215 protein-coding genes, 2 pseudogenes and 2 riboswitches (2 of these 219 running past the window's edge) are annotated in these 221,979 nt (G+C 67.7%); of the genes and pseudogenes, 142 read left to right on the top strand and 75 right to left on the bottom strand.

Annotated elements, in window-relative coordinates:
* The 3 genes from VAPA_RS17495 to VAPA_RS17485 all read left to right on the top strand — a co-directional run.
* Positions 1-232, top strand: the 3' portion of a protein-coding gene (locus VAPA_RS17495; RefSeq protein WP_021008099.1) for a hypothetical protein. 218 nt of this gene lie to the left of the window's left edge; 232 of the gene's 450 nt are visible here — the last part of the coding sequence; its start codon lies off the left edge, out of view; it ends in the stop codon at positions 230-232.
* Between the two features lie 2 nt (positions 233-234).
* Positions 235-681, top strand: a complete 447-nt coding sequence (gene dut, locus VAPA_RS17490; protein ID WP_021008098.1) for a dUTP diphosphatase — start codon at positions 235-237, stop codon at positions 679-681.
* Positions 682-854: 173 nt separating this feature from the next.
* A complete protein-coding gene (locus VAPA_RS17485; RefSeq protein ID WP_021008097.1) occupies positions 855-1,355 on the top strand; it encodes an outer membrane lipoprotein in 501 nt (166 codons plus the stop codon).
* Positions 1,356-1,428: 73 nt separating this feature from the next.
* Here the strand turns inward: VAPA_RS17485 and VAPA_RS17480 are convergent, their stop codons facing one another.
* Positions 1,429-1,953: an FKBP-type peptidyl-prolyl cis-trans isomerase gene (locus VAPA_RS17480; protein ID WP_021008096.1), complete on the bottom strand. Its 525-nt coding sequence runs from the start codon at positions 1,951-1,953 to the stop codon at positions 1,429-1,431.
* Positions 1,954-1,967: 14 nt separating this feature from the next.
* Between VAPA_RS17480 and VAPA_RS17475 the strand changes: the two genes are divergently transcribed.
* The 3 genes from VAPA_RS17475 to VAPA_RS17465 all read left to right on the top strand — a co-directional run bounded on the left by VAPA_RS17475 (position 1,968) and on the right by VAPA_RS17465 (position 3,984).
* On the top strand, positions 1,968-3,113 hold the full coding sequence (locus tag VAPA_RS17475) for a cupin domain-containing protein (RefSeq protein ID WP_021008095.1): 1,146 nt from the start codon (positions 1,968-1,970) through the stop codon (positions 3,111-3,113).
* Positions 3,103-3,618, top strand: a complete 516-nt coding sequence (locus tag VAPA_RS17470; RefSeq protein ID WP_021008094.1) for a hypothetical protein — start codon at positions 3,103-3,105, stop codon at positions 3,616-3,618. The genes VAPA_RS17475 and VAPA_RS17470 overlap by 11 nt, the downstream gene beginning before the upstream one ends.
* Before the next feature lie 93 nt (positions 3,619-3,711).
* Complete coding sequence (locus VAPA_RS17465) at positions 3,712-3,984, top strand: hypothetical protein (RefSeq protein WP_021008093.1); 273 nt, start codon at positions 3,712-3,714, stop codon at positions 3,982-3,984.
* A gap of 95 nt (positions 3,985-4,079) precedes the next feature.
* Here VAPA_RS17465 and VAPA_RS17460 read toward each other — a convergent pair whose 3' ends face one another.
* From VAPA_RS17460 to VAPA_RS17440, 6 genes are all read right to left on the bottom strand, one after another.
* Positions 4,080-4,856 carry an MBL fold metallo-hydrolase gene (locus VAPA_RS17460; RefSeq protein ID WP_021008092.1) on the bottom strand — a complete coding sequence of 259 codons (777 nt, stop codon included), beginning with the start codon at positions 4,854-4,856 and terminating at the stop codon, positions 4,080-4,082.
* A 5-nt stretch (positions 4,857-4,861) separates the two neighbouring features.
* On the bottom strand, positions 4,862-5,956 hold the full coding sequence (bamC, locus tag VAPA_RS17455) for an outer membrane protein assembly factor BamC (RefSeq protein WP_021008091.1): 1,095 nt from the start codon (positions 5,954-5,956) through the stop codon (positions 4,862-4,864).
* Between the two features lie 139 nt (positions 5,957-6,095).
* The gene (dapA, locus tag VAPA_RS17450) at positions 6,096-7,022 is read right to left on the bottom strand and encodes a 4-hydroxy-tetrahydrodipicolinate synthase (RefSeq protein WP_413470484.1); all 927 of its coding nucleotides are present in this window, start codon (positions 7,020-7,022) and stop codon (positions 6,096-6,098) included.
* Between the two features lie 43 nt (positions 7,023-7,065).
* On the bottom strand, positions 7,066-7,635 hold the full coding sequence (locus VAPA_RS17445) for a class I SAM-dependent methyltransferase (protein ID WP_021008089.1): 570 nt from the start codon (positions 7,633-7,635) through the stop codon (positions 7,066-7,068).
* Positions 7,636-7,640: 5 nt separating this feature from the next.
* The gene (locus VAPA_RS34880; protein ID WP_021008088.1) at positions 7,641-7,781 is read right to left on the bottom strand and encodes a hypothetical protein; all 141 of its coding nucleotides are present in this window, start codon (positions 7,779-7,781) and stop codon (positions 7,641-7,643) included.
* A 22-nt stretch (positions 7,782-7,803) separates the two neighbouring features.
* Positions 7,804-9,027, bottom strand: a complete 1,224-nt coding sequence (locus VAPA_RS17440; RefSeq protein ID WP_021008087.1) for an MFS transporter — start codon at positions 9,025-9,027, stop codon at positions 7,804-7,806.
* A 179-nt stretch (positions 9,028-9,206) separates the two neighbouring features.
* On the opposite strand from VAPA_RS17440, the gene VAPA_RS17435 reads away from it, so the two are divergent.
* From VAPA_RS17435 to VAPA_RS17415, 5 genes are read left to right on the top strand one after another with little or no spacing between them, the layout of a single operon-like run.
* Positions 9,207-11,204 carry a DNA topoisomerase IV subunit B gene (locus VAPA_RS17435; protein ID WP_021008086.1) on the top strand — a complete coding sequence of 666 codons (1,998 nt, stop codon included), beginning with the start codon at positions 9,207-9,209 and terminating at the stop codon, positions 11,202-11,204.
* A 26-nt stretch (positions 11,205-11,230) separates the two neighbouring features.
* Entirely contained in the window at positions 11,231-12,121 is an 891-nt protein-coding gene (locus VAPA_RS17430) for a lytic transglycosylase domain-containing protein (RefSeq protein WP_021008085.1), read from the top strand.
* Positions 12,122-12,161: 40 nt separating this feature from the next.
* Positions 12,162-13,283 carry a Kelch repeat-containing protein gene (locus tag VAPA_RS17425; protein ID WP_021008084.1) on the top strand — a complete coding sequence of 374 codons (1,122 nt, stop codon included), beginning with the start codon at positions 12,162-12,164 and terminating at the stop codon, positions 13,281-13,283.
* Positions 13,284-13,329: 46 nt separating this feature from the next.
* Positions 13,330-15,732 carry a DNA topoisomerase IV subunit A gene (parC, locus tag VAPA_RS17420; protein WP_021008083.1) on the top strand — a complete coding sequence of 801 codons (2,403 nt, stop codon included), beginning with the start codon at positions 13,330-13,332 and terminating at the stop codon, positions 15,730-15,732.
* Positions 15,732-15,920 carry a hypothetical protein gene (locus VAPA_RS17415; protein ID WP_021008082.1) on the top strand — a complete coding sequence of 63 codons (189 nt, stop codon included), beginning with the start codon at positions 15,732-15,734 and terminating at the stop codon, positions 15,918-15,920. Before parC ends, VAPA_RS17415 begins: the two co-directional genes overlap by 1 nt.
* Here the strand turns inward: VAPA_RS17415 and VAPA_RS17410 are convergent.
* On the bottom strand, positions 15,917-17,041 hold the full coding sequence (locus VAPA_RS17410; RefSeq protein ID WP_021008081.1) for an MBL fold metallo-hydrolase: 1,125 nt from the start codon (positions 17,039-17,041) through the stop codon (positions 15,917-15,919). The two genes, VAPA_RS17415 and VAPA_RS17410, sit on opposite strands and share 4 nt — an antisense overlap.
* A 200-nt stretch (positions 17,042-17,241) precedes the next feature.
* Between VAPA_RS17410 and VAPA_RS17405 the strand changes: the two genes are divergently transcribed.
* Both VAPA_RS17405 and VAPA_RS17400 read left to right on the top strand, forming a co-directional pair.
* Positions 17,242-18,834: an esterase/lipase family protein gene (locus VAPA_RS17405; RefSeq protein ID WP_021008080.1), complete on the top strand. Its 1,593-nt coding sequence runs from the start codon at positions 17,242-17,244 to the stop codon at positions 18,832-18,834.
* A gap of 69 nt (positions 18,835-18,903) precedes the next feature.
* The gene (locus VAPA_RS17400) at positions 18,904-19,434 is read left to right on the top strand and encodes an isochorismatase family protein (RefSeq protein ID WP_021008079.1); all 531 of its coding nucleotides are present in this window, start codon (positions 18,904-18,906) and stop codon (positions 19,432-19,434) included.
* On the opposite strand, the gene VAPA_RS17395 is transcribed toward VAPA_RS17400, so the two are convergent.
* Entirely contained in the window at positions 19,435-21,135 is a 1,701-nt protein-coding gene (locus tag VAPA_RS17395) for a hypothetical protein (RefSeq protein WP_041946150.1), read from the bottom strand.
* Between the two features lie 136 nt (positions 21,136-21,271).
* On the opposite strand from VAPA_RS17395, the gene VAPA_RS17390 reads away from it, so the two are divergent.
* The 20 genes from VAPA_RS17390 (at position 21,272) to VAPA_RS17295 (ending at position 39,793) form a co-directional block, all read left to right on the top strand.
* Positions 21,272-21,943 (top strand): amino acid ABC transporter permease, encoded by a 672-nt coding sequence (locus VAPA_RS17390; protein ID WP_021008077.1) that lies wholly within the window; start codon positions 21,272-21,274, stop codon positions 21,941-21,943.
* 27 nt (positions 21,944-21,970) lie between these two features.
* Positions 21,971-22,624 carry an amino acid ABC transporter permease gene (locus tag VAPA_RS17385; RefSeq protein ID WP_021008076.1) on the top strand — a complete coding sequence of 218 codons (654 nt, stop codon included), beginning with the start codon at positions 21,971-21,973 and terminating at the stop codon, positions 22,622-22,624.
* A 46-nt stretch (positions 22,625-22,670) separates the two neighbouring features.
* A complete protein-coding gene (locus VAPA_RS17380) occupies positions 22,671-23,468 on the top strand; it encodes a transporter substrate-binding domain-containing protein (RefSeq protein WP_021008075.1) in 798 nt (265 codons plus the stop codon).
* Positions 23,469-23,500: 32 nt separating this feature from the next.
* Positions 23,501-24,256, top strand: coding sequence for an amino acid ABC transporter ATP-binding protein (locus VAPA_RS17375; RefSeq protein ID WP_021008074.1), 756 nt, complete (start codon positions 23,501-23,503; stop codon positions 24,254-24,256).
* The gene (locus tag VAPA_RS17370; RefSeq protein ID WP_021008073.1) at positions 24,256-24,999 is read left to right on the top strand and encodes a sugar phosphate isomerase/epimerase family protein; all 744 of its coding nucleotides are present in this window, start codon (positions 24,256-24,258) and stop codon (positions 24,997-24,999) included. The genes VAPA_RS17375 and VAPA_RS17370 overlap by 1 nt, the downstream gene beginning before the upstream one ends.
* Before the next feature lie 10 nt (positions 25,000-25,009).
* On the top strand, positions 25,010-25,963 hold the full coding sequence (locus VAPA_RS17365; protein ID WP_021008072.1) for a sugar kinase: 954 nt from the start codon (positions 25,010-25,012) through the stop codon (positions 25,961-25,963).
* Positions 25,964-25,965: 2 nt separating this feature from the next.
* On the top strand, positions 25,966-26,949 hold the full coding sequence (locus VAPA_RS17360; RefSeq protein ID WP_021008071.1) for a 2-hydroxyacid dehydrogenase: 984 nt from the start codon (positions 25,966-25,968) through the stop codon (positions 26,947-26,949).
* A 124-nt stretch (positions 26,950-27,073) separates the two neighbouring features.
* The gene (locus tag VAPA_RS17355; protein ID WP_021008070.1) at positions 27,074-28,099 is read left to right on the top strand and encodes a LacI family DNA-binding transcriptional regulator; all 1,026 of its coding nucleotides are present in this window, start codon (positions 27,074-27,076) and stop codon (positions 28,097-28,099) included.
* A 230-nt stretch (positions 28,100-28,329) separates the two neighbouring features.
* Positions 28,330-29,361: an ABC transporter substrate-binding protein gene (locus VAPA_RS17350; RefSeq protein WP_021008069.1), complete on the top strand. Its 1,032-nt coding sequence runs from the start codon at positions 28,330-28,332 to the stop codon at positions 29,359-29,361.
* A 4-nt stretch (positions 29,362-29,365) separates the two neighbouring features.
* Complete coding sequence (locus VAPA_RS17345; protein WP_021008068.1) at positions 29,366-30,148, top strand: ABC transporter ATP-binding protein; 783 nt, start codon at positions 29,366-29,368, stop codon at positions 30,146-30,148.
* Positions 30,149-30,158: 10 nt separating this feature from the next.
* Positions 30,159-31,025 carry an ABC transporter permease gene (locus VAPA_RS17340; RefSeq protein WP_021008067.1) on the top strand — a complete coding sequence of 289 codons (867 nt, stop codon included), beginning with the start codon at positions 30,159-30,161 and terminating at the stop codon, positions 31,023-31,025.
* 54 nt (positions 31,026-31,079) lie between these two features.
* Positions 31,080-32,462, top strand: coding sequence for an FAD-dependent oxidoreductase (locus VAPA_RS17335; protein WP_021008066.1), 1,383 nt, complete (start codon positions 31,080-31,082; stop codon positions 32,460-32,462).
* Positions 32,459-33,622 carry a CaiB/BaiF CoA transferase family protein gene (locus tag VAPA_RS17330; protein WP_021008065.1) on the top strand — a complete coding sequence of 388 codons (1,164 nt, stop codon included), beginning with the start codon at positions 32,459-32,461 and terminating at the stop codon, positions 33,620-33,622. Before VAPA_RS17335 ends, VAPA_RS17330 begins: the two co-directional genes overlap by 4 nt.
* Entirely contained in the window at positions 33,619-34,395 is a 777-nt protein-coding gene (locus tag VAPA_RS17325; RefSeq protein WP_021008064.1) for an enoyl-CoA hydratase-related protein, read from the top strand. The genes VAPA_RS17330 and VAPA_RS17325 overlap by 4 nt, the downstream gene beginning before the upstream one ends.
* An 18-nt stretch (positions 34,396-34,413) precedes the next feature.
* Positions 34,414-34,746 (top strand): ferredoxin, encoded by a 333-nt coding sequence (gene fdxA, locus VAPA_RS17320; protein WP_021008063.1) that lies wholly within the window; start codon positions 34,414-34,416, stop codon positions 34,744-34,746.
* A gap of 27 nt (positions 34,747-34,773) precedes the next feature.
* Positions 34,774-35,688 carry a LysR family transcriptional regulator gene (locus tag VAPA_RS17315; protein WP_021008062.1) on the top strand — a complete coding sequence of 305 codons (915 nt, stop codon included), beginning with the start codon at positions 34,774-34,776 and terminating at the stop codon, positions 35,686-35,688.
* 222 nt (positions 35,689-35,910) lie between these two features.
* The gene (locus tag VAPA_RS17310; RefSeq protein ID WP_021008061.1) at positions 35,911-36,840 is read left to right on the top strand and encodes a hypothetical protein; all 930 of its coding nucleotides are present in this window, start codon (positions 35,911-35,913) and stop codon (positions 36,838-36,840) included.
* A complete protein-coding gene (locus VAPA_RS17305) occupies positions 36,837-37,178 on the top strand; it encodes a hypothetical protein (protein ID WP_021008060.1) in 342 nt (113 codons plus the stop codon). Before VAPA_RS17310 ends, VAPA_RS17305 begins: the two co-directional genes overlap by 4 nt.
* The gene (locus VAPA_RS17300) at positions 37,172-37,849 is read left to right on the top strand and encodes a hypothetical protein (RefSeq protein WP_021008059.1); all 678 of its coding nucleotides are present in this window, start codon (positions 37,172-37,174) and stop codon (positions 37,847-37,849) included. Before VAPA_RS17305 ends, VAPA_RS17300 begins: the two co-directional genes overlap by 7 nt.
* A 192-nt stretch (positions 37,850-38,041) precedes the next feature.
* On the top strand, positions 38,042-39,793 hold the full coding sequence (locus VAPA_RS17295; RefSeq protein ID WP_021008058.1) for a carboxylesterase/lipase family protein: 1,752 nt from the start codon (positions 38,042-38,044) through the stop codon (positions 39,791-39,793).
* A 14-nt stretch (positions 39,794-39,807) separates the two neighbouring features.
* Here the strand turns inward: VAPA_RS17295 and VAPA_RS17290 are convergent, their stop codons facing one another.
* The 6 genes from VAPA_RS17290 to VAPA_RS17265 all read right to left on the bottom strand — a co-directional run bounded on the left by VAPA_RS17290 (position 39,808) and on the right by VAPA_RS17265 (position 49,628).
* Complete coding sequence (locus VAPA_RS17290) at positions 39,808-40,440, bottom strand: response regulator (protein WP_021008057.1); 633 nt, start codon at positions 40,438-40,440, stop codon at positions 39,808-39,810.
* Positions 40,437-41,498, bottom strand: coding sequence for a sensor histidine kinase (locus VAPA_RS17285; RefSeq protein ID WP_047785152.1), 1,062 nt, complete (start codon positions 41,496-41,498; stop codon positions 40,437-40,439). The genes VAPA_RS17290 and VAPA_RS17285 overlap by 4 nt, the downstream gene beginning before the upstream one ends.
* Positions 41,499-41,758: 260 nt before the next feature.
* Positions 41,759-42,217, bottom strand: a complete 459-nt coding sequence (locus VAPA_RS17280) for a RidA family protein (RefSeq protein ID WP_021008055.1) — start codon at positions 42,215-42,217, stop codon at positions 41,759-41,761.
* On the bottom strand, positions 42,214-43,218 hold the full coding sequence (locus VAPA_RS17275; RefSeq protein WP_021008054.1) for a transglutaminase family protein: 1,005 nt from the start codon (positions 43,216-43,218) through the stop codon (positions 42,214-42,216). Before VAPA_RS17275 ends, VAPA_RS17280 begins: the two co-directional genes overlap by 4 nt.
* Positions 43,219-43,266: 48 nt before the next feature.
* The gene (locus VAPA_RS17270; RefSeq protein ID WP_021008053.1) at positions 43,267-46,005 is read right to left on the bottom strand and encodes a circularly permuted type 2 ATP-grasp protein; all 2,739 of its coding nucleotides are present in this window, start codon (positions 46,003-46,005) and stop codon (positions 43,267-43,269) included.
* Positions 46,006-46,088: 83 nt separating this feature from the next.
* Positions 46,089-49,628 carry a transglutaminase family protein gene (locus VAPA_RS17265; RefSeq protein WP_021008052.1) on the bottom strand — a complete coding sequence of 1,180 codons (3,540 nt, stop codon included), beginning with the start codon at positions 49,626-49,628 and terminating at the stop codon, positions 46,089-46,091.
* A 140-nt stretch (positions 49,629-49,768) separates the two neighbouring features.
* On the opposite strand from VAPA_RS17265, the gene VAPA_RS17260 reads away from it, so the two are divergent.
* The 3 genes from VAPA_RS17260 (at position 49,769) to VAPA_RS17250 (ending at position 54,793) form a co-directional block, all read left to right on the top strand.
* Entirely contained in the window at positions 49,769-52,240 is a 2,472-nt protein-coding gene (locus VAPA_RS17260; protein WP_021008051.1) for a DNA internalization-related competence protein ComEC/Rec2, read from the top strand.
* A 91-nt stretch (positions 52,241-52,331) separates the two neighbouring features.
* Positions 52,332-53,825, top strand: coding sequence for a circularly permuted type 2 ATP-grasp protein (locus VAPA_RS17255; protein WP_021008050.1), 1,494 nt, complete (start codon positions 52,332-52,334; stop codon positions 53,823-53,825).
* A gap of 11 nt (positions 53,826-53,836) precedes the next feature.
* On the top strand, positions 53,837-54,793 hold the full coding sequence (locus VAPA_RS17250; protein ID WP_021008049.1) for an alpha-E domain-containing protein: 957 nt from the start codon (positions 53,837-53,839) through the stop codon (positions 54,791-54,793).
* A gap of 73 nt (positions 54,794-54,866) precedes the next feature.
* Here VAPA_RS17250 and VAPA_RS17245 read toward each other — a convergent pair whose 3' ends face one another.
* Entirely contained in the window at positions 54,867-55,319 is a 453-nt protein-coding gene (locus VAPA_RS17245) for a hypothetical protein (protein ID WP_196232512.1), read from the bottom strand.
* A 204-nt stretch (positions 55,320-55,523) separates the two neighbouring features.
* On the opposite strand from VAPA_RS17245, the gene VAPA_RS17240 reads away from it, so the two are divergent.
* Complete coding sequence (locus VAPA_RS17240; RefSeq protein ID WP_021008047.1) at positions 55,524-55,985, top strand: SH3 domain-containing protein; 462 nt, start codon at positions 55,524-55,526, stop codon at positions 55,983-55,985.
* A 20-nt stretch (positions 55,986-56,005) separates the two neighbouring features.
* Here VAPA_RS17240 and glpK read toward each other — a convergent pair whose 3' ends face one another.
* Both glpK and VAPA_RS17225 read right to left on the bottom strand, forming a co-directional pair.
* Positions 56,006-57,499, bottom strand: coding sequence for a glycerol kinase GlpK (glpK, locus tag VAPA_RS17235; protein ID WP_021008046.1), 1,494 nt, complete (start codon positions 57,497-57,499; stop codon positions 56,006-56,008).
* A gap of 351 nt (positions 57,500-57,850) precedes the next feature.
* On the bottom strand, positions 57,851-58,618 hold the full coding sequence (locus VAPA_RS17225) for a DeoR/GlpR family DNA-binding transcription regulator (RefSeq protein WP_021008044.1): 768 nt from the start codon (positions 58,616-58,618) through the stop codon (positions 57,851-57,853).
* 121 nt (positions 58,619-58,739) lie between these two features.
* Here VAPA_RS17225 and glpD point away from each other — a divergent pair, with 121 nt between their 5' ends.
* The 16 genes from glpD (at position 58,740) to VAPA_RS17145 (ending at position 74,724) form a co-directional block, all read left to right on the top strand.
* On the top strand, positions 58,740-60,413 hold the full coding sequence (gene glpD, locus VAPA_RS17220; protein WP_021008043.1) for a glycerol-3-phosphate dehydrogenase: 1,674 nt from the start codon (positions 58,740-58,742) through the stop codon (positions 60,411-60,413).
* The gene (locus tag VAPA_RS17215) at positions 60,413-61,486 is read left to right on the top strand and encodes an ABC transporter ATP-binding protein (RefSeq protein ID WP_021008042.1); all 1,074 of its coding nucleotides are present in this window, start codon (positions 60,413-60,415) and stop codon (positions 61,484-61,486) included. The genes glpD and VAPA_RS17215 overlap by 1 nt, the downstream gene beginning before the upstream one ends.
* A 2-nt stretch (positions 61,487-61,488) precedes the next feature.
* Positions 61,489-62,559 (top strand): ABC transporter ATP-binding protein, encoded by a 1,071-nt coding sequence (locus tag VAPA_RS17210; RefSeq protein ID WP_021008041.1) that lies wholly within the window; start codon positions 61,489-61,491, stop codon positions 62,557-62,559.
* Between the two features lie 61 nt (positions 62,560-62,620).
* Positions 62,621-63,511, top strand: coding sequence for a carbohydrate ABC transporter permease (locus VAPA_RS17205; RefSeq protein WP_021008040.1), 891 nt, complete (start codon positions 62,621-62,623; stop codon positions 63,509-63,511).
* Between the two features lie 319 nt (positions 63,512-63,830).
* Entirely contained in the window at positions 63,831-64,643 is an 813-nt protein-coding gene (locus VAPA_RS17200) for a carbohydrate ABC transporter permease (RefSeq protein WP_018907388.1), read from the top strand.
* Positions 64,644-64,659: 16 nt separating this feature from the next.
* Positions 64,660-64,968, top strand: a complete 309-nt coding sequence (locus VAPA_RS17195; RefSeq protein ID WP_021008039.1) for a DUF2160 domain-containing protein — start codon at positions 64,660-64,662, stop codon at positions 64,966-64,968.
* A gap of 95 nt (positions 64,969-65,063) precedes the next feature.
* A complete protein-coding gene (locus VAPA_RS17190; RefSeq protein WP_021008038.1) occupies positions 65,064-66,794 on the top strand; it encodes an ABC transporter substrate-binding protein in 1,731 nt (576 codons plus the stop codon).
* Between the two features lie 162 nt (positions 66,795-66,956).
* Complete coding sequence (locus VAPA_RS17185; protein ID WP_041946146.1) at positions 66,957-67,937, top strand: hypothetical protein; 981 nt, start codon at positions 66,957-66,959, stop codon at positions 67,935-67,937.
* Positions 67,927-69,060 carry a beta-ketoacyl-ACP synthase III gene (locus VAPA_RS17180; protein WP_021008036.1) on the top strand — a complete coding sequence of 378 codons (1,134 nt, stop codon included), beginning with the start codon at positions 67,927-67,929 and terminating at the stop codon, positions 69,058-69,060. Before VAPA_RS17185 ends, VAPA_RS17180 begins: the two co-directional genes overlap by 11 nt.
* A 1-nt stretch (position 69,061) precedes the next feature.
* On the top strand, positions 69,062-69,457 hold the full coding sequence (locus VAPA_RS17175) for a hypothetical protein (protein WP_021008035.1): 396 nt from the start codon (positions 69,062-69,064) through the stop codon (positions 69,455-69,457).
* Positions 69,454-70,434, top strand: coding sequence for a BtrH N-terminal domain-containing protein (locus VAPA_RS17170; protein WP_021008034.1), 981 nt, complete (start codon positions 69,454-69,456; stop codon positions 70,432-70,434). Before VAPA_RS17175 ends, VAPA_RS17170 begins: the two co-directional genes overlap by 4 nt.
* 332 nt (positions 70,435-70,766) lie before the next feature.
* Positions 70,767-71,675 (top strand): ABC transporter ATP-binding protein, encoded by a 909-nt coding sequence (locus VAPA_RS17165; RefSeq protein ID WP_021008033.1) that lies wholly within the window; start codon positions 70,767-70,769, stop codon positions 71,673-71,675.
* A gap of 8 nt (positions 71,676-71,683) precedes the next feature.
* Entirely contained in the window at positions 71,684-72,841 is a 1,158-nt protein-coding gene (locus tag VAPA_RS17160) for an ABC transporter permease (RefSeq protein ID WP_021008032.1), read from the top strand.
* Entirely contained in the window at positions 72,835-73,113 is a 279-nt protein-coding gene (locus VAPA_RS17155) for an acyl carrier protein (protein WP_041946495.1), read from the top strand. Before VAPA_RS17160 ends, VAPA_RS17155 begins: the two co-directional genes overlap by 7 nt.
* 22 nt (positions 73,114-73,135) lie before the next feature.
* Positions 73,136-74,215, top strand: a complete 1,080-nt coding sequence (locus tag VAPA_RS17150; RefSeq protein WP_021008030.1) for a beta-ketoacyl synthase N-terminal-like domain-containing protein — start codon at positions 73,136-73,138, stop codon at positions 74,213-74,215.
* Complete coding sequence (locus tag VAPA_RS17145; protein ID WP_021008029.1) at positions 74,212-74,724, top strand: hypothetical protein; 513 nt, start codon at positions 74,212-74,214, stop codon at positions 74,722-74,724. Before VAPA_RS17150 ends, VAPA_RS17145 begins: the two co-directional genes overlap by 4 nt.
* 31 nt (positions 74,725-74,755) lie before the next feature.
* Here VAPA_RS17145 and VAPA_RS17140 read toward each other — a convergent pair whose 3' ends face one another.
* From VAPA_RS17140 to VAPA_RS17120, 5 genes are read right to left on the bottom strand one after another with little or no spacing between them, the layout of a single operon-like run.
* Positions 74,756-75,382 carry an HD domain-containing protein gene (locus tag VAPA_RS17140; RefSeq protein ID WP_021008028.1) on the bottom strand — a complete coding sequence of 209 codons (627 nt, stop codon included), beginning with the start codon at positions 75,380-75,382 and terminating at the stop codon, positions 74,756-74,758.
* A 3-nt stretch (positions 75,383-75,385) separates the two neighbouring features.
* Positions 75,386-76,477, bottom strand: a complete 1,092-nt coding sequence (gene mltB / locus VAPA_RS17135; protein ID WP_021008027.1) for a lytic murein transglycosylase B — start codon at positions 76,475-76,477, stop codon at positions 75,386-75,388.
* A 52-nt stretch (positions 76,478-76,529) separates the two neighbouring features.
* The gene (locus VAPA_RS17130) at positions 76,530-78,551 is read right to left on the bottom strand and encodes a transglutaminase TgpA family protein (RefSeq protein WP_021008026.1); all 2,022 of its coding nucleotides are present in this window, start codon (positions 78,549-78,551) and stop codon (positions 76,530-76,532) included.
* Between the two features lie 43 nt (positions 78,552-78,594).
* Positions 78,595-79,566 carry a DUF58 domain-containing protein gene (locus tag VAPA_RS17125; protein ID WP_021008025.1) on the bottom strand — a complete coding sequence of 324 codons (972 nt, stop codon included), beginning with the start codon at positions 79,564-79,566 and terminating at the stop codon, positions 78,595-78,597.
* A 27-nt stretch (positions 79,567-79,593) separates the two neighbouring features.
* On the bottom strand, positions 79,594-80,514 hold the full coding sequence (locus VAPA_RS17120; protein WP_012748474.1) for an AAA family ATPase: 921 nt from the start codon (positions 80,512-80,514) through the stop codon (positions 79,594-79,596).
* An 86-nt stretch (positions 80,515-80,600) separates the two neighbouring features.
* On the opposite strand from VAPA_RS17120, the gene VAPA_RS17115 reads away from it, so the two are divergent.
* The 12 genes from VAPA_RS17115 to cydX all read left to right on the top strand — a co-directional run bounded on the left by VAPA_RS17115 (position 80,601) and on the right by cydX (position 95,309).
* Positions 80,601-81,554 carry a histone deacetylase family protein gene (locus tag VAPA_RS17115; protein ID WP_021008024.1) on the top strand — a complete coding sequence of 318 codons (954 nt, stop codon included), beginning with the start codon at positions 80,601-80,603 and terminating at the stop codon, positions 81,552-81,554.
* 41 nt (positions 81,555-81,595) lie between these two features.
* Positions 81,596-82,876: a mechanosensitive ion channel family protein gene (locus VAPA_RS17110; protein WP_041946145.1), complete on the top strand. Its 1,281-nt coding sequence runs from the start codon at positions 81,596-81,598 to the stop codon at positions 82,874-82,876.
* Between the two features lie 138 nt (positions 82,877-83,014).
* A complete protein-coding gene (locus VAPA_RS17105; RefSeq protein WP_021008022.1) occupies positions 83,015-83,764 on the top strand; it encodes an electron transfer flavoprotein subunit beta/FixA family protein in 750 nt (249 codons plus the stop codon).
* Between the two features lie 13 nt (positions 83,765-83,777).
* On the top strand, positions 83,778-84,710 hold the full coding sequence (locus VAPA_RS17100; protein WP_021008021.1) for an electron transfer flavoprotein subunit alpha/FixB family protein: 933 nt from the start codon (positions 83,778-83,780) through the stop codon (positions 84,708-84,710).
* 74 nt (positions 84,711-84,784) lie between these two features.
* Positions 84,785-86,575: an acyl-CoA dehydrogenase gene (locus VAPA_RS17095; RefSeq protein WP_021008020.1), complete on the top strand. Its 1,791-nt coding sequence runs from the start codon at positions 84,785-84,787 to the stop codon at positions 86,573-86,575.
* Positions 86,576-86,654: 79 nt separating this feature from the next.
* Positions 86,655-87,617 (top strand): NAD(P)H-dependent flavin oxidoreductase, encoded by a 963-nt coding sequence (locus VAPA_RS17090; RefSeq protein WP_021008019.1) that lies wholly within the window; start codon positions 86,655-86,657, stop codon positions 87,615-87,617.
* Between the two features lie 50 nt (positions 87,618-87,667).
* A complete protein-coding gene (locus VAPA_RS17085) occupies positions 87,668-88,780 on the top strand; it encodes an acyltransferase family protein (protein ID WP_021008018.1) in 1,113 nt (370 codons plus the stop codon).
* 144 nt (positions 88,781-88,924) lie between these two features.
* Complete coding sequence (gene cydD, locus VAPA_RS17080; protein WP_021008017.1) at positions 88,925-90,631, top strand: thiol reductant ABC exporter subunit CydD; 1,707 nt, start codon at positions 88,925-88,927, stop codon at positions 90,629-90,631.
* Entirely contained in the window at positions 90,628-92,328 is a 1,701-nt protein-coding gene (locus VAPA_RS17075) for an amino acid ABC transporter ATP-binding/permease protein (RefSeq protein WP_021008016.1), read from the top strand. Before cydD ends, VAPA_RS17075 begins: the two co-directional genes overlap by 4 nt.
* 52 nt (positions 92,329-92,380) lie before the next feature.
* Positions 92,381-93,994, top strand: a complete 1,614-nt coding sequence (locus VAPA_RS17070) for a cytochrome ubiquinol oxidase subunit I (RefSeq protein WP_021008015.1) — start codon at positions 92,381-92,383, stop codon at positions 93,992-93,994.
* Positions 93,991-95,145 carry a cytochrome d ubiquinol oxidase subunit II gene (gene cydB / locus VAPA_RS17065; protein WP_021008014.1) on the top strand — a complete coding sequence of 385 codons (1,155 nt, stop codon included), beginning with the start codon at positions 93,991-93,993 and terminating at the stop codon, positions 95,143-95,145. The genes VAPA_RS17070 and cydB overlap by 4 nt, the downstream gene beginning before the upstream one ends.
* Positions 95,146-95,159: 14 nt before the next feature.
* The gene (cydX, locus tag VAPA_RS17060; RefSeq protein WP_021008013.1) at positions 95,160-95,309 is read left to right on the top strand and encodes a cytochrome bd-I oxidase subunit CydX; all 150 of its coding nucleotides are present in this window, start codon (positions 95,160-95,162) and stop codon (positions 95,307-95,309) included.
* Between the two features lie 9 nt (positions 95,310-95,318).
* Here the strand turns inward: cydX and VAPA_RS17055 are convergent, their stop codons facing one another.
* Positions 95,319-95,900 carry a GbsR/MarR family transcriptional regulator gene (locus tag VAPA_RS17055; RefSeq protein WP_021008012.1) on the bottom strand — a complete coding sequence of 194 codons (582 nt, stop codon included), beginning with the start codon at positions 95,898-95,900 and terminating at the stop codon, positions 95,319-95,321.
* A gap of 74 nt (positions 95,901-95,974) precedes the next feature.
* On the bottom strand, positions 95,975-96,949 hold the full coding sequence (locus tag VAPA_RS17050) for a LysR family transcriptional regulator (protein WP_021008011.1): 975 nt from the start codon (positions 96,947-96,949) through the stop codon (positions 95,975-95,977).
* An 86-nt stretch (positions 96,950-97,035) separates the two neighbouring features.
* Between VAPA_RS17050 and VAPA_RS17045 the strand changes: the two genes are divergently transcribed.
* The 4 genes from VAPA_RS17045 to rhmD are packed head-to-tail and all read left to right on the top strand — an operon-like array spanning position 97,036 to position 101,240.
* A complete protein-coding gene (locus tag VAPA_RS17045; RefSeq protein WP_021008010.1) occupies positions 97,036-97,893 on the top strand; it encodes a fumarylacetoacetate hydrolase family protein in 858 nt (285 codons plus the stop codon).
* A complete protein-coding gene (locus VAPA_RS17040) occupies positions 97,890-98,651 on the top strand; it encodes an SDR family NAD(P)-dependent oxidoreductase (RefSeq protein WP_021008009.1) in 762 nt (253 codons plus the stop codon). Before VAPA_RS17045 ends, VAPA_RS17040 begins: the two co-directional genes overlap by 4 nt.
* A gap of 52 nt (positions 98,652-98,703) precedes the next feature.
* Positions 98,704-100,011 (top strand): MFS transporter, encoded by a 1,308-nt coding sequence (locus VAPA_RS17035; protein ID WP_021008008.1) that lies wholly within the window; start codon positions 98,704-98,706, stop codon positions 100,009-100,011.
* Positions 100,012-100,052: 41 nt separating this feature from the next.
* Positions 100,053-101,240, top strand: a complete 1,188-nt coding sequence (gene rhmD, locus VAPA_RS17030; RefSeq protein ID WP_021008007.1) for an L-rhamnonate dehydratase — start codon at positions 100,053-100,055, stop codon at positions 101,238-101,240.
* Positions 101,241-101,246: 6 nt separating this feature from the next.
* On the opposite strand, the gene VAPA_RS17025 is transcribed toward rhmD, so the two are convergent.
* Complete coding sequence (locus VAPA_RS17025; protein ID WP_021008006.1) at positions 101,247-101,669, bottom strand: cupin domain-containing protein; 423 nt, start codon at positions 101,667-101,669, stop codon at positions 101,247-101,249.
* A 132-nt stretch (positions 101,670-101,801) separates the two neighbouring features.
* Here VAPA_RS17025 and VAPA_RS17020 point away from each other — a divergent pair, with 132 nt between their 5' ends.
* The 12 genes and pseudogenes from VAPA_RS17020 (at position 101,802) to VAPA_RS16970 (ending at position 112,526) form a co-directional block, all read left to right on the top strand.
* Positions 101,802-102,248 (top strand): ArsR/SmtB family transcription factor, encoded by a 447-nt coding sequence (locus tag VAPA_RS17020; RefSeq protein ID WP_021008005.1) that lies wholly within the window; start codon positions 101,802-101,804, stop codon positions 102,246-102,248.
* Positions 102,137-102,604, top strand: a complete 468-nt coding sequence (locus VAPA_RS17015; protein WP_021008004.1) for an SRPBCC family protein — start codon at positions 102,137-102,139, stop codon at positions 102,602-102,604. The genes VAPA_RS17020 and VAPA_RS17015 overlap by 112 nt, the downstream gene beginning before the upstream one ends.
* A gap of 79 nt (positions 102,605-102,683) precedes the next feature.
* On the top strand, positions 102,684-102,869 hold the full coding sequence (locus tag VAPA_RS17010) for a hypothetical protein (protein WP_021008003.1): 186 nt from the start codon (positions 102,684-102,686) through the stop codon (positions 102,867-102,869).
* A gap of 33 nt (positions 102,870-102,902) precedes the next feature.
* Complete coding sequence (gene aroC, locus VAPA_RS17005; protein ID WP_021008002.1) at positions 102,903-104,015, top strand: chorismate synthase; 1,113 nt, start codon at positions 102,903-102,905, stop codon at positions 104,013-104,015.
* Positions 104,015-105,208 (top strand): MFS transporter, encoded by a 1,194-nt coding sequence (locus tag VAPA_RS17000; RefSeq protein WP_021008001.1) that lies wholly within the window; start codon positions 104,015-104,017, stop codon positions 105,206-105,208. The genes aroC and VAPA_RS17000 overlap by 1 nt, the downstream gene beginning before the upstream one ends.
* A gap of 112 nt (positions 105,209-105,320) precedes the next feature.
* Positions 105,321-107,480: a LamG-like jellyroll fold domain-containing protein gene (locus tag VAPA_RS16995; RefSeq protein WP_021008000.1), complete on the top strand. Its 2,160-nt coding sequence runs from the start codon at positions 105,321-105,323 to the stop codon at positions 107,478-107,480.
* Positions 107,481-107,831: 351 nt separating this feature from the next.
* Positions 107,832-108,116: a pentapeptide repeat-containing protein gene (locus tag VAPA_RS35195; protein ID WP_230558886.1), complete on the top strand. Its 285-nt coding sequence runs from the start codon at positions 107,832-107,834 to the stop codon at positions 108,114-108,116.
* 12 nt (positions 108,117-108,128) lie between these two features.
* Positions 108,129-108,335: pseudogene (locus VAPA_RS35190) on the top strand (pentapeptide repeat-containing protein); the annotation flags it as partial.
* A gap of 190 nt (positions 108,336-108,525) precedes the next feature.
* Positions 108,526-109,530 (top strand): sugar ABC transporter substrate-binding protein, encoded by a 1,005-nt coding sequence (locus VAPA_RS16985; protein ID WP_021007999.1) that lies wholly within the window; start codon positions 108,526-108,528, stop codon positions 109,528-109,530.
* Positions 109,531-109,546: 16 nt separating this feature from the next.
* A pseudogene (locus VAPA_RS16980) lies at positions 109,547-110,507 on the top strand (ABC transporter permease).
* Complete coding sequence (locus VAPA_RS16975) at positions 110,507-111,304, top strand: ATP-binding cassette domain-containing protein (protein WP_041946143.1); 798 nt, start codon at positions 110,507-110,509, stop codon at positions 111,302-111,304. Before VAPA_RS16980 ends, VAPA_RS16975 begins: the two are co-directional and overlap by 1 nt.
* Positions 111,297-112,526 (top strand): ROK family transcriptional regulator, encoded by a 1,230-nt coding sequence (locus tag VAPA_RS16970; protein WP_021007998.1) that lies wholly within the window; start codon positions 111,297-111,299, stop codon positions 112,524-112,526. Before VAPA_RS16975 ends, VAPA_RS16970 begins: the two co-directional genes overlap by 8 nt.
* A gap of 52 nt (positions 112,527-112,578) precedes the next feature.
* Here VAPA_RS16970 and VAPA_RS16965 read toward each other — a convergent pair whose 3' ends face one another.
* The 4 genes from VAPA_RS16965 to VAPA_RS16950 form a co-directional block, all read right to left on the bottom strand.
* Complete coding sequence (locus VAPA_RS16965) at positions 112,579-113,031, bottom strand: hypothetical protein (protein ID WP_021007997.1); 453 nt, start codon at positions 113,029-113,031, stop codon at positions 112,579-112,581.
* Between the two features lie 125 nt (positions 113,032-113,156).
* On the bottom strand, positions 113,157-114,143 hold the full coding sequence (locus tag VAPA_RS16960) for a tripartite tricarboxylate transporter substrate binding protein (protein ID WP_021007996.1): 987 nt from the start codon (positions 114,141-114,143) through the stop codon (positions 113,157-113,159).
* A 30-nt stretch (positions 114,144-114,173) separates the two neighbouring features.
* Positions 114,174-114,980 (bottom strand): alpha/beta fold hydrolase, encoded by an 807-nt coding sequence (locus VAPA_RS16955; protein WP_021007995.1) that lies wholly within the window; start codon positions 114,978-114,980, stop codon positions 114,174-114,176.
* Positions 114,977-115,528, bottom strand: a complete 552-nt coding sequence (locus VAPA_RS16950) for a cupin domain-containing protein (protein ID WP_021007994.1) — start codon at positions 115,526-115,528, stop codon at positions 114,977-114,979. The genes VAPA_RS16955 and VAPA_RS16950 overlap by 4 nt, the downstream gene beginning before the upstream one ends.
* Position 115,529: 1 nt before the next feature.
* Between VAPA_RS16950 and VAPA_RS16945 the strand changes: the two genes are divergently transcribed.
* Positions 115,530-116,603 (top strand): LysR family transcriptional regulator, encoded by a 1,074-nt coding sequence (locus VAPA_RS16945; protein ID WP_196232511.1) that lies wholly within the window; start codon positions 115,530-115,532, stop codon positions 116,601-116,603.
* A 25-nt stretch (positions 116,604-116,628) separates the two neighbouring features.
* Here VAPA_RS16945 and VAPA_RS16940 read toward each other — a convergent pair whose 3' ends face one another.
* The 6 genes from VAPA_RS16940 to VAPA_RS16915 all read right to left on the bottom strand — a co-directional run bounded on the left by VAPA_RS16940 (position 116,629) and on the right by VAPA_RS16915 (position 122,080).
* A complete protein-coding gene (locus tag VAPA_RS16940; protein ID WP_021007992.1) occupies positions 116,629-117,033 on the bottom strand; it encodes a DUF6194 family protein in 405 nt (134 codons plus the stop codon).
* Between the two features lie 20 nt (positions 117,034-117,053).
* The gene (locus tag VAPA_RS16935) at positions 117,054-118,073 is read right to left on the bottom strand and encodes a Bug family tripartite tricarboxylate transporter substrate binding protein (protein ID WP_021007991.1); all 1,020 of its coding nucleotides are present in this window, start codon (positions 118,071-118,073) and stop codon (positions 117,054-117,056) included.
* Between the two features lie 17 nt (positions 118,074-118,090).
* Complete coding sequence (locus VAPA_RS16930) at positions 118,091-119,497, bottom strand: sensor histidine kinase (RefSeq protein WP_041946493.1); 1,407 nt, start codon at positions 119,495-119,497, stop codon at positions 118,091-118,093.
* A 13-nt stretch (positions 119,498-119,510) separates the two neighbouring features.
* Entirely contained in the window at positions 119,511-120,176 is a 666-nt protein-coding gene (locus VAPA_RS16925) for a response regulator (RefSeq protein WP_021007989.1), read from the bottom strand.
* Between the two features lie 25 nt (positions 120,177-120,201).
* The gene (locus tag VAPA_RS16920; protein ID WP_021007988.1) at positions 120,202-121,212 is read right to left on the bottom strand and encodes a Bug family tripartite tricarboxylate transporter substrate binding protein; all 1,011 of its coding nucleotides are present in this window, start codon (positions 121,210-121,212) and stop codon (positions 120,202-120,204) included.
* Between the two features lie 73 nt (positions 121,213-121,285).
* The gene (locus VAPA_RS16915; protein WP_021007987.1) at positions 121,286-122,080 is read right to left on the bottom strand and encodes an IclR family transcriptional regulator domain-containing protein; all 795 of its coding nucleotides are present in this window, start codon (positions 122,078-122,080) and stop codon (positions 121,286-121,288) included.
* Positions 122,081-122,280: 200 nt separating this feature from the next.
* Here VAPA_RS16915 and VAPA_RS16910 point away from each other — a divergent pair, with 200 nt between their 5' ends.
* The 17 genes from VAPA_RS16910 to VAPA_RS16830 all read left to right on the top strand — a co-directional run bounded on the left by VAPA_RS16910 (position 122,281) and on the right by VAPA_RS16830 (position 141,324).
* A complete protein-coding gene (locus VAPA_RS16910) occupies positions 122,281-123,204 on the top strand; it encodes a shikimate dehydrogenase family protein (protein ID WP_021007986.1) in 924 nt (307 codons plus the stop codon).
* 42 nt (positions 123,205-123,246) lie between these two features.
* The gene (locus tag VAPA_RS16905) at positions 123,247-123,807 is read left to right on the top strand and encodes a TRAP transporter small permease (RefSeq protein ID WP_021007985.1); all 561 of its coding nucleotides are present in this window, start codon (positions 123,247-123,249) and stop codon (positions 123,805-123,807) included.
* Between the two features lie 15 nt (positions 123,808-123,822).
* Entirely contained in the window at positions 123,823-125,103 is a 1,281-nt protein-coding gene (locus tag VAPA_RS16900; RefSeq protein WP_021007984.1) for a TRAP transporter large permease subunit, read from the top strand.
* 51 nt (positions 125,104-125,154) lie between these two features.
* A complete protein-coding gene (locus VAPA_RS16895) occupies positions 125,155-126,165 on the top strand; it encodes a TRAP transporter substrate-binding protein (RefSeq protein ID WP_021007983.1) in 1,011 nt (336 codons plus the stop codon).
* Positions 126,166-126,193: 28 nt separating this feature from the next.
* The gene (locus tag VAPA_RS16890) at positions 126,194-127,027 is read left to right on the top strand and encodes a shikimate dehydrogenase family protein (protein ID WP_021007982.1); all 834 of its coding nucleotides are present in this window, start codon (positions 126,194-126,196) and stop codon (positions 127,025-127,027) included.
* A gap of 97 nt (positions 127,028-127,124) precedes the next feature.
* A complete protein-coding gene (pcaB, locus tag VAPA_RS16885; protein ID WP_021007981.1) occupies positions 127,125-128,336 on the top strand; it encodes a 3-carboxy-cis,cis-muconate cycloisomerase in 1,212 nt (403 codons plus the stop codon).
* Positions 128,333-128,761, top strand: coding sequence for a carboxymuconolactone decarboxylase family protein (locus tag VAPA_RS16880; RefSeq protein WP_021007980.1), 429 nt, complete (start codon positions 128,333-128,335; stop codon positions 128,759-128,761). The genes pcaB and VAPA_RS16880 overlap by 4 nt, the downstream gene beginning before the upstream one ends.
* Complete coding sequence (locus VAPA_RS16875; protein ID WP_021007979.1) at positions 128,758-129,975, top strand: MFS transporter; 1,218 nt, start codon at positions 128,758-128,760, stop codon at positions 129,973-129,975. The genes VAPA_RS16880 and VAPA_RS16875 overlap by 4 nt, the downstream gene beginning before the upstream one ends.
* Positions 129,972-130,736 (top strand): alpha/beta fold hydrolase, encoded by a 765-nt coding sequence (locus VAPA_RS16870; protein WP_021007978.1) that lies wholly within the window; start codon positions 129,972-129,974, stop codon positions 130,734-130,736. Before VAPA_RS16875 ends, VAPA_RS16870 begins: the two co-directional genes overlap by 4 nt.
* A 141-nt stretch (positions 130,737-130,877) precedes the next feature.
* Positions 130,878-132,770 carry a bifunctional sugar phosphate isomerase/epimerase/4-hydroxyphenylpyruvate dioxygenase family protein gene (locus VAPA_RS16865; protein ID WP_021007977.1) on the top strand — a complete coding sequence of 631 codons (1,893 nt, stop codon included), beginning with the start codon at positions 130,878-130,880 and terminating at the stop codon, positions 132,768-132,770.
* A 31-nt stretch (positions 132,771-132,801) separates the two neighbouring features.
* Entirely contained in the window at positions 132,802-134,211 is a 1,410-nt protein-coding gene (locus VAPA_RS16860) for an MFS transporter (protein WP_021007976.1), read from the top strand.
* Between the two features lie 38 nt (positions 134,212-134,249).
* On the top strand, positions 134,250-134,933 hold the full coding sequence (locus VAPA_RS16855; RefSeq protein ID WP_021007975.1) for a DsbA family oxidoreductase: 684 nt from the start codon (positions 134,250-134,252) through the stop codon (positions 134,931-134,933).
* A 141-nt stretch (positions 134,934-135,074) separates the two neighbouring features.
* Positions 135,075-136,631, top strand: a complete 1,557-nt coding sequence (locus VAPA_RS16850) for a DUF1800 domain-containing protein (RefSeq protein ID WP_041946142.1) — start codon at positions 135,075-135,077, stop codon at positions 136,629-136,631.
* A 24-nt stretch (positions 136,632-136,655) separates the two neighbouring features.
* Positions 136,656-137,867, top strand: a complete 1,212-nt coding sequence (locus tag VAPA_RS16845) for a DUF1501 domain-containing protein (RefSeq protein ID WP_021007973.1) — start codon at positions 136,656-136,658, stop codon at positions 137,865-137,867.
* Positions 137,868-138,013: 146 nt separating this feature from the next.
* Complete coding sequence (gene katG / locus VAPA_RS16840) at positions 138,014-140,194, top strand: catalase/peroxidase HPI (RefSeq protein ID WP_021007972.1); 2,181 nt, start codon at positions 138,014-138,016, stop codon at positions 140,192-140,194.
* Between the two features lie 99 nt (positions 140,195-140,293).
* Entirely contained in the window at positions 140,294-140,524 is a 231-nt protein-coding gene (locus VAPA_RS16835; RefSeq protein WP_047787076.1) for a hypothetical protein, read from the top strand.
* A 53-nt stretch (positions 140,525-140,577) separates the two neighbouring features.
* Positions 140,578-141,324, top strand: a complete 747-nt coding sequence (locus VAPA_RS16830) for a tRNA-uridine aminocarboxypropyltransferase (protein WP_021007971.1) — start codon at positions 140,578-140,580, stop codon at positions 141,322-141,324.
* Here the strand turns inward: VAPA_RS16830 and VAPA_RS16825 are convergent.
* Entirely contained in the window at positions 141,319-142,197 is an 879-nt protein-coding gene (locus tag VAPA_RS16825) for an NAD(P)-dependent oxidoreductase (RefSeq protein ID WP_021007970.1), read from the bottom strand. The genes VAPA_RS16830 and VAPA_RS16825 overlap by 6 nt on opposite strands.
* Here VAPA_RS16825 and VAPA_RS16820 point away from each other — a divergent pair.
* The 4 genes from VAPA_RS16820 (at position 142,196) to VAPA_RS16805 (ending at position 145,380) form a co-directional block, all read left to right on the top strand.
* Positions 142,196-143,254: an NAD(P)H-dependent flavin oxidoreductase gene (locus VAPA_RS16820; RefSeq protein WP_021007969.1), complete on the top strand. Its 1,059-nt coding sequence runs from the start codon at positions 142,196-142,198 to the stop codon at positions 143,252-143,254. The genes VAPA_RS16825 and VAPA_RS16820 overlap by 2 nt on opposite strands.
* A 4-nt stretch (positions 143,255-143,258) precedes the next feature.
* On the top strand, positions 143,259-143,936 hold the full coding sequence (locus tag VAPA_RS16815; RefSeq protein ID WP_021007968.1) for an alpha/beta hydrolase: 678 nt from the start codon (positions 143,259-143,261) through the stop codon (positions 143,934-143,936).
* A gap of 127 nt (positions 143,937-144,063) precedes the next feature.
* On the top strand, positions 144,064-145,002 hold the full coding sequence (locus VAPA_RS16810) for a DUF3014 domain-containing protein (protein ID WP_021007967.1): 939 nt from the start codon (positions 144,064-144,066) through the stop codon (positions 145,000-145,002).
* A 129-nt stretch (positions 145,003-145,131) separates the two neighbouring features.
* Positions 145,132-145,380 carry a hypothetical protein gene (locus VAPA_RS16805; RefSeq protein WP_021007966.1) on the top strand — a complete coding sequence of 83 codons (249 nt, stop codon included), beginning with the start codon at positions 145,132-145,134 and terminating at the stop codon, positions 145,378-145,380.
* A gap of 17 nt (positions 145,381-145,397) precedes the next feature.
* Here the strand turns inward: VAPA_RS16805 and gcvP are convergent, their stop codons facing one another.
* From gcvP to denD, 8 genes are all read right to left on the bottom strand, one after another.
* The gene (gene gcvP / locus VAPA_RS16800; protein ID WP_021007965.1) at positions 145,398-148,304 is read right to left on the bottom strand and encodes an aminomethyl-transferring glycine dehydrogenase; all 2,907 of its coding nucleotides are present in this window, start codon (positions 148,302-148,304) and stop codon (positions 145,398-145,400) included.
* 50 nt (positions 148,305-148,354) lie between these two features.
* Positions 148,355-148,726 (bottom strand): glycine cleavage system protein GcvH, encoded by a 372-nt coding sequence (gene gcvH, locus VAPA_RS16795; protein ID WP_021007964.1) that lies wholly within the window; start codon positions 148,724-148,726, stop codon positions 148,355-148,357.
* A 40-nt stretch (positions 148,727-148,766) separates the two neighbouring features.
* Complete coding sequence (gcvT, locus tag VAPA_RS16790; RefSeq protein WP_021007963.1) at positions 148,767-149,945, bottom strand: glycine cleavage system aminomethyltransferase GcvT; 1,179 nt, start codon at positions 149,943-149,945, stop codon at positions 148,767-148,769.
* A 45-nt stretch (positions 149,946-149,990) separates the two neighbouring features.
* Positions 149,991-150,103, bottom strand: a riboswitch (glycine riboswitch).
* A gap of 12 nt (positions 150,104-150,115) precedes the next feature.
* Positions 150,116-150,206: riboswitch (glycine riboswitch) on the bottom strand.
* Positions 150,207-150,238: 32 nt separating this feature from the next.
* Positions 150,239-150,784, bottom strand: coding sequence for a hypothetical protein (locus VAPA_RS16785; RefSeq protein ID WP_047783042.1), 546 nt, complete (start codon positions 150,782-150,784; stop codon positions 150,239-150,241).
* A 138-nt stretch (positions 150,785-150,922) separates the two neighbouring features.
* Positions 150,923-152,200, bottom strand: coding sequence for a TRAP transporter large permease (locus tag VAPA_RS16780; protein WP_021007961.1), 1,278 nt, complete (start codon positions 152,198-152,200; stop codon positions 150,923-150,925).
* Positions 152,197-152,691: a TRAP transporter small permease gene (locus tag VAPA_RS16775; RefSeq protein WP_021007960.1), complete on the bottom strand. Its 495-nt coding sequence runs from the start codon at positions 152,689-152,691 to the stop codon at positions 152,197-152,199. Before VAPA_RS16775 ends, VAPA_RS16780 begins: the two co-directional genes overlap by 4 nt.
* Before the next feature lie 84 nt (positions 152,692-152,775).
* Positions 152,776-153,747, bottom strand: coding sequence for a TRAP transporter substrate-binding protein (locus VAPA_RS16770; RefSeq protein WP_021007959.1), 972 nt, complete (start codon positions 153,745-153,747; stop codon positions 152,776-152,778).
* 64 nt (positions 153,748-153,811) lie between these two features.
* On the bottom strand, positions 153,812-154,828 hold the full coding sequence (denD, locus tag VAPA_RS16765) for a D-erythronate dehydrogenase (RefSeq protein WP_021007958.1): 1,017 nt from the start codon (positions 154,826-154,828) through the stop codon (positions 153,812-153,814).
* A gap of 68 nt (positions 154,829-154,896) precedes the next feature.
* On the opposite strand from denD, the gene VAPA_RS16760 reads away from it, so the two are divergent.
* From VAPA_RS16760 to VAPA_RS16745, 4 genes are all read left to right on the top strand, one after another.
* Positions 154,897-155,802 (top strand): LysR family transcriptional regulator, encoded by a 906-nt coding sequence (locus VAPA_RS16760; RefSeq protein WP_021007957.1) that lies wholly within the window; start codon positions 154,897-154,899, stop codon positions 155,800-155,802.
* A gap of 91 nt (positions 155,803-155,893) precedes the next feature.
* Entirely contained in the window at positions 155,894-156,709 is an 816-nt protein-coding gene (locus VAPA_RS16755; protein WP_021007956.1) for a putative hydro-lyase, read from the top strand.
* 43 nt (positions 156,710-156,752) lie between these two features.
* The gene (locus VAPA_RS16750; RefSeq protein WP_021007955.1) at positions 156,753-158,045 is read left to right on the top strand and encodes an MFS transporter; all 1,293 of its coding nucleotides are present in this window, start codon (positions 156,753-156,755) and stop codon (positions 158,043-158,045) included.
* A gap of 35 nt (positions 158,046-158,080) precedes the next feature.
* Positions 158,081-161,737, top strand: a complete 3,657-nt coding sequence (locus VAPA_RS16745) for a hydantoinase B/oxoprolinase family protein (protein ID WP_021007954.1) — start codon at positions 158,081-158,083, stop codon at positions 161,735-161,737.
* A gap of 122 nt (positions 161,738-161,859) precedes the next feature.
* On the opposite strand, the gene VAPA_RS16740 is transcribed toward VAPA_RS16745, so the two are convergent.
* On the bottom strand, positions 161,860-163,563 hold the full coding sequence (locus VAPA_RS16740; protein ID WP_021007953.1) for an electron transfer flavoprotein-ubiquinone oxidoreductase: 1,704 nt from the start codon (positions 163,561-163,563) through the stop codon (positions 161,860-161,862).
* A gap of 105 nt (positions 163,564-163,668) precedes the next feature.
* Here VAPA_RS16740 and VAPA_RS16735 point away from each other — a divergent pair, with 105 nt between their 5' ends.
* Together VAPA_RS16735 and VAPA_RS16730 are read left to right on the top strand one after the other, a co-directional pair.
* A complete protein-coding gene (locus tag VAPA_RS16735) occupies positions 163,669-164,451 on the top strand; it encodes an SDR family oxidoreductase (protein ID WP_021007952.1) in 783 nt (260 codons plus the stop codon).
* Positions 164,452-164,473: 22 nt separating this feature from the next.
* Positions 164,474-164,896 (top strand): acyl-CoA thioesterase, encoded by a 423-nt coding sequence (locus tag VAPA_RS16730; RefSeq protein ID WP_021007951.1) that lies wholly within the window; start codon positions 164,474-164,476, stop codon positions 164,894-164,896.
* Positions 164,897-164,929: 33 nt separating this feature from the next.
* On the opposite strand, the gene VAPA_RS16725 is transcribed toward VAPA_RS16730, so the two are convergent.
* Together VAPA_RS16725 and VAPA_RS16720 are read right to left on the bottom strand one after the other, a co-directional pair.
* Positions 164,930-166,282, bottom strand: coding sequence for a sensor histidine kinase (locus tag VAPA_RS16725; RefSeq protein WP_021007950.1), 1,353 nt, complete (start codon positions 166,280-166,282; stop codon positions 164,930-164,932).
* Entirely contained in the window at positions 166,279-166,953 is a 675-nt protein-coding gene (locus VAPA_RS16720) for a response regulator (RefSeq protein WP_021007949.1), read from the bottom strand. Before VAPA_RS16720 ends, VAPA_RS16725 begins: the two co-directional genes overlap by 4 nt.
* A 147-nt stretch (positions 166,954-167,100) precedes the next feature.
* On the opposite strand from VAPA_RS16720, the gene VAPA_RS16715 reads away from it, so the two are divergent.
* Genes VAPA_RS16715 through VAPA_RS16705 form a run of 3 tightly spaced genes read left to right on the top strand, consistent with a single transcriptional unit; the run spans position 167,101 to position 170,191 of the window.
* Entirely contained in the window at positions 167,101-167,826 is a 726-nt protein-coding gene (locus tag VAPA_RS16715; RefSeq protein WP_021007948.1) for a phosphatase PAP2 family protein, read from the top strand.
* On the top strand, positions 167,813-168,382 hold the full coding sequence (locus VAPA_RS16710) for a phosphatase PAP2 family protein (protein WP_021007947.1): 570 nt from the start codon (positions 167,813-167,815) through the stop codon (positions 168,380-168,382). Before VAPA_RS16715 ends, VAPA_RS16710 begins: the two co-directional genes overlap by 14 nt.
* Positions 168,383-168,439: 57 nt before the next feature.
* Positions 168,440-170,191, top strand: a complete 1,752-nt coding sequence (locus VAPA_RS16705) for a phosphoethanolamine transferase (RefSeq protein WP_021007946.1) — start codon at positions 168,440-168,442, stop codon at positions 170,189-170,191.
* Between the two features lie 13 nt (positions 170,192-170,204).
* On the opposite strand, the gene VAPA_RS16700 is transcribed toward VAPA_RS16705, so the two are convergent.
* The 7 genes from VAPA_RS16700 to eat form a co-directional block, all read right to left on the bottom strand.
* Positions 170,205-170,783 carry a peroxidase-related enzyme gene (locus VAPA_RS16700; RefSeq protein ID WP_021007945.1) on the bottom strand — a complete coding sequence of 193 codons (579 nt, stop codon included), beginning with the start codon at positions 170,781-170,783 and terminating at the stop codon, positions 170,205-170,207.
* Positions 170,784-170,845: 62 nt separating this feature from the next.
* Entirely contained in the window at positions 170,846-172,114 is a 1,269-nt protein-coding gene (locus VAPA_RS16695; RefSeq protein ID WP_021007944.1) for an HAD family hydrolase, read from the bottom strand.
* A gap of 105 nt (positions 172,115-172,219) precedes the next feature.
* The gene (locus VAPA_RS16690; RefSeq protein ID WP_021007943.1) at positions 172,220-173,482 is read right to left on the bottom strand and encodes a type II toxin-antitoxin system HipA family toxin; all 1,263 of its coding nucleotides are present in this window, start codon (positions 173,480-173,482) and stop codon (positions 172,220-172,222) included.
* A complete protein-coding gene (locus VAPA_RS16685; protein WP_230558884.1) occupies positions 173,472-173,762 on the bottom strand; it encodes a helix-turn-helix domain-containing protein in 291 nt (96 codons plus the stop codon). Before VAPA_RS16685 ends, VAPA_RS16690 begins: the two co-directional genes overlap by 11 nt.
* A 122-nt stretch (positions 173,763-173,884) precedes the next feature.
* A complete protein-coding gene (gene eutC, locus VAPA_RS16680) occupies positions 173,885-174,673 on the bottom strand; it encodes an ethanolamine ammonia-lyase subunit EutC (RefSeq protein WP_021007941.1) in 789 nt (262 codons plus the stop codon).
* On the bottom strand, positions 174,670-176,064 hold the full coding sequence (locus tag VAPA_RS16675) for an ethanolamine ammonia-lyase subunit EutB (RefSeq protein WP_021007940.1): 1,395 nt from the start codon (positions 176,062-176,064) through the stop codon (positions 174,670-174,672). The genes eutC and VAPA_RS16675 overlap by 4 nt, the downstream gene beginning before the upstream one ends.
* A gap of 10 nt (positions 176,065-176,074) precedes the next feature.
* Positions 176,075-177,496, bottom strand: coding sequence for an ethanolamine permease (eat, locus tag VAPA_RS16670; RefSeq protein ID WP_021007939.1), 1,422 nt, complete (start codon positions 177,494-177,496; stop codon positions 176,075-176,077).
* Positions 177,497-177,599: 103 nt separating this feature from the next.
* On the opposite strand from eat, the gene VAPA_RS16665 reads away from it, so the two are divergent.
* The gene (locus VAPA_RS16665; RefSeq protein WP_021007938.1) at positions 177,600-178,025 is read left to right on the top strand and encodes an FKBP-type peptidyl-prolyl cis-trans isomerase; all 426 of its coding nucleotides are present in this window, start codon (positions 177,600-177,602) and stop codon (positions 178,023-178,025) included.
* Between the two features lie 18 nt (positions 178,026-178,043).
* Here the strand turns inward: VAPA_RS16665 and VAPA_RS16660 are convergent, their stop codons facing one another.
* The 3 genes from VAPA_RS16660 to VAPA_RS16650 all read right to left on the bottom strand — a co-directional run bounded on the left by VAPA_RS16660 (position 178,044) and on the right by VAPA_RS16650 (position 182,317).
* Entirely contained in the window at positions 178,044-179,642 is a 1,599-nt protein-coding gene (locus VAPA_RS16660) for an OpgD/OpgG family glucan biosynthesis protein (RefSeq protein WP_021007937.1), read from the bottom strand.
* Positions 179,643-179,859: 217 nt separating this feature from the next.
* Positions 179,860-180,702 carry a class I SAM-dependent methyltransferase gene (locus VAPA_RS16655; protein ID WP_047783020.1) on the bottom strand — a complete coding sequence of 281 codons (843 nt, stop codon included), beginning with the start codon at positions 180,700-180,702 and terminating at the stop codon, positions 179,860-179,862.
* Positions 180,703-180,808: 106 nt separating this feature from the next.
* The gene (locus VAPA_RS16650; protein ID WP_021007935.1) at positions 180,809-182,317 is read right to left on the bottom strand and encodes a CoA-acylating methylmalonate-semialdehyde dehydrogenase; all 1,509 of its coding nucleotides are present in this window, start codon (positions 182,315-182,317) and stop codon (positions 180,809-180,811) included.
* A gap of 103 nt (positions 182,318-182,420) precedes the next feature.
* Here VAPA_RS16650 and VAPA_RS16645 point away from each other — a divergent pair, with 103 nt between their 5' ends.
* The gene (locus VAPA_RS16645; RefSeq protein WP_021007934.1) at positions 182,421-183,371 is read left to right on the top strand and encodes a LysR family transcriptional regulator; all 951 of its coding nucleotides are present in this window, start codon (positions 182,421-182,423) and stop codon (positions 183,369-183,371) included.
* A gap of 29 nt (positions 183,372-183,400) precedes the next feature.
* On the opposite strand, the gene VAPA_RS16640 is transcribed toward VAPA_RS16645, so the two are convergent.
* Entirely contained in the window at positions 183,401-184,312 is a 912-nt protein-coding gene (locus VAPA_RS16640; protein ID WP_021007933.1) for a LysR family transcriptional regulator, read from the bottom strand.
* Positions 184,313-184,426: 114 nt separating this feature from the next.
* Between VAPA_RS16640 and VAPA_RS16635 the strand changes: the two genes are divergently transcribed.
* The 4 genes from VAPA_RS16635 to VAPA_RS16620 are packed head-to-tail and all read left to right on the top strand — an operon-like array spanning position 184,427 to position 187,976.
* The gene (locus VAPA_RS16635; protein WP_021007932.1) at positions 184,427-185,602 is read left to right on the top strand and encodes a CaiB/BaiF CoA transferase family protein; all 1,176 of its coding nucleotides are present in this window, start codon (positions 184,427-184,429) and stop codon (positions 185,600-185,602) included.
* Complete coding sequence (locus tag VAPA_RS16630; protein WP_021007931.1) at positions 185,599-186,582, top strand: hydroxymethylglutaryl-CoA lyase; 984 nt, start codon at positions 185,599-185,601, stop codon at positions 186,580-186,582. Before VAPA_RS16635 ends, VAPA_RS16630 begins: the two co-directional genes overlap by 4 nt.
* A complete protein-coding gene (locus VAPA_RS16625) occupies positions 186,579-186,959 on the top strand; it encodes a VOC family protein (RefSeq protein ID WP_021007930.1) in 381 nt (126 codons plus the stop codon). The genes VAPA_RS16630 and VAPA_RS16625 overlap by 4 nt, the downstream gene beginning before the upstream one ends.
* Positions 186,960-187,004: 45 nt before the next feature.
* Entirely contained in the window at positions 187,005-187,976 is a 972-nt protein-coding gene (locus VAPA_RS16620; protein ID WP_021007929.1) for a Bug family tripartite tricarboxylate transporter substrate binding protein, read from the top strand.
* Positions 187,977-187,985: 9 nt separating this feature from the next.
* On the opposite strand, the gene VAPA_RS34875 is transcribed toward VAPA_RS16620, so the two are convergent.
* Together VAPA_RS34875 and VAPA_RS16615 are read right to left on the bottom strand one after the other, a co-directional pair.
* Positions 187,986-188,132 carry a hypothetical protein gene (locus VAPA_RS34875; RefSeq protein ID WP_021007928.1) on the bottom strand — a complete coding sequence of 49 codons (147 nt, stop codon included), beginning with the start codon at positions 188,130-188,132 and terminating at the stop codon, positions 187,986-187,988.
* A gap of 111 nt (positions 188,133-188,243) precedes the next feature.
* The gene (locus tag VAPA_RS16615; RefSeq protein ID WP_021007927.1) at positions 188,244-188,810 is read right to left on the bottom strand and encodes a LuxR C-terminal-related transcriptional regulator; all 567 of its coding nucleotides are present in this window, start codon (positions 188,808-188,810) and stop codon (positions 188,244-188,246) included.
* A gap of 101 nt (positions 188,811-188,911) precedes the next feature.
* On the opposite strand from VAPA_RS16615, the gene VAPA_RS16610 reads away from it, so the two are divergent.
* The 4 genes from VAPA_RS16610 (at position 188,912) to VAPA_RS16595 (ending at position 192,189) form a co-directional block, all read left to right on the top strand.
* Positions 188,912-189,715, top strand: coding sequence for a CoA transferase subunit A (locus VAPA_RS16610; protein WP_021007926.1), 804 nt, complete (start codon positions 188,912-188,914; stop codon positions 189,713-189,715).
* 1 nt (position 189,716) lies between these two features.
* Positions 189,717-190,355: a 3-oxoacid CoA-transferase subunit B gene (locus tag VAPA_RS16605; protein WP_021007925.1), complete on the top strand. Its 639-nt coding sequence runs from the start codon at positions 189,717-189,719 to the stop codon at positions 190,353-190,355.
* An 82-nt stretch (positions 190,356-190,437) separates the two neighbouring features.
* On the top strand, positions 190,438-191,844 hold the full coding sequence (locus VAPA_RS16600) for a CoA transferase (protein WP_021007924.1): 1,407 nt from the start codon (positions 190,438-190,440) through the stop codon (positions 191,842-191,844).
* A 12-nt stretch (positions 191,845-191,856) separates the two neighbouring features.
* A complete protein-coding gene (locus VAPA_RS16595; protein ID WP_021007923.1) occupies positions 191,857-192,189 on the top strand; it encodes a hypothetical protein in 333 nt (110 codons plus the stop codon).
* A gap of 13 nt (positions 192,190-192,202) precedes the next feature.
* Here VAPA_RS16595 and VAPA_RS16590 read toward each other — a convergent pair whose 3' ends face one another.
* A complete protein-coding gene (locus VAPA_RS16590; protein WP_021007922.1) occupies positions 192,203-193,096 on the bottom strand; it encodes a LysR family transcriptional regulator in 894 nt (297 codons plus the stop codon).
* A gap of 139 nt (positions 193,097-193,235) precedes the next feature.
* Between VAPA_RS16590 and VAPA_RS16585 the strand changes: the two genes are divergently transcribed.
* Genes VAPA_RS16585 through mmsB form a run of 5 tightly spaced genes read left to right on the top strand, consistent with a single transcriptional unit; the run spans position 193,236 to position 198,375 of the window.
* Positions 193,236-194,759, top strand: a complete 1,524-nt coding sequence (locus VAPA_RS16585; protein WP_021007921.1) for a CoA-acylating methylmalonate-semialdehyde dehydrogenase — start codon at positions 193,236-193,238, stop codon at positions 194,757-194,759.
* On the top strand, positions 194,756-195,145 hold the full coding sequence (locus tag VAPA_RS16580) for a lysozyme inhibitor LprI family protein (RefSeq protein WP_021007920.1): 390 nt from the start codon (positions 194,756-194,758) through the stop codon (positions 195,143-195,145). The genes VAPA_RS16585 and VAPA_RS16580 overlap by 4 nt, the downstream gene beginning before the upstream one ends.
* Positions 195,142-196,296 carry an acyl-CoA dehydrogenase family protein gene (locus tag VAPA_RS16575; RefSeq protein WP_021007919.1) on the top strand — a complete coding sequence of 385 codons (1,155 nt, stop codon included), beginning with the start codon at positions 195,142-195,144 and terminating at the stop codon, positions 196,294-196,296. The genes VAPA_RS16580 and VAPA_RS16575 overlap by 4 nt, the downstream gene beginning before the upstream one ends.
* A gap of 28 nt (positions 196,297-196,324) precedes the next feature.
* Complete coding sequence (locus VAPA_RS16570) at positions 196,325-197,440, top strand: enoyl-CoA hydratase/isomerase family protein (protein ID WP_021007918.1); 1,116 nt, start codon at positions 196,325-196,327, stop codon at positions 197,438-197,440.
* A gap of 32 nt (positions 197,441-197,472) precedes the next feature.
* Positions 197,473-198,375, top strand: coding sequence for a 3-hydroxyisobutyrate dehydrogenase (gene mmsB, locus VAPA_RS16565; RefSeq protein WP_021007917.1), 903 nt, complete (start codon positions 197,473-197,475; stop codon positions 198,373-198,375).
* 12 nt (positions 198,376-198,387) lie between these two features.
* Here the strand turns inward: mmsB and VAPA_RS34870 are convergent, their stop codons facing one another.
* Together VAPA_RS34870 and VAPA_RS16560 are read right to left on the bottom strand one after the other, a co-directional pair.
* The gene (locus tag VAPA_RS34870) at positions 198,388-198,543 is read right to left on the bottom strand and encodes a hypothetical protein (RefSeq protein ID WP_021007916.1); all 156 of its coding nucleotides are present in this window, start codon (positions 198,541-198,543) and stop codon (positions 198,388-198,390) included.
* Positions 198,515-199,807, bottom strand: a complete 1,293-nt coding sequence (locus tag VAPA_RS16560) for an MFS transporter (protein WP_021007915.1) — start codon at positions 199,805-199,807, stop codon at positions 198,515-198,517. The genes VAPA_RS34870 and VAPA_RS16560 overlap by 29 nt, the downstream gene beginning before the upstream one ends.
* A 161-nt stretch (positions 199,808-199,968) precedes the next feature.
* Here VAPA_RS16560 and gcvA point away from each other — a divergent pair, with 161 nt between their 5' ends.
* A complete protein-coding gene (gcvA, locus tag VAPA_RS16555; RefSeq protein WP_021007914.1) occupies positions 199,969-200,913 on the top strand; it encodes a transcriptional regulator GcvA in 945 nt (314 codons plus the stop codon).
* Here gcvA and VAPA_RS16550 read toward each other — a convergent pair.
* A complete protein-coding gene (locus VAPA_RS16550; RefSeq protein WP_021007913.1) occupies positions 200,882-201,808 on the bottom strand; it encodes a LysR family transcriptional regulator in 927 nt (308 codons plus the stop codon). The genes gcvA and VAPA_RS16550 overlap by 32 nt on opposite strands.
* A gap of 101 nt (positions 201,809-201,909) precedes the next feature.
* Between VAPA_RS16550 and metE the strand changes: the two genes are divergently transcribed.
* Together metE and VAPA_RS16540 are read left to right on the top strand one after the other, a co-directional pair.
* Positions 201,910-204,255, top strand: coding sequence for a 5-methyltetrahydropteroyltriglutamate--homocysteine S-methyltransferase (gene metE, locus VAPA_RS16545; protein WP_021007912.1), 2,346 nt, complete (start codon positions 201,910-201,912; stop codon positions 204,253-204,255).
* A gap of 39 nt (positions 204,256-204,294) precedes the next feature.
* The gene (locus VAPA_RS16540; RefSeq protein WP_230558883.1) at positions 204,295-205,161 is read left to right on the top strand and encodes a hypothetical protein; all 867 of its coding nucleotides are present in this window, start codon (positions 204,295-204,297) and stop codon (positions 205,159-205,161) included.
* Here VAPA_RS16540 and VAPA_RS16535 read toward each other — a convergent pair.
* Positions 205,103-206,614: a short-chain fatty acyl-CoA regulator family protein gene (locus tag VAPA_RS16535; RefSeq protein ID WP_021007910.1), complete on the bottom strand. Its 1,512-nt coding sequence runs from the start codon at positions 206,612-206,614 to the stop codon at positions 205,103-205,105. The two genes, VAPA_RS16540 and VAPA_RS16535, sit on opposite strands and share 59 nt — an antisense overlap.
* Positions 206,615-206,720: 106 nt before the next feature.
* Between VAPA_RS16535 and VAPA_RS16530 the strand changes: the two genes are divergently transcribed.
* The 4 genes from VAPA_RS16530 to VAPA_RS16515 all read left to right on the top strand — a co-directional run bounded on the left by VAPA_RS16530 (position 206,721) and on the right by VAPA_RS16515 (position 210,394).
* Positions 206,721-207,134 carry an acyl-CoA thioesterase gene (locus VAPA_RS16530; protein ID WP_041946140.1) on the top strand — a complete coding sequence of 138 codons (414 nt, stop codon included), beginning with the start codon at positions 206,721-206,723 and terminating at the stop codon, positions 207,132-207,134.
* Positions 207,131-208,297 (top strand): bifunctional 2-methylcitrate synthase/citrate synthase, encoded by a 1,167-nt coding sequence (gene prpC, locus VAPA_RS16525; RefSeq protein WP_021007908.1) that lies wholly within the window; start codon positions 207,131-207,133, stop codon positions 208,295-208,297. Before VAPA_RS16530 ends, prpC begins: the two co-directional genes overlap by 4 nt.
* A gap of 46 nt (positions 208,298-208,343) precedes the next feature.
* Positions 208,344-209,798 (top strand): bifunctional 2-methylcitrate dehydratase/aconitate hydratase, encoded by a 1,455-nt coding sequence (locus VAPA_RS16520; protein WP_021007907.1) that lies wholly within the window; start codon positions 208,344-208,346, stop codon positions 209,796-209,798.
* Positions 209,799-210,052: 254 nt separating this feature from the next.
* Positions 210,053-210,394 carry a hypothetical protein gene (locus VAPA_RS16515; protein ID WP_021007906.1) on the top strand — a complete coding sequence of 114 codons (342 nt, stop codon included), beginning with the start codon at positions 210,053-210,055 and terminating at the stop codon, positions 210,392-210,394.
* Positions 210,395-210,498: 104 nt separating this feature from the next.
* Here VAPA_RS16515 and VAPA_RS16510 read toward each other — a convergent pair whose 3' ends face one another.
* Positions 210,499-211,074 (bottom strand): DNA-3-methyladenine glycosylase I, encoded by a 576-nt coding sequence (locus VAPA_RS16510; RefSeq protein ID WP_021007905.1) that lies wholly within the window; start codon positions 211,072-211,074, stop codon positions 210,499-210,501.
* Between the two features lie 101 nt (positions 211,075-211,175).
* On the opposite strand from VAPA_RS16510, the gene VAPA_RS16505 reads away from it, so the two are divergent.
* From VAPA_RS16505 to VAPA_RS16475, 7 genes are all read left to right on the top strand, one after another.
* Positions 211,176-211,616, top strand: coding sequence for an NUDIX hydrolase (locus tag VAPA_RS16505; protein ID WP_230558882.1), 441 nt, complete (start codon positions 211,176-211,178; stop codon positions 211,614-211,616).
* Positions 211,613-211,840 carry a DUF7661 family protein gene (locus VAPA_RS16500; RefSeq protein ID WP_021007903.1) on the top strand — a complete coding sequence of 76 codons (228 nt, stop codon included), beginning with the start codon at positions 211,613-211,615 and terminating at the stop codon, positions 211,838-211,840. The genes VAPA_RS16505 and VAPA_RS16500 overlap by 4 nt, the downstream gene beginning before the upstream one ends.
* The gene (locus VAPA_RS16495; protein ID WP_021007902.1) at positions 211,837-212,370 is read left to right on the top strand and encodes a DUF2867 domain-containing protein; all 534 of its coding nucleotides are present in this window, start codon (positions 211,837-211,839) and stop codon (positions 212,368-212,370) included. The genes VAPA_RS16500 and VAPA_RS16495 overlap by 4 nt, the downstream gene beginning before the upstream one ends.
* Positions 212,371-212,491: 121 nt before the next feature.
* Entirely contained in the window at positions 212,492-213,184 is a 693-nt protein-coding gene (locus VAPA_RS16490; RefSeq protein ID WP_021007901.1) for a DUF3348 domain-containing protein, read from the top strand.
* On the top strand, positions 213,177-215,267 hold the full coding sequence (locus VAPA_RS16485) for a DUF802 domain-containing protein (protein ID WP_021007900.1): 2,091 nt from the start codon (positions 213,177-213,179) through the stop codon (positions 215,265-215,267). The genes VAPA_RS16490 and VAPA_RS16485 overlap by 8 nt, the downstream gene beginning before the upstream one ends.
* Positions 215,267-215,923 carry an OmpA family protein gene (locus VAPA_RS16480; protein ID WP_021007899.1) on the top strand — a complete coding sequence of 219 codons (657 nt, stop codon included), beginning with the start codon at positions 215,267-215,269 and terminating at the stop codon, positions 215,921-215,923. Before VAPA_RS16485 ends, VAPA_RS16480 begins: the two co-directional genes overlap by 1 nt.
* A 10-nt stretch (positions 215,924-215,933) precedes the next feature.
* A complete protein-coding gene (locus VAPA_RS16475; protein WP_021007898.1) occupies positions 215,934-216,575 on the top strand; it encodes a DUF2894 domain-containing protein in 642 nt (213 codons plus the stop codon).
* Positions 216,576-216,608: 33 nt separating this feature from the next.
* Here the strand turns inward: VAPA_RS16475 and VAPA_RS16470 are convergent, their stop codons facing one another.
* The 7 genes from VAPA_RS16470 to VAPA_RS16440 all read right to left on the bottom strand — a co-directional run bounded on the left by VAPA_RS16470 (position 216,609) and on the right by VAPA_RS16440 (position 220,862).
* Positions 216,609-216,920, bottom strand: a complete 312-nt coding sequence (locus VAPA_RS16470) for a chaperone modulator CbpM (RefSeq protein WP_021007897.1) — start codon at positions 216,918-216,920, stop codon at positions 216,609-216,611.
* Positions 216,921-216,922: 2 nt separating this feature from the next.
* Positions 216,923-217,885, bottom strand: a complete 963-nt coding sequence (locus VAPA_RS16465; protein ID WP_021007896.1) for a DnaJ C-terminal domain-containing protein — start codon at positions 217,883-217,885, stop codon at positions 216,923-216,925.
* A gap of 45 nt (positions 217,886-217,930) precedes the next feature.
* On the bottom strand, positions 217,931-218,572 hold the full coding sequence (locus VAPA_RS16460) for a histidine phosphatase family protein (RefSeq protein WP_021007895.1): 642 nt from the start codon (positions 218,570-218,572) through the stop codon (positions 217,931-217,933).
* Positions 218,573-218,582: 10 nt separating this feature from the next.
* Entirely contained in the window at positions 218,583-219,161 is a 579-nt protein-coding gene (locus VAPA_RS16455; RefSeq protein ID WP_021007894.1) for a glutathione S-transferase family protein, read from the bottom strand.
* A gap of 29 nt (positions 219,162-219,190) precedes the next feature.
* Complete coding sequence (locus VAPA_RS16450) at positions 219,191-219,832, bottom strand: CDP-alcohol phosphatidyltransferase family protein (RefSeq protein ID WP_021007893.1); 642 nt, start codon at positions 219,830-219,832, stop codon at positions 219,191-219,193.
* A 122-nt stretch (positions 219,833-219,954) separates the two neighbouring features.
* Entirely contained in the window at positions 219,955-220,491 is a 537-nt protein-coding gene (locus tag VAPA_RS16445) for an SRPBCC family protein (protein ID WP_021007892.1), read from the bottom strand.
* A 29-nt stretch (positions 220,492-220,520) separates the two neighbouring features.
* Positions 220,521-220,862 carry an ArsR/SmtB family transcription factor gene (locus tag VAPA_RS16440; RefSeq protein WP_021007891.1) on the bottom strand — a complete coding sequence of 114 codons (342 nt, stop codon included), beginning with the start codon at positions 220,860-220,862 and terminating at the stop codon, positions 220,521-220,523.
* Positions 220,863-221,028: 166 nt separating this feature from the next.
* On the opposite strand from VAPA_RS16440, the gene bla reads away from it, so the two are divergent.
* Positions 221,029-221,928, top strand: coding sequence for a class A beta-lactamase (bla, locus tag VAPA_RS16435; RefSeq protein WP_021007890.1), 900 nt, complete (start codon positions 221,029-221,031; stop codon positions 221,926-221,928).
* A 21-nt stretch (positions 221,929-221,949) separates the two neighbouring features.
* On the opposite strand, the gene VAPA_RS16430 is transcribed toward bla, so the two are convergent.
* Positions 221,950-221,979, bottom strand: the 3' portion of a protein-coding gene (locus tag VAPA_RS16430; RefSeq protein ID WP_021007889.1) for a UDP-N-acetylglucosamine 1-carboxyvinyltransferase. The gene runs 1,272 nt beyond the window's last position; only the last 30 of its 1,302 coding nucleotides appear in the window; its start codon lies beyond the right edge, outside the window — the gene reads right to left on this strand; it ends in the stop codon at positions 221,950-221,952.

Below are 221,979 nucleotides of genomic sequence, written 5' to 3'. Positions count from 1 at the left end.
GTTCACGCCCACGGCGCTCAAGATCATGGCTGCGGTGGGGGCCGTGGTGCTCCTGGCGCTGTGGTCGGCCGGGGTGTCCCTCGTCGTGCTGGTGTTCCTGGCGGGCGCGGCTTTCTGGCTCGCCAGCAAGTTCAAGGGACTGAGGCTTTCACCCGGTGTCGCCAAGTGGCAGCAGGTGCTCGAGGAAGCCGCCCGCAAGCAAAGAGAACAGCAACACAAGCAAGGCAAGTAGAAGTGAAAGTAGACGTTCGTATCCTCGATCCACGCATGGTGGACCAATTGCCCGCCTATGCCACGCCCGGCAGCGCAGGGCTTGATCTCAGGGCCTGCCTCGATGCGCCGATCACGCTGGAACCCAACGCCTGGCAGCTCGTGGGCACCGGCATCGCGATCCACCTGGCCGACCCGGCCTATGCGGCGCTGATCCTTCCGCGCTCGGGCCTCGGCCACAAGCACGGCATCGTGCTCGGCAATCTCGTGGGCCTGATCGACAGCGACTACCAGGGCGAACTCAAGATCAGCGCCTGGAACCGCAGCGACACACCCTTCGTGCTCCAGCCGATGGAGCGGCTCGCGCAACTCGTGATCGTGCCGGTCGTGCAGGCGCAGTTTCGCGTGGTCACAGAATTTGCAGCTTCGCAACGCGGCGAAGGCGGCTACGGTTCCACCGGCAAGCACTGAGCCTCCAAGCCTGGCATCGGCTTCGTGTCGGGCCAGTAAAGACCGGAACTGACGGTTCGCGGCGCGCTCCTACGTTTCGGTGTGTGTCTTGCGTCATCCCCGTTGCGGGAGAGACGTTGGATACAGGCTTTGGCGCATCGGGATGCGCCGATTTATCCGAGGAGCCTCTCAACATGAAAATTTCAACGCGCTTCATTTCCATTGCCGCCTCCGTGGTGGCGCTTGCCACGCTCACGGCCTGCGTCGCTCCAGCGCCGGTCTATCACACCTCGCGCTATCCCTACCAGGCTCCGCCGCAAGCCGTTCCGTACCAGGAAGCGGCCTATGTCGAATACGGGCACGTGGCCAACATCGAGGTGCTGCGCAGCGAAACCGCGGGCACCGGGACCACCGGTGGTGGTGCGGTGGCGGGGGGGGTCATCGGCGGCGTTGTGGGCAACCAGTTCGGGCACGGCAGCGGCCGCGCCGCGGCAACCGCCCTGGGCATCGTGGGCGGTGCGTTGCTGGGCAACACCATCGAGGGACAGGCCAGCGGGCCGCGCGCCTACGAGAGCTATCGCATCTCGGTGCAGACCGACCGCGGCGGCTACCGTGCTTTCGACGTGCAGCATCCGGGCGACCTGCGCATCGGCGACCGGGTGCGCATCGACAACGGCCATATCTCGCGCATGTAGCCGTGTTCCGCAGCAAGAAGAAAGCCGGGCACTGCCCGGCTTTTTTTCTTGTTGCAGCAGTCTGCTCTGCCGGTCAGTGCAGCAGATTGTTGCCGGGCGCGGTCGGCGGCACCTTGAAAAAGGCCGTGCCCGCCGTTCCACTGCCGACTTCTTCTTCCGTGGCTTCGCGCACCGAGCGAACCGTGATGTCGAGCCGGACCGCGATGCCGGCGAGCGGATGATTGCCGTCGAGCACCAGATGGTCCGGATAGATCTCGGCCACGGTGTAGATCACGTCCTTGGGCATGGCGTCGCTCACGCCTGCGGGCAGGGCTGCGCCGTCGAAGGTCATGCCTTCCTCGGTGCCTTCGGGGAACAGCGAACGCGGCTCGAGAAAAAGCAGCTGGTCGTTGAAGTCGCCGAAGCCCTGCTCGGGTTCGAGCTGCAATTGCACCCGGGCACCGGGCTCGTGGCCCATCAGGGCGGCTTCGATCACGTCGAAGAGGTCATCGCCTCCCACCATGAATTCCACCGGTTCGTCGAGCACGTCCAGCACTTCGCCCAGAGTGTCTTTCATCGTCCAGGTCAGGCCGACCACGCATTGTTCAGAGATTTCCATTGCAGAATTCTCCCATGGAGATTACACAACCGCTGCCGTTGCTCGGCGGCCTGAGCGCCGCGCAGTTCATGCGGCGGTATTGGCAGAAGAAACCGTTGCTGGTGCGCCAGGCCATTCCCGCCATGGTGCCACCGATCGGGCGCAGCGCGCTCTTTGCCCTGGCGGAGCGCGAGGACGTCGAATCGCGCCTCATCCGCCACGGCAAGGCCGGCTGGACGCTCAAGCACGGGCCGCTCGCGCGGCGCGCATTGCCGCCGCGCCAGCAACCGGCATGGACGCTGCTGGTGCAGGGCGTCGACCTGCATCACGACGGCGTGCACGCGCTGCTGCAGCAGTTTCGCTTCCTGCCCGACGCGCGCCTGGACGACCTGATGATCAGCTACGCGAGCGACCAGGGCGGCGTGGGCGCACATTTCGACAGCTACGACGTGTTCCTGCTCCAGGCGCAGGGCACGCGGCGCTGGTCGATCGGCAGGCAGAGCGACCTGCGCCTGCAGCAGGGTGTGCCGCTCAAGATCCTCGAGAACTTCGAGCCCGAGCAGAGCTTTGTGCTCGAGCCGGGCGACATGCTGTATCTGCCACCGCGCTATGCGCACGACGGTGTGGCGGTCGGCGACGATTGCATGACCTGCTCCATCGGCCTGCGGTCCTCCGCGGCGGGCGAGCTTGGCGCCGACCTGCTGGCGCGCGTGGCGCAGGCGTATGCGGAGGCGCTGGAAGATGCAGGGCCCGCCGAACTGGCGCGCTACCGTGATCCGACGCAGCCCGCGGTCGATGCGCCGGCCGCCATGCCGGCCGCGCTGCAGGCCTTTGCGCGCAAGGCGGTCGATGCCGCGCTGCGCGACCCCCACGCCGTCGACCGTGCGCTGGGCGAATCGCTGACCGAACCCAAGGCCAACGTCTGGTTCGACCAGGAAGGTGCCGAAGTGCCGGCCGTGCTGCACGCCGTGGCGCTCGACCGCCGCACGCGCATGCTCTACGACGCGCGGCATCTCTACATCAACGGCGAGAGCTTTCGTGCGGGCGGGGTCGATGCAACGCTGATGCGGCGGCTGGCCGACCGGCGTGCGCTCGGGCCGCGCGAACTGGCGCGCGCGAGCGACGGTGCGCTCGCACTGCTGGCCGAGTGGTGCGAAGCGGGGTGGGCCCATGCAGAGTGAGAGTCCCGCGGCTGCCGCACCGTCCTTGCCCGAAGGACGGTTCGATGGCCGCGAGGCTTTCGCGGGCATCGTGCGGGCCGCGCTGTCGAGTGCAGCCCGCCAGGGCTGGAGAGAACTGGTCTTCAGCGATCCCGACTTTGCCGACTGGCCGCTCGGCGAGAGGGCCAGCATCGAGGCGCTCCAGGCCTGGTCGGCCACGGGGCGCCGCTTCATGCTGCTGGCGCAACGCTTCGATGTAGTCGAACGTTCACATGCGCGCTTCGTTCCGTGGCGGCGCATGTGGGATCACATCATCGAATGCCGCACGGTGCGCACGGAGGCGGGCAGCGCCGCGGTGCCAAGTGCCATCTGGACGCCCGAGTGGTTCGTCCACCGCACCGATCCCGAGCGCAGCCGCGGCCTGTGCGGCTTCGCCCCGCGTGCGCGGCGCGAACTGCGCGAAACCATGGATGAGTCGTGGCGAACGGGGCGGCCCGCCTTTCCGGCCTCGGCATCGGGCTTGTAAGCCAATGCCGCGAATGAGGCCGTGAGACACAAACGGGCAGCGATGCGGGTCTAGAATTTTTTCGTTCTGACATCCATTGCCAAAGGAGTTTCCATGAAGAAGTCATCGTCCGTCCTGCTCGCTTCGTTGATCGCCGCTGCCGCACTCGTGGCCTGCGGAAAGAAAGAGGACGCCGCACCGGCGGTTGTGACGCCCCCGCCCGCTCCGGTGACCGAACCGGCACCTGCGCCGCCCGCGGCTGCGCCGGCCCCGTCGACCACCGATCCGTCGGCCGCAACCACGCCTTCGCCGGGCGCCTCCTCGGCCCTGGACGCCGCCAATGCCGCGACGGAGGCGGCCAAGAAGGACGAAGCGCCGAAGAAATAGGCACACCCTCAACCGAGGCGTTCATTCGCCCAGCAAAAAGCCGCCTCGTGGCGGCTTTTTCTATGGTGCCTGGGACAGGGCCGCGTGCGAGGCAATCACACGTCCAGCCAGGGCGAGCCTTCCGACGCGCTGGCAGTGAGCATCTCGGCCTCGTGCCCGCCGAGGGCTTCGGCCATGAGGCGCCGCACGATGTCGGGACGGTTGTTCTGCTCGCTCAGGTGCGCCGCGACCACATGGCGCAGGCCGTCGTGGCGAACCGCGCGTGCGATTTCCGCGGCCGCTTCATTCGACAGGTGCCCGTGCCTGCCGCCAACGCGCAGCTTCAGGAATGCAGGATAGGCCGAATTGGCCAGCAGTTCGCTGTCGTGGTTGAACTCGAGCAGCAGCGCATGCACGCCGCTCAAACGGGCCAGCACATGCGCGGTGGCATGGCCCAGGTCGGTCAGCACGCCCAGGGTGCGGGCGCCATCGGAGCAGCGAAGCTGCAGCGGCTCGCGCGCATCGTGCGGCACGGTGAAGGGCTGCACAGCAATATCGCCAACCGCAAACTCGGCATCGTCCCGCGCCAGGTTGAGCCGGCCTTCGAAATCGCGGCCCCCGGTGGCAAGCCAGGTGCCTTCGCTCATCCAGACGGGAATGCGGTTGCGCCGCGACAGCGAGTGGGCGCATCCGATGTGGTCGCCGTGCTCGTGGGTGACGAAGACCGCGTCGATGTCGCCGGCCGCGAGCCCGGCCCTGGCGAGCCGCAGATCGAGTTGCCGCAGGCCGAATCCGCAGTCGATCAGGAGCCGAGAGGTGCGGCCGCCGCTGGTGGATTCCACCAGCGCGGCATTGCCCGTGCTGCCGCTGCCGAGGCTTCGGAAGCGGAGCATGCGGCTTACTTCAGGTCGTCTGCAATGACCTGGACGATGCGCTGCGCGTTGGCCGAGGTTTCGGGCGCGCCGCTTGCGTTCAGCACCGAGACCGTGGTGCTCTCACCCTGGCCGCTCTTCACGAGGATGCGGAACTTGATCGGCGCTTCGTTCTTGTCGGAGCTGCCGAACAGCTTGCCGAAGAAGCCGGGCTCCTTCTTGTCGGGGTTCGGGGTCACGTAGCGCACGTAGTAGATGCCGGCGCTGCGGTCGCGGTCTTCCACGGTGAAGCCGGTGCGGTCGAGTGCCAGGCCCACGCGGCGCCATGCGCGGTCGAAGCCTTCGCTGATCTGCACGACCGGCTGGCCGCCCACGTTGGCGACGGCCGCGGTCTTGGACGGTGCGGTGGTGGCGGCCAGGATCTTCGACTGCTCTTGCGTCACGCCGAGCTTGACCATCAGGCGGCGCAGGAATTCGGTCTCGAGTTCAGGGTCGCTCGGGCGGGGCTGCCAGACGGTCTGGTCCTGGCGGCTGTTGTTGTAGACCTCCTGCATGCCGCGGTGGCTGATGAAGATCTCGGTGCCCGTGGGCGTGCGTTCCAGGCGGGTGCGGAAGCGGTCGAGTTCGCCGGTCGAGTAGACCGAATCGACCAGCTTGCCCAGCGTGCCGCGGATGATGTCCTGCGGCAGCTTGGCACGGTTCTCGGCCCAGTCGGTTTCCATGATGCCGAGGTTGCGCTGCTCGGTGGTCAGGAGGAAGCCGCTTTCCTGCCAGAAATCCTTCACCGGGTCCCAGAGCTGGTCGGGCGAGCGGTTGATGACGATCCAGCGCTGCGTGCCCGAACGCTCCATGCGAACGTCGCCGATGTTGGCCACCGCGGTGGGAATGCCCGGGGCGTTGGCGGCACCGGCCTGGTAGGCGTTGGCCGTGACCGCACCGCCCGGCACCGCATAGCGGTTCTCACGCGAGAGCTGCGACAGGTCGGGCGGGACTTCGAGCGTCGGGGCCTTGCCGGCGCTCTTGTAGTCGATCTTGTCGCTCTCGAGAACGGAGCAGGCGGCGAGGCTGACAACGAGGGTGGCCAGCAGTGCAGCTCGCGAAATGTTCGAAAGGTTCTTCAACGTCGTCTTCCTTGTTGGAATGGGTTCGGTCAATCTGTGGGCCGCATTGCCCGCACTCTCTGAGCACGGTTCAGGCAAAAGGTTGCGTGACCTCGATGCGGCAGGGGGAAAGAGATTGGGGGGCGAGATGAAAACGGGGTCAGCCCTTGAGCAGGCCGGTGGCGCGCAGGGCGGTCTCGACCACGGGCCGGTTCGTTTCCGCCAGCTCGGTGAGCGGCAGCCGCAATGCGCCGCCGCACAGGCCAAGCCTGGACATGGCCCACTTCAGCGGGATCGGATTGGGTTCCACGAACAGGTGGCGATGCAGCGGCATCAGTTCGAACTGGATCTGCATGGCGCGCCGCACATCGCCGGCGATGGCCGCAACGCACAGCTCATGCATCTTGCGCGGCGCGATGTTGGCCGTGACGCTGATGTTGCCCTGGCCGCCGCAGAGCATCAGGGCTACCGCGGTCGGGTCGTCGCCGGAATAGACGGCAAAGTGCTTGGGCAGGTCGCGGATGAGCCATTGCGCGCGCTCGATGTTGCCGGTGGCTTCCTTGATGCCGATGATGCCCGGCACCTGCGCCAGGCGCAGCACGGTGTCGTGCGCCATATCGGCCACGGTGCGGCCGGGCACGTTGTACAGCACGGTGGGCAGGTCGCCCACGGCTTCGGCGATGGCCTTGAAGTGCCGGTACTGGCCTTCCTGCGTCGGCTTGTTGTAGTAAGGCACGACCTGCAGCTGCGAATCGGCCCCCACGCCCTTGGCGAACTTGGCGAGCTCGATCGCTTCCTTGGTCGAGTTGGCGCCGCAGCCGGCCATCACGGGCACGCGGCCCTTGGCCTGCTCGACCGCCACGCGGATGATCTCGCAATGCTCTTCCACGTCGACCGTGGGCGATTCGCCGGTGGTGCCGACCACGCCGAGGCAATCGGTGCCTTCGTCGATGTGCCAGTCGATCAGCCGGCGCAGGGCGGGGTAGTCGACACTGCCGTCGTCGTGCATCGGCGTGACGAGAGCGACGATGCTGCCTGTCAGTTGCTCCAAGGGGAATCTCTCTGTCGGGTGGACGAAAGCGCCGATTCTACTTACTCCGGCATCCCGGGAAGCGGCCGCCCCGGGGGGCTCAGTTTCCCTGCAGCAGATGGCGTGGGGGCTGGCCTACGTTGGCATCGCCGGCGCGGATGGCCGCGATGCGCTGCACGAAGCGCGCCGGTTCGGCGAGGAAGCCGTCTTCATAGGCCACCACGCGCAATTCCTTGCAGGCAGCCAGCAGTTCGCCGGGCTGCAGCAGGAAGTCGGGGCGCGAGGGCTTGCCCACCGTCTCGTTGCCGGCTGCGAAGGTTTCGTAAAGCAGCACGCCGCCGGGCGCGACCGCGGCCACGATGTCCGCCATGCGCGGGCGCCACAGGTAGTTGGTGACGACCACTGTGCCGAAGGCCTGGTCCGCGAAGGGCCAGGGGCCGGCCTCGATGTCGGCGGTCAGCACGCGGCCGAAGGCGCCCGCGGCCTCGGCGGCTTCCGCCGAGCGATCCACGCCCGTGACCCCATGCCCGCGCGCCGCGAACCACTGCATGTGCCGTCCGTGGCCGCATGCCACGTCGAGCACGGTGGCTCCAGGGGCGAGCAGGTGCGACCACCGCACGATCCATTCCGACGGCTCCGTTCCGCCATGCGAAGGTGCTACATCTTTCATAGCAATCAGAAACAGGACCAGACCTGGTCGACCAGTGTGACCAGGAAATCCGGGTGAACGTAGAGCGCAAAGACGGCGCCCAGCGCCGCCAGCGCGGCGGCAAGCCAGCCGGCATGCACGAGATGGTGGCGCATCTGCGCAGTCATAGGGCCATTGTCCATCGTGAGGTCAGCCGGGCACGGCGACCGGCCGGCCGCCGCGCGCAATGGCGCTTTCCTTCACCGGCAGGTTGATCAGCGCCGCGAACACGCCCAGGGCAATCGCGATGTACCAGACGATGCCGTAGCTGCCCGTGGTGTCGTACAGGTAGCCGCCAAGCCAGACGCCGATGAACGACCCGACCTGGTGGCTCAGGAACACGAAGCCGCTGAGCATCGACAGGTGCGCCACGCCGAAGATGCCCGCGATGATCGCGTTGGTTGCGGGCACCGTCGACAACCAGAGAAAGCCCATGGCCGCCGAGAAGACATACACGCTGAGCGGCGAAATGGGCGCCAGCAGGAACAGCGCGATCGAGACCGCCCGCGCAAAGTAGATGGCCGCCAGGATCTTGCGCTTGGCCAGCTTCTGGCCCAGCAGCCCGACCGTGTAGGTGCCGAACACGTTGAAGAGCCCGATCAGCGCCAGCGCATAGCCCGCCACGTCGGCCGACAGGCGCTGGTCGCGCAGGTAGGTCGGCATGTGGATGCCGATGAAGGCGAGCTGGAAGCCGCAGACGAAATACCCCGCCATCAGCAGCCCGAAGCTCGGATAGCGGAAGGCCTCGCCCACCGCCTGCAGCACCGACTGGTCGCGGTGCCCGGCCAGCGCGCCGCGCTGCGGTTCGCGCAGGCCGAAGGCCAGCGGCACGATCACCAGCGCCAGCATCGCCACCACCGCGAGCGCGCTCTGCCAGCCCAGGTGCCCGATGAGCAGCCCCTCGATCGGTGCCATCAGGAACTGCCCGAACGAGCCGGCGGCCGCCGCCACACCCATCGCCCATGAGCGCCGTTCGGCCGGGATCTGGCGCCCGATCACGCCGTAGACGACGGCATACGTGGTGCCGGCCTGCGCCGCGCCGATCAGCACGCCGGCACTCAGCGTGAACAGCAGCGGCGTGGGTGAATACGCCATGCCCAGCAGGCCCAGCGCATAGAACGCCGTGCCGGCGACAAGCACCCGGAAAGCGCCGAAGCGATCCGCCACCATGCCCGCGAACACGCCGAAGATGCCCCACGACAGGTTCTGCACGGCCAGCGCGAACGAGAAAGTCTGGCGGCTCCAGTCCTGCGCCTGCGTGATCGGCTGCAGCCAGAGGCCGAAGCCGTGGCGGATGCCCATGGAGAGCGTGACGATCATGGCGCCGCAGATCAGCACCTGCTTGACCGAGAGAGTGGGGGGAGACGCTTGCATGCCGTCGAATGTAGCGACTTGGGTACTTCGGCAGGCGGGCCGGCAGTCAAAGCCATTGATGATTTGTGACGCCGGCTTTGATGCGCGGCGCGCATCAAAGCCGGTGCACTCCCGCGAGCGCACGGGGTTCCTGTATGGGTATCCAGTCATTTCGGTTCGACTGACTACAATCCGCCCCCATGGCGACTCCCCCCAAGACTCCCCCCAGTTCATCGTCCGCGTCCTCCGGGTACTCGGAAGGTTCTATCCGCGTGCTCAAGGGCCTCGAGCCCGTGAAGCAGCGTCCCGGCATGTACACCCGGACCGACAACCCGCTGCACATCATCCAGGAAGTGCTCGACAACGCCGCCGACGAAGCGCTGGCGGGCCATGGCAAGAAGATCAAGGTCACGTTGCACACGGACGGCTCGGTCAGCATCGAGGACGACGGCCGCGGCATCCCCTTCGGCATGCACCCCGAGGAAAAGGCTCCCGTGGTCGAACTGGTGTACACCCGGCTGCACGCCGGCGGCAAGTTCGACAAGGGCTCGGGCGGCGCCTACAGCTTCTCGGGCGGCCTGCACGGCGTGGGCGTGTCGGTGACCAATGCGCTGTCGAAGCGTCTCGAAGTGGTGACCCACCGCGAGGGCTCGGCGGCCAAGCTCGCCTTCAGCGGCGGCGATGTGATCGAGGCGCTCGAAATCCGCAAGCTCGAGGCCGGCGAGCGCAAGCAGGGCACCACCGTGCGTGCCTGGCCCGACGCCAAGTACTTCGAGACCGCCGCCCTGCCGATGAGCGAGCTCACCCACCTGCTGCGCAGCAAGGCCGTGCTGATGCCGGGCGTAAGCGTCACGCTCACGGTCGAGAAAACCAAGGAAACGCAGCAGTGGCTCTACAAGGGCGGCCTGAGCGACTACCTGATGCAGACGCTCAACGGCGACCCGGTGATCCCGCTGTTCGAAGGCAGCGGCCATGCCGACAAGAACGCCGACAACTTCGCCGAAGGCGAGGGCGCCGACTGGTGCGTGGCCTTCACCGAAGACGGCCAGCCGGTGCGTGAGAGCTACGTCAACCTGATTCCCACCAGCGCCGGCGGCACGCACGAGAGCGGCCTGCGCGACGGCCTCTTCACCGCGGTGAAGGGCTTCATCGAGCTGCATTCGCTGCTGCCCAAGGGCGTGAAGCTGCTGCCCGAGGACGTGTTCGCACGCGCTTCGTACGTGCTGAGCGCCAAGGTGCTCGACCCGCAGTTCCAGGGCCAGATCAAGGAGCGCCTCAATTCGCGCGATGCCGTGCGCCTGGTGTCGAGCTTCGTGCGCCCTGCGCTCGAACTCTGGCTCAACCAGCACGTCGACTACGGAAGGAAGCTCGCCGAGCTGGCCATCAAGGCCGCGCAGACGCGCCAGCGCGCCGGCCAGAAGGTCGAGAAGCGCAAGGGCTCCGGCGTGGCCGTGCTGCCCGGCAAGCTGACCGATTGCGAGAGCAAGGACATCAGCCACAACGAAGTCTTCCTGGTCGAGGGCGACTCGGCCGGCGGCAGCGCCAAGATGGGTCGCGACAAGGAAAGCCAGGCCATCCTGCCGCTGCGCGGCAAGGTACTCAATACGTGGGAAGTGGAGCGCGACCGGCTTTTTGCCAACACCGAAATCCACGACATCTCGGTGGCCGTGGGCGTCGACCCGCACGGTCCCGCCGACACGCCCGACATGAGCGGGCTGCGCTACGGCAAGATCTGCATCCTTTCCGATGCCGACGTGGACGGCTCGCACATCCAGGTGCTGCTGCTCACGCTGTTCTTCCGCCACTTTCCGAAACTCATCGAAGCCGGCCATGTGTATGTCGCAAAGCCGCCACTGTTCCGCGTCGATGCGCCCGCGCGCGGCAAGAAGCCGGCCTCGAAGGTTTATGCCCTCGACGAGGGCGAACTCACCGCCACACTCGACAAATTGCGTAAAGATGGCGTGCGCGAAGGCGCCTGGAGCATCAGCCGCTTCAAGGGCCTGGGCGAAATGAGCGCGGAACAATTGTGGGAAACCACGCTCAATCCGGATACCCGGCGCCTGATGAAGGTGCAACTGGGGCGCTTCGACTTCACCTCCACCCAGGGCGAGATCACCAAGCTGATGGGCAAGGGCGAGGCTGCCGCCCGGCGCGAACTGATGGAACTGCGCGCCGACGATGTCGATATCGATGTTTGACGACCCTCGTGAAAACTCCAGATCTCATGCGTCCGTTGCTCCTGGCCCTGCTGCTGTGCGCGCAGCAGGGGCTCGCGCACGCCGCTGACGTCTACGGCTACATCGACAGCAAGGGCGTGGCGCACTTCGCATCGGAAAAGATCGACGAGCGCTACCAGATCTTCTTTCGCCGCGGCCAGAGCTTCGACACCTCGCAGGGCGTTGCGCCGTTCGGGCGCGGCGGGCGCAAGCTCGACGGAAAGGTACCGCACGCGTCGCAGACCCTGCTTGCCCTGTTCGAGGCCTCGCCAAGCTACAAGACCGCGAAGGTCGCGCTGCGCGATGCGGCGAGCAAGCACTCGATCGACTACGAATTGCTGCAGGCGCTGATCGCCACCGAATCGGGCTTCGATGCCCAGGCCGTTTCGCCCAAGGGCGCGATGGGACTCATGCAGCTCATGCCGGCCACCGCGCAACGCTATGGCGTCGCAGCCGACAAGCGCAGCACCATCGAGAAGAAGCTCTTCGATCCGCGCATCAACATTGCCGCGGGCTCGCGCTACCTGCGCGACCTGATTGCCATGTTCCCGGGCCAGATCGAGCTGGCGCTCGCTGCCTACAACGCGGGCGAAGGCGCGGTGCAGCGCGCGGGCAACAAGATCCCGAACTACAAGGAAACGCAGAACTACGTGCAGACCGTGCTGCAGCTCTACGCCTACCTCAAGCCGTCGGCGGCGGGGTCATCGGCCGTGGCGGGCGGCGGCGGGCGCGGCGGCAAGACGCCGGGGCGCATCCGCATGGAACTCACGGTGCCCAAGGGCGGCGCCCTGGGCCGTGGCAACATGCCGCCCGATTCGCCGGGCGGCATGCCGGCCATGTCCGATGCCCCCGAGCCATCGGCGGTGCCGGACGGCGGTTCGGACGCACCGGTGTCCTGATGGCCCGTTCTGCCTTTCCTCGCCGATGAAGGAGTCCTTCATGTACCGCCGAAGCTTCGTTCTGGCGGCCGCCGCCTGCGCGGTGGCCGGCGCCGCGCGCGCGCAGCACGCAGCCACGCACGACACGCTGCCGCCGGCGCCTTCGTCGAAGGAGCCCTACGCGCGGCTGCAGGGCGGCGTTCCGCACCACATGACACCCGAGCAGGAAGCCCAGCGCGTCACCGACAGCCCCGCGCCGGCCGGTCCCGCGGGTCGCTGGGTGCCGCGCGCAGCCCTGCCCATTCCGCGCAGCGAGATGGCCTGGGCCACCGCGGCGCAAGGACGCATGCACGTGGTCGGCGGCTATGGCGAAGGCGCGGTCAACCGCGACTACCACCACATCTACGACCCGAAGGCCGACCGCTGGCTCGACGGCGCACCGCTGCCGCGCGGCGCCAACCACGTGGCGGTGGCGGCCGATGGCGACCGGGTCTACGCCCTGGGGGGGGTCGTCGAGCAGAACCGCCGCTCCGACACCAACGCCTACGTCTACGAGATCGCAGCCAACCGCTGGAGCGCCATCGCGCCGCTGCCGCGACCGCGCGGCGCGGCCGCCGCGGTGATGCTCGGCGGTTCGCTGCACCTGATCGGCGGCGCCTCCGAGCCTGCTGCGGAACGTGCGAGCGTGGGCTGGCACGAGGTCTACGACCCCAAGGCCGACCGCTGGTCCTCCGCCAAGCCGCTGCCCGGCGCGCGCGACCACGTGGGCTGCGTGGCGCACGACGGCCAGGTCCACGTGATCGGCGGGCGCTTCAACACCTTTGAATACAACACCGACCTGCACCACGTCTACTTGCCCGCGCGCGACACCTGGGAGCTGCGTGCACCGCTGCCCACGGCGCGCTCGGGCCACGGCCTCGTGGTGTACCGCGGCCGCTTCTTCGCGATGGGCGGGGAGGGTGGCTTCCTGGTGGGCGGCGTGCCGCGCCGGGCCAAGGTGTTCGGCCAGATGGAAAGCTACGATCCCGTGGCCGACACCTGGCAGCGCCATGCGCCGATGCTCACGCCGCGCCATGCGGTGGGCGCCGCGGTGATCGGCGACTGGATCTATGTCGCGGGCGGCGGCGCGGTGCTCGGCGGCGCCGTGCAGTCCGCGGTGCACGAGGCTTTCACACTGGGCTGAGCGCGAACGCGCACGGCCCGCAACCGTTTCTCTTTCTCTCTTCTACATGGACTCCCAACCTCCGCTCGATCTCCAGGGTCCCACCGACGGCGACACCACCCTCACCCTTGCCGACTACGCACAGACCGCCTACCTCGAATACGCGCTCAGCGTGGTCAAGGGCCGCGCGCTGCCCGACGTGTCCGACGGCCAGAAGCCGGTGCAGCGGCGCATCCTGTATTCGATGTCGCGCATGGGCCTGGGCTTCGGCGGCACCAACGGCACCGTGGGCGCCAAGCCGGTCAAGAGCGCGCGCGTGGTCGGCGATGTGCTCGGCCGCTTCCACCCGCACAGCGACCAGGCCGCCTACGACGCGCTGGTGCGCATGGCGCAAGACTTCTCGCAGCGCTACCCGCTGGTCGATGGCCAGGGCAACTTCGGCAGCCGCGACGGCGACGGTGCCGCGGCCATGCGCTACACCGAGGCGCGCCTGGCCCGCATCACCAGCCTGCTGCTCGACGAGATCGACGAAGGCACGGTCGACTTCATTCCCAACTACGACGGCAGCACCGAGGAGCCGCGCCTCTTGCCCGCGCGGCTGCCTTTCACGCTGCTCAACGGCGCGAGCGGCATCGCGGTCGGCCTGGCCACCGAAATTCCGAGCCACAACCTGCGCGAGATTGCCGATGCCTGCGTGGCGCTGATCAAGTCGAACGGCAAGCTGAGCGACGAGGAACTGCTGCTGATCGTGCCCGGCCCCGACTACCCGGGCGGCGCGCAGATCATCAGCGGCCCGGCCGACATTGCCGACGCCTACCGCACCGGCCGCGGCTCGCTCAAGGTGCGTGCGCGCTGGAAGATCGAGGATCTCGCGCGCGGCCAGTGGCAGCTCGTGGTCAACGAACTGCCGCCGGGTGTCAGCACGCAGAAGGTGCTCGAGGAAATCGAGGAAATCACCAACCCGAAGGTCAAGGCGGGCAAGAAGGCGCTGAGCGCCGACCAGACCCAGCTCAAGGCTGCAATGCTCTCGGTGCTCGACGTGGTGCGCGACGAATCCAGCAAGGATGCCGCGGTGCGCCTGGTGTTCGAGCCCAAGACCTCGCGCATCAGCCAGGAAGAATTCATCACCACGCTGCTCGCGCAGACCTCGCTCGAGACCTCCTCGCCGATCAACCTCACGATGGTGGGCATCGACGGCAAGCCCACGCAGAAATCGCTGCGCCAGATGCTCAACGAGTGGATCGCGTTCCGCGAGGTCACCGTCGAGAAGCGCTCGCGGCACCGGCTCAACAAGGTGCTGGAGCGCATCCACATCCTCGAGGGGCGGCAGCTGGTGCTGCTCAACATCGACGAGGTGATCGCGATCATCCGCGCGGCCGAGGACCCGAAGGCTGCGCTCATCGCGCGCTTCAACCTCAGCGAACGGCAGGCCGAGGACATTCTTGAAATCCGCCTGCGCCAACTCGCGCGGCTCGAAGCCATCAAGATCGAGCAGGAGCTCAAGGGCCTGCGCGACGAGCAGAAGAAGCTCGAGGACATCCTCGGCAGCCCGGCGGCGCTGCGCCGCCTGCTGGTGAAGGAAATCGAGGCCGATGCCAAGACCTTCGAAGACCCGCGCCGCACGCTGATCCAGGCCGAGAAGCGCGCCGTGGCCGAAGTGAAGGTGGTCGACGAGCCGGTGACCGTGATCGTTTCGCAGAAGGGCTGGGTCCGCGCGCAGAAGGGCTGGGCCAGCGAGAAGGCCGCGGCGAATGGCGGCAACGGTACGGCCGCTCCCGAGTACAGCTTCAAGTCCGGCGATGCGCTCTACGGCGCATTCGAATGCCGCAGCGTCGACACGCTGCTGGTGTTCGGCTCGGCCAAGGACAAGACCGTGCGCGTCTACACCGTGCCCGTGGCATCGCTGCCCGGTGCGCGCGGCGACGGCCAGCCCGTGACCACGCTCATCGAGCTCGATGCCGGCACCCACGTCACGCACTTCTTCGCGGGCCCGGTGGGCGCCAGCGTGCTGCTGGCCAACACCGGCGGCTACGGCTTCATTGCCACCGTCGAGAACATGATGTCGCGCCAGCGCGGCGGCAAGGCCTTCATCGACGTGGGCGAGGGCGAACAGCTCTGCCGCCCGTCGCTGGTGGGCGGCGCGAGCGGCGCGGAGCCGATGCCGGCCGCCACGCACGTGGCCTGTGCCTCGACCGGCGGCCGCATCCTGACCTTCGACATTGCCGAGCTCAAGAGCCTGCCCAAGGGCGGCCGCGGGCTCACGCTGATCGACCTCGACGCCAAGGACACGCTGGCGGGGGCCGCGGCCTACACGCGCAGCGTGAAGATCGAAGGCATCGGCCGCGGCGGCAAGGAGCGCGATGAAACGCTGGAAATCCGCACGCTCAACAACGCGCGCGGCAGCCGTGCGCGCAAGGGCAAGGCGGCCGACCTCGGCTTCAAGCCGGCGAGCATCGTGCGGGTGCTGTGATGGGCGGCATCGACATCAGCGTCATCGGCCTCTTCATTGCGGTGGTCACGGGCCTTGCCAGCTTCTGGTTCGGCCGGCGCATGCGCCTGAAGCGCGGGGCCAAGCGGCGCGAGAAGGACCGCATCGCGGCGCAGGCCAGCGAGACCCGGCAGCAGCGCCGTGCGCGCGAGCGCAAGGAACGCGGCTAGCGCAGGCCCTGCCACCAACGCTCGTTGGTGCGCGCCTTTCCGACCGTCAGCACCTCGCCGATCACCGGCGTCGCGAGTTCGATCTTCTTCGCCTGCGACAGATCGGCAATGCGGTCCAGCGGATCGTGCCAGGTGTGGAAGGCGAGGTCGAAGGTGCTGTTGTGCACCGAATAGAGCACCTTGCCGCGCAGGTCCTCGAAGGCCTGCACGCTCTGCTCGGGCGTCATGTGCACGGCGGGCCAGTAGGCGTCGTAGGCGCCGTTTTCCATCAGTGCCAGGTCGAAGCCGCCGAAGCGCTCGCCGATCTGCCTGAAGCCCGAAAAGTAGCCCGAGTCGCCACTGTAGAAGATGCGCTGGTCGCCGCTTTGCACCACCCATGAAGCCCACAGCGTGCGATTGCGGTCGGTCAGCGTTCGGCCCGAGAAGTGCTGTGCCGGCGTGGCGGTGAGCTTGACGCCATCGTGCTCGCCGCCCTGCCACCAGTCGAGCTCCGTCACGCGTTCTGCGGGCACGCCCATGGCCACCAGCCGTGCGCGCACGCCCAGCGGCACGAAGTAGCGCTGCACGCGCTGCGCGAGGTACTCGATGGTGGCCACGTCGAGGTGGTCGTAGTGGTCGTGCGAGAGGATCAGGCCTTCGATGGGCGGCAACTGCTCGAGCGTGAGCGGCGGCTTGTGAAAGCGCTTGGGTCCCACCCAGGTGAACGGCGATGCGCGCTCGCTGAACATGGGATCGATCAGCCAGTACTTGCCGTGCAGTTTCAGCAGGTGCGACGAATGGCCGAGCCGCACCACGTGGTTGGCCTCGGGGTCGAGCGCTTCCAGGTCGGCGGTGGCCAGCATGCGCACCGGAATCGGATCGACCGGCACGGTGCCGACCTTGTCGCCGACGATGAAGCGTGACCAGATCCGCCATCCGTCGGCTGAAGGCAGGACGTCCGGGTTCGGCAGGTTCCGGAAGCTGCAGCCCTTGAACTGCGGCGATGTGTCGTAGCGCGCCTCGCATCCGCTGTTGCTGGCGCAGCCGGCCACCAGTGCGCAGCTGGCCGCGAAGATCGATGTGCCGTAGCGGCGAAGGCGGCGCTTCAGAAGAGGAATCGAGAGGCGGGCGGCGTCGTTCATGGGCTGCGATGTGGTCGGGTTTTTTGCGGCGCGAGCTTAGCCGGCGCGCCGCCGCCAATGGTTTCAGCGGCAGAAACATTCGGCGCGCAGGGACATTTCCGCGCCGCTCGTCGTATGCCATGCGTTCTATGGCCGCCTGCGGCATCGCGCGGCACACTGAAGCGCGCCACGTTCCGCGGGCTTCAAGGAGGCGACCACACATGAGCAGCAACCGCTATCCCATCATCTACGTGCGCGGCTACGCCATGACCGAAGCCGAGCGCGACGACACCGCCGCCGATCCGTTCTGCGGCTTCAACGTGGGTTCCACGGTCTACCGCGCCACCGTGAAGAAGAACGCACCGGCGCAGAAGTTCGTCTTCGAATCCCCGGTGGTGCGGCTTCTGGCCGACTACCAGTACCAGAGCGTCTATCAGAACGGCCTGGACATCCTCGACGACGACTGGAAGCCTTCGCCCGACGAAACCGGCAAGGACGTGAACGGCATTGCGGCCGCATCGATCGTCATCTACCGCTACTACGACAGCGGCTCGGAGCTGCTCGGCGACGGCAAGTCCCGCGACGTGAAGGTCTACGCGCAGGGCCTGGGCAAGCTGATTCTTCGCGTGCGCGACCTGGTGGCGCTGCGCGAGGGGTCCGCTTTCTCGGCGGCCGACTTCCGCTGCTACCTGGTGGCGCATTCGATGGGCGGGCTGGTGGTGCGGGCCTTCCTGCAGAACCCGGCGCTCGGCGATGCGGCGGCGCGTGCCTGCGTCGACAAGGTGTTCACCTACGCCACGCCGCACAACGGCATCGACATGGGCGGCGTCAACGTGCCGGCCTGGCTCACGGCCAACGAGATGAACACTTTCAACCGCGAGAGGATGTCGGAGTTCCTGGACACGGCGCCGGTCGACGGCCGCATGGACTATCTTCCGGCCGCCGCGTTTCCGGCCGACCGCTTCTTCTGCATGGTGGGTTCCAACCGCGGCGACTACGAGGCCGCCAAGGGTCTCTCGCGCATGTTCGCGGGCCACGGCAGCGACGGGCTGGTGCGCATCGAGAACGCCTCGCTCTGGTCCATCGACGATGCGAAGCGCAGCAAGCCGGTGGCCACCGCCTACGCCTTTCGTTCGCACTCGGGCTACTTCGGCATCGTCAATTCCGAGGAGGCCTACCAGAACCTCGTGCGCTTTCTGTTCGGCGACGTGCGCGTCGATCTCTGGTTCGAGGTCGATGGCGTGACCCTGCCGCCGGACCTGCCCAAGGACGCCGACGTCGACGCGCTCTACCAGGTCGAGCTGCTGGCCGCGCCGCGCGGCAAGCGCTGGTACCTGAGCCGGCGCGTGGCCGAGGAAGATTCGCCCGCCTGCCGCACGCACAAGGAACTGACCGACCCGGAAAGGCCCGAGCGCCGCTCGATCTATCTCTCGACCGTGTTCCTCGCCAACAAGGCGCGCGTGAAGCAGGACCGGCCGACGCTGGCCTATGCCATGACGCTCGGCGTGCGCGTGCCCGACTACCAGGTGAACAAGAAGTTCTGGCTCGACGGCCACTACGAAGGCAGTTCGCTGTTCCGCGACACGCTGGTGATCGAGATTGCACCGCCCCGGGCCGACGACCCGGCGCAGAACTGGAACGTGAAGTACGGCTGGCAGACCGACACCGCGGGACAGGCGTCGCTGCCGATGAGCCCGAAGCAGCTGGCCGACGGCAAGCTGCAGTTCATCGTGCCGCTCTCGAGCCTGGGCGCGGCTCCGGCGGCGCCCGGCATCAGCGGCAAGGTGCGGCTGGAGGTGAGCGCCTGGAGTTGAAGGAAGCGGCGCTCGGCACGGCGCCGGCGTCATACTCGGGGTGGTCCAGGGTCCTGCTTTCCACTCCCCATGAAAACTGCCGTTCTCGTCATCGACATGCAGCGTGGCCTCTATGACGACCTGCCGCGTCCCCACGAAGCCGCCGAGGTCGCGCGGCGGGTCAATGCCCTCGCCGGGCGTGCCCGTGCCGCGGGCGTGCCGGTGGCTTTCATCCAGCACGAGAACGACGTCGACCTCGAATTCGATTCCGAGCGATGGCAGCTCTCCAGTGCCCTGGAGGTCGATTCGCGCGACACGAAGATCCGCAAGACCACGCCTGACTCCTTCCTGCGCACGCCGCTCGAAGCATGGCTCGCCGGGCATGCGGTGCAGCGCGTGGTGATCTGCGGCTACTCGTCGGAATTCTGCGTGGACACCACCACGCGGCGCGCTGCGGCACTGGGCTACGAGGTCGTGCTCGCGGCCGATGCGCACACCTCGCACGACAAGCCGCACGCCACGGGTGCCTTCATTCGCGCACACCACAACGCCACGCTGGCGGACATCACGAGCTTTGGCGTGCCGATCCGCGCCGTGGCCTCGGCCGACATCGCGTTCTGATCAGTCCGACCCCGGCCGCCACACCCGCGCCAGCGAGGCCAGCTTGCCCTTGAAGCTCAGCCGGTCGTTCGACAGCGCATCGATGAAGTCCGACAGCCGCTGTGACTTCACCATGGTGTAGATGGTGAGCCAGGTCGTGAAGACGAACACCACGCCGAACCAGAGCGCCTTGCGCCACAGTGGCGCATCGGCCTCGGCCAGCAGGTTCATGCCGAGGAAACCCGTCGTCACGGTGCCGATCAGGCCGAACAGCGTGACCACCGTGAGCCGCACCACGGTGCTGGCCTGCCGGCGCAGGCTGTCGGCGTCCAGGTAGGTGTTCATGTCGGCGATGCGTTCCCGGACCTCGGCATAGAGCGGATCGAGCCCGAGGTGCGTGGTGCACATGCGGGACAGTGCGCGCACCTGCGCCTGCTCCGAGATTTCGTGGAACCAGTAGCGATGCGTGAAGCGAAGGAAGCGCTCGAAGCTCGAACGGATCGCGCGCTTGAACTGCTTCACGCTCGGCGTGCTGCGGATGTCGAGCCGCTTGAGCGCCTCGACCAGCTGGTCCGAGAACATCAGCAGTGCCGCCTTCTGGAAATGCGCGATGAGGAACAGCAGGAAGTGCTGGTGCCGGAACTGCGCGAGCACGCCGCGGTCGCGGCAGCAGAAGAATTCCGAGTGCGCATCGCCCACCACGATCAGCGCGTGGCCGTTGCAGAGATAGCGCGTGTTCGGTGCCGCGCCCGCGTCGACCCAGAAGCGGTCGTAGCAGTAGCGGCGCTCGAAGTCTTCCAGATGCTGCTCCGCGTAGGGCAGGTGGGCGCGCTGCGCTGCATCGGCCTCGGCGGCACCGGTGACGAGCCCGAGCCGGATGAAGTCGTTGCGCGAGAGGCGCTTCGGGTCGTCCAGCGAAAGATACGCCATCACCGGCATGCGGTAGTACTCGATCTGCCGGTAGCGCAGCACGCCGGGTTCGTCGGAATGGTCGCTCACCAGCGGCTGCATCAGGTAGGCCCAGTGAGCCGAAATGCGCGGCGCGCGGTGCTGGGCCACGTGCGAGAGAAAGGCTTCGCGCTGCTGCGCGTCCGATCGCGCGAGCACGCTGCCGTCGGCGGCCAGCCATTCGACGCTGGCCATGCAATGCAGCGCGCCGCCCTCGGCGTTCCAGCCCGCGGGGTAGGCGCGGCCGAAGCGGTAGAGCAGGTCCTGCGCCTGCGCGAGGCTCAGATGGTCGGCGCCGACTTCGAGGTTGAGCAGCACCACGTCGATGTCGAAGAAGAAATACAGGTCGCAATGCACCACGTCGAGCGTGATCGGCGCGTCGCCGGCCTGCGGCACCACGCGCACCGCGGCAACGTCGTGGCGGCGGAAGATGCGCATCGGCGAATCGCCATCGTTGCCGTCTGCCTGGCCGCTCCTGTTCTTCGAGCGGCCCTCGCCGTACAGGAAGCGCTGCACGTACGGCAGGAAGCTCACGAACTCGTTGTAGTGCCGCTCATGAAAACGGCTGCTGTCGCCGGTGTATTCGTCGATCTCTTCGCGCCAGGGCGAGGCATCGCCCATCTCGCGCAGCACGTGCCAGGGACCGTGGTGCGTGGGCTTGGCGTCAGGGGCCGGCACCAGCCGCAAGGGCCAGAGCAGGGCCTGCCTGAAATGCTGCACGGCAGGGGATGCGCTTGCCTCTGCAGACACAGTGGCCTCAGATGTATTCAGCATCGCGCGAGTGTAGGCAGAAGGGCTGCCGAAAGACTGACCTAGGGAAATCCCTGGGTTGGCATGAAACCGGTTTCATATAAGCTGCAAGCATTGCTTTCGAGGCATGCGCACGGCCACGCCGTGTTCGCCCCCACCCATGAATTACCAGTTTCAATTCGACGCCGTCTTCGCTGCCTGGCCGCTGCTGCTCAAGGGCACCTGGATCACGATCCAGCTCTCGCTCGTGGCCACGCTGCTGGGCCTGGTGGTCGCGATCTTCTGCGCCTGGGGCAAGACCTCGGGGCCGGGCTGGCTGCGCTTCATCGTCAATGCCTACATCGAGGTGATCCGCAACACGCCGTTCCTCGTGCAGCTGTTCTTTTTCTTCTTCGCGCTGCCGGCCATCGGGCTGCGCTGGTCGCCGCAGACGGCCGCGCTGGTGGCCATGGTGGTGAACCTCGGCGCCTACGCCACGGAAATCATCCGCGCGGGTATCGAGTCGATTCCAAAGGGACAGATCGAGGCGGGCAGGGCGCTCAATCTCAAGCCCTGGGAAATCTTCCGCTTCGTGATCATCAAGCCTGCGCTCAAGGCCATCTACCCGGCGCTCACGAGCCAGTTCATCCTGCTGATGCTGAGCTCGGCCGTGGTCTCGGTCATCTCGGCCGACGACCTGACCTCGGTGGCCGCCAACCTGCAGTCGCAGACCTTCCGCAGCTTCGAGATCTACATCGTGGTGGCTGCCATCTACCTCGCGCTGGCGCTGGCCTTCTCGGCCCTGTTCAAGCTGATCTACAAGCGCACGCTCAATTACCCGGACCGCCGGTAACAGGCCCAGAGCGGAGCAGGAACAACCATGCGTACCTTCGGCTTTCCCGAATTCCTTTTCATCCTCGAAGCGGCCAAGTGGACACTGGCGCTGTCGGCCATCGCCTTCGTGGGCGGTGCGATCCTGGGGCTGATCATCGCGCTCATGCGCACGTCGGAGTCGGCGTGGGCGCGCGGCGTGTCGACCACCTTCATCCAGATCTTCCAGGGCACGCCGCTGCTGCTGCAGCTGTTCCTGGTGTTCTTCGGCGCGCCGGTGCTGGGGCTGGACATCAACCCCTGGGTGGCGGCCGGCGTCGCGCTCATCCTGAACAGCGCCGCCTTCCTCGGCGAAATCTGGCGCGGCTGCATCGAGGCCATTCCGCGCGGCCAGTGGGAAGCCGCCGAGGCGCTGAGCCTCAAGTACAGCGCCCGCATGCGCGACGTGGTGCTGCCGCAGGCGCTCAAGATCGCGCTGGCGCCCACGGTGGGCTACGTGGTGCAGATCATCAAGGGCACGTCGCTCGCCGCGATCATCGGCTTTGTCGAGGTCACGCGCGCCGGGCAGATCGTCAACAACGCCACCTTCCAGCCGCTGGTCGTGTTCTCGGTGGTGGCCGCCATCTACTTCGCGATCTGCTGGCCGCTGTCGCTGCTTGCCGCCCGCATGGAGCGCAAGCGCGCACGGGCATTGGCCCGCTGATTTTTTTATCTCGTCGCTTCCTTTCTTTCTCAGGAGACACCTTCCCATGACCCGTACCACCACCCGCCGCGCAGCGCTCGCAGCCCTCGGCCTCGGCGCCGCGCTCACCGTGTTCGCACCCTTCGCCTCGGCACAGACCGTGGCCGACATCAAGAAGAAGGGCGAGATCACCATCGGCATGCTGGTCGACTTTCCGCCTTACGGCACCACCGACGCCAAGAACCAGCCCGACGGCTACGACGCCGACGTGGCCAAGCTGCTGGCCAAGGACTGGGGCGTCAAGGCCAACATCGTGCCGGTAACCGGCCCGAACCGCATTCCCTTCCTGCTGACCAACAAGGTCGACGTGCTGGTCGCCTCGCTCGCCATCACGCCAGAGCGCGCCAAGCAGGTGCAGTTCTCGCAGCCCTACGCGGCCGCGACCATCGTGCTGTACGGCGCCACCAAGACCCCCATCAAGGGCGCTGGCGACCTGAAGGGCCTGCGCGTGGGCGTGGCGCGCGCCTCGACGCAGGACGTGGCCGTGACCAAGGCCGCACCCGAAGGCACCGAGATCCGCCGATTCGACGACGACGCCTCGGCCATGCAGGCGCTGATCTCGGGCCAGGTCGATGCCATCGGCTGCTCGGTGACGGTGGCGGCGCAGATCGCCAAGCGCGTGCCTGCCGGCACCTACGAAAACAAGTTCACGCTGGTGCAGCAGTCGATGGGCATCGCGATGCGTCCGGGCCAGGAAGAGCTGACCAAGGCCGTGAACGAGTTCGTCGCCAAGAACACCGCCAATGGCGAGCTCAACAAGCTCTACCAGAAGTGGCTGCAGGCCGACCTGCCCAAGATGCAGTGAGCTTCGAAGGCTGAAGAAGAAGGAATCCTGGCATGACGACGGAATCGATCATCCGCATGGAAGCGGTCAACAAGTGGTACGGTGAATTCCAGGTGTTGACCGGCATCGACCTGTCGGTGCGCCAGGGCGAGCGCATCGTGATCTGCGGGCCGTCGGGCTCGGGCAAGTCCACGCTCATCCGCTGCATCAACCGGCTCGAAACGGTGCAGAAGGGCCGCATCGTGGTCGACGGCATCGAGCTCACCGCGGGCGGCAAGAACGTGGACGCGGTGCGCGCCGAAGTGGGCATGGTGTTCCAGCAGTTCAACCTGTTTCCGCACCTCACCATCCTGGAGAACTGCGCGCTGGCGCCGATGCGCTCGCGCGGCATGACCAAGGCGCAGGCGGAAGAGGTGGCCATGAAGTACCTCACGCGCGTGCGCATTCCCGAGCAGGCCGGCAAGTACCCTAGCCAGCTCTCGGGTGGCCAGCAGCAGCGCGTGGCGATTGCGCGGGCGCTGTGCATGACGCCCAAGATCATGCTGTTCGACGAGCCCACCTCGGCGCTCGACCCCGAGATGGTCAAGGAAGTGCTCGACACCATGATCGGCCTGGCCGAAGACGGCATGACCATGCTGTGCGTGACGCACGAGATGGGCTTTGCCCGCAGCGTGGCCGACCGCGTGATCTTCATGGCCGACGGAAAGATCGTCGAGCAGGCGCCGCCGCAGGAATTCTTCGGCAACCCGAAGGACGAGCGCACGCGCCAGTTCCTCGGCCAGATCCTGAGTTCCCACCAGGCCCACTGATGTCCCTCCAGGTATTTGTTTCTCTGTCGTCCTTCGGTGCGGCCGAGGTGGGCAGGCATGGCCAGCTCTGGTGCGCGCAGATGGCGCTGGAGGCCGGTGCCGATTCGGTCGAGGTGCGCGGCGAGATGCTGCGCAACGCCGACGCGGAGCTGCCTTCGCTGGCCGGCCTGGCCTCGGTGTATTCGAGCCCCGAAGGACTCTGGGCCGAAGGCGGTTGGCTTGACAGCGCCGCGCTGGCACGCGGCATTGCCGCCGCAAACAGGCTGGGCGCCCGGCGGCTCAAGATGTCGATCGGCGACTTCCGCGCTTCTTCGCACGGCTCGCTCTGGGGCCTGAAGGTGCAGCTTTCGGAAACCCGCGTCGAACTGCTGATCGAGAACGACCAGACCGTGCGCGCCGGCACGCTGCCCGCGCTGCAGGCCTTCTTCGATGCGGCCGACCGCGCCGGCGTTGAGCTCGGCATGACCTTCGACATGGGCAACTGGCACTGGCTCGGCGAGTGCCCGCTGCAGGCCGCACAGGCGCTGGGCCGCCGCGTGCGCTACGTGCACTGCAAGGGCGCGCAGCGGCTGCCGCACAAGTGGATGGCGGTGCCGCTGGCCGACTCGGCCGCGCCGTGGCGCGCGGTGCTGCGCGCGCTGCCCGCCGATGTGCCGCACGCCATCGAATATCCTCTGGTGGGCGACGACCTGCCGGCCGTCGTGCGCGCGCAAGTCGAGTTCATCCGCGCCGCGCGGGCGTAGGGAGAAATACATGACAGAACCCACTGCTTTCGACGTTGCCCTGTTCGGCGAAGCCATGCTGCTGCTCGTGGCCGACCGGCCCGGCCCGCTGGAAGACGCGCAGGCGTTCCACAAGCGCACGGCCGGCGCCGAGACCAACGTGGCCATCGGCCTCTCGCGCCTGGGGCTCAAGGTGGGCTGGGCCAGCCGACTGGGAACCGACTCGATGGGGCGCTACCTGATCGCGGCGATGAAGGGCGAGGGCATCGACTGCTCGCACGTCATCTGCGACCCGGCGCAGCGCACCGGCTTCCAGTTCAAGGGCCGCGTCACCGACGGCAGCGATCCGCCGGTCGAATACCACCGCAAGGGCTCGGCCGCGAGCCAGATGGGCCCGGCCGATGTCGATGAAGCGTGGCTGCGCTCGGCGCGCCACCTGCATGCCACGGGCGTGTTCGCGGCCATCTCCGACACCAGCCTGCAGGCTGCGCTCAAGTCCATGGAGGTGATGCGCGCGGCCAGCCGCACGATCTCGTTCGACACCAACCTGCGGCCCACGCTGTGGTCTTCCACTGAAACGATGCGCCACTGGATCAACGAACTGGCCTCGCGCGCCGACTGGGTGCTGCCCGGCATCGAGGAGGGCCTGCTGCTCACCGGCCATGACAAGCCCGAAGACGTGGCGAAGTTCTACCGCGACCGCGGCGCGAAGCTCGTGGTCGTCAAGCTCGGCGCCGCCGGCGCCTACTACGACAGCGACGTGGCCGGCACCGGGCATGTCGACGGCTTCCCGGTGAAGGAGGTGATCGACACCGTGGGCGCGGGCGACGGCTTCGCAGCCGGCGTGGTGAGCGCATTGCTCGAAGGCAGGAGCGTGCCCGAGGCCGTGCGCCGCGGCGCCTGGATCGGTGCGCGCGCGGTGCAGGTGCTGGGCGACACCGAAGGCTTGCCGACGCGCGCGGAACTCGAAGAAGCGGGGCTCTGACCATGACGACGAAAAAGAACGTGCTGGTCTTCCGGCCATTGCCCGAAGACCAGCTGGCGCGCCTGCAGGCCGCGCACTATGTGACCGTCGCCGATCCGCGCAGGGAGCCCGAGGCTTTTGCCGCCGCGCTGCGTACCGCGAACGGCCTGATCGGCTCGACCCACACGGTCGATGCCGTGCTGCTCGACGCGGCGCCTCGGCTCGAGGTGATTTCGAGCGTGTCGGTCGGTGTCGACAACTATCCGCTCGCGGAACTGAACAAGCGCGGCATCGTGCTGTGCCACACGCCCGACGTGCTGACCGAGACGGTGGCCGACACGGTGTTCGCGATTCTCATGGCCACGCAGCGCCGCGTGGTCGAGCTCGCAAGCCTCGTGCGCGAAGGCCGCTGGACGAAGAACATCGGCGAAGAACTCTTCGGCACCGACGTGCACGGCAAGACGCTGGGCATTCTCGGCTTCGGCCGCATCGGCCAGGCCGTGGCGCGGCGTGCGGCGCTGGGCTTCGGCATGCCGGTGCTCTACCACGCGCGCCGCTCGGTCGACCTGGCCGCGCAGGCGCCCGAGCTGCAGGGCCGTGCCACGCACACGCCGCTCGACGAGTTGCTCGCGCGGTCGGACATCGTGCTGGCGATGCTGCCGCTGACCGATGCGACGCGCGGCATGATCGACGCCGCCTTCTTCGCGCGCATGAAGCCCGGAGCATCCTTCATCAACGGCGGCCGCGGCGCCACGGTGAACGAGGAAGCGCTGCTCCACGCCCTGGATCACGGCACGCTGCGCGCGGCCGGCCTCGACGTGTTCGCGAAGGAGCCGCTGCCCGCCGATTCGCCGTTGCGCACGCATCCGCGCGTGACGCCACTGCCGCACATCGGCTCGGCCACGCACGAGACGCGGCATGCCATGGCCGAACTCGCCACGACCAACCTGCTGCAGGTGCTGGCCGGCGAGAAACCGACTGCGCCGTACGACACGGCGGCCGCATGATCTGCGCCAGGTTTCTCTCCCTCCCCCGCTGGGGGAGGGCAGGGGTGAGGGCAAGCGGCGTATCCACTGGACGCTCTGCCTGCCCCCATCCCAACCTTCCCCCAGCGGGGGAAGGAGCAAAACCATGAATCCGAGTGGCCGCGCCACCATCGCCGACGTCGCCGAGGCGGCGGGCGTTTCCAAGGCCACCGTCTCGCGCTTTCTCAACCACCGCGAGCGCCTGCTGAGCCGCGACATCGCGGCGCGCGTGGAGGCGGCCATCGCCAAGCTGGCCTACACTCCCAGCCCGATGGCGCAGGCGCTGAGCCATGGGCGCTCGCGCCTCATCGGCCTGATCGTGGCCGACATCACCAACCCCTATTCGGTGGCCGTGCTGCGCGGTGCCGAGAAGGCCTGCCAGGACGCCGGCTACCTGGTGATGCTGTTCAACCTGGGCAACGAGAGCGAACGCGAGCGCGAGGCCATCGATGCGCTCGCGGGCTACCAGGTCGACGGCTTCATCCTCAACACGCTGGGCCGCGGCAGCAACGTGGTCGACGCGGTCACGCTGCACGGAAAGCCTGCGGTGCTGGTGGATCGCCGCCACACCGGCATGCACACCGACTTCGTCTCGCTCGACAACCATTCGGCCATGCGGGACACCTGCAGCCACCTGGTCGCGGGCGGCTACCGCGAGCTGCTCTACGTGACGGAGCCGCAGAAGGGCGTGAGCTCGCGGCGCGAGCGCACGGCCGCCTTCGGTGCCTGCGTGGCCGCGCACGAGCCGCGCGTGGCGGGCGAGGTGTTCGAAAGCGTGGAGGGCGACAGCGATGCGCTCGACGAGGCATTGCGTGCCCTGCGCCAGCGCGCCAAACGCGGCCGCCGCGCGGCCGTGGTCGCGGGCAATGCCGTGGTCACGCTGCGCATCGCGCAGGCGATGGCGCGGCTGGGCTGGCAGTTTGGTACTGACCTCGGCTTTGTAGGCTTCGACGATCCCGAATGGGCCTCGCTCATCGGCCCCGGCCTGAGCACCGTGGCTCAGCCCACCGACGCCATCGGCCGCACGGCTGCCACCTGCCTGATCGAACGGCTGCGGGGGCTGGATGCAGCGCCGCGCCAGCTTCTTCTGCCCGGAGAGCTTGTGGTGCGGGGCTCGTCGCAGGCGCTCTAGGTTTCCCGCGGTGCGCGCCTTCATGGTGCGCCATGCGCACCAGAAGCGCCATTGGGGACGGCGCACCGTTGACTCTTTTTTAGCTCGCCCGTTGCGAAAAACGGTGCTTGGTGCGCACGCCCCCCGCTTTTAGCATTCGCCTCGCTGGCCCTGGATGTCTTCGCATCGCAAGCCAACGCATACACCGCCGAATGCCTTCACCTCACCGCATCGAAGAAAAGGAATCCGCCATGGCCAAGCTCCGCGACCCCGGTCGCCGAAGTCTCCTCAAGACCTCCCTCATCGCCGGTGGACTCTCCGCCGGCGGCCTGCTCTCGGTCGATGCCTTTGCGCAGGGCAAGGCGCGCATCAACATGCAGCTGGGCTGGATCGCCGGGGGCAACCAGATCGGCGAGGTGGCCGCCAAGCGCATGGGCTTCTACGAGCAGGAGGGCATCGACTTCGCGATCCAGCCGGGCGGACCGAACATCGACGGCGTGGCCATCATCGCCTCGGGCCGCTACGAGGTCGGGCAGGTATCGTCGAGTCCGTCGATCATGCTGGCCGTGTCGCAGGGCCTGCCGATCAAGTGCTTCGCGGTGGGCGCGCAGAAGCATCCCTACACCTACTTCTCCCTCGCGAAGAACCCGGTGCGCAAGCCGGCCGACCTCATCGGCAAGCGCGTGGGCATTCCGTCGACCGCGGCCATCCTGCTGCGCGCGCTGCTGGCGAAGAACAAGATTGCCGAGAAGGACGTGAAGGTCGTCACCATCGGCGCCGACATGTCGCCGCTGCTGACGGGGCAGGTCGACGTGGTGACGGGCTGGCTCACCAACACCACCGCCATCAAGGTGCTGGGCCCCGACATCGCCGAACTGACGCAGTGGGACGCGGGCGTGCGCCTCTACGCGCTGCCTTACTACGCATCGACAAAAACGCTGGAGACGCAGCCCAAGGTCATCGAGGCCTTCCTGCGCGCCACGGCCAAGGGCTGGCACTACGTGCGTGCCAACCGCGACCATGCGGTGGACATGCTGGTCAAGGAATATCCGAACCTCAAGCGGGAAGACGAGCGCGTCGCGGTCGACGTGATGCTCGAATACGCGTTCGGCGGCGCCGCGCAGACGCAGGGCTGGGGCGCGATGGACCCGGCCGTGTGGCAGGAGCAGATCTCCACCTATGCGGAGCTGGGCCAGTTCACCGCGCGCACGCCGAAGGTCGAGGACGTGATCTCGCTCGACGCGCTGAAGGCCACGGCCGCCGCGCGGGCCATGAAGGGCTGACGCCATGGCCGCCGTTCTCAACGCGCCCCCCGCCATCGCGTGCCGCGGCATCGGCGTGCGCTTCTTCACCGAGCGGCGCGACGTCACCGCCATCAAGAGCCTCGACCTCGACGTGGCGCAGGGCGAGTTCCTCACGCTGCTCGGGCCCTCGGGCTGCGGCAAGTCGACCTTCCTGCGCGTGGTGGCCGACCTGCTGCAGCCGAGCAGCGGCGGCATCGAGGTGCTGTCGTCCACGCCGCAGGCCGCGCGCAAGAACCGCGACATCGGCTTCGTGTTCCAGGACGCGGCGCTGCTGCCCTGGCGCACGGCGCTGCAGAACGTCGAACTGCCGCTGCAAGTGGGCGGCGGCGCCGGCCGCAAGGGCCGCCGTTCGCCGCAGGAGCTGCTCGAGCTGGTGGGCCTGAAGGACCGGCTGAACGCCTTTCCGCACGAAATGTCTGGCGGCCAGCGCCAGCGCGTGTCGATTGCCCGCGCGCTGGCCAGCGATCCGAAGATCCTGCTGATGGACGAGCCCTTCGGCGCGCTCGACGAGATCACGCGCGACCGGCTCAACGAGGAGATCCTGCGCGTGTGGCGCGAGACCGGCGTGACGATCCTCTTCGTCACCCACAGCATCCACGAGGCGGCCTTTCTCGGCCAGCGCGTGCTGATGCTCGCGGCCAACCCGGGGCGCGTGCGCGAGATCGTGCCCGTCGAGCTGCCCGCCGAACGCACGCTCGAAATGCGCGAGAGCCCCGAATTCGTCCGCCTCACGAGCCATCTGCGGCGCGTGCTGGAAACCTGCTGAGGCCGATGCCATGAATACCCGTTCCATCGATACCGCGGTGCCCGTCGCATCCGCCGCACTCGGCGCCGCAGCCGCGCCGGCCGATCCCGAATACCTGGCATGGGCCGCCGCGCGGCAGAAGCGAATCTGGCGGCGCCGAATTCTTCCGGCGCTCGGCATCGCCGGGCTCATCGTGCTGTGGTGGGTCGTGATCGTCGCATTCGGCGTCAAGCCCTTCATTGCGCCCACGCCAGGGGCCGTGCTGGAAACGCTCTACGCCAAGCGCGGCGTGCTGCTCGACAACCTGCTGCCCACCGCGTTCGAGGCCGCCGGCGGCTTCGTGCTGGGCAACCTCGCGGCGATCGTCGTCGCGACGATCTTCGTGCACAACAAGACGCTGCAGGACATCTTCTTTCCGGTGGTGCTGATGTTCAACGCCGTGCCGCTGGTTGCGAAGGCGCCGGTGCTGGTGCTGATCATGGGCAACGGCGTGGAGCCGAAGATCACGATCGCCGCCCTGGTGTGCTTCTTTCCGACGCTGGTGAACATGGTGCGCGGGCTGGAGTCGGTCAACCCGCAGGCGATGGAACTGATGCGCGTGCTGTCGGCGAGCAAGACGGAGATCTTCTTCCGCCTGCGCCTGCTCAATGCGCTGCCTTATCTTTTCTCGGCGCTGCGCATCGCTGCGTCGATGTGCGTGATCGGGGCGGTGGTGGGCGAGTGGGTGGGGGCCACGGTGGGCATCGGCGCCATGATTCTGCAGGCCACCTTCAACTTCGATTCGCCGCTGCTCTACGCCGCGATCGTCATGAGCGCCACGCTCTCGGGGCTGTTCTTTCTGCTGGTGACGCTGGCGGAAAAGTGGGTCATCCGCTGGCAGCCCGAAAGCACGCACTGACGCGCCCGGTGCACTTCACACACACATCCCAAGATTTCAACAGGAGATAGTTCTATGAGCCGTATTGGCGACTGGATGCAAGAGCCCGCGCACGACGTGCGCGTGGCGGCCGAATCGGACGTGGTGGTGGTCGGCGGCGGCCCTGCAGGGCAAGCCGCGGCACTGGCCGCCGCGCGCAATGGCGCGAGCGTGACGCTGCTGGAGCGCTACAACCACCTCGGCGGCCTGGCCTCGGGCGGCATGGTGCTGGTGCTGGACGACATGTGGGACAGCCACCAGCAGGAAATTTCGGTGCGCGGCATCTGCCTGGAAATGATCGAGCGCATGTCGGCGTTGGGCCTGGCCGAATATCCGCGCCAGCAGGACTGGGGCACCTTGCCCGATTCGGTGCGCCGCTGGAAGCGCTGGGGCACCTACGACTTCCACAGCAAGGAGAAGCCGCACCCCATCTGCTTCGCTGCCGCCTTCGACCCCGACGCGTGGAAGCGCACCTCGCTGGAGATGGTGCAGCAGGCCGGCATCGAGCTGCGCCTGCACTCGTGGTTCTCGCGCACGCTGGTGGAAGACGGCAAGGTCAAGGGCGTGGTGTGCGAGACCAAGGGCGGGCGCGAGGCCATCCTCGGCAAGGTGGTGATCGATGCCACCGGCGATCTCGACGTGGCGGCCTCGGCCGGTGCGCCGCACATCAGCGGCAGCTACATCGTGACGACCGTGTTCCGCCTCGGCAGCGTCGACACCGAGGAGGCCGAGCGCTTCGAGCGCGAGGAGCCCGCGGCCTGGCAGGCGCTGGACCGGGAGATCAAGCACATGCTCGGCGGCGCCTGGGAAGCCTGGTGGCTCAAGACGCCGCTGCCGGGCGTGGTGTGGTGCAACTGCCCGCACATGCCGGGGCTCGACGGCCTCAAGGTGAGCGACCTGACGCGCGCAGAAGTACAGGGCCGCACCACCATCCACAAGGTGATCGACTTCGTGCGCGCCCGGCTGCCGGGCTTCTCGAAGTGCACGCTGATCGACATGGCGCCGCAGACCGGGATCCGCCAGACGCGGCTGCTCGAAGGCGCCTACGTGATGACCAAGGAAGACGTGGCCCAGCGCACGCGCTTCGACGACAGCGTGGCGCGCGGGCGCGACTACTACTACCCGTACCGCACGCTGCTGCCGCGCAGCGTGGAGAACCTGCTGGTGGCGGGACGGCACTATTCGGCCACCTCCGCCGCGCAGAAGATCTCGCGCGAGATTCCGCCCTGCATGGCGATGGGCGAGGCCACCGGCACGGCGGCGGCACTGGCGTTGAGTGCGGGCGTGTCGGTGCGCGAGGTGGACGTGAGCAAGCTGCAGAAGACGCTGCGCGCCCAGGGTGCCGACCCGGGCGACCAGAAGGGGCCGAATGCCGATGTGCCCGCCATCGCACGTTCCTTCGCCAGGGAGGCCGCATGAGCACCGGTGCATTGCCGCTCGACGGCATCCGCGTGATCGACTTCACGCAGGTGATGATGGGGCCGGTCTGCACGCAGATGCTGGCCGACCACGGCGCCGACGTCATCAAGATCGAGCGCAAGGGCGCGGGCGACCTGAGCCGCTCGACCTTCGCGCCAGTGGCGGGTGAAGACAACCCGATCTTCTGCAGCCTCAACCGCAACAAGCGCAGCGTGGAGATCGACCTGCGCGACGCAGCGCAGATGGAGCTGGTGAAGGCCCTGATCGCAGACGCCGACGTGGTCACCAACAACTTCCGCGCCGGCGTGATGGAGCGGCTCGGGCTGGGGTACGAAGACTGCAGGCGGCTGAACCCGCGCATCGTCTACGCGGTGGGCACGGGCTTCGGCGAGACCGGTCCCTACGCGCACAAGGGCGGGCAGGACGTGCTCGCACAGGCACTCACCGGCGTGATGGCGCGCCGTGCCGATGCCTCGGTGCCGGTGTCGATCTACCCGACCGCGCTGGCCGACTACACCGCCGGCATGCACATGGTGCAGGGCATCCTGCTCGCGCTGCTGCAGCGCGAGCGCACGGGCGAGGGCCAGAAGATTTCGGTGTCGCTCTACAACTCCATGCTTGCGATGCAGATGCAGGAAGCGGCCATGGTCATGATGGAAGACTCCGAAGTGAACTGGGCCGCGATGCCGCTGTCGGGCGTGTTCGACACGCAGACCGGGCCGCTGGTGCTGGTGGGCGCGTTCAAGGCCAATCCGCTGCGCGACATCTGCACCGCGCTGGGGCTCGACGACCTGTCGCTCGACGCGCGCTATGCCACGCTGTCGGCGCAGTTCGAGAACAAGGCAGCGCTGCACGCGATCTTCCACGAACGCTTTGCGAGCGATACGCGCGAGCACTGGCTGGCGAAGCTCGAGGAGCAGGACCTGCTCTCGGCCCCGGTGCGCGACATGCGCGAGGCGCTGGTCGATCCGCAGACGCTGCACAACGCGATGATTCTGGAAGCGGGTTCGTCGTCGGGCCGTCCGCTGAAATTCATTGCCAGCCCGATCCAGATGTCGGGCGCCAAGGCCGGCCTGCGGCGCGAGCCGCCCAAGCTCGGGCAGCACACGGCCGAAGTGCTGGCCGAGGCGCGAGCGCTGATCGAGGAGGCCGACGTATGAGCGTGCGCTTCGAGGTTGCCGACCATGTCGCCACCGTCACCATCGACCGCCCGGATGTGCTCAACGCGGTGGACCTGCCGACCGAGGCCGAGCTGCAGCGCATCTGGAGCGAGATCGAGTCGCGCGACGACATCCGCGTGGTGGTGCTTACCGGTGCGGGCGAGCGCTCGTTCTGCGCCGGCGCCGACCTGAAGAACACGTCGAACCTCAAGGGCGTCGAGTATTGGGCGGCGGCACGCCCCGGCGGCTTCGGCGGCATTGCGCTGCGCGAGACGCTCGACGTGCCGGTGATCGCCCGCGTCAACGGCTTTGCGCTCGGTGGCGGCTTCGAGATGGTGCTGGGCTGCGACATCGTCGTGGCCTGCGAGGAGGCGAGCTTCGGCCTGCCCGAGCCGCTGGTGGGCCGCCTGCCGCTGGACGGCGGCATGCTGTTGCTGCAGCGGCAGATTCCCTACCGTCAGGCGATGGGCATGATGCTCACCGGCCAGCGCGTGAAGGCGCAGCGCGCGCTGGAGATGGGCCTGGTCAACGAGGTGGTGCCGCGCGCCGAGCTCGACACGGCCGTCAATCGCTGGGTGCAGCAGATGCTGGCCTGCGCGCCGCTGTCGCTCAAGGCCATCAAGCAGGTGGTGCGCCGCACCGGCACGCTCGCGCCGGCCGAGGCGCACCGCATGCGGCTGCCGGCGCTGGTGGCGGCGCTGCAGTCCGAAGATGCGAACGAAGGCGTGCTGGCGTTCCAGCAGAAGCGCAAGCCGCAATGGCTGGGCCGCTAGGCGCCCGCCCTTCATGCCATGGCCTACGTCATCACCGGCGCCTGCGTCGACATCAAGGACGGCGCCTGCGTCAAGTGCTGTCCGGTGGACTGCATCTACGAAGGCGAGCGCACTCTGTACATTCACCCGGATGAATGCATCGATTGCGGCGTTTGCGTATCCGCCTGCCCCACGCAGGCCATCTATGAAGACCTTCGGCTGCCGTCCGAAATGGCGCACTTCATTGCCATCAACCGCGAGTTCTTCGCGGCGGACATCAGCGGGCTCGGGTCGCCCGGCGGCGCCGATGCGAAGCGCGTGGCCTGCGACCATCCCGCGATTGCAGCGTTCCCACGGCAGCCGGCCGGGTGAACGGGTGCCAGAGGGGAGGGCCGGCTGATGCACGCCAGCATCCTCAAATACTTCATCGAGGTCGCGAGCTGCGGCTCGGTGCGCAAGGCCTCCGAGCGGCTCTACGTGGCCGCGAGCGCCGTCAACCGGCAGATCCACAAGCTCGAAGACGAGCTGGGCGTGGAGCTGTTCGACCGCATGCCCAACGGCCTGCGGCTCAATGCGGCCGGCGAACGCCTGCTCAAGCACGCGCAGGAGACGCTGCACCAGTACCAGGTGATGCGCACCGAGCTCGACGCACTCAAGGGCGAACGCACCGGCCACGTGAAGGTGGCGGCGATGGATTCGTTCTTCGAGGAGCTGTTGCCTTCGGCGGTGGAAGACTTTCTGCAGGTGTTTCCGGCCGTCACGTACACCATCACCGCCGTGCAGCCGATGGAGGTGGCGCAGATGGTGATGTCGGGGCAGGTCGACGTGGGCATGACCTTCGTGAGCCGGCTGCCCGGTGGCGTGGCGGCGGTGGCGCTGGCGAAGCTGCCGATCGGCCTCGTGATGCCGCCCGGCCATCCGCTCGCGAACCACGCCAGCGTCTCGCTGAAGGAGTGCGCGCGCTACCCCTTTCTGCGGTCGAGTTCGCACCCGGTCATCAGCGCCGCGCTGTCGCCGGAGTTCGCCGCGTTCTGGGACGACATGGAGCCGGCCGCCACCTGCAATTCGACGCCCATGCTCAAGCGGCTGATCAGGGCCGGCAAGGGCATCTCGTGCTTCTCGAAGATCGCTTTCATCGAGGACCTCAAGCGCGGCGACCTGATCTGGCGGCCCTTCGAGCTGCCCGCGCTCGACCAGTTGCAGGTCGGCATCGTGGTGCCGTCGCAGCGCGTGCTGCCGCACGTCACGCAGAACTTCGTCGGCCGCATGGCGCGGCGGCTGACGCAGCTCGAACTCGCCGCCGCCGCCGTCTGAGCGGTGGCGCGATCACCACCTGTGGAAGCGGCCCCAGGGCTGCGGCGTGGGCGCAGTCGGCGCACTCCTGCGCGGCCATGGCCTCGAGCGCTTCTGGCGTGTCGAGCTCATAACTGGAGCCGGCGTGCGTCGTCGCCCGCGTCGCGAGGGCCTTCTAGAATCCAGTCCCGCGTTTGCCCGACACAGCTCAGGCAAGGCGCATCGTCCATCTCGTCTTTCCGCATGCCTCTTTTCCGACTTCGCTCCGCGCCTCCTGCTTTCCTGGCTGTTCTTCTTCTTCTTCTTCTTCTCTCCACTTTCGGCACAGCGGCCCCGGCTTCGGCCGCCAATGCCGTCCTGACACTGGACACCGACCGCGCGCAGGAAGATACCCAGACTCCCGCCCTCGACCTTGCGCTGACCCGCTTTGCCGGCATGGCATCCGGCTCCTACTACTGGCCCGAAGGCTTGCTGGCCGAGCAACTGATCTCGGGGCTGTCGTCGCGCCGTGACCGCAAGCAGCAAGCCTTGCCCGGCGGCCAGCGGCTGCTGTCGTCCTACCGTCGGCCCTATGGCGGCAGCGAGCGCGCGGCCGTGCTGCTCGACGACCGCAGCGGTGATGTGCTGGCTGCGGCGCTGGTGCATCGCCAGTGCGGCAAGGGTTCGGCTTCCACCGGCTGCCTGGACGACCAGCACGCGGTGCTGTCGATCTTCCTGCGCCCGGGCGTCGACCGCGCCAAGGCGCAGCCGTTGTTCGCATGGAGCCGCCAGGTGCCCGAAGACCTGCAGTCCGGCGACGGCGAGAAGATCGCGAAGACCGAGTACGCCACGATGGATGCGGCGCACACCGCCGCACGCCCCGTCGAACGGCCGAAGGGTTTCTCGGCAGCGGTGCCGCTGTACCCGAAGTCGCAGATCCATCGCACCGCGCAGGATGCGCTGAGCGACGCCAAGGCCAGGCGCGTGCTGCGCCTGCAGACCACGGACAGCATGGCGCAGGTGCTGGCCTTCTACAAGCAGCTGACGCCGCCGCTCGAAGACATGGAGTCGGGGCTGGACGAGCGCAACGGCTATGTCGCGGGCAGCCGCAAGGGCTTGGCTTTTTCCGTCAACGTGAAGCACGACCGGGACATGCCGGCGATCACCAACATCGAAGTGGAGATGTCCGAATGAATGCGCTGATTCCCAAGACCGTCGCCTCGCTGTTGCTCGCCTGCGCCGTCGGTGCCCATGCACAGGGCGCGCAACCTGCGGCATCGGGCGCCGTCACGACGGAGCTGCCCGCGCCGGCGCTGCGGCTCAGCGAGCAGCCGCGCATCCGCAGTGCCGTGATCGGCATGGTCGGCTACGCGCGCGGCAGCTACACCGAGGCCGATGCGTTGATTGCGCAGCAGGTGCTCGAGGGCATGCGTTCCAGGCACGACATCACGCGACCGTCTGGCCCGATGGCCGCCGGGTCATCGCGTCCGTCAACGGCGGCGACCACGGCGAAGAGCGCGCCGCGATGCTGATCGACGCCGAAGGCCGCCTGGTGGCGCTGGGGCTGGTCAATGGCCATTGCAATGTGCCGCCGACCGACGACAAGCCGAAGGTGTGCAAGCCCGCGCCGCAGACGGTGCTGTCGATCTTCCAGCCCGCCGGTGCGAAGCAGGCGGATGCAGAGCCGCTGGTCGTGTGGGGCAGGACGCTGCCTGCGTTCCTGGCGGCCATGGCCGACAGCGACGACCCGGCAAGGGCGGCGGATGCGCAGAAGATCGCGAGTGTCGAATACATCACCGGTCAGCCGGATGTCCCGGGCTGGCGTGTCGAACAGGTGCCGCCGGGCTTCCCGGCATCGCTGCACCCACTGCTGGTGCAGACGGCCGAGGTGAACAGCACGGCGAGCGCCGGCAAGATCGTGCTCCCCAAGGGCCTCGCCGGCCAGCCGATGCGTACGGCCTACCAGCGCTCCCAGCGCAACGAGCCCCGGCTGCCCGATGCCGAGGTCACGCTGCGCAGCTATGCAGGGCTCGGCGCGCTGGTCGACACCTACCGCGAACTCGCGAAGGGCGCGAGCCCGGAGGAGGAGGGCCGCGAGGTCGCCTTCAACGGCACCGACGGCGCGGGCCGCTACAGCATCCGCCTGCGCGATGCGCAGGAAACCGGCGTGTTCATCACGGTGGCGAGCTGGAAGCGCAAGTAGCCGCCCTGCGTGCCGCAGTGCGGGCCGGTGATGCCATCGCCTGCATGGCCCTTTGCCGTCCGGATGTCAATCGGAGAATTCTTGCCGCTCCCCTGCGATGACACCGAGGCGCGCGGTGAGGGGGCTCACGAGAATCGATGCATGAGCAGGGCCGTCAGAGCTCGCCGCATCCACCTCGAGGAGACATCCACCATGCATCGCTCCCTCCCTGGCCTCTTTCGCCTGCTGCTCCGCACCGCGGTCCTGTGGGCGCTCGCGGTGCTCGTGGCGCCGGCGGCGCTGGCGGCCTACAACCAGAGCCTGACGCGCACGCTCGATGCCGGCCAGATCTACGGCAAGGTCGCCGCCAACAACACGCATGCCTTCCTGGGCCTTCCCTTCGCGCAGCCGCCGGTCGGCACCCTGCGCTGGCGCGCGCCGCAGCCGCCGGTGCCGTGGAGCGGCTCGCGTGCCGCCACCACGCTGGCGGGCATGTGCGCGCAGGTCGGCAACCCCTTCGGCGAACCCGACCCGGCCACCTTCGGCCAGCCCGTGGGCAGCGAGGACTGCCTGTACCTGAACGTCTGGCGCCCCAATTCGAGCGCTGACAACCTGCCGGTGTTCTTCTGGATCCACGGCGGCAGCAACACCAAGGGCTCGGCGCGCGAGCCCCTGTACGACGGCGCCTACCTTGCGCAGCGGGCCAACATGGTGGTGGTGACGGTGCAGTACCGCATGGGCATGCTGGGCTGGCTCAACCACCCGGCGATGAAGACCGGCAATGCGCTGGACGACTCGGGCAACTTCACCACGCTCGACCTCGTGCGCGCACTCGACTGGGTGAGGGCCAACGCCGGCGCCTTCGGCGGCAACTCGGGGCAGGTGACGGTGGCGGGCCAGTCGGCCGGCTGCATCAACACCTGGGGCCTGCTGCAGTCGCCGCTGGCCGAAGGCAAGTTCCATCGCGCGGTATGCATGTCGGGCGTGCCGAACGCCTACCCGCCGCTGGTGGGCACGCTGGCGGCCGAGTCGCTGATCGACAGCCTGCTGGTCGACACCGGCCGCGCCTCGACCACGGCGCAGGCCGCCGCGCAGCGCGTGACGATGAGCAAGGGCGACATCGCCTCGCTGCTGCGCAATGCCACGGCGGCGCAGATCATGAAGTTCACGCCGAGCCCGGTGGTGCCGGGGCATTTCACCGACGGCACGGTGATCCGCGCGAGCGGGCTGCCCGGCCTCCTCGCGGGCAGCTACAACAAGATGCCGCTGATGATCGGCTCGACGCACGACGAAGGCTCGTACTTCGCGTTCCTGTTCGGCATGGGCCAGCCGACACAGGCCGAGCTCTGGAACCTGGCCAACTTCGCGCCGCCCGGCAGCGTGACCTTCAACCAGCTCGTCAAGCCGGAGTTCCAGCCGATCTACACGCAGACCCACGAGGTGCTGACGTACGCGATCGACAACGTGCTCGACAACGTCATCCGCGTGCTGCGCCTGCAGAACGGCGACATCTATCGCTACAACTACAACTGGGACGATACGCCCCAGCCCTGGAAAGACACTTTCGGCGCCTTCCACGGCATCGACGTGGCCGCGCTGTTCGGCAACTTCGTGACCGACGAGCCGAACTTCATGCGCTTTGCCTGGAGCGCGTCGAACGCGAGCAGCCGCAAGGCCCTGTCGGACAAGTTCATCGACTACACCGCCACCTTCGCCCGCTACGGCGCGCCGAGCCGGCTGTTCGACGGCAAGACGCCCTGGAACAACTGGACCAACTTCGTCTGCCTGCTGTGCAGCAAGCGGATGATCTTCGACAACCAGCCGCGCATGTCGGCCGACGACTACCTGTTTTTCTGGCCGCGCTACACGCTGCTGTCGCCGCAGCAGCGCGAACTCCTGTTCCGCTATGTCGACTTCAACGCGCTGCCCGAGTCGGTGGACCCGCTGCGCGACGGCACGCGCTGAACCGCGGCAACGGCTTATTGGATGATCCCGTGGCGCACGGCATAGAGCACCAGCTCGGCCGTGCTGGCCACGCCGAGCTTGTCGAGGATGTTGCCGCGGTGCGTGCTCACGGTCTTCACGCTGATGAGCATCTCGTTGCCGATTGCCGTGAGCGACAGGCCCTTGAGCATCATCAGCATGATCTGGTGCTCGCGCACCGTGAGCCGCTGGTGGGCCGGGCGGTCGTCCCGGCCTCCGAGCTGGCCGCTGACCTGCGAGGCGGCACGCGCGCTCAGGTACTGGCCACCGGCCGCCACGCAGCGGATCGCGCACACCAGCTCGGCCGGTTCCGCATCTTTCGCGATGTAGCCGCGCGCGCCGGCCTGGATGGCGACCAGCGCGTACTGCTCCTCGGCGTACATCGACAGCATCAGCACCGGCAGCGCGGGCTGCGCCGCGCGGATCGAGGCCAGCACCTCCAGGCCGTTGCGGCCCTCCATGTTGATGTCGAGCAGCACCACGTCGAAGCGGCGCCGGCGCACCAGCTCGAGCGCCTCGGCGCCGTTGCCGGCCTCGGCGGTGGTGCGCAGGTCGGTCTCGTCGAGCAGCAGGCGTTGCAGCCCGGAGCGGAAGATCGTGTGGTCGTCGACCATCAGGATGTCGATCATGCGGGGCGGGGCTCTTGGTGCAGCGGGACGCTCAGCACGAGCCGCGTGCCTGCGCCGGGCGCCGAACGGATCTGCAGTTCGCCGCCGATCTCGCGCGCGCGTTCGCGCATGCTCAGCAGGCCGAGCGCGCTGCCCTCGGGGGCATCGGGGTCGAAGCCGCAGCCGTCGTCGTGCAGCGCGAGCCGCAGCCGGCCGTCTTCCACGCGCAGCCGCACGTTCACGCGTTGTGCCTTCGAGTGGCGCGAGACGTTCGTCAGGCCTTCCTGGAAGATGCGGTAGACCGCCGTCGCGTGCCGGGGCGCGAGCCGCAACGCCGGGACGTCGGCGTCCAGCGCGTGCGGCACGCCCGATCGGCGCGTGAAGGCCTGCAGCTCGTTCGCCAGCGCAACGGACAGGTCGAGATGGTCTAGCGCGCTCGGGCGCAGCGCTTCGGAGATCTGCTTCACCGTGTCGATGGTCTGCTGCGTCAGCGCGATCAGGCCCTGCGTCAGCGCCTGCACCTCGGGGTTGTCGGCGCGGCGCTGGATGCGCGTGGCGTCCATCTTGATCGAGGTCAGCATGCCGCCGAGCACGTCGTGCACGTCGCGCGCAAGCGCCAGCCGCTGCTCCTCGAGCTTGTTCGCGGTGTAGGCGGCCAGGGCCTGCAATTGCTCGCGCGAGCGCTGGCGTTCTTCCTCGCCGCGCACGCGGTCGGTCACGTCGACGCCCACGCCCATCACGGCCGGCCGTCCCCGGTAGGTGATGCGCGAGCCGTGCACTTCCACGAAGCGCACGCGGCCGTCGCGGTGCAGGCCGCGCGTGATGAAGTGCATGCTCGGCGGATGCCCCGCCAGCCGGGCTCGGATGCGCGAGCGCACCACCTCGAGGAAGTCGGGCGGCACGATCTGCGCGAGCGACATGCCGGTCGCTTCTTCCGCCGTGTAGCCTGCGATGCCGGCCCAGGTCGCGTTGCAATAGACGAAGCGGTCGTCCTGGATCACGTAGATGCCCGCGACCATCTGTTCGACGATGGTGTCGAAGGGAATGTCCGGCAGGCGCTCTGGTGCGGGATCGGTCATGGGGTGGGCGGTGGCGCGCTGCATGATAGGTCGCGGGCGGCGCCGCGCGGCCCGGGGCCGAGGGTTTGCGAGCAGCAGGGTTCCCCGTAGCGTCGCCCGGAAATGTCCGATGGCCGGCACGCGCGGCAAGGACGAGTTCAGCTACTTCTCGCTCGAAGGCTGCGTGGCGGCGATGATCAGGGTGGAGGCGGCGCGCGGCGGACCGCTCATCCACTGAGCCGCCCGGCGGAGGCGGGCGGGGGAGGGAAGGAGAAAAAGGATCAGCCGACTTCGGCGATCAGCTCGATCTCGACGCAGGCGCCCATCGGAATCTGCGCCACGCCGAAGGCGCTGCGCGCATGCGCGCCCTTCTCGGGGCCGAACACTTCGGCGAAGAACTCGCTCGCGCCGTTGGTCACCAGGTGCTGCTCGGTGAAGGTGCCGACCGAGTTGACCAGGCTCATCACCTTGACGATGCGCGTGACCTTGTTCAGGTCGCCCACGGCCGCATGGAGCGTGCCGAGCAGGTCGATGGCAATGGCGCGCGCCGCCTGCTTGCCTTCTTCGGTGCCGATGTTCGCGCCCAGCTGGCCGGCCCAGACCTTGCCGTCTTTCCTGGCGATGTGGCCCGAGAGGAACACGAGGTTGCCGGTGCGCACGAAGGGCACGTAGGCCGCGGCCGGGGCGGCGACGGGGGGCAGGGTGATGCCGAGGCTGGAAAGCTTGTCGTAAACGCTCATTGAAGATCCTTGTCAGGGGGTTGCGATTGAATCTGCGATTGTGTCCGTGATTGTGACTGCGCTGCCTCCGCCGCCTGCGTGCGCAGCTCTTCGATGGGCCGCACCGTCACGCCTACCTTGAGCGTGTGGCGCGCGCCGCCGTGCAGCACGCCGCGCATCGGCGAGACGTCGGAGTAGTCGCGGCCGATCGCGAGTGCAACGTAGTCTTCGCCAGGCTGGCGGCCGTTGGTGGGATCGAACTCGGCCCAGCCGCCGGCGCTTTCATGGCCGTCGCCGTCGCCGTCGCCTTCGCCTGGCAGGTAGACCGAGACCCAGGCGTGCGAGGCGTCGGCACCCACCAGCCGCGGCTGGCCCGGCGGCGGCTGCGTGAGCAGGTAGCCGCTCACGTAGCGCGCCGGCAGGCCCATGACGCGGAAGCAGGCGATCATGATGTGGGCGAAGTCCTGGCACACGCCCTTGCGCTGCGCGAGCGCCTCGGCGGCGGGCGTGCTGATCTCGGTGCTGTCGGCGTCGTAGGCGAAGTCGCGGTACATGCGCTCGGTGAGGTCCATCGCCACATCGAAGGTCGGCCGCCCTGGCGCGAAGCTCGCGCGCGCATAGGCCGCGAAGTCGTCGTGGCGGGGCACGTAGGGCGACGGAAACACGAACTCCGAGGCGGGGTCGAAGGTGGCATCCTTGCGGTAGCGGAAGCGTTCGCGCACGGCTTCCCAGGGCAGCTCGCGCGCAATGCCCGGCGCGAGCTGCGGCGTTGAAGTCTCGACCACGCTTTCGGCGGTGACGACGAGGCTGTCGTGCGTGGCCTCGAGCGCAAAGAAGGCGCGCGTGTTGCCGTAGACATCGGGCACTTCGCTGCGCTGCGCGGGCTGCGGCTCGATCGCGAGCTTGTGGCTCACGAGCCGCTGCGAGCCGGTGGCCAGCGGCTTCAGGTGGGCCAGGTGCTGCGCTGTTTCGACCGCGGGCGAATACTCGTAGCGGGTTTCGTGCGTGACGTGAAGGAGCATGGGTGTCCTGTGGAGCTGCGGTGCGAAGCGGCGCCGGGCCGTCCTGCCTCAGGCGCCGACCGATCGCAGCGATTCGGAGGTAAGGGTGAAGTAGCGCGTGCCGATGGCGTCGGACACATGGTAGGCCGCGGTCTCGCAATTGGCGAGCAGCTCGACCAGCGCGGGGTGGCTCCCGTCGGGCCCGGTGGCGCACAGGTGCTCCAGCGTCCATGCGGCGGGATCGGACAGTTCGTACGACAGCGCGGTGAGCTTGCCGGGGGCGCTGCCGGCCAGGCGCGCAATGCGCCCGCGCAGCGTCTGCGTGACCCATGCCAGCGAGCGCGGGTTCTCGGCATCGAGCACCAGCAGGTCGACCAGCGTGGCCACGTCGCGCCGCTGCTGGTAGCGGGCGTGGAAGGTGATGGTGCTGTCGAACAGCGCCACCATGGCTTCGAAGCCGCTCACTTCGTGCACGGCGCCGTTCTCGAAGCCGGCCTCCAGCGCGCTCGCGAGAAAGCCCAGCCGTTCGATGTGGCGGCCGATCGACAGCAGGCGCCAGGCGTCGTCGCGCGTCATGCGGTCGGTCTGCGCGCCGGTCATGGCGGCGAGCGCGGTGCTTGCGGATTCGAGCGCGCGCAGCGCGGCGCCGGTGGCAAAGCTGCCTTCGCCGGCCTGCTCGGCCGCGCGCCGCAAAAAGTCGGCCTCGGCGCGCACGATCTGGTTCCAGGTGTCCTGCGAGAGCCGTTCGCGCACGGCGGCGGCGGCCTGCCGGATGCAGCGCAGGCTGAAGCCCACGCTGCCGCCGCGCTCCACGTCGCCGAGCTCGGCGATCAGTGCGCGTTCGAACACGCGGCGCGATTGCGGCGCGCTCGGCGCTTCGGCCGGCACCAGCGCATTGCGCAGCGCCATGCGGTGCAGCCAGTCGAGCAGCGGGCGCGACGACTGGTCTTCGCTGCCCAGCAGGTTGAGCGTGAGGCGCGCGAGGCGCACCGCGTTCTCGGCGCGCTCGGTGTAGCGGCCGAGCCAGAACATGTTCTCGGCCGCGCGGCTGGTCACGGGCGCGCGGTGCCGCGCGAGCGAGGCCGGCGTGGCATGCGGCTGCAGCAGCGTGGTGCGGTCGACTTCGCCGTGCGTCTGCACCCACACGTCGGCGCTGCTGCCGCCGCGCTGCATGGAGGCGATCTGCGCATCGCGGCCCGCCAGCCGGGCCAGCCCGCCCGGCAGCACGCGCCAGGACTGCGGCCCGTCGCTCACCGCGAAGACGCGCAGCAGCATCGCGCGCGGCGCGATGTGGCCGGGGCCCATGTCATTGGCCCAGGTGGGCATCTGCGACAGCGGCAGGTAGCTCTGGACCGTGTGGGCTTCGCCCTCGCGAACGATGCGGCCGGCCCATTCGTCGAGCTGGCGCCGGCTCAGCTGGCTGCCGAGCACCGCGTCGAAGCTGGTCTGTCCGTCGGACCCGGGATAGGTGGGCTTGATGGCGCAGTCGCCCAGCTGCGGCAGCACCGCCTCGAGCGCGGCGCGCTCCCCGCACCACCAGGTCGGCAGCGCCGGCAGCTTGAGCTTTTCGCCGATGAGGCGGCGCGCGAGCCCGGGCAGGAAGCCCAGCAGCGCGGGCGATTCGAGGAACGCCGAGCCCGGCATGTTGGCCACCAGCACATTGCCGGCCCGAATGGCCTGCAGCAGGCCCGGCACGCCCAGCGTGGAATCGGGGCGCAGCTCGAGCGGGTCGAGGAACTGGTCGTCCAGGCGCTTGATGAGCCCGTGTACCGGCCGCAGCCCCTGCAGGGTCTTGAGGTAGAGGCGCTGGTCGCGCACCGTGAGGTCGCTGCCCTCGACCAGCGTCAAGCCCAGATAGCGCGCGAGGTACGCATGCTCGAAGTAGGTTTCGTTGTAGGGGCCGGGCGTCAGGAGCGCGATGTGCGGCGGCGCGCCGGCCGGGCACATGCGCTGCAGGCCGTCCATCATGGCGCTGTAGGTGGCGGCCAGGCGCTGCACCTGCAGGGCCTCGAAGGCCTGGGGAAACTGGCGCGTGATGGCCAGGCGGTTCTCGAGCAGGTAGCCCAGCCCCGAGGGCGCCTGGGTGCGTTGTGACACCACCCACCAGTTGCCGTCGGGCCCGCGGGCGAGGTCGAAGGCCGCGATGTGCAGCCATGTGTCGCCCGACGGCTTCACGCCGTGCAGGGCGCGCAGGTAGCCGGGATGGCCGTGCACCAGCGCCGCGGGCAGCAGGCCTTCGGCCAGCAGCTGCTGCGGGCCGTAGACATCGGCCATGACGCGATCGAGCACGCGCATGCGCTGCAGCACGCCGGTTTCGATCTGGCTCCAGCTCTCGGGCGAGACGATCAGCGGGAACAGGTCGAGCGACCAGGGGCGCTGCGGGCCGTCGGCGTCGGCATAGACGTTGTAGGTGACGCCGTTGTCCCGGATCTGCCGCTCGAGGCTGACCGCGCGCCTCGGCAGGTCATTGAATCCGCCCGGGCCGAGCTGCTCGAAGAAGGCGTTCCAGGCGGGCGTGAGGGGCGGGTTGTCGCTGGAGGAGGGCTGGAGGACCTGGGTCTGCGTTTGCGTCTGGGATTGGGCCTGCGACGGACCCGGCGGCACCCCCGGCCGCTCCGCCGCAGCGTCGTAGAGCATGGGCGGTAACGGCGCCATGGGCGCTGCGCCCGCAACCGGCCGTGCCGGCGTGGCCTGGCCGCGCAGTTCGTCGAAATGGCCGGGCAGGGCGGCCGGCGCGAGCGCCGACGCCAGGGCGGCTGGAAATTCCAGCGCCTGGGCGTCGAACAGGGATTCGTTCAGAGGTTCCACAGGAGGTGGATTGTCACATTGCCGTCACCGGTCGGATGATGGGCGACGTGCTGAATGTCCTCTTGCGGGTTTTTCAGACCCTGTTACCGCCGCAAATCGAGCGTGAACGGGAATTCGCGGCTGCCCGCGAGCTCGATGGTGGCCGGCGGCGTGCGCATTAGCCCCGGCGTGTGGCCCATCTGCGTGAAGCGCGACATGCGCCGGCTTTCGGCCTCGTAGGCATTGACCGGGAAGGTGTCGTAGTTGCGCCCGCCCGGGTGGGCGACGAAATACTGGCAGCCGCCCAGCGAGCGCTTCATCCAGGTGTCGACGATGTCGAAGGTGAGCGGCGCATGGGCGCCGATGCTCGGATGCAGCGCCGAAGGCGGGTTCCAGGCCTTGTAGCGCACGCCCGCCACGAACTCGCCGACGGTGCCCGTGGGCTGCAGCGGCAGCACCTTGCCGTTGACGGTGATCACGTGGCGGCTCTCGTTCAGGCCGGTCACGCGCACCTCGATGCGTTCGAGCGACGAATCGACGTAGCGCACCGTGCCGCCGGCCGAGCCTTCCTCGCCCATCACGTGCCAGGGCTCGAGCGCATTGCGCAGCGACAGCTCCACGCCCATGGCCTGCACCTGGCCCACCAGCGGAAAGCGGAACTCGAAGTGCGGCGCGAACCAGTCGGCATCGAAGGCGAAGCCGGCCTGGCGCATCTCGCTGATCACGTCGTCGAAATCCATCTTGATGAAGGTCGGCAGCAGGAAGCGGTCGTGCAGCTCGGTACCCCAGCGGGTGACGGGCGCCTTGTACGGTTCGTCCCAGAAGCGCGCCACCAGCGCGCGAATGAGCAGCTGCTGCGCAATGCTCATGCGCGCATGCGGCGGCATCTCGAAGGCGCGCAGTTCCAGCAGGCCGAGGCGGCCGGTGCTCGAGTCGGGGGAGTAGAGCTTGTCGATGCAGAACTCGCTGCGGTGGGTGTTGCCCGACACGTCGATCAGGATGTTGCGCAGCGTGCGGTCGACCAGCCAGGCCGGCATGTTCTGGCCGTGGATCTCGCGGTTCCTGGCGATTTCCTTCAGGGCGATTTCGAGCTCGTAGACCTGGTCGTTGCGCGCCTCGTCCACGCGCGGCGCCTGGCTGGTCGGGCCGATGAACATGCCCGAGAACAGGTAGCTCAGCGAGGGGTGGTTGTGCCAGTAGAGCAGCAGGCTCGCCAGCAGTTCGGGCCGGCGCAGGAAGGGGCTGTCCGCGGGCGTGGCGCCGCCCATCACGAAGTGGTTGCCGCCGCCGGTGCCGGTGTGGCGCCCGTCGGTCATGAACTTCTCGGCCGAGAGGCGGGTTTCGAACGCGGCGTTGTAGAGGAACTCGGTGTGGGCGACCAGTTCCTTCCAGTTGTGGGCCGGATGGATGTTGACTTCGATCACACCCGGGTCGGGGGTGACGGCCAGCATCTTCAGGCGCGGATCGCGCGGCGGCGGATAGCCTTCCATCACGATGCGCATGCCGAGCTGCCGGGCCGTGGCTTCGACGGCTGCGACCAGGTCGAGGTAGTCCTCCAGGCGCGCGAGCGGCGGCATGAAGACGTAGAGCACGCCCGAGGCGCTGCCTTTTTTCTCGGCCGACGGACCGTTGGCGCGGCGCGGGTCGCGCACTTCGACGCACAGCGCGGTGCGCGTGACCCAGTGGGCCGACTCGCCGCGCACGGGCTGGCGCGTGGCCGGCGTGGCGGCGGAACGGGTGGCTGCTGCGTCGTCGGCTGTGGAGGCATCGCCGCTCGCGGCTGCGCCTGTGGCTGCCGCCTCGCCCGGCGCCTGCATGCGCAGGGCCGCAGGCACCACCGGCGGCGCACCGAAGGCATAGGGCACCGCGCCCAGGTCGGCGCCCGTTGCGCCGCCCGTCGGCACGGCATAGCGCGCCCGGTAGTCGGCCGAACTCGGCAGCGCGGCGCGTGGCGCGGTCGGGTCGCGCTCGACCAAGTAAGGGTAGTCGCCCTTGCTGGCCCAGGGCTGCGAATCGAGCGGCAGGCGATAGCCCATCGGCGAATCGCCCGGGATCAGGTAGAGCCGGTCGTCGCGCAGGAACCAGGGGCCGGTCTTCCAGCCCGGGCCTTCGAGCGCCGGCGCGTCGGCATCGGCGTTGGCGGGTTCGAGCGGCAGCATGTAGCCGATGACCGCGTCGAGCTTCTGCGTGAACACGCGGCGCAGGCGAACGCGCTCGAGCTCGTCGTCGAGCTTCGATTCGAAGGGGTCGACGTTGACCGGCAGGCGGCGCTCGCGCCAGAGGTAGTAGTAGACGTCTTCGTAGCCGGGCTGGATGTAGCGCTCGGTGATGCCGAGCTTGTGCGCCAGCACGGTGGTGAAGCGGCGCGCGTCTTCGCTCGTGTAGTGCGTGGGCACGCGTTCGTCGGCAAAGAGTTCGGGGTCGTGCCAGAGCGTCTGGCCGTCGGCGCGCCAGAAGATCGACAGCGCCCAGCGCGGCAATTGCTCGCCCGGATACCACTTGCCCTGGCCGAAGTGCAGGAAGCCGCCCTGGCCGTATTCGGCGCGCAGCTTGTGGACGAGCTCGGTGGCATAGCCGCGCTTCGTGGGGCCGAGCGCATCGGTGTTCCATTCGGGCGCATCGCGGTCGCTGGTGGCCACGTAGGTGGGCTCGCCGCCCATCGTGAGCCGCACATCGCCGGCTTTCAGGCGCGCATCGACCGCATCGCCGAGCGCGAGCACCTCGGCCCACTGTTCCTCGGTATAGGGCTTGGTCACGCGCGGCGATTCGTAGATGCGCGTGACCTTCATCTCATGGCCGAAGTCGACCTCGGCTTCGTCCACCCCGCCCTCGATGGGCGCGGCGCTCGAAGGCGTGGGCGTGCAGGCGAGCGGGATGTGCCCCTCGCCGGCAAGCAGCCCCGAGGTGGCGTCGAGCCCGATCCAGCCCGCGCCCGGCAGGAAGACCTCGCACCAGGCGTGCAGGTCGGTGAAGTCGACCGTGGTGCCGCTCGGGCCGTCGAGCGCCTTCACGTCGGGCGTGAGCTGGATCAGGTAGCCCGAGACGAAACGCGCCGCCAGCCCGCAATGGCGCAGCAGTTGCACCAGCAGCCAGCCCGAGTCCCGGCAGGAGCCGCTGCCATTGGTCAGCGTTTCTTCCGGCGTCTGCACGCCGGGCTCCATGCGGATCAGGTAGTTGACGTCCTTCTGGACCTGCTGGTTGAGGCCGACCAGGAAGTCGATGGTGCGCTGCTCCTTGCGCTCGATCTTGTCGAGGTAGGCCGACAGCAGCGGCGTGGGTTCTTCGGTGACGAGGTAGGGCGCGAGTTCCTCGGCCTGCGAGGCGGTGTACTTGAACGGGAAGTTCTCGGCCTGCGGCTCGAGAAAGAAGTCGAAGGGGTTGTAGACCGCCATCTCGACGACGAGGTCGACCGTGACCTTGAACTCGCGCGTCTTCTCGGGAAACACGAGCCGCGCCTGGTAGTTGGCGAACGGATCCTGCATCCAGTTGACGAAGTGCTCGGCCGGCTCGACCTGCAGCGAATACGAGATGACGTTGCTGCGGCAATGCGGCGCGGGGCGCAAGCGCACGACTTGCGGGCCCAACTGCACCAGGCGGTCGTACTTGTAGTGGGTGACGTGGTGGAGTGCGGCGTGAATGGACATGCGTTTTGTGTGCAGTACTGCGAGATTGCATCGAAAAGATGTCTCTTGTGAGACGCATACTAGCCCAGAAGCAAAGCAATTAACGCGCCACTGAGCGTGAGTACAGGGAGGGTTTGCATCATGTGTTCTGGAGTTTGCCGGTGACGCCGGCGCGCGCGTCCGGCGGCGCCGTGGCGGCATCGTGGGCCTTTGCTGCGCTGGGCGGATCGCTGCTCGGCGCGGCCTTGCAATTGCATCAGCCCAGGCTGTGGAGCGCGGGTGCCTATGCGGTGTTGCTCTTCGCAGGCCTGGCCGGCCTGGGCGGGCTGACGCGGCGATGGCGGCCGCCGCCTCGCGCCTGGCGCATGCCGGCAGGGCTCGCGATGGCCGTTGCCCTGGCCTGCGGAGCGCTCGCCGGCGGCGGGCTCGCGGGCTGGCGAGCGGTGGCTTATGCGCAGGGCGCACTGGATCCGGCCCTCGAGGGCCGCGACCTGCAGGTGGTTGGCGTGGTCGCGCAGATGCCCCAGCGCAACGAGGGCGGCACGCGCTTTCGGCTCGATGTCGAATCGGCCCGCTGGGCCGATGAACGCCTTGGGTCCGCGCCACGCGTTCCGGCGCGCATCGCGCTCGGCTGGTACCGCGACGACACCTCTCTCTGGGGACGCGCTCCGGAAAACCGTGCTGCGGCGACGGGCGGCGATGCGGCCGCGTTGCATGCGGGCGAGCGCTGGCGCCTCACGGTGCGGCTCAAGGCGCCGCACGGCAATCTCAATCCGCATGGTTTCGACAACGAACTGTGGCTCTGGGAGCAGGGCGTGCATGCCAGCGGCTATGTGCGAACCGGTGCCCGCGACGCCGCGCCGGCGCATCTGCAATCCACGTGGCTGCATCCCGTCGAGCGTGCGCGGGAAGCGGTGCGCGACGCGGTGTTCGAACGCGTGGCCGACGCGCGGCAGGCGGGCGTCATCGCCGCACTCGTCACCGGCGACCAAAGCGCCATCGACCGCAGCGACTGGGATGTCTTTCGCGCCACCGGCGTGGCTCACCTGATGTCGATCTCGGGGCTGCACATCACCATGTTCGCCTGGCTCGCCGCGCATGCGGTGGGCGCGCTGTGGCGGCGCAGCGCTTGGCTGATGCTTCGCGTTCCCGCGCCGCAGGCCGCGCTGGCCGGCGGCGTGCTGCTGGCCGGGCTCTATGCGCTTTTCAGCGGCTGGGGCGTGCCTTCGCAGCGCACGGTCTGGATGCTCGCGACCGCGGCGCTGCTGCGGCTCACGGGGCGGCGCTGGCCATGGCCCCATGTCTGGCTGCTGATCGCGGCGGTGGTGGTGGCCGTCGACCCGTGGGCGCTGATGCAGGCCGGCTTCTGGCTCAGCTTCGTTGCGGTCGGCATCCTGTTCGCGACGGGCTTCATGCGGCCGTCCGAGGAGGCGGCGGGAAAATCGGCTCGGCTGCTGGCGTTCTTCCGCGAGCAGTGGGTGATCACGCTGGCGCTGACGCCCCTCAGCCTGCTGCTCTTCCAGCAGGTGTCGGTGGTGGGACTGCTGGCCAATGCCATGGCGATCCCCTGGGTCACGCTGGTCGTCACGCCGCTGGCGATGCTGGGTGCCATGGCGCCGCCGCTCTGGGAGCTTGCGGCCTGGGCCGTGCAGCTGCTGGCCCTGCTGCTGCGCTGGCTGGCCGCACTGCCCTATGCCACGCTCTCGATGGCGGCGCCGCCCGTGTGGATGGCGGCCTGCGGCGTGGCGGGTGGCGTCCTGCTTGCGATGCGGCTGCCGGGGTCGCTGCGCACGCTGGGCCTGCCGCTCCTCTTGCCGATGCTGCTCTGGCATGCGCCCCGGCCGGCCGCGGGGCAGTTCGAGCTGCTGGCCGCGGACATCGGGCAGGGGAACGCGGTTCTGGTGCGCACGGCAACGCACAGCCTGCTGTACGACGCGGGCCCGCGCTACAGCCTCGAGAGCGATGCCGGCCATCGCGTGCTCGTGCCGCTGCTGCGCGCCTTCGACGAGCGGCTGGACATGCTGGTGCTGAGCCACCGCGACAGCGACCACGCCGGCGGCGCACCCGCGGTGCTCGCGATGCAGCCGCAGGCGGCGCTGTTGAGCTCGATCGAGGCCACGCACCCGCTGCAGTCGGTGCGCCCGGCCAGGCGCTGCGAGGCGGGCCAGCGCTGGACCTGGGACGGCGTGGATTTCGAGATCCTCCGTCCGGCGGCGGGCGACTATCTGTCTTTCACCAAGCCCAATGCCGTGTCGTGCGTGCTGCGCATCGCCAACGGCCGCGCCACGGTGCTGCTGGCCGGCGACATCGAGCGTCTGCAGGAGGCGGCGCTGGTGTCGCGAACCCCCGATCTGCGCGCCGACGTGCTGCTCGCGCCGCACCATGGCAGCAAGACTTCGTCGAGCGCGCTGTTCCTCGAAGCGGTGCGCCCGCGCATCGCGCTGGTCCAGGCGGGCTACCGCAACCGTTTCGGCCACCCGGCCCCGGAGGTGGTCGAGCGCTATGCCGCGCAGGGCGTGCAGCTGGTCGAGAGCGTGCCCTGCGGCGCCGCGCTGTGGCGCAGCCAGGAACCGGCCGAAGTCGGCTGCGAACGGGAGCGCAATGCCCGCTATTGGCACCACCGCCTGCCGTGAAGGCGGGCGGCGGCACGGCGTTTCGCCTCAACATAGGGCTTTCACTGGCCTCGAACTTGCTAAGCTATGGCTCAAGGAGATTGGTCGTTCCATGCACAAATTCGACGAGATGTATGAGCAGTTGCCCTATGCGGGGGCTGCAATCCGACAGCACTACAAGCGCTACGACCAATGGCTCGCGAAGCAACCCGGCGAGGTGATGCGATCGCGGCGCGAAGAGGCGGAGATGATCTTCCGCCGGGTCGGCATCACCTTTGCGGTGTACGGCGCGAAGGACGAGGACGGTTCCGGCACCGAGCGGCTCATACCGTTCGACCTGCTGCCGCGCATCATTCCCGCCCACGAGTGGGAGAGCATGGAAAAGGGGCTGGTGCAGCGCGTCACGGCGCTCAACCGGTTCCTGCATGACGTCTACCACGACCAGGAAATCATCAAGGCCGGCATCATTCCGGCCGAGCAGATCCTGAACAACGCGCAGTTCCGCCCCGAGATGATGGGCGTCAACGTACCGCACAACGTCTACTCCAACATCTCGGGCATCGACATCGTGCGCGCCCCCGATGCCCAGGGCAACGGCGAGTACTACGTGCTCGAAGACAACCTGCGCGTGCCCAGCGGCGTGAGCTACATGCTCGAGAACCGCAAGATGATGATGCGGCTCTTTCCCGAGCTGTTCAACCAGAACCGCATCGCGCCCGTGGCGCACTACCCCGATCTGCTGCTCGAAACGCTGCGCGCCAGCGCGCCGGCCGCCACGGCCGAGCCCACGGTGGTGGTGCTCACGCCCGGCATGTACAACAGCGCCTACTTCGAGCATGCCTTCCTTGCCCAGCAGATGGGCGTGGAACTGGTCGAGGGGCAGGACCTGTTCGTGAAGGACAACTTCGTCTACATGCGCACCACGCGCGGGCCGCGGCGCGTCGACGTGATCTATCGCCGCGTCGACGACGACTTCCTCGACCCCGAGGTGTTCCGCCCCACGTCCACGCTCGGTTGCGCGGGCCTGATGCGCGCCTACCGCGAGGGCAACGTCGTCATCTGCAATGCGGTGGGCACCGGCGTGGCCGACGACAAGTCGATCTACCCCTATGTGCCCAAGATGGTGGAGTTCTACCTCGGCGAGCAGCCGATCCTGAAGAACGTGCCCACCTACATGTGCCGCAACAAGGACGAGCTGCAGTACACGCTCGACAACATGAAGGACCTGGTCGTCAAGGAGGTGCATGGCGCCGGCGGCTACGGCATGCTGATCGGCCCGGCCGCCACGCAGGCCGAGATCGAGGACTTCAAGAAGGCCGTGATCGCCAAGCCCGACGGCTACATCGCGCAGCCCACGCTGAGCCTGTCCACCTCGCCGACTTTCGTCGATGCCGGCATTGCGCCGCGCCACATCGACCTGCGCCCCTTCGTGCTTTCGGGCAGCGAGGTGCAGATGGTGCCCGGCGGCCTCACGCGCGTGGCGCTCAAGGAGGGCTCGCTGGTGGTCAATTCGTCGCAGGGCGGGGGCACCAAGGACACCTGGATTCTCGAAGCCGACCGCACGCCCAAGCCCAAGGCGGCCACGCAGTCGCAAAGCCAATCGTAGGAGCACAAACGATGCTGTCACGCACCGCCGACCATCTCTACTGGATGTCCCGCTACACGGAGCGCGCGGAGAACACCGCCCGCATGCTCGACGTCAACTACCAGACCTCGCTGCTGCCCCAATCGGCCGAAGTGGCCAAGTACGGCTGGCAGGGCGTGCTTTCCATCAGCGAGCTGCTGCCCTCGTACAACAAGAAGTACGAGCAGATCACGCCTCACGACGTGATGGAGTTCATGGTCAAGGACGAGAGCAATCCGTCGTCGATCCTTTCCTGCCTCAAGGCCGCGCGCGAGAACGCGCGTGCGGTGCGCGGTGCGCTCACCACCGAGGCCTGGGAAACCCAGAACACCACCTGGCTCGAAGTCAACCGCATGCTGCGCGCCGGCGATTTCGAGCGCGACCCGGCCCAGTTCTTCGAATGGGTCAAGTTCCGCTCGCACCTGTCGCGCGGCGTCACGCTCGGCACCATGCTGCAGGACGAGGCGTTCTACTTCTCGCGCCTTGGCACCTTTCTGGAGCGCGCCGACAACACCGCGCGGCTGGTGGACGTGAAGTTCCACGCGCTCAACAGCGAGTTCTTCGGCACCGCCACGGAAGAAGACCAGGAGTACGACTTCTATCACTGGAGCGCCATCCTGCGCAGCGTCTCGGCCTTCGAGGTGTACCGCAAGGTGTACCGCGACGTGATCAAGCCCGAGCGCGTGGCCGAACTGCTCATTCTTCGCGCCGACATGCCGCGCTCGCTGCATGCGAGCCTGGTGGAAGTGGTGAGCAACCTCGCCAAGGTGCAGAACGAGCAGAGCGCCGAAACCCAGCGTCGCGCCGGCAAGCTGCTGGCCGACCTGCAGTACGCACGCGTCGACGAGATTCTTGCGACCGGGCTGCACGCCTACCTCACGCAGTTCCTCGACCGGGTGAACGAACTCGGTGGGCGGATCAGCCAGGACTTTCTGGTTCCGGCGCACTGAGCCTACGCCTCGAGCCAGGGGCGTCGCCGGTGCTGGGGCGAGGCCCCCCGGCTCCGATCTCCGGATGGCTGTTTCAGGCAGGTGGTGGTGCGGCAGCCCGCTCCCTGGTGTCTCTGCATTTGAGCTGCAGTTGCTGGAAATGCGAACGCCATGCCACCGCATCGAACCAGCTCTCCACATCGAGCCTGAGCGATACGCGGCGCACGCCATCGTGATACTGCGTCACCTTGACCCGCAGGCCGTCATTCGCCGGGACGGAATCGATATCGACCTGCGAGTTCGTCAGCGCGATGACCAGGCGCTCGCCCGGGCCCGCATTGCGGGATTTCTTCAGCACGAGATGGCAGCTGTCCTGTTTCGCGAGCTGTCTGTTCCCCGCGCCTGCTGCCAGATAGCGATTGAGCGCTTTCAGGTGGGCGGATGCGGTCATGCGCCTGTCGTCCAGCGCGTCTTCGATGGGATAGCGATCGCCGCATCCTGACGTCACGATGCAGGCAAGCAGCAACAGGCACAGAGCCCGTCTCATGAGCGGGGACGCGGATGGGGCGCCATGGCGCGCTGCGTTGGGCAACATCCTGCAAGTATCGGCCATGGCGTGTTTGTCGATGGACAGCGGGCGCGGCGACTCAGGGATATCCCCCACGGAACTTATTGCGCCTCGCAGGCCCAGACGGGCTCGCCCGGCATCGCCGGACATTCGTGAAGCCCGATAGAAAGGAACCGTCCCTCCATGTTCAGATCCAGCCGACTGCCCGCGCTGCTCCTCGCATTCGTTCTCTCGTGGATGGCATTGCCGTCCGCGTTCGCCGCCGAGCGGCAGATGGTCAGTTCCGCGGCCAAGACCCTGAACATGCGCACCGGTCCGGGCCAGCGCTACGAAGCGCACTGGACCGTGGGCAAGGGCTACCCGTTCCGCGTCATCGGCAGGAAGGGCGACTGGCTGCGGGTCAGCGACTTCGAGAACGACAAGGCATGGGTCTACCGCCCGATGACCAGCAAGACGCCGCACCACGTGGTGAAGGCGAAGGTGGCCGTGCTGCGCAGGTCACCGAGCACACGCAGCCCGGTGGTGAAGCGGGCGGTCTACGGCGACGTGCTGCGCACGCTCGAGCGCCGGGGCGACTGGGTCAAGGTCCGGCACGAAGGCGGCGGCACCGGCTGGGTGGCGCGGCGCCTGGTCTGGGGCTGGTAGCCTGACGCTGTTAGTGGGCCTCAGGTCGCCGTGGCTTGCCGCACCGCGCGCTCCCAGCGCGCCATCGACTCTTCGGCCTGCGCACGGCCCATGGTCGGCATGAAGCGCCGCTCCACCTTCCACAGTTTCGACAGCTGCCGCGCGTCGCTGTAGACGCCGGTCGACAGGCCCGCAAGGTAGGCGGCGCCGAGCGCTGTGGTCTCGATCACCTCGGGCCGCACCACGGGAATGCCCAGCAGGTCGGCCTGGAACTGCATCAGCAGGTCGTTCACGCTCGCACCGCCGTCCACGCGCAGTTCGGCCACGGGCGTGCCGCCGGCCGCCACCGCATCGCGGCTCATGGCCTGCAGCAGCGCGGCGCTCTGGTAGGCGATGCTTTCCAGTGCGGCGCGCGCGATGTGCGCCACCGTGGTCCCCCGCGTGAGGCCGGTGATGGTGCCGCGCGCATCGGCATCCCAGTAGGGTGCGCCGAGGCCGGTGAAGGCGGGCACCATCATCACGCCGCCCGCGTCGGGCACGCTTTCGGCGAGCGACTGCACTTCGGCGCTGCCCTTGATGGCCTTCAGGCCGTCGCGCAGCCACTGCACCACAGCGCCACCGACGAAGACGCTGCCTTCCATCGCGTATTGGGGCGTGGCGTCTGTCTGCGCGGCGCTGGTCACGAGCAGGCCGTTGTGCGAGGGCTGGAATTCGCCGCCCGTGTGCATCAGCAGGAAGCAGCCGGTGCCGTAGGTATTCTTGGCCATGCCGGCCGCAAAGCAGGCCTGGCCGAAGAGGGCGCTCTGCTGGTCGCCGGCCACGCCGCCGATGGGCAGCGCGCGGCCGAGCAGGGCCGCATCGGTGTCGGCAAAGTGCGAGCTCGACGGCTGCACGCTGGGCATGAGCGCGGCAGGAATGTCGAGCGCCTTGAGCAGGTCGGCATCCCATTCGTTGCGGTGCACGTTGAAGAGCATGGTGCGCGAGGCGTTGCTCACGTCGGTCACGTGCACCTTGCCGCCGGTGAGCTGCCACATGAGCCAGCTGTCGACGGTGCCGAAGGCGAGTTCGCCGCGTTCGGCCTGTGCGCGCGCGCCGGGCACGTTGTCGAGCAGCCAGCGCAGCTTGGTGCCGGAAAAATAGGCATCGATGACGAGCCCGGTCTTTTCCTGGATGGTGGCGGTCATGCCCTGGTCGCGCAGTTGCGCGCACATCGGTTCGGCGCGCCGGTCCTGCCAGACGATGGCGTGGTGCACCGGCTGGCCGGTCTTGCGGTTCCACAGAAGGGTGGTCTCGCGCTGGTTGGTGATGCCGATGGCATGGATGTCCGCGGGCTGGAGCTTGGCCTTGGCGAGCACGTCGCGCGCGGTGGCAAGCTGGCTGTGCCAGATCTCCATCGGGTCGTGCTCGACCCAGCCGGGCCGCGGATAGATTTGCGTGAGCTCCTTCTGCGCGATGGCGACGATGCGGCCTTCGCGGTCGAACACGATGCTGCGGGAGCTCGAAGTGCCCTGGTCGAGAGCGAGCAGGTAGGTCATGGCTTGAGTGGTCCTCGGGGTCTGGTCATGTCATCTGTTCTTGGTGCTGTTGTTCAGGGCGTGTGCGCAGATCACCGGGTACTCCCCTCCGTGAATGTCCCCCGGCCTGCGGCCTCCTCCTTGATTTCGCTGCGGGGAGCACCCGATGCTCTGTACACGGGGCACGCTGTGGGGTACCGCCGATCAACAACCGCTCTTTCCAACGATCACGTCGATGGGGTGCCTTGCGTAGCGAAATAAAGGAGGAGCCCGAAGGACGGGGGACATTCGCGGAGCAAGGTACCCCGTCGGCGGGATCGCGCCCTGAACAATGCCCCACGCGACGAACAAAAGAGCGAGCTCTCATTTGAATCAATCGCGCGCGATCTCGAGCCGAACCTGCGCCGCATGCAGCAGATCGGCAAAAGGCGCAGGCGGCTCCGCGTCGGTGAAGAGGCGGTCGATCTGCGACAGCGTGCCCAGCTGGATCATCGCGGGCCGGTTGAACTTGCTCGCATCCGCCGCCAGCCACACCTCGCGCGCCTGCGCGATGATGGTTTGCGCCACCTTCACCTCGCGCAGGTCGAAGTCGCGCAGCGACCCATCGGGCTCGATGCTCGACACGCCGATCAGCGCGATGTCCACCTTGAACTGGCGGATGAAATCGATGGTGGCCTCGCCCACGATCGCGCGGTCGCGCGCGCGCACCGAACCGCCCGCCACGATCACCTCGCACGAGGAGTTGCCGCTCAGGATGGTTGCCACGTTCAGGTTGTTGGTGATCACGCGCAGGCCGGTGTGGCGCAGCAGCGCCTTGGCGATGGCCTCGGTGGTGGTGCCGATGTTGAGGATCAGCGAGCAGTCGTTGGGCACCAGTTCGGCCACGCGCCGCGCGATGCGCGCCTTGCCCTCCGCATGCAGCGTTTCGCGTTGCTGGTAGCCGATGTTCTCGGTGGTGGAACTCGGCACACGCACGCCGCCGTGAAAGCGCGTGAGCAATCCCTGGTCGGCCAGCCGCTGCACGTCGCGCCGCACCGTCTGCAGCGTGACGCCCAGCATATCGGCCAGCTGCTCGACGGTGACGGAGCCGCGCGTGCGCACGGTATCGAGAAGATTGATCTGGCGCGGATTGGAGTTCACAGAGGCGTCGTGGAAAGCGTGAAGACTCTCTAGAGAGTACAGGCCGTGTCACTTTAAAACGAAAGAAAACGAATCCAACTAAGGGAAAACTCGGGGGAAAATCGCGCCAAAAGGAATCCAAATGAAAAGACGCGAAAATACAATGGCGCCCTTCCGTGACCGAAGTCACGAACCAACGGGCCCATCTTCTGTGAGCGATTTCTCCTCCAATTCGCCTCTGCCGGCAACCGATTGCGATGTGTTGATCGTCGGCGGCGGCATCAACGGCTGCGGCATTGCGCGCGACCTGGCTGGCCGGGGCTGGCGCGTGGTGCTGTGCGAAAAGGACGACCTCGCCTCGCATACGTCGTCCTCGTCCACCAAGCTGATCCATGGCGGGCTGCGCTACCTGGAGTACTACGAGTTCTCGCTCGTGCGCAAGGCGCTGCAGGAGCGCGAGGTGCTGCTCAAGAGCGCGCCGCACATCATGTGGCCGCTGCGCTTCGTGATGCCGCACGATCCATCGATGCGGCCGGCCTGGATGATCCGCATCGGCCTGTTCATGTACGACCATCTCGCCAAGCGCGAAGTGCTGCCGGGCTCGCGCAGCATCGATCTGCGCAGCCATGCGGCCGGTGCGCCGCTCAAGCCGCAGTTCAAGCGCGGCTTCGTCTATTCCGACGGCTGGGTCGACGATGCGCGGCTGGTGGTGCTCAACGCCATCGATGCCAGGGCACGCGGCGCCGAGATACTCACGCGCACGCGCTGCGTCCATGCGCAACGCGACGCCGACGGCTGGACCGCCACGCTCGAAGCCGCGGACGGCGGCATCCGCGTGGTGCGCGCCCGTGCCGTGGTCAATGCCGCGGGGCCGTGGGCGGAATCGTTCCTGCGCGGCGTGGCGCAGTCGGCCAAGGGCGAGCCGCTGGCCACGCGGCACCTGCGGCTGGTCAAAGGCAGCCACATCGTGGTGCCGCGCCTGTTCGAGCACGACCACGCCTACATCTTCCAGAACCCCGACAAGCGGATCATCTTCGCGATTCCCTACCAGGACGAGTTCACGCTGATCGGCACCACCGACATCGAGCTGAACGGCGACGATCCCGGCGCGGCGCGCATTGCCGAGGAAGAAATCGCCTACCTCTGCATGCAGGCGAGCCGCTATTTCGACAAGCCGGTCAAGCCGGCCGACGTGGTCTGGACCTACTCGGGCGTGCGCCCGCTGCTCGACGATGCGTCGGGCGACCCGTCGGCCGTCACGCGCGACTACATGCTCGAGTCGAACACCACCGCGGCGCCGCTGCTGTCGGTGTGGGGCGGCAAGATCACCACCTTCCGCAAGCTGGCCGAGGACGCGGCCGACGAGGTCGGCAAGATGCTCGGCCAGTCGAGCGCGCAGCGTCCGCCCTGGACCGATGGCGCCTTCCTGGCCGGCGGCGATCTTTCCGCATGGATCGGCGCCGCCACGCGGCCCGACGACGATTTCGAACGCTTCGTGGCCGCGGTGCAGGCGCGCCATGCATGGCTGGACGCACGGCTCGCGCGGCGCCTGGCACGCGCCTACGGCGCACGCGTGGCCGAGCTGCTCGGCGATGCCAAGTCCATGGAAGACATGGGCGAAGCCGTGGCGCCGGGGCTCCACGAGCGCGAGCTGCGCTTCCTGCAGCAGAACGAATGGGCCGTGAGCGCCGACGACGTGCTCTGGCGCCGTTCGAAGCTCGGCCTGCGCTACACGGCCGAGGAGCGCCGGCAGGTCGCCGCCTGGCTGCAGGCGCGCACCACCAACAACAGCTACATGATCAACGGGGAGCGCTGATGCAATTGACTCTGGAGCGCGTCACCAAGAAGGTCGGCGCGCAGACCTGGCTCTACGAGCAGGACATTGCGCCCAAGAGCGGCGCGGTCACCGTGCTGCTGGGCGCCACGCAGGCCGGCAAGACCAGCCTGATGCGCCTGATGGCGGGGCTCGACACGCCCAGCACCGGCCGCGTGCTGGTCGACGGCAAGGACGTGACCGGCATGCCGGTGCGCGAGCGCAACGTGGCCATGGTGTACCAGCAGTTCATCAACTATCCATCGCTCACCGTGGCCGACAACATCGCCTCGCCGCTCAAGCTGCGCGGCGAGAAGAACATCGAGGCGCGCGTGAAGGCCCTGGCCGACAAGCTGCACATCGGCATGTTCCTCGACCGCCTGCCGGCCGAGCTGTCGGGCGGGCAGCAGCAGCGCGTGGCGCTGGCGCGCGCGCTGGCCAAGAACGCGCCGCTGATGCTGCTCGACGAACCGCTGGTGAACCTCGACTACAAGCTGCGCGAAGGCCTGCGCGAAGAACTCACGCAGCTGTTCGCCACCGGCGATTCGACGGTGATCTACGCCACCACCGAACCCGGCGAGGCGTTGCTGCTGGGCGGCTACACGGCCGTGATGGACGAGGGCGAGTTGCTGCAATACGGCCCGACCGCCGAGGTGTTCCATGCGCCGCAATCGCTGCGCGTGGCGCGCGCCTTCAGCGATCCGCCGATGAACCTGCTGGCCGGCACCGCAACGCCCGGCCGCGTGCAGCTCGCGGGCGGCCCGTCGCTGGCACTGGCCGTGCCTGAAAGCGTTTCGGGCGCGGTCACGGTCGGCTTGCGCGCGAGTGCATTGAACGTGGGCGCGGGGGAGGGCGACATCGCCTTGCCCGGCAAGGTGGAGCTGGCCGAAATCTCGGGCTCCGACACCTTCGTTCACGTCGAGACGGCGGTCGGCGAACTGGTGGCGCAGCTCACCGGCGTGCACCGCTTCGAGTTGGGCACGCCGATCACGCTGTACTTCAGCGCCTCGCAAGCCTATGTGTTCGATGCCGGCGAAAAGCTGGCGCTCGCGCCGGCATGGCGCAAAGGAAACTAGCTATGGCACGCATCGATCTCGACCTGGCCCACGCCTACCGTCCCAACCCGAAACAGGACAGCGACTATGCGCTGCTGCCGCTCAAGATGAGCTTCCGCGATGGCGGCGCCTATGCCTTGCTCGGCCCTTCGGGCTGCGGCAAGACGACCATGCTCAACATCATCTCGGGCCTGCTGGTGCCCTCGCAGGGCACGGTGACCTTCGATGGCCGCGACATGACGCGCGCCACGCCGCAGGAACGCAACATCGCGCAGGTGTTCCAGTTCCCGGTGATCTACGACACCATGACCGTGGCCGAGAACCTCGCGTTTCCGCTGCGCAACCGCAAGGTGCCGGAAGACCAGATCAGGAAGCGCGTGGGCGAGATTGCCGAAATGCTCGACATGAGCGGCCAGCTGAACCAGCGCGCCTCGGGCCTCGCGGCCGACGCCAAGCAGAAGATATCGCTCGGCCGCGGCCTGGTACGCAGCGACGTCTCGGCCGTGCTGTTCGACGAGCCGCTGACGGTGATCGATCCGCACCTCAAGTGGCAGCTGCGCCGCAAGCTCAAGCAGATCCACCGCGAGCTCAAGATCACGCTGATCTACGTGACGCACGACCAGGTCGAGGCGCTCACCTTCGCCGAAGAGGTGGTGGTGATGACGCGCGGCAAGGCCGTGCAGGTGGGCAGTGCCGAGGCGCTGTTCGAGCGGCCGGCGCATACCTTCGTGGGCCACTTCATCGGCTCGCCGGGCATGAACTTTCTTTCGGCGAAGAGCGCGAACGGCGCGCTCGAAGTGGCGGGCACGCCGCTCATGCCGACGCGCGAACTGCCGCAGGGTGCGCTCAAGATCGGCATCCGGCCCGAGTACCTGCGCCTGTCGAACGCGGGCGCCGCCGGCGCCGTGCCGGCCGTGGTGAAGCAGGTGCAGGACGTCGGCACGCACGCCATGCTGAGCGCCGAGGTCGACGGTGGCGTGGTCAAGGTGCGGCTGCACTCGGACGACCAGCCGCCGGCTGTGGGCGACACCGTGTGGCTGCGGGTGCTCGACACCCACACCTGCTATTACAAGGACGAGGAGTTGGTGGCATGAGTGCAGCGCAGGGCCGCCCCAAGCAAGCTCGCACCGCAGTGCGGAGCACGGAGGTATTTCAATGAACGCTACGAACAAGCCCATCAATCAAAAGGCCTGGTGGCTTGTGCTGCCGGTGCTGATCTGCGTGGCCTTCTCGGCCATCGTGCCGCTGATGACGGTGGTCAACTATTCGGTGCAGGACATCATCTCGCCCGACCGGCGCGTGTTCGTCGGCACCGAGTGGTTCGCCTCGGTGATGCGCGACGACGAGCTGCACCAGGCGCTGTGGCGCCAGCTGGGCTTTTCGCTGTCGGTGCTGCTGGTGGAGATTCCGCTGGGCATCTGCTTGGCGCTGTCGATGCCGGCCAAGGGCTGGAAGTCTTCCGCGGTGCTGGTGGTGGTGGCGCTGTCGCTGCTGATCCCCTGGAACGTGGTCGGCACCATCTGGCAGATCTACGGCCGCGCCGACATCGGCCTGCTGGGCCATGCGCTGCAGAAGCTGGGCATCGACTACAACTACACGGGCAGCGCGACAGACGCGTGGCTCACGGTGCTGGTGATGGACGTGTGGCACTGGACGCCGCTGGTGGCGCTGCTGTGCTTTGCCGGCCTGCGCTCGATTCCCGACGCCTACTACCAGGCCGCGCGCATCGACGGCGCGAGCAAGTTCGCGGTGTTCCGCTACATCCAGCTGCCGAAGATGCGCGGCGTGCTGATGATCGCGGTGCTGCTGCGCTTCATGGACAGCTTCATGATCTACACCGAGCCCTTCGTCCTGACGGGCGGCGGGCCGGGCAACGCCACCACCTTCCTGAGCCAGTACCTCACGCAGAAGGCCGTGGGGCAGTTCGACCTGGGGCCGGCGGCCGCTTTCTCGCTGATCTATTTCCTGATCATCCTGTTGTTCTGCTTCGTGCTCTACAACTGGATGCAGCGGGTTGGGACGCAAACGGTGGAGGTCGAGCAATGAACAGCCGTTTTTCGGGGCGCGCTCCCGCCGACGGGGTACCTTGCTCCGCGAATGTCCCCCGCCTTCGGCTCCTCCTTGATTTCGCTGCGCAAGGCACCCCATCGACGGGAGCGTTGGACAGAGCGGTCGTTGATCAGCCGTGCAACCAGAGCGTGCCCTGGTGCGCAGGGCATCGGGTGCTCCCCGCAGCGAAATCAAGGAGGAGGCCGCAGGCCGGGGGACATTCGCGGAGGGGAGTACCCGCCGGCTTGTGCACGCGCCCTGAACAAGAGCCAAAAAAGCGACAAGAACAAGAACAACATGCCATGGAGCAACCGACATGAACGATAAGAGATTCCGCAAGCGCAGCATCTTCTTGGTGCTGTACATCCTGTTCGCGCTGCTGCCCATCTACTGGATGGTCAACATGAGCTTCAAGACGAACGAGGAAATCGTCTCCAGCTTCTCGTTCTTTCCGCACGAGCTCACCTGGGCCAACTACGCGCGCATCTTCACCGACGAGTCGTGGTACTCGGGCTACATCAACAGCCTGATCTACGTGGCCATCAACACCGTGATCTCGCTCACCGTGGCGCTGCCGGCGGCCTATGCGTTCTCGCGCTATTCGTTCCTGGGCGACAAGCACGTCTTCTTCTGGCTGCTGACCAACCGCATGACCCCGCCCGCGGTGTTCCTGCTGCCGTTCTTTCAGCTCTACAGCACCGTCGGCCTCATGGACACCCACCTGGGCGTGGCGCTCGCGCACCTGCTGTTCAACGTGCCGCTGGCGGTGTGGATCCTCGAAGGCTTCATGAGCGGCATTCCGCGCGAGATCGACGAGACGGCGTACATCGACGGCTACTCGTTCCCGCGCTTCTTCGTGAAGATTTTCCTGCCGCTCATCAAGGCCGGCGTGGGCGTGGCGGCGTTCTTCTGCTTCATGTTCAGCTGGGTCGAGCTGCTGCTCGCGCGCACGCTCACCAGCGTGAACGCCAAGCCCATCGTCGCGACGATGACGCGCACCGTGAGCGCCTCCGGCATGGACTGGGCCACGCTGGCCGCCGCCGGCGTTCTCACCATCGTGCCCGGCGCCATCGTGATCTGGTTCGTGCGCCACTACATCGCCAAGGGTTTCGCGATGGGCCGCGTTTAAGAGGAGGCGAAAAGACATGTTCGACTGGATGGTCTGGACCACCCCGGTGGCCGTTTTCTTCATCTGCATCGCGCTCATGCTGGTTGGCATGACGGTGTGGGAGTTCAAGTCGCCCACCACCATGCGGCGCGGCTGGCTGCCGATTGCCACCACGCGCGGCGACCGGCTCTTCATCGGGCTGCTGGCTGCGGCCTATGTGAACCTGATCTTCATCGGCCTGGCGGGCAAGTTCCAGGAATGGATGAGTCTCGAAGCAGAGCCCTCGATCTGGATCAGCTTCGTGCTGTCGATGTTTCTTCTGGCACTGGTGATGCGCAAGGGCTAGGCCCAGGAATTGGTTTTCAGACGCGACCGGCTCTCCGCCTCCCCGGAGCCGCGATCGAAAAAACCGGGGAAGCTTTCAATCGAGGAGACAGACTCATGAAGATGCGCTACACGGCATTGGCACTGGCAGCGGCGATGTTCGCCGCGCAAAGCGCTTCGGCAGGCGAAGCCGAAGCCAAGAAATGGATCGACAGCGAATTCCAGCCGTCGACCCTGACCAAGGATCAGCAAACCGCAGAGTTGAAGTGGTTCATCGATGCCGCCAAGAAGCTCCAGACGAAGGGCGTCAAGGAGATTTCAGTGGTGTCGGAAACCATCACCACGCACGAGTACGAGTCGAAGACGCTGGCCAAGGCCTTCGAGGAAATCACCGGCATCAAGGTCAAGCACGACCTGATCCAGGAAGGCGACGTGGTCGAGAAGCTGCAGACCTCGATGCAGTCGGGCAAGTCGATCTACGACGGCTGGATTTCCGACTCCGACCTGATCGGTACGCACTACCGCTACGGCAAGATCATGAACCTGACCGACTACATGGCCGGGACGGGCAAAGAATGGACCAATCCGGGTCTGGACATCAAGGACTTCATCGGCACCAGCTTCACGACGGCGCCGGACAAGAAGCTCTACCAGTTGCCCGACCAGCAGTTCGCCAACCTGTACTGGTTCCGCGCCGACCTGTTCGACCGCAAGGACCTGAAGGACAAGTTCAAGGCCAAGTACGGCTACGACCTGGGCGTGCCGCTCAACTGGAGCGCCTACGAGGACATCGCCGAGTTCTTCAGCGTCGACGTGAAGACCATCGACGGCAAGCCGATCTACGGCCACATGGACTACGGCAAGAAAGATCCGTCGCTCGGCTGGCGCTTCACCGACGCCTGGCTCTCGATGGCAGGCACTGCGGACATCGGAATTCCGAACGGCATGCCGATCGACGAATGGGGCATCCGCGTGGCCGACGACAAGTGCACGCCGGTGGGCGCCTCTGTCTCGCGCGGCGGTGCCACCAATTCGCCGGCTGCCGTGTATGCGCTCACCAAGTACATCGACTGGATGAAGAAGTACGCGCCCAAGGAAGCCACAGGCATGACCTTCGGCGAAGCCGGGCCGGTACCGGCCCAGGGCCAGATCGCACAGCAGATCTTCTGGTACACGGCCTTCACGGCCGACATGACCAAGAAGGGCCTGCCCGTGGTGAACGAGGACGGCACGCCCAAGTGGCGCATGGCGCCCGGCCCGAACGGCCCGTATTGGAAGCAGGGCATGCAGAACGGCTACCAGGACGTGGGCTCGTGGACCTTCTTCAGTGCCCACGACGCCAACAAGACCGCCGCAGCCTGGCTCTACGCCCAGTTCGTCACGTCCAAGAGCGTCTCGCTCAAGAAGACCATCGTGGGCCTGACCCCGATCCGCGAATCGGACATCCAGTCGAAGGCAATGACCGACATGGCGCCCAAGCTCGGCGGCCTGGTCGAGTTCTACCGCAGCCCGGCCCGCGTGGCATGGACGCCCACCGGCACCAACGTGCCCGACTATCCGAAGCTCGCGCAGCTCTGGTGGAAGAACGTGGCCGAGGCCGTCACGGGCGAGAAGACCCCGCAGAAGGCAATGGACAACCTGGCCGACGAGATGGACAACGTGATGGCCCGCCTGCAGCGCGCCGGCATGGCCCATTGTGCGCCCAAGCTCAATGCCAAGGGCGATCCGAACAAGTGGCTGAGCGACAAGAACGCCCCGTGGAAGAAGCTGGCCAACGAGAAGCCCAAGGGCGAGACGATCGAGTACAGCAAGATGCTGACGGCCTGGAAGGAAGGCAAGGCGCGCTGACCCGCTGCTTTCTTGCAGGACAGCGCTCTCTCGAGGGGCCGCGCCGAAGGGTGCGGCCCTTTTTTTGTTCATTCGTGGGGTCGACGCGACGGCATGACCAATGGCAGATGCGCCAGTGCTAGGGTTGGCTTACATTCGACGGCCCCCGCCTCGCCCCAGCAAGTGAACTCAAGCATTTCCAGCCCCGCCGCGCGCATCAAGCGTGTCCTGGTGATCCACTATTCGCAGACCGGCCAGCTCGGGAGCGTCGCCGAGCAGATCGTCGCGCCGCTCAGGGCCGACCCGGGGATTTCCGTGCACGTCGAGACCCTGCGCCCAGAGGCGGATTTCCCGTTCCCCTGGCCGTTCCTGACCTTCTTCGACGCGTTCCCGGAGTCGGCCCACATGAAGCCGCCGCCGCTCGCGCCGCTCTCGCTCACGGGCGACGAGCAGTTCGACCTCGTCATCCTGCCGTACCAGGTGTGGTTCCTGGCGCCGTCGCAGCCGATCGTCGCCTTTCTCAAGCATCCGCTGGCCCGGCGCCTGCTCGAGGGCAAGCCGGTGGTCACGGTCATTGCCTGCCGCAACATGTGGCTGCTGGCCCATGAGAAGCTCAAGGGCCTGCTCGACGCGGTGGGCGCGCGCCTCATCGACAACGTGGTGCTCACCGATCCCGGCCCGACGCTGGCCACCTTCTTCACCACGCCGGCCTGGCTGATCTGGGGCCGCAAGCGCGGTTTCTGGGGTATGCCCGACGCGGGCCTGAGCGACGCACAGATCCGGGGCGCGGGCCGTTTCGGCCGGGCGCTGCGCGAGGCGCTGCACGGCGACCGGGAGCGCGGATCGCAGCCGCTGCTCGCGGGTCTGGGTGCGGTGCAGGCCGATGCGCGGCTTCTCATCAGCGAAAAGGCCGGCACGCGCAGCTTTTTCCTCTGGGGCAAGCTGATCATGGCGGCGGGCCGGCCCGCCGCCTGGCAGCGCAAGCCGCTGCTGCTGCTCTATGTGGTGTTCCTGCTCGTGCTCATTGTCACGGTCGTCCCGGTGAGCTTGACCCTCCAGGCGTTGCTGCGGCCGTTGTTCAAGGGGTGGCTGACTAAAATGACAGCCAGCTTCGAACGCCCTTCGGGCTCGGCCACGGACCGTTCCCCCCTCTATGACGACTGAAGTCTTCCTGACCCGCACCGCCGCCTTTCTGCCCTTTTCCCCGGTCAGCAATGAAGACATCGAAGACGTCCTCGGCCGCATCGGCGGCAAGGCCTCGCGCGCGCGGCGGCTGATTCTTCGCAGCAACGGCATCCAGTCGCGCCATTACGCCATCGACCGGGCCACCGGCCGGCTCGCCATGAGCAATGCGCAGCTCACCGCCTCGGCCATCCGGGCGCTCGGCGACGTCGGCCCGGTGGATTGCCTCGCCACCGGCACCTCGCTGCCCGACCAGCTGATGCCGAACCACGCGGTGATGGTGCATGGCGAGCTCGGCTGGCCGCGCCTCGAGGTCGTGGCTTGCGCGGGCATCTGCCTGGCCGGTACCACGGCGCTCAAGCACGCGTGGCTCTCGGTGCGTTCGGGCGATGCGCGGCGGGCGGTGGCCACCGGCTCGGAACTGGCCTCGGCCGTGATGCGCAGCTCCAGGTTCGAAGCCGAGCTCGAACACAAGCTCCAGGCGCTCGAAGAGCGGCCGGAACTCGCCTTCGAGAAGGATTTCCTGCGCTGGATGCTTTCCGACGGCGCCGGCGCGGTGCTGCTCGAGCGCGAGCCGCGCGGCCCGCTGTCGCTGCGCGTGGAATGGATCGACCTGTCTTCCGCCGCTCACGAGCTGCCGGTGTGCATGTATGCGGGCGCCGACAAGAATGCCGAGGGCGGGCTCGACGGCTGGGCGCGCACCGATCCCGAAGACTGGCGGCGCGAGTCGACCTTCGCCGTCAAGCAGGACGTGCGCCTGCTCAACGAGAACATCGTGCGCGCCACGCTGGGCGAGCCGCTGGCGGCCATCGTCGGGAAGCGCGGCCTGAAGGCAGCGGACGTCGACTGGTTCCTGCCGCACCTGTCGTCCGGCTATTTCGTCGAACCCGTGAGCCGCTGCCTCGAGTCGATGGGCTTTGCCATTCCGCGCGAGCGCTGGTTCAGCAACCTCGCGACCAAGGGCAACACCGGATCGGCATCGCCCTACATCATGCTCGACGAACTGTTCCGCTCGGGCCGTATCAAGCCCGGCCACAAGCTGCTGATGTTCGTGCCCGAAAGCGGCCGCTTCTCGAGCGGCTTCATCTACATGGAAGCTGTGTGACATGGACCTCGACGCCGTTCCGCAAGAAGGCAACGCCACCCTCGACGGCCACGCCAAGCTCATGTACGCGCGCGACGCGCAGGGCCGCGTGGTCACCACCCGCTCGCGCGGCTGGGAGGCGGAGGAAATCGTCACCAGCCACGCGGTCGACGTGCTGGTCGAGCAGGCCCGGGACGCGAAGGAACGCGTGGCCCGGGGGCTTGCGTCGCCGCTCGAATACTGGATGTACGAGCGCCGCATGGACGTGGCGCTGCTCTCGCAGACCAGCGGCTTCTGGCAATGGCGCGTGCGGCGCCACCTGAAGCCGAAGCACTTCGCAGCGCTGCCGCAGAAGCATCTGGCGCGCTATTCGGAGGCGCTGGGGCTTCCCGTTTCCACCTTGCAGGGCCTGCCGTGAAATTCGAACACCAACAAGCGGCGCATTGCGAAAGCGGTGTCATCTCGAACCTCATGCGCCACCACGGCGTGCCCATGACCGAGAGCATGGCGCTCGGCCTGTCGTCGGCGCTGTCGTTCGCCTACCTGCCATTCATCAAGCTCTCGGGTCTGCCGCTCATCTCGTACCGCATGCCGCCCAAGGCCATCATCAAGGGCCTCCTGGCGCCGATGGCCGCGCGCTTTCGCTTCGAGACCTTCCGCAGCGCCGAGGCCGGTGCGCAGCGCCTCGATGCGCTGCTCGCGGGCGGGCAGATCGTGGGCTTGCAGACCTCGGTCTACTGGCTGCCGTACTTTCCGCCCAACATGCGCTTCCACTTCAATGCGCACAACCTGCTGGTGTACGGCAAGGACGGCGACGACTACCTGATCAGCGACCCGGTGTTCGAAGAACCGGTGCGCTGCGCCAGCGCCGATCTTTCGCGTGCGCGCTTCGCCAAGGGCGTGCTCGCGCCCAAGGGCCTCATGTACTACCCGCAGGCCATCGAGCGCAAGACGGTCGATGCGGCATCGGTGACCAAGGCGATCCGAAAGACGGTGCGCACCATGCTCGCGCCGGTTCCCATCGTCGGCGTGCGCGGCATGCGCACGCTGGCCAGGCGCATGCAGAAGCTGCCGCCGGGCGATCCGCGCAGTGTCGATTTCATCGGCCATGTGGTGCGCATGCAGGAAGAAATCGGCACGGGCGGGGCGGGATTCCGCTTCATCTACGCGGGCTTCCTGCAGGAGGCGGCGCAGCTGCTCGACAAGCCGCAGCTGCAGCAGATGTCCGAGCGGCTGATCGCCATCGGCGACGGCTGGCGAGCGTTCGCATTGAAGGCAGCGCGCATGGTGAAGGGCCGAGAGCCGGTCGATCCCGCTGCGCTGGCCGGCAAGCTACGCGAGCAGGCGCAGCAGGAAGAAACCTTCTTTCGCGACCTCAGGGCCGTTGTTGCCTGAATGGGATCTTCTTCTGTTCGTCGCGTGGGGCATTGTTCGGGGCGCGCTCCCGCCGACGGGGTACCTTGCTCCGCGAATGTCCCCCGGCCTGCGGCCTCCTCCTTGATTTCGCTGCGCAAGGCACCCCATCGACGGGAGCGTTATGCGGAGCGGTCGTTGATCGGCTGTGCACCCAGAGCGTGCCCAGGTGCACAGGGCATCGGGTGCTCCCCGCAGCGAAATCAAGGAGGAGCCGAAGGCGGGGGACATTCGCGGAGGGGAGTACCCGGTGGCCTGTGCACGCGCCCCGAACAGGAACAGCAGCGCCCCGAACAAGAGCGGCAAGCAGCCCGATGCTGGAACTGAAGAACCTAGGCCACCGCTATCCGCACGCCGACTCGGCCGCGCTGGCCGACGTCTCGCTCGCGGTGCCCCGGGGCTGCGTGATGGGCCTGCTCGGCCCCAACGGCGCGGGCAAGACCACGCTGATCTCGCATCTGTCGGGCGCACTGGCCGTGCAGTCGGGCGAGATCCGCATCGACGGCCAGCCGCTGCAGCAAGTGCGCGCCAAGGCACCCACGCGCATCGCGGTAGCGCCGCAGGACCAGGCCTTCTATCCGATGCTCACCGTGGCCGAGAACCTCGCATGCTTCGCCGCGGCGGGCGGCCTCGCCGGCGCACGCAAGAAGGAGCGCATCGACGCTTGCACGCACTTTGCCCAGCTCGAACAGTTCGCCGGCGTGCGCGCCGAGCGGCTCTCGGGCGGCCTCAAGCGCCGCCTCAACCTGGCGATCGCGCTGCTGCCCGAGCCCGAGCTGATGCTGTTCGACGAGCCCACGGTGGGCGTCGATCCGCAGTCGCGCGCCTTCATCCTCGACGCCATCAAGAGCCTGGCGCAGCAGGGTGCGGCGGTGATCTATGCCTCGCACTACATGGAAGAGATCGAGGCCATTGCCGACCGCGTGGCCATCCTCGACCATGGCCGCGTGCTGCGCGAAGGCGCGCTCGAGGAACTGCTGTCGAAGAGCGCGATGCTGCTCACGTTGGCGGCCGACGGGCTCGACGCGCAGATGCTCTCGCGCTTTGGCACGGTGGAGCAGGGCGGCGCGCATTGGCGCATTCACCTGCGCGAAGGCACCGGCCCCGGTCCGGTTCTGCAGGCCCTGGAGGCCGAAGGCATCGAGGTGCGCCACGCCGAGTTCGGCCGCCACGACCTCGAGCAGCTCTTCATGGCACTCACCCACCGGTCCCTGCGCGACTGAAGAACACCATGCTCTTCGCGCTCATCAAGAAGGAACTGCTCGCACTCGTGCGCGACATGCACGGGCTGGCGGCGCTGTTCCTGATGCCGATGGTCTTCATCGTTCTGATGTCGCTCACGCTGAAGGACATCTACCGGCCGCCGCTCGCCGAACTGAGCTATGCGGTCGACCGGCGCGACACCGGGACACCGGCGCAGTGGCTGCAGCAGATCTGGCAGCGCAGCCACGGCGCGCCCAAGGCCCTCGATGCCGACTGGCAGGCGCAGTTGCGAAGCGGCGCGCTCAAGTACGTGATCGTGCTGGAGCCCGGCCTGTCGGCGGAACTCGAATCGGCCGCGCTGTCGACCCAGGCCCACATCCGTCTGCTGACGGAGCCCGGCATCGACGCCAACCTGTTCAACGCGCTGCGGGCCGAACTCGTCGGCGCGTCCGGCGAACTGAAGGCGCGCCTGGCGCTGGCGGTGCCCGGCACCTCCGGTCCGCCGCCGGGTGCCTCGATCCAGGCGCTGGTGAATGCCGAGCGCTATGCCACCGCCGGGCCGCGGCCCACTTCGGTGCAGCAGAACGTGCCGGCGTGGCTGGTGTTCGGCATGTTCTTCGTGGTCGCCTCGCTCTCGAGCCTGTTCGTGCAGGAACGCAGCTCGGGCGCGCTGGGCCGGCTGCGCAGCCTGGGCGTGTCACGCGTCATGCTGCTGATGTCGAAGGCGCTGCCCTACCTGGGCGTCAACGCGCTGCAGGCCGTACTGATGCTGGCTGCCGGCATCTGGCTGATGCCGCTGATCGGCGGCGACGCGCTTTCGCTCGCGGGTATCCATTGGGGGGCGCTGGTGCTGGCGCTGGCGGCCGTGAGCCTGGCCGCGGTGAGCCTGTCGCTGGCGCTCGCGTGCGCGGTGCGCAGCCATGCGCAGGCCGCTACCATCGGGCCGATGGTCAACGTGCTGATGGCGGCGGCGGGCGGCATCATGGTGCCGAAGTTCGTCATGCCGGGCTTCATGCAGCGGCTGGTCGAGATCTCGCCGATGAACTGGGGGCTGGAGGCGCTGCTCACCGTGCTGCTGCGCGGCGGCGGCGTGGCCGACACCCTGCCGCAGGTCGGCAGGCTCGTGGTATTTGCGGCCGCCATGTTCCTGCTGGCCGTCTTTCTGTTTCGCAGGCGCGCATCGTGACCCACTCCCATTCTGCTGAATTCATCGCCAGCCTGAAAGCCATGGTGCTCGAGGCCGTCGAAAAAGACGCACCGCCGGGCGGCCTTGGCGACGACGAGCCGCTGTTCGGGCCCGAGGCCCGGCTCGACCTCGATTCGCTCGACGCCCTGCAGGTGTCGATGACGATCCAGCAGCGCTTTGGCGTGCGCATGCCCGACAGCAAGGAAACGCGCCGCGCGCTCACTTCCATTGCCCATCTGGCCGACCACCTGGTGGAAGCGGGCAAGGCATGAGCGCAGCGTCAAGGGTGCACCTGTGAGCGGCGAGGGCGTTTATCTTGCCGGCATGGGCCTGGCTTGCACGCTGGGCAATGATCTTCCTTCCTCCGTGGCCGCCCTGGCGCGCGGCGGCGTTCGGCCCACGCCGCTCGCCGTTTCGGAAGGCGTGCAGTGGCCCGTCCACATGCTGCCACCGCAGGAGGGCAATTGGAGGCAGCGCCTGGAGCGCGTCGTGCGCGGCGTGGCTGCGCAGGCGGACGAAGGGACAGGGGCAGGGCGTTCCGGCCCGCTCTTCGTCGCATCGTCCTCGCTGGACATCGGCGTCATGGAACACACGGCGCAGGATCTGCGGCTTGGCGGCGACCTGCAGGACTTTGCCGGCCTCGTGGCCGGTGCACTCGACTGGCAGGGGCCGGTCTTCACCATCTCCACGGCCTGCACCTCGGCGCTCAACGCGGTGCTTGCGGCCTGCGATCTCATCCGAAGCGGGCAGGCCGACGAGGCGCTGGTGATCGGCGCCGAGTTGGGCAACCGCTTCACGGTGGCCGGCTTCGGCGCCATGCAGCTGCTCTCGCCCGACGGCGCGCAACCCTTCGGCGCCGGGCGCAACGGGCTGGTGCTCGGCGAGGCGGTGGCCGCATTGCGCCTCGGCTCGCGCGCGGCGCGCTGGCGCATCGCGGGCGGGGCCAACGTGGTCGACGGGCGCAACCCCTCGGGCACCGAAGCCAGTGCGGTGCTCGCCATGTGCCGCGAGGCCTTGGCGCAGAGCGGGCTGCGGCCGCAGGACATCGACCTGATCAAGGTGCAGGCCGCGGGCAGCCCGATCAACGATGCGATCGAGGCGCTGGCATTGAAGCAGGTCTTCGATCCGTTGCCGCCGCTGGTGTCGCTCAAGTCGGCCATCGGCCACACGCTGGGCGCCGCGGGTGCCGCCGAGCTGGCCTTGCTCGTTGGCTGCATCGAAGCTGGCGTGTGGCCGTCGGCGGGCTATGCCATCGACGATGAACTCGGCATTGCCCTGAGCGCGCAGGCGCCTTCCGGGCTGCGCAACATCCTGCTCAACGTGGTCGGGTTCGGCGGCGGGCACGCCTCGCTGGTGCTGGAGGATGGCCGATGAACGCCGGGTCCGCCCACGCATGGCGCACCGTCGCCCACTTCGCGGTCGATCCGCTGCCTGCGGATTGGCGCGACCAGCTCGCGCACCGCCTCGGCCGGCGGCCGCGGCGCGTCGGCCTCTGGACCGAGCTTGCGATGTTCGGGGCCCGGCAGTGCCTCGATGCCGCGGGCGAGGCGGCCTTGCCCGCGGGGGCCCGGCTGCGCGTATCGAGCCTGCGCGGCGCCTGGGGAGCAACGCATGCGGGCCTGGCGCAGCTCGACGCGGGCATGCTGATGCCATTCACCTTCATGCAGGGCCAGCCGGCGCTGATGCTGGCGGAGGTCGGCCGCTGCCTCGAATGGCAGGGCGACGCGAGCTTTGCGCTGTGCCGCGATCCGCAGCAGCTGCTGCAGCTCTCGAAGCTGGGCGCCGGAAGCGCCGGAAGCGCCGGACTGCTGGTCGGCGTGGTGGAAGAGGAGCGCAATGGCGAGAAGCCGCGCTCCGAATGGTGGCGGCTGGTGCCGGCCTGAAACATCGCAAGGCCAACCGCAGGCAGCGAGGTCAGGCCATTGCCGCGATCGACCGGGCCAGGTTGGCGCGAGCCCGTGCCTCCAGCAGCGCGTGCATTCGCGGCGTGGCGTAGATCGCCTCCCGCGCGAGGAAGCGCTGCAGGATCGCGCGGCGGCGCGGCAGGCGCACTTCGGTGGGCACGAACGCATATTCGGCATGCACCTGCCGTTCGTATTCGTCGAAGCGCGCGGAGTCCGCGCCGAGGATCGACAGGTCGATGTCGATCAGCAGTTTGGCGTCGCGGCCTTCGGGCACGGCATCGTGCCGCGTGGCCATCACGAGGGCATGCACGCGTTCGGCCGCATCTGCCGGTACACCGGCCGAAAGGATGGCGCCGCGCGCCCATTCGGCGCTGCGTGCCTCGTTGTCGTGCGCATGCACGTCGTAGACCGCGTCGTGGAACCACAGCGCGAGCGCCACTTCACCGGGGCGCTCGGCCAGCTCTTTCTCGTGCTCGAACCAGGCCAGGCATTCGCCGAGGTGCTGCAGGGTGTGATAGTGGCGCTGCGGCTCGTCGTAGCGGCGCTGGAGCTCGACGCACAGCACCTCGTCGGCGCGGGCCGCGCCCAGCGCGTGCCAGGCGGCGTTCCAGTTGTCCCGCAGTGCCTGGGGCGCCATCGGCTATTGCTCCATGGCGGCCTTGACCTCCTGGCCAAGGTCGAGCACCGACATCGCGTAGTAGCTGCTCCAGTTGTAGCGCGTGATCACGTAGAAGTTGCGCGTGCCGGCCACATAGGTCGGCGGCGCGTCGGCGCCGTTCTGCAGCTCGACCAGCGCGAGAAGGCCCTTGTGGCGCAGGCCATCGCCTTCGGGAACGGCGCCGGCCGCCACGAAGCTGTCGGCGCTGAAGCTCGGCAGGATGTCGGGCGCCAGCAGCAGCGCCTTCTGGAGGCGGGCCTCCTCGAAATGCACCGGGTAGATCGCGGGCACGCCGGGCGTCCAGCCAAAGGCCTTGAAGTAGTTGGCCACCGAGCCGATCACGTCGGCGGGGTTGTCGACCAGGTCGATGCGGCTGTCGCCGTCGAAGTCGACCGCGTACTTGGCGATGCTGCTGGGCATGAACTGCGGCATGCCCATGGCGCCCGCGTAGCTGCCCACGGGCAGCAGCGGGTTGTCTGAAGTGCGGCTTTCGGTGCTCAGGAAGCTCTCGAGCTCGCCGCGGAAGAAGGCTTCGCGCTCGGCCGCGCGCGGATGAGCCTGCGGGAAGTCGAACGACAGCGTGGCCAGTGCATCGATCACGCGGAAGTTGCCCATGTTGCGGCCGTAGATGGTTTCCACGCCGACGATGCCCACGATGATCTCGGCCGGCACGCCGTACGTCGCCTCCGCGCGCGCGAGCGTGTCGGCGTTGTTGCGCCAGAAGCGCACGCCGGCGGCAATGCGCGTCGCGTCGATGAAGCGGCTGCGATAGGCCTGCCAGTTCTTCACCGTGCCGGCCGGGCCCGGCAACATCAGGCGCGGCACGTTCGGCAGGAAGCGCGCGCTGCCGATGGTGGCGCGCACCCAGTTGCGGTCGAGGCCGCGGCGCTCGGCCACTTCTTCGGCAAAGCGCATGGCGTCGTCGCGCCTGGCGTAGGGCGTGCTGCCCGCCACGGTTTTCACGATGCGGGCGCTGGGGGCTTTCTGGGCCTGCGCGGCCATGGACCCTGCGCAGCAGGCGGCGAAGAGGGCTGCTGCGGCGGTGCGGCGTGGCACGGAAAGAAAAAATCGCATGGAGGCGATTGTGCCGTCCGCGCGAGCCCGCCTCCGCGGGACACATGCGGTTTCAGCGCCCGGGATTCGGCGCAGCGGGCCAGTTCAGGCGCCGGAACTCGGCCCGCAGGGCCGCAAGCGAAGCCGGGGAGGCCTCGGCGTAGCGCTGGGCCTCCAGCTTCAGCAGCCATTCGCGCACCGCCTGCGCCGCGGGGCCGAAGTGCGCCTCGGCCTGCGCGGCCATCTGGCGCGGCGGCGCCGTGTCGGGCACCTTGAGGCCGGCCTTGGCGAGGCGCGCGCGTGCCTGGCCGAGCAGGCGCAGCCACGGGTCGTGCTGGCTGCGCTCCCACAAGGCCCATGCCGCGCCGGCAAGGCTCGCACCCACCAGCAGGTAGAGCAGCACATAGGCCAGGTCCTCGAGGCTGGGCGCTTCGAAGCCGATGCTCTTGAGCAGGTTGAGCTGGCGGCTCTGCGTGTAGTTGAGCACCCACTGGTTCCAGCCGTTGTTCACCGCTTCCCACGCGGCGCGCAGGTTCTGCGCCAGCGTGGGGCTCATCGCGCCGATGGCGCCGGCGAACAGGCCCGGCTGCGGCACGAGCCGCTGCAACTGGCCGACCCGGCCCGGCGACACCGCGCCCGTGGGATCGACGCGCAACCAGCCCACGCCTTCCTCCCAGACCTCGGCCCAGGCGTGCGCATCGCTCTGGCGCAGCACCCAGTAGTTGTCGACGCCATTGAGTTCGCCGCCTTGGTAGCCGGTCACGATGCGCGCCGGAATGCCCGCCCCGCGCATCAGCACCACGAAGGCCGAGGCGATGTGCTCGCAGAAGCCTTCCTTGCGGTCGAACCAGAACTCGTCGGCCGTGTCGTTGCCGTAGAAGCCGGGCTCCAGCGTATAGGTGTAGCCGCCGGTGCGCAGCCGCTGCAGTGCGGCGCGGATGAAGGCCTGCGTGCCGGCGTTGGCCAGGGCGGGCTGGGCGCGCATTTCCGCGGCGAGCGCAGCGGTGCGCGGGTTCGATCCGGGCGGCAGGGCGAGATAGGGCCGCAGCGCGGCCGTCTGCCGCACGGGTCCGCTGTGGAACTGCGTGTAGCTCTCGGCGCGGTAGCGCACGAGGTCGGAGATGGGGCGGTTCGCGAGCCATTGCAGGTCGGGGGTGCCCGTGACCTCGAGGCCGGGCGCCTGCGGTGCGCCTGGCGCCACATCGAGCGTGAGCAGCCAGGGGCGATGGTTGGGCTCGAGCGTGACCTCGTAGCGAACTGGCTGGCCGCTGGTGCGCAGGTTGCCCGAGGCTGGCGCGCCGCGCGCCCAGGATGGCAGCGCCGTCCACTCGCGCCCGTCGAACTGCGCGAGCACCGGGCCGCGGAAGTACAGCTGGCTTTGGGGCGGCGCGCGGTTGTCCTCGAACTTGATGCGTGCCGCGATGCTGTCGTCGAGCGCCAGTTCGGCGATGGCGCCCACGCGCATGGTGTTCGACAGGCCCGTGCGCCCGGCCATCGCGTCGCCGGGCGTGCCCCACAGCGGCGCGAAGCGCGGGAACAGCAGGAACAGCGCGAGCATGATCGGCGCGCCCGCCAGGGCCATCCAGCTGGCGGTGCGCGCCGCCTGCATCAACGGCGGCTTGCCCACCGGCATGTGCGCATTGACCAGCGCGGTGAGCAGGCCCAGCAGCGCAAGCAGCATGGTGACCGCGGTCATCAGCGACTGCGAGTAGAAGAAGTTCGTGAGCATCGCGAAGAAGCCCAGGAAGAAGATGACGAAGGCGTCCCGGCGCGCGCGCAGCTCCAGCGTCTTCAAGGCCAGCAGGATCACGATCAGCGTCACCCCGGCGTCGCGCCCCAGCAGGGTGCGATGGGTGGCGAAGGTGGCGGCCAGCGTCAGCGCCAGCAGGCCCACGCGCGCCCACTTGCCCGGAAGCGGGCGGGCCTCCATGGCGAGCGTGCTGCGCCACACCAGCACCATCGCCGTGATGGCGGTGCACCACCAGGGCAGGTTCCCGACCTGCGGCAGGACGATGAGCGCGATGACTGCCAGCAGGAACAGGGTGTCCCTGGCGTCCCTTGGCAGCGCCGAGATTTCGCGCATGAACTTGTTCATGCGCGCTGCTCCCGGCCTGAAGAAGAACGAACGGCGTTCAGGTTCAGCATAGCGCCAGCGCCTCCAGGCAAGCTCTTCGGTGGGCTTCTCCCTGCGACGGCTGCACCACGCGCGCGGCCACGCGGATGCCGTAGTCCACGCCCAGCCGGTCCGCCATCAGCACCCAGGCGCAGAGCCGCGACACCCGGGCCTCGGTGTCGGCCAGGTGGGTGGCCTGCGCGTCGAGCCACAGCTCTTCGCGCTGCGTCTGCTGCGTATCGCGGCTCACCAGGTCTTCCGACCCGGTGGCTTGCGCCCGGGCCGCCTTCTTCCAGACCACGAGCTTGAGCGGGTCGCCGCGCCGGTAGGCCCTGAGGCCGTCGTACTCGCCGGCGGCCTGGGCGCGCAGCGCGGCCGACGTGGCGGCCGGCCCCGACAGCGGCTCGCCCGGCGGCAGCGGCGGCGGATGCGCCTCGGGCGTTGGATAGACCAGCATCTTCGCGGCCGGCCGCCACACCGTCCAGACGCGGAATGTGCCGAGCGGAAAGCGGGTTTCGGCGGTGAGCGGGGGCACCGGATGGAGTCCGCGCCGCTCGGGCTTGAATGCGATCTCGACCGTGGCGCTGCCTTCCGCCGGAACGTCGGTCCAGGCCCACTGGCCGCTGCCGCGCACGGCCATGCCGATGCCGTAGCGCACGCTGCGCCGCGTGTTGTGCAGCACGACGCGAAAGACCGCGGCGGCGCCCGCATAGTGGGCCTCGGGCGGCATCATGTGCATGGCCAGGCCGCGCAGCGTGGCATGGCACACGTGCATGCCCACGGCCACGCTGCCCGCGAGCAGGAAGGTCAGCAGGTAGCCGAGGTTGAGCTGGTAGTTGATCGACGCGATCAGCAGCACCAGCAGCGTGGCGCCCAGCGTCCAGCCGGCGCGCGTGGGCACGATGTAGACGTTGCGCTGCGTGAGCTCCAGCGTGTCCGAAGGCGGCCGGCGCGATAGGAACCAGCCGTCGATACGCGAGCGTAGCGACGCGATCATCGGTGGCGAACGGGACGGTTCATTTTCTTACGGCAGCGGCACGTCCGCGATCATCGCGCGCACCTGCTCCACCGCGCCCCGGCCCGCGTCGCCCACCGGGGTGAGGCGGTGCGCAATGGTCTGCGGAAGAATCGATTGCACGTCGTCGGGCGCAACGTAGTTTCGGTTGGCCAGCAGCGCCTGCGCCTTGGCGGCGCGCAGCACGGCAATGCCGGCGCGCGGCGAGAGGCCCTGCAGGAACCAGCGGCCGGAGCGGGTGGCCGCGATCAGGTCCTGCACGTAGTTCAGAAGCGGCTCGGCCGCATGCACCTGCTGCACACGCTGCTGCAGCGCCGTGAGTTCGCCGGCAGTCAAGAGCGCGGGCAGGGTGGCCAGCATCTCGCGGCGGTCGGCGCCCGAGAGCAGCTCGCGTTCGGCGGCGCGGTCGGGGTAGCCCAGCGAGATGCGCATGAGGAAGCGGTCGAGCTGCGACTCGGGCAAGGCGAAGGTGCCGAGCTGGTCCTGCGGGTTCTGCGTGGCAATCACGAAGAAGGGCGTGGGCAGCGGCCGCGTCTCGCCTTCGATGGTGACCTGCTTCTCTTCCATGGCCTCGAGCAGCGCGCTCTGCGTCTTGGGGCTGGCGCGGTTGATTTCGTCCGCCAGCAGCACCTGCGCGAAGATCGGCCCGGGGTGGAAGACGAAGGCCTGCTGGCCCCGGTCGTAGATGGCCACGCCCGACAGGTCGCCCGGCATCAGGTCGGCGGTGAACTGCACGCGCGAGAACTGCAGGCCGAAGGTGTGCGACAGCGCATGGGCGAGGGTGGTCTTGCCGACCCCCGGCACATCCTCGATCAGCAGGTGCCCGCCCGCGAGCAGGCAGGCCACGCAGTCGCGCACCTGGGGCTCCTTGCCCACGATCACCGTGTTAAGCTGACTCAGCAAAGTGGCAAGCTTCGCAGCAACGTCCATATTTGTATCCATATGCAAACGATACCGTAAGACTGCGCGGCCCCATGCCGTGTGAGGTCTAGATACGACAGAGACACGGCAAAGACATGGGCAAGACCGGCTACTTCACACATCGCGACTGCTGGAAGCATGACATGGGCCGGGGCCACCCCGAATGCCCCGAGCGGCTCGATGCCATCGAAGACAGGCTGCTGCTCACCGGCGTGGGCGATGCCCTGGAGCACCGGGATGTGCCGCTGGCCACCCTTTCCCAGATCACGCGCGCGCACAGCGAGGCTCACCTCGAATACCTCGAAGAGCTTCACCAGCGCCTGGTGGCCGACGAGCCGGCCGGCGGGCCCACCCATGCGCAGCTCGACCCCGACACCGTCCTGACGCGCTTCACGCTGCTGGCCGCGCGCCGCGCCGCCGGCGCCGCGATTGCCGCCACCGATGCGGTCATGGCGGGCGAGATCGAGAACGCGTTCTGCTCGGTGCGCCCGCCCGGGCACCACGCCTGCCGCGAGCAGGCCATGGGCTTCTGCTTTCTCAACAACGTGGCCATTGCGGCGCGGCATGCGCTCGAGGTGCACGGACTGGACCGCGTGGCCATCGTCGACTTCGACGTGCACCACGGCAACGGCACCGAGAACATCCTGTCGAACGATCCGCGCGTGCTGATGGTGGGCTTCTTCCAGCATCCGTTCTATCCGTACAGCGGCACCGAGCATCCGGCCTCGAACATGCTGAACCTGCCGATCCCGGCCTACACCAGGGGCATGGACGTGCGCGAGCTGATCGAAGCCGCCTGGATGCCCCGGCTCGAGGAATTTGCACCCGAGATGGTCTTCGTGAGCGCGGGCTTCGACGCCCACCGCGAGGACGACCTGGGCCAGCTCGGCCTCACCGAGAACGATTTCGCCTGGATCACGAGCCGCATCCGGGACATCGCCAGGCGCCATGCGCGCGGACGCATCGTCTCGATGCTCGAAGGGGGCTACAACCTGGACGCCCTCGCGCGCAGCGTCGAAGCCCATATCCGTGTCCTTGCCGATCTGTAGAGAGCCGCAGGCGCGAACATCGCGCCATGTTTTCCCAAGAGATGAATTTCAACGATTTCACACAACGCCTGGGTCAGGTCGACGCGCGCGGCCTGGGCATCGAACTGGCCGCGCTGGTGGGCTGCGTGGCCCTGGCCTGGGTGGTCACCCGCTGGTTCGGGCGCGACCAGCCGAAGGATTCCATCTGGTTCGGCGAGCGCATCTTCGACGGGCTCCTGTTCCCGCTGCTGGCGCTGGTCTTCACCGAGCTGGCCCGGCGGCTGGTGAGCGACTTCCAGCCCGTGCTGGTGCTGCGCATCGGGGTGTCGGTGTTCCTGTCGCTGGCGGTCATCCGCCTGTTCGCGCGCGTGATGCGGGCGGTGTTTCCCGCCTCCAACCTGGTCCGGCTGCTGGAGCGCACGATTTCGTGGCTGGCCTGGATTGCCGCCATCCTCTGGATCGTCGGGCTGCTGCCGCCGGTGCTGGCCGAACTCGACAACATCACGCTGGCTTTCGGCAAGACGCGCGTCAGCCTGCAGACCATCGTCCAGGGCGTGCTGTCGGCCGGGTTGGTGCTGGTGATCGCGCTGTGGATTGCCGCCACCATCGAGAAGCGCATCCTGCGCGAGGCCGTGAGCGATCTTTCGATGCGCAAGGTGGCGTCGAATGCGGTGCGCGCCTTCCTGCTGCTGGTCGGCCTGCTGTTCGCGCTGTCGGCGGTGGGGGTCGACCTCACGGCGCTCTCGGTGCTGGGCGGTGCGCTCGGCGTGGGCCTGGGCTTCGGCCTGCAGAAGCTGGCGGCCAACTACGTGAGTGGCTTCGTGATCCTGCTGGAGCGCTCCATCCGCATCGGCGACAACGTCAAGGTCGACGCCTTCGAGGGCCGCATCACCGACATCAAGACCCGCTACACGCTCATCCGTGCGGGCAACGGACGCGAGGCCATCGTGCCGAACGAGTCGCTCATCACCAGCCGCGTCGAGAACCTCTCGATGGCGGACCGCAAGTTCAACATCACGACCACCATCGTGGTGGGCTACGACAGCGACGTGGCGCAGGTGCAGGGCATCCTGTGCGAGGCGGCCAAGGCCCAGGCTCGCGTGATCACCGACCCGGCGCCCGTGGCCTTCCTGATGAACTTTGCGCCCGACGGGCTGGAGTTCACCCTGAACTTCTGGGTCGCCGATCCCGACAAGGGCAAGGACAACCTGCGCTCGGCCATCAACATCGCCATTCTCGAGGGCCTGCGCAGCGCGGGCGTGGACATTCCGTATCCGCAGCGCGTGCTGCGGGTGGAGTCGCTGCCGCCGGGCGTTTCCGCCACCCGCGACCCTGCCGTATAATCACGAAAAAGCACGGTCGTTCTTTTTTGTTGCCCCGCGGTGCCAGTCGCCATGAGCGCAGGTGCGGCAAAGGTCGGACCCTAAAATGACCGGCTGCCCTCGAAGCCCCCTTTTTGCAATCCCAATGGAGTCAAGTCAATGAAGGTTCTAGTGCCTGTCAAACGGGTCGTCGATTACAACGTCAAGGTGCGCGTGAAGAGCGACGGCACCGGAGTGGACATTGCCAACGTCAAGATGAGCATGAACCCCTTCGACGAGATCGCGGTGGAAGAAGCCGTGCGCCTGAAGGAAAAGGGCGTGGTCACCGAGGTGATCGCCGTCTCCTGCGGCGATGCCAAGTGCCAGGAAACCCTGCGCACCGCCATGGCCATCGGTGCCGACCGCGGCATCCTGGTCGAGACCACCGAAGAGCTGCAGCCCCTGGCCGTGGCCAAGCTCCTGAAGGCCCTGGTCGACAAGGAACAGCCCCAGCTCGTCATCCTCGGCAAGCAGGCCATCGACGACGACGCCAACCAGACCGGCCAGATGCTCGCCGCGCTGGCCGACCTGCCGCAAGCCACCTTCGCCTCCAAGGTCGAAGTGGCCGACGGCAAGGCCACCGTGACCCGCGAAGTCGACGGCGGCCTGGAAACCCTCACGCTCAGCCTGCCGGCGGTCATCACCACCGACCTGCGCCTGAACGAGCCGCGCTACGTCACCTTGCCCAACATCATGAAAGCCAAGAAGAAGACGCTCGACGTCTTCAAGCCCGAAGACCTGGGTGTCGATGTGAAGCCCCGCCTGAAGACCCTCAAGGTCAGCGAGCCGCCCAAGCGCGGCGCCGGCATCAAGGTGCCCGACGTCGCCGCCCTGGTGGACAAGCTCAAGAACGAAGCCAAAGTGATCTGAGGAAGACAACGACATGACCGCACTAGTTATTGCCGAACACGACCACGCGACCGTCAAGCCCGCGACCCTCAACACCGTGACCGCGGCGCTGGCCTGCGGCGGCGACGTCCACGTGCTCGTGGCCGGTGCCAACGCCGCCGAAGCCGGCAAGGCCGCCGCGCAGATCGCGGGCGTGGCCAAGGTCATCGTGGCCGACAGCCCCAGCCTGGCGGAGAACCTGGCCGAGAACGTCGCCGCCCAGGTGTTGGCCATTGCCGGCAACTACAGCCACATCCTGTTCCCCTCGACCGCCAACGGCAAGAACGTCGCCCCGCGCGTGGCCGCCAAGCTGGACGTGGCCCAGATCAGCGACATCACCAAGGTCGACAGCCCGGACACCTTCGAGCGCCCGATCTATGCCGGCAACGCCATCGCCACGGTACAGAGCAGCGACGCGATCAAGGTGATCACCGTGCGCACGACCGGCTTCGACGCGGCAGCCGCCACCGGCGGCAGCGCCTCGGTCGAAACCGCCGAAGGCGTGGCCGACAGCGGCAAGTCGAGTTTCGTGGGCCGCGAAGTCACCAAGAGCGAACGCCCGGAACTGACGGCCGCCAAGATCATCGTCTCGGGTGGCCGGGCGCTGGGCAGCGCGGAGAAGTTCACCGAAGTGATGGCCCCTCTGGCCGACAAGCTCAACGCGGGCCTGGGTGCCAGCCGCGCCGCGGTGGATGCGGGCTACGCGCCGAACGACTGGCAGGTGGGCCAGACCGGCAAGATCGTGGCGCCGCAGCTGTACATCGCCTGCGGCATCTCGGGGGCGATCCAGCATCTGGCCGGCATGAAGGACTCCAAGGTGATCGTGGCGATCAACAAGGACGAAGAGGCGCCGATCTTCAGCGTGGCCGACTATGGCCTCGTGGCCGACCTGTTCACGGCCGTGCCGGAACTCGTCAAGGCGCTCTGATCGCAACGCCGCACTGAGCCGGAGGGCATCGTTCGCGATGCCCTTTTCGTATCCGCTGTATCTGGAGACATGACATGAGCTACACCGCCCCCCTCAAGGACATGCTGTTCGATATCGAACACCTGGCCAACATCGGCGAGATCGCCAAGCTGCCCGGCTTCGAGGACGCCGGCCTCGAAACCGCGCAGGCCGTGCTCGAGGAATGCGCGCGCTTCAACCAGGACGTGGTGGCGCCGCTGAACGTGGCGGGCGACCGCAACCCGTCGTCCTTCAAGGACGGCGCCGTCACGACCACGCCGGGCTTCAAGGAAGCCTTTGCGCAGTACGTGTCGGGCGGCTGGCAGGGCCTGCAGCATCCGGCGGACTTCGGCGGGCAGGGCCTGCCCAAGACCATCGGCGCGGCCTGCGGCGAGATGCTCAATTCGGCCAACATGAGCTTCGCGCTGTGCCCGCTCCTGAGTGACGGCGCCATCGAGGCGCTGCTCACGGCCGGCTCCGACGAGCTCAAGGCGGTGTATCTCGAGAAGCTGGTGAGCGGCCAGTGGACCGGCACCATGAACCTCACCGAACCGCAGGCCGGCAGCGACCTCGCCATGGTGCGCAGCCGCGCCGAGGCGCAGCCCGACGGCACTTACAAGGTGTTCGGCACCAAGATCTTCATCACCTACGGTGAGCACGACATGGCCGAGAACATCGTGCACCTCGTGCTGGCCCGCGTGACCGGCGCGCCCGAAGGCGTGAAGGGCATCAGCCTGTTCGTGGTGCCCAAGTTCATCGTCGGCAAGGACGGTCGCTTGAGCGAACGCAACGACGTGCACTGCGTGAGCATCGAGCACAAGTTGGGCATCAAGGCCTCGCCCACTGCGGTGCTGCAGTACGGCGACAACGGCGGTGCCGTCGGGTATCTCGTTGGCCAGGAGAACCGCGGCCTGGAGTACATGTTCATCATGATGAACTCGGCCCGCTACGCCGTGGGCATGCAGGGCATCGCGATCGCCGAGCGCGCTTATCAACATGCCGTGGCCTACGCGAAAGACCGCGTGCAGAGCCGCCCGGTCGACGGTTCGATCAACGCGAGCGCGCCCATCATTCACCACCCCGACGTCAAGCGCATGCTGATGACGATGCGCGCCTACACCGAAGGCTGCCGCGCGATGGCTTCGGTGGCCGCCGCCGCGTACGACGCCGCGCACCACCACCCCGATGCCGAGGCGCGCAAGCAGAACCAGGCCTTCTACGAATTCATGGTGCCGCTGGTCAAGGGCTACAGCACCGAGATGAGCCTGGAAGTGACTTCGCTGGGCGTGCAGGTGCACGGCGGCATGGGCTTCATCGAAGAGACCGGCGCGGCGCAGTACTACCGCGACGCCAAGATCCTCACGATCTACGAAGGCACCACCGCCATCCAGGCCAACGATCTCGTGGGCCGCAAGACCGCGCGCGACGGCGGCCAGACCGCCAAGGCGATTGCCGCGCAGATCGAGAAGACCGAAGCCGAGCTTGCCAAGAGCGACAGCCCCGCTGCCGCCGCCGTGCTCAAGCGCCTGAAGGCTGCCCGCCTGGCGTTCGTCGACGTGGTCGATTTCGTCGCAGGCCAGACCAAGGCCTCGCCCAACGCCGTATTCGCGGGCAGCGTGCCCTACCTGATGCTCGCGGGCAACCTCGTGGCCGGCTGGCAGCTCGCACGCTCGCTGATCATTGCCGAGGACCTCGCCTCGCGCAGCTTCGACACCGACTTCATGCTCGCCAAGATCGCGACCGCGCGCTTCTACGCCGAGCACATCCTGAACAAGGTGCCGGGCATCCGCGACAGCATCGTCGACGGTGCCGAGAGCGTCACGTCCCTGGCGCTCGACGCGTTCTGAGTCAACGCCCGTGTCGCCCACCTGACCGGCGACAGGGGCCTTCCTCTCTTATAAAACCGAACCCATCTCCGGAGACGACATGTCCAAGCTGCCCCCCGTCCTCGCGAACCTGCCGCTGCCGATCATCGGCTCGCCGCTGTTCATCATCAGCAACCCCAAGCTCGTGATTGCGCAATGCAAGGCGGGTGTGGTCGGCTCGATGCCGGCGCTCAACGCGCGCCCCGCGGCGCAGCTCGAAGACTGGCTGGCCGAGATCACCGAGGAGCTCGCTGCCTACAACAAGGCCAATCCGGACAAGCCCGCCGCGCCGTTCGCCATCAACCAGATCGTGCACAAGAGCAACGACCGGCTCGAGCACGACATGGAGATGGTCGTGAAGTACAAGGTGCCGATCGTCATCACCTCGTTGGGCGCGCGCACCGACGTGAACGACGCGGTGCACAGCTACGGCGGCGTCACGCTGCACGACATCATCAACAACAAGTTCGCGCAGAAGGCGATCGAGAAGGGCGCCGACGGCATCATTGCCGTGGCGGCCGGCGCCGGCGGCCATGCGGGCGTGAAGAGCCCGTTCGCGCTGGTGCAGGAAATCCGCCAGTGGTTCGACGGCCCCATCGCGCTGTCGGGCTCCATCGCCACCGGCGGCGCGGTGCTCGCGGCGCAGGCCATGGGTGCCGACTTCGCCTACATCGGCACCGCCTTCATCGCCACCGAGGAAGCGCGCGCCAGCGAAGACTACAAGCAGGCCATCGTCGACGGCACCTCCGACGACATCGTCTATTCGAGCCTCTTCACCGGCGTGCACGGCAACTATCTCGCGCCCAGCATCGTCAAGGCCGGCATGGACCCGGCCAACCTGCCCGAAGGCGACGTCAAGACCATGAACTTCGGCGGCGGCGAGGGCAGCAAGGCCAAGGCCTGGAAAGACATCTGGGGCTCGGGCCAGGGCATCGGCGCCGTCACCGAAGTGGCCAGCGCGGCCGCGTTCATCGAAAAGCTCAAGCGCGAGTACCAGGAAGCAAGGCAGCGGCTCGCACTTTGAACGGCACGCGCAACCCGGTGCCTGCCGCGGAGCCCGCGCAGCGCGGGCGAATGCCGCTGCTCGACATCGCCAAAGGCATTGCCTGTGCGGTGATCGTCGGGCACCACCTGTCGCGCTACGGCACGATGCCGGTGGGCGCTTTTCTCCTGGCACCGGGCTTCCTGGGCTGGCTGGCCGATGACGGCCGGCTCGCGGTGCAGATTTTCCTGGTGATTGCCGGCTTCCTTGCGGCGGCGAGCCTCGCGCCCGACGGCGTGCTGCGCGTCGACCGGCCGATGGCGCGCATCCTGCAGCGCTACGGCCGCTTGGTCATGCCTTACCTGGCGGCGCTCACGGTGTGCGTGCTGGTGGCGGCCCTCGTGCGTCCCTGGATGACCGGCGACGACGTGCCGGCATCGCCGAGCATCGGCCAGCTGCTCGCGCACGGATTGCTGATGCAGGATCTGCTGGGCTACGAGGCGCTGTCCACGGGCGTCTGGTACGTGGCCATCGACTTCCAGCTGTTCGTGCTGGCGCTCACGCTCATGGGGCTTCCCGCCATGCTGCGGCGGGCGCCGGTGCCGGCTGCGGCGGTCTCGCGCGAGCGCTGGATTCCCGTGGCGTTGGTGCTGGCGGTGGCCACCACCTCGCTGGTGCTCTTCAACCGCAATGCCGATCTCGACGACACGGCGTTCTATTTCTTCGGCGCCTACGGGCTCGGCATGCTGGCCTTCTGGATCGGACGCGCCACGCGGGCCAGCACCTGGCGCAGTGCCGTCGTGCTGCTGGCGCTGACCGGCGTGGGCGCACTCGCCATCGACTGGCGCAGCCGCATCGCCATTGCGCTCGTGAGCGCGTTGCTGATTGCCGTTGCCCAGCGGCGGGGCTGGCTGTCGCTCGGGCGCTGGCCGGATGCGGCCATGCCCCTGCAGCGCTTGGGCCGCATCTCGTACTCGCTGTTCCTGATTCACTTTCCGGTGCTCCTGGCCACGAATGCCGCTGTTGGCCAGATGGGCCCGCATGCGGCCTGGATCGATGCGCTGGGCATGGCCGCCACCTTCGGTCTTTCCGTGGCGGCCGCGCTGCTGCTGTACCGCTGGGTGGAGGTGCGGCCGGCATCGTGGCGCGCGGTCGCCGCATTGTTCGCGGCGCTGCTGGCGAGCGGGGTGCTCGTCCCGTCCTGACCCGAGCCGCCTGCCGGCGTCTTTTTCGCTGAAATGGTTGCAAGTGGGCGCCGGAGCAGTCACGCTCCGGTTGCTTCATGGATTTTCCATCTTTGATAAGATTGCGAATATTCAGTAAATACTGAAAATACAAGATATCAAGGAATGATCAAGCATCCTCCGCCACGGTCGCCGCTGCAGGTTTTCTCGCTGCCGGATGCCGCAAGCCTCGTGCAAGGCATGGCGGCGCTCATGTGGATTCCGCAGGCGGCGCTCTTGGCCATGGCCGTGCAGGGGCTGGCATCGGGGCAGGGGATTTCGGCGGTGCAGTGGCCGGCTTGCGGCATCCTGCTGCTCGGCGTGCTGCGGGCTGTTTGCGACGCATGGGGCGCACGGCGCATCTTCGGGCACGCCAGGGCGCAGCTCTCGGCGCTTCGCGCCCAAACCGCCTTGGCGCTGGCGGCCGGTTCGCCGCTGGACCGCGACCGTGCCGCGTCCGGGCGTGCGGCCAGCGTGCTCGCGGAACAGGCGGAAGCGCTGGTGCCTTACCTCGTGCGCTACCGGCCCGCGCGCTGGCGCGCGATGGTGGTTCCGGTCGTCATCCTGGTGGCAGTGGCCAGCCTTTCATGGGTTGCGGCACTCGTGCTGCTGGTTGCCGCCCCGCTCATCCCGCTTTTCATGGCCATCGTCGGCTGGCGCGCCAAGGCGGCGAGCGAGGCACAGATGGTCGAGTTGGGCGGCATGAACGCCTTCCTGCTCGACCGCCTGCGCGGGCTGGCCACGCTGCGCGCGCTCGATGCGGTGGATGCCGCCGCCGAGCGGCTCGGGCAGGCGGCAGAGGCGCTGCGGGAACGGACCATGGCGGTGTTGCGCATCGCCTTTCTCTCGTCGGCGGTGCTGGAGCTCTTCTCGGCGCTGGGCGTTGCCATGGTGGCGGTGTACGTCGGTTTCCACCTGCTGGGCACCTTGGGATTCGGCGCCTGGGGAGGCCAGCTGAGCCTGGGGGAAGGGCTGTTCGTCCTGCTGCTCGCGCCGGCATTCTTCGAACCGCTGCGCGAACTCTCGGCGGTCTGGCACGACCGCGCGGCCGGCGAGGCGGCACTGCAGGCGCTCGACGCGCTGCGCGCCCGCGCATTGCCCTTGCCTGGAGCGGACGCGCCGGTCGCACGTGCTGCGACCGGCGTGGCCCGCGCAGGTTCCGCGCCCGCCATCGTGATCCGCGGCCTGCATTTCGCATGGCCGGGCGACGAGCGCCAAGTCTTCGATGGCTTCGACCTGCGCATTGCGGCCGGCGAGCACGTGGCGCTCACGGGCGCGAGCGGCGCGGGCAAGACGGCGCTGCTGTCGCTGATGGCGGGGCTGCTGCCAGCCACGCGCGGCGAGATTTCCATCGGCGGCGTGCCGTTGTCCGATCGCACCGTGGGTGCGCTGCGCCAGCGCATCGCCTGGATGGGACAGAAGCCGCATGTGTTCGCGGGCTCGGTCGAGTCCAACGTCGCACTCGGACGCGCTGGCGTGGGCGCACCGCAGGTTGCGGCCGCGATGCGCTTCGCCTCCCTCGATACGGTGGCGCAGGCGCATCCGGGCGTGGCGCTGGGCGAGGGTGGCATCGGCCTGTCGGGCGGCGAGGCAGTGCGCCTAGCGCTGGCGCGCATCGCCGTCCATCGGCATGCCGACCTGCTGCTGGTGGACGAGCCCACCGCCCACCTCGATACCGAAACCGCCAGCCAGGTGGCCGACGCGCTGCTGGGCCTGGCGCGCGGAAAGACCCTGGTCGTCGCCACGCATGACCCGGTGCTGGCGGCGCGCATGAACCGCTCTATCTGTCTCGATGCCGAGCCGGCCGATGCGGCCTTGGAGCGCGCAGCATGAGCAGGTCTCAGAGCGACTGGCGCGAGCTCCGGCTGGTGCTGCGGCCGTTCCTGGCAACGCAGCCCCGCGCGCTGCTGTGGGGCGGTCTGCTGGCGGCGGCCACCGTGCTGGCGGGCATGGCCTTGCTCGGCCTGTCGGGCTGGTTCATCACCGCGACGGCGCTGGCGGGTCTGCATGCGGCCACGGCCTTCACCTTCGACGTGTTCATGCCCTCGGCCGGCATCCGGCTGCTGGCGCTGGGACGCACCGCATCGCGCTACGGCGAGCGCCTGGTCACGCACGATGCGACCTTCGGCGTGCTCGCGGCCTTGCGCGTGCGCCTGTTCCGAGGCTGGGCACGCCCCGGCGCGGCGCTCCAACTGGCGATGCGGCCGTCGCGGCTGCTGTTCCGGCTGACTTCCGACATCGATGCGCTGGAGTCGCTCTACCTGCGGCTGCTCGTGCCCGCCGCCGCGGCGCTGGGTGCGGCGCTGCTCGCGGGTGCGGTGCTCGGCTTCATGCACGTCGGCGTCGGGCTCGCGCTGCTGCTGTGGCTGGTGGCCGTCGGCTGGGGCCTGGCACTGTTCATCGCGCGGCGGGCCCGGCGTCCGGCGGTGCGCCGCGCACATGGCATCGAGGCGCTGCGGGCGCGCACCGTCGACCTCGTCGCGGGCCAGACCGACCTGGTGATGGCGGGGCGTGCCGATGCCCAGCGCGAAGCACTGATGAGCGCCGACGCGCACCTGGCCAAGGCCGACCTCGCGCTGAACAGGCTCGAGACTTCGGCCGGTGCCGCCTACGGCGTGGCCGGCACGCTGACGTTGGTGGGCGTGCTGCTGGCGGTGGGCGCGCTCATGGGCGAGGGCGCCATCGGCGCACCCGCCGCCGCACTGGGGCTGCTGGTGGCCCTGACGGCCACGGAGCCTTTCGCGGCCCTGCGGCGCGGAGCGCTCGATGCCGGCCGCACCTGGCTCGCGGTCCGGCGCCTCGCGCCGCGCCTGGCGCCTGACGAGGCGCGGCCGGGCGTCGTCGAACCCGGCAAGGCTTTCGCGGTAAGCCTGGTCCACCTGAGCGCGGCGCACTCCGGCAGCGGCATCCCTGCGCTCAGCGATGTCTCGCTGGCCATTGTCCCCGGCGAGCGGGTGGCGTTGATCGGTGCGAGCGGCGCGGGCAAGTCGACGCTGCTCTCGGTGATTGCCGGAGAGATTGCGCCGCGGGCCGGCATCGCGAGTGCGCAGCCCTCATGCCTCCTGACCCAGCGCACCGAACTTTTCCAGGACAGCCTGCGCGACAACCTCCGGCTCGCCGATCCCACCGCGGACGACGCCCGCCTCTGGAGTGCATTGCAATCGGCCGGCCTTGGCGGCGACGTGCGTTCCTTCCCCGCCGGACTCGATACCGCACTGGGTGAAGGCGGCCTGGGCCTTTCGGGAGGGCAGTCGCGCCGGCTCGCGCTGGCGCGGCTGCTGCTGCGCCCGGTGCCGCTCTGGCTGCTCGACGAGCCCACCGAGGCGCTGGACGCCACCATCGCCCACGACGTGCTGCGGCGCCTGTGCGCGCAGGCCGGCCCGCGCACGCTGCTGATCGCCACGCACCTGCGGCGCGAGGCCGCGCTCGCCGACCGCCTGGTGTGCATGCGGCAGGGGCGCATCGTTGCCGAGCTTCGGCGCGGCAGCCCCGCCTTCGACGCCTCGCTGAATGCGCTGCGGCCCGACTGAACCGACAGAAGCCAAAAAAGACCGAAACAGGGAACACAAAGGAAGCCACCCCATGGACCTCGACATCGTTGCGCTATCGCGCCTGCAGTTCGCCGTCACGGCGCTCTACCACTTCCTGTTCGTGCCGCTGACGCTCGGGCTGTCGATCATTCTGGCGGTCATGGAAACCGTCTACGTGATGACGGGCCGCGTGATATGGCGCGACATGACCAAGTTCTGGGGCGTGCTGTTCGGCATCAACTTTGCCATGGGCGTGGCCACCGGCGTGGTGATGGAATTCCAGTTCGGCATGAACTGGAGCTACTACAGCCACTACGTCGGCGACATCTTCGGCGCACCATTGGCCATCGAAGGGCTGATGGCCTTCTTCATGGAAGCCACCTTCGTGGGCCTGTTCTTCTTCGGCTGGGACAAGCTCTCCAAGGTGGGCCACCTGATCGCCACCTGGGCCGTGGCCATCGGCTCCAACTTCTCGGCGCTGTGGATCCTGATTGCCAACGGCTGGATGCAGAACCCCGTGGGCGCGGCCTTCAACCCGCAGACCATGCGCATGGAGGTGACCGACTTCTTCGCGGTGCTGACCAACCCGGTGGCGCAGGCCAAGTTCGTGCACACCGTGTCGGCGGGCTATGTGTGCGCGGCGGTGTTCGTGCTCGGCGTGTCGGCCTGGTACGTGCTCAAGGGCCGCCACCTCGAGATGGCCAAGCGCTCGATGACGGTCGCGGCCTCGTTCGGCCTGGCGGCTTCGCTGTCGGTGGTGGTGCTGGGCGACGAGAGCGGCTACCTTTCGACCGAGCACCAGAAGATGAAGCTGGCCGCCATCGAGGCCATGTGGGAAACACACCCCGCGCCGGCGGCCTTCACCGCCTTCGGCTTCCCCGACCAGGAAGCGCGCGAGACGCACTACGCCATTCATATTCCGGTGGTGATGGGGCTGATCGGCACGCGCTCGCTCGATACCGTGATTCCGGGCATCGACGAACTCGTGAAGCGCGCCGAGGTGCGCATCCGCGCAGGCATCAAGGCCTACGATGCGCTGCAGCAGATCCGCTCCGCCGGCAGCACCCAGACCGTGACGCAGGGCGTGCGCGACACCTTCGAGAACGGCGGCGCCGACATGGGCTATGCACTGCTGCTCAAGCGCTATGTCGACGATCCGCGCAACGCAACCCCCGAGCAGATCACCAAGGCCGCGTGGGACACCGTGCCGCAGGTGGCGCCGCTCTTCTGGCTGTTCCGGATCATGGTGGGCATCGGCGTGCTGCTGATTGCGCTGACGGCCACCTTCTTCGTGCTCTCGACGCGGCGCCGGCTCGACAGCCACCGCTGGCTGCTGAGGGTCGCGGTGCTTGCCATACCGCTGCCGTGGATCGCCATCGAGTCCGGCTGGCTGGTGGCCGAGTTCGGCCGCCAGCCCTGGGTGATCGAAGGCGTGCTGCCGACCGCGGTGGCCGTGTCGAACCTTGGTGTGAAGACGCTGCTGCTCACGCTCGCGGGCTTCGTCGCGATCTACACCACGCTGCTGATCATCGAGATGAAGCTGCTGCTCAAGGTGATACGCAAGGGGCCCGAGGCGGAGCATGCACCCGACGAGGGCGACACGCTCTCGCACATTCCGCCGGCACACGCAGCTGCCGCCATTCCTTCCACCGGGAGCGCCGCATGATCCTCCACACACTCCTCGACTACGACACCCTGCGCATCATCTGGTGGCTGCTGATCGGCGTGCTGCTGGTGGGCTTTGCCGTGACCGACGGCTTCGACCTGGGCAGCGGCATCCTGCTGCCGTTCGCCGCACGCACCGATCTCGAGCGCCGTGTGGTCATCAACAGCGTGGGCCCGGTGTGGGAGGGCAACCAGGTGTGGCTGATCCTCGGCGGCGGCGCGATCTTCGCGGCGTGGCCGCAGCTGTACGCCGTGTCCTTTTCGGGCTTCTACTTGGCGATGTTCGTGATTCTCACGGCGCTCATCCTGCGGCCCGTGGCCTTCAAGTTCCGCAGCAAGCGCGAGTCGCCGCAATGGCGCGCGCGCTGGGACTGGGTGCTGTTCTTCAGCGGCTTCGTGCCCGCGCTGATCTGCGGCGTGGCCGTGGGCAACGTGCTGCAGGGCGTGCCGTTCCGTTTCGGCGCGGACATGCACATCTTCTACGACGGCGGTTTCTTCGGCTTGCTGAATCCGTTCGCGATCCTGTGCGGCCTGGTGTCGGTGGCGATGCTCGTGATGCACGGTGCTTCGTGGCTGCTGCTCAAGACGGCGGGCGCAGTGGCGGAACGTGCGCGCACCTACGGCATCGTTGCCTGCGTGCTCACCGTCGTGCTGTATGCGCTGGCCGGCGTTCTGCTCGCGACGAGCATCGGCGGCTACCGGATCAGCAGTGTGGTGGACGCCGTCGGGCCGTCGAACCCGATGCTCAAGACCGTCGAGTTGCATGCCGGCGCGTGGACCGCCAACTACGCGGCGCACTCGTGGACGCTGGCCGCACCGGTGCTCGGCTTCGTCGGTGCGCTGGGTGCGCTGCTCGGGCTGGTGTTGCGGCGGCCGGTGCTCGCGCTGCTGGCGGCGGCGCTCGGCATTGCCGGCATCATCCTGAGCGTGGGCGCTTCGATGTTCCCGTTCATCCTGCCGTCGTCGATCGACCCGCGCGCCAGCCTCACGGTGTGGGACTCGTCGTCGAGCCACCTCACGCTGTTCATCATGCTGGTGGTCACGGCCATCTTCATTCCCATCGTCGTGGCCTACACCACTTGGGTGTATCACGTGCTGTGGGGCAAGGTCGACGAAAAGGCCATCCGCGAAGAGAGCGGACACGCGTACTGAACGGAGGAAAAAATATGTGGTACTTCGCCTGGATACTCGGCCTGCCGCTGGCGGCCGCCTTCGCCGTGCTCAACGCCATGTGGTACGAGCTCATGGACGACGACGCCATCCGCAAGGAAAAGCTCGCCACGCCCGAAGCGCCGCAGGGGCAGGAGCGGCTCTGACGAAGCCGCTCAGCCGGCTGCCGGATTCTTCTTCTTGGGGGCGCTGCCGGTGATGCGGTCCTTGAGGCCCAGCACCTTGGTCACAGTGGCGCCCATGCCCATCAGCTGCATGGCGGTTTCGGGCGCAAGCCGCTGGACGTCGTCGAACCACTTCATGAGCCGGTCGATCAACTCGTGCATCTCGCGCATGCGTTCCTGCGCATGGCGCTCGGCGTCGCTCGTGGGCGATTCGAGCAGGGCGTTGCGCAGCATGGAGAGCGTGGGCTCGATCTCGCGGCGGCGGCGCTCCTCGGCCAGCACGCGAAAGATCTCCCATACGTCCGCCGGCGCCTCGAAATATTCGCGCCGGTCGCCGGGGTGGTGGCGCAGGTGCACCAGCCGCCAGGCCTGCAGCTCCTTCAAGCCCATGCTCACGTTCGAGCGCGAGAACTCGAGCAGCTCGGCAATCTCGTCGGCATTGAGCGCACGTTCGGAAATGAAGATCAGCGCGTAGATCTGGCCGACGGTGCGGTTGATGCCCCACTTGCTGCCCATCTCCCCGAAGTGAGCGACGAACTGGCGGCTGAGCGGGGGGAGGGTGGCGGTGGGCATCGGCAGATTTTCGTTGCGAATTGCTGTAGCTTCAAGAAAGACTGAATCTTTCCCGGATGCGAGGCCGACCGCGCTCAGGCGGCCTGTGCCTGCGCCTGTGTTTGCGCATCGGCGAAGCGCCGCAGGTGCGCAATGAAGGTCGCGGCCGTCTCGGACAGCGGCTCGCCGATGCGCGTCAGCACGCCGAAGCCCTTCAGATCCTTGCCGATGGGCACGGGCAACACACGCAGCAGCTTCGCGCGCACGTGGTCGCGCACGACGGATTCCGGCAGGGCGCCCACCGCGTCGCTGGCCTGCAGCAATTGCAAGGTGGCGAAGACCGACGCGCATTCCACGAGGTTGGCCGGCGTGCTCCGTCCCGCCGAGGTGAATTCTTCCTCCATCAGTTGCCGCGCCGGGCTGGTCAGCGGCTGAAGAATCCAGGGCCAGGCCGTGAGTGCCTCGAGCGTCAGGCCGCGCTGGCGTGCGCAAGGGTGCCCGCGCCGCACCACCACCTGCATGGTCTCGTTGGCCAGCGGTGCGAAGGCAAAGGTGTTGTGCTGCTTGAGCGAGGAGAAGCGCCCGACGGCGAATTCGATTTCGTGCCGTTCGAGCAGGGCGCCGACCTGGTCGCTCGTCTCGCCGAGGATGCGGACGTTGAGGAGCGGGCGCTCGCGCTTGATCTCGGCCATCGCACGCGCAACGAGGTCGGGAGCCGCGCCCATGATCGCGCCGATGACCAGCTGTCCGTGGCCGCCGCGGCGCTTGATCTCCAGGCTTTCGAGGAAGCGGGACAGGCCGGCCTGTGACTGGCGCGCGTAGGCGACGACTTCTTCGCCGAGCGGCGTGGGGCGCAGCCCTCGCGAGTGGCGCTCGAACAATGGAAACCGGAATGCCGACTCGATGTCCGCCAGCATCTTGGTGGCCGAAGGCTGCGTCACGCTGATCGCGGACGCGGCCTGGACGAGCACCGGGCTTTCGGCCAGCGCGGCGAGGAGTGCCCAGTGCTTCAGCCGCAGGCGATTGATGAGGCGGGGCGCGCTGTTCGGGCTGTCGATTCGATATTCCATTTTGGAAATGCTTATGCCAAATTTTCGATTGGATCGTAATGGCGGCGGCTTCTAGAGTCCAGGCCATCGAACACCAAGGAGACAACATGAGACTGCTGCGATATGGCCCCGCGGGCCAGGAACGACCGGGCCTGCTCGACGCCGACGGGATCCTTCGGGACCTGTCGTCCTTTGCGCCCGACATCACCGGCGAAGTGCTTTCACCCGCGAGCCTTGCCAGGCTCGCGGCGCTCGACCCGCAGGGCTTTCCGGCCGTGCAGGGCCAGCCGCGGCTGGGCGCGCCGGTCGGGAACATCGGCAAGTTCATTGCGATCGGCCTGAACTACGCGGACCATGCGGCCGAATCGAACCTGCCGTTGCCGACCGAACCGACGGTGTTCACCAAGGCGACTTCCTGCATCGTCGGACCCAGCGACGAGGTGACCATTCCGCGTGGGTCGGTCAAGACGGACTGGGAGGTCGAACTGGGCTTCGTGGTCGGCACGCGCGCAAGCTATGTGCCCAGGGAACGCGCGCTGGAGCACATCGCGGGCTACGTGCTCGTCAACGACGTGTCCGAGCGCGCCTTCCAGATCGAGCGCGGCGGCACCTGGGACAAGGGCAAGGGCTGCGACACCTTCGGCCCCATCGGCCCCTGGCTCGTGACGCGCGACGAAGTGGGGGATGCGCAGCAGCTCGGCATGTGGCTCGACGTGAACGGCCAGCGCCGCCAGACCGGCAGCACCGGCACGATGGTGTTCGACTGCGCAACAATCCTGAGCTACCTGAGCGAGTTCATGACGCTGATGCCGGGCGACGTCGTCACCACCGGCACGCCGCCCGGCGTCGGCATGGGCATGAAGCCGGAGCCCGTGTACCTGAAGGTCGGCGACGTGATGACGCTGGGCATCGACAAGCTCGGCACGCAGAGGCAGACGCTGGTCGCATGGAAGGAGGCCGCATGACCGCCGCTTTCCACGCCAACCGCTTCGCGGGTCGCCGTGCCGTCGTCACCGGCGGCGCCGCCGGCATCGGCCTGACCTTTGCCACGCGCTTCATCGCCGAAGGCGGCTCGGTGAGCCTGTGGGACATGAACCAGGAAGCCCTGGACCAGGCAAGCGCCGCGCTCGGCGCCAGGGCCTGCGGCGTCAAGGTCAACGTGGCCGACTGGGCGGGGGTCGAGGCAGCGGCCGCCGCTGCGGCCGCGCAGCTCGGCGGCGGCATCGACGTGCTCGTGGCGTGCGCGGGCATCACCGGCCCCAACGTGCCGCTGGCGGAATACCCGGTGGACCAGTGGCGGCGGGTGGTCGACGTCAACCTGAATGGCCTCTTCTACTGCAATCGCGCGGTGGTGCCGTACATGCAGGCCGGCAATTACGGCCGCATCGTCAACGTGGCCTCGGTGGCGGGCAAGGAAGGCAATCCCAACGCCTCGGCCTACAGCGCATCGAAGGCGGCGGTGATCGGGCTGACCAAGTCGCTCGGCAAGGAACTCGCCAAGGCCAACATCACGGTCAACGCCGTGACGCCGGCGGCAGTGAAGACCGCGATCTTCGACCAGATGTCACCCCAGCACATCGAGTTCATGTTGTCGAAGATCCCGATGGGCCGCTTCGGCACGGTCGACGAGATCGCGGCGGTGATCGGCTGGCTTGCGAGCGAGGAGTGTTCGTTCACCACGGGCAGCGTGTTCGACGCCTCGGGAGGCCGCGCCACCTATTGAAACCGTGCGGCCGGCATGCCGCGAACAAACATAAATAACGGAGACCTCGATCATGAATTCCATCGCCACGAGCACCGCGCTCGACAAGGTGATCGCCAAGGCGATCCGCCGCCTGGTGCCCTTCCTGCTGCTGATGTACGTGCTGGCCTTTCTCGACCGCGCCAACGTCGGCTTTGCCAAGAAGGCCTTCCAGCTCGACACCGGCCTTTCGGACGCCGTGTTCGCCTTCGGCGCCGGCATCTTCTTCATCGGCTATGCGCTGTTCGAAGTGCCGAGCAACCTGATCATGCATCGCGTCGGCGCGCGCGTCTGGATGTGCCGGATCATGGTGACCTGGGGCCTCGTGTCGGCCGCGCTCATGTTCGCGCACAACGAGACCAGCTTCTATGTCCTGCGCTTTCTGCTCGGCGTTGCCGAGGCGGGCTTCTTCCCAGGCGTCATCTACTTTCTGACGCGGTGGTTCCCGGCCAAGGCGCGCACACGCGTAATCGGCATGTTCTATTTCGGCGCGCCGCTCGCGTTCATCTTCGGCAGCCCGCTCTCCGGCCTGCTGCTCGAACTGAACGGCGTGTGGGGCCTGAAGGGATGGCAATGGTTGTTCCTGGTCGAAGGCGTGATGGCGTCGCTGGTCGGTGTGTGGGCCTACTGGTACCTGGACAACAAGCCGCTCGATGCGCGCTGGCTGTCCGCTGAAGAGCGCCAGACGCTGGAGCGCGCCATCGACGCCGAAGAAGAACAGAAGACCGCGCACGGCCCCGCCACGGTGTTGAAGGCGCTGACCAATGGCCGCGTGCTGTTCCTTTCGCTGATCTACTTCCTGATCCAGGTCAGCGTCTATGGCGTGGTGTTCTACCTGCCCACCCAGGTGGCGGCCCTGCTCGGCAAGAACGTCGGGCTGCTGGTGGGCTTCGTCACCGCCATTCCCTGGGTCTGCGCATTGGTGGCCGCGTACTTCGTGCCGCGCCTGGCCGAGCGCAGCGGCCAGCATGCGTTGATCGCGCTGGTGGTGCTGGCAGTTTCGGCGGCCGGCATCGCGGTGTCGGTCAATGCCGCCTCGCCGCTGGTGGCACTGATCGCGCTGTGCTTCGCGGCCGCCGGCTTCATCGCGGTGCAGCCCGTGTTCTGGAGCTTCCCCACCGCGTACCTCGGCGGTGCGGCGGCGGCGGGCGGGATCGCGCTGATCAATTCGCTCGGCGCGATGGGCGGCTTCGTCGCTCCGAACGTTAAGACCTGGGCCGAGCATGCCTTCGCATCTCCCAGCGCCGGGCTGAACCTGCTGGCCGCGACCACGGTGGTCGGCGCCATGCTGTTCCTGGCACTGCGCCAGACGCGCAGCGCCGCAGCAGAGGCCGCCGCGTAGCGCCGCTCTTCATCTCTCTCTGCTCGACGAAAGGATTCCCCATGAGCATGCCCACCATCAAGCACGTGCGCGCCTTCACTATCCGCGGTGGCGGCGCCGACTACCACGACCAGGCCGACGGCCACTGGATCGACGACCACATCGCCACGCCGATGAGCAAGTACCCCGAGTACCGGCAGAGCCGCCGCAGCTTCGGCCTCAACGTGCTCGGCACGCTGGTGGTGGAGATCGAGGCCAGCGACGGAACCGTCGGCTTCTCGGTGACGACCGGCGGCGACCTCGGCTGCTGGATCGTCGAGAAGCACCTGGCCCGCTTCATCGAGGGCGCCCGAGTGACCGACATCGAGAAGATCTGGGACCAGATGTACAACGCCACGCTGTTCTACGGGCGCAAGGGCATCGTGCTCAACACCATCTCCGGTGTCGACCTCGCGCTGTGGGACCTGCTGGCCAAGGTCCGCAAGGAACCGGTCCATGCGCTGCTCGGCGGCCCGGTGCGCGACGAACTGAGCTTCTACGCCACCGGCGCCCGGCCGGACCTGGCGAAGGACATGGGATTCATCGGCGGCAAGATGCCGCTGCACCATGGGCCGGCCGAGCGCGAGGAGGGCCTGAAGAAGAACCTCGACATGCTGGCCGACATGCGCGCCAGGGTGGGCTCCGACTTCTGGCTCATGCTGGACTGCTGGATGAGCCTGGACGTGGAATACGCCACGCGCCTGGCGACGGCCGCGCGCAACGAGTTCGGCCTCAAGTGGATCGAGGAAGCGCTGTCGCCCGACGACTACTGGGGCTACGCCGAGCTGCGCCGCAACGTGCCGCGCGGCTTGCTGGTGAGCACCGGGGAGCACGAAGCCACGCGCTGGGGCTTCCGGCTGCTGCTGGAGATGGCGTGCTGCGACATCCTGCAGCCCGACGTCGGCTGGTGCGGCGGCATCACCGAGCTGATCAAGATCTCGAACCTGGCCGATGCGCACGGCAAGCTCGTGGTGCCGCACGGCTCGTCCGTCTACAGCTACCACTTCGTCATCACGCGCCACAACAGCCCGTTCGCCGAATTCCTGATGATGGCGCCGAAGGCCGACGAGGTGGTGCCGATGTTCAACCCCCAGCTTCTGGACGAACCGGTGCCGGTCAACGGCCGCATGAAGGCCTCCGCGCTCGATGCGCCGGGCTTCGGCGTTCGGTTGAACCCCGACTGCGCGCTGCATCGCCCGTTTCCGAGGTGAGGGCGTTCAGGCCCAGGGCGTGGGCGGCGGAATCTCGCACACCGGCTCGACGTCGATGCTCTTGAAGTCGGCCGGCGAGACGATCTCCAGGTATTCCATGTCGGGCGAGTAGTCGAAAAGGAAATGGCGGATGCCCGGCCGCTGGTGCACGACGTCGCCGGCTTCCACGAGGGTTTCCTTGTCTTCGTACATGAAACGCGCCCAGCCCTTGAGCATGATCACGATCTGGAAGTCGGCCTCGTGGCGGTGCCAGCCGGTGCCCGTTTCCGGTGCCATGTTGGCCTTGACGAGGTGCGCGATGACCTTGCCGTTGGTGGCCTCGGCAATGCCGAGGTCGCGGTAGAGAAAGAAATCGCGCAGGCCGCCCGAGACATACGCGGTGTCACCGGGCTTGATGTGGGAGAACTGGGTGGCGGTTCGGTCCAGCATGGGGCGCTCCTTCGCAGGTGATGATGGGTGCTGCGGCGCAGCACGCATAAAGCGTTCCCAAAGACATCCGCTGCGAAGGGCCGATGCGGCCACCGCTTGACGCCTCCGTGGCGTGCCGGGATACTCAACCACATGGTTCACTCAGACAATGCCACCCTCGACGCCGTCTTTGCCGCGCTCTCGGACCCGACACGCCGCACCGTGCTGGAAACCCTGGGCGAGCGCAGCCTCAGCGTGACCGAGCTGGCCGAACCTCATGGCATGTCGCTGACCGGCTTCATGAAGCACCTGCGGGTGCTGGAGGACGCCGGGCTCATCTCGCGCACGAAAGAGGGCCGCATCGTGCGTTGCGAGCTATCGCCGCGCCCCATGCAGGAGGCTGCCGTGTGGTTGTCGCGCTATGAGAAATTCTGGACCGGGCGCCTCGACGCGTTGGCGCGCTTTCTCTACCACCAGGAGGAGACCGAATGGCAAAACCTGCCGCCCCCCGCACCGAGCGACCCTCGCTTACCCTCCGCAGGCACTACCCCGTCGCCCCCGAAAAAGTCTGGCGCGCGTGGACCGACCCGCAAGCGCTGAAGGCCTGGTTCGGCCCGGACGAGATCGTTTCCGTGCCGCTGGCCGAAGTCGACCTGCGCGTGGGCGGCCGCTTTCGGGTGGCCATGCTCGCGGCCGATGGAGAGACGCACGACGTGAGCGGCGTCTACCAGGAACTCGTGACCAACCGCAAGCTGGTCTTCAGCTGGGCCTGGCGCAGCACCCCGGAGCGCGAGTCGCGCGTCACGGTGCGCATCGAGCCTGACGGCAATGGCTGCGAACTGGTCCTGCTGCACGAGCAGTTCTTCGACGAGGCCGCACGCGAAGGGCACAGCCATGGCTGGACCGGTGCCATGGTCAAGCTCGGGAAATGGCTGGCGCAGCAGCAGGGCGCATGACCGGCTTTCACGCATTGCCTGGGCGCTGGCGAAGACCCATACTGGGGCCTCCACGACGAGACGACGAACGGAGCCTCCCATGAGCAACGAACTTCGCAAGAAGCTGCACGACCTGGCGGAACTGGCCGACAACACCTCCGATCCACAGACCAGAGCCATCGTCGAGGCCATACGGCTGCAGACGGCCGTGCTGAACGAACGGCTCTTCGCCATCGAACTGCAGCTGGGCACGCTCACCAGGCGCATGGAAAACACGACGGACTGAGTGGCCGCCGCTTTGTAGGGATAATCCCCCACCATGAGCGGCAACACCTTCGGAACTCTCTTCGCGGTCACCAATTTCGGCGAGTCGCACGGCCCGGCCATCGGCTGCGTCATCGACGGCTGCCCCCCGGGCATGGAACTGAGCGAGGCCGACATCCAGGGCGACCTCGACCGCCGCCGTCCCGGCACCAGCCGCCACGTCACCCAGCGCAACGAGCCCGACGCGGTGCAGATTCTTTCCGGCGTCTACGAAGGCAAGACCACCGGCACCCCGATTGCGCTGCTGATCCAGAACACCGACCAGCGCAGCAAGGACTACGGCCAGATCGCCCAGCAGTTCCGCCCGGGCCATGCCGACTTCACCTACTGGAAGAAATACGGCATCCGCGATCCGCGCGGCGGCGGACGCTCTTCGGCGCGGCTCACGGCGCCCATGGTGGCGGCGGGTGCGGTCGCCAAGAAATGGCTGGCCGAGAAGCACGGCATGGTGTTTCGCGGCTGCATGACGCAGATCGGCGAAATCGCCATTCCGTTCGAGAGCTGGGACCACGTCCGGAACAACCCCTTCTTCGCGCCCGTGGCCGACGCGAGCGAGCTCGAGGCCTACATGGACCGCCTGCGCAAGGCCGGCGATTCCTGCGGCGCACGCATCCGCGTGACGGCCAGCAATGTGCCCATCGGCCTCGGCGAGCCGCTGTTCGACAAGCTCGACGCCGAAATCGCCTACGCGATGATGGGCATCAACGCCGTGAAGGCGGTCGAGATCGGCGCCGGCTTCGACAGCATCACGCAGCGCGGCACCACGCACGGTGACTCGATCACGCCCACCGGCTTCGTCACCAACAACGCGGGCGGCATCCTAGGCGGCATCAGCTCGGGGCAAGACCTCGAGGTGAGCATCGCGATCAAGCCCACCAGCTCGATCATCAGCCCGCGCCAGTCCATCGACATTCACAACAACCCGGTCGAGGTGGTCACCAAGGGCCGCCACGATCCGTGCGTCGGCATCCGCGCGACGCCCATCGCCGAGGCCATGCTCGCGCTGGTGGTCATGGAGCACGTGCTGCGCAACCGCGCGCAGTGCGGTGATGTGCAAACGCAAGCCGACAAAACCGAAGCCGCGTCCCCGCAGGCGTCTTTCCTCTAGTGTCGCCCCCGCCACCCGTGGCCGCGGGGCGCGGCCACCTGCTGGCGTTCGCTGGTCTGTCGGCCAGCTATTTCGCGCACATCGGTTTCTTCAATCCCTACCTGCCGCTGTGGCTCAAGGACCTGGGGCTGCCGATCTTCACGATCAGCCTGCTGGCCTCGGTGCAGTCGATCACGCGCGTGTTCGCCCCCTATGCCTGGGGCGCCCTCAGCGACCACACGGGGCAGCGCGTGAAGCTGCTGCGCTTCAGTGCCGCGGTGGCGCTCGCCAGCTCGTTCGGGCTCTGGTGGCATGGCGGCGCATGGTGGCTGGCGCTGGTGCTGCTGGTGATGTTCACCCACACCAGTTCGATGATGTCGCTCACCGAGGCCGCCATGGCGCAGCTGGTGGCGGGCGACTGGGGGCGCTACGGGCGCATCCGGCTCTGCGGCTCGGCCGGTTTCCTGGTGACCGTGTTCTTTGCGGGCGAGTGGTTCGAGCGCTTCGGCATGAAGCACTTTCCGGCCTGGGCCGCGGGCACGCTGGCCATCGTGCTGATCGCGACGATGAAGCTGCCCGACATCCGCGAGCCGGTGGCGGCGCACGATGCCGTCAAGGAACCGATCGGGCCCGTGCTGCGCATTCCGGCGGTGCGGTGGTTCTTCGCGTCGCTGTTCTTCCAAGTGATGTCGCACTTTTCGGTCTACGCCTTTTTCTCGCTGTACCTCGATTCGCTGGGCTACGGCAAGAGCGTCATCGGCTTGCTGTGGGCGCTGTCGGTGGTGGCCGAGATCGTCTGGTTCTTCCTGCAGGGTCGGCTCATCGGCCTCTTGCCGATGCCGCGCTGGATGCTGGTGTGCGGCATGGCCGCCGTGGCGCGGCTGGGCCTTACGGCGGGACTGGGCGGCTCGATCGCGGCGCTCGTCGTCGCGCAATGGCTGCATGCGCTGAGCTTTGCGGCGCATCACACGACGTGTATCGCCGTGGTATCGCGGCGCTTTCCAGGCCGGCTGCGCGGACGCGGGCAGGCGCTCTTCACCGTGATCGGCTACGGATTCGGCGGCGTGCTGGGCGTGCTGCTGGGCGGTGCGGTGGCGCAGGAACTGGGCTACCGGACCATGTTTGCGTTGGCGGCCGTGCTGGCGGCGGTGGGCAGCCTGTGTGCCTGGCGGGTGGTGAGGCTGGAGCAGGCGGGGCGAGCGGGCAAGGCCTGAGCTTCTCTCGGTGGCGCGCGCGAACGTCGCGGGCCACAAAGTGTCATGGGCCCTAAATGCCCACGTCATCGCGCCTGCCTACGCTGCGCGGTTTCAACGCTTTCCCATCGACATGTCTGTTTCCGACGACCCGCGCGGTGCGCGCGCACCGAGCAATCCTTCGCTGCCCGAATCCCATTCCGAACCCGCGACCCCGCCGCGGCGCCAGGTCCTCAAGCTCGGCGCGTCCCTGCTGACCGTCGGTGGCAGCGGTGCCTTGCTGGCCGCCTGCGGCGGTGGCGGTGGCGGTGCGCCAGGCTTCGGCCCGTTGCCGGCGCCCGCTCCGGCGCCCGCACCGCCGCCGCCCGCGGCGCCGGTCGACACCAAGATCTCCAGCTTCGCGCTCGCCGTGATGCCAGACACGCAGTTCTATGCGCGCTATGCCACGTCCGACGAGAGCAGCCAGTACCAGAACCGCTTCGGCAGCGAGCCCTTCGCGGCGCAGACGAAATGGATCGCGGCCAACGCCAAGGCCCTGAACATTCCCTTCACCATCCATCTCGGCGACGTGGTTGACCAGGTCCGCAAGCCCGAGCAGTGGAAGGTGGCCGACAGCGCCATGAAGGTGCTGGAAGACGCCAGGCTGCCCTACAGCGTACTCGCCGGCAACCACGACGTGCTGAACGACGTGGACTACAGCGTCGACCCGAACAGCGGCACCGATGCGACCCGCACCCTTGCCAGCGAGCCCTACCTGCAATGGTTCGGCACCGAACGCGCCAAGCGCCAAGCCACCTTCGGTGCGCGCGATGCCAGCGGCTTTCACGAATACCACGTGTTCGAGGCACAGGGCCAGAAATTCATGGTGCTGTCGCTGTCGTGGCGCATCTCGGATGCCGGCATTGCCTGGGCGCGCCAGGTGATCGCGAAGAATCCGACGCTGCCGGTGATCCTGGTCAACCACCAGTTGCTCAACATCGCTGCCGACGGCACCAGCCCGCTCGAGACCGACTACGGCAAGATGCTGTGGGAGAAGCTGATCCGCGACAACGACCAGATCTTCATGACGCTCAACGGCCATCACCATGGCGCCGCGCACCTCACGAAGACCAACGACTTCGGCCGCAAGGTCGAGGAGATGGTGGTCGACTACCAGATGGCCTACCAGGGCGGCAACGGCCTGATGCGCCTGTACGAATTCGACTTGACGCACAAGCAGATCAGGGTGCTGTCGTTCTCGCCCTGGGTGCCGCAGAAGCCGGCTGCCACGCTGACGTCCTTCGACCAGGCCGTACTCGCCATGTCCAACGAGGCCTTCACCATCGAGATGGATTTCGCGCAGCGTTTCGCGGGCTTCAACAAGAGCTTCGGCACGGGCAACGCCACCATCGATGGTTCGCTGGTCGACCAGGCCAGGGCCATGATCCTCGCGAACTATACCGAGCCCGAAGTGGCCGCGCAGCGGCCGGCCTCGAATCCGGACGACTATCCCAGGGTTGCGAACACGCTCGCGCACTGGCGCTTCTTCGGCGGCGCCGTCAACCAGTCGGTGTCGCCGGGCACCATCATCGCCGATGTGACCGGCGCCAATCCGCTGCATCGCGACGCACTGAACCAGGGCGGCATCCAGGGCGCTGCGGACGGCGACATCGTATGGACCGATGACCGCCATCATCTCTCGGCGGCGCCCGGCTCGGTGCGCTTCCTGAACGCCGACAAGAACGTGCCGCGCCTGAGCTACTTCCTCACCGAGGCCGCCGCGCCGATCAACGGCCAGACGCTGGAGAACGGCTACACCGTCGAGGCCTTTGTGAAGATCGACAAGAGCTGGACCAGCAACAAGCAGGCGTGGATGAACATCATGACGCGCGACGGCCGGCGCGGCGACCTCGCCGGCTATCAGGGCGGCGACCCCGAAGCACCGCCCATGCTGTTCGCGATTTCGAGCCTGCGCGAAGTGCAGTGGGAAGTGGTGCCGAGCGCGGCAGGCGCCCGCTCGCCCAAGACCAACTGGTCCGGCGAGGTGATTGCCGACCGCTGGGTGCACATCGCGGTCGTCAACGACCCGGTGTCGCACGACACCACGATGTATGTCGAAGGCGCACCGGTGCTGCGCAACATCGGCAATGCACCCGGACTGGCCACGCTCTCGGCCAGCTCGCCCTGGGTGGTGGGCGGCGGCTCATGGGACGGCGCCCGGGCGGACGGCTTCTTCGGCAACATCGGGGAAGTGCGCGTGGTGGGGGTCGCGCTGGCGCCTGGCCAGTGGCTGACGGCGCGCGCGGCGGGTTGAACGGATAGAAAAGAACGGGCGAGGGCGGGGCTGCTGCGTCCCCGCCTTTGCCGCGGAACCGGCAGCAGCACGATTCGGATTTCCTGGGTGGTACGCAATAGCGCTATTCAGGCCGGATTTTCTTGATGCGAGCAAATTGATTTCTTAATTCGGCACGCCTTCTTGTGATGAACCCACATTTAAAATAATTGGGGGCCATGCAAATGGAGGTGGGCATTAGGCTCAATTTGAAAACAAAAATCTTATTTTTTGATCTACCCAATCGTGGAATGCGAGGTTCCAGGCCGGCAGTACGTGTCCACGCGAATTACAAGATCGCTGCTCAATACAAGAACCCGGACGAATAAAACAATGAGCGCCCAACAAATCATTCTCGACCACGACAAATGGCGCAAAGGCCTCGGCGGCGCGCCCGCGGGCCTGGCCGGCCAAAGCGATGCCAATGCCTATGCGGGGCTCGACCTGGAGACGGCGCAGTTCGCCGCGTCGTCCTTCTCGGGCAGCAGCTTCACGGACACGGTCTTCCGGCACGCCGGATGGACCGCCTGCCAGCTCGACGGCTGCAGCTTCACGCGGTGCAATTTCGAGCACATTGCCATGGCGGATTGCGTGTTCACGCGCTGTGCCTTCGACTAGGCGCAGTTCAGCCAGAGCTCGCTTCGCGGTTGCCGCTTCGTCCAGTGCACCTGGAACGGCATGAACTTCGACGGCAGCGATTGGAGGAACGTGCAGGTGCTGGAGTGCAAGGGAACGAACGTGAATGCCAGGAGCCTGCGCGGTGAGCAGGTCGACTTCACGAACAGCTATTTCGAGCAGCTCGAATTCGAAGGCGCCCTGCTCAACAACACCCTGTGAGGGGGAAGGATGGGGGCGATGCGAACTTGCGGCCCTCGGGTTTTCGATAACTAAAACCACTTGATTTAGTCGCTTCGCTCATCGATAGTCTCCCTGCGTCCGGCCGCCGCTTCCTTGCACAAGGGCACGCGGCCGGTTATCCAGCCCTGCGGGCGCTTGCCGCCCGCCAACGAACGTACGGAGACAAACCATGTTCAGCTCCCGCTCCATCCTGGCCATGGCGGCCATGTCCCTGGCCGCATCGTCCGCCGCCTTCGCCGCCGACCAGCCCGTCATCGGCCTGGTCACCAAGACCGAAACCAATCCCTTCTTCGTCAAGATGAAGGAGGGCGCGCAGGAAGAAGCCAAGAAGCTCGGCGCCAAGCTGCTCTCCGGCTCGGGCAAGGCCGACGGCGACAACGCGGGCCAGATCACCGCCATGGAAAACATGATTGCCGCGGGCGCCAAGACCATCCTCATCACGCCGAGCGATGCCAAGGCGATCGTGCCGGCCATCAAGAAGGCGCGCGACAAGGGCGTGATGGTGATCGCGCTCGACAGCCCGGCCGATCCGCCGGATGCGACCGACGCGCTCTTTGCCACCAACAACTACACGGCCGGCGTGCTGATCGGCGAATACGCCAAGGCCGCGATGGCCGGCAAGCCGGCCAAGATCGTCGCGCTCGACTTGCTGCCGGGCCACCCGGTGGGGGCGCAGCGGCACAACGGCTTCATGAAGGGCTTCGGCCTGCCGGCGAACGATGCCAAGTCGAACGAGCTGTCGAAGGCGCCCGAGATCGTCTGCATGGCCGACAGCTTCGGCGACCAGGCCAAGGCGCAGACCGCGATGGAGAACTGCCTGCAGAAGGCGCCTGAAGTGAACCTGGTCTACACCATCAACGAACCCGCCGCGGCCGGTGCCTACAACGCGCTCAAGCGCGCGGGCAAGGAGAAGGGCGTGCTGATCGTCTCGGTGGACGGGGGCTGCCAGGGCATCAAGGACACTAGCGCCGGCATCATTGCCGCCACCTCGCAGCAGTACCCGCTCAAGATGGCTGCCATGGGCGTGGCGGCTGGCGTGGAGTTTGCCAAGACGGGCAAGAAGGCTTCGGGCTACGTCGACACGGGCGTGACCCTGATCGCGGGCAAGAGCGTGCCGGGCGTCGACAGCAAGGACACCAAGACCGGTACCGAGCTGTGCTGGGGCAAGAAGTAAGCATCGGAGCGTTTTGATGGCGAAATCTCCAACGCACCACATTCCGTGGGGCGCCCTGGGGCCGTGGCTGGCCCTGCTTGGCGCATGCATCTTCTTTGCGACCCAGTCCGACCGTTTTCTCACGGGGGACAACCTCTCGCTGATCCTGCAGCAGGTGATGGTGGTCGGCGTGATCGCCATCGGCCAGACGCTGATCATTCTCACGGCGGGCATCGACCTGTCGTGCGGCATGGTGATGGCGCTGGGCGGCATCATCATGAGCAAGTTCGCGACCGAGCTCGGCCTGCCGGTGCCGGTGGCCATTCTTTGCGGCGTGGGCGTGACGACGCTGTTCGGGCTCATCAACGGCCTGCTGGTCACGCGCATCAAGCTGCCGCCCTTCATTGTGACGCTGGGCACGCTGAACATCGCGTTCGCGATCACGCAGCTGTATTCGTCCTCGCAGACCATCACCGACCTGCCTGCCGGCCTCACGGGGCTGGGCACCACCTTCGCCGTCGGCGCGCCGCCGTGGCGTGGGCGCGGTGCGTCGATCGCTGGTGCTCTATGCGCTCGCATGGTTCGTGCTGCGCGAGACGGCCGCGGGGCGGCACATCTACGCAGTGGGCAACAACGCCGAGGCCACGCGCCTGGTCGGCATTCCGACGCAGCGCGTGCTGCTGGGCGTGTACGTGGCGGCGGGCGCGCTGTACGGCATCGCCTCGCTGCTGTCGGTGGCGCGCACCGGCGTGGGCGACCCGAACGCGGGGCAGACAGAGAACCTCGACGCGATCACTGCGGTGGTGCTTGGCGGCACCAGCCTGTTCGGCGGCCGCGGCGTGGTGCTGGGCTCGCTGATCGGCGTGCTGATCGTGGGCGTGTTCCGCAACGGGCTCACGCTGATGGGCGTGTCGTCGATCTACCAGGTGCTGGTGACGGGCGTGCTGGTGATTTTGGCGGTGGCGGCCGATCAACTCTCGCGCCGGGGAGCCCGCTGATGAACACCGTCGCAAACCCGAAGATCGTGATGCAGGCCCGGGGACTGGTGAAGCGCTATGGCCATGTCACGGCGCTCGACGGTGTCGACTTCGAACTGCGCGAAGGAGAAATCCTCGCGGTGATCGGCGACAACGGCGCGGGCAAGTCGTCGCTGATCAAGGCGCTGTCGGGCGCCACCATTCCCGACGAGGGCGAGATCCTGCTCGACGGCGCACCGGTGCACTTTCGCAATCCGCTCGATGCGCGCCGCGCGGGCATCGAGACGGTCTACCAGGACTTGGCCGTGGCACCGGCCATGACCATCTACGAGAACCTCTTTCTCGGCCGCGAACTGCGCCGCCCCGGCTTTTTGGGCAACGTGCTGCGCATGCTCGACAAGAAGAAGATGCTGCACGAAAGCGCGGCCCGCATGGCGGACCTGAAGGTCGGCATCCAGTCGATGACGCAGGCGGTGGAAACGCTCTCGGGCGGCCAGCGCCAGTGCGTGGCGGTGGCGCGCAGCGCGGCCTTTGCGCGGCATGTGGTCATCATGGACGAGCCCACCGCGGCGCTGGGCGTGAAAGAGGGCAACATGGTGCTGGAGCTGATCCGCCGCGTGCGCGACCGCGGCCTGCCGGTGGTGCTCATCAGCCACAACATGCCGCATGTGTTCGAGGTGGCCGACCGCATCCACGTGGCGCGCCTGGGCAAGCGCGCGGCGGTGCTCAACCCCAAGAAGATCAGCATGAGCGATACGGTGGCCGTGATGACCGGCGCCATGACGGCCGACCAGCTGCCTGCGGAGGCGCATGCCTGATGCAGAAGCCCCTGTGCGCTCGCCCGACCTGCTTCGGCCCCGCGGGTCCAACCAGGTCGGCATGCGCCAGTTCAACGAGCGCACGGTGCTGCAGGCGCTGCGCGTTCACACCAGCCTGCCCAAGGCCGACCTCGCGCGGCTGACCGGGCTGAGCGCGCAGACCATCGGGCTCATCACCGCGCGGCTGGAAGAAGACCAGCTGATCGTCAAGCAGAGCCGGGTGCGCGGCCGCATCGGCCAACCTTCGGTGCCGTTGGCACTGAACCCCGACGGCGCTTTTTCCATCGGCATCAAGGTGGGACGGCGCGGCGCCGAATGGCTGCTCATCGACTTCACCGCACAAGTGCGCGAGCGCCACGCCATCAGCTATGCCTTTCCGGACGTGGACGAGTTGCTGCCCGCCATTGCGCAGCACATGCATCGGCTGCGCGACGGGCTCGGGCCACTGGCGGTGCGCAATGTCGGCGCGGGCGTGGCGGCGCCGTTTCTGCTCGGTGGCTGGCATCGGACGCTGGGGTTGTCGAAGGCGCAGTCGGACCGCTGGAACCAGATGGACCTGGCGGCCGAGGTGCGCGCGCGCACCGACGTGCCGGTGAGCTTTGCGCGCGACACCGTGGCCGCCTGCGTGGCCGAACTGGTGGGCGGGCGCGGGCACGACCTGAAGAGCTTTCTCTACATTTTTGTCGACACCTTCGTGGGCGGCGGGCTGGTCATCAATTCGCATCTGCACACGGGCGCGCATGGCAACGCGGGCGCGCTCGCATCGCTGCCGGTGCAACCACCCGGCGCGGGCGGCGGCGGCGCGTTGCCGCAGCAGTTGATGGCGCAAGCCTCGCTGTGGGAACTGGAGCAACGCCTGCGCGGCGAAGGCCTCGACGCGACCGCCGCTTACGACGACCGCGCGTTGCAGGCGCCGTATGCCGCAGCCACCCAAGCCTGGCTGGCGACCGCATCGCAGGCGCTGGCGCATGCCGTCGTCAGTGGCACGGCCTTGCTCGACCTGGCCGACGTGGTGATCGACGGCTCGATGTCGCGCGAGTTGTTGCAGGCGCTGCTGGAGCAGACGCGTGCGGCGCTGGCGCAATGCAATTGGGAAGGCCTGTGGGCGCCGCGTCTGCACGGCGGCAGGGTGGGGGCGCAGGCTTGTGCGCTAGGCGGCGCGATGCTGCCATTGCATGCCAACTTCGCGCCCGACCACGATGTGTTTTTGAAGGCGGCCTGAAAGGCTGCTCGGGGTTCGTTGCGGGGCGATGCGCGTAGCCGGTTCGAGCCGCTCAAAGGTTCGTCGATGCATGCGGGTCGCGCGGCAGCCGCAGCGTGCTCGCGCTTGCGCCTTCGGGGCAAGGTCCGTCGGAATAGGCAGCATCGCCTTCCGGCATGACGCACTTGTGCACTTCGACGAACGCGGGCACGGCCTTGGCGGGTGGCGCGGCGGTGACGATCGCCGGGGCGGGCCGGGGTGCCGGCATCCGCGATTCCATGGACGAGCGTGCCGTCGCATCCGGCACATCTGGCAACAAGCGGTTATCGGACGGCCTGGTCGGCTCCACATGGGCTGGCATGACCGCGGTTGCCAAGGTCGGCGCACGCGCCGCGCTCTCTTGCACCAGGTCTTTCAACGTCGCATAGAAGAGGGAGACCGCCACCAACGCCACGGCCAAGCAAGGTGCCCAGTACCGTTCGGTGCCGGCTCCGCGCGGGGCGGGCAGCGAATTTTGCAGGCTCATGGCTGAAGCTCCTTGTGGTGTTCAGCCATTCTTGATGGGGCTGCCGCGCGCCGCTGTAGGCCTGCGCCATGCGCCGTGAAGGAATCCGTCCCGAGCTTGAGCGGGACGACTCCCATGGGCCTCCCTCAGCTGTCGATGCGTATGTTGTTCGACTTTGCGATCTTTCCCCACTTGGCGTATTCGTCGCGCGAGACCTTGGCGAATTCGTCGATCGTGCTGCCCACCGGCTGCAGGCCCAGGTCGATCAGCCGGCGCTGTACGTCGGGTTGTTTCAGCACCTTCACGATTTCGGTGTTGAAGCGCGCGACGATGTCCTTGGGCGTTGCGGCCGGCACGTAGAAACCCTGCCAGCCGTCCCCGTCGTAGCCTGGCAGCAGCTCGGCCACCGCGGGTACGTCGGGCAGTGCGGCACTGCGCTTCTTGCTGGTGATGGCCAATGCACGCAGCTTGCCGCTCTTGACCAGCGGTATCGCCGTGGTGGCCGGCTCGAAGGCCAGCGGCATCTGCCCGGCCATCACGTCGGCCAACGGGCTTCCCTTGTAGGGCACGTGGACCATCTGGATGCTCGCCATGTTGTTCATCATCTCCATCACCACGTGCGGGCCCGAGCCGATGCCCAGCGACCCGTAGTCAACCGATCCCGGCTTGGCCTTCGCACGTGCAATCAGGTCTTTCAGGGTGGCGTCGGGCTGGTTCGGGCCGGTGACCAGTACATAGGGCACCAGCGCGACCTGCGTCACGGGTGTGAAGTCGCGGAAAGTGTCGTAGGGCAGCTTGGTGTACACGTTGGGGTTGATGCCCATGATCGAGTTGACCGTCATGAACAGCGTGTAGCCGTCGCCCGGGCTCTTGGCCGCGATCTCCGCGCCGATGATGCCGGCCGCGCCCGCGCGGTTGTCGATGACCACGGGCTGCCCCAGGGCCCGCGCCAGGGGCTCGCTGATGATGCGCGTCACCACGTCGGGGGATACGCCGGCCGCAAAGGGCACGATGACCTTGATGGGCCGGTCGGGCCATTTGCCTTGCGCCAGCAGCGGAGGGGCGGCCATCGCCGCGGAAGCCGCGGCAAGCTGCGCCAGCACGGTGCGGCGAGAGAAACGTTGTTCTTGCATGAGGTGTCTCCGTTCTTTTTTCTGAAAGGCTCAGGCGAGCCAGTCGCGCAGGGCGGCGATGAGAGGCTGCGGCGCAACGATGTGGGGGTAATGGCCGCCCGTCGCAAGGCTCAGGTGCCGCGCATCGGGGTAGAGCGCGCGAACGCGCGCGCGCACCGCGGGTGTGATCGTCGGGTCGTCCGCGCAGTCGCACACCACCGTGCCGGCGATGGCCGGCACGGAAGCTGGCGCCTGCGCGTGGGCCACCTGGCGCAACCGCTCGCGGAATGCGCCTGCCGGCAGGCCGTGGTGCAGCATGTGCAGCTGCACGCTGCGCAGCAGATCGTCGGGCCTGGCCGCCAGGGCGGCATGCCAGCGGGAGACGACCTGGTCGTCGGTGGCCGTGTCCAGCCAGGCCGCATCGAACAGCGGCGAAGCCTTCACGTCGGACCCGTCGACGAAGGTGTTGCCCAGCCACAGGGCCGAGACCTGCTGCGGAAAACCGGCGGCGAAGTGCTGTGCCCACCATGCGCCGTAGGACGAACCCCAAAGCGCGACCGGTCCGGTGTCCAGATCCCGCAGCAGCGCAGCCAGCCCTTCGGCGAGTTGCGCGGGGCTCCGGCCGCCGGGGTAGGTGACGCTGACCACGCGGCGCTCGGCGTCGAAGGCCTGTGCCACCTGCCAGGCCGTGTCGCCGTTGCCAAGCGCGCCAGGCAACAGGACCAGCGGCGCCTTGACGCTCCGGCGGGCGTTGTCGCGGTAGCCCCACGGTGTGCCGTCGCCCTCGGTGAAGCGGCCCAGCGGCGCGCTGGCAACATAACTGCTCAGCGCTGGCGATGAAGGGTGGGCCAGGCTCATGCGAGGTAGCCTTCTTCGCGCAGGGTCGATTTGGCCTTCTCGGTGAAGTCGGCTTCGGGGGCGTTGCCGCCGATGACGAACATCAGGAAGTGCGTCTTGTTCGGCTCGCTGTGGGTGATGTTCTCGAAGCGCCGGTTCACGCCGGGCGGGAAGGAGCAGATGTCCCAGGGGCCGACGTCGAAGTACTCATCCTTGCCATCGAGTTCCCACAAGCAGCGCCAGGTGCCGGTCAGGGGCATGAAGGTCTCGTTGGTGTCGTGGTTGTGCATCATCGGGCCGTTGCCCGGCTTGGCCTCGCAAAAGCCCAGGTTGAAGCCTTCGCTGATGCGGATCGCGGCGTTCTCGGCGGCTTGCGCACCCACCGGCGACACCACCTCTGCACCGCCCTTGCCGGCCGGCGGCTGGAAGCCCACTGCGTTGTAGAGCTTGCGCACGGCGCTCGGATATCGGCTGTCGGGCAGGCCTCCGTCGAAGCCCTTGAGGTCCTTGAAGTAGGCAACGCGTTTGCGCATCTCTTCGCGCGTGACGCGGATCTGGGGAATGGCCATCGTGAATATCTCTGTGGAAGTGAAGGAGGCCGTCGAGTATTCGCTTCCAGGCCCGCCGATGCCATCGCAAGATCCGATGCGCGCCATCGGCTTCGTGATGACGCATGCGGGTTTTCCCGTCGCAAGGCGCTGGCCGATCCGCGCGTCGGCGCGGCAAGATGCGTTCATGAAACTTCAGGATCTCGACCTGCACCTGCTGCGCGCCTTCGACGCGCTACTGCGCGAAAAGCACGTCACCCGCGCCGCGGAACGGCTGGGAATGAGCCAGTCGTCGATGAGCGTGTCGCTTGCCAAGCTGCGCGATCTGTTCGGCGACGAATTGCTGATGCGCTCGGGCAGCGGGTGGATGCCGACTGAGCTGGCATTGGTGCTCTGGCCACGTGTTCAGGATGCCATCGGCGCGCTCGAGCGCGTGCTCGAATCGCCGAGCTTCGATGCCGCCACCGCGACGACGACCTTCCGCCTGATCGTCATCGACTACATCGACCTGCTGATGATGCCGGCCGTGATGCGCCGCATCCGGCAGGAGGCACCGGGCGTGAAGCTGCATGTGCTGCAGACCAACCCCCATCATTTCGGCGAGATGATGGCGGCCGGCGAACTCGACCTGGCGTTGACGTATTTCCCCGGAGCGCCGGACTACCTGAAGGGGCGCAAGCTCTTTTCGGATCGCTTCCTGGGCCTGTGCGCCAGCAGCCATCCGGTGCTTTCCCAAACGCTCGATGTGGGGAGTTTCTGCGCGCTGCCGCATGTGACCATCGAACTCGATGCTGCGCAGATCTACAACGTGCAGATCGACGCGGCGCTCGAACCCCATGGCCTGCGCCGGCGGGTACAGATGATCAAGCCCAGCTTTCTGGCGCTGCCCTTCGTGCTGGAGACTTCGGACATGGTGGCCAGCGTGCCCGCACGCCTGGCGCGCCGCATGACGCGCATGGCGACGGTCTCGTTGTTCGACATCCCGCTCGAGCTGCCACTGTTCGATGTGCGCATGCTCTGGCACCCGCGCACCGACCATTCGCCCGCGCACGAATGGCTGCGCGACCTGATGCTGGCCTGCGCTCGCGAGGCCTGAGGGTTCAACTGCCGACGGCGCAGGGCTACTTGCTCTTGTCCCTTGCGATCGCGAGGCTGCGGGCTTCCGTGAGCAGAGGCTTCACTGTCTCGAAGGTCTTGTTGCTCGGGTTGATCACGCTGACCCAGTACATCTTTGCGTACACCGGATGCGGCATGAGCTTGTCGAGCGCGGTGAAGTCGATGTTCCCTTCGTCCAGTTCGCCGAACAGCGCGCGGAAGGTTTCCTTGCCGACGCCCACGTTGAGGCGGAAGACGCCGGGACGATTCAGGTTCGAGGCGCTGTCGAAGTCGTTGTCCTTCGTCACGATGGTGGCGAAGGGGAACTTGTTGTCCGTGCCGTGAAAGAAAAAAGTGTTGTCGTCGGCGACCTGTAAATGGCCGCCGGCCATCAGGTCGATGAGGTGTTGGGTGATCGCGTCTTCGGTCATGGGCGCGATCTTGCCAGCGTTCAGGAAGGCCAGCGTCGCAGGCCCAGTTCGTCGGCAAGTCGTCGATAGGTCTTGATCTGCGCCGCCACGTACTCGTCCAGCGCGGCGCCGGTGAGCGCGAAGGGGTAGAGCCCGTGCTGCTCGCGCAATGCCGCGTAGCCGGGCGCTGCGCTCGCTTCCTGGAAGGCCGTGGTCCATGCACGCACAGAAGCTTCAGGCACGTTTGCGCTGAGGTACAGGCCGCGAACCGTCGGCCAGACGATGTCCACGCCTTGCTCGCGCGCAGTGGGCACGCCGGTGAGCGCGCCGCCCAGCCGCGTCTGCGACAGCACGGCCAGCAGCCGCACCGCCGCGCCGCCCGTGATGGCCTGCAAGGCTTCGGCCGCATCGCCGGGGAATACGTCGACATGCTTGCCCTGCAGTGCGCCCAGCGCATCGCCGCCGCCTTCGAAGGACACGAAGCGCATGGCCTTGTGATCGCGGCCCGCGGCGCGCACCAGCAACGCGGCCTTCACCCAGTCCTGGCTGCCGACCGTGCCGCCCGCGCCGAAGGCAATGCGCGAGGGTTCTTGCCGCAGGGCGGCGATCAGGTCCTGCAGGCGCTTGTAGGGGGAGTCGCGGTGCACGGCGATCACGCCGTAGTCGGTGCCGAGCGTGGCGATCCAGCGCACCGCTGAAGGCGGGTGCGGCCCGAAGCGGCCTTGCGCAAGATTGAGCAGCGAGCCGCTCGAGAACGCCACCAGCGTGCCCGGTCCGCCGAGCCGCCCGGTGGCGATGCGGTCGAAGGCCACCGCGCCGATGCCGCCCGGCAGGTAGCGCTGGCCCAATGGCGGACGCGTCGGGCGCACCGCCTGCAGCGCATCGCGCGCGAGGGCGCAGCTGAGGTCGAAGCCGCCGCCCGCCTTGGCGGGAATGATGCAGTCCGCCGCGGCCTCGGACGGATCGTTGGCCGACGCCGCAGCGGCACGAAGACTTCCAGGCAGCAGCAATGCAGACAGCGTGCGCAGCGCATGGCGGCGGGTGGCGGAGGAGATCGGCATGGCCTGTGTACGCCCGGCTAGCTGGCGGCCGGCCGAGGCCACCAGATGATCGCATGCAGGCCCGTGCCCGCCTCGCGGGATTCGAGCCGCAGCTCGCCCCGGTGCCGCTGTGCGATGGAACGCGCAATGGCCAGCCCGAGGCCGAAACCGCCCTTGGCCGCGCGTGCGCCGCGGCGAAAGCGCTGGCCCAGCGCGGCGCGTTCTTCCTCGCCCAGGCCGGGACCATCGTCTTCGACGTTGAGGCTCCAGCCCGCCGCATCGCCGGCAGCGAAGAGGGTGATCGTTCCTTCGGTCGGGGTGTAGGCGATGGCGTTCGTCACGAGGTTGCCCAGCGCCTCGCGCAGCAGTCCCCGGTCCGCAACCGCGAAGAACTCGAGCGTGGGCGCATGGATGCCCAGGTCGATGCGCTTGGCGCGCGCCAGCGGCAGCAGGTCGACGGCCACTTCCCGCAGCAGCGCCGCGAGGTCGAATTCAGCGGGCTCCACCGCCACCGTGTCGCTGCGGCCGAGCGCGAGCAGTTGCTGTGCGCTGCGCGTCGCGCGGCCGATCTCGGTCGCGAGCGCATCGAGTGCCGCCTGCACCTGCACCGGGTCCTGCTCGCGCCGCGCGTAGTCGGCCTGCATCTGCAGCGTGGTGAGGTGGGTGCGCAGCTGGTGCGAGGCGTCGTCGAGAAACTGGCGCTGCTGCACCACCAGGTCCTGCGTGCGCGACATCTGCTGGTTGACCGCCGCCACCAGCGGGCGCACTTCGGCCGGCAGATCGGCCTCCGCGATGCGCGTCAGGTCGTCGGGCGTGCGGGCCTGCACCTCGCGCGCCAGCCTCGACAACGGCCGCAGTGCTGCAGCGAGCGCAAGGGCGGTGCCGCAGAGCAGCATCGCCAGCACCAGCCCGTCGCGCAGTGCGGCGCTGCGCACGAAGCGGGCTGTGAATTCCTGCCGCGAGCGCGTGCTCTCGCCGACCTGGATCAGCACGCTGCGGCCGGTGCTGCCGGCCGGTGCGCGGTCGAGGTCGCGCCGGTAGGCCGCCAGTCGCACCGCCTCGCCGAAGTAGGTCGCGTCGTAGAAGGACGGCACGCCCATGGCCAGCTCGGCGGGCGGCGCGGGCAGGTCGGCGCTGCCGAGTTCGACCAGCCCATCGGAAGTCGCCACGCGAAAGAACACCTGGCCGCTCGCCGTGAGCTCGAAGAACTCGAACATGGAGTACGGCAGCTCGACCGAGAGGCCGCCCGAGGCGGTCGAGATGTTGGCGTCGATGGATTTGAGTGCGCCCAGCAGCGAACGGTCATAGGCCGCGTTGGCGGCGGCGAGCGCGTCGTGCCGTGTCATCCACAGCTCGATGCCAGTCACCGCGAGCAGGGCGGGGAACAGCAGCAGCGCGAGCCGCTGCCACAGGCTCGCGCGCCGCAGACGAGCCGCAATGTTCAGCGCCACGCTCCGCTCACTCGGTCTCCAGCACATAGCCGAGCCCGCGCAGCGTCACGATGCGAACGCCGCTGCCGTCGAGCCGCTTGCGCAGCCGGTAGACAAGGACCTCGACCGCCTCGGGGTGCACCTCTTCGTCGTCGGAAAACACCCGTTCGAGGATCTGCTGTTTCGAGAGCGGCTCGCCGCTGCGCTGCACCAGCACGCGCAGCACGGCCAGCTCGCGCGGCGACAGTGCCAGCGCTTCGCCGTTCAGCACGAACTGCCGGCGCGCGCCGTCGTACACCAGCGGGCCGCAGGCCAGGCGCGGATGCTCCACGCCGCGCGCCCGCCGCACCAGTGCATGCAGCCGCGCTTCGAGCTCGGCCAGCGCGAAGGGCTTGGCAAGGAAGTCGTCGGCACCCCCATTGAGCGAGGCCACGCGCTCGTTCAGCGAATCGCGCGCCGTGAGGATCAGCGCCGGCAGCCGCTGGTCGCGTTCGCGCAGCCGTTGCAGCACCGTGTGGCCATCCATCCCCGGCAGGCCCAGGTCGAGCACCAGCGCATCGTGGTCGCGCGCCTGCAGCGCCCGGTCCGCGAGCCGGCCATCGTCCACCCATTCGACCTGGATGCCCGCATGCTCCAGCGCCTTGCAGAGCCAGGTGCCCAGGGTGTGTTCGTCTTCGGCCAGCAGGATGCGCATGGCGCGATGCTAGGGCCTGCGAGGCTCAGTCGGGCTTGATGTTCGCCCGGGCGATCACCTTCTGCCAGCGGGCCTGCTCGGCCGCGATGAACTGCGTGAACTGCTCGGGCGTGCCGCCGACGGCTTCCGCCGCATCGGCGGTCAGCCGCTGCATCGAATCGGGCGACTTCACGGCCTTCATCGTTTCGGCCGAGAGCTTGGCAAGCTGCGCGGGCTCGATGCTGGCCGGCGCGAGCATGCCGTACCACTGCGTCATCTCGAAGCCCGGGAAGCCTTGCTCGGCGACCGTGGCCACGTCGGGCAGCTGCGCCAGGCGCTTGGCCGAGCCGGTGGCAATGCAGCGCACCTTGCCGGCCTTGATGAAGGGAATGATGGCCGCCGCGCCGATGGCCGAGGCGTCGAGCCGGCCCGAGAGCAGGTCGGTCACCATCGGCCCAGTGCCGCGGTAGGGCACGTGCAGCATGAACACGCCGGCGGTCATCTTCAGGTATTCGAAGGCCAGGTGGCCTGCGCTGCCGTTGCCCGCGGAGCCGTAGCTCAGCTTGCCGGGGTTCGACTTGGCGTAGGCGATGAACTCCTTGAGGTTCTTCGCCGGCACGTCGGGGTGCACCACGTAGAGGCTGGGCACCTTGGCCAGCAGGCTCACGGGCTTGAAATCCTTGTTCGCGTCGTAGGGCAGCTTGGCGAAGATGTACGGGTTGACCGCCAGCGTGCCGATGTGTCCGAGGATCAGCGTGTGCTGGTCGGTGCTGCGCGCCACCTCGCTCATCGCGATGTTGCCGGCCGCGCCGGGCTTGTTGTCGACGAAGACGCTCTGGCCCAGCGTGCGCGAGAGCTCGGCGGCGGTGGAGCGCGCGACGATCTCCGAGCTGCCGCCCGGCGCGAAGGGCACGACGAAGCGCACCGACTTGCTGGGCCAGGCCGACTGCGCCGATGCCATCGACGGAAGCAGCCCGCCAAGGGCCAGCGCGCTGCCGCCCTGCAGCCACTGTCGGCGTGTGGCCTGCTGTTCATTCAGGAAGTGGTTGTCGGACATGGTGCTTGTCTCCATCGCTTGTGTGAAAGAAAGCCCGCATCCTGCCCGACGGAGGCTGTCGGAAAGCTGTCAGTCAGATCAGGTTGCGCATGGCCTGCGCGGTTTCGCGCAGCACCGGCAGCACGCGCGCCACCGCGTCTTCGGAGCTTTCGTGGCCCATCGGCATGGTGATGTTGAGCGCGCCCACCAGCGTGCCGTGCCGGTCGCGCAGCGGCACGGCAATGCCGCGCGAATTGAGGTCGAGCTGCTGCTCCGACAGCGCCCAGCCCTGTGCGCGGATGCGCGCCAGTTCGAGCTTCATGCGCTCCATGCTCGCGATGGTGTACGAGGTGAACACCTGCAGTTGCCGCGTGGCCAGCCATTCGGCCAGTTCGGCCTCGCCGCGCAGCGCGAGCATCAGCATGCCGGCGGCCGTGACCTGCGCCGGCACGCGCGCGCCCAGCACGTAGCCGGTGCTCATGCTTCGGTTGGGTCCGTTGCGGGCGATGTAGACCACCTCGTCGCCGTCCATCACGCTCAGGTATGCGATCTCGTGCGTGCCGGCGGCCACGCGCTGCAAAAAGGGCTGGACGATGCGCGGCAGCCGTGCCGAGTCGAGATACGACTGCCCCAGACGCAGCACGCGCGGCGTGAGCCAGAACAGCTTGCCGTCGCCCGCCACGTAGCCCATGTGCTGCAGCGTCAGCAGGTAGCGCCGCGCGGCCGTGCGCGTCATGCCGGTGCGCTCGCCGGCCTGGCTGGCGGTGAGGCGCGGATGGGCGTCGTCGAAGGCTTCGATGATGCTCACGCCGCGTTCCAGTCCGGCGATCCAGTCGCGCTTGTCGAGGCCGGCCGGCGCGGGAGAAAGATCGGTGAGATCGGTGCTCATGGCTCGAAGTGTGCCGTGCGGCGGGCGGCATCGCGCTTGGCCTCGATCAGGATAAACCCTGTTTTTGTACGATAAACGAACGCATTGGCACGATTGTCGTGCATATCGGGTCTCGCCCGAGGATGAATTGCACGGCGAGATGGATAAAGTTCGCCTTGGCAATGGCCTCGGAGCGATTGCCGCACAAAAGAGGCAAGAACATGACCACCTCCATCACCGGCAGCACCCTGGCGTACCTGATCCCCGGCGACCCCGTGCGCAACGTGCGCCTGCCGAGGTTGTTCAACGCCGTCTTCGAGCGTTTCGGCATCGACGCGGTGCTGCTGCCTGTGCAGGTGCCGCTGCGCGACTTCGCGGTGTTCTTCAAGTCGGCCTTCCTGGCCCGCAACGTGCGCGGCATGGTGATCGCGCCGCCGCACAAGCCGCTGGTGGTCGATCTGCTCGACGGCTGCGGCCTGTTCGGCCGCGTGGCGGGCTCGGTCAACGTGGTGCGCCGCACCGAGAACAACGAGCTGGAGGGCGACCTGTTCGACGGCGAAGGCCTCGTGGGCGCGCTGGACCACTTCAATATTCCGTTCCGCGGCAAGCGGGTGCTGATCCTCGGCGCGGGCGTGAGCGCCGCCGCTATCGGTGTGGCGCTGGCCGAAGGCGGCACGGTCGATGGCGCCGAGCACATTGCCTTCTACGACACCTCGGCCGGCAAGGCGGCTGGCGTCGCGGCCAAGCTCGACGCCTTCTTCGATGCCGACGTGGCAGTCGCCGACAGCAATGCGCCCGAAGGCTATGACCTGGTGATCAACGCCACGCCGCTCGGACTGGATGAGAACGACGCGCTGCCTGTCGACGTCGCCCGCATGGACCGCCATGCCGCGCTGTTCGACATCCTGCTGCGCAACCAGCCCACGCCGCTGGTGCGCGCGGCGCGCGCACGCGGGCTCAACGCGCAGGCCGGCTTCGAGATGCTGATCCAGCAGATGCCGCACTACCTCGGGTACTTCGGCCATGCCGATGCGGCGCAGGGCGTGCGCGACGACGCCGACTTTCTGCGCGAGATCGTCTATCCGCCGGCCATGCACGCCGAGATCCGCCAACCCCTGCGCTACCGGTCGCCGAGCGTGGCTTGACCCGGGCGGCGAAACGAAAACCCATATCAAGGAGGAGACGAAATGACAAAGATATTCGACGGCTACTGCAAGGTGCTCGATGCGCTGATCGCGTTGGGGCTTGCCATCATGGTCGTGCTGGTGTTCGGCAACGTGGTGCTTCGCTATGCCTTCAACTCGGGCATCACCGTGTCGGAGGAGGTGTCGCGGTGGCTCTTTGTCTGGGTCACGTTCCTGGGGGCCGTGGTCGCGGTCAAGGAGCGCGGGCATCTGGGCACCGACTTCCTGGTGGCGCGCCTGCCGGTACTGGGCAAGAAGATCTGCCTTGTCGTGGGCCACTTGCTCATGCTGTATGCAACCTGGCTGCTGTTCAGCGGCAGCCTCGCGCAGGCAAAGATCAACTGGGACGTGGAAGCGCCGGTCACCGGCGCATCGACCGCGATCTTCTACGCCTCGGGCATCGTGTTCGCAGCCTCGGCGGCGGTGTTCCTGCTGAGCGACCTGGTGCGCGCGCTCACCGGCCAGCTGAGCGAAGAAGAACTCGTGATGGTGCAGGAGTCGGAAGACCTGGCGCAGCTCGGGCGCGACGACGCGATCGAACGCGACACCCACGACAAGCGCTGAGAGCCGGAACCCACCATGACCGTATTCATCTTCCTCGGCTCGCTGCTCGCCGCCATGGCGCTGGGCATCCCGATTGCCTATTCGCTGCTGCTCTCGGGCGTGGCGCTGATGTACCACCTCGACCTGTTCGACGCGCAGATCCTGGCGCAGAACGTGGTGAATGGCGCCGACAGCTTCCCGCTGCTTGCCGTTCCCTTCTTCATGCTGGCCGGCGAGATCATGAATGTCGGCGGCCTTTCCAAGCGCATCGTCAACCTCGCCCTGACGCTCGTCGGCCATCGCCGCGGCGGTCTCGGCTTCGTGGCCATTCTGGCGGCCTGCCTGCTGGCCGCGCTGTCGGGCTCGGCGGTTGCGGACACCGCTGCGCTCGCGGCGCTGCTCTTGCCGATGATGGTGCGTGCGGGCCACGACAAGGCGCGCGCCGCGGGCCTCATCGCTTCGGCCGGCATCATCGCGCCGGTCATTCCGCCATCGATCGGATTCGTGATCTTCGGCGTTGCGGCCAACGTATCGATCAGCAAGCTGTTCCTTGCGGGCATCGTGCCCGGCATCATGCTGGGGCTGGGCATCGCCGTCGCGTGGTGGTGGGTCGCCAAGCGCGAAAACATCCAGCCGGCGCCCAAGGCCACCGGTGCCGAGCGCGCGAAGGCCTTCAAGGAGTCGCTGTGGGCGTTGTTCCTTCCGGTGATCGTGCTGGTGGGTCTCAAGATGGGCGTGTTCACGCCCACCGAGGCGGCCGTCGTCGCGGCGGTCTACGCGCTGTTCGTCGCGATGGTGGTCTACCGCGAGATGAACTTCGCGCAGCTCTATCGGGTCTTCGTGAGCGCGGCCAAGACCACGGCCGTGATCATGTTCCTGGTGGCGGCGGCCATGGTTTCCGCCTGGCTCATCACGGTGGCCGACCTGCCGAGCAAGCTCATCAGCCTGCTGGAGCCCTTCATGGGCAACCAGACCTTGCTGCTGATCGCGATCATGGTGCTCGTGATGGCGGTCGGCACGGCCATGGACATGACGCCGACCATCCTGATTCTCACGCCGGTCCTGATGCCGGTGGTCAAGGCCGCGGGCATCGATCCGGTCTATTTCGGCGTGCTGTTCATCATCAACAACGCCATCGGGCTGATCACACCACCGGTGGGCACCGTGCTCAATGTCGTGGCGGGCGTCGGCAAGATGAAGATGGACGAGGTGACGCGCGGCGTGCTGCCGTTCATGACGGCGCAGTTCATCGTGATGTTCCTGCTCGTATTTTTCCCCTCGATCGTGCTGGTGCCCATGCGCTGGTTCGCCGGCTGACCCCGTGTTTCACGTTCCCTGTTTCGATTCAAACCCCCAAGGAGACAAGCCATGAAGAAGACCATCACCCGCGCCCTTTGCCTCGGCATTGCAATGCTGCTGCCCGTGGCCGCGGCCGTTGCGCAAGACATCAAGGAGCGTTCGATCAAGTTCGCGTTCCAGAACCAGGGCGACCATCCACAGGCCCTGGGCGCGAAGAAGTTCGGCGAACTCGTCGCGCAGAAGTCGGGCAACAAGATGCAGGTCAAGCTGTTCCCCGGCGGCACGCTCGGCGGCGACGTGCAGACCATCTCTGCCATCCAGGGCGGAACCATCGAGATGACCGTGCTCAATGCCGGCATCCTCTCCAACCAGGTCAAGGCCTTCGCGGTCTTCGATTTCCCGTTCCTGTTCGCCAATCCGCAGGAAGCCGATGCGGTGACCGACGGGCCTTTCGGCAAGAAGCTGTTTTCGGAACTCGCGGCCAAGAACCTCATCGGTCTCGGCTACTGGGACCTGGGCTTTCGCAACGTGACCAACAGCAAGCGCCCGATCAACAAGGTGGAAGACCTGGCCGGCCTGAAGATCCGCGTGATCCAGTCGCCGATCTACATCGATCTGTTCAATGCGCTCGGCGCGAACGCCACGCCGATGCCCTTTCCAGAGCTCTACCCGGCGCTCGAACAAAAGGCGGTCGACGGCCAGGAGAATCCGAACACGGTCATCCGCACGTCGAAGTTCGCCGAAGTGCAGAAGCACCTTGCGCTGACGCAGCACGTCTACAACCCGCAGGCGCTGATCGTCGGCAAGAAGCTCTGGGATTCGCTCAGCGATGCCGAAAAGAAAATCATGACCGAATCGGCCGACGAAGCCACCAAGTTCGAGCGCGAAGTGTCGCGCGGACAGGCCCAGGCCGCACTGGCGGACCTCAAGAAGGCCGGCATGCAGGTGACCGAATTCAGTCCCGCCGAAATGCAGCGCCTTCGCGACAAGGTCAAGCCGGTGGTGGACAAGCACAGCGCCCTGGTGGGCGAGGCCGTGGTGAAGGACCTGTACGCCGAGATCGCAAAGGTCCGCAAGTAAATCCAAAAAAAGGCGAGTGAAGAACACCATGATCACCGGCAAGACCACCCTCGTAGCGCACCTGGGCTTTCCCACCGAAAGCTTCAAGGCGCCGATGATTTACAACCCCTGGTTCGAGAAGCAGGGCATCGACGCGGTCGTGGTGCCGATGGGTGTGAAGCCTGAGGACTATCCGGCGGCCTTCGCCGTGCTGTTCCGGCTCACCAACATCCGGGGCGCCCTGGTGACCATGCCGCACAAGATCACGACCATGGGCCTGGTCGACGAGGTGACGCCGACCGCGAAGATCGCCGGCGCCTGCAACGCCGTGCTCAAGCGCGCCGACGGCACGCTGGTGGGCGACCAGTTCGACGGCGCCGGTTTCGTGCGCGGTGTTCTGCGCAAGGGCTGCACGCTCGAGGGCGCGCGCGTGCTGGTCTCCGGAAGCGGCGGCGTCGGCTCGGCGATTGCGGCCTCGCTGGCGGCGGCCGGCGTTGCGCAAATTGCGCTCTTCGATGCCCACACGGCCTCGGCCGAAGCGCTGGCCGGACGCCTGCGCGCGCACTATCCGGCGCTGGCCGTGTCCACGGGCTCGAACGACCCGGCCGGTTTCGATCTGGTCGTCAACGCCACGCCGCTGGGCATGAAGGAAGACGATCCGCTGCCTTTCGAGGTGGACCGCATCGCACCGTCGACCTTCGTCGGCGAGGTCGTCATGAAGTCAGAATACACACCGCTGCTGCGTGCTGCACGGGACAAGGGCTGCGCCGTGCAGGTCGGCACCGACATGCTGTTCGAGATGATTCCCGCCTACCTCGAGTTTTTCGGCTTCGGCACCGCCACGGCGGACGCGCTGCGCGCCGAGGCGAAGATCAGCTACTGAGATGCAGTGCTTGGCGGGCCGCCATGCGCTGCGAGAGGAAGACGCGGTGTAATGCAGTTGCGCTCACTCGATTTTTTTGACGCGAGAGGCGTTCACCATGAGTATTTTCGAAGGCTTTCTTTCCACGTCCGAGACGCTCTCCGCCTTCAGCGACCACAACTTCGTCGATGCCATGCTTCGCTTCGAAGCGGCATTGACCCGTGCGCAGGTCGCGCTCGGGCTGGTGCCGGAATCGGCCGCGCATTCGATCGTCGGCAGCTGCAAGGTCGAGCTGTTCGACGTGGCGAAGATCGTGCGCGACAGCGGCCGCGCCGGCAGTGTCGCGATTCCACTGGTCAAGGCCTTGAAGGAGGCCGTGGGCCTGTTCAATCCCGGGGCCGTGCCTTTCGTGCATTTCGGCAGCACCAGCCAGGACGTGATCGACACCGCCATGGCGCTGGTCACGCGCGAAGGCGTCGCGCTGATCGAAGCCGATGTCGACCGCGCCATCGAAGCGCTGCTGCAGCACGCCACACAGCATGCGGCCACGCCGATTCTTGCGCGCACGCTGATGCAGCCGGCGTCGGTCACGAGCTTCGGCCTCAAGTGCGCCGGCTGGGCCGCGCCGCTGGTGCGCAGCCGCGCCCGGCTGCGGGAGGCCGCGCGGCATGCCCTGAACGTGCAGCTCGGCGGGGCCGTCGGCACGCTTGCGCAGATGAAGGGGCAGGGGCCGGCCGTCGTGCAGCGCGTGGCGGACGAGCTCGGCCTCGGCAATGCCGGTGCCACCTGGCATACGCAGCGCGACGAATGGGTCGCGCTCGGCTGCGAGCTGGGACTGCTCACGGGCAGCCTGGGCAAGATCGCGCGCGACATTTCGCTCATGGGCCAGTACGAGGTCGGCGAGGTGGCCGAACCCACCGAGCCGGGCCGCGGCGGCTCCTCGGCGATGCCGCACAAGCGCAACCCCGTGGCGGCGATGGTTGCGCTGGCCGCGGCCCAGCGTGCGCCCCAGCGCGTTGCCGCGCTGCTGGCCGCGATGCCGCAGGAACACGAGCGCGCACTCGGCGGCTGGCAGGCCGAGCTGGCCGAATGGCCGCAGCTGCTCATGTCCGCGCACGGCAGCGCGCGCGCGCTGGCCGGCGCGCTGCCGGGCCTGCAGATTGACGCGGCGCGCATGCGTGCCAACATCGACGCATTGCGCTCGGAGCTGCCGCGCGAGGCCGCGGACGAATGGTTCGACCCCGCCCTGGCCGGGCCCGCCGGCGAAACCGCGCTGCGCCAAGTGGCGGCCTTGCGCGCCCACCTGACTGCGAAAGACACATCCCGATGACCGACGAAGCAAGCACAGCCCCCGCGAACGACTACGAAGCCGGGCTCGTCAACCGCCGCCGCGTGCTGGGCGATGCCTGGGTCGACAAGTCGCTGGCCAACCGCAACGAGTTCAACGCCGAGTTCCAGGAGCTCATCACCCGCCACGCGTGGAACGACATCTGGGGTCGGTCTGCGCTGGGCGACAAGACGCGCCGCTACATGGTGCTGTCGATGATGCTGGGCATCCACGCCTATGAAGAATTCGCGATGCATGTGCGCGCCGCGCTCGACGGCCCGCCCGAGTCGCGCCTGACGCCCGAGGACATCAAGGAAGTCATCATGATGGCGGCTATCTACTGCGGCGTGCCCGTGGCGAACCACGCCTTCGGCATCGCAACCGGCATCCTGCGCGAGAAGGGCTTGCTGGACGCGACCTCCCGGTGACCGGGCCGAGCCTGCGCAAGGCCCGGTTCGATCTCGGCTTTGGCTTGCTGCTGCCGCTGCTGCTGGCGGCACAGCCCGTGGCCACCGACAGCTACCTGCCTGCACTGCCCGCCATCGCGAAGGAGCTGGGCTCGGCCAGTACCAGCCTCACGCTCTTCGTGCTGGCCTTCGGCTTTGCGCAGTTGCTGTGCGGCCCGCTGGCCGATCGTTTCGGCCGCCGGCCGGTGCTGCTGGCGGGGCTCGGCTGCTACGCGGTCGCGGCCCTGGGCGGCGCGTTCGCCGGCAGCGTGGCGGTGCTGGCGGGCTGGCGCACGCTGCAGGGTTTTTCGATGGCGGCCATCCTGGTTTGCGCGCGCGCCGCGGTGCGCGATCTCTACCCTGCGCACGAAGGTCCGCACGTCATGGCGCGCGGGCTCACGGGCCTGGGCGTGGTGGGGCTGCTGGCGCCGCTTTTGGGCGCATGGCTGGTGCAGGGCGCCGGCTGGCGCTGGGTGATGGTGTCGATGGCGCTCTATGCGCTGCTGCTCCTTGCGCTGTGCTGGCGTTCGTTCGGCGAAACGCGGCGGCCGCTGGCGGGCGATCTTTCAGCACCGCGCGGCAGCGCCCGCGCCGTGTTCGCGAGCCGCAGCTTTCGCGCCTGGGCCTCGTTGGCCGCAACGACCTACGGCGGTCTCTTTTGCTTCCTGCTGCTGTCGCCGATGGTCTACATCGGCTATCTGGGCTGGTCGCCCGCGATGTACGGCTGGATTCCGGCGGGTGGCTCGCTGGTCTACATCTTCAGCACCACCCTGTGCCGGCGCCTGCTGCGCAGGCATGGGCCGGTGCACACCGTGCAGCTTGGCGCCGCGCTGAGCATTGCCGGCGCATCGATCCAGGCGCTGGGCTGTTGGCTGGCGCCGCACAGCGCCGTGCCGCTGCTTGCGGGCCATGCGGTCTATTGCCTGGGCCACGGCATCCACCAGCCCTGCGGCCAGGCTGGCGCGGTGGGAGACCTGCCGCACCTGGTGGGGCGGGCCGTGTCGTGGTCGGGCTTCGGCATGATGATGGTGGCGTTCAGTGTCGGGCAAATTGCGGCACAGTTCGTCGACACCGGTTTCTCGAACGGCGCCTGGCCGATGGTCGCTCCGATGCTGCTCGCGGGCTGCGTGCTGCTGGCCATCGCGTTCCTCTGGCTGCCACGTCTTCAACATCCAATGAAAAAGGAATCACCATGACCCGTTTGAATGTCGTCCGCGAAGGCAGCGGCCCCTTCGTCGTGCTCAGCCATGCGCTGGGCTGCGATCTGCACATGTGGGACGGCGTGGCCGAGCAGCTTGCGCGCGGCCACACCGTGATCCGCTACGACCACCGCAACCATGGCGGCTCGGAGGTGGTGCCAGGCGCGTTGCGCGTCGAGACGCTGGCACAGGACGCGGCCGAGCTCATCCAGCGCGAGGCGGGCGGGGAGCCGGTGCACTTCGTCGGCCTTTCGATGGGCGGCATGACCGCACAGGCGCTGGCGGTGCGGCATCCCGAACTGCTGCGCAGCGTGGTGATCTCGAATTCGTCGGCCCACTACCCCGACCAGGCACCGTGGCGCGCCCGCGCCGAGACGGTGGCTGCCAAGGGCGTTGCCGCCATTGCGCTGGGCGCGGTGGCGCGCTGGCTGACGCACGGCTTCGTCACCACGGCAGAGGGCAAGGCCGCGGCCCAGGCGCTGAACGATGTGCTGGTGCGCACCGATCCGCAGGGCTACATCGAAAGCTGCAACGCGGTGGCCGCCATCGATTTTCGCGAGAGCAACCACCGCATCGCCGTACCGACGCTGGTGATTGCCGGCCTGCAGGACGAAGCAACGCCGCCGGCAATGTCCGAAGCCATGGCGGCCGCCATCCCCCGTGCACGCCTGGCCACCATCGATGCGGCGCACCTGAGCGCGGTGGAGCGGCCGGTCGAGTTCGCTCAATTGCTGATCGATTACTGGCGCAGTCTCTGAAAGAACGGCTCGCGGAGGCTGCTGGGTAGCCTAGGTCTAACCCCTATTTCGTGCGAACAATGAACGTAGGCGTTCGATGATCGAACGCGGCCTGGGTGTGGAGCGTTGTGGAGGGTGCCGGGTGTTTCTACAGTCGCCTGCATGCATCGCTCCATTGCCACCGTTTCCCTCAGCGGCACGCTTCGCCAGAAGCTCGAAGCCATTTCGGCTGCAGGCTTCGACGGCTTCGAGCTGTTCGAGGCCGACTTCGTCAACTTCAGGGGCGGCGCCGCCGAGCTGGGCCGCATCGCCTCGGACCTTGGCCTCTCGATCGACCTGTACCAGCCGTTCCGCGATTTCGAGGGCATGCCCGAGGCGCAGTTCCGCCGCAGCCTGGAGCGCGCCGAGCGCAAGTTCGACCTGATGGAAGCCATGGGCGCGCCGCTGATGCTGTGCTGCTCGAACACCTCCCCGCTGGCCATCGACGGCCCGGCGCGCGCCGCGGCCCAACTGCACGAACTCGCGGAACGCGCCGCGCGCCGCAAGTTGCGCGTGGGCTTCGAGGCACTGGCCTGGGGCCGCTTCACCTCGCTCTATGGCCAGGCCTGGAACATCGTGCGGCAGGCCGATCATCCGAACCTCGGCCTGATCCTCGACAGCTTTCACACGCTGTCGCTGAAGGACGATCCCGTGGGTATCGCGGCCATTCCGGGCGACAAGATCTTCTTCCTGCAGATGGCCGACGCGCCGCTGCTTTCGATGGACGTGCTGCAGTGGGCCCGCCACCACCGCTCGTTCCCGGGGCAGGGCGATCTCGACGTGATCGGCTTCTTCGAGCAGGTGCTGCGCGCAGGCTACACCGGGCCGCTGTCGCTGGAAATCTTCAACGACCTGTTCCGCGAGACACCCAACCGCCGCACCGCGGTGGACGCGATGCGCTCGCTGCTGTACCTCGAAAGCGAGGCGCAGCGGCGGCTGGCGTCGACGGCCGATACACCGGCGCGCGCACAGCCCGTCGAACTGTTCAGCCCACCGCCCGTGCCGGCGCTCTCGGGCCTGTCGTTCATCGAGTTCGCGGCGGATGAGGCCTCGGCCAGGACGCTCGGCATGCTGCTGGAGCAGCTCGGCTTCCACCGCGTCGGCCGGCACCGCTCGAAGGCCGTGGAGCTGTACCGCCAGGGCGAGATCAACCTGATCGTCAACGCGCAGCCGGATTCGTTCGCGCGCAGCCGCTTCGAGGCGCACGGCACTTCGGTGTGCGCGCTGGGCGTGCGCTGCGCCGATCCGCTGGCGGCGGTCGACCGTGCCACGGCCATGCGCTCGCAGCGCCACGACAGCCCGGTCGGCCCGAACGAGTTGCGCGTGCCGGCCATCGTGGCGCCGGGCGGCAACCTGATCCACTTCGTGTCCGAGGCCCTGGGCACCAACGGCCTGTACGAGGCCGATTTCATCCTCGAGGAAGACGCAGCAGCCGATGCCAGCGGCGCCGGCCTCACGCAGATCGACCACGTGGCGCTGGGCCTGGCGCTGGACCAGCTCGACACCTGGGTGCTGTTCACGCGCGCCGTGCTGGGGCTGGAGCCGGGCGAAAGCCTGGAGCTGGCCGATCCCTTCGGCCTGATCCGCAGCCGCGGCGTGGCCAATGCCGATCGCAGCGTGCGGCTGGTGCTCAACGTGTCGCTGAGTCAGCGCACCCGCACCGCGCGCACGCTGAGCGTGACCGGCGGCGGCGCGGTGCACCACATCGCGCTGCGCTGCGAGGACATCTTCGAGAGCGTGGAGCGGCTGCGCGCCGCGGGCACGCGCTTCGTGCCCATCTCGGACAACTACTACGACGACCTGGCCACGCGCATCGACCTGGACCCGGCGCTGCTCGCGCGCATGCGCACGGCCGGCGTGCTGTTCGACCGTTCGCCCGCGGGCGACTACCTGCACATCTACACCGAGAACATCGAAGGCGGGCTCTTCTTCGAACTGGCACAGCGCACCGCGGGCTACGACGCCTACGGCGCGCTCAACGCACCCGCGCGCATGGCATCGCAGGCGCAGGAATAAATATTATTTTCGTCAACCCGGAGACAAAACCATGGCAACCACCACGGCCCACGAGCCGAAAGGCAAGCACCAGTCGAAGAAAGCCACCGCCAGCGGCTGGATCGGCTCGGCGCTGGAGTACTACGACTTCTTCATCTACGCCACCGCCGCGGCGCTGATCTTTCCCCAGATCTTCTTTCCCAAGGGCGACCCGCAGATCGCGATCATCGCGTCGCTCGCGACGTACGGCGTGGGCTACGTCGCACGGCCGATTGGCGCAGTGCTGCTGGGCCACTGGGGCGACACGCACGGCCGCAAGACCGTGCTGATCCTGTGCATGTTCCTGATGGGCTTTTCCACCATCGCCGTCGGCCTGCTGCCGACCTATGACCAGGTCGGCCTGTGGGCACCCGCGCTGCTGGTGGTGCTGCGCCTGATTCAGGGCTTCGCGGTGGCCGGCGAGATTTCCGGGGCGAGTTCGATGATCCTGGAGCACGCGCCGTTCGGACGTCGCGGCTTCTTCGCGAGCTTCACGCTGCAGGGCGTGCAGGCCGGCCAGATCATGGCGGCGGCCGTGTTCCTGCCGCTCGCGCACTACATGGACAAGGACGCCTTCAACTCCTGGGGCTGGCGCATTCCGTTCCTGCTGAGCTTCATCGTCATCGTGGCCGGCTACATCATCCGCAAGGAAGTGGAAGAGACACCCGCCTTCGCCGAAGTCGACAAGAGCGCAAAGGTGCCGAAGGCGCCGGTGATCCAGGCCGTGACCGAGAGCTGGGGCGACATGCTGCGCGTGCTGCTGTGCTCCCTGATGAACGTGATCCCGGTGGTCGCGACCATCTTCGGCGCCGCCTACGCGGTGCAGCCGGGCTACGGCATCAACTTCGAGAAAGACATCTACCTCTGGATTCCGGTGATGGGCAACATCCTGGCCGTGATCGTGATCCCGTTCGTCGGCAACCTGTCGGACAAGGTCGGCCGCCGCCTGCCGATCGTCGTCGGTGCCATCGGTTCGGGCCTGCTGTCGTTCGGCTACCTGTACGCCATCAGCATCCACAACGTGCCGCTGGCCATCGTGATGTCGCTCCTGATGTGGGGCGTGGTCTACCAGGGCTACAACGCCGTGTTCCCGAGCTTCTATCCGGAGATGTTCCCCACGCGCACTCGCGTCTCGGGCATGGCGATCTCGCAGAACATCGGCACCGCGATCACCGCGCTGCTGCCGGCGCTGTTCGTGGCGGTCGCGCCTCCCGGCGCTGCCAACATCCCGCTGACCGTGGGTGCCATCACGCTGGCGATCTGCGCCATCGCCGCGATCTCGGCCTGGACCGCCCGCGAAACCTACCGCGTGCACATGAACGACCTGGGCACGCCCGATGCGGTTCCGGTCGACAAGCTCGAGTACGACCGGCTGCGCGAGCAGACGCTGGCGAGCGCACGCATGGCCAAGGCTGCGGCCTGAAGACCTTGCGCGCACCAAGGGCGTTGGCGCGATGAAGAATGCCGGGCATGACCTCCCATCTCAAGATCGATTTCGTTTCCGATGTCTCTTGCCCCTGGTGCGCCGTCGGCCTGGGCTCGCTCGAGGCGGCGCTGCGGCGCATCGCGCCCGACGTCACGGCGGAGCTGCATTTCCAGCCCTTCGAGCTGAACCCGCAGATGCCGCCCGAAGGCCAGGACACCTTCGAGCACCTGAGCCAGAAATACGGCTCCACGCGCGAACAACAAGCGCAATCGCGCGAGATGATCCGCCAGCGCGGCGCCGAGGTGGGCTTCGAGTTCAGCCCAGAGGGCCGGCCGCGCATCTACAACACCTTCGACGCCCACCGCCTGCTGCACTGGGCCGAGCTCGAAAGCCCGGCCAGGCAGGCAGCGCTGAAAAAGCTGCTGCTGAAGGCCTACTTCACCGACCGCCAGAATCCCTCCGACCATGAGGTGCTGGTGCGCCTGGCCACCGAGGCCGGGCTCGATGCGGCGCGGGCCCGCGAAATTCTGGCCAGCGACGAGTTCGCCCGCGAAACCCGCGAGCGCGAACGCATGTACACCGATGCCGGCATCCATTCGGTGCCGGCGATCATCATCAACGACCAGCACCTGATTTCGGGCGGCCAGCCGGTCGAGGTGTTCGAGCGGGCGCTGCGCCAGATTGCCGGCGCGCAGCCCAGCACCGTCGCCGCCGCCTGAATCTCCGGCGGCGGTTTCGCCCTGAAACGAAGCCGAGCGCCAGCTTTACCTGGCCGGGGCCGCAAGTTCGTCAACCGCGCCGCCACGGCGCGTGTTGATCGGTTCATGATGCGACCCATGCTGCTTCCCGGACGTCTTTGCATGCTGTCGGTCGCCATGGCGGCGGTGCTGCTGGCAGGCTGCACCGCCGGCCCGCAGCGGCCCGAAGCCGTGCCGCTGGCCGCTCTGCGCCGCGTGGCCGACGATCCGGCCACGCAACTGCGCTGGCTCGACCGCGTGACCTGGGGCACCAGCGCCAGCAGCCAGGCCGAGCTGGCGCGCACCGGCCTGCCGGCCTGGATGGGCCGGCAGCTCAGCCCGCAGGCGCAGCCGCTGCCGGCGGCCGCGCAGGCCCAGATCGACGCGATGACCATTTCGCGCACGCCCTTGCCCGAGCTCGCGAGATCGCTCGAGGCCCAGCGCAAGGCCGCTGATGCGCTCGCGGACGAAGATCAGAAGAAGGCCGCGCGCCAGGCCTACCAGCAGGAGCTGAACCGCCTCGCGCGCGAGGCGCAGCAGCGCTTCGTGCTGCGGGCGCTCTATTCGCCCAACCAGCTGCAGGAGCAGATGACGTGGTTCTGGGCCAACCACTTCAACGTCAACATCCGCAAGGACGCCATCCGCGCCCTGGTGGGCGACTACGAAGAGAACGCCATCCGCCCGCATGCGCTCGGCCGCTTCCGCGACCTGCTCGGTGCCGTGCTGCGCCACCCGGCCATGCTGCGCTACCTGGACAACGCCCAGAACGCCGCCAACCGCATCAACGAGAACTATGCGCGCGAGCTCATGGAGCTGCACACCATGGGCGTGGGCAGCGGCTATTCGCAGGCGGACGTGCAGGAGCTGGCGCGCGTGCTCACCGGCGTGGGCGTGAGCCTCCAGCCGGCCGATGCGCCGCCGCCGCCGAAGATGCGCCCCGAGGTGCAGGCCGACCATCTGCGCCAGGGGCTGTTCGAATTCAACCCGAACCGCCACGACTACGGGGCCAAGACCTTGCTCGGCCAGCCGATCAAGGCGCGCGGTCTTGCCGAGACCGACGAGGCCCTCGACCGCCTGGCGCGGTCGCCGGCCACCGCGCGCTTCATCTCGCGCAAGCTCGCGATGTACTTCGTGGCCGACGATCCGCCGCCCGCGCTGGTCGACCGCATGGCCGCCACCTTTGGCCGCAGCGATGGCAACATCGCGGCCGTGCTGCGGTCCATGTTCGAGTCCACTGAATTCGCCGCCTCGCTGGGCCGGAAGTTTCGCGACCCTGTGCACTACGTGATGGCCGGTGTGCGGCTCGCGTATGACGACCGCGTGGTGCAGAACGTCGATCCGCTGCTGGGCTGGATCAACCGCATGGGCGAGCCGCTCTACGGGCACGAGACGCCCGACGGCTATCCGCTCGGCGAAGCCGCATGGGCCAGCGCCGGCCAGATGAACACGCGCTTCGAAATCGCCCGCGCCATCGGCAGCAACGGCGCCGTGCTGTTCCGTGCCGGCGACAGCAAGGCGCCGCTGGAGCGGCCCGCGTATCCGCCGTTGGCCGAATCGCCCGCGGTGCGCACCATGCAGGCCGTGCTGGCGGCGGAAACCCGCACCGCACTCGCGCAGGCCAGGACGCCGCAGGAGTGGAACATCTTCCTGCTGGCGTCGCCCGAGCTCATGCGGCGCTGATGGCACGAGAAAGGGACTTACCTGATGCAACGTCGAGAACTCTTGAAGCTCGCGGCCGCCGCACAGCTCACCGGCGCGGCCGGCCGGCTGATGGCCGCGCCTGGTGCCGAGGGCGCGAAGCTGCTCGTGGTGTTCCTGCGCGGCGCCTACGACTGCGCCAGCCTGCTGGTGCCGACAGCGAGCGACTTCTACTACGCTTGCCGGCCCAACATCGCGATTGCACGGCCCGGCGAGGCCAACGGCGCGTTGCCGCTCGATGGCCAATGGGGCCTGCACCCGGCGCTGGCGCAGAGCGTGCTGCCGCTGTACCAGCAAAAGCAGGCGGCCTTCATCGCCTTTGCCGGCACCGACGACCTCACGCGCAGTCATTTCGAAACGCAGGATTCCATCGAGCTCGGCCAGGCCCTCGGCAAGCGGCGCGACTACGGCTCGGGCTTTCTCAACCGGCTTGCGGCCGTGCTCGGCGCCGGGCCCCTGGCCGGCGTGTCGCCCATGGCGTTTACCAACCAGCTGCCGATCGTGATGCGCGGCCAGGCCAAGGCGGCCAACATGGCGCTCTCGGGCAATGCGCGCCCCTCGATCGATGCGCGCCAGAGCGAGGTGATTGCGGCGATGTACCGCAACACCGCGCTCGCGCAGCCCGTGGCCGAGGGCTTCCAGGTACAGGGTGAAGTGATGCGCGCCATGCAGGCCGAGATGGACGCCGCCAGCCGCAGCGCGATGACGGCCAAGGGCTTCGAGCTCGTTGCGCGCCGCATGGCGCGGCTCATGCGAGAGCGCCTCGACGTCGGCTTTGTCGATGTCGGCGGCTGGGACACGCACGTGGGGCAGGGCGCAGCCGCCGGCTACATCTCCAACCGCTTCGAAGAACTGGGCCGTGGCGTCGCCGGCTTCGCCGAAGAGATGGGCGAGGCGGCCTGGCGCAACGCCGTGGTGGTGGTCATCAGCGAGTTCGGCCGCACCTTCCGCGAGAACGGCAACCGCGGCACCGACCATGGCCACGGCACCGTCTACTGGGTGCTCGGCGGCGGCCTCTCGGCGCAGGCGGGCGGGCGCGTCGTGGGGGAACAGCAGGAGGTGGCGCAAGCCACGCTGTTCCAGAACCGAGACTACCCGGTGCTCAACGAATACAGAGCGGTGTTCGGCGGGCTGTTCCGCCGGATGTACGGCCTCTCGCCGGCCCAGCTCGCGCAGGTATTCGACGGTGTGGCGCCGAAAGACCTGCAACTGGTCTGATGCTCCGCGGGACCGGCAGCATCGGTGTTTCGCAAGATGGCGTCCGTCAACGTGGCAATGAGCTATCGCCGTCATAGGCAAAGCGTTTGCCCTATTCGTCCGTCCGGATCCAGAATGTTACGCCTCAACCAAAACTGGAGACCCCCATGACCCAGAATCCTGAAGCCAAGTGCCCCGTCCACCATGCGGTGGGCCGCGGCACCGTCAATCAACACTGGTGGCCCAACCAGTTGCGGGTCGACCTGCTTCACCAGCATTCCTCCAAGTCCGATCCGATGGGCAAGGACTTCAACTACGCCAAGGAGTTCAAGAGCCTCGACTACGAGTCGCTGAAGAAAGACCTGCGTGCCCTGATGACGGACTCGCAGGACTGGTGGCCAGCGGACTTCGGCCATTACGGGCCTCTGTTCATCCGCATGGCTTGGCACAGCGCCGGCACCTACCGCACCGGCGACGGGCGTGGTGGTGGCGGCCGGGGCCAGCAACGCTTTGCGCCCCTCAACAGCTGGCCCGACAACGTCAACCTCGACAAGGCTCGGCGCCTGTTGTGGCCGATCAAACAGAAGTACGGCCGCAAGATCTCGTGGGCCGACCTGATGATTTTGACCGGCAACGTGGCCCTCGAGTCCATGGGCTTCAAGACCTTCGGCTTCGGCGGCGGCCGACCGGACACGTGGGAACCCGACCAGGACGTCTACTGGGGCAACGAGACAACCTGGCTCGAAGACAAGAGGTACACCGGCGACCGCGAACTGGAGAACCCTCTTGCGGCCGTGCAGATGGGTCTGATCTACGTCAACCCCGAAGGTCCGAACGGCAACGCCGACCCGGTCTCGGCGGCGCGGGACATCCGCGAGACTTTCGCCCGCATGGCGATGAACGACGAGGAAACCGTTGCCCTGATCGCCGGCGGCCACACCTTCGGCAAGACCCACGGCGCCGGTCCGGCGGAGCTCGTCGGCTCGGCGCCTGAAGCGAATGATCTGGAAGAAATGGGCATGGGCTGGAAAAGCACTCACGCCAGCGGCATCGCCGGCGATGCGATCAGCAGCGGCCTGGAAGTCACCTGGTCACAGACGCCGACGCAGTGGAGCAACCACTTCTTCGAGAACCTGTTCAAGTTCGAGTGGGAACCGGTCAAGAGCCCGGCCGGCGCGGGACAGTGGCAGGCCAAGGGCGCTGCGGCGGACATTCCGGATGCCCACGACAAGTCGAAGAAGCGCGTGCCCACCATGCTGACCACCGATCTTTCACTGCGCTTCGACCCCGCCTACGAAAAGATCTCGCGGCGCTTCCTCGAGCACCCCGAGCAGCTTGCCGATGCGTTTGCGCGCGCCTGGTTCAAGCTGACGCATCGCGACATGGGTCCGCGCTCGCGCTACCTTGGACCGGAAGTGCCGAAGGAAGAGCTGATCTGGCAGGACCCGATCCCGAAGGTCGATCATCCCCTGATCGACGACAAGGACGCTGCGGCTCTCAAGGCCAAGATCCTGGGCTCGGGCCTGTCGGTCACCGACCTGGTGCTGACGGCTTGGGCGTCGGCCTCCACCTACCGCGGCTCCGACATGCGCGGCGGCGCCGACGGCGCCCGCATCCGCCTGGCACCACAGAAGGATTGGGAAGTGAACGAGCCGGCCAGGCTGGCCAAGGTGCTCCAGACGCTGGAGGGCATCCAGGGCGAATTCAACAAGGCGCAATCGGGCGGCAAGAAGGTCTCGATGGCCGACCTGATCGTGCTGGCCGGCTGCGCCGCAGTTGAGCAGGGCGCCAAGAACGCAGGTCATGGCGCGACGGTGCCCTTCACCCCCGGCCGCATGGATGCATCGCAGGCGCAAACCGACGTGGAAGCCATGAAGGTGCTCGAGCCCGTGGCTGACGGCTTCCGCAACTACCTGAAGAAGGACTATGCGGTTCCCGCGGACGCGCTGCTGATCGACAAGGCCCAACTGCTGACGCTGACGGCACCCGAGATGACGGTGCTGGTGGGCGGCATGCGCGCGCTGGGCGCCAACGTCGGTGCCACCAAGCACGGCATCTTCAGCCAGAAGGAGCATGCGCTGACCAACGAGTTCTTCGTGCGCCTGCTCGACCTGAACACGACCTGGAAGGCTGTGCCCGGCGAGAACAACCTGTACGAGGGCGTTGATCGCAAGACAGGCGAGCGCAAGGGCAGCGCGACGCGCGTGGACCTAGCCATCGGCTCCAATTCAGTGCTGCGCGCCCTGGCCGAGGTCTACGGCAGTTCGGACGCGCAGGAGAAGTTCGTGAAGGACTTCATCGCGGCGTGGACCAAGGTGATGAACCTTGGCCGGTTCGACATCGCCTAGACGATCCTCGCGGTTGCCGATTCGATGCGGCTCTGATCAGTCGTCGCCGCGAGCAAGGGTTCGCGGCGACGCCGTTGCATGCAGGCGCAGGAGACAACGATGACGGCCAGCTACGTGGAAATACAAGGCGCCCAGGCGGATGTTGATCTCTGGGATGGATTGATCACGGATCAAAACGCCCTCATCGGCGTCATGATGCAGAGAATGTCCCAAGTCGGATGCACGGATGCAGCATGGCTCGACGAGCGAATCACGGAGGCGGAAAGTATCGAGAATCGCCTGGTCGTCGGACTCGACCGCGCCCAGCGCCGACTGCGGGCATTGATCTAGCTGCTCGGAGCATTCCGGCGCACCGGCGTTCAGGAGCCGCCGAGAATCGGTGCATGCCTCACGCCGTCTCCCTCCTTCGCGCCGCGCGCCTGGCGCGAAGCGCCAAACCTTTTCTTGCCCGTGGTGGCTTCAAGCGCGAGCGCTGCGCGGGCTGCCGCCTGGTGCCCAGCCATTGCATGTGCGCTGCGCGCCCTTCGGTGGCAACGCGCGCGGGGGTGTGCCTGCTCATGGGCGACATCGAGCCGCTCAAGCCCACCAACACGGGGTGGCTGGTCGCCGACGTGGTGGCCGATACCTTCGCCTTCGGCTGGGCCCGCACCGAAACCGATCCCGCGCTGTTGGCGCTGTTGAACGATCCGCAATGGCAGCCCTACGTGGTGTTCCCGGGGCAATATGCGGCGCCCGAGCGTGTGGTCGTGGCCGTTCCGGCGCCTGGAACGGGCGGCAGTGGCACTTCGAAACGGCCGCTCTTCATCCTGTTCGACGCGACATGGGCCGAGGCACGCAAGATGTTCCGCAGAAGCCCTTACCTCGACCGGCTGCCGGTGTTGAGCCTGCAGCCGGAGCGGATCACGCAATACAAGCTGCGCAACTCCGGCCGCGACGACCACTTCTGCACCAGCGAGGTGGCCGCGATGTGCATGAACCTGGCAGGCGAGCATGTTGCCGAACAGACGCTGGATGCCTACCTCGTGGTGTTCACGCACCACTATCTGCGTGCGAAGAACCAGCAGCCCGTGGCCTGGGACGGTGCGGCGCATCGGCGGCTGCGCGAAGTGGCCGTCTTGCCGCCATCATGACTTCGTGGCAACTTCGTAGGCCGTGGTTACGGCAGAGTCGTCTTGCGCGCCAAGTCCCCGCGCCGCGGTGCCGAGGAAGGCAAGGTATGCAGCATGTGCGAGCGCGGCGGGAAATCGCGACTCTCGCGTTGCGTCGAGCACCAGGGACATGTCCTTGACGAAGATATCGACCGCCGATGTGATGTCGTCGAACTTGCCCGCGATCATCCTGGGGCCCCGGTCCGCGAGCATCCAGGACCCTGCCGCTCCGCTGCAGAGAATCTCCAGCGTGAGATCCAGCGGCAGCCCCTGGCGCCTTGCGAGTGCGAGCGGTTCTCCCGCCGCAGCCAGATGGACGCCGCAGAGCACCTGGTTGAGAATTTTCATCTGAGCACCGCAGCCAGCCGCGCCGAGGTAGCGCACCCGGTTGCCGAAGGTCTCGAGCACGGGGGGCGCAAGCTCGACGGCCCCGCGCTTTCCGGAACCCATGATTGTCAGTTGTCCGCGTTCCGCGCCGATGGCGCCTCCCGTGACCGGCGCATCGACCAGCCAGATCGAGTGCTGCGCCAGCCGCCCTTCAAGGGCGCGAACATAGCCTGGATCCATGGTGCGATCCTCGGTCGCGGCCTTCCTGCAATGGATCCATGCCGAAGCGGCAAGAAATTGAAAGCATTCAAGGCGATCCTGCCGAAGCCCTGGCCCCCCCCCGCTGCTGCGGTGGCCGCGGCTTGCGGCATGGCGGTCTGCGGCGGTCACGGGCATCGCGCGGAACACGATGTGCACGGGGTTGCGCGAGCTCAGGTCGCAGCGCCTGCCGGCTGAACGCAGGGCTTTGGGCTTCGCCGCAAAATAGGCGCCGGCGCGCACGGCGCATCCAGAAGGAACATCCGACATGACCATTCCCTTGCAGCAACTCCTCGGCATCGACCTGCCGCTGATCCAGGCACCCATGGCCGGCGTGCAAGGCAGCGCGATGGCCATCGCGGTCAGCAACGCCGGCGGGCTCGGCTCGCTGCCCTGCGCCATGCTGAATGCCGACGCCATGCGCAGCGAGCTCGCTGCTATCCGCGCCGGCACCGACAAGCCCTACAACGTCAACTTCTTCTGCCACACGCCGCCCGAGCCGAGCGTCGGGCGCGAGGAGACATGGCGCACCGCGCTGGCGCCGTACTACGCCGAGTTCGGCATCGATGCCGCGAGCATCCCTACCGGCCCGGGGCGCAACCCGTTCAGTGCCGAAGTGGCCGACCTGCTGGCCGAATTCCGTCCGCCGGCAGTGAGCTTTCATTTCGGGCTGCCTTCAGAGGCGCTGATGGCGCAGGTGCACGGCTGGGGCGCGAAGGTGCTGGCCTCGGCCACCACGGTCGAAGAGGCGCAGTGGCTCGAAGCGCGTGGCGTGGATGCGGTCATCGCGCAAGGGCTGGAAGCCGGCGGGCATCGCGGCCATTTCCTGTCTCACGATCTGACGAGACAGCTCGGCACCTTTGCGTTGCTGCCGCAGCTGGTGCATGCCGTGAAGGTGCCGGTGATCGCGGCCGGCGGCATTGCGGATGCAAACGGCGTGGCCGCGGCGATGGCGCTGGGGGCTGCGGGCGTGCAGGTCGGCACCGCCTATATGCTGGCGCCGGAAGCCACGACAACCGCGATTCATCGCGCGGCGCTCAAGAGCGAAGCCGCGCGCCACACCGCGCTCACCAATCTGTTCACCGGCCGGCCGGCGCGCGGCATCGTCAACCGCGTGATGCGCGAGCTGGGGCCGATCGGCTCGGTGGCGCCGGAGTTTCCGCTTGCCACCTCGGGCATTGCGCCGCTGCGCGCCAAGGCCGAGGCACAGGGCAGCGGCGATTTTTCACCGCTCTGGTCGGGCCAGAATGCGACGGGCTGCCGCGAGCTGCCGGCCGCCGAGATCACGCACGCCTTGGCGCAAGGTTTTCAATCTCTTTCCGCCTGACGCCATGACACAACTCCATCTGCCTTTCAAGTTCCTCGAGCAGGCGTCGAATCCCAGCGTGCGCGAGCCGTGGCTGCTGGTGCTCATGCATGGCGTGGGCAGCAACGAACAGGACCTGTTCGGCCTCGCGCGGCTCATGCCGCCGCAATTTCATGTGCTGAGCCTGCGCGCCCCCTATGTGCTCTCGCCCGATGCGTATGCGTGGTTCGAGTTCCAGGTGCTGGCCGATGGCGAGCGGCGCATCAACGAGGAGCAGGAGCGCGAAAGCCGCTTCCTGGTGGGCGAGATGGTGGCCTCGGCCGCGCAGCAGCTCGGCGTGCCGCCGGAGCGCGTGGTGGTCGGCGGTTTCAGCCAGGGCGGCATCATGGCGCTGTCGCTGCTGCTGACCCAGCCCGCGAAAGTGCGCGCCGCGATGGTGTGGCACGGCCGGCTGCTGTCGCAGGTGGCGGCGCACATTGCAGCGCCCGGGGCTTTCGAAGGAAAGGCGCTGTGGGTGAGCCACGGCAGCGCCGACAACGTGATTCCCCCGAGCGCCGCGCAGGCCACGCGCGAACTGGCGCGCAGCCTGCCGCTGGCGCTGTCGGGCGCCGATTTTCCGGGCGGCCACGAGATCCGCCCGGCCGAGCTGCAGGGCGCGCTGGCGTGGCTGCAGTCGCTCGGTTCGGCGGCGGGCGCGTCCTAGCGGGCCGAACTTTCGCGCCGCGGGCGCGTCACAGGGCGTTACGGGACGAAACCGTGGCGAGGCGCCGATCTGGTGCACCATAGCCGCTCGTCTCCCATTGCAATCCTCGCAAAAGGAACCCGCAGACATGTCCGACCGAGACACCCCCGAAATCCCCGATGTGCACGATTCGCGCGATGCCCCCGCGTACAGGCCACGGCGCGAGACGTCGACCGGAACCATCATCGTCATCGTGCTGCTGGCGATCGCGGCCGGATTCCTGGGCTGGCGCTGGTACCAGCAGCAACAGCCGCAGCCGGTCGAGCCGCCAGCGGTAGCCGCCGCGCCGAACGACGGGCTCGCGCCCGCACCGCCTGCGCCCCCGCCCCAATCCGCGGAGCCGCAGAACCCCATCGATGCGATCGCGCTGCCCGAGTCGGGGCTGCCCAAGGTCGCCGATTCCGATTCGCGCGTGATGAAGGCGCTCGTCGATCTGATGGGCAGCAAGAACGTGGCGGACTTCCTGCAGTTCGAGGGTATCGTGCGCCGCTTCGTGGCCACGGTCGACAATCTCGCGCGCGAGCAGTCGCCCGCGAGCACGTGGCCGGTGCAGCCGACGAAGCAGCGCTTCACCACCCAGGGGAAGGGCGAGAAAGAGACCATTTCGCCCAACAATGCCGCGCGCTACAACCCCATCGTGATGCTGGCCGAGTCGATCGATCCGGCCAAGGCGGCCAAGGTGTATGCGCGGCTCTATCCGCTGTTCCAGCAGGCCTACGAAGAGCTCGGCTATCCGGGGCGCTATTTCAACGACCGGCTGGTTGCCGTGATCGACCATCTGTTACAGGCGCCCGAGCCCGCCGGACCGGTGCAGGTTCGCCTCGTCGAGGTGAAGGGCAACGTGCCGTCGCAGCGGCCCTGGGTGCGCTACGAGTACGCCGATCCGAAGCTCGAGTCGCTCTCGTCGGGCCAGAAGATCATGGTGCGCGTGGGACTGGAGAACGAGCGCAAGCTGAAGGCCAGCCTGCGCGGCTTCCGCGAGCAGATCGCCACGGGCGAGCTGGCGAAGAAGCAGCAGCCGCGCTGAACCGGCGCGCCGTGTAGGCGCGGGCCGATTGCGTGCGGCGCAGATGCCGGGGATGATTCGCCGAATCCGCCGGCGGTGCCGGTGGTTCACCTGACTTCGATTCCCAAGAAAGATCTCGAGGACAACCGTATGAACCTGATGAGCGTCGACCTCTACCAGAGTGCCACCGATCCCGAGAAATTCCTGGCGCTTCCCGCGGGCGCCGATCCCGCCGAGCTCATGGGTCCGATGACCTTCGACCAGGACTACGCGCAGGTCGTCCGGTACCGCGAAGGCTTCGAATTCGATCCGTCCGAAAGCTACGCGGGCGTCAATGCCGCGAAGATCGCCGCGGACATCCTCACCGTGAAGTGGGCGATCTATCGCCGGGAAGCCTGAGCGTCCGCCTTCGGTCTTCAGGCCTTTTCGGTTTCCTGGTACGCGTCCACTGGCACGCAGCTGCAGAACAGGTTGCGGTCGCCGTACACGTTGTCGACACGGCCGATCGGCGGCCAGTACTTGGCCCGCTTGAGTTCAGCCAGCGGGAACGCGCCGAGTTCGCGCGAATACGGATGCGCCCATTCCGTTCCGAGCAGGCTGGCCGCAGTGTGCGGCGCGTGCTTGAGCGGGTTGTCGTCCTTCGGCCAGACGCCTTCCTCGACGCGGCGGATCTCGCCGCGGATCGCGATCATCGCGTCGATGAAGCGGTCGAGCTCGGCCAGCGGCTCGCTCTCGGTGGGTTCCACCATCAGCGTGCCGGGCACGGGGAAGCTCAGCGTGGGTGCATGGAAGCCGTAATCGATCAGGCGCTTGGCCACGTCCTCGGCGGTGACGCCGCTGGTGTCCTTGAGCGGGCGCAGGTCGAGGATGCACTCGTGCGCGACGTGGCCGTTGGGGCTCGCGTACAGCGTGGGGTAGTGGTCCTTGAGGCGCGCGCTGATGTAGTTGGCGCTCAGGATCGCGGTTTCGGTCGCCGCCTGCAAGCCCTTGGCACCCATCATGCGGCAGTACATCCAGCTGATCGGCAGCACGGCCGCATTGCCGAGCGGCGCTGCCGAGACGGCGCCGACACCGCTCGATGCCACGCCGGCCGTCGCATGGCCCGGAAGGTAGGGCACGAGGTCTTCGACCACGCACACCGGGCCCACGCCCGGGCCGCCGCCGCCGTGCGGAATGCAGAAGGTCTTGTGCAGGTTCAGGTGGCTCACGTCGCCGCCGAATTCGCCCGGCGCGGCCACGCCGACCAGCGCATTCATGTTGGCGCCATCGACGTACACGCGGCCGCCGTGTTCATGCACGAGTTCGCAGAGCTCCTTCACGCGGGTTTCGAACACGCCGTGCGTGCTCGGGTAGGTGATCATCACGGCCGCGAGCTTGTCGCTGTGCTTCTCGCAGGCGCGCTTCAGGTCGTCCATGTCGACGTTGCCCTGTGCGTCGCAGGCCGTCACCACCACCTGCAGGCCCACCATCTGCGCGCTTGCGGGGTTGGTGCCGTGCGCCGACGAAGGAATGAGGCAGATGTTGCGGTGCCCCTGGCCCTTGGCTTCGTGGAAGGAGCGGATCGCCAGCAGGCCCGCGTACTCGCCCTGCGAGCCCGCATTGGGCTGCAGGCTGATGCCCGCGTAGCCGGTCGCTTCGCAGAGCCATGCGCGCAGCTGCGCGTCGAGCTGCGCGTAGCCCACCAGCTGCTCGGCCGGCGCAAAGGGATGGATGTTGGCGAACTCGGGCCAGGTGATCGGGATCATCTCGCTGGTCGCGTTGAGCTTCATCGTGCAGCTGCCGAGCGGGATCATGCTGCGGTCGAGCGCCAGGTCCTTGTCCGACAGGCTGCGGATGTAGCGCAGCATCGCGGTTTCGCTCTTGTGGGTGTTGAACACCGGGTGCGTGAGAAAGGCGCTGGTGCGGCGCAGGTCCTCGGGCAAGCGCGGCGCGGTGCCGGCCAGGTCGTCGAAGCGCGGCATCGCGGTGCCGGCGGGCACGAACAGGGCCCAGAGCGTCTCGATGTCGGCGCGCGTGGTGGTTTCGTCGAGCGAAATACCCAGGTGCTGCTGCAGCCGCTGGCGCAGGTTGACGCCCGCGGCCTGGGCGCGCTCGATGATCTTCGGCGTGTCGTCGCCGGTGCGGATGGTCAGCGAATCGAAGGCCGTGGCGTTGACCGGCTCGCGGCCCATTTGCGCGAGGCCCTGCGCAAGGATGGCCGTGAGCGCGGCCACGCGCTGCGCGATGCGCGTGAGGCCGTCGGGGCCGTGGTACACGGCGTACATGCTGGCCACCACAGCCGGCAGCACCTGCGCGGTGCAGATGTTGGAGGTGGCCTTTTCGCGCCGGATGTGCTGTTCGCGCGTTTGCAATGCGAGGCGGTAGGCGGGCTGGCCGTGGGTGTCGATGCTCACGCCGACCAGGCGGCCCGGCAGCGAGCGCTTGAACTCGTCGCGGCACGCCAGGTAGGCCGCGTGCGGGCCGCCGTTGCACAGCGGCATGCCGAAGCGCTGCGTCGTGCCGCAGACGATGTCGGCGTCCCATTCGCCCGGAGGTGCGAGCAGCGTCAGCGCCAGCAGGTCGGCGGCCACGCAGAAGGCGGCGTCGCACTGGTGCGCATGGCCTGCGAGCGGGCGCAGGTCGTGCACGTGGCCGGTGGTGGCGGGGTACTGCGCGAGCACGCCGAAGAACTCGCCGCTCACCATCAGGTGCGGCAGCGTCTCGGACACGGTGCTGACCTTGACCTCGATGCCCAGCGGCGCGGCGCGCGTCCTGATGACCTCGATGGTCTGCGGATGGCAGTCGCCGGACACCAGGAACACGTTGCTCTTGCTTTTGACGCTGCGCTTGGCGAGCGTCATGGCCTCGGCTGCGGCCGTGGCTTCGTCGAGCATCGACGCATTGGCGATGGCCATGCCCGTGAGGTCGCACACCATGGTCTGGAAGTTGAGCAGGGCTTCCATGCGGCCCTGCGAAATCTCGGCCTGATAGGGCGTGTAGGCGGTGTACCAGGCGGGGTTCTCGAGCACGTTGCGCAGGATGACGCCCGGCGTATGCGTGCCGTAGTAGCCCTGGCCGATGAAGCTCTTGAAGACCTTGTTCTTCGCCGCGATGGCCTTCAATTCGGCCAGCGCATCCGCCTCCGTGAGGGGCGCCGGCAGCCGCATCGGCTTGGCGCGACGGATGGCCGCAGGCACGATGCCGTCGATGAGCTCGGCGCGGGTTTCCGAGCCGATCACCGGCAGCATGCGCGCCTCGTCCGCCGCATCGATGCCGATGTGGCGGGCGAGAAACTCTTCGGCGTTCTCCAGTTGTTGCAAAGAGGGAAGGGCGGGAATCGACATGGCGGTGAAGGCTCGGGGATGAGAAAAAGGCGGCCGGAGAACTCGGCGGATCAGGACTCGGCAGCGAACTTGTCGTAGGTGGCGGCGTCGAGCAGGCCGTCGAGCTGCGCTGGCTCGCTGAGCTTGACCTTGAAGAACCAGCCGGCGGCCAGCGGATCGGTGTTGGCGAGCGAGGGGTCGGCGCGCAGGGCTTCGTTCACTTCGGTGATTTCGCCCGATACGGGCATGAACACGTCGGCCGCGGCCTTGACCGATTCGACGACACCGGCCACTTCGCCCTGGGCAAAGGTCTTGCCGACTTCAGGCAGGTCGACAAAGACCACGTCCCCGAGCGCGTCCTGCGCATGCACGGTGATGCCGACGGTGGCCGCGCTGCCTTCGGCCGAGACCCATTCATGGTCCTTGGTGTACTTGATGCTCATGAAAAACTCCTCGTGGAAAAAATGATTTGGGGTGCAGAGCCTAGCCGCGGTAATAGCGGGTGGGCACGAAAGGCAGGGTCGAGACTTCCATCGGCACCGGCTTGCCGCGCACGATGGCCTGCACACGCGTGCCGGGTTCGGAAAACGCGGTGGCCACGTAGCCCATGGCGATCGGGCGGTCGGCCGTCGGGCCGAGCAGGCCGCTGGTGACGAAGCCGATGTCGTGGCCTTCGAAGGATTGCAGCACCGTGCCGTCGCGCACCGGAATGCGTTCCAGTGCCACGAGGCCGACGCGCCTGCGCTTCAGCGTGTCGTGGTCGGTGTGGCCCGCGGCGCCGGCCGTGGCGGCGGCGAGCTGGGCCAGCACCTTGGCCGCGCCCGGAAAGCTGCCTTCGCGTGTGCCACCGGTGCGGCGCACCTTCTGGATCGCCCAGTTGAGCGAGGCCTCGACCGGCGTGGTGGTGGTGTCGATGTCGTTGCCGTAGAGGCACAGCCCGGCTTCCAGCCGCAGCGAATTGCGCGCGCCCAGGCCAACGGGCTTGACCTCGGGCTGGGCCAGCAGCAGGCGGGCCAGCGCGTCGGCATTCTGGCCGGCCACCGAGATCTCGAAGCCGTCTTCGCCGGTGTAGCCGCTGCGCGTGGCGAAGGCCGGAATGCCGCCGATCTGCACCGCGCCGCCGGTCATGAACACGAAGCGCTCGATGCCGGGCGACAGCCGCGCCAGCACCGTGGCCGCCTGCGGCCCCTGCAGGGCGAGCAGCGCGTGGTCGGGCAGCGGCTGCACCTCGCAGCGTTCGCCGATCTTCTGCTGGATGTGGGCGATGTCGGCCACCTTGCAGGCGCCGTTGACGATCACGAAGATCGAGCCGTGGCCTTCGTTGAAGAACATCAGGTCGTCGAGGATGCCGCCCTCGTCGTTCAGCAGCAGGCCGTAGCGCTGCTTGCCGGCGGGCAGGTCGATCACGTCGACCGGCATCAGGGTTTCGAAGGCGGCCGCGGCGTCCGCACCGACCAGGCGCAGCTGGCCCATGTGCGAGATGTCGAACAGGCCGGCCGCGTCGCGCGTGTGCCTGTGCTCGGCCATGAGGCCGGCGGGGTATTGCACCGGCATGGAATAGCCGGCAAAGGGCACCATGCGGGCGCCGAGCTCCACGTGCAGGTCGTACAGCGGGGTCTTGAGCAGTTGTTCGGCGGAAGAGGCGTCGGAGGAAGCAGCCATGGGGCACTCCAAAGGGGCAGACGAATTCCATGGCGCGAGCCATGGGCCACCCCTGCTGTCCGCTTTACCTGAGAGATTCGCCCCACGATCGGGGTTTGCTCCTTCGGTGGGCCGCCGCATGGTTGCAGATGCAACGGCCTCTCTCCAGCAAGGAAACGCCGGCATCCACCAGCGCTGTGTCAGTCCTTTTGCCTGAGCGTTCGGGAAACCCCTGCGCCTTCGGCGGCCCCGGCTGGCGGGGCTCTCTCCTGACCATGGGAGTGTAGTGGATCGCGGGCCCGAGGTCCGCAGGCTCAGTGCACGGTCTCGGCCGGCGGCAGCAGCCGGTCGATGCGCTCGCGCAGCGATTCGGCCCGCTCGGCGCCGGCGGTTTTCTCGACCTCCGTGAGCATCAGCGCGGCAATGGTCATCATCGCGCCGCGGTCACGCGCCTCGCGCAGCGCATCGCGCATCTGCAGCGCGAACCTGGGGTCGCGCCGCACGAACATGCGCTCGCAGATGTCGAACAGGAACATGCGCGTGGTGGCCAGCGAGCGCTTGCCGTCGAAGTTGTCGGCCGAGGTGGCGAGCCGGATCGGGTCTGCCGCGGGCACCGGGACGGGCGGCTGGGCCGCGGCCCGAGCCGTCGCGGCGACTGCCTGCGCGTCCTGCAGATAGCCCTTCAGCACCAATGCCTGGATCGCCTGCTCGGCTTCGGTCCGGCTTGCGAACAGCGGGCTGAAATCGGTCAGCGAACGCCGGCCGTCGGCCATCAGCAGCAAGGCGCGCTCACGCTGGCTGAGCGTGCGCTGGCGGCCTTGGAGTTCGTCGCGTGCCTTGTCGGTCTTGGTGGGAAACATGGCGCCACAGCTTTCGGGGATCGAGGGCTGAAGCATCGTTGCAAGCGGTGACATCTTCGTGAAACGTTTGCCTTACAGGGCAAAACAAAAACGGGCAGCCCTGCGAAGGCTGCCCATTCTTTCATGCCTGCTTTTCGCTTATTTGGCGTAGACCAGGTCGCGCAGCCCCAGCGATATCCACGGCACGTAGGTGATCACCATCAGGCAGGCCAGGATCACGAGCACGAAGGGCACCAGGTACTTCACGATCCGGTCCAGCGAGATGCGCGCCACCGTGCAGGCCGCGAACAGGTTCACGCCGAAGGGCGGGGTGATCATGCCCAGCGCGAGGTTCACCACCATGATCAGCCCGAAGTGCACCGGGTCGATGCCGAAGTGCACCGCCACCGGCGCGAGGATGGGCGCGAGCACGATGATGGCCGCGCTGGTCTCGATGAACATGCCGATGACGAACAGCGCCGCATTCACGCCCAAAAGGAACATCGCGGGCGACTTCAGCACTTCCTGCAGCCAGTGGCCGATGGCGTCGGGCACGCCCGCGCGCGTGATCAGGAACGCGAACAGGCCCGCGTTGGCGATGATGAACATGATCACCGCCGACGACAGCACCGACTTGCGCAGGATGACGTACAGGTCCCTTGGCTTGATCTCGCGGTAGATCACCACGCCCACCACCAGCGCATAGAACACCGCCACCGCCGAGGCTTCGGTGGGCGTGAAAATGCCGCCGTAGATGCCGCCCAGAATGATCACCGGCATCAGCAGCGCCCAGCCGGCCTGCCACAGCGCCTTGCCGAAAGGCATGCGGCCGTCGCCGTCGTTCTTGCCCCAGCCCTTCCACTTGCAGAAGGCCCAGACGAACAGCATCAGCGCCAGGCTGATGAGAATGCCGGGGCCGAAACCCGCAATGAACAGCTCGCCGATCGACACCTCGGCGCTCACGCCGTAGAGGATCAAAGGGATCGAGGGCGGAATGATCACGCCCAGCTCGGCGCTCGTGGCCTGCAGCGCCGCCGCGTACGCGGTGGGATAGCCGTGCTTGATGAGCGCCGGAATCAGGATGGCGCCAATGGCGAAAGTGGTGGCCACCGACGAGCCCGACACCGCTGCGAAGATCATGCAGGTGAGCACGCAGGTCATCGGCAGGCCGCCCTGCACGCCGCCCACGATGCTCTTGGCAAATTCGACCAGCCGCCGCGAGATGCCGCCGGTTTCCATCAGGTTGCCGGCCAGGATGAAGAACGGAATGGCCGCCAGCGGAAACTTGTTGATCGAATTGAACATCTCCTTGACGGAGATCAGCATGTTGACGTTGGCCACCTGGATACCCAGGATCGACGCGAGTCCGATGGACACCGCCACCGAAACCGACAGTGCAAAACACAGCACCATCGTTGCAACCATCACGGGCGTCATTGCGCAGTCTCCAGCTCAAGCCGCTTGGGATCGAGAAAATTGCCAACGATGCCGAACAGGCAGAAAACGGAACCGACCGGCAGCGCCAGGTACGACCACATCATCGACAGGCTTTCGAGCCCGGCCATCGACTGCACGCGGCCGCGCATCGCGTAGTCCCAGCCCCACCAGAGAATGACCAGCATCAGTGCCAGTGCTGCGATGCTGACCACGGCGTCGAGCACGCGCTTGATGCGCGGCGGGCTCCAGCGGTAGAGCACGTCCACGCTCACCATCGCGCCCTGGCGAAACGCCATCGGAATGCCGAGGAACACCATCCAGATCAGGCTCATGCGAATCAGGATCTCGCTCCATTCGGCGGGCTGCTCGAGCACGAAGCGCGTGACGATCTGGAACACGCCCAGGCCCGAGGCGATGACCAGCATCACACAGGCGGCGATCATCGAGAAGCCGGTGGTCCAGCGCTCGATGCCGAGAAATTTTTCTTTCATCTGCAGTCGTGATGTTGAAAACAAAAAAGCCCGCCAGACGGAACTGAACGGGCGGGGAATGCTATCGGAAAGATAGCGTTCGGGTCACTTGAAGTTGCGGATCTTGTCGAGGTTGGCCTTGCCGAAGTCCTTTTCGAACTGGGCGTTCACCGGCGCCAGCGCTGCGACGAACTTGGACTTGTCGACGTTGTCGATTACGGTCATGCCCTTGGCGCGCAGGTCGGCCACGCCCTTGGCATCGTCTTCGTCGACGCGCGCACGGTTGGCCTTGGTGCCTTCCTTGGCTGCATCGAGGAAGGCCTGCTTGTCGGCCGCGCTGAGCTTGTCGAACGACGCCTTGTTCATCAGGAAGATGCAGGGCGAGTAGACGTGGCCGGTGAGCGACAGGTGCTTTTGCACCTGGTCGAACTTGGCCGCGATGATGACCGACAGCGGGTTCTCCTGGCCATCGACCGTGCCCTGCTGCAAGGCGGTGAACACTTCGGGGAAGGCCATCGGCGTCGTGACGATGCCGAAGGTCTTGTAGGCCGCGATGTGCACCGGGTTTTCCATGGTGCGCATCTTCAGGCCCTTGAGGTCTTCCGGCCCCTTCACGTCGCGCTTGCTGTTGGTCATGTGGCGAAAGCCGTTCTCGGCCCAGGCCAGCGCCTTGAAGCCCTTGGCGTCGAACTTGGTCAGCAGGTCCTGGCCGATCGGGCCGTCGAGCACGGCGCGCGCGTGGGCCTTGTCGCGGAACAGGAAGGGCACGTCGAGGATCTTCGTCTCCGGCACGAAGTTCGGCACCGGGCCGGTCGAGGAAAGCGCCAGCTCCTGGGTGCCGAGCTGCACGGCCTCGATCGACTCGCGCTCGCCGCCGAGCGAGCCGTTGTAGAAGGTCTGGACCTTGTAGCGGCCCGCGGTGCGCTTTTCGACTTCCTTGGCGAACACGTCGATCGCGACGCCCTGGTGCGAGTTCTGCGCGGTCGAGATACTGATCTTCATGGTCGTCTGCGCAAAGGCCGCGCAGGCCATGCCCATGCCCAGAACCAGGCCAGCGGCCAGTCGGGTCAATTTCATTCTTCTGTCTCCTGAGATGGAAAGGGGGTGTCGCAAAGCGTCGGCTTCGCGACGCAGCCGATGACTATGCCGCAATAACCAGTTTGACTGCGTCGGGATTTTCACGGACGTAATCGCGAATAACTGCCTCGAAGCTGGCATCGGCCGAGAGCCCCAGGCGGTTGGCGCGAACGGTTTCGATGCGCCCGGGCCAGGTTTTGACGATGCGCTGGATGGCCGGGTCAGGTGTGCGGTCGAGCAGGTCGGTGGCGGCCTTGCCGGCCACGCGCTCGAGCGCCGCGGCCATTTCGCCCACCGTGGTGGAAAGCGAGGGCAGGTTGAGCGCGGTGCGCGGGCCCCATTCGGCGTCGCTGGCCTGCGCGGCGCGCAGGATGCCTTCGACCGTGCGCGCCGGCGATGCAATGGCCACCGGCGTCTCGTCGGGCACCGGGCAGGCGGCGCGAATGCCCGCGAGCGGCTCGCGGATCATGCCGCTGAAAAAGCCCGAGGCCGCGCCGTTGGGCCGGCCGGGGCGCACGCTCACCGTCATCAACCGCACGCTGCGGCCGCGCACGAAGCCCTTGCGCGTGTAATCGGCCATCAACTGCTCGCCGATGAATTTCTGGATGCCGTAGCTGGTCTGCGGCGTCGGCAGCGTGTGGTCTTCGATCACCGGCGGCAGCGGCTGCTCGGGCGAGTCGCCGAACACCGCGAGCGAGCTGGCAAACACCAGCAGCGGCCGGGTGCCCACGGTGCGGGCCTTTTCGAGCAGGGCATGCGTGGCGGCGAAGTTGCTGCGCATGCCCAGGTCGAAGTCGGCCTCGCATTCGCCGCTGACCGCGGCGGCCAGGTGAAAGATGGCGTCGGCCCCGGTCCAGAGCGAGGCGTCGGGCGAGGCCAGCTGTTCGTTCAGGTCGCCGAGTGCGGCGCTGATGCGCGGGTCGGCCGCAAGATCGGCCGGCGGCGCGGCCCGGTCGACCAGCGTGATGCGGGAAATCGCGCGCAGCGGCGCACCCGCAAGCGAAAGCTCGCCCCGCTTCAGCAGGGTGCGGGCAAGGCGTGCGCCCAGGAAGCCGGCGCCGCCCGTGATGACGATCTGCATGGTGGTCTTGTCTCCTTCGCCGACGAGCATAGCGCAGCGGAATGCGCGGCTCAGGCGACACTTGCACGATGAACCTGCGATTCGTCGAAGCCTTCCACTGGGCCGTGGCGCTCAAGAGCGTCACCCGTGCGGCCGAGAAGCTGCACATCACGCAGTCGGCGCTGTCCAGCCGCATCGCCGCGCTCGAGCGCGAGCTGGGCGTGCTGCTGCTCGACCGGCGCGACAAGCAGTTCCGCCTCACGGTGGCGGGGCAGCGCTTCCATGCCTTTGCGCAGAAGCTGCTCGAGATGCAGATGCACATCAAGGCCGAGATGGGTTCGGGCACGGTGCGCGAGGCCGTGCTGCGCGTGGGCGCCATCGAATCGGTGGTGCACAGCTGGCTCACCGGCTGGCTCAAGCACATGCAGGCGACGCATCCGGACTTCGAACTGGAGCTCACCGTCGAAACCACGCCGGTACTGGTCGACCAGCTCCAGCGCGGCAAGCAGGATCTCGTGTTCGCAGCGCTGCCGGCCACCGGCGACGGCGTGCGCACGCGGGCCGTGCCGCCGATGCCCATGTGCTTCGTCGGCCACCGCGAGCTGCACCTGAAGCGGCGCTACCGCATGGCGGACCTGCTCTCGCTCGACCTGCTGACCTTCCAGCGCGGCTCGCAGCCTCACGTGGCGCTGCTGGAGATGTTCCGAGAAGCCGGCAGCCCGCCGCCGCGCGTGCATGCGATCTCGTCGATCTCGGCGATGGCGCAGCTGGTGGAGGCGGGCTTTGGCGTGGCCGCGCTGCCGCGCGCAGTGGTCGAGCCGCTGGCGCGGCGCCTGCCGCTGCGCGTGCTGCCTTGCGACGTGACGCTGGAGCCGCTGCCCATCTACGCGAGCTACCGCGACGACCCGTCGTCCCCGCTGCCGGAGGCCGCGCTGAGCTCCGCCGTGGTGCATGCATCGCACCGCATGGGGTCATCGAAAAAATCGATGAGCTGAGCGAGAAACTTTGCGTTGGCGTTCGTGAGCCCGGATTCCCACAATCCGGCGCATCACACCACAGCGATGCATCGGGCATCGGAAACGCCAAATGTCGAACCGTCAATCCTTCGCAGAACAGCCCGGCGCAGGCAGCAGCGCGCGGGCCGTGCGCCAAGCCTGCCGCAGCGGCGCGCTGAGCTCCCACACCAGCGGACTCGCGAGCGCCCATGTGCAGGGCAACCTCGTGATCCTGCCGCAGGCGCATGCGGCCGACTTCCTGCGCTTCTGCCAGGCCAACCCCAAGCCGTGCCCATTGCTCGGCGTCTCGGAAGCCGGTGACCCGGCGCTGCCGGCACTCGGCGAGGACATCGACATCCGCACCGACCTGCCGCGCTACCGCGTGTGGCAGGGCGGCGTGCTGGCGGACGAGCCCACCGACGTGCGTGCGCTCTGGAGCGATGACCTGGTGAGCTTCGTCATCGGCTGCTCCTTCACCTTCGAGCATGCGCTGATGGCCGAGGGCATCGTGTTGCGCCACGTAGAGCAAGGCCGCAACGTGGCGATGTTCCGCACCTCGATGGCCACCGAGCAGGCCGGCGCCTTCCATGGGCCGATGGTGGTGTCGATGCGCCCGCTGCGCGCGGCCGATGCCATTCGCGCGGTGCAGATCACCTCGCGCTTTCCGGCCGTGCACGGCGCGCCGGTTCACATCGGCGATCCGGCGCTGATCGGCATCCGGTCGATCGCCGATCCCGACTACGGCGACGCGGTCGAGGTGATGCCCGATGAGCTGCCCGTGTTCTGGGCCTGCGGCGTCACGCCCCAGGCCGCGCTGGCCGCCGCCGGGCTGCCGTTCGCCATCACGCACGCGCCGGGCTCGATGCTCGTGACCGACCTGCTGCACCACCAGCTGGCCGCGTTCTAGGCGCGGCGCGGTCCACCCATTCAAAACGCAAGGAGACAAGCACATGAAGACCACCCTCGACGCCGCCCAGGCGGGCGACGACACGCAAGCCGGAGGCAGCTGGCTGCGCACGCTCAACCCGAACGAGAAACGCACGCTCACCGCATCCTTCAGCGGCTACGCGGTCGATGCCTTCGACTACTACACGCTGCCGCTGGTCACGCCTATCCTGCTGTCGCTGTGGGGCATGAGCAAGACCGAGGTGGGGCTGATCGGCACTGCCACGCTGGTGGCCTCGGCCATCGGCGGCTGGGCGGCCGGCATCCTGGCCGACAGGTACGGCCGCGTGCGCATCCTGCAGCTCACGATCCTGGTGTTCGCGATCTTCACCTTTGCCTGCGGGCTGGCGCAAACGCCCGAGCAACTGCTGGTCGCCCGCACGCTGCAGGGCCTGGGCTTCGGCGGCGAATGGGCCGTGGGCTCGGTGCTCATCGCCGAGATGATCCGGCCCGCCTACCGGGGCAAGGCGGTGGGGCTGGTGCAGAGCAGCTGGGCCGTCGGATGGGGCGCAGCGGTGCTGGTGTCGATGGCGCTGTTCTCGTTCCTGCCGCCGGAGTATTCATGGCGCGTGATGTTCATGCTGGGCCTGCTGCCGGCGCTCCTGATCGTGTTCATCCGCCGCTCGATCCGCGACCCGGAGATCTACGTGCAGAGCCGCGCCGCCGTGGCGCGCGGCGAGCGCAGCGGCAATTTCCTCGCGATCTTCAAGCCCGGCATGCTGGGCACCACGGTGCTCGCGAGCCTGCTGTTCACCGGCATGCAGGGCGGCTACTACGCGATCGGCGTCTGGCTGCCCACCTTCCTGAAGAACGAACGCCATCTCACGGTGCTGGGTTCGGGCGGCTACCAGTTCATGTTCATCATCGGGGCCTTCATCGGCTACCTGTGCGGCGCCTACCTGTCGGACCGGCTCGGACGCCGCCGCGCCTTCATCCTGTTCGCGGTGGGCGCCGGATCGCTGGTCTACGCCTACACGCTGCTGCCCATCACCGACGGCCTGATGCTGCTGCTGGGCTTTCCGCTCGGCTTCTTCATGTCGGGCATCTTCAGCGGCGCAGGCGCTTTCCTGGCCGAGCTTTTTCCCAATGAGCTGCGCGGCTCCGGGCAGGGCTTTTGCTACAACTTCGGGCGCGGCATCGGCGCCACCTTTCCGGCGCTGGTCGGGGTGCTGAGCGACCGCATGCACCTTTCGCTGGGCACCGCCATCGGCGTGTGCGCCGCGGTGGCCTATGCCATGGTGGTGGTCGTGGCGCTCTGCCTGCCCGAGACGCGCGGGCGCGACCTGCGCCAGAACTGATCCGTATCGTTTTTTTTCCGAACCCCTTCCTTTTCATGACCACGCATTCCCTTCTCCCGTCCCGCTGGCAGTTCTGGATCGACCGCGGCGGCACCTTCACCGACCTGGTCGGCCGCGATCCCGAGGGCGGCCTGCACACGCTCAAGCTGCTGTCGGAGAACCCCGAGCAGTACAAGGACGCCGCCGTCGAAGGCATTCGCCGCCTGCTGAAGCTCGCGCCCGGTGAATCCGTGACTCCCGAGCGCGTCGAGTGCGTGAAGATGGGCACCACCGTGGCCACCAACGCCCTGCTGGAGCGCAAGGGCGAGCCGACGGTGCTGGTCACCACGGCTGGCTTTCGCGATGCGCTGCGCATCGCCACGCAGGCGCGGCCGCGGCTGTTCGACCGTCGCATCGTGCTGCCCGAGCTGCTCTACCAGCGCGTGATCGAAGCCGGCGAGCGCATGGATGCGCAGGGCGGCGTCGTGCAGCCGCTCGACGAGCGCGCGCTGACCACGGCGCTGCAGGAAGCCTTCGATGCCGGCCTGCGCGCCTGCGCCATCGTCTTCATGCACGGTTGGCGCTTCGCCGCGCACGAACTGGCTGCCGAGCGCATCGCGCGGGCCATCGGCTTCACGCAGGTGTCGGTGTCGCACAAGACCAGCCCGCTCATGAAGCTGGTGCCGCGCGGCGACACCACGGTGGTGGATGCCTACCTGAGCCCGATCCTGCGGCGCTACGTGGAGCAGGTGTCGCGCCAGATGCCGGGCGTGCCGCTGTTCTTCATGCAGAGCTCGGGCGGGCTCACGCAGGCCGACCGCTTCCAGGGCAAGGATGCGATTCTCTCGGGCCCGGCCGGCGGCATCGTCGGCATGGTGCGCACTGCGCTCGACGCGGGCCACGCGCGCGTGATCGGCTTCGACATGGGCGGCACGTCCACCGACGTGTCGCACTACGCCGGCGAGTTCGAACGCTCCTTCGAAACGCAGGTGGCGGGCGTGCGCATGCGCGCGCCGATGATGAGCATTCACACCGTGGCCGCGGGCGGCGGCTCGGTCGTCGCCTTCGACGGTGCGCGGCTGCGCGTGGGGCCGGAGTCGGCCGGTGCCAACCCCGGCCCGGCCAGCTATCGGCGCGGCGGGCCGCTGACCACCACCGACGCGAACGTGCTGCTCGGCAAGATCCAGCCTTCGCACTTTCCGTCCGTGTTCGGGCCGAACGCCGATGAACCGCTCGACCTGGCGGCGGCGCGGCGCGGCTTCGATGCGATGGCGCGCCGCATGTCGGAGGCCACGGGCCGCACCGTGAGTGCCGAAGAAGTGGCGAGCGGCGCGCTGCGCATTGCCGTGGCCAGCATGGCCAACGCCATCAAGCGAATCTCGGTGGCGCGCGGCTACGACGTCACGCAGTACACGCTGCAGTGCTTCGGCGGCGCCGGCGGCCAGCATGCCTGCCTGGTGGCCGATGCGCTTGGCATGCGCAGCGTCTATCTGCATCCGCTGGCGGGCGTGCTCTCGGCCTTCGGGATGGGGCTGGCCGACCAGCTCGCGATGCGCGAGCTGGCGCTGGAGCGCCGGCTCGATGCACAGGGCCTGGCGGCGGCGCGCGATACGGCAGGCTCGCTTGCGGCGCAGGCCAAAGGAGAACTGCGCGAGCAGGGTGTGGCCGATGCGGCCATTGCCACGGTGCACCGCGTGCAACTGCGCTACGAAGGCACCGACACCGCGCTGGCCTGCGCGCTGCCCATGGCGGGTTCGGCCGACGAAGCGATCGCCGCGATGCGCGAAGAGTTCGAAGCCGGCTATCGCCGCCGCTTCGCCTTCCTGATGGCCGAGCGGGCGCTCGTGATCGAGGCCGTGACGGTCGAAGCCGTGGGGGCCGGCGAGCGCGCGGCACCGCCGGCTGCGCAGGCCGATACCGCTCCTCATGCACCCGAGCCGCTGGCAGCCGTCCGCATGTACTGCGAGGCCGACGAAGAAGCCGCGGGCTGGCGCGACGCCGCGCTGTTCGACGAGGTGGCGCTCAAACCCGGCGCGTTCATCGACGGCCCCGCCATCCTCGCGGGCCGCAACGCCACCACGGTGATCGAGCCCGGCTGGCAGGCGCGCGCCACCGCGGCCGGCATCGAGCTGCACCGCGTGCGCCCGCGCGTCGTCACGCAGGCCATGGGCACCAGCGCCGACCCGGTGATGCTCGAGGTGTTCAACAACCTCTTCATGAACATCGCCGAGCAGATGGGCCTGCGGCTGCAGAACACGGCCTACTCGGTGAACATCAAGGAGCGGCTCGACTTCTCCTGCGCGCTGTTCGACGTCGAGGGCAACCTGATCGCCAACGCGCCGCATATGCCGGTGCACCTGGGCTCGATGAGCGAGTCGATCAAGACCGTGATCGACGGCAACCCCGGCATGAAGGCCGGCGACGTCTTCGTGCTGAACGATCCCTACCATGGCGGCACGCACCTGCCCGACATCACGGTGGTCACGCCGGTGTACCTGGCACAGGGCGATGCGCGGCCTTCGTTCTACGTGGCTTCGCGCGGCCACCACGCCGACGTGGGCGGCATCACGCCGGGCTCGATGCCGCCGTTCTCGGCCACCATCGGCGACGAGGGCGTGCTGATCGACAACTTCAAGCTGGTGGAGGGCGGGCGCCTGCGCGAAGCCGAGCTGCGCGCGCTGCTGGGCAGCGGTGCGCATCCGTCGCGCAACATCGAGCAGAACCTGGCCGACCTGCGCGCGCAGATCGCCGCCAACGAGAAGGGCGTGCAGGAGCTGCAGGCCATGGTCGCGCAGTTCGGCCGCGAGACCGTGGCCGCCTACATGGGCCACGTGCAGGACAACGCCGAGGAGTCGGTGCGCCGCGTCATCACGGCGCTGAAGAACGGCGAGTTCACGCTGCCGCTGGACAACGGTGCGCAGATCCGCGTGCGGGTCAATGTAGATGCCGTGCGCCGCTCGGCCACGGTCGACTTCACCGGCACCAGCGCGCAGCTGCCCAACAACTTCAACGCGCCGCGGGCCATCACCATGGCCGCCGTGCTGTATGTGTTCCGCACGCTGGTGGACGACGACATTCCGCTCAACGCGGGCTGCCTGAAACCCATCGAGGTGATAGTGCCGGACGGCTGCATGCTCAATCCGCTGCCGCCGGCCGCGGTGGTGGCGGGCAACGTCGAAACCTCGAGCTGCGTGACCAATGCGCTCTATGGCGCGCTCGGCGTGATGGCCGCGAGCCAGTGCACCATGAACAACTTCACCTTCGGCGACGGCGAGCACCAGTACTACGAGACCATCTCGGGCGGCTCGGGCGCGGGCCAGGGCTTCGATGGCACGAGCGTGGTGCAGACCCACATGACCAACTCGCGCCTGACCGACCCCGAGGTGCTCGAATTCCGCTACCCGGTGCGCCTTGAAAGCTACAGCCTGCGCGCGGGCTCGGGTGGAGCCGGGCGCTGGCGCGGCGGCGACGGCGGCGTGCGGCGCGTGCGCTTCCTGGCGCCGATGACGGCCTCGATCCTCAGCAACGGCCGCCACCACGGCGCGTTCGGCGGTGCGGGCGGCGAGGCCGGCGCGGTGGGCATCAACCGCGTCGAGCGGGCCGACGGCACGGCCCTGGAACTGGATCACATCGGGCAGGTGCAGATGCAGCCGGGCGACGTGTTCGTGATCGAGACGCCTGGTGGGGGAGGGTGGGGCGAAGCCGGGCGCTGAGCTGTGTACTGTCGGCGGGGGTGCGCTCCCGCCGACGGGGGACATTCGCGGGGGGGAGTACCCGGTGTCCTGTGCACGCGCCCCGAACAAGAGCACCGGAAATAGCAACCCAAGAGAGAGAACTACATCCCCACGTAGTTCGGTCCGCCGCCCCCTTCGGGCGTGACCCACACGATGTTCTGCGTCGGGTCCTTGATGTCGCAAGTCTTGCAGTGCACGCAGTTCTGCGCGTTGATCTGCAAGCGCTCCTTGCCGGCCTTGGCTTCGTCGGGCACGAACTCGTACACGCCGGCTGGGCAGTAGCGGCTTTCGGGGCCCGCGAACTTCGACAGGTTGATGTTCACGGGCACCGACGCATCCTTGAGCGTCAGGTGCGCCGGCTGCTGTTCCTCGTGGTTGGTGTTGCTGATGAACACGCTCGAGAGGCGGTCGAAGGTGAGCTTGCCGTCCGGCTTCGGATAGGCGATGGGCTTGCACTCTGCCGCGGGCTTGAGGTACAGGTGGTCGGGCTTGTGGCGGTGCAGGGTCCATGGAATGTGGCCCTTGAACAGCCACTGCTCGATGCCGTTCATGAAGGTGGCAATGCCCAGCCCCTTCTTGAACCAGGCCTTGAAGTTGCGCGCCTTGTTCAGCTCGGTGTAGAGCCAGCTCTTCTCGAACGCAGCCGGGTAGGCCGTGAGTTCGTCGTGCTGGCGGCCGGCCTGCACCGCGTCGTACGCGGCTTCGGCGGCCAGCATGCCGGTCTTGATGGCGGCATGGCTGCCCTTGATGCGGCTCACGTTGAGGTAGCCCGCCTCACAGCCGACCAGTGCTCCGCCCGGAAACACCGTCTTGGGCAGCGACATCAGGCCGCCGGCCGTGATGGCGCGCGCGCCGTAGCCGATGCGCTTGGCGGGCTTGATGCCCTGTGCCTCGTCGCCTTCGAGGTACCACCGGATGTTGGGATGCAGCTTCCAGCGCTGCATTTCCTCGAATGGGCTGAGGTAGGGGTTGCTGTAGTCCAGGCCGGTGATGAAGCCCATGGAGATCTTGTTGTCCTCCATGTGATAGAGGAAGGCGCCGCCGTAGGTGTCGCTCTTCATCGGCCAGCCGGCGGTGTGCAGCACGAAGCCGGGCTGGTGGCGCTTGGGGTCGATTTCCCACACTTCCTTCACGCCGAGGCCGTAAGTCTGCGGATCCTTGCCTTCGTCGAGCTTGAATCTGGCGATCAGCTGGCGGCCGAGGTGGCCGCGCGCACCTTCGGCAAACACCGTGTACTTGCCCAGCAGCTCCATGCCGAGCTGGAAGTTCTCGGTGGGTTCGCCGTCCTTGCCCACGCCCATGTTGCCGGTGGCCACGCCGCGCACCGAGCCGTTCTCGTTGTAGAGCACTTCGGCGGCCGGGAAGCCCGGGAAGATCTCCACGCCCAGGTTCTCGGCCTGCTGCGCGAGCCACTTGGTGAAGGCGCCGAGGCTGATGATGTAGTTGCCGTGGTTCTGGAAGCAGGCCGGCAGGAAGGCATTGGGCGTGCGGAGGCCCGATTTCTCGCCGAGGAACACCATGGCGTCGTCGGTGACGGGCTGGTTCAGCGGGGCGCCCTGTTCCTTCCAGTCGGGCAGTAGCTCGTTGAGGGCGCGCGGGTCCATGATGGCGCCCGAGAGGATGTGCGCGCCGGGCTCGGAGCCCTTCTCGAGCACCACGACCGAGATTTCCTTTTCGTGGTGGGCGGCGAGCTGCTTGAGCCGGATGGCGGTGGAGAGGCCGGCCGGGCCGCCGCCGACGACCACCACGTCGTATTCCATGGATTCGCGGGGGCCGAACTGGGCGAGGATTTCGTCGTGGGTCATGTGGGTCTCGTCGATAATGATTTGAGGCTCGGGCGCTTCGAGGGCACCAAACATTTTATGTGGAGTGCCGGGCGTCACTTCGGCGACTCAACAGGACCCTCCTCCATGGCTTACAGCATCGACCTTTCGGGCCGCGTGGCCTTCATCACCGGGGCTTCCAGCGGCTTGGGCGCGCAGTTTGCCAAGACATTGGCGCGCGCCGGTGCCGCAGTGGTGCTCGCGAGCCGCCGGCTCGAGAAATTGAAGGAGCTGCGCGCGCGCATCGAGGGCGAGGGCGGCGACGCGCATGCCGTCGAGCTCGACGTCACCGACATCGGCAGCATCAAGGCCGCCGTGGCGCGCGCCGAAACCGAGGTGGGCCCCATCGACATCCTGGTCAACAACTCGGGCGTGAGCACCACCCAGCGCCTTTCGGACGTCACGCCCGACGACTACGACTACATCTTCGACACCAACGTGAGGGGCTCCTTCTTCGTCGCGCAGGAAGTGGGCGAGCGCATGCTGGCGCGCGCCGATGGTTCGGCGCCGGGCACCTACATCGGCGGGCGCATCATCAACATCGCCTCGGTGGCGGCGCTCAAGGTGCTGCCGCAGATCGGCACCTACTGCATGAGCAAGGCCGCGGTGGTGCAGATGACCAAGGCCATGGCGCTCGAATGGGGTCGCTTCGGCATCAACGTGAATGCGCTGTGCCCCGGCTACATCACGACCGAGCTCAACGAGGACCACTGGGCCTCCGAAGGCGGCGCCAAGCTCGTGAGCATGCTGCCGCGCAAGCGCGTGGGCAAGCCCGAGGACCTCGACGGCCTGATCGTGCTGCTGGCCAGCGGCCAGAGCCATTTCGTGAACGGCGCGGTCATTGCGGCCGACGACGGGTTCGCGCTCTGATCCTCCCCATCAAGGCCCACCGATGAGAATCGAAATCCCCGAGAAGAAGAAGCTCGTGTACGAAATGTCCATCCCCATCCGCTGGGGCGACATGGACGCCATGGGCCACCTCAACAACGGCACCTACTTCCGCTACCTGGAAACCGCGCGCATCGACTGGATCCGTTCGCTCGGCATCGCGCCCGAACCGGGCGGCGAGGGCATGGTGATCGTCAACGCCTTCTGCAATTTCTACCGCCAGATCGAATACCCGGGCGATGTGCTGCTCAAGATGTACGTGAGCGACCCGGCCCGTACCACCTTCGAGAGCTGGGCCACCATGGCGCGCGCCGAGGCGCCCGACGTGATCTGCGCGGCGGGCGGGGCGACCACGATCTGGGTCGATTTTCCGAAGCAGAAGGCGCTGGCGCTGCCCGACTGGCTGCGCGCGGTGGTGAGCGGGTAGGACGCGCGGCGAAGTAAACGAAAGAGCCGGCCGCTACGCCGGCCGCAGCACGATGCGCGCCTCGAAGCCGCTGGCAGCGCCTGGCGGCGGCGATGCCAGTTCGAGCCTGGCGTTGTGCTTCTCGACGATGGTGCTCACGATCGACAGCCCCAGCCCGTAACCCGTGCGATCGGAGCTGTGGCGCACATGGCGCTGCTGCAACGTGGCGAGCTGCTCGGGGCTGACGCCCGCGCCGAAGTCGCGCACCGCAAGCGTGCAGGGCGCCATCACCTCGATCACCACCCGGCCGCTGCCGCCGTAGCGCAGGGCGTTTTCCACCAGGTTGCGCAGCGCGATCGCCAGCGCGTCGACATCGCCCGAGGCGACGGGCGCAACGGCGTCGGGTACCTTGAGCGCCAGCCGCTCGCTGATCTGCGGGTCGTTCCAGAATTCCTGTGCCACGGCCCCTGCCAGCTGCACCAGGTCGACCCGCGCGCGCGCGAGCGACGCACCCGACTCGGCGCGCGAAAGCTGCAGCAGCTTCTCGGTGCGGTGGCTGAGCATTCGCAGCGCGTCGAGCGCCGCCTGGACATCGTTGCGCCGCAGGTCGTGCTCGAGTGCGGTCTGCAGGCGCAGCCGTGCTGCGGCCAGCGGTGTTCGCAGCTCGTGCGCCGCGTTGGCGGCCAGCGCGCGCTCGACGTCGAGCGAATGCGACAGGCGCTCCAGCAGGCTGTTGACGTGGTCGCCCACCGAGCGCAGCTCGCGCGGCAGGCCGGGCAGCGCGATGGGGCGCAGGTCTGAGCCGCTGCGCTTCTCGATCTCGCCCGCGAGCTGCTGCAGCACGCGCAGCTCGTTGCGCGCCACGTTGCGCAGTACCAGCGCCAGCAGCGGCAGCACGGCGCCCAGCGGAATGATCAGCCCGAACAGCGTGCGGTTCAGCGCCGAGCGCCGCTCGTCGAGCGGATCGGCCACCTGGAAATAGAGGCCCAGCGTGGGATGCCGCACGGTATAGATGCGCCAGGTCTGGTTGTTGGCGAAGCCGGGAGCAAGCGGAACGTCGAATGCATCGGTGGGCGCCTCGGCCGAGCGCAGCAGCACGTGCTCGTGGATGTCCACCACCTGGTACATCACGGCATCTTCCGAGAACAATTGCTTCGGCGCGATCACCGGCGCGTCCGGCGTGGCACCCGAATGCTGCAGCTTGCCCATTTCCTGCACCGCCATGTCGAACATGCGGTGCGACACCTCCACCAGCTCGTTGTCGAAGTTGTTGTTGATCTCCCGGTCCACATACCAGACCACGGCCAGCACACACAGCATCCACACGCCGCCGACCCAGAGGATCAAGGTGCGAGTCAGGCGGCCGGCCAGCGTGTCGCGGCCGTCTTTCGGGGGTGCCGCGTTCATTCTTCGTCGCCTGCCGAGGTCGACAGCCGATAGCCGAGGCCGCGCAGCGTCTGGATGTGGCTCTTGCCCAGTTTGCGCCGCAGCCGGCTGATGAACACCTCGAGCGTGTTGCTGTCGGCCTCGTCGCCGAAGCCGTAGAGCGCAGCGGCCAGGTTCTCGCGGGTGTGGATGCGTTCGGGCCGTGTGGCCATCACGCGCAGCAGGGCCCATTCCTTCTGGGTGAGGACGACCGGGTTGCCGTCCTTGCGAACCCTGTCCTGTGCCAGGTCGATCTCCAGCGTTCCGAGATGCAGCACCGGCGAGCTGCCGGCGCTGCGCCGCCGCTCCACCGCGCGCAGCCGCGCCAGCAGCTCGGCCGGGTCGTAGGGCTTGATGAGGTAGTCGTCGGCGCCGGCGTCGAGCCCGCGGATGCGGTCGGTGACCTGGTCGCGCGCCGTCAGCACGATGACGATGGGCGGCTCGCGCAGCGCGCGTACCTGGGGCAGCAGCGAAAGGCCGTCGCCGTCGCCCAGGTGCAGGTCGAGCAGCACGGCGGCGTATCGCACCGAAAGCAGGGCGCCGCGGGCTTCGGCAAGGCTGGACGCCACGTCGACCACGAATGCCTTCGCAAGCAGATAGCTGCAGACAGCGTCTGCCAACGCACTGTCATCTTCGACAAGCAATATGCGCACGCGGTGTGGTCTTTCCAAAAAAACGCAGTCTAGCGCCGACCGCCGCGGGCCCGGGCGGCGTCAGTTCCCGTTCAGGGCCGCTTCAGGCTCGGTTCAGGCCACGAACGTAGGCTCAAGGGGTCTTCAGGCTTGCTGGTTTCTCTGCTCATGACGCGTGTCCCGAATCTTCCGAATCCCTCGAATCTTCGCCTGGGAGGGCTGACCCTCCTTGCATTGGCCTTGCTGCTGGCGTGGGACGCCACGGGGGGCGATCTTGCCCTGGCGCGCCTGGCGGGCACCCCCATGGGCTTTCCGTGGCGCGACAACGCCTTCCTGGTTCGCGTGATGCACGAGAGCGCGAAGAACCTGAGCTGGCTGTTCGTGATTGCGCTGTTCGCCGGCATCCGATGGCCGCCCGGCGTCCTGCGGCGGCTGCCCGTTCGCGCCCGGGCGCAGCTGGCATTCACGGTGCTGCTCTCGGTCATCGCCATCAGCCTGCTCAAGCATGCGAGCCACACGAGCTGCCCCTGGGACCTGAAGGAGTTCGGTGGTGTGGCAAGCCATGTGTCGCATTGGGCATGGAAGGTCTACGACGGCGGCTCGGGCGGGTGTTTTCCGGCGGGCCACGCCTCTGCGGCGTTTGCCTACGCAGGCGGCTATTTCGTGCTGCGCCGGGTGTCGCCGCGCGCCGCAATCCTCTGGCTCTGCGCGTCGCTGGCCGCGGGGCTGGCGCTGGGCCTGTCGCAGCAATTGCGGGGGGCGCACTACATGAGCCATACGCTCTGGACCGCCTGGATCTGCTGGGTGGTGGGCTTTGCCATCGACCTGGTCGCCGCACCCCGCGCCTCCCGGTTGCCCGCAGCCGAACCCGCCGTCCTGCATGCAGGCCCTTGATGCAGCCCTGTTCGCGCTGATCAACGCCAGTGCCGCGGCACCGGCGTGGAGCATCCATTTCGCGCGCTTTGCCTCCGACGTGCTGCCGGCCTTGCTGGCCACGGCGATCATCGGTGCGGCGGCGCTCGACCGCCGCCTGCGCTATGCCTGCTTCACCGCGCTGGTCAGCGTGCTGGCGGTCTGGGTCTTCGTGAACGTGTTCCGCTCGGCCATGCCGTTCCAGCGGCCCGCCTTCTACGGGCTGGGAATCCAGTGGGCGCCGCAGGGCGCGCGGCCGGGTTTCCCGAGCCTGCATGCCGCGTGCACCTTTGCGGCGGCGTTTTCGCTGTGGTGCCTGCCGTGGCGCGCGCCCATGCTCGCCGCGCTGGCGGTGGCCGCGGTGGTCGGGTGGAGTCGCGTTTTCCTCGGGTTGCACTTTCCGCTCGACGTGCTCGTGGGGGCAATGCTCGCCGCCATGGTGTCGATCGTGGTGGAGCGCGGCGTGAGCCGGCCGCTGAACCTGGCGCTCAGGGCCTACATGCGGCCCCGCTTGAGGGCGAGACGGGCGCGAATCTGAACGCCGGCTGAACGCGCAATTCAGGCTGCCTTCAGTTGCGCTTTCTACAGTCGGTGCATGTCTTTTTCAAGAATCGAACCCGCGCCCGCGCAGGGCATGGGGCTGCCGGCAGCCAGTGTGCCTCACCTGGCGTCCGTGCGCGCTCTCTGGGCGCGCATCGACCTGTGGCTGGCGCGGCCCCGCTCGGCCCAGCGCGTGGTCGTGTGGCTCGCCATCTACCTTGCCGTGGCCGCCAACTGGCCGCTTTGGAACGAACTCGCGCGCATCGGCGGCGCGCCCAGCACCTACCTGCCCACGAGCGCTGCCATGGCGGTGCTCATGGTGTGCGCTACGGTGGCGCTGCTGTCCTTCACGGCCTGGTCGCGCTGGATGAAGCTGTTGTGGTTCGCGGTGGTGCTGCTGGCCGCGTTCGTGCAGCACTACATGCTCGAGTACCGGGTGGTGATGGACCCGACCATGATCGCCAACGTGCTGCAGACCGACCCGAACGAGGCGCGCGACCTCTTGAGCTGGCGCATGGCATACCACGTGCTGCTGGTGGTCCTGCTGCCGGGGCTGGCGCTCTGGCGCGCGCGCATCGTGCCGATGCGCTTCGTCTCCAAGCTCTGGCGCAACGCGGCGCTGCTGCTGCTTGCGGTGGCCGTGGCGCTGGTGGCTGCCGTGTCGATGAACCGGCAGCTCGCGCCGCTGATGCGCAACAACATCCACCTGCGCTACATGATGAACCCGGTCGCGAGCCTCTATTCGACCGGCTCGGTGGTCCTCAGGCCGATGTTCAAGCGCAGCCGCAAGCTGATACCCATCACCGCCGGAACGGCGCTGGGCGCGAGCTACGCGGGCCAGGCGCGGCCGCCGATGTTCGTGCTGGTGGTGGGCGAGACGGCGCGGGCCGACCACTTCGGCCTCAACGGCTATGCGCGCAACACCACGCCCGAGCTGGCGGCGCGCGGCGTGCTGAGCTGGCGCGACGTGCATTCATGCGGCACCAACACGCTCGCTTCGGTGCCGTGCATGTTCTCGCCGCTGGGCAAGCAGGGCTACGAATCGCGCAGCGACGACTACGAGAACCTGGTCGACGTGCTTCAGGCAGCGGGGCTGGCGGTGCTTTGGCTCGACAACCAGGCCGGCTGCAAGGACGTCTGCACGCGCATTCCGAATGCCTCCGCCTTCGACAGCCTGTCACCCGCGCAGAAAAGCGCGCTGTGCGACGGCGAGGAATGCCTGGACGACGTCATGCTCAAGGGGCTCGACGCCCGCATTGCGGCGCTGCCCGCCGAGCGCCGTGCGAAGGGCGTGGTGCTGATCATGCACCAGATGGGCAGCCACGGGCCGGCCTACTACAAGCGCTCGGCGCCGGAGGTGAAGCGCTTCCTGCCCGAGTGCAGGACCAACGCGCTGGCCGAGTGCGGCCATGCGGAGCTGCAGAACGTCTACGACAACTCGATCGCGCAGACCGATCATTTCCTGGGCCAGACCATCGACTGGCTCAAGGCGCAATCGGGCCAGTACGACCCCGGGCTGCTCTACGTGAGCGACCATGGCGAGTCGCTCGGCGAATACGGCCTGTTCCTGCATGGCGTGCCCTACAGCTTCGCACCCGAGGCGCAGAAGCACGTGCCGATGGTCACCTGGTTCAGCCAGGGCATGAGCGAGCGCCGCCGGCTTTCGCGTTCGTGCATGGAAGCGGAGCTCGATGCGCCGCTGACACACGACAACCTCTATCACACGGTGCTGGGGCTGATGGACGTGAGCAACTCCACCTACAAGCCCGCGCTGGACGCGTTCGCATCCTGCCGAAGCAAGGCCTGAGGCGCCGCGCTATTTATTTCTTCTCGCGGGGCAGCCGCCCCATCAGGAAGAACTCGGTGTTCGGCTGCATGCCGCTGAAACTGGCGAGGCGGTTGCTCAGGCCGAAGAAGGCGGTGATGGAGGCGATGTCCCAGATGTCCTCGTCGTCGAAGCCGTGCGCATGCAGCGCGGTGAAATCCGCATCGTCGACTTCGTGCGAGCGCTCGCAGACCTTCATCGCAAAGTCGAGCATGGCACGCTGGCGCGGCGTGATGTCGGCCTTGCGGTAGTTCACCGCCACCTGGTCGGCCACCAGCGGCTTCTTCTCGTAGATGCGCAGCAGTGCGCCGTGCGCCACCACGCAGTAGAGGCACTGGTTGGCCGCGCTGGTGGTGGTGACGATCATCTCGCGGTCGCCCTTGGTGAGCGAACCTTCCTCCCTCAGCATCAGCGCGTCGTGGTAGGCGAAGAAGGCGCGCCACTCGGCCGGGCGGCGCGCCAGCGCGAGGAACACGTTGGGAACGAAGCCCGCCTTTTCCTGCACCGCGAGGATGGCGGTGCGGATGTCTTCCGGCAGGTCTTTGAGCTCGGCGAGAGGGTAGCGGTCGGCCATGTTCTGTCTCCTGGTTGGCAATGCCAGGATCATAGGCAACTGCCCGCCACCGGGCCTGATGCCTACTTGAGTACCTTGCCCTGCGCCGCGCCCAGCGGCGTATGCAATTGCGAAGGCACCCACTGGCCGGTGTTGTCGTCGCGGCCCTGCAGCAGGTAGCGCGTGTCGGGCTTGCCGTAGTTCTGCACCGCCATGGCCGAGAACTTGCCGATGTCGGTCTTCGGGTCGCGCAGGCGGTTCACGATCAGCACCTTCTTCGTGTCGGCAAAGTCGGCCATCATGTTCTGGTCGCCCTCGCTGTCGCCGGCAATGAAGCTCGGGCCGTAGCCGTACTTGCTGACCAGGAAGCGCTGGATGTTCTTCGTCTTGCCGGGGCCCTGCGTCTGGTCGTAGCCGCGCCGGTACTCGGGCTGGATCACCCCGTTGGCGTCGCGCTCCAGCTCCATCGCCAGAACGCGTTCGGTCGGGTTGTTGTAGCCGAAGGCGGGGTTCGAGGAAATCTCCTTGATCACGTCGACGAAGGACGCCGAGCACACCCACACGTCGAAGCCCGCATTCCGGAACGCGGCATACAGCTCCTGCATCTCGGGCTGCAGCCGCAGGCCGTTCTTCCAGCTGACCGAGACCACGCCCGCCTGGCCTGGCAGCGCGGCCGGCGAGGTCCATTTCACCTTGGCCACGGGCTCTTTCAGCTGCCAGGCCACGGTGGCGGCCGTGAGCTTGCGCACCTGGGTTTCGGTCATGCCGACGAAGAGGTAGGTCACCCAGGGGTAGGCCGTGTCGTGGTCGAAGGTGTCGCCGATGGCCTCGTAGAGAAAGCGTACCTTGGTGGTAAAGGCGATGTAGTGCGGGCTCAGCTTCACCGCGGCCAGCGGCTGACTGCCCTTGAGGCCGCTGTAGTTCTGGTAGAGCCAGGTGTAGCTGGCCACGATGTCGGGCACCAGGAGGTCGACGTTGACGGGCTTGCCCGCCGCGTTGTTGTACGCCGGCAGGAAGTCCTTCTTCGGGATGTTCTTGCGCAGCGCCACCTCGAGCTGCGCGGGCGTGGCGCCGAACACCAGGTTCTCGAGCTGGTAGATCAGCGAGGCTTCCTCGATGTCGAGGAACACGCTGGTGTTGTCCCAGTCGAAGACCACGTAGGGCGGCTTGGCGGCGCTGTAGCCCGGGCTTGCCTTGCCGAGGCCGGCGATCAGGCCCTCGATCTGAGCCCGGTTGAAGGCGTCCCAGTGGCCGGGCGAAAGCGTCGCGGACGCAGAGGGGGCCAAGGCGGCGCAGCCCGTGGCGGCGAGCGCGGCGGCGAGCGGCGTGAGAAGAATCAGGCGACGTTGCATGGATTTCCTGTTGTTGTGCGGCGTTGATCGGAAGGCCGAGCGTAGAGAACGCTCGTGACACTTCGGCAGAGGCTTACGCATCAGCCATGCCAGCCTGGAGTCTGTTCACGGGCTCCAGGCACGGATGCGGTCGTACTGCTGTTCGATGAAGGCCGCCACGCGGCGCACGAGTTCACGGTTGCCGCCGGCCGCTTCGACGCTGGCCGCGGCCTGCACCGAAACGATCTCTTCGGTTCGGCGGATGATGTCGTTCGCGTCTGCCGCGGACAGGCCGAAGTGGGGCGCCGCGGTGCGCGCCAGCGCGAGGTTCGATGCGTGCTGCCCCGGCAGGATGGCAAGCTCCTGGTAGCCCGTATGGCCGCCCAGCTGCATGACGAGATCGAAGGCAGGGGCCAGGCGCCAGAGGCCGTCGCCCCGCCGCAAGACGCCATGGTTCTTGACATGGTCGTCGCTGTTGCCCACGGCCAGGTTGAATACCAGGCGGCGAAACAGCTCGGTCAGGTCTTCGTGCGGGCGCCCCGAGATGCGCCGCAGCAGCTGTGCCAATTCGACATAGCTGCCGCGGCTGGATTCATAGGGCACATCGAGCAGTGCCGAGGCCGACAGGTAGTGATGGCGCTGCTCGTCGTTCACGGGGCCGGTTCGGTCGAAACGCTCCACCAGCAAGGCGTGGCCGGACGCCAGGGGGTGTAGCAGGAAGGCAGGCATATCGATGCCGCAGGCGCTGGCCAGCCACAGGGTGGCCGCCTCGATCACCTCCACATCGTGGTCGTCGCCGCGCGAGGAGAATTTGGCGATGTAGCGCCGCCCCTCATGCGCAAAGGCCGCCTTGGGCCGTGCGCCGCCCAGGCTGCCGCCGCGCAGCAGCCGATGCATGTCGGGCCCGATTTCGATGCCTTCCTCGACGCGGCGCGACGCTTCGGCAAGCTCCTCCAGCGACCAGAGCATGGAGGGTGGTTCTTCGCTTCGGATGGGCAATGCCTCGGCGAACACCATCGCGCCGATGCGGTCCTCATTGGTCAGCAGCAGTGCTTCGACGTCCGACAGGGGTTTGCCGTGGCGGATCTCGAGCACCTTGCGTCCCCAGCTGTCGGGCAGGGCATCGCGCAGCGTGAGCGGCATGGCGCCACCCTCTCGGATGCGGCGCTCCGGCAATACGAAAGCAGCATCGCGCAGCGGCAGGTGCTCGGGGTTGAGCGGCATGGCTGCGGGATCCTGGAGGTAGCGCCGGCCATAGGCAAATTCACCCGACTCCACGACGCCGCGGCGAACAAGCTTCATCAGGCCGGCAGGCTGCACCTCGTCGCCCGTGTGGCGCGCGAGTCCGACATAGATGCGCCGTTCGTCCCCGGCCTCGTCAGAAATCACGCTCGTCCTCCGCGATCACCCCGGCGGGCCCGCGCGCAGCAGACCTGCGGACACGGCGCCCGGCGGCCAGGCCAGCGGGTGTGGGAGCCAATGCGTCGAGCGAGTCGATCTCGCCGAACAGCCACAACGCGTGGGCGAGCAAGCCGATGCTGGTCGCGGGCTTGCCCGATTCGAGCGAGCGCAGGGTGGTGGGCGAGCACAGCAGGCGTTCGGCCATCTCTGCGATCGTCCAGCCGCGATGAACCCGGTGCGCACGAAGGCGCAGGCCGAGATTTCTCAAGGGCTCAGCGGTCTGCTGGGGCAGGGCAGAAAGGCTGTTGCTGCTTCTTGGCATCAATAAAATGGCTGTTAAGTGGCTTAGCAGCCATTCTATTGACTATTTTGGTTGACGCAAAGCCTCGGCTACCCGGGCAAGGGAGGTGCTGGGCGGCCGGGCTCGAGCACCGCGAGATCGCTCTCGTCCTTGAGCCCGACGCCGGTCAGCCCCCGGCGAAGGGACTCTCGCATCAGCCATGCCAGCTTGAACGCGGCGGCTTCGCAGGGCAGGCCTTCGGGGCGCACGTTCGAGATGCAGTTGCGCTCGGCGTCGTGCCGGCCGCGCTTCGGGGAATGGGTCAGGTAGATGCCGAGGCTGTCCGGCGAGCTGAGCCCCGGGCGCTCGCCGATCAGCATCACCGAAAGCGCCGCGCCGAACAGCTCGCCGACCTCGTCGGCCAGCGCCACGCGCGCCTGGGTGGCGATGACCACGGGAGAGAAGCGTGTCTCGGGCGGCAGCTGCGCGCGCAGCGCCGCCAGCATCGGGGCGGCATGGCGCGCCACCGCGAGCGAGGAGAGGCCGTCGCCGATGACGAGGCAGACGTCGCAATCGCGGCTCACACCCACGCGCAGGCGCTGCGCATCCACGGGGTCGAGCTGCCGGCCGAGGTCCGGGCGGCGCAGGTAGGTGGTGCGGTCTTCGGCGCGGCTGCGTGCCCGCGCCACGTCCCAGTGCTGCGCACGCAGGGCGGCTTCGAGCGCGTCGACATCGAGCGCCGCATGGATCGCATCGCGCGCCATGGCATGGGCCCAGCCGAAGCGCAGCGTCTCGTCGGTCGGCATGCCGGCGCCGGCGCGGCCCAGCGCGAGGCGTGCGGGGGTGGCCGAACGCCACTCCGCCCAGGGGTTGGGGGTGACAGGGGCGTTGCTGCTCATTGCCCAAGCGCGGCCAGACCGCTCATGTCCGCCAGCAGGCGGTTGGCCGATGGCGGCGCGAGCTGCCCCGCCGCATCGGTGATCTGCATGCGCTGCAGCCAGGCCTCGAATTCGGGCGCGCGCTTCAGGCCCAGCGTCTGGCGCAGGAACAGCGCGTCGTGGAACGAGGTGCTCTGGTAGTTGAGCATCACGTCGTCGGCGCCCGGAATGCCCATGATGAAGTTGATGCCCGCGGTGCCCAGCAGCACGAGCAGGTTGTCCATGTCGTCCTGGTCGGCCTCGGCATGGTTGGTGTAGCAGATGTCGCAGCCGATGGGCAGGCCCAGCAGCTTGCCGCAGCAATGGTCTTCGAGCCCGGCGCGGATGATCTGCTTGCCGTCGTACAGGTATTCGGGCCCGATGAAGCCGACCACCGTGTTGATGAGCAGCGGCTCGTAGCGCCGCGCCAGCGCATAGGCGCGCACCTCGCAGGTCTGCTGGTCGACGCCGAAGTTGGCATTGGCCGAGAGCGCGCTGCCCTGGCCGGTCTCGAAATACATCACGTTGTTGCCGACCGTGCCCCGGTTCAGCGCCAGCGCCGCGGCGTGCGCTTCGGCCAGCAGCTCGGGCGTGACGCCGAAAGACAGGTTCGCCTTCTCGGTGCCCGCGATCGACTGGAACACCAGGTCCACCGGCGCGCCAGCCTCTGCGAGCTTGAGCGTGTTGGTGACGTGCGTGAGCACGCAGCTTTGGGTGGGAATCTCGAAGCGCTGGATCACTTCGTCGAGCATGTGCAGCAGGCGGCCCAGCACCTGCATGCTGTCGGACACCGGGTTGAGGCCGATCACCGCATCGCCCGCGCCGTAGAGCAGCCCGTCGAGCGTGGAGGCCGCCACGCCGCGCAGGTCGTCGGTCGGGTGGTTGGGCTGCAGGCGCACGGCCAGGTGGCCGGGCAGGCCGATGGTGTCGCGAAAGCGCGTGACCACGCTGCATTTTTTGGCGACCGACACCAGGTCCTGGTTGCGCATGAGCTTGGACACGGCCGCCACCATCTCGGGCGTGAGGCCTGGCGCCAGCGCCGTCAGCGCCTCGGTGGTGGCCTGTTCCGAGAGCAGCCAGTTGCGGAAGTCGCCCACCGTGAGGTGCGACACCGGTGCAAAGGCCTGTGCGTCGTGGCTGTCGATGATGAGGCGCGTGATGTTGTCGCTCTCGTAGGGAATCAGCGCTTCGGTCAGGAACTGCTTGAGCGGCGTCTCGGCCAGCACGTGGCGCGCCGCCATGCGCTGCTGCGCGGTGGCCGCGCCGATTTCCGCGAGGTAGTCGCCCGAGCGCGCCGGGCTGGCCATGGCCATGACATGCTTCAGGTCGTCGAAGGCGAAGACCTGGCCGGCGATGGTGGTGCGATAGCGCATCTTTCTTTCTTCACACGATGGTGCCCGAGGAAAGCATCTCGTCGGGCGCTGCCGCCTTGCGTTGTGCCGAAGTCAGCAGGAAATAGCCGTAGGCCGCTGCCATCAGCACCAGGAACAGCAGCGTGAGCATGGCGTTGAACCAGACCATGGCGCCGAGGCAGACCACGCCGAGTCCGAGTGCAATCGCTGGAAACACCGGATAGAACGGCGCGCGGTAGGTGCGCAGCAGGTCGGGCTCGCTCTTGCGCAGCCTGAAGAGCGCGGCCATCGAGATCAGGTACATCACGATGGCGCCGAGCACGGCCATGGTCACGATGTTGGCGGTGAGCGTCTGGCCGCCGAACTGCACCCACTCGTCGCTGAAGATGGCCACCACGCCGATCACGCCGCCGGCCAGCAGTGCGCGGTGCGGCGTGTCGAAGCGCGGGCTCAGGCCCGCGAAGTAGCGCGGCAGGTAGCCGGCGCGCGCCAGCGCGAAGATCTGGCGCGAGTAGCCCATGATGATCCCGTGGAACGAGGCGATCAGCCCGAAGAGGCCGATCCACACCAGCATGTGCAGCCAGCCGCTGTTGTCGCCCACCACCGCCTTCATGGCCTGCGGCAGCGGGTCGTTGATGTTGGCGAGCTTGCGCCAGTCGCCCACGCCGCCCGCGAAGATCATCACGCCGAAGGCCAGCACCACCAGCGTGACGATGCCCGTGGTGTAGGCAATGGGAATGGTGCGGTGCGGATCGCGCGCCTCCTCCGCGGCCATGGCCGCGCCCTCGATGGCCAGGAAGAACCAGATCGCGAACGGTATCGAAGCGAAGATGCCCGAGATGGCCGCGCCGTTGAGCACGTTGCCGCCGGCCCAGCCGTTGGCGACGAAGTTGGCCATCGACCAGCCGGGCGTGACCACGCCCATGAACACCAGCAGCTCGAAGATCGCGAGCACCGTCACGAAGAGTTCGAAGGCCGCCGCAATGCCGATGCCGATCCAGTTGAGCGCGATGAAGATCACGTACGCACCCAGCGCGAACCACTTCGGGTTGATGCCCGGGAACTGCACGTTGAGGTAGGCGCCGATGGCCAGCGCGATGGCCGGCGGCGCGAAGACGAATTCGATCAGCGTGGCAAAGCCCGCCACGAAGCCGCCGGTCGGGCCGAAGGCGCGCCGTGCATAGGCGAAGGGCCCGCCCGCATGCGGGATGGCGGTGGAGAGCTCGGTGAAGCTGAAGATGAAGGTGGTGTACATCGTGGCCACCAGCACCGTGGCCACCAGGAAGCCGAGCGTGCCGGCGGTGTTCCAGCCGTAGCTCCAACCAAAGTACTCACCCGATATGACCAGGCCCACGGCGATGCCCCAGAGCTGGACGGGACCGAGGACCTTCTTCAGATGGCCGGTGCCGGCCGGAACAGCGGCTGCGGCCGGCGTGACTGCGGTGGAATGCATGGGGCTTCCTCTTTTTGCGGATGTTGACAGTGCGTATCCGGCAAAGCAAGGCCTGTTCCAGCGCTGGCCATAATCGTGCTTTTCCAATCCCCCGAGGTGTTCAGTGAAGTCTTGCTCTTCTTCGTCTCTCTTCTGTGCCGCCCTGGTCTCGTTGTGCGCGGTGTCCGCCGCCTGGGCGCAGTCGGCGCCCGTCACCACGCCGAGCGGCCTGGTCTACCAGTCGCTGAAGGAAGGCTCCGGGGCATCGCCCGCCGCAACCGACGTGGTCAAGGTGCACTACCGTGGCACCTTCCCCGACAGCGGCAAGGAATTCGACAGCTCCTACAGCCGCGGCGAGCCGACCGAGTTTCCGCTCAACGGCGTGATCCCCTGCTGGACCGAGGGCGTGCAGAAGATGAAGCCCGGCGGCAAGGCCAAGCTGACCTGCCCGCCGGCCATTGCCTACGGCTCGCGCGGCGCGGGCGGCGTGATCCCGCCGAACGCCACGCTCAACTTCGAAGTCGAGCTGGTCTCCGTCAAGAAGCGCTGATCGGCAGATCTCGAGAACTCAACCTGGCTGGTACTGGAACAGCCAGGTTTCCGTGAGCGTCTTGTCGCCGGTCTTCAGGTAGAGCCGCATGTCGATGGGCTCGTTGCCTTCGGGCGTGAAGTCGAACTGGGCGCGCCAGTGTCCCGGCACGCCGTTGGGCACGGCCTCGGCAAAGACGTAGGAGAACTTGCCGCGCGGTGCCGTCAGCACCAGCTCGGGCTTCACGCCGAAGGGCACGGTGGTGAGCGGCTGCCCGACGAATTCCACCATGAACTTGCGCACGCCCGGCGGGCGCGGCTGGCCGGGCTGTCCGCCGCGTCCGATGCGCGTGGCCACGCAGCGCGCGAGCGGCGAGGGAAAGGGCTCCTGGTCGGTCCAGTGCAGCCGGTACTGCAGGCTGTAGCTCGCGCCTGCCTTGGCGTCGGCCTTGGGCACCCAGAAGGCGACGATGTTGTCGTGGATCTCGTCGTCGGTCGGGATCTCGATCAGCTGCACCGAGCCTTCGCCCCAATCGCCCAGTGGTTCGATCCAGAGGCTCGGGCGCTTCTCGTAGTTGACGCCGTCCTGGAAATTGTCGAAGACGCGGTCGCGCTGCAGCAGCCCGAAGCCGCGCGGGCGGGTGTCCGCAAAGGCCGAGGCGCGCGTCTGCGTGGGGTTGTTGAGCGGGCGCCAGATGCGCTCGCCCGCACCGTTCCAGATGGCCAGGCCGTCGGAGTCGTGCACCTCGGGGCGCCAGTCGATGGCGGTGGGCTTGATGGTCTCCGAGTACCAGTACATCGAGGTGAGCGGCACCAGGCCCAGGCGCGTCACGTCGCGGCGCAGGAACAGGCGCGAGTCGATGTCCATGATCACGGCCTTGCCGCGCTGCATCACGAACTTGAACACGCCCGTGACGCTCGGCCCTTCGAGCAGCGCGTAGACCGTCATCGAGGTGGTGTTGTTCGCGGCCGGCGTTTCGAAATAGAAGCGCGTGAAGGTCGGGAACTCTTCGGGCTTGTCGGGCACCGCCACGTCGAGCGCAAGGCCGCGGGCCGACAGGCCGTACTGGTAGAGCTCGCCGATCGCGCGAAAGTAGGAGGCGCCGAGAAACGCGACCCAGTCGTTCTTCTGCCAGTCGAGCTTGCTCTGGTCGCCCAGGCGGCTTTCCTGCAGCCGAAAGCCCGCAAAGCCCGCGCCCGGCGGCAGCGCGCGCGCGGGGCTGTCGGGCGGCATCGAGAAATAGGAAGGGCTGTAGAGCACCTCGCGCGCAAAGGCGTCGCCATCGGAGTTCTCGAGCACGTGCATGCGCACCGGCGTCTGGAAGAAGCGGCCGAGGTGGAAGAAGGTGACGGGAAAGGCGCCGGGGCCGTCGCGGAAGAGGGCATTGGACGGGTCGAACTTGATCTTGCCGTGCGCGTCGTAGTCGATGCGTTCGAGCACCTCGGGCGCGAGCGGCGTGGCGGCGGCATAGGGTTGCCCGGCCAGGCGCTTGGCCTGCGCCACGAGGCGGTCGAACGAGAAAGGCGAAGGCTGGCTCAGCTTCAGGCCGTTGGCGGCCAATGCCTCTTCGGGCAGTCCAAGGGCGGCGAGTGCGGCGGCGGCACCACCTGCGGCAAGGAAGGATCGGCGATCAAGCATGTGTTTCTTGAGGGTTGCGAGTCTTGGGAGTACGTAAGGGATGCACCGGCCATCGGCTGGTGTCGGTCAGGCTTCGGAAAAAACCATCCTAGCGCAGCCTGCGCCGGAATTTTCCGCGACGAAGAGCGGCGAGCATGCCTGGGCAGCGGCGCTTGCCGCGTCAGCCAACCCGCGCAAGCCGAGCCGGACAAGGCCGGGAATCAAGAAATTTGTGCGTTTATGTATCGGCGTTGTCTGCCGCGCTCAGCGCGTAGACGGCATAGAGCGGCACGCCGAGCAGCATCAGGACCAGTGGTGCGAACAAGGTGTAGGACAGGCCGAAGCCTTCGAGCACCCGATAGGTGGCATCGAGGCGCAGGCGCGGATGGGCTTGCGTCAGCTCGGCGGTCTTGCGCAGCCCCCAACGGAACTCCGCGCCGGTGGCCCGCACCGACGGGTGCTGCGCGGCGCGGCCCACGGCAAGCCAGCACATCGCATCGAAGGCCAGCACCGAGCCCGGAGGGGCTCGCTCGCCGAAGGTCGCAAGCACGGCTTGCACCTGCTGCGGCTCCAGGTACATCAGCACGCCTTCGGTAAAGAGGAAGACCGGTTGCTCCTGGCGCCTGCGCGGCAGATCGAGCTGCTCCCACCAGCGGGCCGACGTCAGGTCGAGCGCGCGCATCTCGTGGCGCGTATGGGTCTCGGGGATGAGTTCGCGGCGCAGTTCGAGCACTTCGGGCAGGTCGGCGTCGGTCATGCGGGATCGCCCGTCGTCGAGCCATTGGAAGTAATGGCTCAGCCCGCAGCCCATGTTCACCACGCGCGCGCCCGGATACTGCTTGAGGAACTCCTGCGCGAGGCTGCGGAAGCGGCGCGTGCGGCTCAGGATGCCGTAGATGGTCGCCCTGTCTTCGGGAAGGGGCTGCCCGTCGTCGCGTATCTTTTCGAGGATCGACGCGGCGTAGGCGTCCCGCACGGCCATCTGCGGAAACATCGCATCGCCCGAGGCACGCGCGGCAAGGGGAATCCGCAGGGTGGAAGGCACGGCCGACAGGCCTCGCGCGGGCTTGCTTGTCGTCATGGGCGCTGGCACAGGGTCATGCACAAGTCTGGCCGCTCCCGCACCGGGGGGCAAGTCAGCCTTTCGTTAGCCCTGGCGGCTTTCGCCGCCCGCCATCACGCCATCACTACTTGGCAGTGGGCATCACGAACTCGGCGCCCTTGGGCGTGCTCTCGGGCCAGCGCTGCATGATCGACTTCTGCTTGGTGTAGAAGCGCACGCCTTCCTCGCCATAGGCATGCATGTCGCCGAACAGCGAGCGCTTCCAGCCGCCGAAGCCGTGCCATGCCATCGGCACCGGGATCGGCACGTTGATGCCGACCATGCCCACCTGGATGCGGCGGCCGAACTCGCGCGCCACGTTGCCGTCGCGCGTGAAGCAGCTCACGCCGTTGCCGAACTCGTGGCCGTTGACCAGGTCGACCGCGTCCTTGAAGTTGGCCACGCGCACGCAGGAGAGCACCGGGCCGAAGATCTCTTCCTTGTGGATGCGCATCTCGGGCGTGACGTGGTCGAACAGCGTGCCGCCCATCCAGAAACCGTCGCCGCAGCCGGCGCCTGCCTTGCTGCTATCGAACTGGCGGCCGTCGACCAGCAGCTTCGCGCCTTCCTTCTCGCCCTGGGCGATGTAGCCGGTGATGCGTTCATGTGCCGCGCGCGTGACGATCGGGCCCATCTCGGCCGCGAGGTTCTCGCCGTCGAGCACCTTGAGCGTCTTCGTGCGCTCGACGAGCTTGGGAATGATCTTGTCGGCCACGTCGCCCACCAGCACGGCCACGCTGATGGCCATGCAGCGCTCGCCGGCCGAACCGTAGCCCGCGCCGATCAGCGCGTCCACCGTCTGGTCGATGTCGGCGTCGGGCATGACCACCATGTGGTTCTTCGCTCCGCCGAGCGCCTGTACGCGCTTGCCGTTGCGGGCGCCGGTTTCATAGATGTAGTTGGCAATGGGCGTGGAGCCCACGAAGCTGATGGCCTTGACGTCGGGATGCTCGAGCAGCGCATCGACCGCGACCTTGTCGCCCTGCACCACGTTGAACACGCCGTCGGGCAGGCCGGCTTCCTTCAGCAGTTCGGCCATGCGCAGCGACGGGGTCGGGTCGGTCGGGCTGGGCTTGAGCACGAAGGTGTTGCCCGCGGCAATGGCCACCGGGAACATCCACATCGGCACCATCACGGGGAAGTTGAAGGGCGTGATGCCGGCGACCACGCCGAGCGGCTGGCGCAGCGTCCAGTTGTCGATGCCGGTGGAGACCTGGTCGGTGAAGTCGCCCTTGAGCAGCTGCGGGATGCCGCAGGCGAACTCGACGATGTCGATGCCGCGCGAGACCTCGCCCTGCGCGTCGGTGAACACCTTGCCGTGCTCGGCGGTGATCATGTGCGCCAGCTCGTCCTTGTGCAGGTTGAGCAGCTCCAGGAACTTGAACATCACGCGGGCGCGGCGGATCGGCGGCGTGTCGGCCCACTTGGGGAACGCGGCCTGCGCGGCGGCCACCGCGGCATCGACGTCGGCCTGGACGGCCAGCGCCACCTTGCCCGTGACCTTGCCGGTCGCCGGGTTGGTGACGTCCTGCGTGCGGGTGGAAGCGCCGGCAGCGCGCTGGCCGCCGATGAAATGGGCAATCTGCTGGGTCATGGGTACCGCCAAGGTGAAGTGATGCGACAGTCTAGGAAAGGGAAGGGCGCCTGCCTAGACTCGAAAGTTGAACTGTTTGTTCGCTATAGTGAACAATCCCACCATGGAACTGCAAAAAGCCGAATCGCTCTGGATGCACCTGCACTGGCTGATCGTGCTCGGCCAGCAGGGCAGCTATACCGCCGCCGCAGCACGCCTGGGTGTGAGCAAGGCCGCCATGAGCCAGCGCATCGCCGAGCTGGAGCGCGCCGTGGGCGTCACCCTGGTGCGCCGGACCACCCGCAGCATGCGGCTGACCGAGGCCGGGCAGCAGCTCGTCGACCAGACGCGCGAGCCCTTCGAGCAGATCGCCCACAGCTTCCTGCAGGCGCAGGACCATGCGGGCGAGCCGCGCGGCCTGGTGCGCGTGACCGCGCCAGTGGCGCTGGGGCGCCAGCAACTGCTGCCCAGGCTCGTCGACTTCCTGCTGGCGCATCCGTCGATCCGCGTCGAGATGGAACTCTCCGACCGGCTGAGCTCCCTGGCGACGGAGGGCTTCGACCTGGCGGTGCGGCATGCGGCATCGCCGCCCGACACGCACGTGGCCTGGCGGCTGTGCGACACGCGCTCGGTGCTGGTGGCGAGCCGCGCCTACCTGCGCCGCAAGGGAACGCCGCTGGCGCCGCCCATGCTGACCGAGCACGACTGCCTGCACTATCCCCGTGGGCAGGAAACCAACGTGTGGTCGTTCGAGCGGCGAGGCGGCCGCGCGCGCCAGGCCGAGCGCGTGACCGTGCCCATCGCCGGTCCGCTGGCGGCCAACAACAGCGAGGCGCTGCGTGACGCGGCCCAGGCGGGGCTCGGCATTGCGCTCCTGCCCGACTTCAGCGCGCAGTCGGGCCTGCAGGCGGGCAAGCTGGTCGAGGTGCTGCCCGACTGGCAGCCCACGGGCGCCTTCGCCGACCAGATCTACGCCATACGGCCTTATTCGCTGCACATTCCGCGTGCGGTCAACCTGTTCGTGAGCCACCTGCGCGAAACCCTCAAGGCCGGATTCCAGCTGCCCCCGGCGTGATGTTTCAGGGAGGCCATTCCGGCCTCGCCTCAGGTGGACGACGCCATCAGCTGCCGAACCAGCAGCTGCGCCGCCGGCGACAAGGTCTCGCCGGTCTTGGTGGCCATCAGCAGCCGGCGCACGGCCCAGGCATCCCTGAGCCGCACCACCTTGAGGCCGAGTGCGCTCACCTGTGCCTTGCAGGCCGCGAGCGGCACCACGCCAATGCCGAGGTTGGCCGCGATCATGTGGCACATCGCATCGAAGCTGCGCACCTGCACGCGCAGGCGCATCGGAATGCCGGCCTGCTCGGCCGCGCGCGAGGTGAGCTCGAGCAGCGAACTGCTGCGGTTCAGGCCCACGAACTCGTGCGCGAGGCAGGTCTTGAAATCGGTCCGGCGCGTGCGCGCGAGCGGATGCTGCCGGGCGCATAGGACCACCAGCTCGTCGGTCTGGAATGGCGCCACGTCGAGCCCGTAGGCCGGCGTGTTCTCGGCAAACACGCCCACGTCGGCCAGGCCGTCGACCAGCGCGCGCACGATGTCGCCGCTCAGCTGCTCCTCCACTTCGACGCGGATGTCGGGGTGCTGGCCGAGGAACGCGGCCAGCGTGGCCGGCAGGAACTCGGTGAGCGCCGACATGTTGGCCCACAGCCGCACGTGGCCGCGCACCCCGCTCGAATAGTCGCCGAGCTCGTTGCTGAACTGCTCGAAGCCCTGGAACAGCCGCATCGCGTGCTGCATGGCCACATGGCCGGCCGGGGTCAGCGCGATGCCTTGCGAGCTGCGCTCCAGCAGCTTCGATCCCGTGGCCGCCTCGAAATCCGAAAGCCGCCGGCTGGCCGCCGAGAGCGCCAGGTGGCAGGCCTCGGCGCCCTTGGTGATGCTGCCCGACCGGGCCACGGCGCAGAACAGGCGCAGCGTGACGAAATCGACGCGGGCGGGGTTGATGGGGACGGCCATCCTTCCATTCTAGAAAGCCTTCGCATTTTGCGAAGGCCTCCTGCCATCAAAGCAATTCCGTTGGCCGCGATCTGTTTCTAGAGTTGGGGCAACCCATCAGGAGACAGACGCAAGATGAACGCACTCGAAGGCCTCAAGGTGCTGGAGCTCGGCCAGCTCATCGCCGGCCCGTTCGCCGGCAAGACGCTCGCCGAGTTCGGCGCCGACGTGATCAAGGTCGAACCCGCCGGCGTCGGCGACCCGCTGCGCAAGTGGCGGCTGCTGCGCGAGGGCACTTCGGTGTGGTGGGAGGTGCAGTCGCGCAACAAGCGCTCGGTGTGCCTGGACCTGCGCAGCACCGAAGGCCAGCAGGCCGTGCGCGCGCTGGCACTGGAGGCCGACGTGCTGATCGAGAACTTCAAGCCCGGCACGCTCGAAGGCTGGGGCCTGGGCTGGGAGCAGCTGCATGCGCTCAACCCGCGGCTCATCATGCTGCGCATCTCGGGCTACGGGCAGACCGGCCCCTACCGCGACAAGCCGGGCTTCGGCGTGCTCGGCGAATCGATGGGCGGGCTGCGCTACCTGAGCGGCGAGCCGGGCCGGGTGCCCGTGCGCGTGGGCGTTTCGCTGGGCGACACGCTGGCGGCGCTGCATGGCGTGATCGGCGTGCTCACGGCGCTGCACCACCGCACGGCCCATGGCGGACAAGGGCAGTTCATCGACGTGGCGCTCTACGAGTCGGTCTTCAACGTGATGGAAAGCCTGCTGCCCGAATACGACGCATTCGGCGCGGTGCGCGAGCGCGCCGGCAGCGCGTTGCCGGGGATTGCACCGACGAATGCCTACAAATGTAGCGACGGCCACTACGTGCTGGTGGCAGGCAACGGCGACAGCATCTTCCGCCGGCTGATGCGCGCCATCGGCCGCGCGGACCTGGAGAGCGATCCGCAGCTCGTGCACAACGACGGCCGCGTGCAGCGCGTGGAAGAGATCGACGCCGCCATCGAGGCCTGGACGCTGCAGCGCAGCCGCGACGAGGCGCTGGCGGTGCTCGATGCGGCCGGCGTGCCGGTCGGGCGCATCTACACGGTGGCGGACATCGCAACCGATCCTCAATACCTGGCGCGCCAGATGATCGTCGAGGCGACCACCGCCGACGGCGACATGCTCAAGGTGCCGGGCGTGGTGCCCAAGCTCAGCGCGACGCCGGGGCGCATTGCGCACCCCGCGCCGCGGCTCGGCGAACACACGGGCGACCTGCAGGGCGCGGGCTGGCCGGCGCGCCGCACCGAAGAAAGCGAGGCCGTATGAAAGAAGGCAAGGGCAAGCGGCTCTTCATCAACGAAGTGGCCACGCGCGACGGCTTCCAGATGGAGAGTCGCTTCATTCCCACCGACGACAAGATCGCGTTGGTCGACCGGCTGGGCACGCTGGGCTACGCCAAGATCGAGGTGACGTCGTTCACCTCGGCCAAGGCGATTCCCGCGCTGCGCGACGGCGAAGAAGTGATGCAGCGCATCGTGCGCCAGCCTGGCGTGGTCTACACAGCGCTGGTGCCGAACCTGCGCGGGGCCGAGCGCGCGCTGGAGAGCCGCATCGGCGAATTCAACGTCGTCATGTCGGTGAGCGAGACCCACAACCTCAGCAACCTGCGCATGACGCGCGAGCAGTCCTTCGCGCAGCTGGCCGAGGTCATTGCGCTGGCCAGGCAGGCCGGTGTGCCCGTGAACGTGTCGCTGTCCTGCGTCTTCGGCTGCCCGATGGAAGGCGAGGTGCCGCTGGCCGGCGTGCTGGAATGGATCGACCGCTTCGCGGCGCTGCAGGTGCAGGGCGTCACGCTGTGCGACACCACGGGCATGGCTTTTCCCACGCAGGTGCAGGCCCTCTGCGAAGCCGTGATGGCAAGGCACCCCGGCCTGCAATGGACGGCGCACTTCCACAACACGCGCGGCATGGGGCTCGCGAACGTGCTGGCGGCGGTCGAGGCGGGCATCGAGCGGCTCGACATGTCGCTGGGCGGCATCGGCGGCTGCCCGTACGCGCCTGGCGCTACCGGCAACGTCGCCACCGAGGATGTGGTGCACATGCTGCAATGCATGGGCTACGACACCGGCATGGACCTGAACGGACTGATCGATGCCGCCTCGGAACTCGAAGCGCTGGTGCAGCACGACTTGCCGAGCCAGGTGCCGCGCGCCGGCCATCGGCTCACACGGCATGCGCCGCCGGCGGATTTCAACGACAGCGCGGCGCGTGCGCATGCGCGCCGGGCCAAGGAGCTGAACCCATGATCGACCATCTGGACCACCTGGTGCTCACCACCGCTGACGAGGAGGCCTGCACCCGCTTCTACGTCGACGTGATGGGCATGGCGCTGGAGACCTTCGGCGCCGACCGCAGGGCCTTTCGCTTCGGCAGCCAGAAGATCAACCTGCATGTGAAGGGCCACGAGTTCGAGCCCAAGGCGCAGGTGCCGACGCCGGGCTCGCTGGACCTGTGCTTCATCGCGAGCGTGCCGCTGGAAGAAGTGATCGCGCGGCTCAAAGACAAGGGCGTGCCGATCCTCGAAGGCCCTGTGATGCGGACCGGCGCCACGTCGCGCATCCGATCGGTCTATGTGCGCGACCCCGACCTGAATCTCATCGAGATATCCGAGCTGGCGCCCTGACGGGCCGGCTTCGAATGCAACTTTAAAAACACCGGAGACAAAACCATGAAACCCACCTATCGCCTTCTGATAGCCGCAGGACTCGCATTGGCGGCCGCCGCGGCCAGTGCCGACACCTGGCCCTCGAAACCGATCACCTTCATCGTGCCCACCGCGCCTGCCGGGTCCACCGACATCATGGCGCGCATGGTGGCCGACCCGCTGCAGCGCGCACTGGGCCAGCCCATCGTGGTCGACAACAAGCCCGGCGCCAGCGGCAACATCGGCACCGAGGCGGTGGCACGCGCCGCGCCCGATGGCTACACGCTGCTGATGCAGTACTCGGGCTACCACGTCGGCAACCCTGCGCTCTTTCCGCAGATCAAATGGAGCCCGACCAAGGACTTCGTGCCGGTGGCGCTGGTGATGCGCGCACCGCACGTGGTCGCGGTGAGCGGCAAGCTGCCGGTGAATTCGATGAAGGAGCTGATCGAGTACGGCAAGAAGAAGAAAGAGGGCGGCCTGTTCTATGCCTCGTCGGGCAACGGCTCGATCCAGCACATCGCGGGCGAACTGCTGTCGCGGCAGGCCAGGCAGCCGATGACGCACGTACCCTACAAGGGCTCGGGCCCGGCCATCAACGACCTGATCGCGGGCAACGTCGACATGTTCATCACCACGCCGCCCTCGGTCATCGGCCATTTCGCGGGCGGCCGCATCAAGCCTCTGGCGTACACGGGCAGCAAGCGCCATCCGTCGATGCCCGACGTGCCGACCTCGGCCGAGGCGGGGCTGCCGGGCTACGAGGTGGAATCGTGGTTCGCGGTGTTCGCACCGGCCAAGACGCCGCCCGAGGTCGTCAACAAGCTCAGCGCCGAGATCAAGAAGATCGTCGAAAGCGAGTCGTTCCGCAAGAAGGTGGACGAGCAGGGCGCCTTCGCCACCTACATGGACCCGGCGGCCCTGGGCAAGTTCGTCGACCAGGAACTCGCGGCCTGGGCGAAGGTGATCAAGGCGGCGGACATCAAGCCCGACTGAACGAACGGGCTACGGCTTGACGCCGAGCACCGACAGGATGATGGCTGCCAGCGTGAGCGTCACTGGCAGCCGGTGGGCGGCGAGCGCATGCGCGCGTGCAACCGACAGCGTGGGCGACGGCAGCAGGTTCTTTTCGGAATGAAGGGATGTGGTCATATCGGCTCCTGAGTGGCTGCGGGCGAAGTGCCCGCATGCCTCCAAGATAGCCATCGGCGAGCCCCGTGGCGCAGGCCTTTCGCCGACACCGCGTTTCCGTTTTTGCAACGATCAGCCCGCAATGAGCTTCTGCACCAGTTCCGCCGTGGTGGCCGCCGCGTACTTGCGCATCAGCCGTGCCCGGTGCAGCTCCACCGTGCGATGGCTGATGCCGAGCGCCTTGCCGATCTCCTTGGACGTGAGCCCGCGCATCACCTGCGCGGCCACCTCGCGCTCGCGCGGCGTGAGCTCGGCCTTCACGGCACGGCGCGATCCCAGGTCCTCGAAGGTCCAGATGCCGGCTTCGTGCGGCGCGGCGCGGTTCATGGCGTGCCCTGTGACGTGGCACCAGAAGGTCTCGCCGGCGATGGCGCCGTGCAGGCCGCCCAGGCGCTTCATCATGCGGTTGTCGGCATAGCGGCCGCTGGCGTTCAGGAACGGCTCCATGCGCTTGCCGATGCGCTCGAATTCGGCCACGCTCGGGTACAGGATGCTGAACGAATGCCCGACCAGGGCGGAGGGCGTTGCACCGAAAATCTCGCACACCCGCTCGTTGCAGGCCACGATGGTGCGGTTGCTCGACACCACCATGCCGACGGGCGCGTGTTCAAAAGCCAGCCGGTAATCGATCTCGGGCATCGGGGGTCACCATTACGAAATACTACGTATGCGACTACGTAGTATCGTTCAAGGCTCTTCAAAGCTTTCGCCAACTCTCCACCATCCATCAAGGAGCCCGAGTGAACAAGATTTATCCCTCCGCAGACGCGGCACTCAAGGGGGTCGTGGCCGACGGGCAGACGCTCGCGGTTGGCGGCTTCGGCCTGTGCGGCATTCCCGAAGCGCTGATCGATGCGCTGCACGACTCCGGCGTCAAGGATCTCACCTGCATCTCCAACAACGCAGGCGTCGATGGTTTCGGCCTCGGCAAGCTGCTCGAGACGCGCCAGATCAAGAAGATGATCGCGTCCTACGTGGGCGAGAACAAGGAATTCGAGCGCCAGTATCTGGCGGGCGAACTGCAGCTCGAATTCACGCCGCAGGGCACGCTGGCCGAGAAGCTGCGCGCGGGCGGCGCGGGCATTCCGGCCTTCTTCACCAAGACCGGGGTCGGCACGCAGGTGGCCGAGGGCAAGGAACTGCGCGAGTTCGACGGCGAAACCTACGTGATGGAACGCTCGCTGGTGCCCGACGTGGCGCTGGTCAAGGCCGACGTGGCCGACAAGTCGGGCAACCTGCGCTTCCGCCTCACGGCGCGCAACTTCAACCCCGCCGCCGCCATGGCCGGCAAGATCTGCATCGTCGAGGTCGAGAAGATCGTCGAAGTGGGCGAGCTGGCGCCCGACGACATCCATCTGCCCGGCATCTACGTGCACCGCATCGTCCTCAACGCCAATCCCGAGAAGCGCATCGAGAAGCGCACCGTGAGCGCGGCCGTTCCGGCCGATGCAGCGGCCGCCAAGGTCGAAGCCCAGGCTGCCATTGCGCAGGCCGCCGCCGGCAGCGAAATGCCCGCCCCCGTCAAGAACAACAAAGGAGCCTGAGATGCCCTGGACCCAAGACCAAATGGCCGCGCGTGCGGCGCAAGAACTCGAAGACGGCTTCTACGTGAACCTGGGCATCGGCATTCCCACGCTGGTGGCCAACTTCGTCGGCGACAAGGAAGTGTGGCTGCAAAGCGAGAACGGCATGCTCGGCATCGGCCCGTTCCCGACCGAAGACCAGGTCGACGCCGACCTGATCAACGCCGGCAAGCAGACCGTGACCACCATCCCCGGCTCGGCCATCTTCGGCAGCCACGAGAGCTTCGCGATGATCCGCGGCGGCAAGATCAACCTGTCGATCCTCGGCGCCATGCAGGTCAGCGAGGAAGGCGACCTCGCCAACTGGATGATCCCCGGCAAGATGGTCAAGGGCATGGGCGGCGCCATGGACCTGGTGGCCGGCGTGAAGCGCGTCATCGTGCTGATGGAGCACGTCGCGAAGAAAAAGGACGGCACCGAGGATCTCAAGATCCTCGAGAAGTGCTCGCTGCCGCTGACCGGCGTGGGCGTGGTCGACCGCATCATCACCGACCTGGCCGTGATGGACGTGGTGCCCGAAGGCCTCAAGGTGATCGAGCTGGCGCCGGGCGTGAGCTTCGATGCGCTGCAGGCCAAGACCGGCGCCAAGCTGATCCAGTAAGGCAGTCGACGCAACGACAACCAAGGGCAGGGCCGCGAGAGCGGGCCCTGCCTTTTTGCTTTGGACGTTCTGGAGAAATGAAATGAATGCGAGCGAAGCTCTGGACAGCATCTGGCGGCAGGCGGGCCTGCCCGTCGAGGCCTTGCAACATGCGCGGCTCACGGGCGAAGACCCGGTGCTGCCGTCGTCCTTCGCGGTGGGCGCGGCCGCGCAGAGCACCATCGCGGCGGCGGCTCTCGCGGCCTGCGAACTGGGGCATCTGCGCGGCGCCGGGCGCCAGCAGGTGGCCGTCGACATGCGGCACGCGGCGCTCGACTGCACCGGATGGTTCAGCCTCGACGGCCGCGTGCCCGACCTGTGGGACACTTTCTCCGGGCTGTACCGCTGCGCCGACGGCTGGGTGCGCATCCACGCGAACTTCGCGCATCACCGCGAGGGCGCGCTGCGGCTGATGAAGCTGGATCCGTCCGCTGCCACGCGCGCGGAGGCCGAGGCGGTGATGGCGACATGGCACGCACGCGATTTCGAAGACGCGGCCGCCGCGCAAGGCCTGGTGGCGACCGCGCTGCGCCGCTTCAACGAATGGGACACCTCACCGCAAGGCCAGGCCATCGCGGCACAGCCGCTCTTCACCATCGAGCGCATCGGCGACGCGCCGCCGCTCCTGCTGCCGCCGCTGCGCGAAGACCAGCGGCCGCTCACCGGCCTGCGCGTGCTCGACCTGACGCGCATCCTCGCGGGTCCCGTGGGTGGCCGTGCGCTGGCGGCGTATGGCGCCGACGTGATGCTCGTCAATTCGCCGCACCTGCCGAACATCGAATCCATTGCCGAAACCAGCCGCGGCAAGCTGTCGGCGCATGTGGACCTGCGCACCGACGCGGGCCGCGCCACGCTGCGGCAGCTCGCCGCGCAGGCTCATGTCTTCGTGCAGGGCTACCGGCCCGGCGGCATCGCGGCGCTGGGCTTCGGGCCGGCGGAACTCGCGCGGCTCGCGCCCGGCATCGTGTGCGTGTCGCTCACGGCCTATGGCACGCAAGGCCCATGGGCGCATCGCCGCGGCTTCGATTCGCTGGTGCAGACGGCCATGGGTTTCAACCATGCCGAAGGCGAGGGCGAAGGCGAAGGGGCCGGCGACGGCAAGCCCAGGCCGCTGCCGATGCAGATCCTCGACGAGGCCACGGGCTACCTGATCGCCTTCGGCGCCGCCGCGGCGCTCTGGCGGCAGCAGCAGGAGGGCGGCAGCTGGCACGTGCAGGTGTCGCTGGCGCAGACGGGGCAGTGGCTGCGCGGTCTCGGGCGCGTGCCCGGTGGGCTGTCGATCGCCAGGCCCGACCTGAAGCCCTACGCGGAGACCTCGGACTCCGGTTTCGGCAGGCTGGCCGCACTGCGCCACAGCGCGCATCTGTCGCGCACGCCGGCCGCATGGCCGCGCCCGTCGATGCCGCCGGGCAGCCATGCACCGGCCTGGCCCACCGGCCCCGGGCAATGAGAAACTTGGCGCATGCAGACGACGAACAGATACGAAGGAAGGCCGTTGCTGCGGCTGGTGGATTGCCTGGTGCTGGACGCCATCGACCAGCTCGACGACGCCAAGCGCGCCAAGCTCGAGGCGCTGGAGCCCAGGCTCGCCCAGACCTTCAATGCGAGCGGCACCTGGCAGGAGATGGTCGGCACCCAGATGGGCTTTGCCGACGACGTGCATGACCAGATCCGGCAGTTCTGGCGCAGCTACCTCGATCGTGCGGAAGAGCAGAACCTGCGCGTGGACCCGCAGGAGTTCGTGGTCGAGTTCGTGGCGCAGAACTTCCCCGACCTCGCGCCGCCGCGGCGCTGAGGCCCGGCGTCATTCATGCATGGGGCAGCAGCAGTTGCCGCTGTGCCTGCACCGTCTCGCGCAGGAATTCCCACACCGCCTGCATCCGCACCAGGTGCTTCGTCTCCGCGGGCATCGACATCCAGAACGTGCGCGTGAAGTTCGCCTGCCCCGGCAGCACGGGCTTCAATGCGCCGTCGTTCTCCGCGATGAAGGCCGGCAGAACCGCAATGCCTGCGCCCGCCAGCACCGCCCGGTGCTGCGCGAGCACGCTGGTGCTGCGCAGCGCGAAGGCATCGGGGCGGTGCAGTTCGTCGAGGTACTGCAGCTCCTTGCTGAAGAGCAGGTCGTCCACGTAGCTGATGAAGGTATGACCGCGCAGGTCTTCGCGCGTCTTGATGGACTTGTGCGCGGCCAGGTACTTCTTCGATGCATAGAGCCTGAGCGTGTAGTCGGTGAGCTTGGTCACGACCACGGGCCCGCGCGCCGGGCGCTCGAGCGAGATCACGATGTCGGCCTCGCGCCGCGACAGGTGCACCAGCCGCGGCATCGCGAGCAGGTCGATGGTGAGCTTGGGGTGCTGCTGTGCGAAGAGCGCCAGCTGCGGTGCCAGCACCACGGTGCCGAAGCCCTCGGTGGCGCCGATGCGGATCAGCCCCGACAGGCCCTCCTGCGAGGCCGGCGCGGTGCTTTCCACCGCCTGGAACGCGCTTTCCATGGCCTCGACCTGCGGCTGCAGCTTGCGGCCCGCCTCGGTGAGCCGGTGGCCGCCCGCTTCGCGCGAGAAAAGCGGCGCGCCCACTTCCTTTTCGAGCGCCTGGATGCGCCGCGCCACCGTGGTGTGGTCCACCTCGAGCCGGCGCGCGGCGCTCATCAGCGTGCCCGAACGGGCCAGCTCCAGAAAGTAGCGAAGGTTGTCCCAGTCCATGTGCTCGCGTTCCCTTGGGTGGGCTCTGCATTTTTGCAAAGCGATGGCGCATATTTGTCTATTGTCATGGCAAATCTGCAAAGCTAGGATGCGACTTGAACCTGCCATGCAGGCCCCGTATTCACAGGAGACAAAACCCATGGACGCCACCACCACCCCCAAGACCCAGGTCGCCACCGTCAAGCTGCTGATCGGCGGCAAGTTCGTCGAATCCAAGACCACCGAATGGCGCGACATCGTCAACCCGGCCACGCAGGAAGTGCTGGCCCGCGTGCCGTTTGCGACACAGGCTGAACTCGACGCCGCCGTGGCCTCCGCCAAGGACGCCTTCAAGACCTGGCGCAAGACGCCCCTCGGCGCGCGCGCCCGCATCTTTTTGAAGTACCAGCAGCTCATCCGCGAGAACATGGGCGAGCTGGCCGCCATTCTCACGGCCGAGCAGGGCAAGACGCTGCCCGACGCCGAAGGCGACGTGTTCCGCGGCCTCGAGGTGGTCGAGCACGCATCGAACATCGGCAACCTGCAGCTCGGCGAGCTGGCCAACAACGTGGCCAACGGGGTCGACACCTACACGCTGCTGCAGCCGCTGGGCGTGTGCGCCGGCATCACGCCGTTCAACTTCCCGGCCATGATTCCGCTGTGGATGTTCCCGATGGCCATCGTCACCGGCAACACCTTCGTGCTGAAGCCTTCCGAGCAAGACCCGATGGTCACCATGCGCCTCGCCGAACTGGCGCTCGAAGCCGGCATTCCGCCCGGCGTGCTGAACGTGGTGCATGGCGGCGAAGCCGTGGTCAACGGCATCTGCGACCACAAGGACATCAAGGCCATCAGCTTCGTCGGCTCGACCAAGGTCGGCACGCATGTCTACAACCGTGCCACGCTGGCCGGCAAGCGCGTGCAATGCATGATGGGCGCGAAGAACCACGCGATCGTGATGCCCGACGCCAACAAGGAGCAGACGCTCAACGCACTGGCAGGCGCCAGCTTCGGCGCGGCCGGCCAGCGCTGCATGGCGGTGTCGGTGGCGGTGCTGGTGGGCGAGGCGCGCAACTGGGTGCCCGAACTGATCGCCAAGGCCAGGACACTGAAGATCGGCGCCGGCACCGAGAAGGGCGTGGACGTGGGCCCGCTGGTTTCCTGCGCCGCCTACGAGCGCGTCAACGGCCTCATCGAGCGCGGTGTGGCCGACGGCGCCAAGCTCGAGCTCGACGGCCGCAAGCCCACCGTGCCGGGCTACGAGAAGGGCAACTTCGTGGGCCCGACGATCTTCTCGGGCGTGAAGCCCGGCATGACGATCTATGACCAGGAAGTGTTCGGCCCGGTGCTGTGCGTGGCCGACGCCGAGAACATCGACGAGGCCATCGAGCTGATCAACAGCAACCCGAACGGCAACGGCACGGCGATCTTCACGCAGTCGGGTGCCGCGGCGCGCCGCTTCCAGGAAGACATCGACGTGGGCCAGGTCGGCATCAACGTGCCGATTCCGGTGCCGGTCCCGATGTTCTCGTTCACCGGTTCGCGTGCGTCGAAGCTCGGCGACCTGGGGCCGTACGGCAAGCAGGTCATCATGTTCTACACGCAGACCAAGACCGTGACGGCACGCTGGTTCGACGACAGCACCGTCTCGCACGGCGTCAACACCACGATCAGTCTCAAGTGAGCCGCGCGTTCCGCGCTGTCGCGGCATCGGCCGTGCTGCTGCTCGCCGCCGGCGCGCATGCGGCCGATGATGCCAACCCGCTGGACTGCAGGCCCGACGGCAACCAGCAGCAGATGAACGCCTGCGCGGTGCGCGACTTTCGCGCCGCCGACGCCGCGCTCAACATCCGCTATGGCGAGGTGATGAAGACGCTCTCGCCGCAGCTGCGCGTCGCGCTGCGCACCGAGCAGCGCGCCTGGCTCAAGGGCCGCGACCCCTCTTGCAAGCGGGCCTCGAAAGCGAACGAAGGCGGCTCCATCTGGCCGCTGGTGTTCAATTCATGTCTGGAGAAATCGACCCGGCAACGGACTGCCGAACTGGATCGCTGGAAGGGGCGCGAACAATGAATTTCGAATTGTCCGAAGAGCAGAACGCCTTTGCGCAGAGCGCACGCGATTTTGCACAGGCCGAGTTCGCGCCCCATGCGGCACGGTGGGACGCGGAGGCCATCTTTCCGAAGGAGGCCATTGCCAAGGCCGGCGAGCTGGGCTTCTGCGGGCTCTATGCGCCCGAGCGCATCGGCGGGCTCGGCCTGCCGCGGCTCGATGCGGCACTGGTGTTCGAGGAGATGGCCGCGGTCGACCCCTCGACCACGGCCTTCATCACGATCCACAACATGGCGACCTGGATGCTCGGCACCTGGGCGACCGATGCAGTGGCGCAGCAGTGGGGCGAAGACCTCACGAGCGGGCGCAAGCTGGCTTCCTACTGCCTCACCGAGCCGGGCGCCGGGTCGGACGCGGGCTCGCTCAAGACGCGCGCCGAACTGCAGGGCGCCGAGTACGTGATCAACGGCGGCAAGGCCTTCATCTCCGGCGCGGGCGCGACCGACGTGCTGGTGCTCATGGCGCGCACGGGCGGCGGCGGCGCGGGCGGCATCTCGGCCTTCGCAGTGCCGGCCGATGCGCCGGGCGTGAGCTACGGCAAGAAAGAGCACAAGATGGGCTGGAACAGCCAGCCCACGCGCACCATCAACTTCGACAACGTGCGCGTGCCGGCCGAAAACCTGCTGGGCAAGGAAGGCGAGGGCTTTCGCATCGCGATGAAGGGGCTCGATGGCGGGCGCATCAACATCGCGACCTGCTCGGTGGGCGCGGCGCAGGGCGCGCTCGATGCGGCGCGCCGCTACCTGCACGAACGCCAGCAGTTCGGCAAGCCGATCGCGAGCTTCCAGGCCTTGCAGTTCAAGCTGGCCGACATGGCAACGGAGCTGGTCGCGGCGCGGCAGATGGTGCGGCTCGCGGCAAGCAAGCTCGATGCGGACCATGCCGATGCCAGCACGTACTGCGCCATGGCCAAGCGCTTTGCGACCGATGCGGGCTTCAATGTCTGCAACGACGCGCTGCAGCTGCACGGCGGCTACGGCTACCTGAGCGAGTTCCCGCTCGAGCGGCTGGTGCGCGATACCCGCGTGCACCAGATCCTCGAAGGCACCAACGAGATCATGCGTGTGATCGTTGCGCGAAAATTGCTCGAGGGCGACAGCGACATCCGCTGAAGCCCCGCATTCAGAACCTCTCAAGACAATGACCGACTCCGTAGTTCTCTTCGACGAAATCAAGACCGCCGGCGGCCAGCGCTTCGGCGTGGCCACCCTCAATGCCCCGGCCTCGCTCAACGCGCTTTCCGTGGACATGGTGCGCCTGCTCACGCCCAAGCTGCGCGAATGGGCCAAGGACGACGGCATCGTCGGCGTGCTGATGCAGGCGGCCGGCGAAAAGGCCTTCTGCGCCGGCGGCGACCTGCGCCAGCTGTATCAAACGCTGCTCGAATGCGGCCCCGCGCGCAACACCTACGCCGAAGACTTCTTCCGCGAGGAGTACGAGCTCGACTATCTGATCCACACCTTCCCCAAGCCATTTCTCTGCTGGGGCCACGGCATCGTGATGGGCGGCGGCGTGGGGCTCATGTCGGGCTGCTCGCACCGCGTGGTCACGGCGCAGAGCCGCATCGCCATGCCCGAGATCAGCATCGGGCTCTATCCCGACGTGGGCGGCAGCTGGTTCCTGCGCCGCACCCCCGGCCGCACGGGCCTGTTCCTGGCGCTCACGGCCGCCAATCTCAATGCGGCCGACGCCATCTTCTGCGGGCTGGCCGACGTGCTGGTGCCGCAAGAGCGCAAGGCCCAGGTGCTCGAAGCGATTGCCGCTGCGCACTGGCGCGGCGAGCAAAAGGCCGACCGTGCCGAGCTCTCGCGCATTCTTGCGCATGCCGGCGAAGGCGCCGAGATGCCGCCCTCGAAGGTGCGCGAGCACTACGACACCATCAACGCGCTGATGGCCGGCGACGACCTGCTCGACATCGCCAGGCGCCTGCGCAGCCTGCAGAGCGACGATGCCTGGCTGCAGTCCGCGTCCAGGACCTTTGCCAAGGGTGCTCCGAGCTCGGCGGCGCTGAGCTTCGAACTCTGGCAGCGCGTGCACCGCATGTCGCTGGCCGAGGTGTTCCGGCTCGAATACTGGGCCTCGCTCGGCTTCTGCGCGCACAAGGACTTTGCCGAGGGCATCCGCGCGGTGCTGATCGACAAGGACCGCAATCCGCGCTGGAACCCCGCCACCATCGAAGAGATCACGTCCGCCTTCATCGAGGACCACCTGCGCCCGCGCGGCGAGATGCCGGCGGAACTGGCTGCGCTGGCCTGAGCCTCTTCCACGAATACAACGGAGACAAGCAAATGAAAATCGCATTCATCGGACTCGGCCACATGGGCGGCCCCATGGCGCTGAACCTGCGCAAGGCGGGCTACGCGGTCAAGGCCTTCGACCTGTCGGACGAGGCCTGCAAGAAATACGCGGCCGAAGGCCTGGCCATCTCCACGTCGGCCGCCGAATCGGTGGCCGATGCCGACGTGGTCATCAGCATGCTGCCGGCCAGTGCGCACGTGGAAGGCCTGTTCCTCGGCAGCGGCGGCAGCAAGCCCGGCCTGCTCGACAGCATCCGTGCCGGCACGCTCGTGATCGACAGCAGCACCATCGCCGCCGCCACGTCGCGCAAGGTGGCCGAGGCGGCCGCCGCCAAGGGCATTGCAATGATCGATGCCCCGGTTTCCGGCGGCACGGGCGGCGCGATTGCGGGCACGCTGACCTTCATGGTCGGCGGCGAGGCCGACGACCTCGAACGCGCACGTCCCGTGCTCGAGAAGATGGGCGCCAACATCTTCCATGCAGGCGGCGTGGGCGCGGGCCAGACTGCAAAGATCTGCAACAACATGCTGCTCGGCATCCTGATGATCGGCACCTCGGAGGCCCTGGCGCTGGGCGTTGCCAACGGGCTCGATCCCAAGGTGCTGTCCGAAATCATGCGGCGCAGCTCCGGCGGCAACTGGGCCCTTGAAAAGTACAACCCGATGCCCGGCGTGATGGAAACAGCGCCCGCATCGAAGAACTACGCGGGCGGCTTCGGCACCGACCTGATGCTCAAGGACCTGGGCCTGGCGCAGGAAAACGCCACGGCCGTGCGCGCCGCAACGCCGCTGGGCGGGCTGGCGCGCAGCCTCTATGCGGCGCACAGCCTGGCGGGCCATGGCGCGCTGGATTTCTCGAGCGTGCTCAAGCTGCTGCAGAAGGCTTCTTCCTAGCCTCCCAGACTTCTAGCCGAACAAGGCGTCGTTGGCCCACAGAAGGCCCAGCACGCCCAGGAACAGCAGCAGGAACACCACCCACGCGCGCGTGAATGCCTGCGTCTCCGTGATCTCGACGGGAGCCGTTTCGGGCGGCTTAGGGGCGCTGGGCGTGTGTGGGTTCATTCCCGACTGTACCCCGCAGGCCCGGCCGTGCCCCCGTGCGTGCCTTCGACATGGCAACCAGGACCCCGGCCGCGACGAGATTGGCACCAATGCTGGCCAGGATCGGCAGCATGTAGCTGCGACTGAGGTCGAACGCAAAGCCCGCCGCGCTCGGGCCGACCAGGGTGCCGAAGGCCACGCTGGTGTACAGCACGCCCAGGATCGCGCCGATGCTGCGGCCGCCGAAACAGTCCATGACCAGCGCGGGCAGCAGCGCGACGAAGCCGCCGTAGAACGCGCCGTAGGCAAAAGCGAATGCGGCCAGCCCCCAGAACCCGCTGGACACCGCCCACACCACCAGCGAAAGCGCCATGCCGGCCGACATCAGCGGCAGCGCCGGTTGCCGGCCGAGCCGATCGGCCAGCCCGCCAAGGAAAAATCGCCCCGCGGTGCTGCCGATGCCGATGGCCCCGAGCAGCAGCACGGCCGAGCCGGGCGGCAGGCCGTGGTCGAGCGCGTAGGGAACCAGGTGGACGAAGGGAACGAACAGCCCGAACGAACTGATCAGGCACGCCGCATAGAGCCCGGCGAAGCGGCGCGACCTTATCGCGTCCCGCAACGTGGAGCCTGCGGGCACGGCTGACGGTGCTTGCGGCTGCGGCGGATCGCCGTCGGGCCCGAGCCCGCGATGGCGCGGATCGTCCTCGATCAGCAGCGCCATGCCGGCACCCACCACCACGGCCAGCACGCCCAGCGCCAGGTAGGCGTGGCGCCATCCCAGCGCCTCGATGAGGAGCGACGCCAGCGGCGGCATCACCAGCGTGCCCACGCCGATGCCGCTCACCGCCATCCCCGAGGCGAATCCGCGGCGCTTGACGAACCAGCGCTGCACCGCGCCCAGCACCGGCACATAGGACGCGCCGACGCCGAGCCCGACACCCACGCCGTAGGCGAGGCAGACCTGGTTCAGGCTCCGGGCCTGTCCCGCGGCGGCAAGGCCCAGGCCGACCAGCACCATGCCCGCGACCGCCAGCCGCCGCGCACCCCACCGGTCTGCGAGCGGGCCGCTGACCACGCCCAGCCCGAAGTAGAGAAAGCCCGCCAGCGAGAACACCAGCGATACGGATCCGCGCGAGGCGCCGAAATCGCGTTGCAGCGATTCAAGGAACGCGCTGAAGGTGTAGGCGCTGCCGAAGCCCACGAGGGTCACGGCGAAGGCGCCCGCAACCACGAACCAGCCGCGAAAGAGGCGTGTGCGCGGTGGTGGATGGGAGGAGGGGGTCAATGGAGGGGCTCCGGGTTTGCTCAGAATATCTATTGGATGGAGAATGAGTTCCGGCGCAGAAGAGTGGTTCTTCCTCCTGCACCGGTGTATGGATGCTCCTCTTTCCCGTGCAGCCTCGCAAACCAGGTTTTCTGAGGCGATCAGATCAGATTAACTAAACCATGGAACATCGGCTTCCACCGCTCAATGCCCTTCGCGCCTTCGAGGCGACCGCCCGTCACCTCTCGGTGAAGAACGCGGCCGACGAGCTGTGCGTCACCGCCGGTGCCGTGAGCCAGTTGATCAAGTCGCTGGAGCTGCATCTGGGCATTCCGCTCTTCCGGCGCGCGAACCGCGGCATCTTTCTTACCGATGCGGGGCAGGCCTACCTGCCGCCGGTGCGCAATGCCTTCCGGCAGATCAGCGACGCCACGCGCCGCATCGCCGTGCCCGCGGAGACCGGCATCCTCACGGTGAGCGCCACCCCGTTCTTCGCATCCGCGTGGCTGGTGCCGCGCCTGAAGGGCTTCCAGGATGCACATCCGGACATCGATCTGCAGGTGGTGAGCAGCACTGCACTGGCCGTTTTTTCGCGCGACGGCGTGGACGTCGCGATCCGCCATGGCCTCGGCCGCTATCCCGGCTTGAGCAGCCAGCGCGTGCTGACGGTGGAGATCGTTCCCGTTGCAACGCCGGCCCTGGTCAGGCAGCTCGGCAGGCCTGCATTGCCGTCCGATCTCACGCGCTGGCCGCGAGTGAACGATGCCGAGCGCAAGGCCTGGCAGCTGTGGTTCGAGGCGCAGGGCGTCGAAGACACGGGCCCGGCCCGCGGCCTGTCGTTCGACGATTCGGGCCTGCTGCTGAAGGCGGTGCTCGCAGGGCAGGGCGCGGCCCTGCTGCCCGCCGCGGTGGTGGCCGACGATCTGGCAGAGGGCCGGCTCGTCCAGCTCTCGGACCTGAGCTGGCTCGAAGACTTTGCCTACTACCTCGTCTGTCCGGAGAACAGCCGCGACCGGCCCAAGGTCGCGGCCTTTCGCGAATGGATCGTCGGCGAGGCCAGCAGAAAAACCACCAGGCCGCGCAAGAAGACTCCGGTCAAAGCAGCTCGATCCCGGGCAGGCTCTTGAAGCAGCTCTCGCGCGTGATGCGCACGAAGTCGGCCAGCCACGGCCGGCCGGACGTGCCCTGCGTGCAGGCCATGTAGAGCCACCCCGTCAGACCCTTGCTGCCCACGCGCCGCGCCGTGACATAGCCGCGGTCCAGATAGTTCTGCACCGCCCACAGCGGCAGGGTGGCCACGCCGCGGCCGCTGGCCACCAGCTGCAGCATCGCCACCGTGAGCTCGGTCGTGCGACGGTGCGCGGGCTCCACGCCGGCCGGTGCCAGCACCTGGCGCACGATGTCGAGCATCTCGTCGGGCACGGGGTAGGTGATCAGCGTCTGGTCGGCAAAGTGGCGCGCCGTGAGATGCGCCTTGGCCGTCAGCGCATGGTCGTTGGCGAGCAGCGCCACGATCTCGAAGCGGAACAGCGCGTGATAGTCCACGGTCTCGTCGGGGTCCTGCTCGGAGACGATGGCCACCTCGGCGCGGTTCTGCATCACCAGCGCGATCGGGTCGGGATGAAAGCCCGAGACGATGTCCAGCTCGATCTCGGGCCAGCGCTGGCGGAAGGCATCCATGGCCGGCATCAGCCAGTCGAAGCAGGTGTGGCACTCGACCACGATGCGCAGCTGCCCGCTGCGGCCCAGCGCCAGCCGCGCCACGTCGCGCTCCGCCTCCTCCACCAGCGGCAGCGCGGTATCGGCCAGCTGCAAAAGCCGCAGCCCGGTGGTGCTGAACTGCGGCGGCACCGACTTGCGCTCGAAGAGCTGCGCGCCGTAGCGGTCTTCGAGCAGCTTGACCTGATGCGACAGCGCCGACTGCGTGAGGTTCAGCAACTGCGCCGCGCGCACCAGGCTGCCGGTGTCGCGCAGCGCAATGAGCGTGCGCAGGTGGCGTATCTCGAGGATCGATTGCGACATGAATTTTATTCAAGTGAATGGGCAAAAGGTTTCGTTTGAATAATATTCCCCAAAGCCCGACCATTGCGGATTCTCAAGATACAGCGACCGGAATACCTGCAATGACCACCCGTACCCACATCCTCGGCTTTCCGCGCATGGGCGCCAACCGGGAACTCAAGTTCGCCCTCGAAAAGCACTGGCGCGGCGAGATCGACCGCGCTGCGCTGGAAGAAGTTGGCGAACAGCTGCGCGAGCGCCACTGGCAGGCCCAGCGCGATGCCGGGCTCGACTACGTGACCGTTGGCGACTTCGCCTGCTACGACCACGTGGCCAACCACATCCAGCTGCTCGGCTGCGAGCCGGAGCGCTTCGGCTTCAAGGGCGACGAGCCCGAGCTGTCGCGCTATTTCAAGATGGCGCGCGGCGTGGAAGACGAGGCTGGCCATGTGCACGACGCCAGCTGCAAGCACGGCGCAGAGGGAACTTTCGCGCTGGAGATGACCAAGTGGTTCGACACCAACTACCACTACCTCGTGCCCGAGTTCACCGCGGCCACGCAGTTCAGGCTGGCCTCGACGCGGCTCTTCGACGAGGTGGCGCAGGCGCAGCAGGCCGGCCATGCGGTCAAGGCCGTGCTGCTGGGGCCGCTGAGCTTCCTGTACCTCGGCAAGGAGAAGCAGGCGGGCTTCGACCGCTTCTCATTGCTCGATGCACTGCTGCCCGTCTATGAACAGGTGCTGAGCCGCCTCAAGCAGCAGGGCGTGGAATGGGTGCAGATCGACGAGCCCATCCTCGGGCTCGACCTGCCCGATGCCTGGCGCAACGCCTTCGAGCGCGCGTACTGGCAACTGGCCCGCAGCGCGCCCAAGCTGCTGCTGGCCACGTACTTCTCTCCGCTGTCGGACAACCTGCGCCTGGCCTGCCAGCTGCCGGTGGCCGGCCTGCACGTGGACGCCGTGCGCGCGCCGCAAGACCTGACCGGCGTGGCCGACTGGCTCGCGGCGCACAAGGTGCTGTCCGTCGGCATCGTCGATGGCCGCAACATCTGGCGCACCGACCCCGACGCGGCGCTGGCCACGCTGCGCCCGGTGGTCGACAAGAAGCGCGGAGAGCTCTGGATCGCGCCATCGTGCTCGCTGCTGCACGTGCCGTTCAGCCTGGCCGCGGAAGATAAGCTCGATGCGGAACTCAAGTCCTGGCTCGCCTTTGCCGTCGAGAAGCTGGACGAGCTGCGTGTATTGCGCGCCGTGCTCGACGGCGGCGAAGACTCGGTTGCCCAGGAGCTCGCGGCCGTCCGCGCCGCGGTGGCTGCACGGCGCAGCAGCCACCGCGTGCACCGTGCCGACGTGGCGCTGCGGCTCGCACGCAGCGTGGCCGGCGACGACCGGCGCGCATCCTCCTTCGGCCAGCGGCAGCAGGTGCAGCGCGCGCGCTTCGCATTCCCCGCGCTGCCCACCACCACCATCGGCTCTTTCCCGCAGACCACGGAGATCCGCGCCGCGCGCGCCGCCTTCAAGCGCGGCGAGCTCGATGCAACAGGCTACCGCGAGAAGATGCGCGCCGAAATCGCACTGGCCGTGCGCAAGCAGGAAGAACTGGGCATCGACGTGCTGGTGCACGGCGAGGCCGAGCGCAACGACATGGTCGAGTACTTCGGCGAACAGCTCGACGGCTTTGCCTTCACCGCCAACGGCTGGGTGCAGTCGTACGGCTCGCGCTGTGTCAAGCCGCCGGTCATCTTCGGCGACGTGGCGCGCCCCGCGCCGATGACGGTCGAATGGGCCGCCTATGCGCAGAGCCTCACGAAGCTGCCGATGAAGGGCATGCTGACCGGCCCCGTCACCATCCTGCAATGGTCCTTCGTGCGCAACGACCAGCCGCGCAGCACCACCTGCGAGCAGATCGCCTGGGCGATCCGCGACGAGGTGGTGGACCTCGAGGGCGCCGGCATCGGCATCATCCAGATCGACGAGCCCGCGATCCGCGAAGGCCTGCCGCTGCGCCGCGCCGGCTGGCCGGCCTACCTGAAGTCGGCCACGCGCGCCTTCCGCGTCAGCGCCTCGGGCGTGCGGGACGAGACGCAGATCCACACCCACATGTGCTATTCGGAGTTCAACGACATCCTGCCGGAGATCGCGGCCATGGACGCCGACGTGATCACCATCGAAACCAGCCGCTCCGACATGGAGCTGTTGCGGGGTTTCGGTGGCGAGAACAATGCCGGCGGCTTCCGCTACCCGAACGAGATCGGCCCCGGCGTGTACGACATCCACACGCCGCGCGTGCCCTCGGTGGACGAGATCGTGCGCCTGATGCGCAAGGCCGCCGGCGTCGTGCCGCTCGAGAACCTGTGGATCAACCCTGATTGCGGCCTGAAGACCCGCGGCTGGCCGGAGACCGAGGCCGCGCTGTCGAACATGGTTGCGGCCGCGAAGCTGCTGCGCAAGGAACTGGCGGCGGCCTGAAGCAGAGGGGCGGTCATGGAGGGCGCCAATAATGGCGCCATGCTTGCCTTTTCAGTTTCTTCGCGGCGCTTCTTTCCTGCGTCCCTTCTTCTCCTGCTGTCGCTGTTGTTCGCACCGGCCATGGGCTGGGCGCAAGACCGTGCACAGGCCCTGCTGCAATTCGAGGGCGTGCAGGCGCGCTACCAGGCAGCCTATGCGCCGGGTGCCGTGTCGCGCGATGCGCGCCAGCTGCTGGAGCCTGCCGACCAGGCCATTGCCGACAAGGCGCTCCAGGCGCTGGATGCGGCCGCTGCGCGGTCTTTCGACGTGGCCGCATCCGTTGCCGCCATCCAGCAGGAAGTGGCGGCTGCCGGCAAGGGCGGCGCGGCGCCGGGTGCGCAGGTGCAAGCCGCGGTGGCCCGGTTCTCGAAGCTGCGTGCCGACTACGCCGCAATGGCCGACGCGGGCAAGCAGGAGTTCTTCAACCGCGAACGCGCGAAGCCGGCCGATCCCGCACGCACGGAACTGCTCGAGCGCATGGCCGTGGCCGACACGCGCGAGGTCGACTTTTCCAGCCAGCTGCTGCTGAGTTCCATCGTCAAGCAACTGGCGCGCGGCAACGCCGGGCAGTTCACTTCGCTGCCGGACCGTACGCTCGACATGGCCGTCGACACGCTGTGGTCGCGCGGCATCACCTCGCCGCGCCCGCGCAACCTGCTGACGGTGGCGCGCGAGTTCGAAAGGCAGGTCACGCAGGCGCTGCTCGCGGCGCTGCCCGATGCGGACGTGGCCGCCTTGCTCGCCTGGCGCAACGACCCGCAGGCCGCGGCCGAGCGCGAAGCCCTGGTGGGCAGCTACCGCGCCGAGGTCAAGGGGAGCGGCGCCGTGGCGATCCGGACGCTGGTGCGCGGCTGGCCGCGTTCCTGACGGCGGTGCGTGCGGTGGCGTACCTGTCGGGCGCCGCGGCATAGGGCATGAAGCGGCTCTGGTTCTCGTCCACATCGAGCGGCCGGCCCACGAACGGAAAAGCGCGCTGCGGGCAGGCTTCGCGCTCGCACACCTTGCAGCCTGCGCCGATGGGGGTCGGCACGTCGGGGTCGCGCAGGTCCATGCCCTTGGAATAGACCAGCCGCGTGGCATGGCTGATGTCGCAGCCCAGGCCGATGGAGAAGGTCTTGTTGGGCGAGCCGTAGCCCCGATAGCCGTGCGACACCGTGCGCGCGATCCAGAGGTAGGCGCGGCCGTCGGGCATGCGCGCGTGCTGCGTCAGCACGCGGCCGGGCTGCGCGAAGGCTTCGTACACGTTCCACAGCGGGCAGGTGCCGCCTGTCTTCGAGAAGTGGAAGTGCGTGGCCGATTGCCGCTTCGAGATGTTGCCCGCGCGGTCGACGCGAATCAGGAAGAACGGAACGCCGCGCGCCTCGGGCCGCTGCAGCGAGCTCAGGCGGTGGCAGATGGTCTCGAAGCCCACGCCGAAGCGCCGCGCCAGCTGGTCGATGTCGTAGCGCAACTGCTCGGCCGCTTCAAGAAAGATGCCGTAGGGCAGCAGCAGGGCGGCGGCGAAGTAGTTGGCCAGGCCGATGCGCGCCAGTGAACGCGCGGTGTCGCTCGACAGCGGTGCCTCGGCGACGAGCTTGTCGATCATGCCGCCGAGTTCGAGGAACGCGAGCTGCGTCGCAAGCTGGAACGCGTGCTGGCCCGGCTCCAGATGGCGCGAGAGCCGCAGCACGCGCGTGGCCGGGTCGTAGCGGCGTTGCGCGCCGCCCTCATCGTCTTCCGCCGGAATCACTTGCACGGCGTGCGCTTCGAGCAGGCGATGCGCGAGCCGGTCGCCCGGATTGCCTTCGCGCAGCCGCCATTGCGCGGAGAAGGCCTCGGCGGCGTCGTCGAGCGGGGCGATGTGGTTCTGGTGTGCAAAGAAGAAGTCGCGCACCTCCTCGAAAGGCATCGGCCGCGCCTGCGGCATGCGTGCGAGATCACCGCGGCCGTCGCCGAGCTCGGCCGCCAGCGCTTCGAGCCGCTCCATGGCATCGCGGTGCCGCTGGTGCAGCGCCACCAGCGCGCGGCCCACGGCCGGCATCTGCGTGGCCACTTCGCGCAGCTCGGCGAGCGCGACGGCATCGCCGCCCGGGTTGTCGGCCAGCGCCTCGCGCAGGCTGGCAACGAGGCGCGCCTCTTCGTCTTCCGAGAAGGACTGGATATCGACGCCCAGCGTGGCATGCAGGCGCAGCAGCACCGGCACGGTGAGCGGCCGCTGGTTCTGCTCGATCTGGTTCAGGTAGCTGGGCGACAGGCCGAGCTGTTGTGCGAGCGCGAGCTGGCTCAGGCCGCGCTCTTCGCGCAGGCTTCGCAGCCGCACGCCCATGAAGGTCTTCTTCATCGTTGATCCGTTATTCGCAAAATTCGCAAATCGCGAGCGATCCGTTTGCAATCATTCGCCAATTCAGGTCTTCATTATGGGCGCGATGTTGCGTAAATTGCGAATCATGCAAAACGCACGCGGCACTGTCCGGTTGATCGAGGTGGTGTTTCCGGAACACACCAACCACTACGGCACCTTGTTCGGCGGTCAGGCGCTGCAGCTGCTGTCGAAGGCGGCGTTCCTGTCGGGCCGCAGCTTCGCGCGCAGCGACGTGGTGATGGCGCGCTGCGGCGAGGTGCTGTTCCATGCACCGGTGCGGCTGGGCAGCACGCTCGTGCTCGACACGCAGGTCTCGCGCGTGGGCCGCAGCTCGCTCACCGTGCGCGTGGCCGGCAGCGTGCAGGACGTGGCCACCGAGGCGCTCACGCGCGTGCTCGACGGCGAATTCGAGATGGTGGCGGTGGACGCCGCCGGACGACCGGTGCGGCTGGCGAGTCCGCCGTGCCTTCATGAAGAAACATTCGAGGAGACCGTATGACACTGACCATAGAGAACGCGCCCGCCGCCGGCTTCAAGCCGAAGAAATCCGTCGCGCTTTCGGGCGTGACCGCGGGCAACACCGCGCTGTGCACTGTGGGGCGCACCGGCAACGATCTGCATTACCGCGGCTACGACATCCTCGACATTGCCGATGTCTGCGAGTTCGAGGAAATCGCGCATCTGCTGGTGCATGGCAAGCTGCCCAGTGCTTGCGAGCTGCGCGCCTACAAGAGCCGCCTCAGGGCCATGCGCGGCCTGCCCGCGAGCGTGAAGGAGGCGCTGGAGCGCCTGCCCGCCAGCGCCCATCCGATGGACGTGATGCGCACGGGCGTCTCTGCGCTCGGCTGCGTGCTGCCCGAGAAGGACGACCATTCGCTGCCCGGCGCGCGCGACATCGCCGACCGGCTGATGGCATCGCTCGGCTCGATGCTGCTCTACTGGTACCACTGGTCCACGCAGGGGCGGCGCATCGAGGTCGAGACCGATGACGACTCGATCGGCGCGCACTTCCTGCACCTGCTGCATGGCCGCGCGCCATCGGCGAGCTGGGAGCGCGCGATGCACACCTCGCTCAATCTCTATGCGGAGCACGAGTTCAACGCCTCGACCTTCACCGCGCGCGTGGTGGCTGGCACGGGCTCCGACGTGTACTCGGCCATCACCGGTGCCATCGGCGCGCTGCGCGGGCCCAAGCACGGCGGCGCCAACGAGGTGGCCTTCGAGATCCAGAAGCGCTACGACACGCCCGATGAAGCCGAGGCCGACATCCGCCGCCGCGTGGAAGCCAAGGAAGTCGTCATCGGCTTCGGCCACCCGGTCTATACCGTGTCGGACCCGCGCAATGCGGTCATCAAGCGGGTCGCGAAGCAACTCTCCGACGAGGCCGGCTCCAGCCGCATGTACGACATTGCCGAGCGGATCGAAGCCGTGATGTGGAACGCGAAGAAGATGTTCCCGAACCTCGACTGGTTCAGTGCCGTGAGCTACCACATGCTCGGCGTGCCCACGGCCATGTTTACGCCGCTCTTCGTGATCGCGCGCACCAGCGGCTGGGCCGCGCACATCATCGAGCAGCGGCAGGACAACAAGATCATCCGACCCAGCGCCAACTACACCGGCCCGGAAGACCTCGTCTTCGTGCCGATCTCGGACCGCCGCTGAAGGCTTCCGCACAGTCCAGCACCGTTTACCGCAACAGAGAAGAACCATGTCCGCTCACATCAGCAACGTCCGCCCCGAACCCGACCAGGTGCTGGTCGACATCGTCGACTACGTGCTCGCCCACCAGAAGATCACCAGCGCGCTCGCCCATGAAACTGCGCGCCTTTGCCTGATCGACACGCTCGGCTGCGGCCTGGAGGCGCTGGAGTATCCGGCCTGCACCAAGCTGCTGGGCCCGGTCGTGCCCGGCACAGTGGTGCCGCATGGCGCGAAGGTGCCCGGCACGCCGTACCAGCTCGATCCCGTCCAGGCCGCTTTCAACATCGGCACGATGATCCGCTGGCTCGATTTCAACGACACCTGGCTCGCGGCCGAGTGGGGCCATCCGAGCGACAACCTCGGCGGCATCCTGGCCACGGCCGACTGGCTCAGCCGCAATGCGGTGGCCGCCGGGCGCAAGCCGCTCGTGATGCGCGACGTGCTCACCGCCATGATCCAGGCGCACGAGATCCAGGGCTGCCTGGCGCTGGAGAACTCGTTCAACAAGGTGGGGCTCGACCACGTGGTGCTGGTGAAGGTGGCCTCGACGGCCGTGGTGGGGCGCCTGATGGGGCTCTCGCGCGATGAGATCGTCAACGCCGTGTCGCTCGCATGGGTCGACGGGCAGAGCCTGCGCACCTACCGCCATGCGCCCAACACCGGCAGCCGCAAGAGCTGGGCCGCGGGCGACGCCACCAGCCGCGCGGTGCGCCTGGCGCTGATCGCAAAGACCGGCGAGATGGGCTACCCGGGCGTACTCACCGCGAAGACCTGGGGCTTCTACGACGTGCTGTTCAAGGGCCAGCCGTTCAAGTTCCAGCGGCCGTACGACAGCTATGTGATGGAGAACGTGCTGTTCAAGATCAGCTTTCCGGCAGAGTTCCACAGCCAGACGGCGGTGGAAGCGGGCATGGCGCTGCATGCGCAATTGCACAAGAGCGGCAAGACGGTGGACGACATCAGGAAGGTGACGATCCGCACGCACGAGGCCTGCATTCGCATCATCGACAAGAAGGGGCCGCTCGTCAACCCGGCCGACCGCGACCACTGCATCCAGTACATGGTGGCGGTGCCGATGATCTTCGGCCGCCTCACGGCCGCCGACTACGAGGACGGCATTGCGAGCGATCCGCGCATCGACGCGCTGCGCAGCAAGATCGTCTGCGTGGAAGATCCGCGCTTCACGGCCGATTATCACGACCCCGAGAAGCGCAGCATCGCCAACGCGCTGACCGTGGAGTTCAAGGACGGCACCAGCTTTGCGGAGGTGGCGGTCGAATACCCGATCGGCCACAGGCGCCGCCGCGCGGAAGGCATTCCGCTGCTCGAAGCCAAGTTCCGTACCAACCTGGCGCGCCGCTTCGCGCAGAAGCAGCAGCAGGCCATCCTCGACGTGTCGCTCGATGCGAAGAGGCTCGAGGCCATGCTGGTGCACGAGTATGTTGATCTCTATGCGGCCTGATCCGATGCAGTGGCTGGCATGCAACATGCATGGACCGTGTTGCGCGATACTCGCCGCCTCGGCGGACTTAGAGAAAAATACGCAGACTGAGCCGAATTTCTTCAGGAAAAGTGTGGACTTTGGCTCTCGCGTCAAAAAGTTCCCCGTCATTGTTTCAGTTTCATGAACACTGCGATTCGATTGGCTAGGGTTTTCCCTTGTCATCGTGGTGCAAACTTCAGGGCATCCAAAGTCCGATCAAGAAGGAAATTGAAATGAAGACCTCGAACATCCTCGCCGCCGCCGCCCTCTCCCTGCTCGCCGTTGCCGGCGCCCACGCAGAGACCTACGAAGGCGTGCAACCCCTGACCTCCGGCTACAGCCGCGTCGACGTGGCGCCGCAGGCCGCTGCCGCTGCCCGCGAAGGCAACGTCTACAGCGACGCCGCTTCGGCCACCGTCGCTCCCGTGCTGGCTGCCTCGGCCGACCGCGCCGCGGTTCGCAGCGAAGCCGTTGCCGCCGCGCATGCACCTGGCCAGAACCTGCGCCGCGAATCCTTCGCCGGCAGCGTGATCCCGTCGCAAGCTCGCAGCTTCACGCGCCAAGCTGGTCTGTAAAAAGGGCGGGCAGGAGAGAGACGGCGGCGCCAGGCCGCTTGCTCTCCCTCAAAAGACAAAAAGCCGGATGGCGCCCCAAGGGGGCCATCCGGTTTTTTGCGTTTTCAGCGCTGCTGCGGCGCGGCGTGGTGGCAGAAGCAGTCGGGCGCGTGGTCGTCCACGATGCCGGTGGCCTGCATCCACGCGTACACGATCACCGGTCCCACGAACTTGAAGCCGCGCTTCTTCAGGGCTGCCGACATCTCTTCCGAAAGCGGCGTCTTCGCCGGCACCGTGCCCGTCCTGTTGACGATGGGCTTGCCGCCGGCCATGCCCCAGACGAACGCCGAAAAATCTTCGCCCGCGGCCTGCATCGCAAGGTAGGCACGGGCGTTGCCGATGGTGGCCTCGATCTTGGCGCGCGAGCGCACGATGCCCGCGTCCAGCATCAGCCGATCGACATCCGCTGCGGTGAACCGCGCCACTTTTTCGGGCACGAAGCCCTGGAATGACGCGCGGAACGCATCGCGCTTGCGCAGGATCGTGAGCCACGAAAGGCCGGCCTGAAAGCCGTCGAGCATGAGCTTTTCCCACAGCGCGCGGCTGTCGCGCTCGGGCACGCCCCATTCGGCGTCGTGGTAGGAGGCCAGCAGCGGATCGCTCCGGGCCCAGGTGCAGCGGGGCTTTGTCTCGGGGGTCATCTGGTTGCGGGGTTTCGTTCTTCGGCAAGGGTGGTTCGGACTTTAACCACTGATACTCGAGTCTCATGATCTCAGTCCATCTTCACGGCCAGCGCTTTCAGGTGCGGGCCGCCGCGGTCATCCTTCATGCGGGCTGCGCGCTCCTTCACCGGGCGCCGGGCGACGAATACTGGGCCTTGCCGGGTGGCAGGGTCGAGGTCGGCGAAGAGGCCTCGGCCACCATCGTGCGGGAGATGAAGGAAGAGCTTGGCGAAGAAGTCGAATGCGGCCGGCTCCTTCATGTGGCGGAGAACTTCTTCGATCTCGCTGGCCGGCGCAACCACGAGATCGGGTTCTATTTTCTCGTCTCGCTGCCCGAGGATTCTCCCCATCTCGACAAGGCGCGGAGCTACCGGGGCATCGAAAGCCACCTGGAGCTGGAATTTCGCTGGTTCCCGATCGCGGAGCTGGCGGCCGTCAACCTGCGGCCGACCTTTCTTCCGGACTCGCTCGCGGCCGATCCGCTGGTCTTCTCGCACGCGGTCCAGCGTGAATACCCATGAGCGGCGAGCGCTACCTGTTCAATGTGTTCGGCCGGATCGTGGCCATCGAAAGGGTCGAAGACTGCTGGACCAGCTACTTGAAGGGGGCGGATGGGAAGCGCTGCAAGATCCAGCTTGCGATTCCATCCGACCTCACCCGCGGCGAGCTTTCGCAGTATCTCTACGACATCTATCACGAGCAGGCGACGCCGACGAACGGCGATGTGTTCGAGATCTTCCAATGACAAACAACCATCGATGGCACCAATCCCGCCGCGAGGCGCTGCCCTCGGGCGCGCGCGTGGCCGGCCTCTATCGCGGCGCCTTTCTGGCCGACGCCTTCGCCATCGACCTGCCACAGGGCGCCACCCGCGACGTCCTGGCGCTTGCACGCTTCGCGTTCGAGCGTCCCGCCCCCTGGGTCAACGCGCTGTTGGCGCTGCGCGACCGGCTGGTCGGCGGCTTCGGCATCAAGACGGCCGGCGCGCTGCGTGCCGGCACTCCGGGCGGTGCGCCGCGCATCGGCATCTTCCGCATCTACGAAACGCATGCGGACGAGGTGGTGCTTGGCGAGGACGACCGGCACCTGGATTTCCGCGTCTCGGTGATGCGCTCCGTGGCGGGGGATTCGCTCACGGCCGTCACGGTGGTGCACTGCCACAACCTCTTCGGCCGCAACTACATCCGGCTGATCGCGCCGTTTCATCGGCTGGTGGTGCGCTCTGCGCTCGAACGCGCGGCGCGCTCGGGCTGGCCCGCGGAAGCGGGGGCCTGAACGGAACGCCTCGTTACCGATTGGAACGTTTGCTTGAAGTTTCTCTCCGGGCAGGGGCAGAGGAACGGAGAGGCCAGGAGGAGTTGCCAGTGTAGACTGCCAGGTTTTTCGTTCTGGCGGTATGGCGCAAGTTTCACAGCGCACAGTTTTCAACGGCTCGGCGCTTGTTCGCTTGCTCTCTCGACTGACCGACATCGACGTCCGCGAACCCCGGCAGGCCACCGCGGATCGATTGAGTCAATGGTTCGGCTGGACCGATGCGATCTCGCTGTCCGCGGCACTCGACGGTGCTGCGGCGGCTGCGCCGTCCCGCGCACGAGCGTCCGCGAGCGCCGAAGAGCGCGAATGCGTCCGTGCGCGAGCTGCGTTGGCAAAGGCCGTGGCCGAAGACGGCACTGTCGCGGCAGCCGTTGACTTCATGCCGTTTCGCCGCCGCCATCTCACGTTGCAACAGGCCATGGAAGCGGGCATCGGCCCGTTGCGTGGCCGTTTGCGGGCGCTGCTGGCGGCCAGGTCGCCAGCGATGGCCCGGCTTGCGGCCGTGGACGTGGTGATGGAGCAGGTGCTGGCTGCGCGCGAGCACAGCTTGCTCGGGGCCGTGCCCGCGCTGCTCGAAAAGCATTTCACGCGCCTGCGCCAGGCCAGCCTGGAGACGATGGGCGAACCCGACGGCGTGGCGGAGGCCGGCGAGTGGCTGCATGTGTTCCGCAAGGACATGAAGAACGTGCTGCTCGCCGAACTCGATTTCCGATTTCAACCGATCGAAGGGCTGCTCGAAGCCCTTCGCATGAGGCAACCAGAGTGCCATGAATAGATTTCTTCACTACGCTGTTTTTGTCGCAGGCCTGGCCGTCGTGTGCTGGGTCGGGGCTGGATACATCGGCTCGCACACCCTGGCGCTCGCCGTCACGATGCTGGTCGGCGCGTTCTACCTGATGGGAGCGCTGGAACTGCATCGCTTCCAGCAGGCAACCTCCACCTTGTCGCGTGCCGTGGCGGAACTCTCCGATCCGCCGGAGAGCCTGGGCGCCTGGCTCGACCGGCTGCATCCAACGCTGCGCAATGCGGTGCGCCTTCGCATCGAGGGCGAGCGCGTGGGCCTGCCGGGCCCGGCGCTCACGCCGTACCTGGCCGGCCTGCTGGTGCTGCTGGGCATGCTGGGCACCTTCCTCGGCATGGTGGTCACGCTGAACGGCACCGGCATGGCGCTGGAAAGCGCGACGGACCTGCCGGCCATCCGTGCCTCGCTGTCGGCGCCCGTGAAGGGCCTGGGGCTGGCATTCGGCACGTCGGTGGCCGGCGTGGCCGCCTCCGCGATGCTGGGGCTGGCCTCGGCGCTGTGCCGGCGAGAGCGGCTGCAGGCCGGGCAGATGCTCGACAGCAGGATCGCAACCACGCTGCGCGCCTACTCGCTTGCCCACCAGCGCGAGGCGTCGTTCCAACTGCTCGAGCAGCAGGCCCACCAGATGCCCCGGCTGGTCGACCAGCTGCAGGCCATGATGGCGGCGATGGAGCGGCAGAGCCAGACCCTGAACGAGCGCCTTGCCGCCGGCCAGGCGCAGTTCCACACCAAGGCCGAGGCCGTGTATGCCGGGCTGGCTTCCTCGGTCGACCAATCGCTGAAGCAGAGCCTGAGCGAAAGCGCGCGCATCGCCGGCGCGACGATCCAGCCGGTCGTCGAGGCCACCATGGCCGGCATCGCGCGCGAGACGGCCTCCCTGCACGACACCGTGGCGCGCACCGTGCAGCAGCAGCTCGATGGCCTCTCGAGCCGCTTCGAGGCTGCCACCGCCAGCGTGGCGGGCACCTGGCAGGCTGCGCTGGCCGAGCACCAGCGCACCTCCGAGGCGCTGTCGATCGATCTGCGCGCTTCGCATGACCGCTTTGCCGAAACCTTCGAGCAGCGCTCGGCGTCGCTGGTGGAGGGCGTCTCGGCCCGGCTGGAAAGCACGGCGGGCAGCGTGTCCGAAACCTGGGGCAGCGCGCTCGCGCAGCATCAGCGCGTCAGCGAGAAACTGTCGCAGGATGCGCAGCAGTCGCTCGCGGCGGCAGCGGCCGGCTTCGAACAGCACTCGGCATCGCTGCTGCGCACCGTGGAACAGGCGCATGCCGCGCTGCAGGCCGACATCGCAGCGCGCGACGATCAGCGGCTGTCGGCCTGGACGCAGGCACTGGCGACCGTGTCCGCGTCGCTGCAGCAGGAGTGGCAGCAGGCGGGCGCACACACGGCGAGCCAGCAGCAGCAGCTCTTCGAGGCGCTTGCGCAGACCGCCCGCGACATGTCCACCCAGGCCGAAGCACACGCGAAGAACACGGTCGGCGAGATCGCCCGACTGCTGCAGGCCGCATCGGAAGCGCCGCGGGTGGCGGCCGAAGTGGTGGCCGAACTGCGCCAGAAGCTCTCCGACAGCATGGCGCGCGACAACGCGATGCTGGAAGAACGCAGCCGCATCATGGAAACGCTGGGAACCCTGCTCGATGCCGTGAACCACGCCTCCACCGAGCAGCGCTCGGCGGTCGATGCGCTGGTGGGTGCATCGGCGGACGTGCTGGACCGCGTGGGCAGCCGCTTCACCGAAAAGGTCGACGAGGAAACCGGAAAGATGGCCGCGGTCGCCGCGCAGATCACCGGCAGTGCCGTCGAAGTGGCAAGCCTTGGCGAGGCCTTCGGCTTTGCCGTGCAGCTGTTCAGCGAATCGAACGACAAGCTGGTGGCGCACCTGCAGCGCGTCGAGGGCGCGCTGGGCAAATCCATCGCACGCAGCGACGAGCAGCTGGCCTATTACGTGGCGCAGGCGAGGGAGGTCATCGACCTGAGCATCATGTCGCAGAAGCAGATCGTCGAAGACCTGCAGCAGATCGCGAGCCGGCAGGCCGTCGTGGGCAGCGAGGCGTGATGCGGGACGATCTCGACGCCGGCCTGGAGCCGAGCGTGCCGGTGTGGGCGGTTTTCGGCGACCTGATGTCGGGGCTGGTCGGGGCCTTCGTGCTGATTCTCGTGGGCGCACTCGGCATGCAGCTGGACCTGGCGGCCAAGCTGCAGGCCGAAGTGCAGCAGCGCCAGGCCGAGACGCAGCGCCGCGAGGCGCTCGAACAAGCGCTGGCAGGGCCGCTCGCGGCAGGCCGGGTCACGCTGAACAACGGACGCATCGGCATCAGCGGCAGCGTGCTGTTTGCCTTCAACTCGGCCGACCTGCAGCTCGAAGGCCGGCAAGTGCTCAAGAGCCTGGCCGCGCCCGTGGCCGCCTACTTGCGGGCGCGCGACGAGGTGCTGATGGTGAGCGGCTTCACCGACGACCGGCAGATGCGGCAGTCGAAGGACGGCAACCGCCCGTTCGCCGACAACTGGGAGCTCTCGGCCCAGCGCGCATTGACCGTGACGCGGGCCTTGATCGAGGAGGGCGTTCCCTCGGCATCGGTGTTTGCCGCGGCCTTCGGTTCCGAGCAGGCCGTGGCATCCAATGCCGACGCCGAAGGGCGGGCGAAGAACCGGCGCGTCGAAATGGCGCCCACGCCGAGGCAGGCTGGTACCGGCACGAAGTCCCGTGAGTAGCAACAGCAACATGGACCCCGCCGCGGTGCTCGACGCATGGCGCGTGCGTGGCGAGCAGCGCAGGGATCCCGTGCGCTTTCGGTTCATCGAGGCGCTCGCCAGGCGGGCCAGTGCGCATGGGGGCGATGCGCGGCGCATCCTCGACGACAGGCTGGCCACGCTGCTTGCGGCGTATCGCGAGAATCTCGAAAAGGCCCAGTGCGCCGACAGTGCTTCGGCAGTTCCAGATGGCAGCGCGAAGCAGGCGGCCCGGCTTCCCCGCGGACCGCTCGCGGAACTCGTCGATCACATGGCCCGGCAGGCGCCGCTGCGGGGCGACGATCCGCCGGCCGATGACGCTGCACCCACCCCCGAGCTCAGGACGCTGCGCTACTTCAGGAGCACCTGGTCGCGGCTCAGCGCCGACCGGCGGCTGACGCAGTCGCTGGCCAAGGTGCCGGAGAATGCGGGCCCGCTCAACTCGCACCACCTGGTGCACCGGTCCCTCATGCTGATGCACGAGCTGTCGCCGGAATACCTCAACCGGTTCATGTCGTACGTCGATACCTTGCTGTGGGTCGATCAGCTGAACGCCGGCAACGGCCCGGCGGCGGCCGCGAATGCGCCGCGCGCCGAAGGCCAGAAGAAAACAGCGCGCGGCAAGCCGGGCTGATCTGCGGCTGCTTTCGCTCCTGCCTCGCAGCGGCTAGCGAAGCCCGTGCGCCCGGATCACCGCCTTGAGCCGCCGCACCTCATGCTGCAGATCGAGGATCAGCGCGGCGGCATCGAGGCCCACGCCAAAGTCGCGCTCCAGGCGGCGCGCCTCGAGCGCGTATTGCAGGTCGGTGCTCGAGAACCGCCAGTGCTCGGGCGGCGCCTCGGCCGCGGAGATCTGCACGATGCCCACCTCGACGAGCTGCACCACCCATTCGGTATCGGCACCGCAGGCATGGGCCAGCTCGCTGGCGGCGAGCGGCTGCGAAGCACTGATGGCTGTTGTCACGGAAACGGTCGCCATGCTCACACTCCCAGATGCTGGCGTGGGTTGAACGAAGCGGACGCCTGCGCCAGCTGCTCATAAGCCTTGCGCGCGGCCTCGTTGTCGGCCGGGGGCAGCGCGATCTCGAGCAGCAGGTACAGGTCGCCGGCCTGCTTGCCGGCCAGGCCGCGGCCCTTGAGCCGCAGCTTGAGGCCGCTGCGCGCGTTGCGCGGCACGGTCACCTCGACCACGCCGCCGGTGGGCACGGGCACCTTGACCTGCGCACCGAGCGCAGCCTCGGTCGGGGTGACGGGCAGCGTCATGTAGAGGTCGCGTTCCTCGATGCGGTAGAGCCTGTGCGGTGCGATGCGCACCTCCAGGTAGAGATCGCCCGCGGGTTCGCCGCCATGGCCGGGCATGCCCTGTCCGGCGAGCCGGATGAACTGCCCCGGATGAACGCCGGACGGGATCTTGACGCTGAGGGTGCGCGTCTTGAGCGTGGGCCGGCCCTGCGCGTCGAGCTCCTGCGCACGCAGCGTGATCTCGCGCTCGGCGCCATTGAGCGCGTCTTCGAGCGCGATCTCGATGGCCGCATGATGGTCTTCGCCGCGTGCGCGGTAGTTGCGCCTTGCCGCGCCGCGCCGCTCGGCCTCGCCGAACAGCGACGAAAAGAACTCGCTGAATTCGGCGTGATCGGCCGGGCCCTGGTTCGGCCCGCGGTGGAATTCGAAGCCGGCGTCCCAGCCCGGCGGCGGCTGGAAGTCGCCCTCGGGATGGCCGCCGCGCGCCACGCGGTCGGCCAGCGCGTCGTAGGCGGCGCGCTTTTCCTTGTCGCGCAGCACGTCGTTGGCTTCGTTGATGTCGCGCATGCGCTTCTCGGCGTCGGGCTCCTTGCTGACGTCGGGGTGGTACTTGCGCGCGAGCTTGCGGTAGGCCTTGCGCACCTCGTCGTCGGACGCTGTGCGGTCGATGCCCAGGGCGCTGTAGTAGTCCTTGAATTCCATGCTTGTCGGTGGTGTGAACGCCGAACAGTACGCCTCCTGGCCGGTTCAGGCCAGGCTTGAATCGCCGTCGGCATGCCGCAGCAGCGGCGTCACGGCCCATGTGGGGCCGCTGCGCGAAAAACGCAATGGCTGCGCATTGCCGAGCAGGCCCAGGTCGATGGGCAGGCCGATCAGCGCCGCCAGTGCGTAGAGCGTGCCCCCGTGGGCCACCACCAGCACCGGCGCGGGCTGCGCCAGCGCGGCGTCCAGCGCAAGCCGCTTGCGGGCCACGAACTGCGCCAGGGTTTCGCCGCCTTCGGGTTCGCAGGCCCAGTCGATCTCGGCCGAGGAGGTACCGATGAGCGCGCCGAAGTTGCGCTCGCGCAAGGCCGCCTGCGGCGTGGGCATGAGGCGAAGCACGGTGGCCACGGCATGCGCCGTGTCGTGCGCGCGGCGGGCGTCGCTGCAGACGATGGTGCGAATCGGCTCTCCCGCCAGCAGCTGGGCGGCGCGCGCGGCCTGCTGCAGGCCGAGCTCGCTCAGCGGCTCGTCCACGGCCTGGAAGATGCGCTGCGCATTGCGGCCGGTCTGGCCATGGCGCAGGAAGTAGAAATGGTCGCAAGCCGGTGCCAGCGGCTGCCCGGCGGCGATGCGGATCAGCTGGTCGAGGCCGGTGGCCGCGCCGTGGGGGAAGGGTGCCTGTGACATGGGGTGTGGTTCAGCCGAACTTCATGCCCTTGGGGCGGGCCTGCAGGCGGTCGATGTAGGCATCGATCTTGGGCCGGTTCGAGCGCCCGCCGAATGCGCGGTGCCAGATGAACATCGAGCCGATCATCACGTCGGCCGCGGTGAACTGCGCACCGAAGAGATACGGGCCATAGCCCAGTTCGCGTTCCACCGCATCCTTGGCCTGCTCGAAATGGGTCCAGCCGCGCGCGCTGTTGTTGCTGTGCAGCCCGAGCAGGCTGTCGCCCATCGAGGGTTCGAGCTGCGCCGTCGAATAGACCATCAGCGACAGGTAGCGGCCGCGGTCGGGCGAGCCCACGGACGGTGCCAGCCTGGCCTGCGGAAACTTCTCGGCCACGTACATGCAGATGGCCGCATTCTCGAAGACGCGGGTGCGGCCGTCGACCAGCGCCGGCAGCTTGCCGGCGGGATTGATCTTCAGGTAATCGGGTTTCTTGTGCGCCTTCTCCCGGATGAGGGTGGGCACGATTTCGTAGTCCACGCCGGCTTCGTCGAGCATCCATTTCGCGACCTGCGAGCGGCTCTGTGGATCGAAATACAGCTTCATCATTGAGGGGGCTCCTTTGAGTGGATGGACGGTCAGAACTTGGGAATGCGCAGCGTCTTGCTGATCATCAGCGTGCCCGAGAGCGCGAAGAGCAGGGTGAGCGGGTGCAGCTGCCAGGGGCCGAGCACCCAGGCGCCGCCCCACACCGCGTCGCCGATGCGACCCTGCCAGGCGGCCCAGGCCAGCACGCCCACCAGCACCACACTGGTCGGGATGGGGGTGCCTTCGAAGTACTTGACCTTGTCGGCGCCCGCGGAAAGCGCCTCGGCCGTGACGTTGTAGCGCGCAAGCCGGCTCACGCCGCAGCCGACGAAATAGATCAGCAGCACGCAGTCCCAGCCGCCGTCCAGGCCCGCGGCAAAGGCGAGCGCGGCCGGCGCCACGCCAAAGGAGATCACATCGGCCAGCGAGTCGAGCTCGCGCCCCAGCGCGGAATGCGTTTGCCGCCAGCGAGCGATGCGGCCGTCGAACACGTCGAACACGAAGGCCGCGGGCGCGAGCGCGGCGGCCCAGAGGAACTGCGCCAGCGACTGGCTCGCCATGAAGGCCATCGAAAGGAACACCGCGCCCACCCCGCACGCCGCGTTGCCGAGCGTGAATACGTCGGCCAGGTGAAAGCCGCGGATCATCGAGAAATGCTTGCGTACCGGTACGGGGGAAGGGGTGGTGGCCATGGGGTGCTTCGGAGTCGGCGAATGCTCCGCACCTTAACGCAAGCGCGGGCGCTTGCCTGTAGTCGCCATCCGACTCCGGAGCGGGCCGGCCGCGCCGAATGGGGCGGCGCCGCCTCGCCCGCTCAAGCCGCAAGCCGCTCGTCGTAAGCCTTCTCTAGCGCCGCGTGGTTGGTCCAGAACCCCCGCGGCTTGCGGCCGTGCAGTACGTCGTCGAGCACGTCGAGGTGGGCGTGCCAGCCGCTGGAGACGCCGAGCGTTTCCTTGCGATCGGGCAGGCGCCGGTGCGTGAGCACGAGGTGTGTGGTGTCGCCCTCTCGCGTGAACTCGAAGCTGACCTCCGAGGCGGCGGCGCTTTCGCTGCCCCAGCTGATGGTCAGGCGCTTCAGCGGTTCGAACTCGACGACCCGCGATTTCTGGAGGATGGGGCTGCGGCAGGCGCTGAAGCGCTCGGGGGCCACTTCGCCGGAAAGCCGGGTGTGGTCGAAGCGAAGCTCGAACACGCTGCCGGGCTCCTCGGCCATGGTGCCGCCGGCCAGCCAGGCGGCGCGCTTGTCGGGGTCGACGAAATAGGCCCACACGCGCTCGACGGGGGCGGGCAGGGTGCGCTCCATGCGCAGGGTACCGGGCTCGATCAGGGTTCCGAGGCTGTTCTTGGCCATGGTTTGCTCCTTGAAAAAAAATGGGGACTTCACTTGCCGCGGGATGCTTCGCGCCGCAGTTCCTTCTCCAGCGCGTCCAGATGGTTGTTCCAGAAGCCTTCGTAGTGGCGCAGCCATGCGTTGGCCGATGCGAGCACCGCCGGCTCCAGCCGACAGACGTGCGCGCGGCCCTGCACCGTGCGGGAGACCAGCCCGGCGCGCTCCAGCGCCTTGACGTGCTTGGATGCGCCCGCGAACGACATGCGAAACGGCGCGCCGAGCTCGCCCACGCTGCATTCGCCCTGGGCCAGCAGCTGCAGCATCGTGCGGCGCGTGCTGTCGGCCAGGGCATGGAACACGGCGTCGAGCCGCTCGTCGTCTAGTTCAACCATGAGGTTGAATATAGTCCTGCCTCAAGAATCATTCAACCGATTAGTTGAATGATTTTTCCGGTTACACCCGATACAGGCGAGACGCGGCTGCGCCACCTGGCGCTGGAGCCTGCGCGATGGCGCTCCTACGATGGCCTTCGTTCCATCCACTCGCAGACAAAAAGACATGAAATCATCCGCCAACCGCCGCACCTTCCTGCTCGCCGCCTCCGCCTTGCCTTTGGCCAGCGCCTGTACCGCATGGTCCGCCAAGGGGCCGCGGGACACCGCGTTTTCGAGTGCCGAAGCGCAGCTCGCGGCCCTCGAACGCTCAGTGGGCGGGCGGCTCGGCCTGGTGGCCTTCGACACCGCCACCGGCGCGCGCGTGCAGCACCGCGCCACCGAGCGCTTCCCGATGTGCAGCACCTTCAAGATGATGGCGTCCGCCGCCATCCTCGCGCGCAGCACCCGCGAGCCCGGCCTGCTGGAGCGGCGCGTGAGCTACGGCAGGAGCGACATTCTTTCCAACTCGCCCATCACCGAAAAGCACCTGGGGCAGGGCATGACGGTCTCCGCGCTGTGCGCAGCCACCATCCAGTACAGCGACAACGCCGCGGCCAACCTGCTGATGAAGATTCTCGGCGGCCCGTCCGCGGTGACTGCATTCGCGCGCTCCATCGGTGACCCGGTCTTCAGGCTCGATCGCTGGGAGACCGAGCTCAACAGTGCCATTCCGGGCGATCCGCGCGACACCACTTCGCCCGAGGCCATGGCCGCGAGCCTGCAGCGTCTGGTGCTCGGCGACGGGCTCGGCGCGGCGCAGCGCAGCCAGCTCGAGGCCTGGCTGCTGGGCAACACCACCGGCGCCACGCGCATTCGCGCGGGCGTGCCGGCCGACTGGAAGGTGGGCGACAAGACCGGCGCCGGCTCCTACGGCACCGTGAACGACATCGCCGTGCTGTGGCCGCCGGCCGGCGCCCCGCTGGTGATGGCGGTCTACCTGACCTTTCCCACGCCCGATGCGGCGGGCCGCAACGACGTCATTGCGTCGGCGGCGCGCATCGCGGCGGATGCGCTGCGGGGCTGAACCGCTCCGCGCTCGCCTGGCTCACTCCTCGCTCGTCCACTCCACCTGCGC

It is taken from the genome of Variovorax paradoxus B4 (assembly GCF_000463015.1).
GTDB classification, from domain to species: Bacteria; Pseudomonadota; Gammaproteobacteria; order Burkholderiales; family Burkholderiaceae_C; genus Variovorax; species Variovorax paradoxus_E.
The sequence above is the reverse complement of the archived record's forward strand: the minus strand, read 5'-3'. Positions and strand labels throughout refer to the sequence as shown.

What these genes read in the sequence shown, in the direction of transcription:
- VAPA_RS17370 (WP_021008073.1), top strand. Translation starts at nt 24,256, where the DNA reads ATGTCCCTCCAGGTATTTGTTTCTCTGTCGTCCTTCGGTGCGGCCGAG.
- VAPA_RS17475 (WP_021008095.1), top strand. Translation starts at nt 1,968, where the DNA reads ATGGAGATTACACAACCGCTGCCGTTGCTCGGCGGCCTGAGCGCCGCG.
- VAPA_RS16630 (WP_021007931.1), top strand. Translation starts at nt 185,599, where the DNA reads ATGAAAGAAGGCAAGGGCAAGCGGCTCTTCATCAACGAAGTGGCCACG.
- VAPA_RS16895 (WP_021007983.1), top strand. Translation starts at nt 125,155, where the DNA reads ATGAAGAAGACCATCACCCGCGCCCTTTGCCTCGGCATTGCAATGCTG.
- VAPA_RS17120 (WP_012748474.1), bottom strand. Translation starts at nt 80,514, where the DNA reads ATGGACGTTGCTGCGAAGCTTGCCACTTTGCTGAGTCAGCTTAACACG.
- VAPA_RS16965 (WP_021007997.1), bottom strand. Translation starts at nt 113,031, where the DNA reads ATGAGCCTGCAAAATTCGCTGCCCGCCCCGCGCGGAGCCGGCACCGAA.
- VAPA_RS16715 (WP_021007948.1), top strand. Translation starts at nt 167,101, where the DNA reads ATGACGCGTGTCCCGAATCTTCCGAATCCCTCGAATCTTCGCCTGGGA.
- VAPA_RS17315 (WP_021008062.1), top strand. Translation starts at nt 34,774, where the DNA reads ATGCACGCCAGCATCCTCAAATACTTCATCGAGGTCGCGAGCTGCGGC.
- VAPA_RS16575 (WP_021007919.1), top strand. Translation starts at nt 195,142, where the DNA reads ATGAATTTCGAATTGTCCGAAGAGCAGAACGCCTTTGCGCAGAGCGCA.
- VAPA_RS16705 (WP_021007946.1), top strand. Translation starts at nt 168,440, where the DNA reads ATGTCTTTTTCAAGAATCGAACCCGCGCCCGCGCAGGGCATGGGGCTG.
- VAPA_RS17010 (WP_021008003.1), top strand. Translation starts at nt 102,684, where the DNA reads ATGAGCAACGAACTTCGCAAGAAGCTGCACGACCTGGCGGAACTGGCC.
- VAPA_RS17325 (WP_021008064.1), top strand. Translation starts at nt 33,619, where the DNA reads ATGAGCGTGCGCTTCGAGGTTGCCGACCATGTCGCCACCGTCACCATC.
- VAPA_RS16910 (WP_021007986.1), top strand. Translation starts at nt 122,281, where the DNA reads ATGACCACCTCCATCACCGGCAGCACCCTGGCGTACCTGATCCCCGGC.
- VAPA_RS17165 (WP_021008033.1), top strand. Translation starts at nt 70,767, where the DNA reads ATGCTGGAACTGAAGAACCTAGGCCACCGCTATCCGCACGCCGACTCG.
- VAPA_RS16880 (WP_021007980.1), top strand. Translation starts at nt 128,333, where the DNA reads ATGACCGACGAAGCAAGCACAGCCCCCGCGAACGACTACGAAGCCGGG.
- VAPA_RS16740 (WP_021007953.1), bottom strand. Translation starts at nt 163,563, where the DNA reads ATGACCCACGACGAAATCCTCGCCCAGTTCGGCCCCCGCGAATCCATG.
- VAPA_RS17265 (WP_021008052.1), bottom strand. Translation starts at nt 49,628, where the DNA reads ATGTCCATTCACGCCGCACTCCACCACGTCACCCACTACAAGTACGAC.
- VAPA_RS16490 (WP_021007901.1), top strand. Translation starts at nt 212,492, where the DNA reads ATGGCGCAAGTTTCACAGCGCACAGTTTTCAACGGCTCGGCGCTTGTT.
- VAPA_RS16815 (WP_021007968.1), top strand. Translation starts at nt 143,259, where the DNA reads ATGACACAACTCCATCTGCCTTTCAAGTTCCTCGAGCAGGCGTCGAAT.
- VAPA_RS17190 (WP_021008038.1), top strand. Translation starts at nt 65,064, where the DNA reads ATGAAGATGCGCTACACGGCATTGGCACTGGCAGCGGCGATGTTCGCC.
- VAPA_RS16745 (WP_021007954.1), top strand. Translation starts at nt 158,081, where the DNA reads ATGACCACGCATTCCCTTCTCCCGTCCCGCTGGCAGTTCTGGATCGAC.
- cydB (WP_021008014.1), top strand. Translation starts at nt 93,991, where the DNA reads ATGATCCTCCACACACTCCTCGACTACGACACCCTGCGCATCATCTGG.
- gcvA (WP_021007914.1), top strand. Translation starts at nt 199,969, where the DNA reads ATGGAACATCGGCTTCCACCGCTCAATGCCCTTCGCGCCTTCGAGGCG.
- VAPA_RS16735 (WP_021007952.1), top strand. Translation starts at nt 163,669, where the DNA reads ATGGCTTACAGCATCGACCTTTCGGGCCGCGTGGCCTTCATCACCGGG.
- VAPA_RS17160 (WP_021008032.1), top strand. Translation starts at nt 71,684, where the DNA reads ATGCTCTTCGCGCTCATCAAGAAGGAACTGCTCGCACTCGTGCGCGAC.
- VAPA_RS16710 (WP_021007947.1), top strand. Translation starts at nt 167,813, where the DNA reads ATGCAGGCCCTTGATGCAGCCCTGTTCGCGCTGATCAACGCCAGTGCC.
- VAPA_RS16775 (WP_021007960.1), bottom strand. Translation starts at nt 152,691, where the DNA reads ATGAAAGAAAAATTTCTCGGCATCGAGCGCTGGACCACCGGCTTCTCG.
- VAPA_RS16470 (WP_021007897.1), bottom strand. Translation starts at nt 216,920, where the DNA reads ATGGCGACCGTTTCCGTGACAACAGCCATCAGTGCTTCGCAGCCGCTC.
- VAPA_RS16640 (WP_021007933.1), bottom strand. Translation starts at nt 184,312, where the DNA reads ATGGCCGTCCCCATCAACCCCGCCCGCGTCGATTTCGTCACGCTGCGC.
- VAPA_RS17470 (WP_021008094.1), top strand. Translation starts at nt 3,103, where the DNA reads ATGCAGAGTGAGAGTCCCGCGGCTGCCGCACCGTCCTTGCCCGAAGGA.
- VAPA_RS16440 (WP_021007891.1), bottom strand. Translation starts at nt 220,862, where the DNA reads ATGGTTGAACTAGACGACGAGCGGCTCGACGCCGTGTTCCATGCCCTG.
- bla (WP_021007890.1), top strand. Translation starts at nt 221,029, where the DNA reads ATGAAATCATCCGCCAACCGCCGCACCTTCCTGCTCGCCGCCTCCGCC.
- VAPA_RS16695 (WP_021007944.1), bottom strand. Translation starts at nt 172,114, where the DNA reads ATGCAACGTCGCCTGATTCTTCTCACGCCGCTCGCCGCCGCGCTCGCC.
- VAPA_RS17100 (WP_021008021.1), top strand. Translation starts at nt 83,778, where the DNA reads ATGACCGCACTAGTTATTGCCGAACACGACCACGCGACCGTCAAGCCC.
- VAPA_RS17115 (WP_021008024.1), top strand. Translation starts at nt 80,601, where the DNA reads ATGGGCAAGACCGGCTACTTCACACATCGCGACTGCTGGAAGCATGAC.
- VAPA_RS16960 (WP_021007996.1), bottom strand. Translation starts at nt 114,143, where the DNA reads ATGCAAGAACAACGTTTCTCTCGCCGCACCGTGCTGGCGCAGCTTGCC.
- VAPA_RS16625 (WP_021007930.1), top strand. Translation starts at nt 186,579, where the DNA reads ATGATCGACCATCTGGACCACCTGGTGCTCACCACCGCTGACGAGGAG.
- VAPA_RS17205 (WP_021008040.1), top strand. Translation starts at nt 62,621, where the DNA reads ATGAACGCTACGAACAAGCCCATCAATCAAAAGGCCTGGTGGCTTGTG.
- VAPA_RS17015 (WP_021008004.1), top strand. Translation starts at nt 102,137, where the DNA reads ATGGCAAAACCTGCCGCCCCCCGCACCGAGCGACCCTCGCTTACCCTC.
- VAPA_RS34875 (WP_021007928.1), bottom strand. Translation starts at nt 188,132, where the DNA reads ATGACCACATCCCTTCATTCCGAAAAGAACCTGCTGCCGTCGCCCACG.
- VAPA_RS17305 (WP_021008060.1), top strand. Translation starts at nt 36,837, where the DNA reads ATGAATGCGCTGATTCCCAAGACCGTCGCCTCGCTGTTGCTCGCCTGC.
- VAPA_RS17045 (WP_021008010.1), top strand. Translation starts at nt 97,036, where the DNA reads ATGAGACTGCTGCGATATGGCCCCGCGGGCCAGGAACGACCGGGCCTG.
- VAPA_RS16550 (WP_021007913.1), bottom strand. Translation starts at nt 201,808, where the DNA reads ATGTCGCAATCGATCCTCGAGATACGCCACCTGCGCACGCTCATTGCG.
- VAPA_RS17335 (WP_021008066.1), top strand. Translation starts at nt 31,080, where the DNA reads ATGAGCCGTATTGGCGACTGGATGCAAGAGCCCGCGCACGACGTGCGC.
- denD (WP_021007958.1), bottom strand. Translation starts at nt 154,828, where the DNA reads ATGCAGATCGTCATCACGGGCGGCGCCGGCTTCCTGGGCGCACGCCTT.
- VAPA_RS17275 (WP_021008054.1), bottom strand. Translation starts at nt 43,218, where the DNA reads ATGCTCCTTCACGTCACGCACGAAACCCGCTACGAGTATTCGCCCGCG.
- VAPA_RS16700 (WP_021007945.1), bottom strand. Translation starts at nt 170,783, where the DNA reads ATGGCCGACCGCTACCCTCTCGCCGAGCTCAAAGACCTGCCGGAAGAC.
- VAPA_RS17255 (WP_021008050.1), top strand. Translation starts at nt 52,332, where the DNA reads ATGCACAAATTCGACGAGATGTATGAGCAGTTGCCCTATGCGGGGGCT.
- VAPA_RS16950 (WP_021007994.1), bottom strand. Translation starts at nt 115,528, where the DNA reads ATGGCCATTCCCCAGATCCGCGTCACGCGCGAAGAGATGCGCAAACGC.
- VAPA_RS17200 (WP_018907388.1), top strand. Translation starts at nt 63,831, where the DNA reads ATGAACGATAAGAGATTCCGCAAGCGCAGCATCTTCTTGGTGCTGTAC.
- VAPA_RS16760 (WP_021007957.1), top strand. Translation starts at nt 154,897, where the DNA reads ATGAACCTGCGATTCGTCGAAGCCTTCCACTGGGCCGTGGCGCTCAAG.
- VAPA_RS16995 (WP_021008000.1), top strand. Translation starts at nt 105,321, where the DNA reads ATGTCTGTTTCCGACGACCCGCGCGGTGCGCGCGCACCGAGCAATCCT.
- VAPA_RS16825 (WP_021007970.1), bottom strand. Translation starts at nt 142,197, where the DNA reads ATGTCGGATGTTCCTTCTGGATGCGCCGTGCGCGCCGGCGCCTATTTT.
- VAPA_RS16935 (WP_021007991.1), bottom strand. Translation starts at nt 118,073, where the DNA reads ATGCCGATCTCCTCCGCCACCCGCCGCCATGCGCTGCGCACGCTGTCT.
- VAPA_RS17020 (WP_021008005.1), top strand. Translation starts at nt 101,802, where the DNA reads ATGGTTCACTCAGACAATGCCACCCTCGACGCCGTCTTTGCCGCGCTC.
- VAPA_RS16770 (WP_021007959.1), bottom strand. Translation starts at nt 153,747, where the DNA reads ATGAAATTGACCCGACTGGCCGCTGGCCTGGTTCTGGGCATGGGCATG.
- VAPA_RS16605 (WP_021007925.1), top strand. Translation starts at nt 189,717, where the DNA reads ATGCCCTGGACCCAAGACCAAATGGCCGCGCGTGCGGCGCAAGAACTC.
- VAPA_RS16650 (WP_021007935.1), bottom strand. Translation starts at nt 182,317, where the DNA reads ATGACCCAGCAGATTGCCCATTTCATCGGCGGCCAGCGCGCTGCCGGC.
- gcvP (WP_021007965.1), bottom strand. Translation starts at nt 148,304, where the DNA reads ATGTCGATTCCCGCCCTTCCCTCTTTGCAACAACTGGAGAACGCCGAA.
- mmsB (WP_021007917.1), top strand. Translation starts at nt 197,473, where the DNA reads ATGAAAATCGCATTCATCGGACTCGGCCACATGGGCGGCCCCATGGCG.
- VAPA_RS16520 (WP_021007907.1), top strand. Translation starts at nt 208,344, where the DNA reads ATGTCCGCTCACATCAGCAACGTCCGCCCCGAACCCGACCAGGTGCTG.
- VAPA_RS17415 (WP_021008082.1), top strand. Translation starts at nt 15,732, where the DNA reads ATGGGCGGCATCGACATCAGCGTCATCGGCCTCTTCATTGCGGTGGTC.
- VAPA_RS16905 (WP_021007985.1), top strand. Translation starts at nt 123,247, where the DNA reads ATGACAAAGATATTCGACGGCTACTGCAAGGTGCTCGATGCGCTGATC.
- VAPA_RS34880 (WP_021008088.1), bottom strand. Translation starts at nt 7,781, where the DNA reads ATGACTGCGCAGATGCGCCACCATCTCGTGCATGCCGGCTGGCTTGCC.
- VAPA_RS17075 (WP_021008016.1), top strand. Translation starts at nt 90,628, where the DNA reads ATGAGCAGGTCTCAGAGCGACTGGCGCGAGCTCCGGCTGGTGCTGCGG.
- VAPA_RS16855 (WP_021007975.1), top strand. Translation starts at nt 134,250, where the DNA reads ATGCCGGGCATGACCTCCCATCTCAAGATCGATTTCGTTTCCGATGTC.
- VAPA_RS17340 (WP_021008067.1), top strand. Translation starts at nt 30,159, where the DNA reads ATGAATACCCGTTCCATCGATACCGCGGTGCCCGTCGCATCCGCCGCA.
- VAPA_RS16530 (WP_041946140.1), top strand. Translation starts at nt 206,721, where the DNA reads ATGCAAAACGCACGCGGCACTGTCCGGTTGATCGAGGTGGTGTTTCCG.
- cydD (WP_021008017.1), top strand. Translation starts at nt 88,925, where the DNA reads ATGATCAAGCATCCTCCGCCACGGTCGCCGCTGCAGGTTTTCTCGCTG.
- VAPA_RS17385 (WP_021008076.1), top strand. Translation starts at nt 21,971, where the DNA reads ATGCGTACCTTCGGCTTTCCCGAATTCCTTTTCATCCTCGAAGCGGCC.
- VAPA_RS17125 (WP_021008025.1), bottom strand. Translation starts at nt 79,566, where the DNA reads ATGATCGCGTCGCTACGCTCGCGTATCGACGGCTGGTTCCTATCGCGC.
- VAPA_RS17025 (WP_021008006.1), bottom strand. Translation starts at nt 101,669, where the DNA reads ATGCTGGACCGAACCGCCACCCAGTTCTCCCACATCAAGCCCGGTGAC.
- VAPA_RS17195 (WP_021008039.1), top strand. Translation starts at nt 64,660, where the DNA reads ATGTTCGACTGGATGGTCTGGACCACCCCGGTGGCCGTTTTCTTCATC.
- VAPA_RS16480 (WP_021007899.1), top strand. Translation starts at nt 215,267, where the DNA reads ATGCGGGACGATCTCGACGCCGGCCTGGAGCCGAGCGTGCCGGTGTGG.
- VAPA_RS17460 (WP_021008092.1), bottom strand. Translation starts at nt 4,856, where the DNA reads ATGCTCCGCTTCCGAAGCCTCGGCAGCGGCAGCACGGGCAATGCCGCG.
- VAPA_RS17050 (WP_021008011.1), bottom strand. Translation starts at nt 96,949, where the DNA reads ATGGAATATCGAATCGACAGCCCGAACAGCGCGCCCCGCCTCATCAAT.
- cydX (WP_021008013.1), top strand. Translation starts at nt 95,160, where the DNA reads ATGTGGTACTTCGCCTGGATACTCGGCCTGCCGCTGGCGGCCGCCTTC.
- VAPA_RS17070 (WP_021008015.1), top strand. Translation starts at nt 92,381, where the DNA reads ATGGACCTCGACATCGTTGCGCTATCGCGCCTGCAGTTCGCCGTCACG.
- VAPA_RS16655 (WP_047783020.1), bottom strand. Translation starts at nt 180,702, where the DNA reads ATGACGACAAGCAAGCCCGCGCGAGGCCTGTCGGCCGTGCCTTCCACC.
- VAPA_RS17055 (WP_021008012.1), bottom strand. Translation starts at nt 95,900, where the DNA reads ATGCCCACCGCCACCCTCCCCCCGCTCAGCCGCCAGTTCGTCGCTCAC.
- VAPA_RS16940 (WP_021007992.1), bottom strand. Translation starts at nt 117,033, where the DNA reads ATGACCGAAGACGCGATCACCCAACACCTCATCGACCTGATGGCCGGC.
- rhmD (WP_021008007.1), top strand. Translation starts at nt 100,053, where the DNA reads ATGAGCATGCCCACCATCAAGCACGTGCGCGCCTTCACTATCCGCGGT.
- VAPA_RS17210 (WP_021008041.1), top strand. Translation starts at nt 61,489, where the DNA reads ATGGCACGCATCGATCTCGACCTGGCCCACGCCTACCGTCCCAACCCG.
- VAPA_RS17330 (WP_021008065.1), top strand. Translation starts at nt 32,459, where the DNA reads ATGAGCACCGGTGCATTGCCGCTCGACGGCATCCGCGTGATCGACTTC.
- VAPA_RS16730 (WP_021007951.1), top strand. Translation starts at nt 164,474, where the DNA reads ATGAGAATCGAAATCCCCGAGAAGAAGAAGCTCGTGTACGAAATGTCC.
- VAPA_RS17380 (WP_021008075.1), top strand. Translation starts at nt 22,671, where the DNA reads ATGACCCGTACCACCACCCGCCGCGCAGCGCTCGCAGCCCTCGGCCTC.
- VAPA_RS16750 (WP_021007955.1), top strand. Translation starts at nt 156,753, where the DNA reads ATGAAGACCACCCTCGACGCCGCCCAGGCGGGCGACGACACGCAAGCC.
- VAPA_RS17145 (WP_021008029.1), top strand. Translation starts at nt 74,212, where the DNA reads ATGAACGCCGGGTCCGCCCACGCATGGCGCACCGTCGCCCACTTCGCG.
- VAPA_RS16785 (WP_047783042.1), bottom strand. Translation starts at nt 150,784, where the DNA reads ATGTTTCCCACCAAGACCGACAAGGCACGCGACGAACTCCAAGGCCGC.
- VAPA_RS16495 (WP_021007902.1), top strand. Translation starts at nt 211,837, where the DNA reads ATGACAAACAACCATCGATGGCACCAATCCCGCCGCGAGGCGCTGCCC.
- glpD (WP_021008043.1), top strand. Translation starts at nt 58,740, where the DNA reads ATGAAAAGACGCGAAAATACAATGGCGCCCTTCCGTGACCGAAGTCAC.
- VAPA_RS16955 (WP_021007995.1), bottom strand. Translation starts at nt 114,980, where the DNA reads ATGAGCCTGGCCCACCCTTCATCGCCAGCGCTGAGCAGTTATGTTGCC.
- VAPA_RS17290 (WP_021008057.1), bottom strand. Translation starts at nt 40,440, where the DNA reads ATGATCGACATCCTGATGGTCGACGACCACACGATCTTCCGCTCCGGG.
- VAPA_RS16620 (WP_021007929.1), top strand. Translation starts at nt 187,005, where the DNA reads ATGAAACCCACCTATCGCCTTCTGATAGCCGCAGGACTCGCATTGGCG.
- VAPA_RS17355 (WP_021008070.1), top strand. Translation starts at nt 27,074, where the DNA reads ATGAATCCGAGTGGCCGCGCCACCATCGCCGACGTCGCCGAGGCGGCG.
- VAPA_RS16510 (WP_021007905.1), bottom strand. Translation starts at nt 211,074, where the DNA reads ATGACCCCCGAGACAAAGCCCCGCTGCACCTGGGCCCGGAGCGATCCG.
- VAPA_RS17480 (WP_021008096.1), bottom strand. Translation starts at nt 1,953, where the DNA reads ATGGAAATCTCTGAACAATGCGTGGTCGGCCTGACCTGGACGATGAAA.
- VAPA_RS17130 (WP_021008026.1), bottom strand. Translation starts at nt 78,551, where the DNA reads ATGAACAAGTTCATGCGCGAAATCTCGGCGCTGCCAAGGGACGCCAGG.
- VAPA_RS16615 (WP_021007927.1), bottom strand. Translation starts at nt 188,810, where the DNA reads ATGCCCGAGATCGATTACCGGCTGGCTTTTGAACACGCGCCCGTCGGC.
- VAPA_RS16570 (WP_021007918.1), top strand. Translation starts at nt 196,325, where the DNA reads ATGACCGACTCCGTAGTTCTCTTCGACGAAATCAAGACCGCCGGCGGC.
- VAPA_RS16780 (WP_021007961.1), bottom strand. Translation starts at nt 152,200, where the DNA reads ATGACGCCCGTGATGGTTGCAACGATGGTGCTGTGTTTTGCACTGTCG.
- VAPA_RS17140 (WP_021008028.1), bottom strand. Translation starts at nt 75,382, where the DNA reads ATGGCGCCCCAGGCACTGCGGGACAACTGGAACGCCGCCTGGCACGCG.
- VAPA_RS16535 (WP_021007910.1), bottom strand. Translation starts at nt 206,614, where the DNA reads ATGAAGAAGACCTTCATGGGCGTGCGGCTGCGAAGCCTGCGCGAAGAG.
- VAPA_RS16590 (WP_021007922.1), bottom strand. Translation starts at nt 193,096, where the DNA reads ATGGACTGGGACAACCTTCGCTACTTTCTGGAGCTGGCCCGTTCGGGC.
- VAPA_RS16925 (WP_021007989.1), bottom strand. Translation starts at nt 120,176, where the DNA reads ATGCGCATCCTGCTGGCCGAAGACGAACACACCCTGGGCACCTGGCTC.
- VAPA_RS16465 (WP_021007896.1), bottom strand. Translation starts at nt 217,885, where the DNA reads ATGGAATTCAAGGACTACTACAGCGCCCTGGGCATCGACCGCACAGCG.
- eutC (WP_021007941.1), bottom strand. Translation starts at nt 174,673, where the DNA reads ATGAGCAGCAACGCCCCTGTCACCCCCAACCCCTGGGCGGAGTGGCGT.
- VAPA_RS17440 (WP_021008087.1), bottom strand. Translation starts at nt 9,027, where the DNA reads ATGCAAGCGTCTCCCCCCACTCTCTCGGTCAAGCAGGTGCTGATCTGC.
- VAPA_RS16475 (WP_021007898.1), top strand. Translation starts at nt 215,934, where the DNA reads ATGGACCCCGCCGCGGTGCTCGACGCATGGCGCGTGCGTGGCGAGCAG.
- aroC (WP_021008002.1), top strand. Translation starts at nt 102,903, where the DNA reads ATGAGCGGCAACACCTTCGGAACTCTCTTCGCGGTCACCAATTTCGGC.
- VAPA_RS16870 (WP_021007978.1), top strand. Translation starts at nt 129,972, where the DNA reads ATGACCCGTTTGAATGTCGTCCGCGAAGGCAGCGGCCCCTTCGTCGTG.
- VAPA_RS17245 (WP_196232512.1), bottom strand. Translation starts at nt 55,319, where the DNA reads ATGAGACGGGCTCTGTGCCTGTTGCTGCTTGCCTGCATCGTGACGTCA.
- VAPA_RS16970 (WP_021007998.1), top strand. Translation starts at nt 111,297, where the DNA reads ATGCCTGATGCAGAAGCCCCTGTGCGCTCGCCCGACCTGCTTCGGCCC.
- VAPA_RS16820 (WP_021007969.1), top strand. Translation starts at nt 142,196, where the DNA reads ATGACCATTCCCTTGCAGCAACTCCTCGGCATCGACCTGCCGCTGATC.
- VAPA_RS16540 (WP_230558883.1), top strand. Translation starts at nt 204,295, where the DNA reads ATGCTTGCCTTTTCAGTTTCTTCGCGGCGCTTCTTTCCTGCGTCCCTT.
- VAPA_RS17465 (WP_021008093.1), top strand. Translation starts at nt 3,712, where the DNA reads ATGAAGAAGTCATCGTCCGTCCTGCTCGCTTCGTTGATCGCCGCTGCC.
- VAPA_RS16850 (WP_041946142.1), top strand. Translation starts at nt 135,075, where the DNA reads ATGCTGTCGGTCGCCATGGCGGCGGTGCTGCTGGCAGGCTGCACCGCC.
- VAPA_RS17410 (WP_021008081.1), bottom strand. Translation starts at nt 17,041, where the DNA reads ATGAACGACGCCGCCCGCCTCTCGATTCCTCTTCTGAAGCGCCGCCTT.
- VAPA_RS16755 (WP_021007956.1), top strand. Translation starts at nt 155,894, where the DNA reads ATGTCGAACCGTCAATCCTTCGCAGAACAGCCCGGCGCAGGCAGCAGC.
- fdxA (WP_021008063.1), top strand. Translation starts at nt 34,414, where the DNA reads ATGGCCTACGTCATCACCGGCGCCTGCGTCGACATCAAGGACGGCGCC.
- VAPA_RS17035 (WP_021008008.1), top strand. Translation starts at nt 98,704, where the DNA reads ATGAATTCCATCGCCACGAGCACCGCGCTCGACAAGGTGATCGCCAAG.
- VAPA_RS16920 (WP_021007988.1), bottom strand. Translation starts at nt 121,212, where the DNA reads ATGTCCGACAACCACTTCCTGAATGAACAGCAGGCCACACGCCGACAG.
- VAPA_RS16445 (WP_021007892.1), bottom strand. Translation starts at nt 220,491, where the DNA reads ATGGCCAAGAACAGCCTCGGAACCCTGATCGAGCCCGGTACCCTGCGC.
- VAPA_RS16725 (WP_021007950.1), bottom strand. Translation starts at nt 166,282, where the DNA reads ATGAACGCGGCACCCCCGAAAGACGGCCGCGACACGCTGGCCGGCCGC.
- VAPA_RS17310 (WP_021008061.1), top strand. Translation starts at nt 35,911, where the DNA reads ATGCCTCTTTTCCGACTTCGCTCCGCGCCTCCTGCTTTCCTGGCTGTT.
- VAPA_RS35195 (WP_230558886.1), top strand. Translation starts at nt 107,832, where the DNA reads ATGAGCGCCCAACAAATCATTCTCGACCACGACAAATGGCGCAAAGGC.
- VAPA_RS17240 (WP_021008047.1), top strand. Translation starts at nt 55,524, where the DNA reads ATGTTCAGATCCAGCCGACTGCCCGCGCTGCTCCTCGCATTCGTTCTC.
- VAPA_RS17285 (WP_047785152.1), bottom strand. Translation starts at nt 41,498, where the DNA reads ATGACCGATCCCGCACCAGAGCGCCTGCCGGACATTCCCTTCGACACC.
- VAPA_RS16830 (WP_021007971.1), top strand. Translation starts at nt 140,578, where the DNA reads ATGCCTCACGCCGTCTCCCTCCTTCGCGCCGCGCGCCTGGCGCGAAGC.
- VAPA_RS17405 (WP_021008080.1), top strand. Translation starts at nt 17,242, where the DNA reads ATGAGCAGCAACCGCTATCCCATCATCTACGTGCGCGGCTACGCCATG.
- VAPA_RS16460 (WP_021007895.1), bottom strand. Translation starts at nt 218,572, where the DNA reads ATGTCACAGGCACCCTTCCCCCACGGCGCGGCCACCGGCCTCGACCAG.
- VAPA_RS16635 (WP_021007932.1), top strand. Translation starts at nt 184,427, where the DNA reads ATGAACGCACTCGAAGGCCTCAAGGTGCTGGAGCTCGGCCAGCTCATC.
- VAPA_RS17095 (WP_021008020.1), top strand. Translation starts at nt 84,785, where the DNA reads ATGAGCTACACCGCCCCCCTCAAGGACATGCTGTTCGATATCGAACAC.
- VAPA_RS17395 (WP_041946150.1), bottom strand. Translation starts at nt 21,135, where the DNA reads ATGCTGAATACATCTGAGGCCACTGTGTCTGCAGAGGCAAGCGCATCC.
- VAPA_RS17350 (WP_021008069.1), top strand. Translation starts at nt 28,330, where the DNA reads ATGGCCAAGCTCCGCGACCCCGGTCGCCGAAGTCTCCTCAAGACCTCC.
- parC (WP_021008083.1), top strand. Translation starts at nt 13,330, where the DNA reads ATGGACTCCCAACCTCCGCTCGATCTCCAGGGTCCCACCGACGGCGAC.
- gcvT (WP_021007963.1), bottom strand. Translation starts at nt 149,945, where the DNA reads ATGGCTGCTTCCTCCGACGCCTCTTCCGCCGAACAACTGCTCAAGACC.
- VAPA_RS17345 (WP_021008068.1), top strand. Translation starts at nt 29,366, where the DNA reads ATGGCCGCCGTTCTCAACGCGCCCCCCGCCATCGCGTGCCGCGGCATC.
- VAPA_RS17430 (WP_021008085.1), top strand. Translation starts at nt 11,231, where the DNA reads ATGCGTCCGTTGCTCCTGGCCCTGCTGCTGTGCGCGCAGCAGGGGCTC.
- VAPA_RS17360 (WP_021008071.1), top strand. Translation starts at nt 25,966, where the DNA reads ATGACGACGAAAAAGAACGTGCTGGTCTTCCGGCCATTGCCCGAAGAC.
- eat (WP_021007939.1), bottom strand. Translation starts at nt 177,496, where the DNA reads ATGCATTCCACCGCAGTCACGCCGGCCGCAGCCGCTGTTCCGGCCGGC.
- VAPA_RS16455 (WP_021007894.1), bottom strand. Translation starts at nt 219,161, where the DNA reads ATGATGAAGCTGTATTTCGATCCACAGAGCCGCTCGCAGGTCGCGAAA.
- VAPA_RS17300 (WP_021008059.1), top strand. Translation starts at nt 37,172, where the DNA reads ATGCTGATCGACGCCGAAGGCCGCCTGGTGGCGCTGGGGCTGGTCAAT.
- VAPA_RS17215 (WP_021008042.1), top strand. Translation starts at nt 60,413, where the DNA reads ATGCAATTGACTCTGGAGCGCGTCACCAAGAAGGTCGGCGCGCAGACC.
- glpK (WP_021008046.1), bottom strand. Translation starts at nt 57,499, where the DNA reads ATGACCTACCTGCTCGCTCTCGACCAGGGCACTTCGAGCTCCCGCAGC.
- VAPA_RS34870 (WP_021007916.1), bottom strand. Translation starts at nt 198,543, where the DNA reads ATGAACCCACACACGCCCAGCGCCCCTAAGCCGCCCGAAACGGCTCCC.
- VAPA_RS17090 (WP_021008019.1), top strand. Translation starts at nt 86,655, where the DNA reads ATGTCCAAGCTGCCCCCCGTCCTCGCGAACCTGCCGCTGCCGATCATC.
- VAPA_RS17400 (WP_021008079.1), top strand. Translation starts at nt 18,904, where the DNA reads ATGAAAACTGCCGTTCTCGTCATCGACATGCAGCGTGGCCTCTATGAC.
- VAPA_RS17485 (WP_021008097.1), top strand. Translation starts at nt 855, where the DNA reads ATGAAAATTTCAACGCGCTTCATTTCCATTGCCGCCTCCGTGGTGGCG.
- VAPA_RS16595 (WP_021007923.1), top strand. Translation starts at nt 191,857, where the DNA reads ATGCAGACGACGAACAGATACGAAGGAAGGCCGTTGCTGCGGCTGGTG.
- VAPA_RS16660 (WP_021007937.1), bottom strand. Translation starts at nt 179,642, where the DNA reads ATGCTTGATCGCCGATCCTTCCTTGCCGCAGGTGGTGCCGCCGCCGCA.
- VAPA_RS16915 (WP_021007987.1), bottom strand. Translation starts at nt 122,080, where the DNA reads ATGAGCACCGATCTCACCGATCTTTCTCCCGCGCCGGCCGGCCTCGAC.
- VAPA_RS17365 (WP_021008072.1), top strand. Translation starts at nt 25,010, where the DNA reads ATGACAGAACCCACTGCTTTCGACGTTGCCCTGTTCGGCGAAGCCATG.
- VAPA_RS16845 (WP_021007973.1), top strand. Translation starts at nt 136,656, where the DNA reads ATGCAACGTCGAGAACTCTTGAAGCTCGCGGCCGCCGCACAGCTCACC.
- VAPA_RS16890 (WP_021007982.1), top strand. Translation starts at nt 126,194, where the DNA reads ATGATCACCGGCAAGACCACCCTCGTAGCGCACCTGGGCTTTCCCACC.
- VAPA_RS16675 (WP_021007940.1), bottom strand. Translation starts at nt 176,064, where the DNA reads ATGCGCTATCGCACCACCATCGCCGGCCAGGTCTTCGCCTTCGACGAC.
- VAPA_RS16515 (WP_021007906.1), top strand. Translation starts at nt 210,053, where the DNA reads ATGAAGACCTCGAACATCCTCGCCGCCGCCGCCCTCTCCCTGCTCGCC.
- VAPA_RS16860 (WP_021007976.1), top strand. Translation starts at nt 132,802, where the DNA reads ATGGCAACCACCACGGCCCACGAGCCGAAAGGCAAGCACCAGTCGAAG.
- VAPA_RS17175 (WP_021008035.1), top strand. Translation starts at nt 69,062, where the DNA reads ATGGACCTCGACGCCGTTCCGCAAGAAGGCAACGCCACCCTCGACGGC.
- VAPA_RS16810 (WP_021007967.1), top strand. Translation starts at nt 144,064, where the DNA reads ATGTCCGACCGAGACACCCCCGAAATCCCCGATGTGCACGATTCGCGC.
- VAPA_RS17085 (WP_021008018.1), top strand. Translation starts at nt 87,668, where the DNA reads ATGCCGCTGCTCGACATCGCCAAAGGCATTGCCTGTGCGGTGATCGTC.
- katG (WP_021007972.1), top strand. Translation starts at nt 138,014, where the DNA reads ATGACCCAGAATCCTGAAGCCAAGTGCCCCGTCCACCATGCGGTGGGC.
- VAPA_RS17425 (WP_021008084.1), top strand. Translation starts at nt 12,162, where the DNA reads ATGTACCGCCGAAGCTTCGTTCTGGCGGCCGCCGCCTGCGCGGTGGCC.
- VAPA_RS16500 (WP_021007903.1), top strand. Translation starts at nt 211,613, where the DNA reads ATGAGCGGCGAGCGCTACCTGTTCAATGTGTTCGGCCGGATCGTGGCC.
- VAPA_RS16485 (WP_021007900.1), top strand. Translation starts at nt 213,177, where the DNA reads ATGAATAGATTTCTTCACTACGCTGTTTTTGTCGCAGGCCTGGCCGTC.
- gcvH (WP_021007964.1), bottom strand. Translation starts at nt 148,726, where the DNA reads ATGAGCATCAAGTACACCAAGGACCATGAATGGGTCTCGGCCGAAGGC.
- VAPA_RS17105 (WP_021008022.1), top strand. Translation starts at nt 83,015, where the DNA reads ATGAAGGTTCTAGTGCCTGTCAAACGGGTCGTCGATTACAACGTCAAG.
- metE (WP_021007912.1), top strand. Translation starts at nt 201,910, where the DNA reads ATGACCACCCGTACCCACATCCTCGGCTTTCCGCGCATGGGCGCCAAC.
- prpC (WP_021007908.1), top strand. Translation starts at nt 207,131, where the DNA reads ATGACACTGACCATAGAGAACGCGCCCGCCGCCGGCTTCAAGCCGAAG.
- VAPA_RS17250 (WP_021008049.1), top strand. Translation starts at nt 53,837, where the DNA reads ATGCTGTCACGCACCGCCGACCATCTCTACTGGATGTCCCGCTACACG.
- VAPA_RS17040 (WP_021008009.1), top strand. Translation starts at nt 97,890, where the DNA reads ATGACCGCCGCTTTCCACGCCAACCGCTTCGCGGGTCGCCGTGCCGTC.
- VAPA_RS16450 (WP_021007893.1), bottom strand. Translation starts at nt 219,832, where the DNA reads ATGGCCACCACCCCTTCCCCCGTACCGGTACGCAAGCATTTCTCGATG.
- VAPA_RS17180 (WP_021008036.1), top strand. Translation starts at nt 67,927, where the DNA reads ATGACGACTGAAGTCTTCCTGACCCGCACCGCCGCCTTTCTGCCCTTT.
- VAPA_RS16805 (WP_021007966.1), top strand. Translation starts at nt 145,132, where the DNA reads ATGAACCTGATGAGCGTCGACCTCTACCAGAGTGCCACCGATCCCGAG.
- VAPA_RS17435 (WP_021008086.1), top strand. Translation starts at nt 9,207, where the DNA reads ATGGCGACTCCCCCCAAGACTCCCCCCAGTTCATCGTCCGCGTCCTCC.
- VAPA_RS17445 (WP_021008089.1), bottom strand. Translation starts at nt 7,635, where the DNA reads ATGAAAGATGTAGCACCTTCGCATGGCGGAACGGAGCCGTCGGAATGG.
- VAPA_RS17295 (WP_021008058.1), top strand. Translation starts at nt 38,042, where the DNA reads ATGCATCGCTCCCTCCCTGGCCTCTTTCGCCTGCTGCTCCGCACCGCG.
- VAPA_RS17390 (WP_021008077.1), top strand. Translation starts at nt 21,272, where the DNA reads ATGAATTACCAGTTTCAATTCGACGCCGTCTTCGCTGCCTGGCCGCTG.
- VAPA_RS16585 (WP_021007921.1), top strand. Translation starts at nt 193,236, where the DNA reads ATGGACGCCACCACCACCCCCAAGACCCAGGTCGCCACCGTCAAGCTG.
- VAPA_RS17280 (WP_021008055.1), bottom strand. Translation starts at nt 42,217, where the DNA reads ATGAGCGTTTACGACAAGCTTTCCAGCCTCGGCATCACCCTGCCCCCC.
- VAPA_RS16900 (WP_021007984.1), top strand. Translation starts at nt 123,823, where the DNA reads ATGACCGTATTCATCTTCCTCGGCTCGCTGCTCGCCGCCATGGCGCTG.
- VAPA_RS16835 (WP_047787076.1), top strand. Translation starts at nt 140,294, where the DNA reads ATGACGGCCAGCTACGTGGAAATACAAGGCGCCCAGGCGGATGTTGAT.
- VAPA_RS16985 (WP_021007999.1), top strand. Translation starts at nt 108,526, where the DNA reads ATGTTCAGCTCCCGCTCCATCCTGGCCATGGCGGCCATGTCCCTGGCC.
- VAPA_RS16600 (WP_021007924.1), top strand. Translation starts at nt 190,438, where the DNA reads ATGAATGCGAGCGAAGCTCTGGACAGCATCTGGCGGCAGGCGGGCCTG.
- mltB (WP_021008027.1), bottom strand. Translation starts at nt 76,477, where the DNA reads ATGCGATTTTTTCTTTCCGTGCCACGCCGCACCGCCGCAGCAGCCCTC.
- pcaB (WP_021007981.1), top strand. Translation starts at nt 127,125, where the DNA reads ATGAGTATTTTCGAAGGCTTTCTTTCCACGTCCGAGACGCTCTCCGCC.
- VAPA_RS17110 (WP_041946145.1), top strand. Translation starts at nt 81,596, where the DNA reads ATGAATTTCAACGATTTCACACAACGCCTGGGTCAGGTCGACGCGCGC.
- VAPA_RS16865 (WP_021007977.1), top strand. Translation starts at nt 130,878, where the DNA reads ATGCATCGCTCCATTGCCACCGTTTCCCTCAGCGGCACGCTTCGCCAG.
- VAPA_RS16975 (WP_041946143.1), top strand. Translation starts at nt 110,507, where the DNA reads ATGAACACCGTCGCAAACCCGAAGATCGTGATGCAGGCCCGGGGACTG.
- VAPA_RS17375 (WP_021008074.1), top strand. Translation starts at nt 23,501, where the DNA reads ATGACGACGGAATCGATCATCCGCATGGAAGCGGTCAACAAGTGGTAC.
- VAPA_RS16645 (WP_021007934.1), top strand. Translation starts at nt 182,421, where the DNA reads ATGGAACTGCAAAAAGCCGAATCGCTCTGGATGCACCTGCACTGGCTG.